This is a genomic window from Pseudomonas sp. Leaf127 (assembly GCF_001423155.1).
GTDB classification, from domain to species: Bacteria; Pseudomonadota; Gammaproteobacteria; order Pseudomonadales; family Pseudomonadaceae; genus Aquipseudomonas; species Aquipseudomonas ovata.
Map to the genome: position 1 here is coordinate 740908 of NZ_LMOA01000021.1, position 178779 is coordinate 919686.

Below are 178779 nucleotides of genomic sequence, written 5' to 3' on the forward strand. Positions count from 1 at the left end.
TATTCGCCCAGCAGGCCATAGGCCAGGAACAGGCCGCAGATGATCGGCAGCGCAATGCCCATGACCCTTCTGGCGGCCTCGAACACCAGCACGATCAGGATCAGCCCGATCAGCAGCCAGTCGCTTACTACGGCACCGAGGACTCCAAACAGATCCTGGCCAAGACCCGCGAGGACTTCATGCAATTCAAGGACGTTTTGCGCAAGAAGTAATACCTGAAGCGGGCTGGCCCGAGCGCCAGCCTGCTTTGCCTGGCTTATATCCCGAGGTTTCCCGATGGCTACCTGCAAGAAAAAAGAGCTGATTATCGGCGGTGTCATGCTCGGCACCGCACTCGGTTATCTGCTGATGACACTCAAACTACCGGGGCACTCCGGCATTGATGCGGCCTTCGTTCCAGGCCTGTTGGCGGGGATGCTCTGCCTGCTGGCCGTGATCCAGTTGTTCAGTGCCTTCGCGACTGCGCAAGCGCCAGCCGATGATGTCCCGCATGTCGACACCGAGGACACGGGCAGCGCGATTGATGTGAAGACCGTGGTCAAGACCCTGGCCTTGATCGTGGGCTACATCGCCCTGATGAACCCGGTCGGCTTTCCGATCATGACCGCTGCCTACCTGTACCTGCAGTTCATGGTCCTGACCCCGGCCGACCAAAAGGTGCCGCACCTCACGTATGTCGTCATTGCCGTGATCACCTCGGCTGTCATTTACCTGTTATTCCGCGAGGCCTTCGATTTGATGCTGCCCGCCGGCCTGACCAACTTTTAGGAGTATCAAGCATGCTCGATTTGTTGCAGCAAGGCTTCGGTGCCGTCTTTTCGATCAACATCATGTTGTTGATGGCCATCGGCGTGGCCGTAGGCATCGTCTTTGGCGCCGTGCCCGGCCTGTCGGCGACCATGGCTGTTGCGCTGTGCCTGCCGCTGACCTTCACCATGGGTCCTCAGGCGGGGCTCTCACTGCTGGTCGCACTGTTTATCGGCGCCACCTCAGGCGGCCTGATTTCGGCGATCTTGCTGAAGATACCCGGCACGCCCTCATCGATTGCCACGGTGTTCGACGGCGGACCACTGATGGAACAGGGGCACGGCGTCAAGGCGCTCGGTATCGGCATTGTGTTCTCGTTCCTGGGCACCCTGTTCAGCATTGCCGCCCTGATGTCCATCGCGCCGCAACTGGCCAAGGTGGCCCTGCGTTTCGGCCCGCATGAATACTTCGCCATTGCCGTGTTTTCCCTGACCCTGATTGCCACGCTGTCGGCCGGCTCCATGGCCAAGGGGCTGTTCGCCGGTGCACTGGGCTTTGCGGTGTCCACCGTAGGGATCGCGCCGGTGGAAGCGATTCGCCGCTTTACGTTCGGCCTGCCCGAACTGAACGGCGGTTTTTCAATGCTGACGGTGATGATCGGCATGTTTGCCGTGGCCGAAATCATCAAGCTGGCCGAGAACGGCCGCTTTGCCAAACAAGGCAAGGCGCAATCGGTCAGCATGAAGAACATCAAGGGCTTCGGTTTTTCGATCAAGGAGTTTCGCGAGCAACTGCCCAACGCGTTTCGCTCGGGCCTGATCGGCCTGGGGATCGGTATCCTGCCGGGCATCGGTGCGGGCACCTCGAACCTGGTGGCCTACATCATCGCCAAGAAACGCGCCAAGGACCCGGAATCGTATGGCAAGGGCAACATTGGTGGGGTTGTCGCCAGTGAGACCGCCAACAACGCCGGTATCGGCGGTGCGATGATGACGTTGATGACGCTGGGCATTCCGGGTGACACCGTCACCGCGATCATGCTGGGCGGCTTCCTGATCCATGGACCGCTGGTCTACACCATCTTCGCAGCACTGATCGTCGCCACGTTCATGATGCTGTTCATGGAGTTCTACGGCCTGCGCCTGTTCATCAAGCTGCTGGATGTGCCCAAGCACATTCTGCTGCCGATCATCCTGGTGCTGTGTGTCGTGGGTGCCTTCGGCTTGTTCAGCCGCCTGTTCGATGTCTGGTCGATCCTGCTGTTTGGTGTGTTGGGGTATGGTTTCGACAAGGCCGGCATGCCGGCGGCGCCGTTCATCATCGGCTTTATTCTCGGGCCGATGGCTGAAACCAACCTGCGCCGCGGCCTGATGCTGTCGGACGGCAACTTCATGGCTTTCCTGTCGAACCCTATCGCCGCCTCGTTCCTCGGCTTGGCGTTGGCGTTTATCGTCTGGCAGGTGTACAGCGCCATGCGCCCGAAAAAGAGTGCGATCGACGAGATACTGCGGACCTGAGGCATGAAGATTCGGGGCCTGTAGAAACGCTTACGCATGATGCATAAAAAACTCGCTGATTCAGCGAGTTTTTTTATGGTGCAGTTTTTTACGGTTCAGAAGCCGCTGATGTCAGCAGTCCATCCCACGTCATGCTGACGGACCGACGTTCAGGCGTGAGCAAGGTACCAGCGCCAGTCCTGCTCTGTGACTTCAGCGTTGAATGTACGGAGCTCGCGCCACTTGATCGCCAGGAACACCTTCAGGAATTCAGCGCCCAGCGCCTCGCGTGCCCATGCTGAACGTTGCAGCGCCTGTAATGCGGTAAGCCAGTCGGTGGGGAGAAAGTCGGTCGCTTGCTCATAGCCATTGCCTTCAGTTGCCGCGCCCGGATCGCTTTGATGAGTGATGCCGTGGTGAATGCCTGCCAGTACGGCGGCAGCGGCGAGATAGGGGTTGGCATCGGCACCGCAAATGCGGTGCTCGATGTGCCGGCTTATCGCGGGGCCACCGGGCACACGCAACGACACCGTACGATTGTTGACGCCCCAACTTTTGGCCAGCGGCGCGTAGCTACCGGTCTGGAACCTGCGGTATGAATTGGCATGGGGGCAGAATATCGCCAGCGAGTCCAACAAGGTGGCCATCATCCCGCCAATGGAGTGACGCAACAGCGGCGTACCCTGGGGGTCATCGCTCGCATACAGGTTGTTACCCTGCGCGTCGGCCAGACTCACATGCAAATGCAGGCCGCTACCGGCCTGATCGCCGAATGGCTTGGCCATGAAACATGCTTGCAGCCCGTGTCTGTTGGCCACGCCTTTGACCAGGCGCTTGTAACGTACGCCTTCATCAATGGCCTGGAGTGCGTCGAAACGATGCTCAAGCGTCAGCTCGAACTGGCCTGGCGCATACTCGGAGATTGCCGTACGCACGGGTAACCCCTGGACGGCGCAGGCCGCGTAGAGGTCATCAAGAAACGGTTGATACTGCTCCAGTTCGTACACGCCATACACCTGCGGGGCAACAGGGCGTACACCATTGGCTTGCAACGCCGGCTGCGGCCGACCGTTGGCGTCGCGCTGCCGGTCCAGCAAGTAGAACTCCAACTCAACCGCCATCACCGGATGCAAGCCATCGGCCTTGAGCCGCTCGATGGCCTGCACCAACACATGGCGCGGGTCGGCCGGTGCGGCGGGCATCCCTTGGGTCGGGTGCATGCTGACCTGCACTTGACCGGTGGGGCTGCTGCGCCAGGGTTGCAGGGTCAGGCTGCCCGGCAAGGGGTACGTCCAGCAATCCGCGTCAGCGACATCCCAGACCAGGCCGGTGTCGTCTACGTCCTCGCCCTGCACGGTCAGGGCAAGGATGGAGCTTGGCAGGGGCCGACCATGCTCGTAGATCGCCAGTAGCTCGTCGCGATGCAACAGCTTGCCTCGTGGAACACCATTGGCATCGATCAGGAATAACTCGATGCTCAGAACTTCAGGGTGAGCGGCCAGAAAATCCTGGGCCTCTTTTTTATCAGCATATTGCATGTCACACCTCTTGGCGCTCATTCAAACGGATTGGCATTCGAGAATCGTGGCGTTCATGAAGGCATGACCCGCGCCCCGGGAATGGCAAGCAACGTGGTGAGCGCGTTATCCAACTCACCGATCAGCCTGTCGATATCGGCCTCACTTGTCTGTGGGCAGCACAGGGTCATGTTGTGAAAAGGCGTGATGAGGATGCCGCGATTGATCAGGTACAGGTGCAGGGCCATTTGCAGGCTGTCATGAAAGGCCGCCTCGGCCTGGGCGCCGGTTCTGGGCGAGGTGGCACAGAATTGAAACTCACAGCGAGCCCCCAACTCGGTAACAGACCAATCCAGTTGGTGGCGTTTGAACAACGCTCGAAATCCCTGCGCCAGCCTTGAGGCCAGGGGCAGCATGTACAGGTAAGCTGATTCGGTCATGACCTCTTCGAGGCTGACGCGCATGCAACGCATGGCCAGCGCATTGGCGGACAGCGTTGTTCCCATACCGCTGTGGCCATGCCCGCTACTCTCTTCACTGACAGTTTTCTGCACATCGCGCATGGCCAGGGCAACCTGCTCGGTCACACCAAACACCGCGCAAGGTATGCCTCCCGCGATGGGCTTGCCCACCACGAAAAAGTCGGGTTTCAAGGCCCATTGGCGGGTGCATCCACCCAGGCCTGTGGAAATAGTGTGGGTCTCATCAATGACCAACAGGCTGCCGTATTTGAGGGTCAACTCTCGGCACTTCTGCATAAACCCCGGATCGGGCAGCACCATGCCTATGTTCGTCATCGCCGGCTCGCACATCAGCGCGCACACATCGCCCTGGGCTAAAGCAGCCTCCAGTGCGTCGACATCGTTGAAGGGGATGGATCGACTGTATTGCGTCAAGTCGTAGGCCTGGCCTACAAGACCTGGCCGGTGCACGGTCTTGCCGGCGCGGTAGCGCACCATGACGTCATCCACAGTACCGTGATAGCAGCCGTCGAACACCAGCAAGACGTTGCGTTTGGTAATCGCGCGCGCCCAGCGCAGCACATAACGATTGGCGTCAGTCGCATTGGCGGTCACCTGCCAGTAAGGCAGCCCGAATCGCTCAGCCAGCAACTCGCCGCAGACCACCGCGTCTTCACCAGGCAGCATCGTGGTCAGGCCGTTATCGGCTTGCTCGGCGATGGCGCGGGCAACAGGATCAGGTGAGTGACCAAACATGGTGCCTGTATCGCCCAGGCAAAAGTCGATGTACTCATGCTCGTCAACATCCGTGAAACGTGCACCCTTGGCACGTTTGACAAACAGCGGCGACGGCATTGACCAGTCGCTCATCCAGTGCATGGGCACACCGTTGAACAGATTCGCCCTGGCACGCCTGGCCAGCGCCATTGATGCCGGGTTACGTTCAATGAAGCGGGCACGCTCGGCTACGGTAAACGCAGCAATCGCCGATTCACAGATTCCACTGTGGGACATGATCAAACTCCTCTATTGATGATTAACTTGATTGAACGTCGCGATGGCTCAAATAAAAGACACGCCACCGCCACACGCAGGCGCTTCTTCGTGCGTGAACAACTAAAAACCGGGCTCTTGCAACGTGCCTATTCGCCGTGCGAACGTAACCTGAGCGTCAGGAATAAACCGATGCCACTTGAATCAGGCGTAAGGCGCCTTGTTTTCGATCAGGCTGTTTCCGCCATCCACCACCAGCACTTCACCGGTGATGTAACTGGCCTCAGGCGACGCCAGAAAGGCCACCGCGGCCGCCACTTCGCGGGGGCTGCCCGCCCGCCCTATCGGGGTAAAACACCCCGCCTCGGCCTCAACCGGCGTGGTTGATCCGGTGGTGATCCAGCCGGGAGCCACGCTGTTTACGGTGATTCCCTGCCTGGCGACTTCCAGTGCAAGTCCCATGTTCATGCCAACCATTGCGGCCTTGGCGGCGCTGTAAGCGGCTTCGCCGGGGTTGCTGCCCCGGATGCCCGTGGTCGAACTGATATTGATAATGCGACCGTAACGTCGCGCGCGCATGCCGGGCAACACGGCGCGGGTCAGCAGAAAAGCGGTCGTCAGGTTTCTGGCCAGTGAAAGGTTCCAGTCATGCAGTGGCATAGCCGCCAGTTCCGAGAATGTTTCAGGGCTGCCTTGCATGGCCATGCCGGCATTGTTTACCAGAATGTCGACACGCCCCCACACTGACGCAGCCCACAGGCTCAATTCACGTACCTGATCTTCATCGGTGAGATCGGCTGGTCGGCCTTCGACTTCAAACCCTTCAAGGCGTAGTTCTTCAACCCGATCCGCGATGCGCATGCTGCTGGCCGTAATGATCAACTTCGCCCCGCAGGCACCCAGCCGGCGCGCAATAGCCATGCCGATCCCGGCTTCACTCCCGGCCCCACTGACCAGTGCCACATGCCCCTGCAATTCAGAAACCGACACGGTGTGCTCCTGCGCATTAACGTTGAAAGAGAGTAGAAAGTAGGCCAACGAACCTGATACATAAAGACGATCATTATCAGAACATCTGACAACCCCTATGGCCTTTACCAGTGAGTCACTTAAAGTTTTTCTCTCGGTCGTCGACAGCGGATCCTTTTCTGCCGCCGCACGAAAGTTGGGCCGGGTGCCTTCGGCCATCAACATGGCGGTGTCGCAGCTTGAAGCAGAGCTGGATCTGTTGCTTTTTGATCGCTCCACCCGCAAGGCCATTCCGACAGCCGCCGCCAAGGCACTGGAGCCCCAGGCACGCCAGGTCGCCAGCCAGTTGAACCTGCTGGACGCCCATGCGCTCCAGCTTCATAAGGGGCTGGAGGAGCGCCTGGTCCTTGCCATGGCGCCGGAGTTGCAAACCGGCATCTGGAATCGTCCGCTGTCCATCATTGCCAGGGAGTTTCCCACGCTGGCCATCGAGATTCGCTCTGCGTCCCATCCAGAGGCGATGCGCATGCTGCATGAAGGGCGCGTGCAACTGGCACTTGGCTTCGAACGACCCGGGCTGGACGAGCGGGAGACGTTTCTTGAAGCGGGGAGCCAGTTGTTGGTCGCCGTTGCCTCTCCGGATCATCCCGCAGCCGCCGGCAAGCAAAGCCCCTTGACCGAGGAGCAACTGGTGAACGTGCGGCAGATTATCGTCGCGACGGGAGGACCTGCAGACTCTGACCCACGTGTTGTGCTGTCGCGGCGGATCTGGCACAGCGACAGTTACCTGGCCACGCTGGACCTGGTGCAGCAAGGCCTGGGCTGGGCTTATCTGCCACAACCGCTGGTACAACCGCTGATCACGTCGGGCGCATTGACAGAAGTGGTGTTTGACTACATGCCGAGTCAGATGCGGTTATGGGTCGACATCATCTGGGTAAAGAACCGGCCCCTGGGGCTGGGCGCACGGCGTTACCTGAGCCTGATGCGCGAAATGGCCGAGGGCGAGCCCCGTCGTGTCTGACGGGCAGACATCCTGAGCCCACCTGTGGATAGAGAATGGGCTCAATCCTTGCTCCGGTGCACGCCAACCCATCATCGCGAACATCAGGCAACTCATGACGGATGTTCGGGTACCGCTCCGAACCGCTCCAGCATCCGGGGCATCAGTGCCTGTGCCGCCGCTTACCAGACCGCAATATGCGAATCCGCCCGTGGTTCGGTGCCCCCGCACAACACCCCGGTGACCGGGTCGCGCAAGATGATCTGCCCGCGCCCATAGTCGGTCAGGTCGCTGTCGGTCTGCACCTTGTGACCGCGCCGTGCCAGCGCATTGACCAGGTCGCGCGAGGCGCCATGTTCGATGCCGACCTTCATGTCGCCCAGCCATTGCCAGCGCGGCGCGTCCAGTGCTGCCTGGGGGTTAAGGCCGAAGTCCACCAGGTTCATCACCATCTGCACATGGCCCTGGGGCTGCATGTAGCCGCCCATCACGCCGAACGGCCCCAAGGCCTGGCCATCCTTGCTGAGAAAGCCGGGGATGATGGTGTGGAAGGTTTTCTTGCCCGGGGCCAGGCAGTTGGCGTGCGTCGCGTCGAGGCTGAATTCCTGCCCGCGATTTTGCAGGGCGATGCCGCTGTCGGGCAGCACCACGCCAGAACCGAAGCCGTGGTAGTTGCTCTGGATGAACGAAACCATATTGCCTTCGGCATCCGCCGTGGCCAGGTACACCGTGCCGCTGGCATGGGGATCGCCAGGCCTGGGCGGCTGGGCCTGCTCGCCAATCTGGCCACGGCGGCGGGTGCTGTAGCCGTCGCTGAGCAGGTCGGCCACGGCCATGCGCATGTGCGCAGGGTCGGTGATGTAATGCAGGCCGTCGCTGTAGGCGAGTTTCATCGCCTCAAGCTGGCGATGCCAGGTGTGCTGGCTGTCGCGGTGATCGAAGCTGAAGCCTTCGAGGATCTTCAGCGCCATCAGGGCGACCAGGCCCTGGCCACTGGGCGGGATTTCCCAGACGTCGACGCCACGGTAGTTGATGTGGATGGGCTCGACCCATTGCGCGCGGTAATCCTTGAGGTCGCAGGCACGCAGGTAGCCGCCGCTGGCGCGGGAATGAGCCTCCAGGCGCTCGGCCAGGGAGCCTCGGTACAGGCTTTCGCAGCGAGTGGCAGCCAGCTCTTCCAGGGTGCGGGCCTGGGCCGGGTTGCGGAAGATTTCCCCGGCGCGTGGCGCACGGCCATCGATCAGAAAGGTGTCGAACCAGGCCTGCAGCACGTCGTCGCGGTGCGGGCTGAACTCGTTCAAGGCGATCTGCCATTGATGGGCAACCACCGGCGACAGCGGGAAACCGTCGCGTGCCAGGCTGATGGCGGGTTGCAGCAATTGGGCAAAAGGTAATTTGCCAAAACGTTGCGACAGCTCCGCCCAGGCCGATGGGCAGCCAGGTACGGTCACCGGTGTCCAGCCATACAGCGGCATCTGCTCATGCCCGGCCGCCTTGACCTTTTCGATACTCAAGGCCGCCGGGGCATGGCCGTTACCGTTCAGGCCATGTAACTGCCCCTTGCACCAGACCAGGGCGAAGGCATCGCCACCCAGGCCACAGCCCGTCGGTTCCACCACTGTCAGGGCGGCGGCCGTGGCGATGGCCGCGTCGATGGCGTTGCCGCCCTTTTGCATGATTTCGATGCCCGCCTGTGCGGCCAGCGGCTGGGATGCAGCGACCATGCCGCGACGCGCGAACACACTTTGGCGTTGCGACGCATAGGGGTATTCGTGAGCAGAGAATTTCAACATGGCAAAGGCCCTTCAAGAAAAGTCATAACACGCGGCTGAGAAAGGCCCGGGTACGCGGATGGCTGGGGCAGCTGAAAATCTGCTCCGGCGGCCCCTGTTCAATCAGTTCACCTTGATCGAGGACCACCACCCGGTCGGCCACTTCACGGGCAAATCCCATTTCATGCGTGACCACGACCATGGTCATGCCCTCCTCTGCCAGTTCCTTCATCACCTGCAAGACCTCACCGACAGTTTCCGGGTCAAGGGCGCTGGTGGGTTCGTCGAACAGCATGGCCTGGGGTTTCATTGCCAGCGCACGGGCGATCGCCACCCGTTGCTGCTGGCCGCCAGAGAGCATCGACGGGTAATGGCCGGCCTTGTCCGCCAGGCCGACCCGCGCCAACAGACCGTGAGCCTGCTCCAGTGCCTGGGCACGCGGCACGCCGAGCACCTGGATCGGTGCTTCGATGATGTTTTCCAGCGCGGTCATGTGGGTGAACAGGTTGAAGCGCTGGAACACCATGCCGATGTCGCGGCGCTGGCGGGCGATGTTGCGCTCAGAATCGCGCACAAGGCTGCCATCGCTGCGCTCGCGATAGCCCATGGCGCGGCCGTTGACACGGATACGCCCGCCCTGGACGTCTTCAAGCAGGTTGATGCAACGGATAAAGGTGGTCTTGCCAGAGCCCGATGCGCCGATCAGTACCACCACCTCGCCGCGGCGTACTTGCAGGGAAATACCCTTGAGGATCTGCAACGTGCCAAACGACTTGTGGATGTCCAGTGCCTCGATGATCAACTCGTCACTTTGGTGCGCCATGGTTAACGTCCCCTCAGCAGTTTCAGGGTGCTACGACCGAACATACGGCTGGCCGCAGGTGGCGTTGCGCAAGGTCTGTCGGACCGGCCAACGCGGCTTTCCAGCCAGCGCTGAAAAAATCCCCACAGGGTGGTCAGCGTCAGGAAGTACAGCGCGACCACCAGGTACAACTCGAACACGCGGAACGTCGCCGACGTGATCATTTGCGTACTGAGCAGCAGTTCCTGTACACCGATCACGCTGACCAGCGTGGTGTTCTTGAGCATCACGTTGAACTCGTTGCCCAGCGGCGGCACGATCACCCGGAACGCCTGGGGCAGGACAATGCGCCGCATCAACTTGGCAAAGCCCATGCCCAGGGAACGTCCGGCTTCGTACTGGCCCTTGTCCACCGCGCCGATACCGGCACGGATAATCTCGGCCATATACGCGCCTTCATTGAGGCCCAGCGCAATGATCGCCGCCTGGATGTTGCCGGGGATGATCAGGCCGAACAGCTCGATATCCTCAAAGCGAAAAATCCCGCCCGCCGCCAGCGCCGTGTACAGAAACACGATCTGCACCAGCAACGGTGTGCCGCGCATCAGCCATACATAAAAGCGTACCGGCAGGTGCAACAGCGGATTGCTCGACAAGCGCAGCAGCGCCGCCGCCAGCCCCAGACTGCAGCCCAACAGCATCGCCAGCACGCTGATCAGGCACGTCAGCCACAGCCCGGTGAGGTACACCCCGCTGGGCTGCAACAGGTACTGCCAGAACACATCCCAATTGAAATTCATCGCCGGTTTGCCTCAGTCGAGTGTGTCGCTGCTGACATGCCATTTATTCAACAACTGCACGTAGCGCCCGTCGCTGCGCATGTCGCTGATGACCTGCTGCACGGCAGTAGTCAATTGCGGATCATCCTTGCGCATGCCCAGCCCGGTGAGGATGCGACTGAAGGCCGGCACGCCCTCCTGGAACAGCTCCGGAGCCATCGTGGCGTAATAGCCGGCGGTTTCAACCGTGGTGCCGTAGGCGTCGACCTGGCTGATGCGCAGCGCCTGGAAGGCATCGGTGTCGGTGTTGTAGACCACCAGCTTCATCGGTGGCTTGCCCGCCTTGGCGAGGCTTTCATTCCGGGCGTCCAGCAGGGTCTTGACGGTGGAGCCGTTGAGCACGGCGACCTTATGCCCGGAGAGATCATCCAGCGTCTTGATGCCCTTTGGATTGCCCTTGGGCACGACCACCGACTGGCTGGAATACATGTAGTTGACGATGTCGATCACTTCGCGCCGCTCGGGCTTGTCGAACAGTTGATCAACGATCATGTCGCACTGCCCGGCAAGCAAGGCCGGCACCAGACCCGAGAACGGAATCACCCGCCATTGCACCTGTTTGTTGTCCAGTTGCCTGGCAATTTCAAGCCCCAGGTCGACGGTGAGTCCCCGGGGTTTCTGGGCTTCGTCGAACGAAACCAGGGGCGGTGAATCCATCCCCGAGCAGTAGACGAGCTTGTCGACTTTCTGCAGACGCTCTGGCACCTGGGGCGCAGCAACGGCCCATTGTGCGCAAAGACCAAGAGAGACAGCGACCAGCAAGACGCTAGGTTTATGCATGACCAGACACTCCACTTCGTTGAATAACGGGGCAGGAATCGACGTCTAAACACGAGCGGGTTCGGACCCGCCTCTCCTATTGTTTCGATTGCAGAAATTGACTCAGCGCCGGCACGGTGCCTTCGATGTGCTCGCGCACCACGGCTTCGGCGCGGGCGGCGTCACCGGTGCGAATCGCGTCGAGGATCACGGCGTGTTCCTGCCGCGCGCTCAAGGGCTTTTCGCTGTGCTGTAACCACAAGCGCATGGGCGCTTCCACCAACGAGTACAGGGCCGAAATCTGCTTCATCAGGCGCGGGCGCCCGCTGAGGCTGCACAGGTATTCATGAAAGGCGCGATGACGGCGGACCCAGGCGGCACTCTCGTCGCGATAGTCATCCATCTCGTCCAGCAGGCGCTCAAGCGCTGCGAGCTGGCGCTCGTCAATGCGGCTGACCGCGACACGCACCGCCAGGCCCTCCAGCGCGCTGCGCATTTCGAACACTTCATGCAGCTCGTCGATATCGAGGCCGCTGACAATGGCGCCACGGTTGGGCCGCAGGGTTACCAGCCCCTGGGCGTCGAGGCGGCGAAAGGCTTCGCGTACCGGCATGCGGCTCATGCCGATCTCGCTGGCAATGTCTTCGGCGATCAGGCGGTCACCCTTGCGGTAGCGAGCGCAGCAGATTGCATCAAGGAGAAAGTTATAGGCTTCCTCCTCGGCCGTGAGGGGCTGACGGTCGATGTAGGCAGGGGCAAATTGCATGGGGCGGCACCTTTGTATTTTTGTATCCAATTATCCACGGATACAAAAGCAGGATGTGTGCCAAGGGGCTTGGTCGTGTGTTAACCAGTTGATTTAATTTGGATCTTTAGGCTGATTGCAGGGAGGACGCGAGAGTCGGGCAAGGTTATGTGCTACCAAATGGCGCAGCGGCTTCCCATTTTCGTGCAGGAAAGTAGCGGATGTGTGTTGAGGAGGCTGATCGAGGTGTGGGGGCTAATCGAAGTATCAAAAAGATTTCACAGTCACTTTTCGCGCTTTTTGCACACACACAAAAAAGCCGATCTAGCTGATCGGCTTAAGTGTCTGATTTTACTCAGGAATATTGGTCGGGACGGAGTGATTCGAACACTCGACCCCTTGCACCCCATGCAAGTGCGCTACCGGGCTGCGCTACGCCCCGACTCCGGTGTTGAAACGCTTCCCATGTTGCGGAAGTGGTGAGGAATATACCCTAAGCGTTTGAATTATGGAAGCATTTCGCCGAACTGATTTTATGCCTTGAGTAGATCCAGCACATCTTCAAGCTCGTTGATCATCTGCCGAATCATCTGCTTGTACTGCTGGGTATCGTCCTTGGGCTCGCCAGTGGTGAGGCGCAGGCGCGCCCCGCCAATGGTAAACCCCTGGTCATACAGCAGGCCGCGGATCTGGCGGATCATCAGCACATCCTGATGCTGATAATAACGACGATTCCCGCGGCGCTTGACGGGGTTGAGCTGGGGAAACTCCTGTTCCCAATAACGCAAAACGTGCGGTTTTACCGCGCAGAGCTCGCTGACCTCACCAATGGTGAAGTAGCGTTTGCCCGGTATGGGCGGCAACTCGTCGTTATGGCTTGGTTCCAGCATAAGCTTCAACTCGGGCTTTGAGTTTCTGCCCTGGACGAAAGGTTACGACACGGCGAGCTGTAATGGGGATTTCCTCCCCTGTCTTGGGATTACGACCCGGTCGCTGACGCTTGTCGCGCAGGTCGAAATTGCCGAAACCGGACAATTTGACCTGCTCGTTGTCTTCCAGCGCGTGTCGGATTTCCTCAAAGAACAGCTCAACCAGTTCCTTGGCTTCTCGTTTGTTCAGGCCTAGCTCATCGTACAGACGTTCGGCCATCTCAGCTTTCGTCAGAGCCCCCATACGTTATTTCCTTAACGTGGTGTTTAACCTTTCCTCAAGTGAGGTGAGGATTGCAAGCGTCGTTGCATTGACCTCATCGTCGTTAAGAGTGCGCGATGGATGCTGCCAGGTCAAGCCGACAGCGAGGCTTTTTCTATGCGGATCAATGCCTTTACCCTGGTACACATCGAACAGCCTGAGATCAGTGAGCCACTCGCCGGCATTTTCCCGGATCACCTCCAGCACGGCGCTGGCGGCCACGTCGCGGTCGGCCAGCAGTGCCAGGTCGCGGCGCACTTCAGGGAAGCGTGACAGCTCGTGGAATTTCGGCAGGCGGCCTTCGGCCACTTCAGCCAGCACCAGCTCGAAGACAAAGACCGGTCGATCCAGGCCCAGGTTCTTTGCCAGTTCCGGATGAATGGCACCCAGGTAGCCGACTTCGCGCCCGTCACGTTCGATCAAGGCCGTCTGGCCCGGATGCAGTGCCGGATGCTGGCCTGGCTTGAAAGTGAAGACATTCAGCGCACCGGCAAAACCCAGCACTGCTTCGACATCGGCCTTGACGTCAAAGAAGTCCACGACCTCGCGGCCCTGCGCCCAGCCTTCCGGCAGACGGCTGCCACACACCACACCTGCCAGCATCGGCTCTTGCTTCAAGCCATCGAGCTGGCCGACGAAACGCAGGCCGCTTTCGAACAGGCGGACACGATCCTGCTGGCGATTGAGGTTGTGTTGCAACGCCTTGACCAGGCCCGGCCACAACGAGGAGCGCATGGCGGCCATGTCGTTGGAGATCGGATTGGCCAGCAGCAGCGGCTGGACGCCCGGGCTGAACAGTTCGAACCACTTGGGATCGATGAAGCTGTAGGTGATCGCTTCCTGATAGCCACGCGCAACCAGCAGGCGACGCAGCTCCGGCAGCTCGCTACGGGCTTCGGCCCTGGCCTGCGGTGCCAGGCGCGCTTGCGGGTAGCGAACCGGCAGGCGGTTGTAACCGTACAGGCGTGCCAGCTCTTCGATCAGGTCGATTTCCAGACTGATATCGAAACGATGACTTGGCACGTTGACGAGCCACTCGCCTTCGGCCTGACGAGTCGGCGTCAGGTCAAGGGCGGCCAGCAGACGCTCGACTTCGCTTGCCTCGATGGCTAGGCCCAGCATCTGCTCGATGCGGTTGGCACGCAAGGTGATCGGCGCGATCGACGGCAGGTGCTGCTCGCTGGCGACCTCGACGACCGGACCGGCTTCGCCGCCGGTGATGTCCAGCAACAGGCCGGTGGCCCGCTCCATGGCTTCGCGGGCCAGTTGTGAGTCGACGCCGCGCTCGTAACGGTGCGAAGCATCGGTGTGCAAGCCGTAGGAACGGGCCTTGCCAGCGACGGAAATGGTGTCGAAGAAAGCACTTTCCAGGAAGATGTCCTGGGTCTTGGCGGTCACACCGCTGTGCTCGCCGCCCATCACGCCGGCGATGGCCAGTGCGCGCTGATGGTCGGCAATCACCAGGGTATCGGCACGCAGAGTGACTTCCTGGCCGTCGAGCAGGACCAGCTTCTCGCCCTCCTCGGCCATGCGCACGCGGATCCCGCCGTTGATTTCGGCCAGGTCGAACGCATGCAAGGGCTGACCCAGCTCCAGCATCACGTAGTTGGTGACGTCGACCGCGGCATCGATGCTGCGCACATCGGAGCGACGCAGGCGCTCGACCATCCACAGCGGCGTTGGCCGCGACAGGTCGACGTTGCGGATGACCCGACCCAGATAACGCGGGCACGCGTTGGGCGCCAGCACTTCGACCGGGCGCACTTCGTCATGGGCCACGGGCACTGCCGGCACCTGTACACGCGTAACAGGGGCGTCATACAGCGCACCGACTTCACGGGCCAGGCCAGCCACCGACAGGCAGTCGCCACGGTTCGGGGTCAGGTCGACTTCAATGCTGGCATCGTCCAGTTGCAGGTAGACGCGAATGTCTTCACCCACGGGCGCATCGTCCGCCAGTTCCAGCAGGCCGTCATTGCCCTCGCCCAGCTCCAGCTCGGCGGCCGAGCACAGCATGCCGTTGGACTCGACGCCGCGCAGTTTGGCCTTCTTGATCTTGAAGTCGCCCGGCAGTTGCGCGCCGATCATGGCAAATGGAATCTTCAGGCCAGGGCGCACATTCGGCGCGCCACACACCACCTGGAAAGTCTCGCCGCCATTGCTGACCTGGCAGACGCGCAGCTTGTCGGCGTCAGGGTGCTGCTCGGTACTCAGGACCTCCCCCACCACGACACCGGAGAAAATGCCGGCGGCCAGCGTCACGCTGTCAACCTCAAGACCGGCCATCGACAGACGAGCGACCAGCTCGTCACGGGATACCTGCGGGCTTACCCAGCCACGCAGCCATTGTTCACTGAATTTCATCCTGCTCTCCTGAAAGATTCGTTACGGGCCCGACTAGCGAAATTGCGCAAGAAACCGCAAGTCGTTGTCGAAGAACAGGCGCAAATCGTTGACGCCGTAACGCAGCATGGCCAGGCGCTCGACGCCCATGCCAAAGGCGAAGCCCTGGAATTGCTCAGGATCGATGCCGGACATGCGCAGCACGTTCGGGTGCACCATGCCGCAGCCCATGACCTCGAGCCAGCCGGTCTGCTTGCAGACCCGGCAACCCTTGCCGCTGCACATCACGCATTCCATATCCACTTCGGCCGACGGCTCGGTGAACGGGAAGTACGAAGGACGGAAACGCACGGCCAGCTCTTTTTCGAAGAACACGCGCAGGAATTCTTCGATGGTGCCTTTCAGGTCGGCAAAGTTGATATCACGGTCAACCAGCAGACCTTCGATCTGGTGGAACATCGGCGAGTGGGTGATATCGGAGTCGCTGCGATACACACGGCCTGGGCAGACGATGCGGATCGGCGGCTGCTGCGATTCCATGGTGCGGACCTGGACCGGCGAGGTGTGGGTGCGCAGCAGCATGTTCGCATTGAAATAGAAGGTGTCATGCATCGACCGGGCCGGGTGATGGCCTGGGATGTTGAGCGCCTCGAAATTGTGGTAGTCATCTTCGACTTCCGGGCCTTCGGCAATGCCGTAGCCGATGTGCGTAAAGAACTGCTCGATCCGTTCCAGAGTGCGGGTGATCGGGTGCAGACCACCGGTGGTCTGGCCGCGGCCCGGCAGGGTCACATCGATGCACTCGGCCGCGAGCCGGGCAGACAGCTCTGCCTCCTCGAACGACGCCTTGCGTGCATTGAGAACCTCTGTGACACGCTCCTTGGCAACGTTGATCAGGGCGCCGACTTTCGGGCGCTCTTCTGCAGGCAGGTTGCCCAGGGTCTTCATCACCTGGGTCAGTTCGCCTTTCTTGCCGAGGTAGTGAACCCGGATTTGCTCCAGGGCATTGATATCTTCGGCGCTTTGCACAGCCTCAAGAGCTTGGGAGACCAGCGCGTCCAGGTTTTCCATGTACAGACTCCAGATACGAAATAGGGGAAGAGCGCAGGCTCTTCCCCTATTTATGACGTTCAATACCGACCCTGGAAACCAGGGCCAGTGACTGTCGGGGACTTAGGCCAAAGTGGCTTTAGCTTTCTCGACAATCGCAGCAAACGCCGCTTTTTCGTTCACAGCCAGATCAGCCAGAACCTTGCGGTCGATCTCGATCGACGCTTTTTTCAGGCCAGCGATAAAACGGCTGTAGGACAGACCGTTGATACGCGCACCAGCGTTGATACGAGCGATCCACAGAGCGCGGAACTGACGTTTTTTCTGACGACGGTCACGGTAGGCGTATTGGCCTGCCTTGATAACCGCTTGCTTGGCAACACGGAACACACGCGAACGTGCACCGTAGTAGCCTTTTGCAAGTTTCAGAATCTTTTTGTGACGCTTACGGGCCATGACGCCACGCTTAACACGAGCCATGAGTTACTTCCTCTTAATTCTTGATCAAAATTAGCGCAGGCGGAGCATGCGCTCGACTTTTGCCACGTCAGACGCGTGCAGCTGGCTGCTTCCGCGCAGTTGACGCTTACGCTTGGTCGACATCTTGGTCAGAATGTGGCTCTTGAAAGCGTGCTTGTGCTTGATGCCGTTGGCGGTTTTCAGAAACCGCTTAGCTGCACCACTTTTCGTCTTCATCTTTGGCATGTTCGGATACTCCGCATTCAGTTGATAAACATAACCGCAAGGCCTGCCGTGCCCTGGTGGTTACTTCTTCTTTTTCGGGGCGATGACCATGATCAGCTGGCGTCCTTCCATCTTAGGATGCTGTTCGACGGCGCCGTATTCCACGAGGTCGGCTTCGACCCGCTTCAACAGCTCCATACCCAGCTCCTGGTGGGCCATCTCACGGCCGCGGAATCGCAAGGATACCTTGGCCCTGTCCCCGTCACTCAGGAAACGTACCAGGTTGCGCAGTTTTACCTGGTAATCCCCTTCCTCCGTCCCTGGACGAAACTTGATTTCTTTAACCTGGATCTGCTTCTGGTTTTTCTTCGCCGCAGCCACCTGCTTCTTCTTTTCGAAGAGCGATTTGCCGTAGTCCATGACTCGGCAAACCGGCGGTACTGCGTCGGCAGAAATCTCTACCAGGTCCAGTTTCGCCTCATCGGCGATACGAAGCGCTTCATCAATAGAGACGATGCCAATCTGCTCGCCATCAGCGCCAATTAACCGAACCTCGCGCGCCGAGATATTCTCATTGATCGGGGCTTTTGGTGCAGTTCGTTTATCTTGTCTCATATCACGCTTAATAGTAATTACTCCGAATCTTGGCGACCACGCCGGGAAACCGCTTGCGTAAGGAATTCAGCGAATTGGGCGACCGGCATCGAACCAAGGTCGGCACCTTCGCGGGTACGCACAGCGACGGTTTGCGTCTCTACTTCCCGATCCCCTATCACAAGGAGGTAAGGAACCTTGAGCAAAGTATGCTCGCGGATTTTAAAGCCGATTTTCTCATTTCTCAAGTCGGACTTGGCACGAAACCCGCTTTCGAGCAGAGTTTTTTCAACCTGCTGGGCAAAATCGGCCTGTTTATCAGTGATATTCATGATCACCGCCTGGGTCGGAGCCAGCCACGCAGGGAACGCGCCCTCGTAGTGCTCGATCAGGATGCCGATGAAGCGTTCGAACGATCCGAGGATCGCACGGTGCAGCATGACCGGGTGCTTGCGGCCGTTGTCTTCGGAGACATATTCGGCGCTCAAGCGGATCGGCAGGTTGAAATCGAGCTGCAGGGTACCACACTGCCAGACGCGGCCCAGACAATCCTTCAGGGAAAATTCGATTTTCGGGCCATAGAAAGCCCCCTCGCCCGGCTGCAACTGGTACGGCAGGCCGGCACTGTCCAGTGCGGCAGCCAGTGCACTTTCGGCGCGATCCCACAGCTCGTCGGAACCCACACGCTTTTCAGGGCGGGTCGACAGCTTGAGCTCGATGTCCTTGAAGCCGAAGTCGGCGTACACATCCAGGGTCAGCTTGATGAAAGCGGCCGACTCGGTCTGCATCTGCTCTTCGGTGCAGAAGATGTGTGCGTCGTCCTGGGTAAAGCCGCGTACACGCATGATGCCGTGCAGCGCGCCCGAGGGCTCGTTACGGTGGCAGGCACCGAATTCGGCCAGGCGCATCGGCAGCTCGCGGTAGCTCTTCAGGCCCTGGTTGAACACCTGCACGTGGCAAGGGCAGTTCATCGGCTTGATGGCGTAGTCGCGGCTTTCGGACTCGGTGGTGAACATGTTGTCGGCGTAGTTGGCCCAGTGCCCGGATTTCTCCCACAGGCTGCGATCGACCACTTGCGGGGTCTTGATCTCCAGGTAGCCATTCTCGCGCTGGATCTTGCGCATGTACTGCTCAAGCACCTGGTACAGGGTCCAGCCCTGCGGATGCCAGAACACCATGCCCGGCGCTTCTTCCTGGGTGTGGAACAGGCCCAGGCGCTTGCCGATCTTGCGGTGATCGCGCTTTTCGGCCTCTTCGATGCGCTGGACATAGGCTGCCAGCTGCTTCTTGTCGGCCCAGGCCGTGCCATAAACGCGCTGCAACTGCTCGTTCTTGGCATCTCCACGCCAGTAGGCGCCGGACAGCTTGGTCAGCTTGAAGGCCTTGAGGAAGCGGGTATTCGGCACATGCGGACCGCGGCACATGTCGACGTATTCTTCGTGGTAATACAGACCCATGGCCTGCTCGTCCGGCATGTCTTCGACCAGGCGCAGCTTGTAGTCTTCCTGGCGCGCGGCAAACACCTCGATCACTTCGGCACGCGGCGTCACTTTCTTGATGACGTCGTAGTCCTTTTCGATCAACTGCTGCATGCGCTGCTCGATCGCCGCCAGGTCATCCGGCGTGAAAGGGCGCTCGTAGGCGATGTCGTAATAAAAGCCTTCGTCGATCACCGGCCCGATTACCATTTTGGCGCTCGGGTACAACTGCTTGACGGCATGACCGACCAGGTGGGCGCAGGAGTGGCGGATGATTTCCAGGCCTTCCTGATCCTTGGGTGTGATGATCTGCAGGCTGGCATCGGTGCTGATCAGGTCGCTGGCGTCGACCAGCTTGCCGTCGACCTTGCCGGCGACGGTGGCCTTGGCCAGGCCCGCGCCAATGGACAGTGCGACATCGGCGACCGACACGGGGTGATCAAAAGAACGTTGGCTGCCGTCGGGAAGAGTAATGGTGGGCATGGCGCCTCCTCTCCTAGTGGTGACCCCTACCAAAGGTCACGTGGGTTGGGATGAGCCAGTACGCGATCCGGTGGTATGCCTGCCTCACAGTGGCAGGAGCCTTGAAGGCCAACCTTGAACCGAACCGGATGACTGGATTGTACGAAACCGGTTGTAACAAGCCCGCCGGCGTGCAAGGTCGCCCTGCAATGGGCAGACACACAATACGCAACAGGACGCGCATCCTAGCACAGCTCCCCGAATAGACACGTATCAGCCTGAAAATAGATCAAATTCATCTATCGGGCTGAACCGTCGAGCCTGAAGATCGTCAGAACAGGTGTCCCGATTTTCTACATACGTTCCAGTAAAGGAGAACACCATGAAGCTTCCAAGCCGTTCTGCACTTCTCTCCTGCCTGATCCTGGCCGCCCCGCTGGGCGCCCAGGCGGCCATGGACTCCACCACCCGCAGCGATTTCACCGAGCAATGCGTCAGCGCGGCCAAACAGCAGAAACTGGACGATAAAAGTGCCAAGGCCCACTGCGAGTGTGGCGCCAAACAGATCGATGCCAACTTCAGCGACAAGGACATTGCGGCCATGAACAACGCTTCTGCCGCCCCGGACCCTGCGCTGGCCAGCAAACTGCAGAAGCTGGTAGCGCAGCATTGCGTGAAATAAAAATCCGGCTAACATCCTGAGCAATATTTGACCGACACCTTCAAGGCCCTTTGATTACGGGGCCTTGGGCTCCTGCGACAGCCCTCTCGGACACCCCTGCGCGTGCCCCGCCACCTGCTTGTGGCGCAAGCGATATCGCACCGCAGCGCCCATCCCCGATAAAGTTTCTACCTAAATGGCGCGTCTTCCGTGCATTTGGACTATGATAGCGGCGTGTGCCCAGTTGGCCTGAGCAGCACGTTATTGAAATTCATGTTTCCGGAGATTCACCATGTCCAATCGCCAAACCGGCACCGTTAAATGGTTCAACGATGAAAAAGGCTTCGGCTTTATCACACCTCAAGGTGGCGGCGACGATCTGTTCGTACACTTCAAGGCGATCAAATCCGACGGCTTCAAGAGCCTGAAGGAAGGTCAGACAGTGACCTTCATCGCTGCGAAAGGCCAGAAAGGCATGCAGGCAGAAGAAGTCACAGTGGTCTGATTCACCGACCCTGCTGGCATAAAAAACCCCGTCATTCGTGACGGGGTTTTTTTATGCCTGGGCATCGGTATCAGCCACAGTTGACGCGGATGACCTTGCCTGTGGTATCGGTGTTGACGTTGACCCGCTCGGAGCGGTATTCAAGGGTTACCATGTCGTTGGGGCTGAGGATGCGGGCATCCATGGCGCCCGACTGGGTACGGACCTGATTAAGAAGCTCGAGCGTGGCTTGCTTGCCGACCGCAGACTGCGCGCCACTGGCATCGCAACGACCATCCCCGATCGAGCCTGACGCCGCCGGGGCTGCAGCCTCGGCAGTACGTGGCGCCTCGGCGGCAGGTGTCGGAGCAGACGTACTGCTGCAGCCTGCCAGTAACGATGTCACGGCGACAAAACCTAGTGTTGCGAATTTCCAGGGCATTACAGCCTCCTTTACCGATAAACAGATCAGACCCTTTGCGACCACGCCAGCACACAATGGTTGCACGTTGCAGTACAGGGAGCGCGAGTCTGCCTTAGCCTATCCGTCCAGGGGCCAGACAAATCGTCACAAAATATTAACCTGTGACCACACACCCGCGGCGTAAGTCGAAGTGCCAAAGTGCTCCAGCAATGGTTTACTGCACGCGCTCGACGAGCGTCGCGCAGCGGGTCGTTTTTCACACAGGATCTTTAGACACATGGCAACCGTATCCATAGAAGCGGATATCAAGGCCCGTTGGCCGCAGGGACAATGCGCACACAGCCCGGGCTCGGCAGAAGAACTCACCATCATCGCCATCGACCTGCTGGTCAAGGAACTGGGCACCGAAAGTGCCCACGCCTTTATCAGCCAGGTGCTGAGCCGTCATACGGCCTCAGCCACAACGGTCTGAGTCTTATTTCAAGCGGGCCAGGCGGCGGGTCAGAAGATCGAAGAACCCCTGGGCATCACCGTTTTCGACCCACAGCACGTTTTCGGGCTGCTTGAGGGTACCGTACCAGTCGGCGACGGTCTGACCGAAGCCGATGCCTTCGCGGCTATCGATGGCCATATGAATGCGCCGCCCGGTAAACAGTTCAGGCTGCAGCAGCCAGGCGATCACGCTGGCATCGTGTACCGGCCCGCCGGGCAGTCCGTAGTGCGCCATGTCGAGCTTGACGTATTCATTGAGAATATCCCCCACCCGCTTGCCCGCCTGATTATCCAGCGCTGCAATCTGCGCCAGGCGTGCCTCGCTGGTCAGGATCTTGTGGGTGACATCCAGAGGCACATAAGTCAGCCTGACGCCGCTATCGAGCACCACCTGGGCAGCATGCGGGTCGGCAAACAGGTTGAATTCGGCCGCCGGGGTAATATTGCCGCCGTTGAAATGCGCACCGCCCATCACCACCACCTCCTTGATGCCACGGGTGATTTCCGGCGCCTGGGTCAACGCCAGGGCCAGGTTGGTCTGCGGCCCGAGCATGGCGATGGTAATGCTGTGCGCCGGGGCCTGGCTCAAGGTGCGGATCAGGTAATCGACCGCATTGCCCTGGGCCAGGCCCTTGGCAGGCTCATACACCGTCACGCCCGGCAAGCCTTCCTGGCCATGCACGTTGTCGGCATAGATCGGCGTGCGCACCAGGGGCCGCGGTGCGCCGGCGTACACCGGCACCTCTTCGCGCCCTGCCCACTCGCGCGCCAGCCGCGCATTGCGCGAGGTTTTGTCCAGGCGCACATTGCCCGCCACGGTCGTGATGGCCAGCACATTGAGCTCTTCAGGCGAGGCCAGTGCCAATAACAATGCAACCACATCATCGGCGCCCGGATCGGTGTCGATGATCAGATCGCGCCTTTCAGCCCCCTGGACCGCTGCAGCTCCCAGCACAGACATCAGCACGACTCCTCTTAACAACCCATTTAACAGCGATATCCCTTTCATCCCACACTCCTTTTCCTTACTAGAACACCACTCCGGCCACCAGCGCCACGTTACTGTAGGGCTGGCACTCGCCGGTTCTTACAATGGCCTTGGCACGGCGGCTCAAGGCTTTCAACGCGTCATGGCTGATCCAGTCCGGCTGGCCCAACTGACCGTCGAGCTGCAAAGTCTCGATCATCTGCAACGCCGGCGGCCTGGCCTCGATCATTTCGCGGGCCAGCACATGGCTTTCGACCTCCATTTCACTGAGCACCACATCCAGCACCCCGACGAAATCCGGCACGCCACGGGTCAGCGCCAGGTCGATCAACTCGACACCCGGCGGCACCGGCATGCCGGCGTCGACGATCATCAGAATGTCGCCATGCCCCAGAGAGGCGATGACCCGGGACAAGGCAATATTGAGCAACGGTGTTTTCTTCATGGCGCCAGCAGCCTGTGCACGTCGTCCAGCGAGGGAATGGAAGGCTGCGCACCGGCACGCGTCACCGACACTGCGGCGGCCGCCTGAGCGAAACGCACGGCTTGCGCCTGCGTCTGGCCCTGCGCCAGTGCCGCCGCCAGTGCGCCAATGAAGGTATCGCCTGCAGCGGTGGTGTCGACCGCCTGCACAGGATGCGCCGGCAGATGCTCACAGGCCTGGACACCGGCCAGCAGTACGCCCTGCCCGCCCAGCGTCACGATCACATTGCGGGCCCCGGCCGCGAGCAGAACCTGGGCGGCAGTGGCGGCCGAGGCCGGCGAGTCCACGTTCAGCCCGGTCAGTACCTGAGCTTCACTCTCGTTGGGGATCAGGTAGTCGATCAGCGGGTACCAGTCATCCGGCAATGGCTGGCTGGCCGGTGCCGGATTGAGAATCACCGTACAACCCAGCTCGCGTGCCCGGCGCAGGCTGTGCAGCACGGTCGGTGCAGGCACTTCAAGCTGGCAGACCACCACCTTGGCGCCGGCCAGAAGCGCATCGAAGCGCTCCACCGAGGCAGGCAGCAATTGCCCATTGCCGCCTTCGACAATGACGATTGCGTTCTGGCTGTGCTGGTCGACCAGAATCGAGGCAATGCCGGTACTGACTCCCGGCACCTGGGTCACGCCCTGACAGTCGACGCCCTCGACCAGCAGCGCCTCGCGCAGTTGCTGGCCATAGGCATCGTCACCAACACAGCCGAGCATGGCCACCGTGGCCCCAAGGCGTGCGACCGCCACCGCCTGATTGGCGCCCTTGCCACCCGGCACGGTGGCAAACGACTCACCGACCAGGGTTTCTCCCGGACGTGGCAGCCGCGGCACGCGCACCACCAGGTCCATGTTCAGACTGCCTATTACCACTACTTGTGCTTGCATGATCGTGGCCAGGGTCCTGTCGATAATAGAGTTTCAAATAGGTTGTCATAACGATCAGGCATCACCTGATACCTTCGAGGTCGACTCGCGCACGACTACACGGGGCTCGACCCTGCGCTTTTCCACTGGCAAGGCCGGATTGGCGATGCGCCGCAGCAGCATGGCCGCTGCCGTTTCGCCCAGTTGCGTGATGGACTGGCCGACCGTGGTCAGTGCCGGATACACGTAGCGGCTGAGCTGGATATCGTCGAAACCAATGACCGACAGCGCCTGCGGCACGCGAACGCCCTGCTCGGCTGCGGCGCGCAATACCCCAATGCCGATCATGTCGTTGCCGGCAAAAATCGCCGTCGGCCGTTCGCCCTGCAACAGGCGTGCAGCGGCCTCGTAGCCGGCAGGGCTGGTGAAGTCGCTGTGTAGCGCCCAGTCGTCACGGGCCGGCAGGCCGGCCTGATGCAGCGCACGTCGATAGCCTTGCAGGCGCAACTCGGTCACCACGGTATGCCGGGGACCGGCAATGCAGGCAATGTGTCGATGGCCCAGATCAATCAGATGGCGGGTGGCCAGCCAGGCGCCCTGCTCGTGGTCGATCTGCACCAGATCCGCCTCCACGCCCTCCAGCTCGCGGTCGACGATCACCAGCGGCGTACGCACCGCCGACAATCCGCCTGCCATGCCCGCATCACCGTCGACCGAAGACACGATCAAGCCATCGACACGCTTCTCCAGCAGCACACGCAGGTAGCTGCGCTGTTTTTCCGGGTTGTCATCGGAATTGCACAGAATCACGCAGAAACCGTTGCGCTCGCAGTGGTCCTCGATGCCACGCGCCAGCTCGGCGAAGTACGGGTTGATGCCGTTGGGGATCAACAGGCCGATGGTCGCGGTCGCCTGGGCTTTCAGCGAGCGGGCCACGGCACTGGGCACATAATCGAGCTGCACGATGGCCGCCTCGACCTTGAGCCGTACCGCATCGCTGACCGGGCGCGTCTTGTTCAGCACATGGGACACGGTGGTATAGGAAATACCGGCCAGCGCCGCAACGTCCTTGATCGTCGCCATATCAGCCCTGCCGTTGTGCGCGATGACTGCGGTAGGTGTCGAGCACCACGGCAATCACGATGACCGCGCCAGTGATGATGCGCTTGGTCGGCTCCGTGGCGCCGATCTGCGCCAGGCCGGCCGCCAGCACCGAAATGATCAGCACGCCAAAAAACGTGCTGATGATCGAGCCCCGTCCGCCCATCAGGCTGGTCCCGCCGATCACCACGGCAGCGATCACTTGCAGCTCGAGGCCGGCACCGGCGTTCGGATCAGCCGCTTCCAGGCGGGAAATCTGGAACAGCGCAGCAACCCCGGCCAGCAAGCCCATCAGGGCGAACACCATGATCTTGTAGGGCTTGGGGTTGATACCGGCCAGGCGCACGGCCTCTTCGTTGGTGCCGATACCGATCAGGTAGCGACCAAACACCGTACGGGTCAGCACCGCCTGAGCAACGAAAATGACCAGCAAGGCGATCAGAAAGGACGGTGCGATACCAAAGGCGATGGGCTCCGACAGCCAGGCGAAGGCATCACCAATGTAGGCGGTGCGCGAGCCGGTCATCTGGTAAGCCAGCCCGCGCGCCATTTCCAGCACGCCCAGCGAGACGATGAACGACGGGATGCGCCAGGCCACGGTGATCGAGCCTGTCACGGCACCGGCCAGAGTGGCACAGGCGATGCCCAGCAAGGCGGCTGGAAATACGCTCCAGCCCCAACCCAGGATCGCGACACTGACCGCTGACGCCGCCAGCGCCAGCACCGAGCCCACCGACAGGTCGATGCCGCCGATGATCAGCACCAGCGTCATGCCCACGGCCAGCACCATCAGGTCGGGAATCTGGTTGGCCAGGGTGCTGAAGGTTTGATAAGACAGAAAGTGATCGCTGAGCGATGAAAACAGCACGATCATCGCCAGCAACGCACCCGCCAGGCCCAGGTAGGTGCCCAGGCCGAAATACTGGCCGCCGCGCCGAATGGGCAGCGACGGTGCCACGGAGTCTTTTGAAGGAGTCATTGCACATGTCCGCTTGCGGCCTGGCCATTTGGCACCGCTTGTTGTTGATAACCGGCAAAAGCCGCTGCCAGCAGTTGGTCCTGCGTCCAGTGCTCACGCTCGAAGGTGTCGATCAGTTTGCCGGCTGATAGCACCGCGATGCGGTCGCAGATCAGCATCAGTTCGCGCAGGTCGCTGGACACCACCACCAGCGCCCGCCCCTGGCGGGTCAGCTCGCCAAGCAGCGCATAAATATCGAATTTGGCCCCCACATCGATGCCACGGGTCGGCTCGTCGAACAGCATCACCGGGCAATCGCGCTCCAGCCAGCGACCGATCACCACCTTTTGCTGGTTGCCGCCCGACAATTGCGAGACAAGCTGCCCGGGACCGGCACAGCGAATGCGCATGGCCTCGACCTGACGCTGCGCCAATGCCTGCTCGCGCTGTGCACTGACCACCCCGCCACGGGCAATGCTGTGCATGTTGCCCAGCGCGACGTTGGCCGCAATCGACTGCGACAGCAGCAACCCTTCGCCCTTGCGGTCCTCGCTGATCAGCGCAATGCCGTGGCGCACCGCATCACTGGGCGAACCCAGCGTCACCGGGCGCAGCGGCTGGCCGAGCTCGACATGACCGCTGTCGGCGCGATCAGCGCCGTAGATCAGGCGCAACAACTCGGTGCGCCCCGAACCGACCAGGCCGGAAATGCCCAGGATTTCACCCTGGCGGACCTCGAACGAGACACTGTCGACCTTGCCCCTGCGACTCAGTCCCTTGACCGACATGGCCACAGGCCCCATTTTCCGGGGCCCCAGGTCCAGGTGCTCACCTATCTCACGGCCGACCATCAAGGTGACCAGTTGCTGGCTGTCATAGCGGCTCATGGGCTCGATACACACCAGCCGGCCATCACGCAGCACGGCAATGCGCTGGGCGATGCGGGCCAGCTCTTCAAGCCGATGAGAGATATAGATGATCGAGACGCCATCGGCCTGCAGCCGGGCGATCTGCTCGAACAGCCTCTCGACCTCGCGCGCGGTAAGCATTGCCGTCGGCTCGTCCAGGATCAATACACGGCAATCGCCAATCAGGTTGCGGGCAATTTCCACCATTTGCTGGTGACCGATCCCCAGCTCCCCGACCGGTGTATCCGGGTCGATGGCCTCAAGGCCGACCCGGGCCATGGCCTGGACCGCCTGCTGGCGCAGGCGCTTGCGGTCGATCCAGCCCAGCCGCCCCGGCAACTGGTCGAGAAACAGGTTCTCGGCCACACTCAGGGTCGGCAGCAGGTTGAGTTCCTGCATGACCATGCGCACCCCGAGCTTTTCCGCTGCAGTACGACTGGCGGGCTGCCAGGGCAGGCCCATGAACTGCATCTGCCCGGTGCTGGGCGTCACCAGTCCGCCAATAATCTTCGACAAGGTGCTCTTGCCCGCGCCGTTTTCACCGGTCAGGGCCAGCACCTCGCCACGCAGCAGGGTCAGGTCGATATCGGCAATCACCGGCTGGGCGTATGTCTTGCCAATGCCGTGCACCGACAGCACAACCTCTGGGGGCGTCGTCATGAAGGAGTCTCGCCTTTACTGTGGCTGGGTAACCAGTTCGACAGGCGTCTGGATCACGCCCTCGACGCTGCCCAGTGCCTCACCCTTGATCGACTTGAGTGCTGCCTCAATGCCGAACACAGCCTGACGGGCAGCAAACTGATCGGCAGTGGCCAGGATGCGACCGTCCTTGAGCATCGGCTTGATGGCATTGATATTGTCGTAACCGACGATCATGACCTTGCCGGTCTTGCCAGCGGCGCGTACGGCCGAGACGGCGCCCAGGGCCATGCTGTCGTTACCGGCCAGCAGCGCCTTGAGGTCGGGGTATTCATTGAGCATGGCCGAGGCGACGGCGTTGCCCTTGTCGATTTCCCAGTTGCCCGACTGCACGGAGACGACCTTGATCTGCGCCGCCTGCATGGCATCCTGGAAGCCTGCGGTACGCTGCTGGGCATTGGTGGTGGTCGGCACGCCTTCGATGATGCCGACCTGATCACCGGCTGCCAGCTTCTTCGCCAGGTAGTCGCCGACCAGTTGCGCGCCTTTGCGGTTATCGGGACCGACGAAAGCCACCTCGATGTTCTTGCTCTTGAGCACACCGGCATCGAGCTGGTTGTCGATATTGATTACCTTGATCCCGGCGTCCATGGCTTTCTTGAGCACCGGCACCAGGGCTTTGGAGTCGGCCGGCGCAATGACCAGGGCATCGACCTTAGAGACGATCATCTGCTCGACGATACGGATCTGGCTGGCGGTGTCGGACTCATCCTTGATGCCATTGGAAATCAGGTCGAACTGATCGGCGTGTTCTTTCTGGTAGGCCTTGGCGCCGTCTTCCATGGTCAGGAAAAATTCGTTGGCCAGGGATTTCATGACCAGCGCGACCTTGGGCTTATCAGCGGCCTGGGCCTGGAAGGATAGCAGCGGGGTCAGTGTGGTGGCCGTGGCGAACAAGGCAACAGCGAGCAAGCGTCCAGCGAAGGGCAGCTTCATGGGTGTCTCCGATTCTTGTGATTATTGTTGGGTCGCGCGCTGGGTCGGTGACTAAAATCGACACGCAAACGTTTGCGAGACCCTCACTATCGAAGCGAATCCCGGTTTTGTCAACTTTTCAGACGTGCGCGCTGAGCACGGCCGCAGGTTTGTTCAGGGCCGTGATCAGCAGGCCGGAGACCAACTGGATATCACTGTTGGCCAACATCACTTGGCGTTGCAGGCTGAGAATGCGCGGCAGACGCACCACATCGGGCTGCACCGACTTGAGCGCCTCACGCAGTTCCTGACGCAACTTGCGCAAGTGCTCATGCAGCTCGGCCAGACGATCAACCAGTGTGTCGACCACCGGCCCCATGCCGGAGCCGTTCTGTTTTGCAGGTTTGCTCGACACGCCCTCCAGCGTCAACGGCGTGCGCGCGCTTGCGTGCTCGTCATCGACCTGCGGCGTCTGGCCGACCGCCCCGCTCGGGTGGGCAAGGGTTACAAAAGATGCTGGCAGCCCAATGGACAGCGACATGATCGTTCCTCTGATGAATTCCAGTCCTGTCAGGGGATCGGCCGCCAGCGTCATTTCTTCACGACCGTTGAGCGCCAGCCTGCGGCCTCAATCCTCGGGCTTGACCGTCGCGACCTCGTCGGCACGCACCCGGATACGCTTGCCGGCTATATCGGTGAACTCGTAAAACCCGTCTGCCGTGCGAGTGCGCGGGGCATCTTCGGTGACGTATTGCGTGCCGTTCTGCAAGGTCACCACCGTAGGCGAAGAACAACCTGTCAGGCTTGCGCCCACCAGAGCCAGCACTGCCAGAATCCGTATCGATGTATTCATGAGCATTCACCCCAAGCTCCGGCACCACGCCGGGATAGCACACAGATTAACCTGTGCCGGGACATTTGCCGACCTGCCGGCGAGAGCGTCCACCGCTGAGCGCAATCGCTGGCCAAGTCATTGATTCACGACAGGGTTGCGAAACTTGCAAAGCTGAAATACTGTACACCCATACAGATAACCAGGAGGCTACACCGTGGCCAAAAAAAGCGCAGCGCCCCCTTCTCCCCCCAGTTCCTACGAGCGCCTGGGTCTTCGCATCCAGAAGATCATCAACGCGCCTGCCGCGCAAAAGGCCAGGTCCGCCCTGATCACCCGGCACCCCGACGAATTGGAAGACGACTGGGCACAATTGCTCGAAGAAATCGCCGAAAACGATAACGTCACCCTCGCCTGGCGCGACGACGGAGGCGTACAGATTTTCTGGACCGTGCCCAAGGAAGACTGAGGCAATGACCGTCGGATTGGGCACCCTGCTGCGTGCCACCCTGCTTATCGGCGTGCCCCTGGGGGGGCTTGCGCTGAATGCGCACGCCCAGGCGCCGCGCACGTTCAGTGAAGCCAAGACCATCGCCTGGAAACTCTACGCACCACAGTCCACCGAGTTTTATTGCGGCTGCAAGTACACCGGCAACCGCATCGACCTGGCCAGCTGTGGTTATGTACCGCGCAAAAACCCAAAGCGGGCGCAGCGCATCGAGTGGGAGCACATCGTTTCGGCCTGGCAGATCGGCCATCAACGCCAGTGCTGGCAGAACGGCGGTCGCAAGAACTGCTCACGTCACGACAAGCCTTTCCAGCTCGCCGAGGCCGACTTGCATAACCTGGTGCCCAGCATTGGCGAAGTGAATGCCGATCGCAGCAATTTCAGCTTTGGCTGGGTGGCCGAGCAGAAAAACCAGTACGGCACCTGCCAGACGCACGTGGATTTCAAGACCCGCAAAGTCATGCCCCGGGCCTCGATTCGCGGCATGGTTGCACGCACCCACTTCTACATGAGCAAGCACTACAACCTGCGCCTGTCACGGCAGGACCAGCAGCTCTATCAGGCTTGGAACAAGACCTACCCGCCACAAGCCTGGGAGCGCCAGCGCAACCAGCGTGTGGCGTGTGTGATGGGACGTGGCAACGAGTTTGTCGGACCGGTCAACCTGAACGCCTGCCGTTGAACGCGACCGCCCGGCCAGAGGCCGGGCGACCTGCTCAGATGGCCGGGTAGTCCCCCGTACCCTCAGGCCAGGGTGTCAGCAACTCAAAGCCGGTCTCGGTCACCGCGACCATGTGCTCCCACTGTGCCGACAGCGACAAGTCGCGGGTCAACACCGTCCAGCCATCATCCAGTGTACGGGTGCCAGGCTTGCCGGCATTGATCATCGGTTCAATGGTGAACACCATGCCCGGCTTGAGCTTGAGCCCCTTGCCTGGTGCGCCGTAGTGCAATACCTGGGGCTCGTCGTGATAAACCTGGCCAATGCCATGCCCGCAATACTCGCGCACCACACTGAAGCCTTCACGGTGCGCCACGGTCTGGATGGCATGACCAATATCGCCCAGCGTCGCACCGGGGCGCACGGCATGGATACCGGCACGGGTCGCCTCATAAGTGGTATCGACCAGTCGCCTGGCCAGCGGACTGACCTCCCCCACCAGGTACATGCGACTGGTGTCGCCGTACCAGCCATCCTTGATGATCGCCACGTCGATGTTGACGATATCGCCGTCCTTGAGCACATCGGTGGCCGAAGGAATGCCATGGCACACCACGGCATTGGGCGAGATGCAGGTGGTCTTGGTAAAGCCGTGATAGCCGACGTTGGCCGGAATCACTTTCAGCTCTTCGACGATATAGCGATTGCAGATATCGTCCAGCGCCTCGGTGCTGACCCCGGCCTTGACGTGGGGCTTGATCATGGCCAGCACTTCGGCTGCAAGCCGACCGGCGATGCGCAGCGCCACCAGGTCCTGCTCGCTCTTGAGGGGTACACCGCGGCTCATGATGCCACCCGCTCGGCTGCCGCCATATCCAGCAACTGGACACCCAGGACCACGCCCTGGCTGTTTTCAGCCTTGAGCAGCAATTGACAGATGTCGCTGTAGGCCAGTGTCGGATTGAGCTCGGCCAGCATGCCGACCCGCATCCAGTGCTCGGCCTGAGCGTTGATTGATCGACTCAAGGCGGCACTGGCGGTGCGCACATTGGCATGCATATGTTCGGAAATTTTAACCAGACCCATGTTTGACCTCTCGCTGAATATACAAAGCATATACGTTTCGTATATTCACGAACAAGCATGGAATGTCTTATTGCTCAAGTACACCCTCGGACAATGCCGAGGCCAGCACACTGATAGCGTGCTTCTGCGTCGGCGCCAACGAACGAAAACGGGTAATCACCTCGCGCTCGGCCCCCGACAGCATGTCCAGTTCCAGAGGCGTGCGCCTGCCTGAGATCAGGTAAAGCACATCCACCCCGTGTTGCGAAAGCGCAACCAGATAAGCAGAACGTGGAATACGAACAGCGCTTTCGTACATCGCCTGGGCATTGGCTTCAACGCCACCCAATGCCGCGAATTTCTGTTGAGTGAGCCCCAGCGCCCGGCGTTCCTGCCTCAAGCGCGTGGCAAAAGAGTTCATGCAAGTGTCCCTCGAACCGGGCAATACTTACACCATAGCCTGCACCCGCGCGGATTTTAAAGGCTCTGAAACAGCCCTCTCGGGCTTACTCCATGGCCAGCATCAGGCGTGGCTCATTGACGATACGGCGGGTACGATCCGGGATTGAAGCAGCAGCCTCGCAGGCACTGAAACGACGCAGGGCAGCTGCGAGCGCCAGGAAATCCTCGCGCTGCATTTCTTCGAAATTAGCTGCCCGCCGCTGGGCAATCGGTGTATTTTTTTGCACAGAATCAAGAGACATGGTCACAACTCCTTTAAACACTGTATGCACATACAGTATTAGGATCGTGACGCCTGCGCAAGCCTGCATGCGACGAACGGCCCGGGCATCTGTCAGCCAGGACGGGTCAGCTCACCCAGTTGCGCCCACTCGGCGTCTGCCATCTCGACACCTTCACGCAATGAGCGGGCGCGCTCCACATAGCGCCGATCACCCGGCATGCGCGCCTGCCCCACGCCGTGCAGTTGCCGCACCAGGGTTTCGCTGCGCTCGGCAAATGCCTGGCCGCTGCCGCGGTCAGGATCGATCACAATCAGCAATTGCCCGGTCCAGGGCGTTTTCGCCCCCGGATGCTGCGACCAGTCGAATTCGAAGGAGAAATTCCCTCCGGTGATGCCCGCTGCCAGCAGCTCGACCATCATCGACAATGCCGACCCCTTGTGACCGCCAAATGGCAGCAAGGCGCCGCCATCAAGGATGGCCTGGGGGTCAGTCGTCGGCAGGCCGGCGGCATCCACCCCCATGCCGTCCGGCAGACAATGCCCTTCGCGGGCTGCAATCTGCACATCGCCATGGGCAATGGCGCTGGTGGCCATGTCGAACACCAAGGGTTCACCGCCGGCACGCGGCGCGGCAAAGGCAATCGGATTGGTGCCAAACAACGGCTTGTGCGCACCGTGCGGCACGACGCACGTCATGCTGTTGACCAGGCTCAGCGCCACCAGCCCCTGCTCGGCAAACGGCTCGACATCCAGCCACAGCGCGGCGAAGTGATGCGAGTTGCGGATGGCCAGGATCGCGATGCCCGCCTCGCGGACCTTTTCGATCAGCAAGGGGCTGGCCGCTTCAAGGGCTGGCTGGGCAAAGCCATTGGCGGCATCGACACGCACGAACGCGGCTCCCACATCTTCGACCACCGGCAGCGCCTGGCCATCGACCCAGCCACTGGCCAGGGTCGAGAGATAGCCTGGAATCCGAAAGGTGCCATGGCTATGGGCACCGTCGCGCTGGGCACTGGCACAGTTGTGCGCCAACACCCGGGCGACCTCGGGGGCGGTGCCATGGGCCAGAAAAATCTGGCGCAGGCGCTCGACAAGGTCTGCAAAGGGCACTCTCAGGGTCGGGGTCGATACGGACATGCGGGGCTCCACTGCGGGAAAAGGTCGGAAACAGACAGTTCTTGACGCCAGAAAACCTGCATTTTCCGGGTATTGGATGAGAGCGTCTGGCATTTACACAAAAATGCAACCTGATGTGATCGCTATTGGTTATCCATTGTTCTCACTCGTCAATAGCCAGAGGTAGAATCCTTCACGGCACCAGCGGAGACCCCATGAGCCCGACCACGTCCAGTCCAGTCAACGACGACACGATTACCGAGACCGCCGCGCAGTGGTTCATGCGCTTGCAGGATGAGGACTGCACGGACGCCGAGCGCAGCACCTTTGCGCAATGGCTGACCGCCGACCCGCGCCATGCCCGCGAATACGAAGCCATGCGCGCCACCTGGCAGGCCTGCGATGGTCTGACACCCGCACTCGGTCCTTCGGCCATACCCGCGACCGCACGGCCATCAGGATCGCGTGGGTACAGACGTGCCTTCGGCCTGGCCGCATTTGCAGGTGCGCTGACACTGGCACTGGGCATCGGCTGGAACATGGGCTGGGTGCCTTCGGAGTACACCACCTATGAAGCGGACAGCGCGAGCCGGCTGGTTACCCTGCCCGATGGCAGCCGGGTAGAGCTGAACACCCGCACGCAGATAAGTTACTTGCGCTACAAGGACCGACGCATCGTCAACTTCGGCAAGGGCGAGGCCTTCTTCGAGGTGGCGCACGATGCGCTCAAGCCTTTCGTGGTACAGGCCGGCAAAGGCAGCATCCAGGCCACCGGCACACGTTTCAATGTCTGGATGTACGAAGATCAGGTCAATGTGATTCTCGTCGAGGGTTCCGTGCTGGTGCTGGGTGACCGGGCCCAACCGGGTCGCAGCCTGAGCCTGATGCCCGGTATGCAGGCGTATTACCGTGGCAACGAGGCTCAGCCGCAAGCCAGCCAGATCAAGGCCGGCGATGCCAGCCTGGCCTGGCGCTACGGCAAGCTGGTATTCAACGACCTGCCCTTGCGCCAGGCCTTGCCGTTGATCAACCGCTACCTGCCCGCCCCGGTCATGCTGGGCGACAATGCCACGGGCGACCTGCGCCTGGGCCTGAGCTACAACATCAGCGAGATGCCTCGCCTGCTGACTTCGCTGCCCCAGGTGCTGCCCGTGCGCGTCACGCTCAACGAGCAGGGCCAACCGGTGCTGCACAAACAATCAAGAGCGACCCAGAAGCGCTGATTTGCTCATACCCTGAAACAACCTTAACTTTTCTTCATGATTGCCTGAAAAGCCTGTGCTTGAGGGCTCCCGGATGTATTGACAGGCATTTTGACGGCCTGCGGCCTAACTTTTTTGCCGTGGAGGATGAGGTTTTTTTGCGCTCGCTCGTCTTATTAGATGTGAACCGCAATAAACCAGGCCCGAAAAGGAGTTTGTGCATGCTCAATCGTCAAGGAATCACCACCCGCACCTTGCTGCGACAGAACGCTATCGCCGCCCAGGCCCAGCTACCAGCGCCCGCCGCCGAACACGACCGTGCCGGTAACGAGCACATCCGCGCCCTGCTGAAGAACTTCGGGCTGCGCACCAGCCTGGTCCGCCTCAAGGTCCTCGACACCCTGCTGATCGCCAGCCAGGAAGGCCAGCCACTGGGTGTGCGTGGCATTCATAGTCATCTGCTGCGCGTGGATGTACCGCTGTCGTTTTTGAGCGTGCGCGAAGTGCTCAAGCGCCTGTGCGATGAAGGGGTCATCATCCTGGGGGCCGACAAGGCCTACACCCTGCACCCCCAGGCCTTGCAGTGGCTCGACAACAATGACAACCAGCCCGCTCAATGAGCGGGCCTGCATTGCGTTCAATGATCAGCGCTTGACCTTGCGACGCATCACGCCGTTGAGGATGACCACCAGCACCGCTACGCCGATCGCGATGTACTGGAAGGTCTGCTCGGTGATGGTGCCGGCTTTCTGCAAATGGGTAAGGCCCAGCATGATTGCCAGTACCGACAAGGCAATCAGAACCGAATAGATCAAGCGTTGTTTATTGCTCATGACATTTTCCTGAATTCAACATGATCAGCCTCTGGCTGCGCGAAAGCGCGACCATGTTACGCCGATCTGCCCTTGATGGCATCGCCCAAAGCCCGGCCCCTTCTTCGCGACGCCTGCCTGCGTCTGTAACGGCGGCAGCATTGCCCTGTCTGCAACAGCTGTGTTTAATGCGCCCCTCATCCAGGCGGATTGCCTGAGATTCACGTTTATCAAGGAGTTGTCCCATGCCCCATGAAGGCAGCCTGCTGCAGGCCGCTGTCGTGTTCCTGCTCGCCGCCGTCCTCACCGTGCCGCTGGCCAAGCGCCTGCAACTGGGTTCGGTCCTGGGCTACCTGTTCGCCGGCGTCATCATCGGCCCCTCGGTGCTGGGGCTTATCGCCAATCCGGAAAGTGTCAGCCACATCTCAGAACTTGGGGTGGTATTGCTGTTGTTTATCATCGGCCTGGAACTGTCGCCCAAGCGCCTTTGGGTGATGCGCAAGGCGGTTTTCGGCGTCGGCCTGCTGCAAGTGCTGCTCTGTGGCCTGGTGATCGGCGGCATTGCCCTGATGGCCTTTGACCAACCCATGAATACGGCCATTGTGTTGGGCCTGGGCCTGGCCTTGTCGTCCACGGCGTTCGGCCTGCAGAGCCTGGCCGAGCGCAAGGAGCTTGGCAGCCCGCATGGCCGCACCGCTTTTGCCATCCTGTTGTTCCAGGACATTGCGGCCATTCCGCTGATCGCCCTGGTGCCGATGCTGGCCGGCGCCAACCATAACCTCAGCACCAGTGAAAGCCTGACCCATGCGCTGGAAATCTTTGGCAGCATCGCCATCGTGGTGATCGGCGGTCGCTACCTGTTGCGCCCCGTGTTCCGGATCGTCGCGCGTACCGGCATCCAGGAAGTGTCCACGGCCACGGCGCTGCTGGTGGTGATCGGCACCGCCTGGCTGATGGAGCTGGTGGGTGTGTCGATGGCACTGGGTGCGTTCCTGGCCGGCCTGCTGTTGGCCGACTCGGAATACCGCCACGAGCTGGAAGCGCAGATCGAGCCCTTCAAGGGTTTGTTGCTGGGGCTGTTTTTCATCAGTGTCGGCATGGGCGCCAACCTCAGCCTGCTGCTGACCGACCCGATCGTGGTGCTGGGCCTGACCTTGCTGCTGATCGGCCTCAAACTGCCGATCCTGTTCGTGATCGGGCGCATGGCGGCAGGCCTGGAACGGCAGAACGCCGTGCAGCTCGGCCTGGTGCTGGCAGCGGGGGGCGAGTTTGCCTTTGTGGTGTTCAAGCTCGGCAATGCCGAAGGCCTGTTCGCCGCCCGGGTCTACGACATTCTGGTGCTGACCATCACCCTGTCGATGGCCCTTACGCCGTTGCTGTTCATGGCCACCGCTCGCTGGCTCAAGCCACGCCCGAAAGCCACCCCGGTGCCCGACGAGTACCGTGACATCCACAGTGACCGCCCGCGCGTGGTGATTGCCGGCATGGGCCGCATGGGCCAGATCGTCGCGCGGATCCTGCGCGCCCAGAATATTCCCTTCATCGCCCTGGACACGGCCGTGGAAACCATCGAGTTCACCCGCAGTTTCGGCAATGTGCCGGTGTTCTATGGCGACCCGCTGCGTCCTGAAATCCTGCGCGCAGCCAAGGTGCACGAGGCCGAGTACTTCGTGATTGCCACCGACGACCCGGAAACCAACATCAAGACCGCCGAACTGGTGCGCAAGCTTTACCCGGACATGAAGATCATCGCCCGGGCGCGCAACCGCCAGCATGTGCATCGTCTGATCGACGTGGGCGCCCACGCCGTGCGCGAGACCTTCTACTCAAGCCTGGAAATGAGCCGCCAGACCTTGCTCGGCCTGGGCCTGAGCCAGGCCCAGGCCGATGCGCGCATCGAGCGGTTCAAGTGCCATGACGAACAGGTGCTGGCCGATCAGCACCTGGTCTATGACGACGAAGCCAAGGTTCTGCAGACCGCCCGCGAGGCACGCAAGGAGCTTGAGCAACTGTTCGAATCCGACCAGCTGGATGAAGAACAGGCGCTCAAGCCGTGAGTTCATGATCGCTGCTGAAGGAGCGCCTAGGCTCTGGCGGCAGGTATAAATCATCGGACCTGCAGGAAGCAGCTTGCCGGTGATATAGCGTTCTCAGAACCCGCCGCCCAGCGACGCATACAGCCCCACCAGCGCCTGGGCCTGGGTCGTGGCGCTTTGCACCCATTGTTCCTGGGTGCTGAGCAAGGCGCGCTGCACCGAGAGGACATTGAGAAAGTCTGCCGCGCCTTCGACGTACTGGCGCCTGGCCGTGTCCAGCGCCACCTGATTGTGTTGCACGGCCTCCTGCAACATGCGTTGCTGCAACTGGCTGGCGTTATACAAGCTCATGCTGTCGTCGATTTCCTGCCAGGCCCGCAAGACCGTCTGCTGGTAGGCCAGCGCGGCTTCCTGCTCCTGCGCCTCGCGCAGTTGCAACTGGCCACGCAAGCGGCCGCCGGAAAAGATCGGCAGGCTGATCTGCGGTCCGAAGGCAAACTCCCGCGCCCCCCAACTGCCAAGATCCGACAGTTGCAGCGCCTGCAAACCGACATTGCCCGACAAGGTGATGCGCGGGTAGAAATCGCCTTCGGCCACCCCCGTGCTGGCGGTGGCCACATGCAGGCGCGCCTCGGCGCGACGAATGTCCGGACGTCGCTCGGCCAGTTGTGAAGGCAGCCCGACTGGAATCCGTGTTGGCACGGCGGCCATCTGCACGGTTTTTTCCAGCTCAACCTGCAGGGCCCGTGGCGTTTGGGCCAGTAACAGGCCCAGCGCGTTGATCAACTGCGCCTGGTGCTGTTCAAGCACCGGCAGGCGCGACGCCACTGCCGACACCTCGGCGGCCGCTTCCGCGACATCAAGGTCGGTGGCCACGCCGTTTTGCAGGCGCACCTGCGACAGCTCAAGGCTGTTGCGCGCCAGGTCCAGACTCTGTCGGGTCACCTTCAAGGTGCCCTGCACGCCACGCAAGGCCAGGTACTGGCGTGCCACCTCGGCCTGCATGGCCAATAAAGCGGCGCGCTGATCGTTTTCAGCCACATCCACTTGCGCGCCGGCGGCTTCGACCTCACGGCGCACCCGCCCCCACAGGTCCAGTTCCCAACTGGCCCCCAAGCCACTGTCCCACTGCTCGAACGGCGCCCGGCCCTGATTGCCCGACGGATCGTTGAGCCCTTTGCCACTGTTACGCTTGCGCTGATACCCCAGGTTGGCGTTGACCTCGGGCAACTGCTCGCCGCTGCTGATCCGGTACATCGCCCGGCTCTGCGCCAGGCGCGCGGCGGCCATGCGCAGATCCAGGTTGGCCGTGCTGGCCCGCTCAATCAACGCGTCCAGCAACGGGTCCTGAAATACCCTCCACCACCGCGCCTCGATAGGCGCCATGACCGGCTGGCTGGGCGCCGGCTCACCCGCTACCGGCAGCCACTGAATACGTGCGTCACTGGCCGGACGCTGAAAATCCTTGCCCACCTGGCAGCCGCCGAGCACCGCAGCGATGGCCAGCCCCAGGGCACAGGTTGTGAACAGGCGGCTCATCGGGCCGTCACCGCAGCGGTGTCCGGCAACGAGGCGGTGTCGATACTGGCTTGCACCGACATGCCGACCCGCAGCCGCCCGGCCAAGGGTTGGTCCGGCTCAAGCACGATCTTCACCGGAATCCGCTGCACCACCTTGGTGAAGTTACCCGTGGCGTTATCGGGTCGCACGGCGGCGAAGGTTACGCCGGTGGCCGGTGCGATGCTGTCCACATGCGCCCTGAGCACCTGGTCGGGATAGGTGTCGACGCGCACCTGTACGGGTTGCCCGACACGGACATGGGTCAGTTGGGTTTCCTGGAAGTTACCCAGGACATAGGCCTGCTGCAGCGGCACCAGTGACAGCAGCTTGCTGCCGGGCACCACATAATTGCCGACCCGCACTGCGCGTTCGCCGACCGTGCCGTCGATGGGCGCCACGATGCGGGTGTACGACAGTTGCAGTCGCGCCTGCTCAAGCGCCGCTTCGGCACGCTGCAAGGCCGCCTGGGCACTGTGTTGTCGGGCCTTGAGAATATCGACCTGCTTGCGCTCGGCAGCCAGGGTCGCGCCGGCACTGGTGTGCTGGGCATTGGCGGTGTCGATGCGGGTGCGCGCCTGCTGGGCGTTCTGCACCGTACCGGCACCGGCGCCGGCCAGGTGCTCATAGCGGGTGCGCTCTTGCTCGGCGAACGTCACCGCCGCCTGGCTGGCCTGCAGGGCGGCCATGGCCTGGGCAATCACCGAGGCCTGGCGCTGCAGCAGCGCATCGGCCTCATCGCGCCGGGCGGCCGCCGCCTGCACCTCGGCCTGGCTGGCAGCCAGGGCAGCCTGCAGGTCTTTGTCATCGATGCGGGCGAGCAACTCACCGGCCTTGACCTGCTGGTTATCCTCCACCAGCACCTGGCTGATAAAACCGGAAACCTTGGGCGCGACCACCGAATAGTCAGCGGCAATGAAAGCATCGTTGGTGCGCTGGTGCTCGCCCTGCCCGGCCAGGGCATACAGCTCCACACCCGTCAGGACAAGCGCGATGCCACACAGCGCCAGGGTCTGTTTCGACGTCATTTTCATGACTGGTTCTCCAAAAGGCTCAGTTCAATGCCCGCGGTGGATACACCCGCGTCGGCATCACAGGAATCAGCAGCATCAGGGCGACCGCCAGCCAGCCCATGCAGTAGTAGAGATCGGCGCTGGTGAGCACCACGACCTGCTCATGCAGGCGATGACTGAGCGCCAGCGGGTCGGCACCGACGCTTACCCACGGCGCATTGCCCAGGCGGTCAACCAGGGTGTTGGAATGAAAGTGCTGGCGGGCCGTGGTCAAGGCTTCGAGCAGCCCGGTGGCCATCACACTGGCCAGGCCACGCACGGTATTGAACCAGGCGGACGCAAAGGGTCCGTCCTGCGGGGCGATGCCGCCGGTGGCCTGGATCAGCAGCGGCAGCACGGCCATGGGCTGGCCGACGACCTGCAACAGTTGCAAAGCGTAGAAGTTGTCGCGAATCCACTCGGAGGTCATCTGTGTGGCCAGCGCGCAATGCAGCCCCAGCATCAACAACCCCAGCGCCAGTACCCAGCGGCAGTCGACCCGGCGCAGGTTGCACAGCGCCGCCAGCAATGGCAGCACCAGCAATTGCGGCAAGGCCACCATCAGCATCAGTGGCGCGGTCTGCAAGGGCCGGTAACCGTGCACCTGGGCCAGGTAGGCCGACGGAATCGATGCCACGGCGGTCAGCACCACCAGCACCCCGCCCAGGGTCAGCAAGGCATGCGACAGGTTAAGGTCGGCCAGCAGTTGCAGCTTGAAAAACGGCACAGGGGCAAACCACTCACTGCACAGAAACGCCACCAGCAACAGCAAGCCTGCGCTCAGCAGAAAGACAATCAACGACGACTCGAACCCGTCCAGCCGATTGCCTTCGAGCACGCCGATGACCAGCATCACGATGGCGGGCAGCCCCAGCAACAGGCCACGCCAATTGAACGACTTGAAGCGCTCCAGACGCGGCGCGTCCTGCACGATGCCATGAGACACGGCGATCATCGCCACCAGGCACGGCGGGATGACCTGCCAGAACGTCCATTGCCAGGTGAAATACTCGGTCCACAACGCGGCCAACGGTGTGCCCAGGCCAGGGCCGAAGGTGGCGGTCAACGCATAGCCGGCCAGGCCATACAGCTTGATCGAGGGCGGCAAAAAGCGCAGCGCTACGGTCATCAGCATCGGCGGCAGGCAGCCGGCGGCCAGGCCTTGCAGGAGGCGCAATACCAACAGGCTGGGGTAGTCAGGCGCCAGTGGGCACAGCAAGGCCAGCACCACGAACGCCGCGATCGCCCCCAGCGTGAAACGCCGCAGCGACAAGGTGACGGCAAACCAGGGCGCAAAGGCCATGGCCGCGACCGAACTGGCCGAATAACAGGCGATCAGCCAACTGGCCTCATCGGCACCGATGAACATTGCCCCACGAATATCCGCCATCGCGGTGCGGGTCACGCCTTCGTTGATGCCGGCGACCAGCACCGCCAGCAGTACGCCGAGCAGCCCGAGCACCCGCTCCAGACCGAAGGGCGCGACGGAAGCCGAGGGTAAGAGCACAGGCACTGGCGTGGCGAGGGTGGTCATGAACAGACGGTCCGGAGCATTGAAAACCCCGGCAGTTTAAAAAGAGTCTGTCAGTACGAAAATTTACATTCAGGCAGCTTATGAGTGCGTCAAACGCACGAATCAATAACTGTTAATTGCTTTCAACGTTATCACTCACAAGGGCTGTCCCAGTAACGCTTGTGCATGCTCAGTCTTTTTTTCCACGCAACGGAAAGGCGCTGCTCATGACGACTGAGCGTGTAGGCAATCAGCTTGAGCGCGTTGCGAATGATCGACAGCGGCCACCACCACCCGCGCCGTGGGCCGATAAACGCCAGTTCCGATTTGACATAGCGCATGCCCTCGCCGGCAATGCCACCAAAGCTTTCGTGGATCCAGCGCTCGCGAGCCTGGAACACGCCGATATCGAAATAGCGACGAAACTCTTCAATCAGGCTGTAATTGTGCGAATGACGGCACACGGCCGAACCCTCATAGGCGATTTTCCAGCCTGCCAGCAGCATTTTCGCCGCCACGTACATGTCTTCGGAAAGGATCACATGACGTGGAAATCCCCCCACGGCCAGCAGCGCCTCACGCCGGTAGGCCGCGAAGGAATTGGACATGAACGGTGTCTTGATGCCCAACGCATCGGCATCGGCCAGGGTCTTGATCTGCGAGGTCGGCGGGTAGTTGAACAACCGTGCATGCTGGGCCAGCAGGTTGGCGTCACGGTGCGGCAGTTGCCGGCCGCACACGGCACCGACCCTGGGGTCGGCGAATGGCAGCAGGATATTGGCGATGGCATCGCCCTGCTCAAGGCAGGCGTCCTGGGTCAGGTAGACATAGACGTCATAGCCCGGATAGCGCTCGACCATCATCTGCCGGGTGCCACCGTGGTTGAAGTCCTTGCTGTCGATCACCGTCACGTCTGCGCAACGCGACCGGGCCAGCGCCAGGGTGCCATCGCTGGAGCTGGAATCGACGATCAGGGTATCGAACGAAGCGCTCTGCCCCACCAGCGAATCCAGCAAGCGCTCCAGGTCCTTGCGCCCGTTATAAGTCGGGATCACACACGCCACGCTCAAAGACGGCATAACAATACTCCAGGGCAAACGACAGGGCCCGATTTGTCAGCGTCCTTGAGGCTAGCTCAGTGTGTGGCAGCGCGCTTAGCCGAGCACCTCGCTCAGCGGGATAAAGGTCACCGCATCGCCCTCGGCCAGCGTGGTGCCTTCGCGCACCTCGATCAGCCCGTCGGCCCAGACTGCGCTGCGCAACACCCCGGAACTCTGGTTGCGGTACGGCAATGCCCGGCCTTGCTCCAGTCGTGCGCGCAGGTATTCGCGGCGCGTGCCGGCACGGGTCCAGGCGAACGCTGCCGGCACCTGGAACTGCAACGGTGTGACCGCCTGGACGCCTTGGCGGCGCAGCAGATACGGGCGGGCCAGCAAGGCGAAGGTCACCAGGGTCGAGGCCGGATTGCCCGGCAGGCCCAGCACCGGTACGCCGCGATAATGCCCGAAGGTCAACGGCTTGCCGGGCTTGATGGCCAGCTTCCACAGGTCCAGCTCGCCGTCCTCGCGCAGGGCATGGCCGAGAAAATCCGCCTCGCCCACCGAGACGCCGCCGGTGGACACGATGAGGTCCACATGCGCAAGCCCCGCCAGCGCTGCACGGGTCTGCTCCAGGTCATCGGCCAGGATGCCGGCGTCGATCACTTCGCACTCCAGGCGCTGCAACCAGCTGCACAGCAGCACCCGGTTGCTGTTGTAGATCTGCCCCGGCGCCAACGGCTGGCCGGGCTCGACCAGTTCATCCCCAGTGGACACCACCGCCACACGCGGGCGGCGCACCACGTCCAGCCGGGCAACACCCAGCGAGGCCGCCAGCCCCAGTTCCACCGGGCCCAGCCGGGTGCCGGCGCTCAACACGCACTCGCCGCAGCGGGTTTCCTGACCCTGGGGGCGGATATTCTGCTCAAGGCTCAGCGCCTGGGTGAAACGCACCCGCCCGTCGGCCAGGACCTCGGCGTTTTCCTGCATCTCGACGCAGTCGGCACCGGCCGGCACCGGGGCGCCGGTAAAGATCCGGGCGCAGGTGCCAGGTGCCAGCGGCTCGGGGGCGTGGCCGGCCAGAATGCGCTGGCTGACCGGCAACGGCTCACCGCTCCAGTCCGCCAGGCGCAAGGCATAGCCGTCCATGGCGCTGTTGGGCCAGGGCGGCAGGTCCAGGGTGGCGACGATGTCCTGCGCCAGCACGCGGCCCTGGGCCTGGGCCAAAGACAGCGTTTCGCGCTCGGTGATCGGGCAGGCCTCGGCGCTTTCCAGCAACCGGGCCAGGGCATGTTCGACGGGCATCATCGGCATCAGCCCCGCGTGCCGCAGGGTTCGGCTTTCTTGAGGTGAGCGACAAAGTTGCAGGGACGAAAGCGTGAATCGAGCTGCTGGGCAAGAATGCCATCCCAGCCGGTGCGCACGGCATTGGTGGAACCTGGCAGGCAGCACACCAGGGTGCCGTTGGCCAGGCCCGCCAGGGCACGGGACTGGATGGTCGAGGTGCCGATGTCAGGCACCGAGATCTGCCGGAACAGCTCGCCAAACCCATCGACCTGTTTGTCGAGCAGGCAGGCCACCGCCTCAGGGGTGCTGTCGCGGCCGGTAAAACCGGTGCCGCCGGTAATCAACACCACTTGCACGTTGTCGTCGGCAATCCAGGTCGCCACCTGGGCGCGAATCCTGTACAGGTCATCCTTGAGCAACACCCGGTCGATCAGGCCATGGCCGGCTTCGCTCAGGCGATCCACGAACGTCTGGCCGGAGGTGTCGGTGTCCAGGGTGCGCGTATCACTGACCGTCAATACGGCGATATTGAGGGGCACAAAGGGGGTGTCGGGCTTGAAGCTCATGATCTGGATCCGGTTGTAGTGAAAACAGCCCGGTGTTATATCACAGCCCTGCTTTTGACTGCCCGCACCGGAACCGCCATGACCCTGAACGCCCTGCCGCCCTGTTCGATCCTGCTGCTGGCCGGTGGCCAGGGACAACGCATGGGCGGACGCGACAAGGGCCTGCTGGACTGGCAGGGCCGCCCCCTGATTGAAACCCTGCACCACACCGTGCGCCCGCTGACCGACGACCTGATCATTTCCTGCAACCGCAACCAGGATCGTTATGCCGCCTACGCCGACCGCCTGGTCGAGGATGCCGAGCACGGTTTCACGGGGCCCTTGACCGGCATCCTGGCGGCATTGACCGTGGTGCGACATGACTATTTGCTGGTGCTGCCGTGCGATGTTCCCAGGGTCGACGCCGCCTTGCTGATGCAGTTACGCACCCTGGCGGCGCAGCACCCGGACCGCCCGGTCATGGTGCGCGAAGGCGAACATTGGCAGCCCCTGTTGTGCATCATTCCCCTCGCCCATGCCCGGGTATTGCAAGCGGCCTGGCAAGACGGTGAACGCAGCCCGCGCCGGGCGCTGTCCCCCTTGCACCCGCTGGCGCTGCAATGCGCGCCGGGCGATCCCCGGCTGAGCAACCTCAATACCCCGCAATTGCTGGCGCAGAACGAACCTGCGCCCTAGCCGATTGCCGTTAGCCCCGCAGGGAACTTGCGGTTAAGCTGCACGTCTTAGTCGTCATTCAATCAGCATCACCAGGAGAAACAGCCATGAACTACAAGACCATCCCCGCCGCTTTCGTACTTGCCCTGGGCCTTGCGACCCTGGCCGGCTGCTCTTCGCCTACCGTGATCACCCTGAACGACGGGCGTGAAATCCAGTCTGTGGACACCCCGCGCTACGACGACGAAGCCGGTTTCTACGAGTTCGAGCAACTGGACGGCAAGAAAACCCGCATCAACAAGGATCAGGTGCGCACCGTCAAGGACCTGTAAGACCCTGCAGCATGCCGTGAATGAACCAGACGGTCGTTCATCCCTGGACAGTGCCTGCTCCTGCAGGTCATTGTCCGGGTCAGCCAACGCCGGCATCACCCGATAGAATGTCCCCTGCCATGCCAGAAGGCTTCCCTTCACTGCCTTCACTCAACGCGCTGCGCGTGTTCGAAGTGGTGGCCCGCCATTTGAATTTCCGTCTCGCCGCCGAGGAACTGGGTGTGACCCAGGCCGCCGTTGCCCAGCAGATCCGCGGGCTGGAGGCCAGCCTCAATCTGCCTTTGTTCGAACGCCTGGCGCGCGGCCTGAGGCTGACGGATGCCGGCCTGGCCTACGATGGCAGCATTCGCAAGGCGCTGGGAATGATCGACGAAGCCACCCGCCTGTTGCGCCCGCAAGCGACCCACCTGACCGTCAGTGTCACCCCCACCCTGGCGTCGAAGTGGCTGATTCCCAGGCTTGGCACCTTTGCCGAGCAGCACCCGGACATCGACTTGCGCGTACTGGCGACAGACAGGTTGTCACATTTTCATACCGATGCCGTGGACCTGGCCATTCGCTACGGCCAGCCGCCGTTCGGCGCAGGCCTGAATGCCCAATTGCTGATGGAACAACGCCTCATCGCCGTGGCCAGCCCGGCGCTGTTCGAAGGCAAAGACCTGCCGGCCAGCTTCGAGCACCTGCAGGGCTTGCAGAGGCTGCACGACGCTCATGATTTCTGGCCAGAGTTCACCGCAGCACTGCTCCCCGACCCGGTGCAACCCACGGCCAGGAACCTGCGTTTCAACCAGACTTCGCTGGCCATCGAGGCCGCCATCAATGGCCAGGGCATCGCCCTGGCCAACCAGGCCTTCGTCCAGCACGACATCGCCGCCAGGCGACTGGTCCAGGTGTTCCCCCAACAGCTGCGCCTCGACAAGGCGTTCTATCTGGTGTGGCCGCGCAGTGCCCGGCAGTCATCCGTACTGCTACTGGTCAAGGACTGGTTCAGGCAGCAGACATCCGATAGTTAAACTACTGCCTCGGCAAAACCTGACTGACTCCCTCGTTACGCCCGCCCTTGTTACTGTAAAGCCTCCACACAGCAGGATTCTCAGCCGGGAGGCACCATGTCAGTAGAAAAAGTAGCCATCATCACCGCCGGCGGCAGCGGCATGGGTGCCGCCGCCGCGCGGCGGCTGGCGGCCGACGGTTTCAAGGTCGGCATTCTGTCCTCGTCGGGCAAGGGTGAAGCCCTGGCCAGGGAGCTGGGCGGCATCGGCGTGACCGGCAGCAACCAGTCGGTGGAAGACCTGCAACGGCTGGTCGACACCGTGATCGCACAATGGGGGCGTGTCGATGTGCTGGTCAACAGCGCAGGCCACGGCCCGCGGGCGCCAATTCTGGACATCAGCGATGAAGACTGGCACACAGGCCTGGACACCTACCTGCTCAACGTCATTCGCCCCACCCGCCTGGTGGCGCCGATCATGCAGCGCCAGCAGGGCGGGGTCATCATCAATATCTCGAGCGCCTGGGCCTTTGAACCCAGCGAGCTGTTTCCGACCTCGGCGGTGTTCCGGGCCGGGCTTGCCGCCTTTACCAAGATTTTTGCCGACACCTTTGCGGCCGATAACGTGCGCATCAACAACGTTCTGCCGGGCTGGATCGACAGCCTGCCGGGCACCGAACAGCGCCGCGACAGCGTGCCTCTCAAGCGCTATGGCACAAGTGAGGAAATCGCTGCGACCATCGCGTTTCTGGCCAGTGAAGGAGCAGGCTATATCACCGGGCAAAACCTCAGGGTCGATGGCGGCGTCACCCGCAGTGTCTGAGCGCACACGATCAACGGAACGTTCAGAACGCCAGGCGCAAGCGGCTTTCGAACTCGCGTAACCGGCCACTGACCGGATCGATGAAACGCAAGCCCCGCGCCAGCAGCTTCAATGGGCGCGGGTAGTCGTCCTGAGCGTCCTTGAGGACCTCGGGGTAGAACGGGTCGTTACAGATCGGCGCGCCCAGCGCCATCATGTGCACACGCAACTGGTGCTTCTTGCCGGTCACCGGGTACAGCGCATACCGCCACAGCGAGGCCTGGCGCTCCAGCACCTCGATGCGGGTCAACGTGTTGGCCGCCCCCTCACCTTCCTGCATGCGAAAGAACGGCTCGCCATCGACCAGCCGACTGGCGTGCTCACGCGGAAATTCCAGGTGCGGCAGGGCCGGCGCAATGGCTTCGTAGTACTTGTCGATCAAACGGGTACGAAACAGCGACTGGTAGACCGAGCGGCTGGCCGGATTGGCCGAGAACAGCAGCAGGCCGGCGGTGTGCCGGTCGATGCGGTGCAGCGGCACCAGGTCAGGATTGCCCAGGCGCTGGATCAGGCGGCGCAGCAAGGTTTGCTCGACGTACTCGCCCGAGGGCGTCACCGGCAAGAAATGCGGTTTATCGGCCACCACCAGGTGTTCATCGACATGCAGGACCGATTCAAGCACCGGAATCGGCGTTTCGTTGGGCACTTCGCGAAAGTAATGAATCCTGAGCCCTTCGCGGTACGCCAGGTCGACGGCAATCGGCCGGCCCTCGCCATCCAGCACGCGGCCACGGGCGATACGTTCCAGCCACAGTTGCCGGTCGATGGCAGGGAAACGGGCGCACAGGCAATCAAGCACCGTGCTCCAGGGACCAGGGGGCAGATACAAGGTACTGGCCTGGTGCTGGGCAGCGCTGAAGGAAGACTCGGTCATGCAAAGGCTCAGGAAATCAAAAGACCGATTATCCGCCAACCCCACGACAGCGCCTAGCGCGATGTGCCGGGCGATCACCGAACACAATCAAAAAGCGGCTCTACAACGCTGCATACAGCCTTATTAACCATCTGGTACATTTATTCGCAACAGATGTCGCCACAACAACAAGAGATTGTCCCCATGACCCAGATTCAATCCCCTTCCGTGCTTGCAGGCCTGATCGGCTCCGGCATCCAGGCCTCGCGCACTCCGGCGTTGCATGAGCACGAAGGCGACGCCCAAGGCCTGCGCTACCTGTACCGCCTGATCGACATCGATGCATTGGGGCTCGACAGCAGTGCCCTGCCCGCCTTGCTGGAGGGCGCCCGCACCAGCGGTTTTACCGGCTTGAACATTACCTTTCCCTGCAAGCAGGCGGTCATCCCGTTGCTGGATGAGCTGTCGCCCGAAGCCCGGGGTATTGGCGCGGTCAACACGGTGGTATTCAAGGACGGCAAGCGTATCGGGCACAACACCGATTGCCTGGGCTTTGCCGAAGGCTTCAAGCGCGGCCTGCAAGACGCCCCGCGCCGGTATGTGGTGCAAATGGGCGCCGGCGGTGCCGGTGCGGCCGTGGCCCATGCCTTGCTGAGTGCTGGCGTCGAGCACTTGGTGATTTTCGAGGTCGAGCCGCAACGCGCCCAGGGCCTGGTGGACAACCTCAACGCCCACTTCGGCGCCGGCCGTGCCCAGGTCGGCCTCGACCTGGCAGGCGTGGTGGCCGAGGCCGACGGGCTGGTCAACACCACGCCGGTGGGCATGACCAAGCTGCCGGGCATGCCCTTGCCGGCCGAACACCTGCACAGCGGGTTGTGGGTGGCCGATATCATTTACTTCCCGCTGGAAACCGAACTGCTGCGCCAGGCGCGCAGCCTGGGCTGCCGCACGCTGGACGGCACCACCATGGCGGTGTTCCAGGCGGTCAAGGCCTTCGAGCTGTTCAGTGGCCGGCCGGCCGATGCCGAGCGGATGATGGCGCACTTTCACGCCATGCCGGATTGACCGTTCATCCCTCGCTGCCAAGGCGGCATACATGAGACCGGTGTAGGAGCGCGCTTGCCGGAATGCCGGACCACCGCGACCGGCTGCGTTAGCAGTCGTAAATTTTCAGCGTCTGTACAATTTTTGCGAGCGCTAACGCACTCGGTCGCGGGCAAGCGCGCTCCTTGAGGTGAATTTGATAGCCAGTAGAATCAGTATGCTTGATGAGAGCGACAGCGGCTGTGAAAAACGCCCTACCGCTGCAGATACCGCAACACCGCATCGCAAATCATCGTCTTGTGGCGCTGCTTGCGCTGCTCCTCTGACAGGTCGATCTTGAAGATCGCCCCCAGCGTGTGCCGGTTCGACACCCGGTGGAAACAGAACGAGGTCATCAGCATGTGCAGGTCCACGGCGTCCACGCCCTGGCGAAACACTCCGCTGGCCTCACCCCGGCGCAGAATGTCATCCAGTGTCTTGATGGTGTTCTGGCTCTTGGCATGAATGGTCTCGGACTGCTTGACGTTCTCGCCGTTGAGCAGGTTCTCGTTGCACACGATGCGCACGAAATCGACATTGCGGTCATGGTGATCGAAGGTGAACTCCACCAGCCGCAGGATGGCCGCATGCGGCTCCAGGTCGGTGAGGTTCATCAGGCTTTCGGTGTTGCGAATGTCACCGTAGAGTTTTTCCAGCACGTCGACGTACAACTGCTCCTTGCTGCCGAAGTAGTAATAGATCATGCGCTTGGATGTCTGGGTACGCTCGGCAATGGCGTCGACCCGTGCGCCTGACAAGCCCCTGGCAACAAACTCGGTAACGGCTGCCTGAAGAATGTCTTCACGGGTCTTTTCAGGGTTGTTCTTGCGGCTCTTGCGCACAGCCTCTTGGGGCACGGGCGCAGCGGAGTCGGTAATTGTATTCATTATTGGCTCACGACCACGGTAGAACGGTCGATTATGAGCCCCCGCCCCTGCTGGATGGAAGCTGCAGAGCACGCCGACTCATCAACGGCCTCCCGACAAATGTAAAAAAGCGTGACGATGCTGCCTCGACAGCACCGCCACCGGTCTCGACAGCCTGCGATCAGAGCCGCGCGCGTGGCGCCGCCCCTGTACGGGCCTTGGCCATCGCCGCCAGACGCACCGGCACGTTGGCCGCACCGTAGCCGGCATAGCCATTCTTGCGCTGCAATATCTCGAAGAAGAAGCGCCCGTCGAAGGCATCGGTGTAGACATGAAACAGCTCGCCACCCTGGCTATCACGGTCGTAGAGCACGTTGTAATAGGCCAGCTCGCTGAGGAACTCGTCGTCGAAGTCCAGCCGTGCAGCCAGGTCATCGTAGTAGTTCAGCGGAATTTCCAGCAATGGCACTCCGGCCTCCTTGGCACGACGCACCTCGGCAAAGATGTCTTCGCAGTCAAAGGCGATGTGGTGCACACCCGAACCGCGATAGGTCGATACCGCATGAGAGATGGCCGTATTGCGGTTCTCGGAGATGTTCAGCGGCAGGCGTACGCTGCTGCAACGGCTGCGCAGAGCACGGCTCTTGACCAGCCCGTAGGGATCGGGCAACACCACTTCGTCATCGGCTTCGAAGTCCAGCAGGCCCTTGTAGAACAGCACCCAGCTGTCGAGGCTCTCGGCCGGCAACGCCATGGCCATGTGATCGATGCGCTGCAGGCCGCCGGTGACCGGCGCCTGCGGATTGACCACAAAATCGCTGTCGTAGATCGACTGCCCGGGAGCTGCACCTTCGATCAGGTAGATCAGGCTGCCATCGGGGGCGCGCACGGCCGGGATCTCGCGCTCGTTCGGCCCGACCAGCCCACGGTAAGGCTGCCCCTTGAATGCCTGCGCACGCTCCAGCGCCTGGGCGGCATTGTCGACCCGCAGGGCCGTGGCGCACAGCGAGGGGCCATGCACCTCGAAAAAGCTGTGGGCAAACGAGTAGGGCTCGGCATTGAGCACGATACGGATATCGCCCTGCCCCAGCAGCCTGACCGCCTTGGAGCGATGCGCGCCCAACCGGGCAAAGCCCAGGCGCTCCAGCCAGCCTTCAAGGCGGGCACTCTGGGTCTCGTCCACGGCAAATTCGAGAAACTCCACGCCATCGAGCTGGCTGGCCGGCGGTGGGTTGAACAGCAGCTCATTGGACACCGGTGCTGCCGGTTGCTGGGGGAGCTGTTCGCTGGCCAGCAACTGGCGGGTCTTTTCTTCCAGATACAGCAGCGAGCGCAGGCCGTCGGCGGCATTGGCGCGGGTAGGCGCGGCGCGGAAACCGTCGTTGAAAACCTCCAGCGACAGCGGGCCGGTGTAGCCACTGCGCAGAATCGGTGCCAGGAAACCCGGCAGGTCGAACTCGCCCTGGCCGGGGAAGCAACGGAAATGCCGACTCCACTCCAGCACATCCATCGCCAGGATCGGCGCATCGGCCATCTGCACGAAAAAGATCTTGTCGCCGGGAATCTGTGCGATTGCACTCGGGTCACCCTTGAGCGACAGGGTATGGAAGCTGTCGAGCAAGACGCCCAGCGCCGGATGGTCGACCTCGCGCACCAGCGCCCAGACCTGCTGCCAGGTGTTGACGTGACGCCCCCAAGCCAGGGCTTCATAGCCGATGCGCAGCTTGCGGGCGCCGGCGCGTTCGGCCAGCAGGTTCAGGTCATCGCGCAGGATGGTGTGGTCACCCAGTGAGTCGGCGGCGGCGTTGCTGCACACCAGCACCAGGTCGGTGCCCAACTCCTGCATCAGGTCGAACTTGCGCTCGGCGCGATCAAGATTGCGCGCCAGGCGGTCGCGGCGGCAGCCTTCAAAATCGCGAAACGGCTGGAACAGGGTGATGGCCAGGCCCAGGTCGGCGCACATCTGCCGGATGTTGCGCGGGCTGCCGTCGTAGTACAGAAGGTCATTCTCGAAAATCTCGACGCCGTCAAAGCCGGCGGCGGCGATGGCTTCGAGCTTTTCCGGCAAGGTACCGCTCAAGCAAACGGTGGCAATGGAACGCTGCATGTTGTTGTTCTCCTGGACGAGCGCGACCGTGCAGGGTCGCCACTGGATTGCACCGCATGCAAGGCGGTCAACGGCCTTGATTATGGATGCAGTGTGAGTATTTCGCTGTCAAAATACACGAGCAACACAATATGTACGAACTGGTTAGTTTTTCGTTCGGTTATCGAACAAAACCGATTTTGCTCGATTGACGATATATTCGCCAACGCCCACCATCTGTTTCGCCGTGCGAAAACGATCCTTATCCTTTGTTCGACACGCACCGCCCAGTTTTGCGCTGCACCCGATGAACCTCCATAACAATTTCAAAAACAGGATTACTACCCATGCGCGCCCTTCCCGAGTTCTCCGTACACCCGCTTGGCATTCCCGAGACTTCGAGTAGACGAACCCGTTCGGCCATTTTAATGGCTGCACCGACGTTCGCCTGATAGCAAATTGCGCGCTCGCCTGCGCCTGATCTGTCAGAATTCGCGTCTCGCCTGCCTGCCACTTGTCCTGGCCGGCACGATGCCACGAACCGCCCTGACAGCTTCCGGCCACTGCGGGTAGTTTCTCAGTCCGGCTGACGCCCCTGGCGCAGTCCTGGTACGGATGATCGAACCATCATGCTCAACACCCAATCCAATCCTCTGGCCAGCGCTGCGCGTGCCGGTATCGGTGAAAAGGTCCGCGGCGCCCTCGCCGTCGGCAAGACCCGCTGGGGAATGCTCGCCCTGGTGTTCTTCGCCACCACCCTGAACTACATCGACCGCGCCGCCCTGGGCGTCATGCAGCCCATCCTTGCCAAGGAAATGAGCTGGACGACGATGGACTATGCCAACATCAACTTCTGGTTCCAGGTTGGCTACGCCATCGGCTTTCTGCTGCAAGGCCGCTTCATCGACAAGGTCGGTGTCAAGCGCGCCTTCTTCCTCGCGGTGCTGCTCTGGAGCCTGGCGACCGGCGCTCACGGCCTGGCCACTTCAGCGGTCGGCTTCATGGTCTGCCGGTTCATCCTGGGCCTGACCGAAGCGGCCAACTACCCGGCCTGTGTGAAGACCACGCGCCTGTGGTTCCCGGCCGGCGAGCGCGCCGTGGCCACCGGCATCTTCAACGCCGGCACCAACGTCGGCGCCATGATCACTCCTGCGCTGTTGCCGATCATCCTCAGTGTCTGGGGCTGGCAGGCCGCCTTTATGGCCATGGGTTTCCTGGGCCTGTTCTGGGTCGTCACCTGGCGCCTGAAGTACTACAACCCTGAAGAGCACCCGACCGTCAGCCAGGCCGAACTGGACTACATCAACAAGGATGTGGAGCCGGAGCCGGTCAAAGTGCCGTTCTCGCACATCCTGAAGATGCGCGGCACCTGGGCCTTCGCCCTGGCCTACTCGATCACCGCCCCGGTGTTCTGGTTCTACCTGTACTGGCTGCCGCCGTTCCTGAACCAGCAATACAACCTGGGCATCAGCGTGACGCAGATGGGGATCCCGCTGATCCTGATCTGGCTCACCGCCGACTTCGGCAGCATCGGTGGCGGCGTGCTGTCGTCGTGGCTGATCGGCCGGGGCGTGAAAGCGACCAAGGCACGCCTGGTGTCGATGCTGATCTTTGCCCTGACCATCTGCAGCGTGGTGTTCGCCGCCAACGCCAGCGGCCTGTGGGTTGCGGTACTGGCCATCTCGCTGGCGGTCGGCGCCCACCAGGCCTGGACGGCCAACATCTGGAGCCTGGTGATGGACTACACGCCCAAGCACCTGATGAGCACCGTGTTCGGCTTTGGCGGCATGTGCGCCGCGATCGGCGGGATGTTCATGACCCAGATCGTCGGCGCCGTACTGACCGCCACCAACAACAACTACAGCATCCTGTTCACCATGATCCCGGCGATGTACTTCATTGCCCTGACCTGGATGTACTTCATGGCCCCGCGCGAAGTGCCGGACATGAATAAATAAGCCTGTAAATGGCAAATGAACAAGGCCCGGTGATGCGAATCACCGGGCCTTTTTTATGGTTTCTGCGTTACACCGCCTCTGTGGGTACGCTCTAAGCAGATGTGCCGACTCTACGGGCCTCATCGCCGGCAAGCCGCCTCCCACGGACTGGAGGCGGTGTCGTGCAAGCCGGCCTGACTGCTCGTGACTGTCGCGTCACACCGCTTCTGTGAGAGGCGGCTTGCCGGCGAAGCGATGTAACAGACGCCGCAACGCCCCCTCACAACCGATCCCGGCAACAACCCGGAATCACTTCTTGCGCCGCTGCTGCCAGGCCGCAGCCAGACCGCTCAGGCAGATGATCGCAATGCCGATCTGGGCATCCAGCGGCGGCATGTGATCGAACACCAGCCAGCCCAGCAGCCCGGCAAACACGATCTGGCAATAGCTGAACGGTGCCAGCATGGCCGGTGCCGCGTAGCGGAACGCCTGGGTCAGCAGCAAGTGCGCACCCATGCCGCAGGCACCGAGGGCCAGCAGGAACGGCCAATGCTTGAATTCCGGCATCTCCCAGAAGAACGGCACGATCGCACTCATGACCAGGGTATTGAACAACCCGGCAAAGAAATTGCTGGTGGTCGGGCTGTCATACGGACTCACCAGCCGGGTCAGCAACTGATACAGGGCAAAACACAGCGCTGACGACAACGGCAGCAGAATCGCCGGCGTGAACAGCTGGCCACCCGGGTGAATGATCACCATCACCCCGATGAACCCCACGATCACCGCACACCACTGGCCGCGGGTCACATGCTCGTGCAACAGCGGCACCGACAACGCCGTCACCAGCAAGGGCGCCAGGAAGTTGACCGCTGTCGCCTCGGCCTGCGGAATGAACAACAGGCTGCTGGTGAACAACAGGCTGGTGCCCAGCAGGGCCAGCGCGCGCAGGACCTGGAACAGCGGGCGCTTGGTGCGCAACACCCGCAGGCCCGACGAGGGCATGAAGATGAAGGCCATCAGCAGTGTATGCACCACATAGCGCGCCCAGACCACCAGGATGACCGGATAGAAGCCTGACAGGTACTTGGACAACGTGTCGTGGCTGGCAAACAGAAAGGTAGCCAGCAGAATGAAACTGATCCCCTTGAGGGGATGATTGACGCCGGACACAGGCGTACTGGTCGTGCTCATGGGTCTTCCTTAGGCTCTGTACGTAAAGTGGCTGCGCTCGGCCATGCTGCGTTAAAAATCGACTCGCAATGCTCATTGACACGTGTCAACTGCGCTTGCTCGCCGGCTCACCGACTTTTCGTACAAAGCCTAGGCTCTTTATGAACAGCAGGGATGAATCGGCAGGCAAGGCATTGGACAGGCAGGGACTGTTATAGCTGACAGTCGGTTTGCCGCCCTGTTCTACAAGCGTCTCAGGCCGTTGTTCCCGCGTCTGCGCTGAAATGTTCTAACCGGTTAATTAACGTGCGATAATCGCACTTTACCGTTTTCCGTCAATTGCAGGCCGCGTCCATGCGCAGCACTATTTCAACCAGCAACACGGCATCCGTCTCACTCGACCTATAACTACAAAAAAGGCATCGCCATGCATTTTTCCCCTTTCCGTACGACCAAGGGCAGCTTCTGCGTTCTGTTCACCGCCACCGCCATCGCCTTGATCCCGACCCTCGGCCACGCCGCAGGCTTTGTCGAAGACGCCAAGGTCGGCTTGAACCTACGCAACTTTTTTATCAACCGCAACTTCGTCGACCCGGCCAATGCCCAGAGTGGCGCACAGGAATGGACGCAGAGCTTCATCCTCGATGCCCGCTCGGGCTTTACGCAAGGCACGGTCGGTTTCGGCGCCGATGTCCTGGGCATGTACTCGCTCAAGCTGGACGGTGGCAAGGGCTCGGGCGGCACACAATTGTTACCCATTCATGGCGACGGGCGTCCTGCCGATGACTTCGGACGCCTGGCCGTGGCCGGCAAGGCACGCTTTTCGAAAACCGAGCTGAAAGTCGGTGAATGGATGCCGGTGCTGCCGATCCTGCGTTCCGACGACGGTCGCTCGCTGCCGCAGACTTTCCAGGGCGCACAGATCACCTCGAAGGAAATCGACGGCGTGACCCTGTATGGCGGTCAGTTCCGCGCCAACAGTCCACGCAACGACGCGAGCATGGAAGACATGTTCATGAACGGCCGGGCCGGCATCACCTCGGACCGCTTCAACTTCGCCGCCGGCGAATACAGCTTTAACGAAAAGCGCACCTCGGTCGGCGTCTGGTATGCGCAGCTCGAAGACATCTACCACCAGCAGTACTACAACGTGCAACACAGCCAGCCCGTGGGCAACTGGGTGCTGGGCGCCAACCTGGGCTATTTCGTCGGCAAGGACGACGGCCAGTCACTGGCCGGCAACCTGGACAACAAAACCGCGTCAGCCATGCTCTCGGCCCGTTATGGCGGCAGCACCTTCTATGTGGGCCTGCAGAAAGTCAGCGGCGACAACCTGTGGATGCGCGTCAACGGCACCAGTGGCGGCACCCTGGCCAATGACAGCTACAACTCCAGCTTCGACAATGCCAAGGAGCGCTCCTGGCAGTTGCGCCATGACTATGATTTCAGTGCCCTGGGCGTGCCAGGCCTGACCCTGATGAACCGCTACATCAGCGGTGACAACGTGCACACCGGCGCCATCACCGACGGCGAAGAATGGGCACGCGAGTCGGAGCTGGCCTATGTCTTCCAGCAAGGCACGTTCAAGAGCCTGAGCCTGAAATGGCGCAACTCGACCATGCGCCGCGACTACAGCACCAACCAGTTCGACGAAAACCGGGTGATCGTCAGCTACCCGATCTCGATCCTGTAACCTGCCCTTGCTGTGCAGGAGACGCTTCAGCAGCGAGCATCTGCCGATCGCCGCTGAAGCGACGCCTACGCAGACCGCCGCTTCAGCGTATCGGAAGGCAGTTCGCCAAAGCTGTTGCGGTAGCTTTCGGAAAAGCGCCCCAGGTGCAGAAAGCCATAGTCCATGGCCAGTTCGGTAATGTTGCGCACCCGGCAGTCCGGGTCCTTGAGGCAGGCATGGATGCGCTGCAGCTTGCGCTGGCGCACATAGAGTTTCGGCGTCACCCCGGCATGGCGCTCGAACAGGCCATACAGGCTGCGCAGGCTGACCCCGGCCTGGCCGGCCAGGGCCTCAATGTCGATATCCTGCTTGAGGTTGCGTTCGATGTAGTCGCTGATGCGCTCGAACACGGCCGATGAGCCGACCAGGCATTCGCGGCTGACGTTGGTCTTCATCAGGGTCAGCATCTTGCTGGCGACAATCTGCGCGTAATGCTCCTGCACCCGCAGCAGTTGCTCTTCGGCCTCGGCCTCCTGGCACACCATCGACAGCAAATTGACGAAGCCATCCAGGCACGGCAACTGATAGCGGTTTTCAGTGAAACGTACGCCATCACGCGGGTGCTGCCAGCGCTGCTCGGCACACACCGACTCGATCAGGCTCACAGGCATTTTCAGGATGAATTTTTCGCAGTCGTCCGAATAGGTCAGGTCCACAGGATCATCGGGGTTGATCAACAGCAGCTCGCCCGGGGCAAAGTAGTGCTCCTGGCCATGCCCGCGCCACAGGCAATGGCCGCGCAACAGGATCTGCATGTGAAAAATGGTTTCCAGCGCCGGCGAGGTCACCCGCACGCCGCCACCATAGCTGATGCGGCACAGGTCCAGATTGGCGAACTGGCGATGGTTCAGGCTGGCTTCGGGACGGCCAACGGCCGGCATGCGGATGTTGTGCATGCCAACGTGCTGATTGACGTAACTCGACACCGCGTGGGGGTCGGCACGGTCGAACACCCGACTGCGCTCACTGAGCAGGCGACTATCCATAAGGCAAGGCACTCTTTAATTATTCTTGTCGGGCTGGGCCTGGCATCACGGGGCAACATGCAAGGCACAGGCTCATCAGGTCACGGCGCTCTGTCGGCCCGCTGCGTGCAGTTCGCGTAGGTCAGGCTTACTGCATGATGGCCAGAGTACGGTCGGCTGGCGACCACCGTCAATCGAGCGCTCACCCTATGTGGGCGGTAATCGGACGGCGCTAGCCCGCCCATCCTCATGCAGGTGTCTGGCAAGCACCTTACAGCGTTACAGCGACTTATCTCTATTCACATCTGGATACGAATGGCTATGCTGGGCGCATGAGCCAGCCCCCGATTCGTCCGCCCTGCCCGCCGGGCGCCTGCGATTGCAGGCGTGAGCAGTTGCAGGCGGCCGGCACCGACCCACGCATCCTGCTGCTGACCCGCGAGCAGGAGCACAAACTGCTCGAGCGCCTGGAAAACGTCGAAACCCTGGAGCAGTTGCAGCATCTGCAACAGCGCATTTTCGATCAGTTGGGGCTACGAGTGCATATTGCGCCAGGCCCGAACGAGGTCAAGACCATGCGCGGCATCAGCATTCGGATGGACCCGGTGCCGGGCCTGTGCCGCAAGACCCGCGCAGCGATCCCGGCGGCCATACGCCGTGGCCTTGAGAGACGTCCGCACATTGCCTGGGACCTGCTCAACACCTTCGACCTGCTGCGCGATGCCTGACTGACGCCGGACCTTGCGCCCGGCGTACAGATCAACGATCTCAGCGGTTCGACAGCAGACGCTTGATGATCAGGCCGACACCGACGGCAATCGCCGCCGACTTGACCGGATTGGCCTTCACATAAACGGTCACCTGCTCGACCTTCGACGGGCCGGCCAGCGGGCATGGCGCTTTGGGCTTGAGCAGGCCTTCGGCACGGTCCAGCAATTGCCCCAGCAGATGACGCGATTGCGGTCCGCGATCGGCGCCGATCGAACGGCCGCGCTTGAGCAGCGCATCGGCCTCGTCCAGAAAGGTGCTCAATTCCGAGCGGGTCTTGACCTTGAGGTCGGTGGCCAGTTTGTCAGTGATATCGCGTGCCATGAGCTGTACCTGATGAGTGGAGATAAAACGTTGACTGCCGGGTGCAGGGCTTCGTTCCGTTGATCAATACAGGCAAACACGGGCAGGCGAGCCTGCCGGTCATGCCAACGGCGAAAACCCCGCCGGCAGATACACCACCGAGTTCATCTCCTTGAGCTGCGGCCCGGAGTTCTCCGGCGGCCAGACGCCGTCCTGTACCGCCCGGGTGCGCACATCCAGGCGTTGTTCCAGGCTTGCATAGGGCCAGATGTGCAGGTAGCGCGGCACGCGGCCACTGGTGGCATAGAACGCGGCATACACCGTCGAGTAGCCATCAGCGGTGCGCGGGCCGACCGCTTTGTGCCAGCCTTCCAGGGTCGGCGCCAGGCCCGAGGTCACCAGGTTGTATTCGCGCAGCTCGTAAAACGGCCCGTGCTTGCCCGGCGCCAGCGGCTCCAGAAAGGGAAACAGCCGGTAGTCGTCGATCTGCTGGTCGAGCACGAATTCGCCAATGCCGAAGGCATCGGGGGCCAGCAGCACCCGCTCGCGCTCGGCCTGGCGGGCGTCATTGCTGGTAAAGCCGCGCAGCACGGCGACGGTGTTTTGCGGGCCGATTTCCGAGAGCCAGCAACCGGCCAGGCTCACGCCCTCGCCCGCTTCGGCCAGGGCCGCTTGCAGGCGCGGCAGGGCCTGGGCCGGGGTGCGCACGCGCAGGGTGAAACGGATCAGTTCGTACAGGTGCATGGTCACTCCAGCGCAGGGGCAGGTTTTGAGGGGGACGCGTGGGCATGGCGCGACATGGTCAACAGGGTCAGGCTGGTCACGGTGCCGAACAGCAGCAGCATCACCGACACCGGCCACACCGCATGCACCGTGGCAAACAGCGCGGTGGCGATCAGCGGGGCAAAGCCGCCGGCAAAGATCGAGGCGATTTCATGCCCCAGGGCCAACCCGGTGTAGCGCACATGGGTCGGGAACAATTCGGCCATCAAGGCCGGCTGGGTGCCGATCATCGCGCCGTGGCTGACCGGCAGGCCGAGCACCAGCGCCAGGTACACCAGCAGCGGGTCATGGGTGTCGAACAGCCAGAAGAACGGAAAGGCCAGCGCCACCAGGCTCAGCGAGCCGAAGGCGTACACCGCCCGGCGCCCGACAATGTCCGACAGCCAGCCCCAGAACAGGATGCTGAACGCCTCCAGCACCATGGCCAGCATCACGCCCATCAGCACGATCTGCGTCGACAGCCCGCTGAACTTGGCATAGGCCATGGAAAACGACAGGAAGATGTAAGCCCCGCCGTTTTCCGCCAGGCGCAGACCCATGGCTTGCAACACCGCCTTGGGGTGCTCACGCAACACCTGCATGACGGGCAGGTGTTGCGTGGCCGATGTTTTTTGTTCGTTGAAGGCACGGCTTTCCGGCAGCCGATGGCGAATGTACAGGCCGACGCCGAAGATCAGCACGCTGGCCAGGAACGGGATACGCCAGCCCCAGCTCATGAAGCTGTCCTGGGGCAGCAGTTGCACCAGGTAAAATGCCCCGGCCGACAGCACAAAGCCGCCGCTGACCCCGAGCTGGCTGAACGAGGCATAGAAGCCGGCCTTGCCCGGCGGGGCGTTCTCGCTGAGCATCAGCACCCCGCCGCCCCACTCGCCGCCGGCAGCCACGCCCTGCACCAGGCGCAGCAGCACCAGCGCCAGCGGCGCCAGGTAACCGGCCTGCTCATAGGTGGGCAGTAACCCCATGAGGAAGGTCGCCAGGCCCATCATCGCCAGGGTGATGACCAGCGCCAACTTGCGCCCGTGCCGGTCGCCTACATGGCCGAAGATGATGCCGCCGACCGGGCGGGCGACAAAGCCCACGGCAAAGCCGGCAAAGGCCCCCAGCGTGCCGAGCACAGGGTCCGTGCCGGCCGGAAAGAACAACGGCCCGAACACCAGCGCGGCTGCGGTGCCGTAGAGAAAGAAGTCGTACCATTCCAGCGCATTGCCGATCACCGAAGCGACCACGATGCGCCGCATGGGCGGGGTGCTGTGTGTTGTCATTCAATAGTGCTCCATTCAAGCACGGGGGTGTAGGAGCGCGCTCTGCCCGCGACCGGCTGCGTTAGCAGTCGTAAAATTTGCGAAACGCCACAGATTTACAGCTGTAAACACGTTAAAAATCTGCGAAACGCCACAGATTTACAGCTGTAAACACGTTAAAAATCTGCGAAGCGCCACAATTTTACGACTGCTGCGCAGCCGGTCGCGGGCAAGCGCGCTCCTACAGGCCATCCGTGGGGGATCTACCAGAGCTTCCAGGTGTAGGTGGTGTAGAGCCGGTTCTCCTGGAAGTCATCGCCGAAGTTCTGCTGCACCAGGTAGTTCTTCCACTCCACGCCCAGGCCCTTGAGCGGACCGTTCTGCACCACGTAGCGCAGGGCCAGGTCGCGTTCGTTCTCGTGGCCGTCGGACAGGCCGGCGCGCTGGATGTCCTTGCCCTTGATGTAGCGGGTACTGAAGGTCAGCCCCGGCACGCCAAGGCCGGCGAAGTCATAGCTGTAGCCCAGGCCCACCGAGCGTTCCTGCGGGCGCATAAACGGCTGGTTGGCCCAGTTGAGCAGGTAGAACTGCGGGATATAGCCATTGGGCGTCGGGAAGATGCTGTCGCCGTACATGCGCTGGTAGGCCACGCTGAAACGGTGGCCGCCCTTGGTCAGGGCCAGGCCCGTGGACAGCGCACGGTTGTCGATTTCGCCGTTGAGCGCCTGGCCGTCCTCGTTGTTGTCGAACCAGCGCACATCGGTGCGCAACCTGTAGCCATTGCCCAGGTCGGCCTGGTGCATCAAGCCGTAGTAGTGCTGCTGGTAGATGTCGTGCATCACGCCATAGAAGTAGCTGGCCTGCAGGTTGGGCAACAGGTTGTAAGTGGCGCCACCAAAATCCAGGCCCTTGCTGTCGAGGTTGTCGGTCGAGCCGTACTTGTAGAATTTCTCGTGGTCCGACGACTCGCGCGTCACTGCCGACCAGAAGCGCCCGCCGGTCAGGGTCAGGTTGGCGATCTCCTTGCTCTCGATCACCGCGCCCTGGTAGATCGTGTCGAGCTGGCGGCTGGGGTCATGCCAGGCGATCGGCAGCTCCGGGCGCATGTCACCGACTTTCAGTTCGGTCTGCGAGTACTTCATCTTCAGCGTGGCACCGGCACGGCTGTAGTCGTCCGGGATGCCGTTGATGCGGTCATACGGTAACGTGCCGTCGTTGCCTTCGGAGTCCAGCACATACGCATACTGGGCATCCAGGTCGAGGCCGAAGGCCAGCGGCGTTTCGGTGTAGCCGGAGGTGAACTGCAGGTCGAAACCTTGCGACCAGTTGCCGACCTTGCTGGTGGCGGCGCCACTCTCGGTGAAGTTGCGGTCCAGCCAGAGGTTTTTCATGTCGACTTTCAGATGACTGTCTTGCCAGACATCGGCGTGGGCCATGCCCATGCCGAGACCCAAGGCACTGGTGATGCCAATGCTGCGTGCAATGAACGAGGACAACATGTGACGGCTCCTGTCAGCCCGTGGGCTGTTTTTTATGTGTTGTGAGCAGATCAACGAAGCGGAACTCGGCAGGCGAATCCGCGGCATGCTTCTAATGGCAAAGGCTCGCGAAAGACGGGGTCAGGCCCCGGCCCGGCATGGCGACATGCCGGGGTGTTTTATTGATGTGTTGTAGGACCGGCTTCAGCCGGGAAGTCGCGAACAGGCCGGCACGGTCAATATCACCAGCGCCCGACAGGCAGCATTCGCGACCGATGGTCGCTACAAGCTGCCCAGGCGGTGGTAGGCGCGGTTGAAGTACACCAGGCCTTCCTCGGCACCGCCTTGGCGCAGGCTCTGTATCTCGCAATAGAAAATGTTGTGCGAGCCCACTTCGTGCACCTGCGCGATGCGGCAATCGAAGTTGACCAGCGCTTCGAGCATCACCGGCGCACCGCTTTCCAGCGTGGTCCAGGCGGTGCTGGCAAAGCGTTGCTCCATGCTCAGCGCCTTGTTGGCAAACGCACCGGACAGTTCCTGGTGCGCACCGGTCAGCACGTTGACGCACAGGGTGCCGTTGGCCTTGAACTGGGCATTGGAGTTGGAGGTGCGGTTCATGCACACCAGCAACGTCGGTGGCGAATCGGTGACACTGCACACCGCAGACGCGGTAAAGCCGCAGCGCCCGGCAGGGCCGTCAGTGGTGATCACCGAGACGGCACCGCCCAGCAGGGCCATGGCATTGCGAAAATCGGTTACGTCGACCATGGTCGTTCTCCTCAGATATCCAGCACGAGTTTTTTTGTTTTGGCCCGCGAACAGCACACCAGGATCTGGTCGTTGCCGGCTTTCTCCTCGTCGGTCAGGTACACATCGCGGTGGTCCGGTTCGCCTTCGAGCACATCGCACAGGCAAGTGCCGCATACGCCCTGCTCGCAGGAAATCTCGATCTTGATGCCGACCCCGGCCAGCGCGTCGAGAATGCTTTGCCCCTCGGCGACCTGCACGGTCTTGCCGCTGCGCGCCGCGACCACTTCGAAGCTTTCGCCACTGGCGTCGACCTCGACCTGGAAGTACTCCTTGTGGATGTGGTCCTCGGCGTAGCCTTGCTGGCGCGCACCGTTGATGACCCACTCCATGAAGCCCGAAGGCCCGCAGGTGTACATGTGCACGCCGCGTTCGCCCTGCCCCAGCACCTTGACCAGGTCCAGGTTCTGCCCGGCGCCTTCATCATCGAAATGGGTGATGACCTTGTCGGCAAACGGCGCCGCTTGCAGCTGTTCCAGAAAAGCGCTGCGGCTGCGCGAGCGGCCGCAGTAATGCAGTTCGAAATCCTCGCCGCGCTGTTGCAGTGCGTAGGCCATGGCGATCATCGGCGTGATGCCGATGCCGCCGCCCAGCAGGATCGAGCGCCGCGCGCCGGCCACCAGCGGAAACAGGTTGCGCGGGGTGCTGATCTGCACCGACCGGCCTTCGAGCAGTGTGTCGTGTACGCCGACCGAACCGCCGCGCGAGGCCGGGTCACGCAGCACGCCCAGGCGATACAGGCTGACATCGGCCGGGTCGCTGCACAGCGAATACTGGCGCACCAGGCCCGGGGCGATGTGGATGTCCACATGCGCGCCGGCTTCGAACAGCGGCAAGGGCGCGCCATCGGCACGGGTCAGGTCCAGCACCACCACGCCATCGCCCTGCACCTGGCGCTTGCTGACGACGACATTCAACAGTTGTTCATTCATGGCTAATTCCTTGGGTTGGGCACCGATCAATCAGCGCATGAACAGGCCGCCGTTCACGTCCCAGGTCGCCCCGGTGGTGAACCAGGCTTCAGGCCTTGCCAGTTGCACGATCAGGTCGCCGAGAAAATCCGCATCGCCCAGGCGCTGCACCGGGATATTGCCGATGAGGCCGGCCAGGCGCTCGGCCGGCACTGCGGCATGCACCGCCGGTGACTCGATCGGGCCTGGGGCGACGGCATTGACCGTGACCCCGCGGGCGGCGAATTCCTTGGCGAAGATCTTGGTCAGGGTCACGATGGCACCCTTGCTGGCGGCATAGTGCGCGCCGGTGGCAGTGCCGCCGTTCTGCCCGGCCAACGAGGCCATGTTGATGATCCGCCCGTAGCCGGTCTCGGCAAGGTGTGCGCCGAGCACCTGGCAGCCGAGAAACACGCTGCGCAGGTTGACGCTGACCACCGCGTCGAACTCCTCGGGGCTGATCTGCATCAGCGGCGTGGTCTTGGTCACCGCCGCGTTGTTGACCACCACATGCAGGGCGCCGAAGCGCGCCAGCACCTGGGCCAGGGCCTGCTCGAAATCATTTTTGCTCGACACGTCCAGGCGCACCGCCAGGACCCGCTCGCCGCTGCTGTCGAGCTGCGCGGCGGCGCTGATCGCGGCCTGTTCGTCGCGGTCGCTGACCACGACGCGATAGCCGGCTTCAAGCAGGCGGGCACAGAAACTCAAGCCAAGGCCCTGCCCGGCCCCTGTCACCAATGCAACCTGGTTCATGGTCGGGCTCCTTAAAGGATGTAGCCGATGCCCGCGAGGGTATCGTCACTGTTGATCAGGCGGACCAGCTTGCGCTGGATCTTGAAGCTGCCTTCATGGCGGACCAGTTCGTAGACCAGGTCAGCGCTGTAGTGCTTGAGGCTGTCCTTGCGGAACTCGCGCACGTTCTGCGCGCAGCGCACGGTGACGTTCTGGCCGTCATCGACCAGCACGCGGAACCGCGAGAGCGTGCGCACCGTGCGTGGCTGCGGGCTGGTCGAGATCGACTCGCCCCCGGTCAGGCGCTGCACACGCAGCTTGCGCATGTGGTGATCGTCGTAGGCGTAGTTGAGGGTGTTTTCAAAGTCCTCTTCGCGCGGGTCGATCGGGATGATGTAGGTGCCCTTGTCGCTCCACAGGTTCAGCCAGGTGTCGAATTCGCCGTGGTCGAGCATGTCGCCTTCGGCCCAGATGAAAGCGGTGACTTCTTGCAGCAGTTGAATGTTCATGGGGTTCTCCGGGCTCAGGCCGACATCATCTTTTTCCATTGCTGGTACGCCGCACGCATGCCGGTCTCGGCACTGACGTCGGACACCCGGCCGTCTTCGCTGGGCTGCTCGCCCGGCAGGCCACGGTTGAGCATGATCCACAGCTCTTCACCGGCACTGGCGCCCTTCTGCACGCGCTCCCAGGCCTCGGAGTCGTCCGGTGTGCCAAAGCCCATCGGGCCCTGGAAGTGCTCGTGCAGGCGCAGGCGGTAGCGGTTGGCCGCTGCCGGGCCGCCGTCCATGGTGATCACCGAGTGATGGATCTCGGTCTCGGTCACCGAGATCGGCTGCAACACCCGGAAGAACGCCATCGAACAGGCGACGTTGGGGAACAGGTTGAGGTTGAAGCCGGTGCCGCCCACGGCGCGTACGATACGGCGCACCTGCTGCTCTTCCAGGCCTTCGTCACGCAGCTCGGCGGCCAGGGCCTCAAAACGCTCGGGGATCGGTTTGTCCAGGTCCGCTTCCAGGTCGATCAGGTCGGGAATCATCACCATCACGCTGTGGCCGTTGCCCAGGTCCTCGACATAGCCGGGCCCCTTGACGAAGTCGAACAACTCCAGGGTCTGCTCGTCGACCGACGACAGAAAGCTCTTGTGCACCAACGGGAAGTGGTAGGCGTCGGTGGTGTTTTCGAGCTGGATCTTCCAGTTACCGGGGAAGCGGAAGCGGTGTTCGCCCGGCACCTTGATGCCGTAGCCGGCGCCCTGCTTCATGAACAGGTCCATCCACTTCTTGGCCGGGCCCAGGAAGTCCACCAGCGGCTCGATGTCGTCCTTGAAGGTGGCGAAGATCATGCCGGCGTAGCTTTCAACCCGCAGGCTGACCAGCGGCAGCTCGGCCTTGTCGATGCAGTCGGCGTAGCTTTCCGGGTGCGGAATGGCACGCAGCGAACCGTCCAGGCCGTAGCTCCAGCCGTGGTACGGGCAGACAAAACTGTTGGCCTTGCCCTTCTTGTGCTCGCACACGGTGGCGCCGCGGTGGCGGCAACGGTTGAGCAGCACATGCACGGCCTTCTTGCGGTCGCGCACCGCGATCACCGGCTGCTTGCCGATGTAGGTGCTCTTGTAGCTGCCGGCGTCGGGGATCTCGCTTTCGTGGGCGACCCACACCCAGGTGCTGTAGAAAATCTTCTGCAGCTCGGCATCGAACAGCGCCGCGTCGGTGTACAGCGCGGTGTGGACGCGGTCGGCCTTGACCAGCTCGGCGGGGTCGACCGCCAGGTTCACAGCGGGAATCAGGTTAGTCACGGTGTCTCCTCGTCGGCTCTGCTGGCCGACCGTTCAAGAATGCGGTGTGGTTCACTGCGCCTGGCGGTCGGGGACCGGCAAGGGCGCGTCGCTGTTCCAGCCGCTCACGGGGCGGCCGAACAGGTTTTCGGTAGTGAAATGCGCCATGCGCCACTGCCCGTCCTCGACCGCAAAGCGCACGTTCAGCTGCGCGGCATTGAGGTGTGAGGCACCACTGACAAAGGTGCTGGTCTGCAACATCACCCAGCGGCCGGTCGCCGTCTCACCGTCCACCTCGATCAGTTCGCTGGTCAGAAAGTGCACGTTCAGCGCAAAGTGCGCCGGTGGCTGCATGTAGCCGGCAAACATTGCGGCGATGGCCGTACGGCCGCGATAACCACCGAAGCTCTTGGCGTAGCGGGCGCCCTTGCCTTCCCACACCGCGTCGGTGGTGAACAGCGCGGCCAGTTCATCCAGCGGAGTGTGTTCGTCAAGGGCGTCGCACAGCACCATGTAGCGGTTCATGCAGGCGCGCACGGCGTGCTCGCTTTCGAAACGGCGCAGGCGCAGCTCATCGGTCGGGCTCAGGCTCATGGCGGCGTACTCAGGTGCGCTGGATGATCAGTTCACGGCCCACGCGGGCCTCAACCTTGGCGTAGCGCCACAATTTGTACGGGCCATCGCCCACGGCGGTGCTGCGAAACAGGTTGCAGGCGGCATGCACAGTCTCGATGTCCGGGACATCGGCCAGCAGGTACGTGGTCCACGGAAAGCCATCGGACGGCCCGACCATGCCCTGGTCGTCGTCCATGTTGCCCAGCACGCTCACGCCGGGCAGATCATGGATGCCGTTCCACATGGCGCTGAACGCCGCCCACACCTGCAATTGTTCTTCGCGCGCGGCGTCGAAGAAGTTCTGGTTGATGCCCATGCAAAACAGCACACGCAGGCTCTTTTTCTCGCTCATGACTCGTTCCTCGAACAGTTACAGGTAGCCCGGCATGGGCTGTTTGCCGAAGAACATCGCTCCGGCGTTCTGGTAGGTGATGTCGCCCATGAAGGCGTGCTGGGTGACCACTTGCGCGTCGTTGACACAGCGTGCCAGGGGACTGGTGTTGTACACGCCGCTCATGCCCGAAAGCATTTGCGCGGTGCGCGCCACTTCGGCCGCCACCCGGGTGGCGTGGGTCGATGACAGGCGCAGCAGGTTGGTGGCCTCGGCCGGCACCGGGTCGCCGGCCAGCACATGGGCCCAGGCCTGATCGATGGCTTCGTAGAAAAACGAACGGGCGGCGCGCAAGGCGGCCTCGGCCTTGGCCACATCCACCTGCGCCAGCGGGCGGTCGGCCAGTGCCGGGGCACCGGTGACCGAGATCCGTCCCGAGGCCATGCCCGCCAGTTCGTCCAGCGCGGCGCGGGCCACGCCCAGGCCGACCACCGACAGCACCTGGGTGGCGAACGACAGCGACGGGTAGCGGAAGAACGGCTCGGTCAGGTTCGGCGCGCCGCCGCGCACGAAGGTCCACTCCTCGGGCACCACCACATCCTCGACCACCAGGTCGTGACTGCCGGTGCCCAGCAGGCCCACGGTGTCCCAGGTCTGTTCGATGCGGGCACGGCTTTGCGGCATCACCGCCAGGCGTGGCAGGTCGAGCTTGTCACCGTTTTTCGGGGCAATGCCGACGCCGATCAGGTCGGCGCCCATCGAGCCGCTCGAATACTTCCAGCGGCCATTGACCTTGAAGCCCCCGCTGACGACCTCGGCCGGCTGCGGCGGGAAGATGCCGCCGGCAAACACCGTGTCGGGACCGTTGGCGTACACCTGTGCCAGGGTGCCCAGTGGCAAGGCGGCCAGGTACACAGGGCTCATGCCGAAGCTGGCCACCCAGCCGGCCGAACCGTCGGCGTGGGCGATGCGCTCGATCATTTCGCAGAACTGTGCCGGCGAGCATTCGCACCCGCCAAAGCGCTTGGGCACCAGGGCGCGGTACACGCCATGGGCCTTGAAGGCGTCGATGATGTCGGTGGAAATATGCCGCTGGCGATCGAACTCGCCCTCACGGGCGCGGTGGCGAATGGTCTCGAGCAAGGCGTCGAACGCAGCGCCCGAGGCCAGGTGAGCGGCGGGGTCTAAAGCCGGCACGGTGAGGGAATTCATGAGAGGCTCCATGATCAGGTCCGATTGCTATAAAGGCGTTGCAGCAGCAAGCCTGCGGCGGCCAGCAAGGCTTCGTCGGCGCCCTTGGCACCGACCAGTTGCAGGCCGACCGGCAAGCCGTGCGGGCTGCCCAGCGGAATACTCAGGGCCGGATGGCCGGAGAGGTTGAACGGCCTGACCAGAGCGGTCATGCCCAGCACCGCACGGGTGTCGGCGGCTTCATCGAGGCGCAGTGGAAAGTCCGGCATGGTCGGCAGCACCAGCACGTCATGCGCGGCCAGCGCGGCGTCCACTTCAGCGGTGAATTGGCGGCGCACCGCTTCGGCTTCGGCCAGCGCCGCCTCCGAGGTGGCACCGGCGGCGGCCAGGCGCCCGGCGATGTCGTCGCCGACCTGTCCGGTTGCCAGCAGATGACCGCAGGCGGCGAAGGTTTCGCGGTTGATCACCACCATTCCGGCCTCATAAGCCGCCTTGAAAGAAGGCAATTCGACCCGGCTCAGCGGTTGGCCACTGGCGGCCAGTGCGGCATCGATGACCTGATGCACCGCTTCGCTGGCCGGCACGTCGATCACACCGAGGCGCACCTGCGCCGGCGGCGTCACCGGCCGGTAGCCGGGGTCGATGGCCTGCATGGCGGTTTCAAGCATCGGCAACGAGGCCGCGAACGGACCGACGCAATCAAGGCTGGTGTGTGCAGGCATCACGCCACGGCGGCTGACGCGGCCAAAGGTCGGCTTGAAGCCGAACACGCCGCAGCAGCAGGCCGGAATGCGGACCGAACCGCCGGTGTCGGTGCCCAGGCTGAAATCGGCCAGGCCCGCCGCGACCGCCGCCGCCGAACCGCTCGATGAGCCGCCCGGAATGTGCTGGGGGAAACGCGGGTTGAGCGCGGTGCCGGTATGGCGATTGATGCCGGTGGTGCCGAAGGCCAGCTCATGCAGGCTGGTCTTGCCGATCAGGCGGCAGCCGGCGGCCAGCAGATGATCGACCACCTCGGCATTGGCGGTGGCGGGCACAGCGCTGTCCAGAGCGCGGCTGGAGGCACGGGTGGCCACGCCCTTCACGTCAAGGGTGTCCTTGACCATGACCCTTGGGCCGTTGCCACCCATAGAGAGTTGTTCCACGACGATCGTCATTTGCGCTACCTCGTTCGAACCGATTGCCCGCTGGCGTCCGGCTTTTTTCAAACATCGCTCAAATTTACTTGAATCGTCAACTGAATTTTCAATGGAATATTCAAAACCTTTTTGGTGCGTGATTTTGGCTTTGGCACCGAAAGAGCGCAGTCCGTTAAAACCGTAAAATGGCCATTAAAAAAATATTTTTTCTTTAAAAACATATAGATATAAGAAACCACCAAAAAATAGATTCAAATAGTCGCAGCGGACGACTATGCTCAGCCCTGTGCAGAAATAGACAAAAAGATTCACCAAATAAAAAATTTTCCGCCAAAAAAGAGCATAAAAATGCCTGAAAAAATCCGCTCAAAAAACCCGCTCAACGCCTTGATTTCAGTGCTTTTCGCCCTGTCTGGCCGCGCCGTTTCGCCGTCTTCACTTCCCTCATCGCCACGCCCTGCCAGACCGCGCCCAGCCTCGGTGCGCGCCAGTCACTGGCACGCAACCTGCTATCGATCCCCTGACTTCCTGGTGCCCTCGACGCCCTGGCCGACTTCCGTTCAATGGAGACTGTGATGAAAAAACTACTGACCGCCGCCTTGCTGTCCGGCGCTGCCGGCCTGGCCCTGGGCTGGACCCCCACAAGTCAGGCCGAGGTGAAGATCGGTGTGATCACTTCCTCCAGCGGGCCGATCGCCCAAGTGGGGATCCCGCAGAAAAACAGCGTGGCGCTGATGCCGACCACAATGGGCGAGCAGACCGTGCGCTACATCTCGCTGGACGACGGCAGCGACCCGACCGCCTCGGTCAAGGCCTTCAAGAAGCTGGTCGATGAAGAAAAGGTCGACGCCATCATCGGCCCGAGCGGTTCGCCCAATGCGATGGGGGTGATCCAGTTTGCTGCCGCCTCCGGCACGCCGATGCTGGCGCCGGTCGGTACAGCAGCGGTGGTGCTGCCGATGACCGAGCAGAAGAAATGGGTGTTCAAGACCACCCAGAACGATGACCTGATTGCCCAGGCGCTGATGCAAGACATGCTCAAGCGCGGCATCAAGACCCTGGGCTTCATTGGTACGGCCGACCCCTACGGTGAGAACTGGGCCAAGGTCATGGGCGCGCTGGCCGAAAAGAACGGTCTCAAGATCGTCGCCAGTGAGCGCTTCCAGCGCCAGGACACCTCGGTGACCGGCCAGGGCCTGAAAGTGCTGATGGCGCGCCCGGACGCGGTGCTGATCGCCGCCCCCGGCAGTTCCGCGGTAATGCCACAGACCACGCTGTTCGACCAGGGCTACAAGGGCCAGATGTACCAGACCCATGGCGCGGCGCTGGAGCAGTTCCTGCAACTGGGTGGCAAGAAGGTCGAAGGCACCATCCTGGCCGCCAGCCTGATGCTGGTGCTGGACGAAATGCCCGATGACCACCCGTCCAAGGCCATCGCCCGCCAGTACATCGACGCCTACAAGACCGCCTACGGGCAGACCCCGGCGACCTTCGGCGCCAACGTCTACGACGCCGGCCTGCTGCTGGAAAAAGCCATCCCGATCGCCAGCCAGAAAGCCGCACCGGGGACGCCGGAGTTTCGCGCCGCGCTGCGCGATGCGCTGGAGCAGACCCGCGAGCTGCCCGGCACCCAGGGCGTGTACAGCATGAGCGCCGAGGACCACAGCGGCTTCGATGACCGCGGCCGCGAACTGATCACCGTCAAGGACGGCCGCTGGACGCTGCTCAAATAAGGGCCAACCCCGGTTGCGCTTCGGCTGTAGGAGCGCGCTTGCCGGAATGCCGGACCACCGCGACCGGCTGCGTCAGCAGTCGTAAATCTTCAGCGTTTCGCAGATTTTAAATGCCATCACAGTCATGAATTTGTGGCGTTTCAGAAATTTTGCGAGCGCTCACGCACTCGGTCGCAGTGGTCGCGGCATTCCGGCAGAGCGCGCCTACCGCCACGTTTCCAGACCTGTGCCCATAAAAACCGTATCTAGCCTTGCGAGAACCTTCCCATGAATGTCCAGATAGCCCTGCTGCTGGGCCAGGACGGCATCACCAACGGTGCCATCTATGCCCTACTCGCGCTGTCGATATTGCTGGTGTTCACCGTCACCCGCGTGCTTCTGATTCCCCAGGGCGAATTCGTCACCTACGGTGCCCTGACCATGGCCGCCATCCAGGCCGGTCACCCGACGCCACTGGCCTGGTTGCTGCTGGCCCTGACCCTGATCGAGGCCGTGCTCGACGTCGTGGCGCGCTACCGTGCCGGGCGCGGGGTGCGCATTGATCGGCGCATGCTGGTCAAGGCCGGCTATTGCGCGCTGCTGGTGCTGGCCGTGTACCAGCTGCCGCTGGCCAGCCTGCCGATGGCCGCCCAGGCCGTGCTGACCCTGTGCCTGGTGGTGCCGCTGGGACCGTTGATGTACCGCCTGTTCTTCCAGCCCATCGCCGGCGCCACGCCGCTGGTGCTACTGATCGTGTCGATTGCCGTGCACGTGGCCATGGTCGGCCTGGGCCTTTTGCTGTTCGGCCCGGAAGGCGCACGCACCAAACCGTTTTCCGAAGCCGGCCTGGCGCTGGGCCCGGTCACCCTCAACAGCCAGACCCTGTGGGTGCTGGCGCTGTCGCTGGTGCTGATCACCACCCTGTTTCTGTTCTTCGGCCGCAGCCTGTATGGCAAGGCCCTGCAGGCCACGGCGGTGAACCGCACCGGCGCACGCCTGATGGGCATTTCGCCGGACCTGGCCGGCAAGGCGACCTTCGGCATGGCGACCTTCATCGGCTGCCTGTCGGGGATTCTGATTGCGCCTATTACCACGCTGTATTTCGACTCCGGCTTTGTCATCAGCCTCAAGGGCTTCGTCGGCGCCATCATCGGCGGCTTGATCAGCTATCCGCTGGCGGCCGTGGGCGCGGTGGCGGTCGGCCTGGTCGAGGCGTTCTCGATGTTCTGGGCCAGTAACTACAAGGAGGTGATCGTGTTCACCCTGATCATTCCCTTTCTGCTGTGGCGCTCGCTGCTCAGCCATCACGTGGAGGAAGAGGCATGAAGCCCCGTCACCTGACCCTGGCCTTTATCGCCGTCATGGGCCTGGCCCCCCTGCTGTTGCCGACCTTCCAGGTCACCCTGCTCAACTACATCGGCCTGTATGCACTGGTGGTGCTGGGCCTGGTGCTGCTGACCGGCGTCGGCGGCATGACCAGCTTCGGCCAGGCCGCCTTTGTGGGTCTGGGTGCCTACACCAGTGCCTACCTGACCACCACCGAACAATTGCCGGCCTGGCTGGCCTGGGCCGGCGGCTCGCCGTGGCTGGCGCTGCTGGTGGGGCTGGTGCTCACGGCGGTGGTGGCCATTGCGCTGGGCGCGATGACCCTCAAACTGTCGGGTCATTACCTGCCGCTGGGCACCATCGCCTGGGGCCTGTCGCTGTATTACCTGTTCGGCAACCTTGAAGGCCTGGGCGGCCAGACCGGTATCAGCGACCTGCCGGCCATCAGCCTGTTCGGACTGGTGCTGGACAAGGGCGAGAAGATTTTCTACCTGATCTGGGCCGTGCTGCTGGTGGCGATCGTGATCACCCAGAACCTGCTCGACTCGCGCCAGGGCCGGGCGATCCGGGCGCTCAAGGGCGGCCAGGTGATGGCCGAGTCGATGGGCGTCAATACCTTTCGCGCCAAGCTGGTGATTTTCCTGGTCTCGGCGTTGTTCGCGGCGGTGTCCGGCTGGCTGTATGCGCACACCCAGCGCTTCGTCAACCCGACGCCGTTCGGCCTGCACATGGGCATCGACTACCTGTTCATGGCCTTGATCGGCGGGGTCGGCAGTGTCTGGGGCGCGTTGCTCGGTGCCGGCGTGCTGACCCTGCTCAAGCAGTGGCTGCAGGACTGGCTGCCACTGGTGATGGGCAGCCAGGGCAACTACGAGACCATCGTCTTCGGCCTGCTGGTGATTTTGATGATGCAGCGCATGCCCGGCGGCTTGTGGCCGCTGCTGGCCAGGCGCTTTGCCCAGTCTCGCCCGCCGCGCCCGGCGCCGCCAGAGGCCGAGGCCCTGGCACGTCGCACGCAACCGGCCAAGGGCGAGCTGATTCTTGAAGCGCGCCAGGTGACCCGCTGCTTTGGCGGCCTGGTGGCCAACAACGCCATGAACCTGAGCCTGCACGCCGGCGAGATCCTGGCCCTGATCGGCCCCAACGGCGCCGGCAAGAGCACCCTGTTCAACCAGCTCTCCGGCGTCGACATCCCGACCTCGGGCGACGTGCTGTTTCTGGGCCAGCGCATCAACGGTATCCCCTCGCGGCACATTGCCCGGCTGGGCATGAGCCGCACCTTCCAGCACGTCAAGCTGCTGCCGAGCATGACCGTGCTGGAAAACGTCGCCATCGGCGCCCACCTGCGCGCCCAGGGCGGCGTGCTGTCGAGCTTTGCCCACCTGGAGCGCAGCGAAGAGGCGCGCCTGCTGGCCGAAGCACGTCGGCAGCTGGAGCGCGTCGGCCTGGGCGAGCACCTGTACGAAGAAGCCGGCGCCCTGGCGCTGGGCCAGCAACGCATCCTGGAAATCGCCCGCGCCCTGTGCGCCGACCCTTGCCTGTTGCTCCTCGACGAGCCGGCGGCCGGTCTGCGCCATAAAGAGAAACAGGAACTGGCCGCCCTGCTGGGCCGCCTGCGCGACGAGGGCATGGCCATTTTGCTGGTCGAGCACGACATGGACTTTGTCATGGGCCTGGTCGACCGCATCACCGTCATGGAATTCGGCCAGAAGATCGCCGAAGGCCTGCCCGAGACCATCCAGTCCGACCCTGCCGTCTTGCAAGCCTATCTGGGCGTGGAGTGAAGCATGAACCTTGTGAACAAGCCCCTGCTCGAGATCAACAACCTGTGCGTGGCCTACGGCAAGGTCGAAGCACTGACCGACGCCAGCCTGACCGTCGGCCAGGGCCAGATCGTCACCGTGATCGGCCCCAACGGCGCCGGCAAGACCACTTTGCTCTCGGCCATCATGGGCCTGCTGGGCTCGCGTGGGCAGGTCAATTTTGACGGGCGCCTGGAAGTGGTGCCTGAAGTGGAAGTGCTGGTGGGCCGCGGGCTTGGCCTGGTGCCGGAAAAGCGCGAGCTGTTTTCCAGCATGAGCGTCGAGGACAACCTCAAGCTCGGCGGCTTCATGCGCTACCGCCAGGGCGACCGCTCGTTCGCTGCCAGCCTGGACGACATCTACAGCCTGTTCCCGCGCCTGCAGGAACGCCGCAAGCAGGCCGCCGCCACGCTGTCCGGTGGCGAGCGGCAGATGCTCGCCGTGGGCCGGGCACTGATGGCCAAGCCCAAGCTGCTGATGCTCGACGAACCCAGCCTGGGCCTGGCGCCGCTGATCACCCGCGAGATCTTTCGCATCATTGATCAATTGCGTGGCCAGGGCGTGTCGATCCTGCTGGTCGAGCAGAACGCCCGCGCCGCCCTGAAAGTCGCCGACTACGCCTACGTGCTGGAAACCGGCCAGGTGGCCATGCACGGCCCCGCGGCGCGGCTGGCCCACGACCCGCGGGTGATCGACGCCTACCTGGGCGCCGCCAGCAAACACCAGACCATGCTTGCCAGCTGAGGACATACTCATGGACGATCTTCCTTCACCGCCGATCAGGCGGGTCTGCATCGTCGGCGCTGGCGCCATCGGCTGCACCCTCGCCGCGCGCCTGGCCAACAGCGGCCAGCCGGTCAGCGTCCTGGCACGCGGCGCCACGCTGGCAGCCATTGCCAGTCACGGCGTGACCCTGACCGACCTGGACGGCGAGCACCATGCGCACGTCAAGGTCGCGGCTGACCCTGCGCAACTGGGCGAGCAAGACCTGGTGTTCATCTGTATCAAGGCGCCGGGCCTGGCCAGTCTGTTGCCGACCCTGGCACCCCTGATCGGCCCGCACACGGTGGTGGTGCCAGTGGTCAACGGCGTGCCCTGGTGGTATTTCCACGGCGACACGGGCCGCTTTGCCAATTCGCACATCGAAGCGGTCGACCCCGGCGGCGTGATCAGCCAGGCGCTGGATGTGAAGCACGTACTGGGCTGCGTGGTGTTCATCACCGCCGAAGTGCTGGCACCAGGCGTAGTCCGCGCCAGCAACCCGCACCTGATGATCCTTGGCGAGCCGGACAACAGCCAGAGCCCGCGCCTGGCGCAGGTCTGTGCGCTGATCAAAGGCGCCGGCATCGAGGCCCGGGCCAGCGAGCGGATCCGCGACTCGCTGTGGACCAAGATCATCGCCAACCTGACCTCCAACCCGTTGTCGGTGCTCACCGGCGCGACCCTGGCGCAGTTGTACGGCCAGCCCGGACTCAACGCGGTGGTGGCCAAGATCCTCAACGAAACGCTGCTGACGGCCGCGGCCTACGGTGCCCGGGTCGGCTTCGATCCGCAGACCTTCATGCAGATGGGCGCCGACATGGGTGAGGTGCGCACCTCGATGCTGCAGGACTACGAACACGGCCGCCCGCTGGAGCTGCAAGCAATCGGCGATGCGGTGATCGAACTGGCCGAGCGCCAGGGCCTGAACATGCCGGTGACCCGCGACATCCTCAACCTGGCGCGCTTTCGCAGCCAGCCGTCCCTTTGAACAGCCTTTGCCAGCAGGAATCGTCATGACCGTGAACCGCGATCAATTCATCCAGCCCGCCCACATCGACGACGCCGAATGGGCCTTGCGCGTCAAGCTCGCCCAGTGCTACCACCTGGTGGACTGGTTCGGCTGGACCGAAGCCATCTTCAACCATATCTCGGCGCGCCTGCCGGGCCCGGCGCACCACTACCTGGTCAATCCGTTCGGCCTGAACTACACCGAAATCACGCCCTGGAACCTGCTCAAGGTCGACCTGCACGGCCACAAGCTGGAGCCTTCGGACTACGACGGCAACCCGGCCGGCTTTGCCTTGCACAGCGCCGTGCACGGTGCCCGCGATGACATCCAGTGCCTGATCCACACCCACACCACGCCGATTTCGGCCGTGGTGCAGAAAAAACGCGGCTTTACCCACGACGACTTCTACGGCGCACAGCTGTATGGCCGGGTCGGCTACCACACCTTCGAAGGCATCACCCTGTTCGATGACGAGAAAACGCGGATGATCCAGAGCCTGGGCGACAAGCACATTCTGGTGTTGCGCAACCACGGCATCGCCGTGGGCGAAAGCAGCATCGACAAGGCGCTGTTTCTGCTCTGGACCGTACAGCGCGCCGCCGAGAACCAGTGCGCGGCCGGTGCGCTGGGCGGCGAAGACCATCCGCTGGAGACCGGCATCGCCGAGCGCTGCGCCGACCTGACGGCGATGCTGATCCGCGAAAGCGGCTTTGCCAGCAAATTCTTCGACGCCATGGTGCGCAAGATGAGTATCGAACGCGGCCTGAACTGGTAAGGAGCGGGTCATGCACGGATTGACCGAACCCCCGATTTCACGCCTGGATGCCGATGGCCGCTTGCTCACCTGCAACCAGGCGTATTGCGACATGACCGGACAAGACCCTGCGGCGCTACAAGGCTCTCTCTTCGAGTCGGGCCTGGCGCCGGCCATGCCACCTGTGGTGCTGACCACGCTCTGGCGCACCTTGCGCCAGGGCAAACCCTGGACCGGGCCGGTGGTGGGTCGCCAGGCCGGCGGCGGACCATACTGGAAACAGCTGTACCTGGTGCCGCTGTTCGACGACAACCGCCTGAGTGCGGTGGGCACGGCCTATTTTCCGCTGACCGCCGCCGAGCAGCAGCGCGCCGTGCAGCTATACCAGCGCCTGGCCGCCGGCCTGGCACCATGGCCCTGGTCACGGCGACTGAGCGCACTGATGCGCGAGCAGGCCCCGGCCCTGGCCGGTATTGGCGCCACATTGGCCGGTCTGGGTGCCGGTATGATCAGTCCGCTGCTCGCCGCTGTCGCAACGGGCGGCCTGCTGGTGTCTGTCGTCTACGCCCAGGCGTATCGTCGCCGTCAACAGCAAGGGCTGCTCGACGCCGGCGGTGACCATTTCAGCGACCCGCAACTGGCGCCGTTGTATGCCCACGACCCGGGCGTACAGGGCGAGCTGGCCATGGCACTGGCCAGCCACCGCTGGCGCTTGAACACCGTCATCACACGGCTTTATATCAGCAGCGAACAGTTGCGCAACCAGGCACAGGTCAGTGCCGGCGTGGTGCAGGCGGCCAGCGAAGCGCTTGAAGACCAGCAGCAACACACCGACCAGGCCGCCACCGCCATCGAGCAGATGAGTGCCACCATCGGCGAGCTGTGCAGCAACCTGCAGGCCAGCGCCAACGCTGCCGGTGATGCCGAGCAACTGGCGCTCGGGGCGCAGCGGGTGTCCGAGCGCAGCCAGGCCTCGATGGATCAGCTCGGTGCCTCGGTGGTGGACATGGGTACGGCGATGGGCGAACTGGCCAATGCCGTGGAGGCCATCGGTAACGTCGCCGACGTGATCCAGAGCATCGCCCAGCAGACCAACCTGCTGGCGCTGAACGCAGCCATCGAGGCGGCGCGTGCCGGTGAGTCCGGCCGGGGCTTTGCGGTGGTCGCCGATGAAGTGCGCGGGCTGGCTTCGCGCACCGCCGCCTCCACCGAAGAAATCCAGGCCACCCTGCTGGGCTTGCGCCAGGGCAGCCAGCACGGACTGGCCATGGCCGCCAGCGGCAAACAGGCTGTCGACCAGGCGCGCAACGACGCCCGGCAGGCGCGCACGGCGCTGCAAGGCATCTGCGACCAGGTGCAGCACATCAGCGCCAACAGCCAGCAAATGGCCGCTGCGCTGGAGCAGCAAGGCCAGGTCGCGGCCGACATCACCCAGCAGATCAACCGCATCGCCCAACGCACCGACGCTGAACGTGAACGCGCCGCCCAGAGCCGCGACATTGCCCAGGCGCTGCATCAACTGGCCGATTCGCAGTCGGGCCTGTCGAAACGTTTCATCAAGGGATGATTGAAGCCGATGGAAACGTTTATCATCGCCCCTCGTGTCCAGCGCCCTTGAGTATCCGATGATCATCCCGAAGAAAAATCGCAGCCGCTATGACCCTTCCAGCGATGAGTTTCGCAAGGAAGAGTTTCCGTTTTACTGGCTGGCACGCGTGCACGGGCGCTACACCCAGGTGATGGAAAAGGCCCTGAAGAAAATCGATATGGATGTCTCGACCTGGCGGGTGCTGTGGATCCTCAAGGAAAATGGCGAGTCGAGCATTTCCGAGATTTCCACCCACGCCATCGCCAAGCTGCCGACCATCACCAAGATTGTCTATCGCATGAAGGACGACGGCCTGGTCGACACTGCCACCAGCCTGGAAGACGGCCGCGTCACCCAAGTGCGCATCACCGATGTCGGCCTGCAGGCGGTGGAACGCATGCAGGGCGCCACCCGCGACCTGTTCAAGCGCAGCTTCAACGGCCTGACCGAGGCGCAGATCCAGCGCCTGAACCGCCTGCTGGAAACGGTGTTTCACAATCTGGACGATTGATCCTGTCACGGGCAGGTCGGGGCGCCGACCGGCCCCTCCCACAGTCGATCATGGCCTTGAAAACGTGCGCCATAGAACCTGCGGTTCGGTCGACCACGGAAAATGTTTCATGGCCCTGACGGTGGTGCATGGTAGGTTCGATTCATACCCACCTTTCAGGATGAACCATGACTCGCACGCTGCTGGCCCTGACCTTTGCCACCCTGCTCGCCCCCATGGCCTCGCACGCGACTTCGTACTCGGTCGGCATCAGCGATGCGCACTATGCCGATGCACTGGCCGGCGCGTGGCGGTCCGTGGATAACCGTGCCCGCGACGGGGCACGCCACCCCAAAGAGACATTACAGTTCTTCGACCTGCGGGCCGACCAGACGGTGATCGAAATCACCCCCGGTGGCGGTTGGTACAGCGAAATCCTTGCCCCGTTGCTCAAGGATCACGGGCATTACATTGCCGCCTTGCAGGCGCCGTCATCGGGCGATTATTACCGCAAGGCCGCCGACAGCCTCAAAAGCAAATTCGACGCCAATCCAGCGCTGTACGGCAAGGCCGGATTCATCGAGTTCGACCCCAAGGCGCCGGTGTTCGGCGCGCCGGGTTCGGCTGATCGGGTGCTGACCTTCCGCAATGTGCACAACTGGGTAGTGGCCGGCGATGCACCGGCCACGTTCAAGGGGTTTTTCACTGTGCTCAAGTCCGGCGGCGTGCTGGGCGTGGTCGATCACCGCGCCCGGGATGGCGCCGATCTGCAGAGCATCGACAAGACCGGCTACTTGCCCACCGACTATGTGATCAAGCTGGCGCTGGAGGCGGGCTTCAAGTTGCAGGGCAGCAGCGAGGTCAACGCCAACCCGCAAGACACCAAGGATTACCCGGCCGGTGTCTGGACCTTGCCACCCGCCTACAAGCTGGGCGACCAGGACCGCGCCAGGTATGCCGCCATTGGTGAGTCGGACCGGTTTACCTTGAAGTTCGTCAAGCCCTGAAGCATTGCATTAGCCAGTACAGGCGAACGCAACCGGAGTGAAACACTGAACATTCCCGACGGCTGACGCGACGGGTCGCGGGACCCGCGCGCCTCTGTCCTGCGCGCCTGCACGAGGCGGCGACCCGTTCATGAACGTCCGCCAAAATCCTGCCCCAATCAATATTACGAAATATGTCGAGCCCTGCATAACGCTGAACTAACGCGCCGACCGTACGATCCATTTGCATGCGCGGGCAGCTTCTGCCCTGGACCGTCAACGATAAGGAGCGCCGCCGTGACCGTAACCGATCATCCCCCCTACCGAAGTGTGCCCGGCCCCCTGCATGGCATTTTGCTGGGCGGCACCGTCGCGCTGTTTCTGGGCGCCTTGCTCAATGACATCGCCTACTACAACACCCAACAGATCCAGTGGAGCAACTTCGCTTCCTGGCTGATCGCCGGCGGGCTGTTGTTCGCCGGACTGACCGGGCTGTTCGCGATTGCCAACCTGCTGCGCGCCGAGCACAAGGGCGGACGGGCACTGGCGTACCTGTTGGTGTTGCTGGCCGCCTGGCTGCTGGGACTGCTCAACGCGTTCGAACACGCCAAGGACGCCTGGGCAATCATGCCGCTGGGCCTGATCCTGTCGGTGATTGTCACGCTGTTGACCGTGGTCGCAGCCTGGACCGGCTTTACCAATCTGCGCAGCGGAGGTGCACGATGAAACACGCCAGCACACTGTCGGTCCTGAGCCTGGCGTTGCTGTTGAGTGCCTGTGGCGGTGAAGCAGACAGCACGCAAGCACGCGGTCCGGACCCGAAACTGCCCGAGCCGCAGCGCAGCCTGCTGCCGAGCATGAAGATCGCCGAACCCACCGCCTGGGGCGACCAGAAACCCACGGTGCCTGAAGGCTTCAGCGTCACCGCCATCGCCACCGACCTGAAGATCCCGCGCCAGACCCTGGTGCTGCCCAACGGCGACATCCTGGTGGCCGAAGGCCGTGGCGGCAACGCGGCCAAGCTCAAGCCCAAGGACGTGATCGCCGGCTACATCAAGGCGCAGGGCAATACCCAGGTCAAAGGCGGCAACCGTCTGGTCCTGTTGCGTGATGCCGACGGCGATGGCGTCTATGAATTGAAAAAGGTATTTGCCGACAACCTCAACGCGCCTTACGGCCTGGCCTTTGCCAACGGCAAGCTGTACGTGGCCAACCAGGATGCGCTGGTGAGCTTCGATTACCAGACCGGTCAGACCCAGGCCAGTGGCGCGCCGGTCAAGGTTGCCGACCTGCCTTCGGCGATCAACCACCACTGGACCAAGGCCCTGACCGTCAGCCCGGATGGCCGTTATTTGTATGTGGGCATCGGCTCCAACAGCAACGTCACCGAACGCGGCATGGAAGTGGAAATCGACCGTGCCATGGTCTGGCAGATCGACGCCCAGACCGGGGCGCACAAGCCGTATGCCACCGGCTTGCGCAACCCCACGGCGCTGGCCATCCAGCCTGGCACCGGACAGCTGTGGGCCGTGGTCAACGAGCGTGATGAACTGGGTCCTGACCTGGTGCCCGACTACCTGACCTCGGTGCGCGAAGGCGGTTTCTATGGCTGGCCCTGGAGTTACTGGGGCCAGAATGTCGACAGCCGCGCGCAACCGCAAAACCCTGACAAAGTGGCCGCGACGATCAAGCCCGACTACAGTCTGGGCTCGCACGTAGCTGCGCTGGGCGTGGCCTTTTCCATCCCGGCCATGGGCGAGCAGTTTGCCAACGGGGTGTTCGTGGGCGAGCACGGCAGTTGGAACCGCGACAACCCAGTGGGCTACAAGGTGATCTTCGTGCCGTTCGACAACGGTCGCCCGGCCGGSGAGCCGCTGGACTTTGCTACAGGCTTTCGCGGCACCGATGGCAAGACCCGTGGCCGGCCGGTGGGCGTGACTGTCGACCCGCGGGGTGCGGTGATCATCGCTGACGACCTGGCCAATACCGTGTGGCGCGTGACGCGTAATCGTTAAGCCACACCTGACCAAGGCCGGGCAATCAATCTGATCTGATTGCCCGGCTGCCTCGCAAGCTTCAGCCTTCGGCCACCACACAGGTGATTTCTACCTGCTCCGGGCCATGCGCCTGGCCGGCGGCCAGGTCACCGATCAGCCCCTTCTTGCTCGCGGCCTTCACCTGCTGCTGCACTTTTTTCAGGCTCTGCTTTTCAATGACCGCCGTGTAGCTGGCGCCCAGCTCCTCATTGGGGTCGATAAACACCTCGACCCGCGTCACGGGCAGGCCGAGCACGTTGAACGCCGTGGCGGGCGTCAGGGTCCAGGCGCCGGGCGAATCAGGCGTCACGTCCTTGAGCCTCTCGGCGGTCAGCGGCTTGCGGCACTCCACGGCGGCTTTTACGGCCGGCTCCAGCGCGGTCCATTGCTGCGCATCGAGGGCCAGTGCCTGGCTCGTGGCAAGCACCGGCACGGCGGCCAGCAGCAGTTTTTTCAGCATGAGCGTGATTCCTTATCGATAAATCGGGAGGACGGTAATGAGGACTGCCTGAACGCGGGACGTTTGCGCTGGCAGAAGGTGTGGCGAGGGGTTTGTAATCGGATATGAACATTGGTTCAGTGAACGCCTCCAGGATGCGAAGGCGCTCACCTCGGGACTGGCCCAGGGTAGGAGCGCGCTCTGCCCGCGACCGAGTGCGTAGCGCTCGCAAAATCTCGGAAACGCTGAAAATTTACAGCGAATGACTGCAAGATCTCGGAAACGCTGAAATTTTACGACTGCTAACGCAGCCGGTCGCGGTGGTCCGGCATTCCGGCAAGCGCGCTCCTACAAACCAAAACGCGATCAGCGGCTACTGCCTGGCGAGGGTTCTTCGTCTTCATCAACCGGCGGCGGGTTGACCGGCAGGTCCGGGTCTTCGGCCTTGTCATTGCGCAGTTCGTCGAAAGCTTTCTCGTCGATCAGTGTGCTGTCCTGCCCGTTGCCCGACGCCGTGGTCACCAGCGGTTCGTTGGCCAGCGGCAGCGGCTCGGTGTCGCCGTTGCGGGTCGGACCCGGCTCGTTGCGCGAGTTGGGGTCGAAGCCGGTTTCGTTGTCGGTGGTGCGCGTTACCGGGCTCTGGGACACATTGCCGGGTGCGTTTTCATTGATTTCCATGAGCATTCTCCAGTCTCAGACGCAGGACATCCGCGCGTAACATAAGAAAGACTCCCGCCGGATAAGTGCCGGGGTCTGGACGAGTGGTGCACGTCAGCGCAAGCGCGTGACTGTCAACACCACGGCGGCAATTCGTTCGGCCTGGCCGTAGCCCGGCGCATCGAGTTCTTCGCCGAAGACATCAGGGTCCATCTCGCGATACACCCAGGCCAGGTCAGGCTGGTCGATCAGCGGCATGGCGTGTTGCAGAAACAGGTCCTTGCCGTCCACGCTCGGGGCGCCGGTGTACAGCAACAATGTGCCGCCCACGCTCAAACGCTTGAGCGCCTGCTCGACGATGCGCACCGACAGCTCCGAGCCCAAGCGCTCACCGCCATCGCGATAAGCCCGGCGCTGGGTGTCCTTCATGTACGGTGGGTTGGCCACGATCAGGTCAAACTCACCGTCGACGCCATCGAGAATGTCGCTGTGCCAGGCCGAGACGTTCTCGACCTCGGCCAGGGCAGCGTTCACGGCGGTAAAGCGCAGCGCCGTGGGGTTGATGTCCACGGCCAGCACCTGTGCATGCGGCCGTGCCCGGGCGATCTGAATAGCGGCGGCGCCTGTGCCGCAACCGATATCGATCGCACGGCGCACCGGGTCGCTGGAGGTGCGCAGGTGCTCGCCGATGGCCTGGGTAAACCGGTAGGTGTCGGGGCCGAAGAACACCGCATCGTGGCCTACGGTGGGAAAGGCCGAATGCACCAGCAGCAGATCGCCCAGGCTCGACCAGCGCACATCACTGATCCACCGGCCGGCGTGGGCGCGTATCACCCCGCTGGCCACCAGGGCTTCGAGTTCCGGACGGGTCAGCAACTCGTTATCGAACGGACGGCTCCAGCCAAAGATGTCGCGCACACTTCTGGCCACGCGGTTTTCGGGCCGCAGGTTATTGCGCTGATGGCTCAGCGGCGTGATGGTAATGAAGCGATAACCATCGGCGTGCAAGCGCCGGCCCAGTTGCAACAGGGCCAGGTCACTGCCGGCATCGAGATCGTCGGCCGGCGAAAAATACGGTGCAGCGGTTGCAGAGTGATCGGTCATCGGGCGCCTCCTGCGGCAAGTAAGTGCGTGAACATGCGCGTGGCATGCAGGCCTTCGGGGGTGGCATGGTGGCTGGGCGACAGACGCTCCAGCAGGGTGGCCAGCGGCACCTGGGCCTGACGCTTTTCAGGGGCCGCCGTTTCAGCGGGCGTGCGCACGGTGCGCTGGCGAAAACGGGCACGGAACGGGCGCGTGTCTTGCGCCTGCAGCCAGTCGCCGGCGATCCAGTCGTGTAGCAACTGCATCTCGTAGCCGCTGAACACACCGAACATCACCGCCCCCGGGCCGTCGATCAGTTGCCAGAAGCGACTGGACTGTGGGTCTTCGTGGCGACGTATCCAGCCCTTGCTCTGCAGCGTGGCCAGAAACGGCGCAATCTGCCCGGGCGTGGCCAGCCACTCGTTGACGGTCTTGCCATCGAGCCGGCAGTAATCGGAATGCATGCTCTGGCCAAAGCTGCGCTTGCGCTCCAGCATACCGATCACTTCGCGCTCGATGTCGAAACCTGCGATCACCGCCTGGGTGCCGACGCCCAGGTCATTGAGGCGGTAGCCATTGCGCAATCGGACCATGAACTCAGCCTTGTCGGCACAACTGGCGAGAAAGCCGTTGACCGCCTCGACGGCCTTTTGCGCATGACCGGTGCTGGCGTTGTCGATGGTCACGTGCAAGGTGAAATAGTAAGGGTCGATGCCCAGTTCGTTCAGCTCGAACGAGGTGATCAACAGGTGCAGCGGCAACTGCTCGTAACCGAAGTTGTAGCCGATCATCTCTGGCAGATACGCATCGCCCGCCTGCCCCAGGGCCAGTTGCAGGGCGCCTTGCAGGTACAGGTCCTGGTCGAGTTCGTGGGTGGGCGCGCAGTCGTGCTCGTTCAGCAGCTTGCGATACAACACCACATGATTAAGGCCCGGATCGCCGTCGCCCAGCTCTTCCAGGTAGGTGCGGATCAAGCCTTGGTAACGCCAGTCATCAGCGTGTTGCAGCGCACTGTACAACCAGGCGCCATCGACCAGTTTGGTCGGTGCCACGCATTGCAGAAAGTACAGGGCGTGCGCCTTGTTGCTGAAGAAGCGACGCGGCTCACCGGCATGTCGCGCCGCCAGGTACTGCGCATACTGCTCCCCTACCTGGCTGGCCCTGGCGTCCATCCAGGCGGCGAAGTCCGCAGGGTCCTCGGGCAGTTCGCACGGCAGGTCGGCGGCAGACGCCAAATGCGTGTTCAAGAACGTGGCCAACTCGTCCGGGGCGGCGTCGGCGCCGCCCTGCAACAGCCTATGATACAGGCTGGCAGGACCGGCTGAACGAACGGATTCGACGGCAGGTTGAGTGGCGAAGCGATTGAATACGGTCATGATCGGCTACTGACTTTGTTGTATTCCTGTCAGAGGTACGACCTGCGCAAATGATTCCGCCCGATTGCATGGACGGTCATGTTCAAGTGCGGGCAACGTCATGCCGGACCGACAATTACGCTGCCCGCTGCGGGCGTCAGACGGTGCCGTTCAAAGGTACTTGAGCCAGGCAATATCCCGGCGCCGCCCCTTGAGCGCGGCAAACCAGCGCACCGCCGGAAACAGCACCACCGCCAGCACCGCCGAGCACAACCAGACCGCGCCGACACTGTCGAAACCGAAATACTTGCCCTGGTTCAGGCCCCATACCGCCACGGCAATCAGGTACAGGAACTTGAGCACATACAGGTGCAGCAGGTAGAAGAACATCGGCGCGGCACCGAAGATCACCAGCGGCTTGAGCCAGGCACGCTCCTGCCAGCGTTCAAGGGCAATGAGCAACAGCAGGCCCAGGCCCAGGGTCAGGCTGATGAACAACAGCGATGGCGGGTACTTGGTGATGTTGAAAAAACTCATCACGGTCTGCACGTCGGTGGCGCCGACGCCCCAGGGTTTTTCGCCATAGCCGTTGAGCAGGCGCAACAGCACAAACCCGCCGAGCAGGCCCAGGCCGCTGAGCCACAGCTTGCTGCGCCGGGCCGTGGCGCTGGCCGTGCTGGCGAACCAGGGACCGGCGGCGTAGCCCAGGGCAATGACGCCGATCCACGGCAGCAACGGGTAGGAGGTGCGCAGGCGCAGGCTGTCCGACACCTCGATCCAGCCGCGATCATGCAGCACCGCCCACGGGATGTGCAGGGCCGACTCGACGCCGAAATGCAGGCCGTCGAGCAGGTTATGCCCGGCCACGATCAACACTCCCAGGGCCGCCAGCACCGGGCGTGGCAGGTAGACCAGCACCGACAGGGCAATCATGCTCAGGCCGATGGCCCAGATCACTTGCAGGTAAATCACCGTCGGCGGGAACTGGAACGTCCAGGCGAAGCTGACCAGGGTGAACTCCAGGAACACCAGGAACAGCCCGCGCTTGAACAGAAAGGCCGACACATCGCGGCGGCCGCTGTGCTTCTCGCCATACAGAAAGGCCGACAGCCCGGTGAGGAACACGAACAACGGTGCGCACAGGTGTGCCAGGGTACGGCTGAAGAACAGCTCCGGAGCGGTGGTGGCGACATCCATCGGGTCGCCGACCTGCCGGTGCAGCAAAAAGGTTTCGCGCACGTGGTCCAGCAGCATGAAAAGGATGATCAGCCCGCGCAGGGCATCGATCGAGCGCAGCCGCAAGGCAGGCTTGGGGGTGACAGCGGTGGTCATGGCGAGGAAACGTCCGTTGCGGTTTTAAGAGTGAGCCCGGTGTGGCCGGGCCTTTTTCAGGTCAACTTCAAATCGGTTTCAGGTCAGGTAATTGGAGGTCTGCGCCACGGCGTCGTGGGGGTGCAGGCTTTCCAGGTGGCGCACGCTGACGCTGGAGGCGGCAAAGCGCCCTTCGAGCGCCTGCTGGATCTTGCGCGCGGCATCTTCGACGTACATGAGGTGCTGCCCGTTGAGACGGGCAAAGGCCTGTTCATCGGCGCGCTTGACGGCGGTCTGCACCGGCGTACCCAGCGCCGCTTCGGTGGTGTCGATCAACGCCATCAGGTCCAGGCGACGTGCCTGCTCCGGGATGCGCACCTGCACGCAGGCCACGCTGCGCTGGCTGTGCGGTGTGGCGAACGAGGCGTTCTCGCGCAGCCAGACCGCAACCTGCGCCGGGTCCACCGTGCCTTGCCCGGCAAAGCGGGCACGAAACGCCTCTTCGATCAGTTGCCGTGACAACGCCGCCGAGCACGGGCAGGTCGAGGAATAAGTGACCTCGACTGCCACGTCCAGTTGCAGGCGTGCGCCTTGCCACAGCGCCTTGACCGTCACCGGGTACGACTTCCAGCCACTCAGGCCGGCGGTCACCAACGCCGGGCGGCGACACAACAGGCTGAAACCCAATTGCAGGCGAGCCTGGGTCGAGCGGCAATCGGCATGGCTGGCGACCATGGCGTCTAACAACGTGGCCAGGGTCTGGGGCGTGAGGGCGTGCTGTGCGGCAAAGGCGTCGAGCAAGCGGTACAGCCGCGACATATGAATGCCCTTGACGCCAGGGTCGGCCAGGTCGACCTGCACATCGGCACGGGCATGGACGCCACGGGTCTGGCCTGGTTCATCAAGCTGCAAGGGCAGTTCAATGCCCTGCATGCCGACCCAGTCCAGGGGCATCAGGGCCGCAGAGGTTTCCGTGAGGGCAACATCGGGAAGCGGGCTGTTCATGGGTGAGTGAGTCTCGGTCGAAGCAGCGTCAGGCGGGAAGACGCGACGGCAGGCGGCGCCTAAAATTTGAAACACTATAACATCATGGATCGCACCCAGGTCACGCTGATTTCTGCCCCGTTGACCGCAACCGTGTTTCCTGCAGATGCAACGCACGCGCAGGCCCCGCATACTGCGTGGCTTCACCCGTCATTTCAGCCCAGAAAAGGATTTCATCGTGGCCGTCACCCAAGCCATCCTGCCCATCTTCCTGTTGATCGTCCTGGGGTACGGCCTGGGCCGGCGCAAGGTCATCACTGGCGAAAACGCCAAGGCGCTGAGCACCTTGGCATTCAAGCTGTTTTTGCCGATGGTGCTGTTCACCGGCATGGTCAAGGCACCGCTGCATGACGGGCTGGACCTGCGCGTGCTGGCGGCCTACTTCGTGCCGGCGCTGGTGATCTTTGTGCTGGTCAACTTGCTGACCCACCACTGGAACCGACGCCCGACGCCCTATGGCCTGACCGCCGCCTTTTCCAATAACGTCCTGATCGGCCTGCCCATGGTTGCCGAGCTGTTCGGGCCACCGGGGCTGGTGCTGTTGTTCACGGTGATCGCGGTGCACAGCCTGCTGCTGTTCAGCTTCCAGAGCCTTTACGAAAGCCTGGCCGGCCAGGCGCCGTTCCGGGTCAGGACGCTGGTGGGCAGCCTGGCCAACCCGATCATCATCGGCCTGTTGTTGGGCGTTGCGGTCAACCTGTCGGGGCTGCCGTTGCCGGTATGGGCCGGGCAGCTCAGCACCTGGCTGGCCCAGGCTGCCCTGCCCTGCGCGCTGATCGTGCTGGGCGCCAACCTGTCCGGCTACCGGCTGACGCCCAGCGCCGAAGCGTTGAGCATCACCTTGGCCAAGCTGATCCTGATGCCGCTGCTGGTGCTGCTGGCCTGCCTGCCGCTGGGCATTGTCGGCATGCCGCGCGCGGTGCTGGTGCTGATGGCGGCCGGCCCCAGCGGGGTCAACGTGCTGGGGTTTGCCACTACGCTGGTGGACAGCCAGAAGACCAGCTCGGCGATTGCCCTGAGCACCTTGCTGTCGGCGGCCACCCTGCCGCTGTGGATGTGGCTGGCGCAGCGGGTGTAGGCGCGCGCTCTGCCGGAATGCGGGACCACCGCGACCGGCTGCGTTAGCAGTCGTAAATTTTCAGCGTCTACACAATTTTTGCGAGCGCTGCGCACTCGGTCGCGGGCAAGCGCGCTCCTAACAGGTATCACTTTTTCCTGAACCGGAAGGCTCGATAAAACGAGTTGGTGTCCTGATAGCCAAGCCGGTAGGCCACCTCCTTGGCTTCCATGGTCCCGTCACGGAACAGCTCACGGCTCAGCTCATCCCTGGCTTCAGCCAACAGCATTCTGAATGTTTTACCCTCGACGCCAATCTTGCGCTGTAGCGTTCGAGGACTGAAGCCCAACTCACGCGCCACGCTCACCATATCAGTCCGTCCATCCGCCATCATCCGCCTGACTGTGGCTTTCACCCTTTCGCCCAGGCTGGCATGCCTTGCAATGTCCTCCACGGCGCTGGCCAGCGAAGGTGTCAACATCCGGAGTAACTCCGGGTTATGGGTCGGGAATGGCAGCGCCAGATCCACAGCGTTCAGCACGAGCCTGTCGCGCTTTGCACCAAAGCGGACAGGGCAGCCAAAAAACTCGACGTGCCGAGTTGATTCAGGCGCCGGGCGCCGTAACTCTACAAACACCGGAACGACAGGTTTGCCAGAGCCTCGGCGTCCCACCTCAAGCAGCAAAGCAAAACTGGCGTCGACGGCAATATAAGGCTCGGGTGGCGTGCCGGCGGGCCATTCGGTGGTCACGAACGTCCTGGCACTGCGCGTCTCGAAGTACAACCGGTCAGGACTGCATAAGCGCTTGAAGCGCGCCAATCTCGTCAGCGCATCGCGAAAGTCCGCTGCATAGGTGGCGGCCAGGAACGCAAGCATGTGCCTGGCGGTGCTCGTCTCAGTCACCATCCTGATGCCAGCCGCGGTGTCACCACTGAGTGTCTCGACGGCGTCCCAGATGGCGAACAGTTGTGCCGGGGTGATCACGACCGTGTCGTCAAGGTGCCAGGTTGGCGGAAGATTGGCATGCCGTAGGACCGCGGCGGGCTCGAGCGCCAACCGGGTGACCGCCTGCCAGAAGGATTGGGGCAGTCTGCAGGCACTGGACGTCACATTGTTTATCGTCATTTGCTCTTTCTATCCTGCCTTTTTTGTAGCAAGCCAAAACGCCGTCGCGCAGCAGCGCCTGTGGATGGATGAGAAAATGCCATTGGCACGAATGGCAAGCATTCTGGCGCAATTTGCCAGGTTCGGCAGCGCCCGGCCCCTCTATTCTCCACCCCCAGTGTTCGATGCCCCAGGAGAGTAATTGTGACTATAACGTTCTACACCCACCCCAATTCACGCGGACGCATGGTGCGCTGGATGCTTGAAGAGATCGGCTGCGCCTATGAAACAGTGATGCTGGACTACGAGCGGGCCAGCGAGGGCGATCCGTGGGGAGGTGCGGCGCTGGCAAGGCCTGACAGCCTGGATGTTGAGCGAAGCAGGTTCTTCAGCCAAGTGAACCCGATTGGAAAGATTCCCGCGATTGTGCACGAAGGACGGGTTATCTCGGAAAGCGCAGCCATCTGCGTCTATCTGGCGGAAACCTTTCCTGAGGCGCTACTCGCCCCGACCCCGCAAGAGCGTGCCGATTATTACCGCTGGATATTTTTCACTGCAGGACCAGTGGAGCAGGCCGTGACCAATTTGCGCGCAGGCTTTACGCCTACACCCCAGCAGGAGTTTTTCCTGGGTTATGGCAGTTACGAGCGGATGGTCGATCAACTGGAGCGGGCGGTATCAGCCAGCCCCTATATCGCGGGTGATCGTTTCACTGCAGCAGATATCTACGTCGGCTCCCATATTGGTTGGGGCCTGGGCCTTGAGACCCTGCCCTGTCGACAAACGTTTGTCGACTACGCCCAGACGTTGATGCAGCGCCCTGCCTACCAGCGTGCCGTGGCCAAGGACAACGAATTACTGGAAGCGGCCAAGCGGGCCCCTGGCCAAATCTGATGCGACCCCAGGATGTGCGTTACTCCAGATCCGGCTTGCGCGCCCACGCCCCGAACATGACGTCGCCGATGTAGATACCCGCAGACTGCTTGCGCTCCTCGTCCAGACGTTGCTGCAGTGTTTCAATGCCGATCTCCTCGGCAGTGGCGACCCCCAGCGCGATGATGCGTGGCAAGCACGCATTGACTATGTAGCCCAGGGCGTAAGGGGCATCAGGGGTTTGTACGATGCATTCGGCTCGGACATCGGCGACGCATAACCCGGCCCTGGTGAGGATAGCGTGCAGATTGAAGCCGATATGCAGGTCGGCACCTTCGCGTGCAATCATTTGCTGGATCCAGCCTTGCGCGGTTCTGTGCAGGGTGAGGGCCTCAAGGCTGGCGGGGACCATCGTCGTATCATGCTCCTGGAAAACCATCACGCCACCTGGGCGCAGATGCCTGGCCAGTGCGTCTACGGCGGCAAGGGTATCGGCCTGGTACATGAGCACCCGGCGTCCCACGATGGCGTCAAAAAGCCCCAGTGACTCGGCAAGGTCGAGCAGCCCGCTTTGAATGAAGACCGGCACAGGGCGCTTATCGACAGCCTCACGCTTGCGTGCCAAGGCCAGCGCATTGGCGTCGAGATCAATCCCGACGACCTTGCCGGTCTCGCCGACCAGGCGTGCGAGCAGAAAAGAGACGTCCCCCGTCCCGCAGCCAACGTCCAGAACACGCATGCCCTCACAGATCCCTGCATCCATGAGAAGTCGAGTCGTGAAATCACGCTTGGCAAGGGTCATGTGGCTGGCTCCGAAATTTAGCCAGAAGTCTGAAGTATCTGCGCGATCAAACGCAATGAGCACCGTCGATTGACACACGCTTCATTTCGACTCATCCGCAGCAATACCCAAGTAATCGAGCAACTGCCGCACGCTGCCCTGCAAGTCGCCGGAGTTGTCCAGCACCCTGACAAACGGCGATTCGCTCAACAGGTCGCTGGCAAAGCGGGCATTGCGCGCCAGGCGCGCTTCGATGTCGGGCAGGCTTTCGCGGCCGCGGGCCAGCAGGCGCTGGCGCAGCACGTTGTGTTCGACGGTCAGCAGGATGGCCAGCAGGTCGGGGTAGCGCTGGCGGGCGGCCGGCAAATGCCCGCGCGAGCCATTGACCAGCACGTCATGTCCGTCGGCCAGCCAGGTGTCGATCTCGATCGGGATGCCATAGTGCAAGCCGTTGGCCTGCCAGCTCAAGGCAAAGGCGCCTTGCGCCTGCAAGGCCTGGAACTGCTCGACACTGACCGCTTCGGCCGCCTCGCCCACCGCTTCCGCCGAGCGCGTGATAACCCGGCGCACCTGGCGGCAGCCGCGAGCGGCCAGGGCCTCACGCGAGGCCTCCAGCAAACTGTCCTTGCCGGAGCCGGAAGGCCCGATGAGATAAATCAACCTGCCCGACATGCACCTGCCCTCTCGCCTGCTCACCGCTGGACGGCCTGCGCGAAGGCGCGGCCTGTTCAAGGCGGCGAATGATAGTCGCTCGGGCGCAGGTTCCATAGCCTGGAAGCAGGCGAGGGACAAAGACACTACGGCGTGCGCTTTTCCAGCGCATTGATCCGGTCCTGCAAACGGGCCAGCGCCTCGTCGATTGCACGCAGGCGCAGCGTCTTTTCATCGACACTCAGTCCGCTGGCGGCCACGTCCGTGCGTTGTTTGAACAGGCGCAACTGCCGGATCGGCAGCAACTGATCGTTGCTGGACGCCGTAAAGCGGGTCTGCTGCAGGCCCTTGAGCACAGCCTTCTGTTGCTCGGTCGTGCCATAGCCCAGAAAGAACGCCCGCACTTTCGCCTTGCTGTCGGGCAGCAGGGATTTGCGCCACACGATCGGGTCGGACGGAATCAGTGGCGACTTCCAGATGATCTTCAACTGTGCCAGTTGCTGTGGATGGGTCAGCGCCAGCCGCTCCCAGTTATCGGAGTTGAACGTGGCCGCATCCAGTTCACCACTGGCGACGCTGAGGGCATTGGCCTGGTGGTTCTGATTGATCGTGCGCTTGAACGCGGTGGCCGGGTCAATGTGCTGGCGGGCAAACACGTAATAGCCTGGCACCAGATAGCCAGAGGTAGAGTTGGGATCGCCATTGCCGAAACGCAGCTGGCGCGACTGGCGCAACAGGTCGTCGACCGTATTGATCGGGCTGTCCTTGCGGGTGATCAGCAGGCCCTGGTAGCCATTGAGCGTGGTCTGGGCAAAGACCTCGGCATCGGAGCGGTCCACCGCCTCCACCGCCGCCATGTTGCCCAGCCAGGCCACATCGACGCGCTGCCCGCGCAGGCCGTCGATCAATTCGGCATAGTCGTTGACGTACACCGGCTGCACCTCGAAACCGGTGGCCTGCGTCATGTCGTCGAAAAAGGGTTGCCAGATACTTTCAAGGTTTTCACGCGACTCGGTAGAGATAATACCGAAATGGAGCGACTGCGCTGCCTGGGCATTGCTCAGCAGGCAGCCGGCCAGGAGGATGACAGACACCAGGTGGCGTCCGATACGGTGAAACATGAAGGCACTCCCGCAGGGGTATTCGGACCGGGTGGATGACCGCGCACAGACGGCTCACCCACTGTACTGCCTGATGATTGCAAGGCAGTGTACCGAGCATGGCAGATTGATAACAATCGGCATGCGGGAGGCTGCGCAGTGGCGCGCTGTCAGATCCGGAACGAGCCCACCAGTTGTTGCAGGCGTTGCGTCTGCTGCTCGAGCGAGTGGCAGGCCTGCAAGGTCAACTTGAGGTTGTCGACGCCGTGCTGGTTGAGCAGGTTGATCTCGCTGATGTCCATGTTGATCGACTCCACCACGGCCGTCTGCTCTTCGGTGGCGGCGGCCACCGACTGGTTCATGTCGTTGATCTCGTCGATACGCCGGGTCACGCTGCCCAGGCGTTCGCCGGCACGGTTGGCAATCTCCACGCTGGTTTCGCTGTGGCGCTGACTCTGGGTCATGGTCGTCACCGCCTCGCGGGCACCGCCTTGCAGTTGTTCGATCATGCCTTGCACCTGCTGCGCCGACTCCTGGGTACGGTGCGCCAGGTTGCGCACCTCGTCGGCCACCACCGCAAAGCCACGCCCGGCCTCGCCGGCCCGCGCCGCCTCGATGGCGGCATTGAGCGCCAGCAGGTTGGTCTGCTGTGAAATGCCGGTGATCACTTCCAGAATCTGGCCGATATTGACAGTCTTGTCGTTCAGCGCCTCGATATGCGCGCAGGCCCCGCTGATCTTGCCCGACAGCTCGTTCATCGCCGTGATCGACTGCTGCACCACATCACGCCCCTCCCCGGCCAACTGGCTGGCATCGCCGGACTTTTGCGAAGTCTGGGCGGCATTGCGGGCGATTTCCTGGGCGGCGGCACCCAACTCGTTGATCGCTGCCGCGACGCTTTCGGTGCGGTGCGCCTGCTGGTCGGAGTTGCTCATCGACGCATTGGAGGCCTGCACCACCTGGCTGGCCACCTGGCCCAATTGGCCGGCGGTGGAAGCCACTTCGCGGATCGAAGCGTGGATACGCTCGACAAACTGGTTGAACGAGCGGGCCAATTCGCCGAATTCATCGCCAGAAGTAGCGTCCAGGCGCTTGGTCAGGTCGCCTTCCCCTTGGGCAATGTCACGCATCGCCCGACCCATCTGGTGCAGGGGCTGCATCAGGGCGCGGATCAGCAGGCCCAGAATCAGGATCACCGCCAGCACCACCACCAGCGTGGCGGTGATGGCCGAACGGCGGAACTCACCCAGCATCGCATAGGCCGTGTCGCGCTCCAGTACCAGCGCCACGTACCAGCGGCTGGAGGTGGGGCCCTCGACCGGGGTGAAGGAAATGATCTCGGCCTTGCCCGCCGATTCGATTTCACTGACGCCCGCCTTGACCGGCGGCGTATCGCCCGGATAAGCCTCGCTGAGCGGCTTGAGCACCCGGTTGGCATCCGGGTGAATCAGGATCTTGCCCTCGGCGCTGACGATGAACGCATGGCCGTGCCCACCGAAATTCAGCGAGTTGAGGGTTTTGCTGAGGCTGTCCAGGGACATGTCGGCCCCGGCCACGCCGATCAGTTGCCCCTGCTGGCTGACCGGGGTGGCGATGGTCACCACCAGCTTGCCGGTGGAGCTGGCGATATAGGGTTCGGTGACCACGCTCTTGCCGGCACTTTGTGCCGCCTTGTACCAGCCGCGCTGGCGCGGGTCATAGTTGGCCGGGCGGTTGCCGGTGGGGATGGAAAACATCAGCCCGTCGCTGCCACCGAAATAGCTCAAGCCAAAGGTGTCGGTATAGGCCGACAGATTGATCGCCCGCTGCAACGACACCGGCGCCGGGCCGTCCACGGCAATCTGTTGCGCCAAAGATTGCAGCAGGCGGGTGCGCCCTTCCAGCCAGGTCTGGATGTTCTGTGTGGTCAGGCTGCCCAGTTGCACCAGCTCTTGCTGCACATTGGCCTGCAAGGTCTGGCGTTGTCGATAATCGTTGACGACGATAAAGACGGTAAAGGCCACGCCGACCGTCAAGGCGGCCGCCAGAAGAATTTTTTTGCTGAAGCCCAGACTGCTCATCGCGGCACCCGTTTGGCTGATCGCCACTACCCGTAAAGGCGCCTTGATAGCACACGCCAGGCCGCTTTTCATGACAAATCGGCCAACGGTCATGTAAAAACGACATCATCGATGCGCCGGACGATTGTTCAGCGTTTTACCGTACAGCCGGGTCAGTTTTAACCCGGGAATGCGCGATGTTTCTCAACCCGGCAGGCAAAACGTGCAGGCGCGCCAATAGTGACTATCGTTGCTCTATCCCGACGTGATGAGGATGCGCCCCGATGGATATCGAAAAGCTGTTTGCCGACCTGCAGAGCCTGCCCAGTATTCCCAAGGTCGCCCAGGACCTGATGCTGCAATTTGATAACCCCTCTTCGGACCTGGAGAGTGTGGCGCGCAATATCGAGAAGGACCCGGTGATTGCCGCCAAGATCCTGCGCCTGGCCAACTCGGCGCGCTTTCGCGGCTCGCGGGACTCCTCGAGCATTGAAGACGCCGCCTTGCGCCTGGGCTTCAATACCCTGCGCACCCTGGTGATGGCCTCGGCCGTGACCGGCGCGTTCAAGGCGGTGCCCAACTTCGACCTCAAGGGCTTCTGGCTCAAGAGTTTCCAGGTGGCCGGCATTGCCAGGCTGCTGGCCAAACAGAGCGGCGCGGATGCCGAGATCGCCTTTACCTGCGGGGTCATGCACAACATCGGTGAACTGCTGATCCAGACCGGCGCCCCGGCCGAGGCCGAGCGCCTGAACAACGCCAAGCGCGCAAGCGGCTCGGGACGGGTGGCCAACGAAACCCTGCACCTGGGCTTCGGTTACCCGGAAGTGGGCGCCGAACTGGCCCGGCGCTGGCACCTGCCGCAGGTGATCCAGCAGGCCATCGCCTATCAGGCCAACCCCATGCAAGCCCCGCAAGACGCGCCGCTGCCGCGTATCGTCGCCCAGGCGATCGTCATTTCCGATGCCCTGGAAGAACACGGCGGAGCAACGGCGCAGGCCCAGGAGAGCGTTGACGGCCCGTTGTTCGAAGGTATCGATCTGGCGCTGCTGTTCAATCAGTTGCCGCCAGTACTGGAAGCCGACAAGGCGTTTGCGCAACTGCTCAGCTGACGCCGCCCTGCATGCCTGACGCCTCCCGCCTGTACCGGACCTTCAATGTGAAGCCCGGTGAAGCGCGGGTCGTCGGCCTGGGGCTGTTGATGTTCATGCTGCTGTTCACCGGCTATTTCATGCTGCGCCCGGTGCGCGAAGTGATGGGTCTGGCTGGCGGCATCGACAACCTGCAATGGCTGTTCACTGCCACCTTTATCGCCACGGTGGTGGCCTTGCCGGTGTTCGGCTGGCTGGCTTCAAGGCTCAGCCGTCCGGCGCTGGTGAGCGGGGTGCTGGGCTTTTTTGTGCTCAACCTGTTGGGCTTCGCAAGCGCCTTGCAGCTCAACCCGGAGAATGTCTGGGTCGGGCGGCTTTTCTATGTCTGGCTGTCGGTGTTCAACCTGCTGAGCATTTCCCTGGCCTGGAGCGTGCTGGCCGATGTCTTCACCAGCGAGCAGGCCCGGCGAGTCTTTGCCCTGATGGCCGGCGGCGCCAGCGCGGGCGGCTTGCTCGGACCGTTGCTGGGCACCTTGCTGGTGGCGCCCCTGGGCCATGCCGGGCTGCTGGTGCTGTCGGCGCTGCTGCTGGGCGCCAGCCTGTGGGCGGCACTGGCCTTGCTGCGCTGGCGTGAGACTGAACCGCTGTCGGGTGGCGATCAGGTGCTGCGACACAAGCCTTTGGGCGGCAACCCCTGGTCGGGCGCCACCGCGGTGCTGCACTCGCCCTTTCTGCTGGGCATCGCGCTGTTTGTGATTCTGCTGGCCTGTGCCAACACCTTTCTGTATTTCGAGCAGGCGCGCATCGTGGCCGAGCACTTTCCCAACCGCACGACCCAGACCCAGGTGTTTGGCCTGCTCGACACCGTGGTGCAAACGCTGGCCATTCTGACCCAGCTGTTCTTCACCGGGCGCATTGCGCAGAAACTGGGGGTCACGGTGCTGCTGGTGGCTGTGCCGCTGGTGGTGGCGGCAGGCTTTGTGGCCCTGGCCCTGTCGCCGGTGTTTGCGGTGTTCGCCGTGGTCATGGTGGTGCGCCGCGCCGGGGAATATGCGCTGGTGCGGCCGGGGCGGGAGATGCTGTACACGGCCATTTCGGCGCAGGAAAAATACAAGGCCAAGAACTTTATCGACACGGTGGTCTATCGCGGCGGCGATGCCCTCAGCGGCTGGCTCAAGCGCGGCCTGGACCTGCTGGGCGATCACCCGGCGCTGGCGATGTTCATCGGCGCCGGGCTGGCGCTGATCTGGGCCGCAACCGGCCTGCGGCTGGGCCGGGCGCATGCGCTTAACTGCGCACAGCCCGGTACAACGCGCGAATCAGGTCAGACTGGGTAATGATGCCCACCAGTTGCTGCTTGTCGTCGATGATCGGGATATGCCGGTGGCCGTTGTCGGAGAACACCGGCACCAGATCGAGCAGCAGGCGGTCGCTGCTGGATACGCGCACGGTACGGGTCATGATCTGGCCCACGGTGCGCACCTCGTCGCTCTTGCGCGGCCGCACCAGCGAGCGCAGGCGCCAGGCGATGCCGTCGTGCACGTCCAGGTCGATCTGGCCCATGAAATCGGCCACGGTGAGAATGCCGAGCAAGTGCTGCTGGCGGTCAGTCACCGGCAGCGCCTTGATGCGCCGCTCGCGCATCAAGGCCCAGGCCTCGCGCAATGAGGTTTCCTGGCGCACGGTCAGCGGTGCCTTGGTCATTACGTCGCTGCAGCGCAACTCGCCCACGGTGCGCTGGAAGTTCAGGGCCTCGACTTGTTCAAGCAGGGACTCCAGGTCATCGCGACTGACATCCAGAATCTGGTTGTAGCGCGTCAGCACCGCGTCCAGGTCGCTGCGGTGCAAGCGCGTTTCGGCCTTGACCGGCATTGGCACATGCGGCCAGCGGCGGCCGGTCAGGTTGTTGTAGATCAGGCCGGCACCGACCAGTAGCAATGAGTCGATCAGCACCGGGCTCAAGGCAAAGTCAAAGCGGTCGCAGCCGACCAGCACCATCAGCAAGGCCGACGCCCCGCCCGGCGGGTGCAGGCAACGCAGGGCCAGCATCAGCGCAATCGACAGCCCCACCGCCAGGCCGGCCGCCAGGGTGGCGTCGGGCACCCACTTGCAACAGGCGATGCCGACCAGGGCCGACAGGGTATTGCCGCCCACCACCGACCACGGCTGGGCCAGCGGACTGGATGGCACGGCAAACACCAGCACCGCACTGGCGCCCAGCGGTGCCACCAGGGCCAGGGCCAACAGGCCGTGTTCGTGGGCGGCATGGCCGTTGAGCCACAGGGCGGCGCAAAAGGCGACCAGCAAGATGCCCAGCGCCGCACCGGTGCTGGCACGGACGCGTTCAAGGCTGTCGATGGCATGGGGCGCGGGCCAGAACGCACGCAAGGTGGCGCTCAGGCGGGCCCGCAAGGAGGGCGCGGGTGACGGGGTATCGGGCATGGGAACGGGCAGTCTGCAAAGTCGAAAAAACAGCCGCCAATCGAACGTGGCGGTCAAGGGTTATCGACCGATGGTAACGCGGTTTTTCGGCAAGGGAAATTCCAATACAAAATGTGAACCCGACAGAGGCGCCAGAACCACGGGCCTCATCGCCCGCAAGCGGCCTCCCACAGGATAGAGGCTGGTCGCCGAGGGAGCGCCTGGCCAAAATCTGTGGGAGGCGGCTTGCCGGCGATAGCGATCAGGCCCATGCCGCCCATTACCTGATTTGCAAACCGCTCAACAGCGCTTTATGAAAGCGCTCTGGCTCTTCCATTTGCGGGGCATGGCCCAGGCCCTTGAACTCCACCAGCTCAGCACCGGGAATCAGTTTGGCAACCTGTTTGCCCAGGTTCTGGTACTGACCAATCCTGGCCTTGACCTCGGGCGGGGCGATGTCGCTGCCGATGGCGGTGGTGTCGCGATCGCCGATCATCAGCACGGTCGGCACCTTGAGGTTGGGAAATTCGTGGTACACCGGCTGGGTGTAGATCATGTCGTAGATCAGCGCCGAGTTCCACGCCACCGCTTCACGACCCGGCCCCTTGAACAGGCCGGCGAGCATGTCGACCCACTTGTCGTACTCCGGCTTCCAGCGCCCGTCGTAATAGGTTTTCTGCTCGTACTGACGAATGCCCTCGGCGCTGGTCTTGAGCTCGCGTGCGTACCACTGGTCCACCGTGCGATACGGCACCCCCTGCGCTTTCCAGTCTTCGAGGCCGATGGGGTTGACCATCACCAGCTTCTCGGTCTGCTGCGGGAACATCAGGGCAAAGCGGGTGGCGAGCATGCCGCCGGTGGAGTGGCCAACCAGCGAGACCTTGTCGACACCCAACTGATCGAGCAAGGCGCGGGTGTTGAGCGCCAGTTGCTGAAAACTGTACTGATAGCGCGCCGGCTTGGTCGAGGTGCAAAAGCCGATCTGGTCCGGTGCGATCACCCGGTAGCCGGCCTGGCTCAGTGAGGTGATAGTCGCTTCCCAGGTCGCACCGCAGAAGTTCTTGCCATGCATCAGCACCGCCGTGCGACCGTTGGCCTGGCCGGTGGGCGCGACGTCCATGTAACCCATCTCCAGCGTCTGGCCCTGGGATTGGAAACCGAACTGCTTTAGTGGATGAGGGTAGCTAAAGCCTTCCAGTCGTTCGCCGTAGCGGGGGGTTTCAGCCAGCGCAACCGTGGGCACGGCCATGGCCATGACCAGGGCGGCCATCTTTGCAACGTGCATCGGACAACTCCTTGGGTCAGTGAGAGCAAGCGTACCGGGCGCCGGCAAAGCCTTGTGCCAGACACTTGCAGGGGACAGTTGCAGAATGATTCGCAGCCGAAAAGGTACTGCACACAGACCCCGGCGCCCACATGAAATGCCCTGTATCGTCAGGAAATACATTGCAAGAAATGAACGTACGGCCGACACATCAAGTGTGTGTCGTGCTGGACGTCAGGCTGGCGGTCTTCTTAGACTGCCCACCGACTGGTAGTACCGGGCCCGGCACCGGGTGTTCTGTCCGGGGTGAAGGAATCCTATGAATCGTAACGAGCTGCGCAAGGCGGACATCAACCTGATGGTGGTGTTCGAGACCCTGATGCAGGAGCGCAATGTGACCCGCGCCGCCGAAAAACTGTTTCTCGGCCAGCCGACCATCAGCGCAGCGCTCAACCGCCTGCGCCACCTGCTCAACGACCCGCTGTTCGTGCGCGTCGGGCACCGCATGGAGCCCACCGCCCGCGCGCATGAAGTCCTCAAGCACCTGACCCCGGCGCTGGATGCGATGTCCATGGCCCTGAGCCTGACCCGTGAATTCGACCCGGCGGTCAGCACCCTGACCTTTCGCATCGGGCTGTCGGACGATGTGGAATTCGGCCTGCTGCCGGCGCTGTTGCGCGCCCTGCGCCAGGAAGCCCCGAACATCGTGCTGGTGGTCAAGCATGCCGATTACTGGAATATCTCTGACCTGCTGATGTCCGGCGAGATCACCGTGGGGGTGTGCCTGACCCGCGACCTGCCGGCCAATGCCAAGCGCAAGCGCCTGCGCAACTGCCAGCCGCGAGTGGTGCGTGCCGATGCCTCGACCACGCCGATGACCCTGGATGAATACTGCGCCCGCCCGCATGTGGTGGTGTCGCATGTCGCCAGTGTCAGCGGCTTTGCCGATGAGTGGCTGGAGGCGATCGGCCGCAAGCGCCAGGTGGTGATCTCGGTGCCGCGCTTCACCACCCTGCCCGCCCTGCTGGCCGGCACCGACCTGATCGCCAACCTGTCGGACTTCGCCGCCACGGCCATGAGCCGCCTGGGATTGTTGAGGGATGAGCCGCTGCCGTTCGAGACGCCCGGGCTGGACCTGTCGATGACCTGGCTGAGCGTGATGGACAACGACCCGGCCGAGCGCTGGCTGCGCGAGCGGATCGAAGCGTTCATGGGGGAGCGGCAGTAGGTCCGGCGCCCGGCAGAGGCCGGGCGCCGGGGCCGGGAGGCCTTAGCCGAAACGACCGGTGATGTAGTCTTCGGTCTGGGTCTTGGACGGCTTGGTGAAGATGGTGTCGGTGTCGCCGTGTTCGATCAGTTCACCCAGGAACATGAACGCGGTGTAGTCCGAGCAACGTGCGGCCTGTTGCATGTTGTGGGTCACGATGATCACGGTGAACTGCTCTTTGAGCTCGGTGATCAGCTGCTCGATACGACCGGTGGAGATCGGGTCGAGGGCCGAGGTCGGCTCGTCGAGCAACAGCACTTGCGGACGCAGGGCGATGGTGCGGGCGATGCACAGGCGCTGCTGCTGGCCGCCGGACAGGCCGGTGGCGCTCTGCTTGAGCTTGTCCTTGACCTCGTCCCACAGGGCCGCACCGCGCAGGGCCTGCTCGACGCGCTCTTCCATTTCGCGGCGCGAGAGTTTCTCGTGGTGGCGGATGGCGTAGGCGATGTTGTCGAAGATCGACATCGGGAACGGCACCGGCTTCTGGAATACCATGCCCACGTGGCTGCGCAGGCGGTTCATCGAATAGCCAGGGTCGAGGATGTTCTCGCCGTTGAGCAGCACTTCGCCCTTGGCTTCCTGCTTGGGGTACATCGAGTAGATGCGGTTGAACACACGCAGCAGGGTCGATTTGCCACAGCCGGACGGGCCGATGATCGAGGTGATCCGTTTTTCGGGAATCATCATGTCGATGGACTTCAACGACTTCTGATTGTTGTAGAAGAACTCCAGGCCACGTACCTGAATCTTGGTTTTTTCGTTCGCAAGAGAAAGAGTGTTCATCAGGACGCCTTATTGCGCAGAAGAATTAAGCGGGACAGCAGGCTCAGGATCAGTACGAACAGGGTCATGACCAGGGCGCCGGCCCAGGCCAGAGCATGCCAGTCATCAAACGGGCTCATGGCGTACTGGAAGACCACCACCGGAACGCTGGCGATCGGCTTGAGCAGGTCGCTGCTCCAGAACTGGTTGCCGAAGGCGGTGAACAGCAAGGGCGCGGTTTCACCGGTGATGCGTGCCAGGGCCAGCAGGATGCCGGTGACCACGCCCGCCTTGGCGGCGCGCAGCACGATCTGCATGGTCAGTTTCCACTGCGGCACACCCAGGGCCAGCGCGGCTTCACGCATGGTGGTCGGTTGCAGCTGCATCATTTCATCGGTGGTGCGCACGACCACCGGAATCACCAGCAACGCCAGGGCGATGGCACCGGCGATGGCCGAGAAGCCGATCTGGTGGCCGCTGAGCGAGTTGAGCGGCAGGATGACCACGGTGTACACGAACAGCCCCAGGACAATCGACGGTGCCGACAGCAGGATGTCGTTGATGAAGCGTACAGCGTTGCCCAGCTTGGAGTAGCGGGCGAACTCGGCCAGCCACACACCGGCCATCAGCCCGATCGGGGTGCCGATCAACAGGCCCATCGTCGACATCAGCAGGCTGCCGTAGAAGGCGTTGGCCAGGCCGCCTTCGGTGCCCGGCGGCGGGGTCATGCCGGTGAACAGTTGCAGGTTGAGCGCGCTGAGACCCTCGATGATGGTGGTCATCAGGATCCACACCAGCCACAGCAGGCCGAACGCCGTGGCGCCGCAGCTGAGGACCATCGCGATCTTGTTCTTGATATCGCGCTTGCGATACAGGCTTTCGTTGGACTTGGCCTTGGCGATGTCTTGACTCATAACCCCTCCTTGCGCGACAGGCGCGACAGCATCAGACGTGCAAGCGCCAGCACGATGAAGGTCACCACGAACAACAGGAAGCCCAGCGCGATGAGGGCCGAACGGTGCAGGTCGGTGTACGACTCGTTGAACTCGTTGGCGATCACCGAGGCGATGGAGCTGCTTGGCATCATCAGCGAGCCGGAGAACTGGATCGCGTTACCCAGTACAAAGGTCACCGCCATGGTCTCGCCCAAGGCACGGCCCAGGCCGAGGAACACACCGCCTACCACCGCCGAACGGGTGTAGGGCAGCACGATGTCCCAGACCACTTCCCAGGTGGTGCTGCCCAGTGCGTAGGCCGACTCCTTGAGGGTGGTGGGTACGGTGCGAAACACTTCCTGCATCACCGAGGTGATGAACGGAATGATCATGATTGCCAGCACGATACCGGCAGTCAGCATGCCGATCCCCAGCGGCGGGCCCTGGAACAGGCCACCGATCAGCGGCAAGGCGCCCAGGTTCTCGGTGATCCAGGGCGAAATGTGCGCGGCCATGAACGGGCCGAACACGAACAGGCCCCACATGCCGTAGATGATCGAAGGAATGCCGGCCAGCAGCTCGATGGCCGAGGCAATGGGCATGCGCAGCCAGGGCGGCGCGACTTCGGTCAGGAAGATGGCGATGCCGAAACTCACGGGGACCGCGATCAGCAAGGCCAGGAAAGAGGTCACCAGCGTGCCGTAGATCGGCACCAGTGCGCCGAACTTGCCGGCGTTGACGTCCCAATCGGTGCTGGTCAGAAATCCGAACCCGAAGGTCTGGAAAGCCAGGGCACCGCCCCACAGGGTCGACAGGGCAATACAGCCCAGCAGTACCAGAACGAGCATGGCCGAGCTTTGCAGCGTGCGCCGGAACCACACATCATGGCGATGATCCCGCTTGGCGCGCTTCTCGCTCTCGGACATGTCGGCGTTGAGCTCAGTGGACAGGTATTGGGTGTTTTCAGTCATGTTGAATCCACTCGCAAGGAAAATCCCCCATCACCCGACCGTTGGCAGGCCTGATGACAGGGGTGAGGTTCAGGCTTGAATCGTTATTACTTGAACTCAGCTTTCCAGTAGTCCTGCACACGCTTGACCAGCGATTCAGGCAGCGCTACGTAGTCCAGGGCAGCGGCCTGGGTCTGGCCGTTCTGCAGCGACCAGTTGAGGAAGTCGAAGGCAGCCTTGCTCTTCTCTTCGTTCTTGGCCTGCTTGTACATGATGATCCAGGTGGTGGCGGTGATCGGCCATGCGTCATCGCCCGGGGCGTTGGTCATCAGCAGGTTGAAGTCCTTGGCGCTGGCCCAGTCGGCGGTGTCGGCGGCGGCGGCAAAGGCTTTGGCGTCAGGCTTGATGAACTTGCCGGCAGCGTTTTTCAGCTGGGTGTACGACAGCTTGTTGCTGGTGGCGTAGGAGTGTTCGACGTAGCCGATCGAGCCTTTGATCTGCTTGACGTAGGCCGAAACACCTTCGTTACCCTTGCCGCCCACGCCCACTGGCCACTGAACGGTCGAACCGAAATTCAGCTTTTCCTTGAACTCGGGGCTGACTTTGCTCAGGTAGTTGCTGAAGTTGTAGGTGGTGCCGGAGCCATCGGAACGGCGTACCACGGTGATCGCGGTGGCTGGCAGGGTGACGCCTGGGTTCAGGGCGACCAGTGCAGGGTCGTTCCAGGTCTTGATTTCACCCATGAAGATCTTGGCCAGAGTTTCGCCGTCGAGTTTCAGCTCGCCGCTTTCGATGCCTTCGATGTTGACGATCGGCACGATACCGCCGATCACGCTTGGGAACTGACCCAGGCCGGCCGCCTTGAGGTCTTCTTCTTTCATCGGGGCGTCGGAGGCGCCGAAGTCAACGGTGGCTGCCTTGATCTGGGCAATACCGCCACCCGAACCGATCGACTGGTAGTTGATGCGGTTGTCAGGCTTGGCCTTGGTGTAGTCCTGCGACCACTTGGAAATTACCGGAAAAACGAAACTTGAACCTGCGCCCGTTACGTCGACTGCGTGGGCCATGCCGCTGAGGCACAGCGAAGCAAGCAGAACAGACAAGCGTGTTTTAGTCAGCAGTGTCACGGGAATACCTCGATCCAGGAGAAATTGTGGGTGGTCACTAAGGAGGCCCGAGGCGGATTTAAAACCTGAAATGTTGCTGTTTAATGACAAACGTTCGGTGCGCGCCCTTTTCAGGCAGCTTTTGTAGGAAAAAACTTACAGGAAAGCGCTCCCCTTCAGCCGTGAAAGCCAATGTTTATGGGGGTCCAGGAGCCTCGGCGGAACTTAATGGCAAACAGCCAATATCAAGCAATGACGGATTGCCATCACTGTAGTGAAACTGTCAAAAACCGGGTTTTCAGCATGATTGAGCCGTCTTGCTGATGACCGGGAAGATCATCGGGATCATCGAATCACCCGCCATTTACGGGGTGGTATTGGATGGGGCAACGGCAGTCTGCTACCGTTCGTCGGCTTGCGTGGCACCTATGGACGCAGGCCAAAGACCAATACGTGTAGGCCCCCTCATGTCATGGAGTTTGAATTATGCGCACCAACCGACTGACCATTCTGGCGCTCACCGGCTTGCTGACGGCGCTCTCCGGCACCGCCATGGCGGGCTCCACCGGTCCGACCAACCCGGTCAACAGCAACGCCACCAAGATGCCCGGCACCGACGGCACCCAGACGCCTGGCCATACCACCGACCGTAACTCGTCCAACACCAAGGGCACCAAGACCGGCCCGCAGGAAAGCGGCACGGACACCACGCACAAGGATCACGGCACCACGACGCACGATGGCCATGGCACCACGCCAGGTAGCACCACCACAACGCCATCGGGCAAGCCGGTCACCAACTGATCAAGCATTAAAGCCTGGAGGGTGTGCCGGTCGACCATCAGCGGCGACTGTCACACGCCTGTGGTGGCTATATTGTGTTTTGCTGACCTTATCGTCGGATCGCCGCCTGGAGCCGAGCCCCTTCCCACAGATTGATGTCGCTCACGGTTTCGGGCACGGCATCAGACCGTGGGAGAGGCTGACTTCGCTCTCATCAAAAAAATAACTTGATGATTTTACTGGATATAAAACTCACCGCCAGTGGGAGCGCGCTTGCCCGCGACCGAGTGCGAAGCGCTCGCAAAATTGATGAAACGCCACAAATTTACGACTGCTAACGCAGCCGGTCGCGGTGGTCCGGCATTCCGGCAAGCGCGCTCCTACTGATCGGGGGCTGGCGGCGTGCCAATGCCTAACCGATCAGCATTGCCCCTCCCCGACTGCTCCCACTGCACATAACACACCTCGACCGGCATCTCGTGCCGGGCGCAGAAGTCCAGCCAGCGCAGCTGGTTATCCTGCAACCGATCCCCCGGCCCCTTGACCTCGATCATCCGGTAACGACCCTGCTCAGGGTAGAACTGGATCAGGTCCGGCATGCCGGTACGATTGGCCTTGATGTTCTGCAGCAAGCGCACGAACCAGTGGCGCAGGTGGGTCGGCGGCAGGCATTGCAGCGCCACGTCCAGCAGGGTCGGGCTGAGTACATTCCAGAACACGAACGGCGATTGCAGCCCGTACTTGCTGCGGTAGTGCTCACGGATCAGGGCTTTCCAGTCATCCGACTCCAGGCTGGCCAGGCACTGATCGAACAAGCCCGCACGGCGCGTGTAGAAGTCCGGGCTGTGCAGGTCGGCAGGGCCGCTGTGAAACGGATGAAAGAACGCCCCCGGCAACGGTGCAAAGATCGCCGGCCAACACAGCAATCCGAACAGCGAGTTGATCAACGTGTTTTCGACATAGTGCACCTGAGCGCCCTCCTCGGCCAGGTGCAGGCTCACCCGCTGCTCGACGCTCAGGCCGGCCTGCAGTGGCACGGTCAGGTCGATACGCTTGACCGCACGCGCTGCGGCACGCCGCTCGGCGGTCAAGCCCAGTTTGCGTTGCAGGCGGGGCAGCACCCGTTGCAGGTGCTGGACCTCGGCATCGCTTTCGGGATTTTCACGCGCTTGCTCCAGCAGGGCCATGGCCTGGGCATAGTCGGCGCTGCGTTCCAGTACCCGGATGCGCCGCGAGCGGGCACCCGGATAACCGCAGTCGCTGTAGACCCGCAGCGCCAGCGGCCAGTCCTGCAAGCGTTCGGCCTGCTGGCCGATCAGAAACAACACCTTGCCACGGCGCATGCGCAGCCATTCGTTGGCCGTGTCGATGGCCAGCGCCTGATCGGCCAGCGGCGCCAGTTCGGCCTGCAGCTCCAGCGCCTGGCGGCAGGCATGAAGTTGCTGGCAGACCTCGATGTCGGCACGCGCCGTGATACCGCGCGAATCGGCTGAAAAGTCGACGGTTTCGAAGCGGTAGATGCCAAGGTCGGCCAGCACGAATTGCGACCACTCCTGATGCAGGTTGCCGAAGTACAGCAACCGCAGGCGGTCGCACAGGTCCATGATGCTCAGGCTCAGCACGGCATCGTCCAACTGCGGGTGCCAGTGCGCCAGCGGCTGGGCTTGCGGATACAGCGCCAGCAGACGCTCGAACCACTGCGCCTTGCGCTCGCTGCCCTTGCCGGCATGGGCCTTGAAGCACTGGGCCAGTTCGTCCTTGCGCAGCAGGCTGAACAAGGCCGCCAGGTCCAGCGGTGCCTGGTCATCGACCCATCCCAGCGCCAGCAACGGTTGCACGGCCTGACGGGGATCGCCCAGCTCCGCATAGCTGAGCTTGCTGACCCGAAACAGCGTGCCCTTGCGCATGACCATGCGCACCAGTAAGCCCTGGGCGTTGGTCGGCAGGCTGGAAAAGGTGCTGATGAAGTGCCGCTCCTGCTCATCGAGCAGGTCATCGTAGCGCTGGGCAATCCAGGCCAGCACCTGCTGGAAGTTGACCAGGTAATAAAGCGGATTATCAAGAGCGGAGCTGTTCACGGGCAGATTCGGGCAGGCAAAAGACCGCTCAAGGATACTGGCTATGTGTACAGATGCCACTATGTGCACCCTCTGTCCCGATCAGCGGCAGGCAGTCCTCAGGCCCACCCTTTAGAATCATGGCATCCCTTGGAGGAACGACATCATGCACACACCGTTGATCTACCTGGCCGGCTTCGATGTGTTCCGCCGCGATGCCATCGACCACGGCCACTACCTCAAGAACCTGTGCGCCGCCCACGGCATGCAGGGCCTGTATCCATTCGACAATGAGGTCACCGAAAATCAGTCGCCACTGGAAACAGCGCAACAGATTTACCGGCACAACGTAGCGATGATTCAGCGCTGCGATGCCGTGCTGGCCAACCTCAACGCCTTTCGCGGCCTGGAACCCGACTCGGGCACGGCCTTCGAAATGGGCATGGCCGTAGCGCTGGACAAGCCGGTGTGGGCCTACCTCAAGAGCGCCGGCACTCTGCGCGAGCAGGTGCCCCACGACGCACTGGGGCTCGATGAGCTGGGCTTGCTGGTGGAGGATTTCAGCCTGCCGCGCAACCTCATGCTGGCTTGCAGCTGGGCCGGGGTCAGCTCCAGCGTGGAGCTGGGGGCCGAAGCCCTGGCGCGTCATCTGGCCAGGGCTTCGGTCAGTTGATCGAGGACGAACCGATGTCGCCGGTGAAGCTCGGGTCGAGCTTGTCGGCATCGCCGAAGTCGTCCAGGCCCAGCAGGTCCGGGTCCAGGTAGACCTCGGCGTCGTTGTCTTCATCAGCGTCGGCATCGTTGAGCGGCGACTGGTCGCCCCCCAGGTGCAGCGTGCCGGTATTCGGGAAGGGCCTGAAGGCAAGGCCGGGCAGCGCGAATGAAAAACGGTCCATCGGGTCATGCTCCTGTGCGAAAGGTTTCAAGCGCTTGTTATATCAAGAAAATCAGGGGCTGGCGTATAGAGGATGTGCCGTATCGGGCCAACTGAAGAAATCACCGCCATGGTCACGCAACAAACCGAGCATCTCCCGCGCCGCCGGCGACTGGTAGGCCCCCTTGCGCACGGTCACACCAATGGTGCGCTTCATGGTCGCGGCCGCCACCGGCACTTCGCGCAGGTGCTGCATGTTGCGGCCGAATTCCAGGCTCTCGCGGGCAATGTAGCTCAGCAGGTTGCTCTGCGCGATCAGCCCCGGCAACAGCGAAATGGAGTTGGCTTCGATCTGCACCACTGGCAGCGGCAGGTCATGCGCGGCAAAGGTCGTATCCAGCCATTGGCGCGATGACACACCGATCGGCGGCAGCACCCAGCGGTAATCGCACAGGTCACGCATTTGCAGGCTGGAACTGAAAATCGGGTGCTGCTGACTGGCGATCACCACCAGTTCGTCGTCGAAGATGGCAAAGGTTTCCAGTTGCTCGTTCTCGGGAATCAGCGTGCAGATGATCATGTCGAGCTGACCGGCATTGAGCGCCTCGCGCTGCAGGTCGTCCTGGCCGATGACCAGCTTGAAGGTCAGGTCCGGCGCCCGTTGCAGCAAGGCCGAGGTGAGCTTGGGCAACAGGTGCTCGGCCATGGTCGCCGCACAGCCCACGCGGATATTGCCTACCAGTCCGCTGGCAAAGTCGCGCACCTCGCGCTGGGTCTGGGCGATGCTCTGCTGCAACTCCTTGCCACGCACCTGCAGCAACTCGCCCACCGGGGTCAGCTTGATGCGCCGGCCGTCACGCTGGAACAGGCGGGTGCCGAAGGACTCCTCCAGCCGCTGGATGCTCTTGGTCAATGCCGGCTGGCTGCGATTGAGTTTTTGCGCAGCGCGGCCCAGATGACCGAGTTCGGCAATGGTTTCGAAATAGATCAGGTCGCGCAGGTCCATGAATTCATCAACCAAAGTTATCGATTCATGATTATTAGAAAATAGACTTGATAAGTTCAAGCTCCGATACTGCTCACACCCGAATTGCACGGGTTGTTGATCCCTTTCGAGGAGCCTCTCCTTGCCGCGCACCGCCCGTTTTGCCCTGCCCTCCCTGTCACCGGCCAGCCAATGGCTGGCATTGATCATCACCGCCGGCCTCGTCGGCCAGTTGTTTGTCCTGCTCGCCATCCCCGCCGCCCTGTTCCTGGGCCCCATGCTGGTGGCCATCGGCTTTGGCGTGTCGGGTGCCAGCATTCGCATGCCCCGCCCGGTGTTCCAGCTGGGCCAGGGCGCCGTGGGCGTGCTGATCGCCCACGCCATGAGCCTGAGTGTATTGATGCAGGCGTTGCAGTCCTGGCACATCATGCTGATGGCCACCGCCCTCACCGTGGTCTTGAGCGCCGTGGTCAGCCTGGTGCTGGTGCGCTACGCCGGCATTCCCAGCCATACCGCCGCCTGGGGCACCTCGCCCGGCGCGGCCTCGGCCATGGTCGCCATGTCCGAGGACTACGGCGCCGACTCGCGGGTAGTGGCCACCATGCAATACGTGCGGGTGGTCTGCGTGGTCATGCTCGGCGCGCTGGTCAGCCACTGGCTGGCCGCGCCAGTCGACAGCGCCGCCCTGGCCAGCCCCGCCTCGACCGCCGCGCACGGCCTGGACCTGACCGACCTGCTGCTGAGCCTGGCAGTGATCCTGACCGCCCTGTGGCCTGGCTCGCGCCTGCCGGCCGGTGCCCTGCTGGTGCCTTTGCTGGCCGGCACCGCCCTGCAATTGAGCGGGCTGATGAGCATCAGCCTGCCCGACGGCGTGATGATGCTTGGTTATGGCGCCATCGGCTGCTACATCGGCCTGCGCTTCGACCGCGCCACCATCACCTATGTGTGGCGGCGCCTGCCGATGATGATCTTCGCTTCGCTGCTGCTGATCGTGCTCTGTGCCCTGTCGGCCTGGGTGATCGCCTGGCTGATGGACAAGGACTACTTGTCGGTGTACCTGGCCACCAGCCCCGGCGGGCTGGATGCGATGGCGATCATTGCCATCGACACCCACGCCGACGTCGGCTTTGTGCTGGCCATGCAGACGTTGCGGTTGTTCGGCGTGATCCTGACCGGGAGCTTCCTGGCCCGCCAGGTTATCCGGCTCAGCAATCGGAAACTGGCCTCATCGTGACTGCTCGGCATCGAACACCTGACCGCGAGGCACGATAAACCCGGGCGTCAGCAAGGCACCGGGTGCCACCACCGCATTGGCCCCAAGACGCACGCCATCACCGATCAACGCACCGAACTTGTCATGGCCAATGCCGTGCAAAGCGCCCTCGATGTACACCCGGATCTGCTTGTCGGCGCGTTCGTTGCGGTAATTGCACACGATGCTGCCAGCTTCGAGATTGACCCCAGAGCCCAGAATCGAATCGCCGACAAAGTTGAAATGCGCCAGTTTGCTGCCGGCAAACATGAACGAGGTCTTCAGCTCTGCCCCCGGCCCGATCACGCAATGGCCCTGCAACCAGCAACCACCACGCAGGTAGGCACCGGAGGCAATAAAGCAGTCGGGACCGACGATCAAGGGCCCCTTGAGTACCGCTCCGGGCTCGACCGTGGCCGAGCGATGCACGGCCACCTGATCGCTGATCCGGTATTCGTCCATCGGCAGACCGGCGATCAACTGCGTCACGATCTGCGCCGCCTGGGTCATCAGCGACCAGGGTGACGCCTCATGCCAGTCGGCCAGCGCAGAATCCGACCAGCCCGTTACATACTCCATGACTCTTACCTGCACACATTCACCTCATTGTCATTTCGGGAAGCTGCCCTGATGGTTACCAAGACACAGGCAAGGCTAGGCGCCAGCGGTATCCGCGACAACCCGATGACCTGAAAGGCGTGACACAGGCACGCAATGCTGGACGGATTGCGAGCGTGCATGGGGATGGCTCCTTCTTGATATCGAAGCTGCCACGATCCTTCTCACGGGATTGGATGGCAGCTGTGTGCAGGGTAGGAAACCGGTCAAGAAGGCTACCGGCCAGGCCGAAGCCTGCCCACACACAGCCGCCATAAAGAGGGCGGCCATGAAAAAAGCGCCTGCAATCGCTATGGAGACGCCTATGCGCCTTCCTGAATACGGGTTCCTACGCCCGACTGTGGGATTGATCACGGATTGGCGCGAACGATGCCGGGCATCCCGGCCACGCGCAACCGCAGCGGTCCGACAGTGACTGTACGAAAAAGCGATTCGGTAACCGGGGGCCGCCTCCTGCATCTGTAGGATAGCCATCCTCCACGCGCCGGCCGATACTCGACTCACTGGCCCTGCCCCGCCGCTTCCGGCGTCCGGTCCAACCGCTTGCGTGACAATAAAAATAACAGGTCACACCTGAGGCACCGCCCATGAGCCTGACGGACTGCAACGACCTGCTGAGCGCATTCAGCAGCACCCTCCTGGACATCCAGCGCCTGGCCCACGACCAGAGCGTCGAGCATTTCCATGACGCCATGCTCGGCCGCCTGCAGGGTCTGATCGGCTTCGAGAAAGCCTGGTGGGGCCGCTCGGCGCTGATCGACGGCCTGCCCGAAGAACACCGTCATCACCTGTTCAACCTGCCGGCCGATTACCTGCAGGACTGGAAGTCGATGCGCGAGGACGACATCACCGTGACCCGCGCCTTCCTGAACCCGGGGCGCGCCGTCATCATCGACATGCACAGCACCGCAGGCCTGCGCTGGCTGGGCGACCGCCACGGCATCCGGGAACTGCTGTGTGTCATTGCCATCGACCCGCTGACCTGCCTGACCGAACACCTGGCGCTGTACCGCCGCCACGACCAGCCACGCTTCAATGAGCACGACTGCCTGTTGCTGGACCACTGCATGCCGCACCTGGCGGCGGCCATCTCGGCCAACCAGATCCGTACCCTGATTGCCCGGCGCGAAAGCCTCGACGCCTCGCCCAACCTGGCGCTGGCCGTGTGCGACCGCAAGGGCACCCTGCAATGCGCCGAGCGTGGTTTCATCAAGCGCTGGCTGGCCTGTTTTCCGGGCTGGAGCGGGCCGAACCTGGACATCGCGATCACCGAAGGTGAACAGGCCCTCGAGCATGTGCACCTGAGCATTTCCCGCGCCGGCGACCTGTTCGTGCTGGCCGCCCGGCTGCCCACGCCGTTGCAGTGCCTAAGCCCGCGCGAGCATGACGTGGCGCAAGGTTTCGGCGAAGGCAAGACCTACAAGGAAGTGGCCCGGCAACTGGGCCTGGCGCCCAACACGGTGCGCCATCATATCCGCTCGATCTACGCCAAGCTCGGCATCAAGGACAAGGCACGCATCGCCCAGTTGCTGCGCGCCGGCCCTGACTGATCACACCCCGCCAGACCTCTCCTGACGTTGCTTGACAGCCGCACTGGCGGCCAGGGCGTTGTTGCGCCCGAAATCTGCCCCCACCCACCTCGATAGAAGTGAACACACACGATGAGCACAACACGATTGCTTGGTTGCACCCAGGCCCTGGCCTTTGCCGGCGGCCTGCTCAGTACCGCGGCGGCCCAGGCGGCCGACCTCAATGCCCGGGATTTTGTCAGCGCGCCAGTGGGCACCACGCTGGGCGTGTTCTATGTGCCGATGACCCGGGCCAACGACTATCACGGCGCCGCCAACCGCGCCGGCAACGCCGAGTTGAACGTCAATGCCTTCGCCTGGCGCCAGCTGGTCTTTACCGATATCTGCGGCACGCTGTGCACGCCGCAATTCATTGTGCCGTTTGCCAACATCGATGCGCGCCTGCCCGGCACCACGCAACACCGCAGCGAAACCGGCTTTGGCGATCCGCAGGTGGGCGGCACGCTGTACCTGATCAACAACCCGGACACCCGTACTTACAGCGGGCTGCTGAGCCTGCTCACCCTGCCGGTCGGCGAATACCACAGTCAGAACCCGGATGTGTCGCCGGGCGCCAACCGCTGGGCCGGGACCTTTGTTTACAACTTCACCCAGGGCATCGGCGAAAAATGGCTGCTGGAGGCCAGCCTGGAGGCACAGCTCTACGGCAGTAACGACGATTACTACGGCGCCACCCTCAAGCAAGAGCCGCTCTATCGTCTGCAGGCCTTTGCGTCCTATGACTTCACCCCCGCGACCTACGGCGCGCTGCGGCTGATCCACGCTGACGGTGGCGAGCTGAAACTCGACGACCAGCGCCTGGACGACACCCACCAGCGCTACACCCAGGTCGGGTTCGAGGTCGGTCACTGGTTCGACAAGCGCAACCAGGGGCTGCTGGCCCTGACGCGCAACGTCGACACCGACAACGGCTATCACGGCAGTCAGGCGTTGTTGCGCCTGGTCCATGTGTTTTGAGCGCCCACAAGGAGCCTGTCATGCCTGTTTCGCAACCTGAAATCAATTATCCGAGCCCCGCCCTGGCCAACGCGCGGGCACTGATGATCGCGGTGGTCGTGCTGGCCGCCATCGCCCCGTCGCTGCTGATGACCGCCCCGGCGGTGGCGGCGCAACTGGCCACGCAATGGGCGCTTGCGCCGGCGCAGATCGGCAACCTGTTCATGGCCGAACTGGGCGCCATGAGCCTGGCCACGCTGCCGGCGTTCTGGTGGCTCAGGCGCGTCGACCTGCGCCAGGCCGGGGTGCTGGCCGGCGTGTTGTTCGTGGCCGGCAACCTGCTCAGTGCATTCGTGAGTGACTACAACGCCCTGATGTTGCTGCGCATCGTCGCCGGGCTGGGCGGGGGGTCGCTGATGATTCTGTGCATGAGCTGCGCCGCCTCGTTGAGCAATGCCAGCCGGGTCTATGGCCTGTGGGTTCTGGGGCAACTGGCGCTGGGTGCGGTCGGCTTGCAGGTCTTGCCGGTGCTGTTTGCCCGCTATGGCCTGATGGCCTGCTACCTGAGCCTGGCCGTGCTGATGGCGCTGGCGTTGCCCCTGGTGCGCGCCTTTCCGGCCCGCCTGAACGCTAAGCAGGGAACAGTCAGCGCAACCCTGCCAACAGGGCGGGCCGCCCTGGGACTGCTGGCCATCCTGTGTTTCTACCTGAGCCTGAGCGGGGTCTGGACCTTTATCGGCGGCATCGCCAGCCAGGCATCGATCACCGCCCAGGACAGCGGCCAGGTGCTGGCGATCGCAACGCTAATGGGCATCGTCGGCGCCGCCTGCACCACGCTGATCGGTGATCGCTGGCCGCGCACGCCGCTGTTGATCGGTGGCTACGCGCTGATGATCGGCGCCGTGCTGTTGCTGCAGGACACGCCCACGGCCCTGCGCTTTGCCGTGGCCGCCCTGCTGTTCAAGTTCACCTGGACCCTGGTGCTGCCGTTGATTCTGGCCGGCATCGCCGACCTGGACCCCAGCGGGCGGCTGATGAACGCCAGCAACCTGGTGATCGGCGCGGGCCTGGCCATTGGTCCCGGCGTGGCCGGTCAGTTGATCCAGGCCAGCGGTGATTACCGCACCACCCTGCTCAGCGCTGCCGCCCTGACCCTGCTCTCGCTGCTGCTGGCCCTGGCTTGCCGGCGCACGCCTGCCGCTATTGCCTGAACTGTCCCTCTTTCCTGAAAGGATACGACCATGAACAAGACTGCTTTTTTCTTCGACGAGCTCAGCCTCTGGCACAGCGCCGGCCCCCATGCCTTGATCCTGCCGGTAGGCGGCTGGGTGCAACCGCCGGCGGCGGCCGGCCATGCCGAGTCGCCCGAGACCAAGCGCCGCCTCAAGAGCCTGATGGATGTCAGCGGCCTGACCCGCCAGCTCGACGTGCGCAGCGCCAGCCCGGCCACCGAGACGGACCTGTTGCGCGTGCACCCGGCCGCTTACCTGCAACGCTTTGCCGAGATGAGCGCCGCCGGTGGCGGTCGCCTGGGCGAGGATGCGCCCATCGGCCCGGGCAGCTATGACATTGCCCGGCTGTCAGCAGGCCTGGCCATCGACGCCGTGGAGGCGGTGCTGCTGGGCGAGGTGCGCAATGCCTACTCGCTGTCGCGGCCACCGGGGCACCATTGCTCGGCCGACCAGGCGATGGGGTTCTGCTTTTTCAATAACATCGCCGTGGCCATCGAAACGGCCAAGGCCCGTCACGGCCTAGGCAAGGTGGCAGTGATCGACTGGGACGTGCATCACGGCAACGGCACCCAGTCGATCTACGCCACGCGGGCCGACGTGCTGACCATTTCCCTGCACCAGGAAGGCTGCTACCCGGCCGGCTACAGTGGCCGCGAGGATCGCGGTGAGGGCCCGGCGGTCGGCACCAACCTGAATATCCCGCTGCTGCCCGGTGGCGGTGACGACGCCTACCAGTACGCCATGGATACCCTGGTGCTGCCGGCGCTGGAGAGCTTCGAGCCGGAGCTGATCATCGTTGCCTGCGGCTACGACGCCAACGCGGTCGACCCGCTGGCGCGCATGCTGCTGCACAGCGAAGCCTTTCGCACGATGACCACCAAAGTGCGCGAGGCAGCCGAGCGGTTGTGCGCTGGCCGCCTGGTGCTGGTGCATGAAGGCGGCTATGCCGAAGCCTACGTGCCGTTCTGCGGACTGGCGACGCTGGAGGCGCTGTCCGGCCTGCGCACCGAGGTGCAGGACCCGCTACTGGGCTTCATTGGCCTGCAACAGCCCGCCGCGCCCATGCAGGCCTTGCAGCGCCAGTTGCTGGACGCGCAGCGCCAGGCTTGCGCATGAAGGTGGCGTGCCAGGTCAATCGTGTAAGGTAATTGCATCCACGCGGAACTCAGCCAAGGCTTTCGCGGTCGAGAACTCTCACGGCTCTGGATCGCGGTTCTTCACGCACCTGGAGGGTTGTTTACGCCACGCCTGCCATCGACAGCCAAAGGTTGTCGATGGGTCACCGGGCACAATGAACACAAGGGAATCACTGATGAATGCAACACAATGGAGCGCCATGGCGCTGGCCGTTTCGGCTGGCTTGAGCCCGCTGGCACAGGCCGAGACGATCGAGGACCAGGCCCAGGCCAAGGGCTTTGTCGACGGCAGCAGCCTGTCGATCCTGGCGCGCAACCAGTACTTCAATCGTGATCGCCAGGATGGCGCTACAGACAACCGCGACTGGACCCAGGGTTTCATCGGCACGTTCAGTTCAGGCTTTACCGAAGGCACCGTCGGCGTCGGCGTGGATGCCTTCGGTCACTTCGGCCTCAAGCTCGATGCCCAGGAAGGCGACAGCGGTACAGGCAACCTGCAGCGCGACAGCGATGGCCATGCCCAGGACAGCTTTGGCAGCGCCGGTGCCGCCATAAAACTGCGTGCCTCCAAAACGCAGTTGCGCTACGGCAATATGCAGCCACTGGCGCCGGTGTTTGCCGTGGGCGGTACCCGCCTGTTGCCGCAGACCGCCACCGGTTTCGACCTCAAGAGCAGCGAAATCGAAGGCCTGGACCTCGAAGCCGGGCGCTTCACCAGCACCAACAGCAACGTGACCACCAACCAGGATCACGAGATCTACGCGCTGTATGCCAATGTCACCGCCCGGCGCGCCACCTACGCCGGCGGCGTCTACCAGATCAGCCCGAACTGGACCGCCAGCCTGTACGGCTCGCAGTTCGAGGATGTCTGGAACCAGTACTACGCCAACACCAACTATGTGATGGCGCTGTCGGACGGCCAGTCGCTGACGTTCGACGCTAACCTGTACCGCACCCTGGACGAAGGCCAGGCCAAGGCCGGCTCGATCAACAACACCACCTACTCGCTGTCGGCCACCTATGCCTTTCTGGTCGCGCACTCGATCAGCCTGTCGTTGCAGAAAGTCGACGGCGACACCCCGTTCGACTACCTCGCCGTGGGCAACAACGGCAACGGCGAAGGCGGCGACTCGGTGTTCCTGGCCAACTCGGTGCAATGGTCGGACTTCAACGGCCCGAACGAGAAGTCCTTCGGCGTGCGCTACACCCTCGACATGGCCACCTATGGCGTGCCGGGCCTGAGCTTCATGGCCCGTCACCTGCGCGGCTACGACGTCGACGGCAGCAAGGTCTCGGCCGACAGCGCCTACGCGGGCCTGTACGGCAGCGATGGCAAGCACAACGAAACCGATATCGAAGCCAAGTACGTGGTCCAGACCGGGCCGGCCAAGGACCTGTCGTTTCGCATCCGCCAGGCCTTCCACCGCGCCAACACCGACCAGGGTGAAGGCGACCTGTCCGAGTTCCGCCTGATCGTCGACTACCCCATCAGCGTGCTCTGAGGACGCGCATGGCGCGCTCACCAGACACTGTGGGAGCGACCAACGGTCGCTCCTGCGAGGTAATGCTGGTCAGTCAAGCATTTGCGGTGGGCTCCTGCAGACAGGGTGCTGGCGGCGCAAAGACGTGATCTCCTGCGCGGATTACCTGCGGGCGGCCTTACTGTATACCCATACAGATAAAACTTGATCTGCCCTCGCCCCTGACGCATCCTGTCGGCCTCGACCGCCTTGAAGATCGATCCCGGCCATGCGCCTGTATCTCTGTGAAAAACCCTCTCAAGCCAAAGACATCGCCGCCGTGCTCGGTGCCAGCCGCCGGGGCGATGGCTGCTGGGTCGGGCCGGCCGTCACCGTGACCTGGTGCATCGGCCACTTGCTCGAAACTGCCCCCCCGGACGCCTACGACGCGCGCTACAAACGCTGGGTGCTGCAAGACCTGCCCATCGTGCCGGGCACCTGGAAGATGCAGGTCAAACCCAAGACCGCCAGCCAGTACAAGGCCGTCAAGCGCCTGCTGGGCGAAGCCGGCGAACTGGTGATCGCCACCGACGCCGACCGCGAGGGCGAGATGATCGCCCGCGAGCTGGTCGAGCACTGCCGTTATCGCGGGCCCATCCAGCGCCTGTGGCTGTCGGCGCTGGACGACGCCTCGATCCGCAAGGCCCTGGCGGCCCTCAAGCCCGGCGCCGAGACTTTCAGCCTGTACCATTCGGCGCTGGGTCGCTCGCGCGCCGACTGGCTGATCGGCATGAACATGAGCCGGCTGTTTACCCTGCTCGGCCGCCAGTCCGGTTATCAGGGCGTACTGCCTGTGGGTCGGGTGCAGACCCCGACCCTGCGCCTGGTGGTGGACCGCGACCGCAGCATCGCTGACTTCGTGCCGGTGCCGTACTGGGCCATCGAGGTCGGCCTGCGCCACGACGGTCAGAGCTTCACCGCCCACTGGCGTGCGCCGGCCGATGCCTGCGACGATCAGGACCGCTGCCTGAACCAGCCCCTGGCGCAGCAGGCTGCCCAGGCCATGCAGCAGGCCGGTCGCGCCACCGCCACGGCGGTGCGCACCGAGCGGATCAAGGAAGCGGCGCCGCTGCCCTTCGATCTCGGCACGTTGCAGGAAATCTGCTCGAAAAAACTCGGCCTGGGCGCGCAGGAAACCCTCGACACCGCCCAGGCGCTGTACGAAACCCACAAGCTGATCACCTACCCGCGCAGCGACTGCGGCTACCTGCCCAACAGCCAGCATGGCGAGGCTCAGGGCATCATCAAGGCGCTGATCCAGGCGGATCCGGGCCTGCAAGCCTTGCAGGTGCATCTGGACCCGCAACGTCGCTCGCGGGCCTGGAACGACGCTAAAGTGACCGCGCACCACGGCATCATTCCCACCGCCGCCGCGCATAACCTGGCGCGCCTGAGCGGCAAGCTCCGGGCGGTGTACACCCTGATTCGCGCCCGCTACCTGGCGCAGTTCCTGCCCCACCATGAATACGACCGGACCCAGGCCGATTTCGACTGCGCCGGCCACGCCCTGCGCGCGGTGGGCAAGCGCATCGTCGAGCCGGGCTGGAAACGCGCCCTGCCCGAAGCCCTGACGCCGCCCAAGGGCAAGGAAGCCGCTCCGCCCCAGGACCTGCCGGCGCTGCACAAGGGCTGTGTCTGCCCGGTCACCGGGGTGCAGCTCAAGGACCTGTGGACCCAGCCGCCCAAGCCCTACACCGAGGGTGACCTGATCAAGGCCATGAAAAACGTCGCCCGCCTGGTGCAAGACCCGTTGCTCAAGCAGAAGCTCAAGGACACCACCGGTATCGGCACCGAGGCCACCCGCGCCGGCATCGTCCAGGGCCTGCTTGATCGCGGCTACCTGGCCAAGAACGGCAAGGCGCTGGCGGCCACCGCAGCGGCCTTCAGCCTGATCGACGCGGTGCCACGGGCCATCGCCGACCCCGGCACCACGGCGATCTGGGAACAGGCGCTGGACATGGTGCAGAGCGGCGAGATGAGCCTGGAAGAATTCGTCGCCAAGCAGGCGGCCTGGATGAGCAAGCAGGTCGAGCGCTGCCAGGGCCTGCGCCTGAACCTGCAAGGCATGCCGGCGCCGGCCGGCGGCACGCCGTGGAAAAAGTCGCGCAAGGGCACCGGCAAGCGCAAGCCGGCTTCGTCTTCATCAAGAACCGCCAAAGTCGATGGCAGTGCGCCCGCCAGCAAGGCCACGCGCAAACCGGCGCCAGCATCGACAGGCGCCGGCAAGGCACGACGGGCACCGCGCAAACCCTCGGCTTGAAGCGTGGCGGCTCAGGGGCGAAAGCCATCCGGGTCTATACCCAGGCGCTTCATTTTGGTGTACAGCCCGCCGCGTGACACCCCCAGGCGCTGGGCACTGAGGCGCATGTTGCCGCCGGTGTCGCGCAAGGCCTGGATGATGGTGTTTCTCTGCTGGCCCTGCAGGTCCTGCGCTGCGCCGGGTAACGCTGCACTGGCGGTCATGGCCCGGCGGGGCCCCTGCAGCAGTTCCAGCGGCAGGTCGCCCGGCTGGATCTGCTCGTGGGTGGCCAGGTTGGTGGCCCGCTCGATCGTGTTTTCCAGCTCACGCACATTCCCAGGCCAGGCATGGCTCAGGAGCAGATCCAGCGCCGCCGGCGCGATGTCGCGCACGTCCTTGCGCAGCGACTGGGTGACCCGGGCCAGGAAATGCCGGGCCAGCAGCGCGATGTCATCGCGACGCAGGCGCAGCGGCGGTACGGTGACATTCAGCACATTGAGGCGGTAATAGAGATCTTCACGAAACGCGCCCTCGGCCACCGCCTGGCTCAGGTTACGGTGGGTGGCGGCAATGATGCGCACATCGACGCGCCGGGATTTCTTGGCACCGACCCGGTTCACTTCCCCCTCTTGCAACACCCGTAACAGGCTGACCTGGGCGTCGAAGGCCATGTCGCCGATTTCATCGAGAAAGATGGTGCCGCCGTCGGCCAGTTCGAATTTGCCCGCCGAACCGCCACGGGCAGCACCGGTGAACGCGCCCTCGACATGACCGAACAGTTCGCTCTGCACCAGCTCGCGCGGAATGGCGCCGCAATTGACCGCCACGAACGGTCCCTGGCTGCGGGCGCTGGCGCTGTGGATAGCCTGGGCGAACAGTTCTTTGCCGGTGCCGCTTTCGCCCAGGATCAGGGTGGTCGAATCGCTGCGGCTGGCGATGCGTGCCAGGCGCACGGCGTCTTGCATGGCTTGCGAGCGACCCTGGATGCTGTCGAAGGTGTAGCGGGCACGGCTGCCGATCAGGCGCTGGGTGATTTCACGAATGCGCCGGTTCTCACGCAGCGACACGATCTGCCCGCCTTCGGCCAGCGGGCACACCGACACCAGGCAGGCCAGCGTGCTGCCATCGGCCAACTGGAAGGTGCAGTCCAGGTCGCGCACCCCGTCGGCCTCGCCCAGCAAGCGCTCGGCACTCGGTTCGCTGCGCCCCAATTGCCGCCACGATGCGCCCACCTGCGCCGCCTCAACCTTGAACAGGTGCCGCGCATAACGGTTGAGCGCCTTGATCCGTCCCTGGCCGTCGAGCACCACCAGCCCTTCGTTGAGCACTTCAAGCACGGCGCGCTGTTCGCTGAGCAGCGCTTGCAGCGACAACTGCCGCGACACGGCTTCGGCGGCGGCCTGCACCGTGCCCAGGGTGTGAAAGTGAAACCAGCCGGGCTCGGCGGTCAGGGTCAGCACCGCCCGGGTCTGCCCCTGGCTGTCACGGATGGGTGCGGCGGCGCAGTGCATGCGGCGCTCGCGCAGGCCGGTGGCAAAGTTCTCCTCGGCCAGCACATAGACCAGGCGGTCCTGAGCCAATGCCAGCCCGGTACAGTTGGTGCCTTGAACTGACTCCAGCAGGCGGCTGCCCACCGGGGTAATGTCCAGGCCGCAAAAATGCAGGGTTGTGCCTTGGGCATCGGTCAGGTTGATGTGCCCACGCGGGTTGTAGGCCAGCAGGCCCTGCATGACCTGTGCCGCCGTGGCGATCAGTTCCTGATGCGCGTGCAGCGTGGCGGCCAGAGGGTCGGCACTGACAAAGCGATAATCGCTGTCCTGCGGGTCGATGCCGGCCGCACGACTGCGTTGCCAGGACGCCCAGATCATCGGGCGAACCGCTGCCGGACGTTCATCCACGCCGGCCTGGCAGTCTTCCCAGGCCTGCTGCAGCCCGGGAACGGGCCCGTCGCTCAAGGCGCTGGCACCCAGTGAGGTCATGTAGTCCAGGTCCTGAACATCGAGTGTCTTGAGCGGAAATTCGGTCATGCCAGCCTGCTTATAAATGTCTATTTTTATGACATGTCAGTGTAGACATGTCATAAAAATAGACATAGATGCGCGGTTTAAATATTTAAAAATGGCTAAATATCAATAGGTTAAAAACTGGCACAGGGTTTGCTCCTGCTTCCAGGCGGCCCGACGTTCAAGACCCCGCCCCTCACAATAAAAAAGGAGCTACACCATGAGCACGCAAAAGACCCTTCGCCTTGGCCTGATCGGCGCCGGTCGCATGGGCAGTTTTCATGCCCTGACCGCCGCCCGGCATATTCCCGGCGCCATCCTGGCCGCCATCGCCGACCCTACCCCGGGTCAGGCAGCCCGACTGGCCGCAGAACTGGGCGTCGACAAGGTCTACACCGACCCGCAGCAATTGCTGCTGGATCCGGATATCGACGGCGTGCTGATTGCCTCGCCGGCCCGGACCCATGCCGAGCTGGTGATCAGCGCCGCCCGCGCCGGCAAGGGCATCTTTTGCGAGAAGCCCATGGCCATCAGCCTGGAGGAAGCCGACCAGGCCATCGAGGCGGCACAACAGGCCGGCGTGGTGCTGCAGGTCGGCTTCAACCGCCGTTTCGCCTCAAGCTTTCGCCAGGCGCATCAGGACGTTGTGGCCGGACGCATCGGCACGCCGCAACTGCTGCGTTCGCTGACCCGGGACCCGGCGCTGAACAACCCGGCGGCCTCGCCGCAATGGGTGATCTTCCTGGAAACCCTGATCCACGACTTCGACACCCTCAATTACCTCAACCCCGGTGCCAGGGCCGTCGAGGTCAGTGTCATGGCTGACGCACTGATCGCCCCGGCGTTCAAGGATAAGGGCCTGCTGGACACCGCGCTGGTAAGCATTCGCTATGACAACGGCGCACTGGCCAGTGCCGAGGCCAGCTTCCAGGCCGTGTACGGCTACGATGTGCGCGGCGAAGTGTTCGGCAGCGCCGGCATGCTGACCATGGGCGATATCCACACCTCTGATCTGCGCCGCTACACCGCCGAGGGCACCGGCGCCGACACGCTGCGCCTGGACACCGAGCTGCTCAAGGACGCCTACATCGCCGAACTCAATCATTTTGCCGACTGCCTGCGCACCGGCCACACGCCGCACGCCACAGGCGAGGACGCCCGCGCCGCCCTGGTGATCGCCCGCGCCTGTATCGACTCGTTCCAGCAAGGCCGGCCGGTGCATCTGCAAGGAGAACAGCCATGAGCCATTGCCCGTTCAAACTGGCGGCCAGTGCCGAAATGCTGTTTCTCGACCTGCCGTTCGTGGAGCGCGTGCAGCGCATCCAGGCGCTGGGGCTGAGCGTGGAAATCTGGAACTGGACCACCAAGGACATTCCGGCCCTGGCCGCCACCGGTGCCGACTTCACGTCCATGACCGGCTACATCACCGGCAACCTGACCGAGCCGGACGGCATTGCCAGCCTGCTCGACAGCGCGCAGGAGTCGCTGCACGTCGCCGACCAGCTGGGCTGCCCGAGCCTGAACCTGCATGGCACCGGGCTTGACGGCAAGGGGCTGCCGGTAAGGCCGGTCGAGCAAATAACCGGACGCATGTGGCTGACCGCCTGCAAGACGCTGGAAAAAATCGCCCGGCTGGGCGAGCGCGCCGGCAAGGTGTTCTTGCTGGAGAACCTCAATACCGCTGTCGATCACCCCGGCACACCGTTCGCCCGTGCCGAAGACACCCTGGCGCTGATCGAGGCGGTCGGCAGCCCGCACCTGTTGTTGAATCTGGACCTGTATCACGCGCAGATCGGCGAAGGTAACCTGATCGAGCTGATCCAGCGCGCCGGCAGCGCCATCGGCGAGATTCAGGTGGCCGATGTTCCGGGCCGCAAGGAGCCCGGCACCGGCGAGATTCACTACCCGGCCATTGCCCGTGCGCTGCATGCCCAGGGTTATCGCGGCGTGGTCGGGCTGGAAGGCTGGGCCTCGGGCGACTCGCAGCAGGCGATCGAGCGTTTCCGGCGCGCCTTTACCCTTGAGTGAGCAAGACCTGCGCAGCACTCGCTGCCCAGGCTGTACGTTTGATGCCCATAACAACAACAGGAAATCATCATGCGCCTTATCCGACTGCTCGGCTTTACCAGTGCAACGCTTCTCGGCTGCCTGACCCTCGCCACCACGGCACTGGCTGACTACCGTATCGGTGTCAGCATTGCGCGGGTCGACGATAACTTCATGACCTACGTGCGCAATGGCCTCAACGATGCGGCCAAAAAGGCCGGCGTGACCCTGCAGGTCGAGGATGCCCAGGGCGACGTGGTGCGCCAGCTCAATCAGGTCCAGGGTTTCCTGAGCCAGAAGGTCGACGCCATCATCGTGTTGCCGGCCGACACCGCCGCCATTGCCAAGGTCACCCAGGCCGCCGTTGAGGCCGGCACACCGCTGGTGTATGTCAACCGTCGACCGGACCAGGCCGTGTTACCCAAGGGCGTGGTGGCCGTGGCTTCGCGCGATGAAGAAGCCGGGCAATTGCAGATGCGCTACCTGGCCGAAAAGATGGGCGGCAAGGGCAACCTGGCGATCATCATGGGTGACCTGGCGCAGAATGCAACGCGAGGCCGTACCGAAGGCGTCAAGCAGGTGCTCAAGGATTATCCGGGCATCAGGATCGTCGAGCAGCAAAGCGCCGAATGGCAGCGCAGCCGCAGCATGGACCTGACCAGCAACTGGATCCTGGCCGGCTCGCAGATCGATGCCATCGTCGCCAACAATGACGAGATGGCCATCGGCGCCGCCATGGCGCTGCAGCAGTCGGGCAAGGCCAAGGGCAGCGTGCCGGTGATCGGCATCGACGGGTTGCCCGATGGCCTGGCCGCGATCAAGCGTGGGCAACTGGCAGGTTCGGTGTTCCAGGACCCGGCGGCCCAGGCCAGCAGCGCCATGCAAGCGGCGCTGCAGATGATCAAGGGTGAGGCGGTGCAAAGCGATGTCTGGGTGCCCTACCAGCTCATTACGCCTGAGCAGGTGGCCACTTTCGAGCAGCACTTCAAGTAATGCCGGGCAGCGGCCAGGGTGCATTCATGGCACACTGGCCGCCCCTCTCTGCTTTCGACGCCCTCTGCCATGCCCCTGACCAAACGCGAACAGGCGCACCTTGAACGCCGCCTGATCCAGACCCTGACCGAAGCCTGTGAAACCGCCAAGGCTGAAATCCCGGGCTTCGAGTGGCTGACCCACACGATCAATCATGCCAACCCGGGCGCCAGCGTGCGGGTGACCTGGGTGTTCGACAACGAGGCCAGCCGGTTGGCGGCACTGGCCGCAGGACAACAGCTGCGAATGGTCGAATTCACCGCCATGGCGCTGCTTGAGGCGGGTATCCGCGCCACCGCCATTGAGCGCCAGGTCGTGACCGACAGCGAAGAAGCCCGCCGGCGCCATGGCCGCTAGCCCGCACCGGGCTATGCAAGAACGCAACGACGCCCTCTCAGCTGTAGGAGCGCGCTCTGCCCGCGACCGAGTGCGCAGCGCTCGCAAAATCTCCAAAACACTGAAAATCTGCAGCGAATGACCGAAAAATTTGTGAAACGCTGAAGTTTTACGACTGCTAACGCACTCGGTTGCGGTGGTCCGGCATTCCGGCTGAGCGCGCTCCTACAAATAACGTTTGAACCACTCAATCGTGCGGCTCCAGGCCAGGTTGGCAGCAGCGTCGTCGTAGCGTGGGGTAGAGTCGTTGTGGAAGCCGTGGTTGGCGCCCTTGTAGATATACGCCTGATACGGGGTGCCAGCGGCCTTGAGCGCCTGCTCGTAGGCCGGCCAGCCTTCGTTGATGCGGGTGTCGAGTTCGCCCAGGTGAATCTGCACCGGAGCCTTGATGCGCGGGACATCCTCGGCCTTGGGCTGGCGGCCGTAGAACGACACTGCGGCGCCCAGTTCCGGATAGGCCACGGCGGCCGCATTGGCCACCCCGCCGCCGTAGCAGAAGCCGGTGATGCCGACCTTGCCGGTGCTGGCGTCATGCGCCATCAGCCATTCGAGACCGGCGAAGAAATCGTTGAGCAGTTTTTCCGGGTTGACCTGCTGCTGCAGCTCGCGCCCCTTGTCGTCGTTGCCCGGATAGCCCCCCACCGAACTCAGGCCATCGGGCGCCAGGGCGATGAAGCCGGCCTTGGCCACGCGCCGGGCGACGTCTTCGATGTACGGGTTCAGGCCACGGTTTTCATGCACCACCACCACGCCCGGCAGCTTGCCGCTGGCCTTGGCCGGACGTACCCAATAAGCGCGTACCTGACCGTGGCCATTGGGCGAGGGATAGGTGACGTATTCGGCGACGATATCAGGGTCGGTGAACGCCACCTGCTCGGCCAGCGCGTAATCGGGACTCAGGGCTGCCAGCACCGCCGTGGCGGTCAGCCCGCCCAGGGTGAACTTCGCCGCCCGGTCGATGAACTCACGGCGGTTGATCTGGCCATGGGCGTAGAAATCGTAGAGTTCCAGCAGTTCAGGCGCGAAGTCTTTGGCGGTGAGTCGTTGCATCGGGCGCATCCTGTCGGGGCAGTGGCTGAAGTCAATGCATTGAAGCACACCCCCCAGCAACGGCCTACCCTCACAAGGCGCGGCTTCCTGCCCGCCAGAGCAGGCCCGCAGGCGGTGCTGCGGGCACATGGAGGGAATTATACCGTCGGCGCGTCGACGAACACTTCGTCCAGCAGGTTGTACATGGCCTTGAAGGCACGTTCCGAGACCCTGGGGTCGTACATCATCCGGCCTGGCACGTCGGCTTCGGGGTCAGTGAACGAATGCACCGCCTCGCCATAGACGTTCAGTTGCCAGTCGACACCGGCTTCGTCCATTTCGCGCTTGAAGTCCCTTAACTGGTCAGCCGGCACCATCGGGTCGGAACCGCCGTGCAGCACCAGCACCGCGCCCTGGATATTGTGCGCATCCTGAGGGGTATTGGTGTCCAGCGTGCCGTGGAAGGTAATCGTGGCTTCGACATCGGCACCGCTGCGCGCCAGCTCCAGCGCGGCACAGCCGCCAAAGCAGAAACCGAACGTGGCGATACGGGTGGCGTCCAGCGATACATCCTTTTGCGCCAGCAGTTGCTTCAAGGCCGCCTGCATGCGCTTGCGCAGCACCGCCCGATCGTCCTTGACCCGGGTCATGGCCTGCCCGGCCTTCTCGGCATTGGCGGGCCGCACGCCCTGGCCGTACAGGTCGGCCAGCAGCACCACATAGCCCTGCGCGGCCACCTGTCGGGCGATGTCTTCGGCGCCCTGGCTGATGCCCATCCAGTTCGGCGCCATCACCAGGCCCGGTCGTGGCTGACTGGCACTGGCGCTGTACACCAGGCGACTTTCGAACGCCTGGCCGTTGATCTCATAGACTACGGAACGAACTGTCACGTCATTGCTCATCATTGACTCCTTGAACGCTGGAAAATGACCCGGCACAGAAAAACAAAAAAACCCGCCGGGGCGGGTTTTCTTGAGGCCACTCGTCAGACCGAGAGTTCAACCAACAGCTTGTTCAGGCGGCGCACATAGGCGGCCGGATCCTTCAGGCTGTCACCGGCAGCCAGCGCCGCCTGATCAAACAGGATGTGCGACAGCTCGCCGAAGCGCTCTTCGTTCTGCTCGGCATCAAGCTTGCCGATCAGAGGATGCGCCGGGTTGAATTCGAAGATCGGCTTGGAGTCCGGAACCTTCTGCCCGCTGGCTTCGAGAATCTGGCGCATTTGCAGCCCCAGGTCCTGTTCGCCTATGGCCAGAATAGCCGGAGAATCGGTCAGGCGATGGGAAACACGCACTTCGCTGACCGATTCGCCCAGCACAGTCTTGATCCGCTCGACCAGGCCTTCTTTTTCCTTGGCGACTTCTTCCTGGGCTTTCTTGTCTTCTTCGGAGTCCAGGTTGCCCAGGTCCAGGTCGCCACGCGCCACGTCGACAAAACTCTTGCCGTCGAATTCGTTGAGGTAGCTCATCAGCCACTCATCGATGCGGTCGGTGAGCAGCAGCACTTCGATGCCTTTCTTGCGGAAGACTTCCAGGTGCGGGCTGTTCTTGACCTGCGCATACGACTCGCCGCTCAGGTAATAGATCTTGTCCTGACCTTCCTTGGCACGGGCCAGGTAGTCGGTCAGCGCTACGCTTTGCTCGCCGCTTTCGTCGCTGGTGGAGGCGAAGCGCAGCAGGCCGGCGATTTTTTCCTTGTTGGCGAAATCTTCGGCCGGGCCTTCTTTGAGCACCTGGCCAAAGTTCTTCCAGAAGCCCTTGTATTGCTCAGGTTCGTTCTTGGCCAGCTTCTCCAGCATGTCCAGCACGCGCTTGGTCAGGGCCGATTTCATCGAATCGATGATCGGGTCTTTCTGCAGGATTTCACGCGAGACGTTCAACGACAGGTCATTGGAGTCGACCACGCCCTTGATGAAGCGCAGGTACAACGGCAGGAACGACTCGGCCTGGTCCATGACGAACACACGCTGCACGTACAGCTTCAGGCCACGCGGGGCTTCGCGCTGGTACAGGTCGAACGGGGCACGGGCCGGTACGAACAGCAGCGAGTTGTATTCCAGCTTGCCTTCGACCTTGTTGTGGCTCCAGGTCAGCGGGTTCTCGAAATCGTGGCCGACGTGCTTGTAGAACTCCTGGTATTCCTCGTCCTTGATCTCGGTACGCGGACGGGTCCACAGGGCGCTGGCGCGGTTGACGGTTTCCCATTCTTCGGCCGGCGCCTCTTCACCCTCGGCGGCCGCCGGCTGCTGCTTGGGCAGCTCGATTGGCAGGGCGATGTGGTCGGAGTATTTCTTGATGATGTTGCGCAGGCGGTAGCCGTCGGCGAATTCGCTTTCATCGGCCTTGAGGTGCAGGACGATGCGGGTGCCGCGCTCGGGCTTGTCGATGTTGGCGACTTCAAAGTCGCCCTCGCCCCTGGAGGACCAATGCACGCCCTCGCTGGCAGGTGTGCCGGCACGACGGCTGTACACGTCAACCTGGTCGGCCACGATAAAGGCCGAGTAGAAGCCCACACCGAACTGACCGATCAGGTGCGAATCCTTCTTCTGGTCGCCGGTCAGGTTTTTCATGAAATCGGCGGTGCCGGATTTGGCGATGGTACCCAGGTGGGTGATCACATCGTCGCGGTTCATGCCAATGCCGTTGTCTTCGAGGGTGACGGTTCTGGCGTCGGCATCGAAGCTCACACGGATTTTCAGCTCGGCACCGCCTTCGAGCAGTTGCGGGTTGGCAAGGGCTTCGAAGCGCAGCTTGTCAACGGCGTCGGAGGCGTTGGAGATCAGTTCGCGAAGGAAGATTTCCTTGTTGGAATACAGCGAATGGATCATGAGGTGCAGCAGTTGCTTTACCTCGGTCTGGAAGCCCAGGGTTTGCTTTTGAGATTCCACACTCATGTTCGTCAAGCTCCAATTCAGGGGGTACGAGATGCCACGTTCAGCGAGGCGTGGCAGCGGGTTGTCATGAAGGTGGGGCCGGCGGGGAGGATTTCAAGGGGCAACAAGAATGATCGTTGCAAGTGCTGTGTGCTGGGCGTGTCTTCACAGGTCGTATAACCACTCGACGCCACGATGCCATCACAGAAGATGGCACTTACTGCATAAGTTCCCGGCGAGCCGATTTTAATATTCTGATAATCCGCTGGAACTTACGTTATGACCCCAGGCTCTTAGGCACGTTAGGTATTCAATAAGGAGAAACACCTCATGCGTAAATCCATTACTCTTGCCTTGATGTTGGCCGCCAGCCTGGGCCTCGCTGCCTGCGACAAAAAATCTGAAAATATTCAGCAAGATGCCAACAAAAAAGCCGAACAATCTCAAGAGTCGATGCAGAAAGCTCAAGAGAAAGTGAACGACGCGGCCAAAGAAAGCCAGGAAGCTGCGCAGAAGAACGCCGAAGCCGCACAACAGCGCGCTAAAGAAGGCACCCCGGCGACTGCGCCTGCCACCACGACTGAAACAGCACCCAAGCAATAATAAGCTTGCGTGAACCTGTTTAAACTAATAAGGCCCGCTTTGAGCGGGCCTTATTAGTTATTGCTGCAGTGTCAACACAACGAAACAGTCAGCATTATCGAGCGTTGCATTAACGAAACATGCTTCACGCCAGGGCCTCCTGGCGCCTGCCCAACAGGCGGTCGACCACCGCCGCTGCGACCAGCGCGATGAATGAAGGCAACAGCCACGCCAGGCCCTGCGCACTGAACGGCAGATCCCTCAATGGCGAAGGCAGGTACAGCTCCAGGCCTGCAGCCTTGAGGCCGTCGATGATGCCGGCCAACAGCGCCACGATCATCACCGGGGCCACGACACGGCTCGGGTTGAGCCACAGGCTCCTGCTGAAACTCAACGCCACCAGCACGATGCACGGCGGGTAGATACCGGTCAGCACCGGCACCGAGAACTCGATCAGACGCGTCAGTCCCAGGTTCGAGACCACCAGCGAGAACAGCGACAGACCGACCACCAGCGTGCGGTACGACAGCGGCAACAGGCGGCTGAAGTACTCGGCACAGGCGCAGGTCAGGCCCACGGCCGTCACCAGGCAGGCCAGGGCAATCAACACGGCCAGGAAACCACTGCCCAGCGTTCCGAACGTATGTTGCACATAGGCATGCAGTACCGCCGCACCGTTAGCGGCCTGGGCCGCGATGGCATGGCTGCCCGAGCCCAGGCGGAACAGGCTGATGTACACCAGCGCCAGGCCAACGCCGGCGATCAGTCCGGCGATGATCGCGTAACGGGTGATCAGTCGCGGCGAGTCGACGCCACGCGAGCGGATGGCATTGACAATCACGATGCCGAAGACCAGTGCCCCCAGGGTGTCCATGGTCAGGTAGCCTTCGGTAAAGCCCTTGGCAAACGGCGCAGCCACATAGGCGGGCTGGGCGACGCCCATGTCGCCGGCCGGCAGCATGAAAGCTGCAATGCCGAGCATGGCCAGAGCAATGATCTTCAGCGGACCGAGTACCCGGCCCACCGTGTCGAGCAAACGGCCCGGGTACAGCGACACCACCAGCACGATCAGGAAATACACCAGGCTGTAGAGAAACAGGGCCAGCGGGCTGTCACCGGTAAAGGGGGCCAGGCCGACTTCGAAGGACACGGTCGCGGTACGCGGCGTGGCGAAGAACGGGCCGACGGCCAGGTAGCAGACAGTGGCCAGCAGCACGCCGGCGACCCGGCCGATCGGACTGCTCAGGCTGTCCATGGCGCCACCGACCTTGGCCAGGGCGATGACGGTCAGCACCGGCAAGCCTACCGCCGTGACCAGAAAGCCCAGCGCTGCCATCCATACATGAGGACCCGCCTGCAGCCCCACGAAGGGCGGAAAAATGATATTGCCGGCGCCAACGAACAACGCAAACGTCATGAAGCCCAGTGCCAGGATGTCCTGGCCTTTCAACACTTTCATCGAGGAACCACACTGCCGAATCAGGAAATGAGAAGGTAGATCCCGTGGGTTTGGGAAGAGTTGCAGCCTTGATAAGGCTGGCGTGCAGGGCTGCGATTCCTTGTGGGAAGCGGCCTGCACCAAGAAGGCTGCAAGGCTAACGAAATCGCGCACAAAACGCACTAGCACAGGGCCCTGATGCGACGATATGCACCTTCCTGTCGCGATTTCTACATGTTTTGAGCAAGTTACGCGCAAAGCATGCGCATTCCACGCCCGGTGTAGGAGCGCGCTTGCCCGCGACCGGCTGCGTTAGCAGTCGTAGATTTTCAGCGTTTCGCAGATTTTTGCGAGCGCTGCGCACTCGGTCGCGGTGGTCCGGCATTCCGGCAAGCGCGCTCCTACGAGGGTGAATTCAATATCCAGTGAATCAGCCCGTTATTTGTATTTGATGAGAAGGAGCGTGGGTTGCTGCACGGATATCTTTGCAGAAACGTCAAACCCTGAAAGCACAAAGGCCACCCGAAGGTGGCCTTTGTTGGAGCATCAATCGGTCAGCCGAAGCTTACTTCTTGACTTCCCAACCGGTCAGCTCGGCCAGGGCCTTGCCGATGTCCGCCAGGGAGCGAACGGTCTTCACGCCAGCGTCTTGCAGCGCGGCGAATTTCTCGTCCGCAGTGCCTTTGCCGCCGGAGATGATTGCACCGGCGTGGCCCATGCGCTTGCCCGGAGGGGCAGTCACACCAGCGATGTAGGACACCACTGGCTTGGTCACATTGGCCTTGATGTAGGCAGCGGCTTCTTCTTCGGCCGAACCGCCGATCTCACCGATCATGACGATCGCTTCGGTCTTCGGGTCTTCCTGGAACAGCTTCAGGATGTCGATGAAGTTCGAGCCCGGGATCGGGTCACCGCCGATGCCGACGCAGGTGGACTGACCGAAACCGGCGTCAGTGGTCTGCTTGACAGCTTCGTAGGTCAGGGTGCCGGAACGCGACACGATACCGACCTTGCCTGGCAAGTGGATGTGACCTGGCATGATGCCGATCTTGCACTCGCCCGGGGTGATGACGCCTGGGCAGTTAGGACCGATCAGGACCACGCCCAGCTCGTCACACTTGACCTTGGCTTCCAGCATGTCGATGGTTGGAATGCCTTCGGTGATGCACACGATCAGCTTGATGCCGGCGAAAGCGGCTTCCAGGATCGAGTCCTTGCAGAAAGGAGCCGGTACGTAGATGACCGAGGCGTCAGCGCCGGTGGTGTCTACGGCTTCTTTCACCGTGTTGAACACGGGCAGGTTCAGGTGGGTAGTACCGCCCTTGCCCGGGGTCACGCCGCCAACCATCTTGGTGCCGTAGGCGATGGCTTGTTCGGAGTGGAAGGTACCTTGCGAGCCGGTGAAGCCCTGGCAGATAACCTTGGTGTCTTTATTGATCAGAACGCTCATTACTTGCCCTCCGCAGCTTTGACAACTTGTTGAGCAGCATCGGTGAGGCTGGTAGCTGCGATGATGTTCAAGCCGCTTTCTGCCAGTACTTTAGCGCCCAGCTCAGCGTTGTTGCCTTCAAGGCGAACAACAACCGGGATTTTGACGCCGACTTCTTTCACGGCGCCAATGATGCCTTCGGCAATCATGTCGCAACGAACGATGCCGCCGAAGATGTTGACCAGTACGGCCGCGACATTGGTGTCGGACAGGATGATCTTGAACGCTTCGGTTACGCGTTCCTTGGTTGCACCACCGCCTACGTCGAGGAAGTTGGCTGGCTTGCCGCCATGCAGGTTGACGATGTCCATGGTACCCATGGCCAGACCGGCACCGTTGACCATGCAGCCGATGTTACCTTCCAGCGCAACGTAGTTCAGTTCGAACTTGGCAGCGTGAGCTTCGCGAGGATCGTCCTGCGAAGGATCGTGGAATTCCTTCAGCTTTGGCTGACGGTACATGGCGTTGGCGTCGATGTTGATCTTGGCGTCCAGGCAGTGCAGGTCGCCGTCGGCCTTGATGACCAGCGGGTTGACTTCCAGCAGGGCCAGGTCGTGGTCCTGGAACAGCTTGGCCAGACCGGTGAAGATCTTGGCGAACTGAGTCACCTGCTTGCCTTCCAGACCCAGCTGGAAAGCCAGATCGCGACCCTGGAATGGCTGTGCGCCAACCAGTGGATCGATGGTGGCCTTGAGAATCTTCTCAGGAGTGTCGTGAGCGATCTTCTCGATGTCCACGCCACCTTCGGTGGAAGCCATGAACACGATACGACGGCTGGAACGATCGACTACAGCGCCCAGGTACAGCTCTTTGGCGATGTCGGTGCACGATTCAACCAGGATCTTGGTCACTGGCTGACCGTTGGCGTCGGTCTGGTAGGTCACCAGACGCTTGCCCAGCCACTGTTGGGCGAACGCTGCTGCGTCTTCCTTGCTGCGAACCAGCTTGACGCCGCCGGCTTTACCGCGGCCACCAGCGTGAACCTGAGCCTTGACGACCCACTCGGTGCCGCCAATCTTGTCGCAAGCTTCTGCGGCTGCTTCCGGGGTGTCAACTGCGTAGCCTTTGGATACTGGCAGGCCGTATTCAGCGAACAGCTGCTTACCCTGATACTCGTGAAGATTCATGCTTATTACCGTCTTTGTTGGGCATTGCGCATTCGGTGCTGCACACGGCGTGTGCCGCACCACCTGTGACCGCTACTCCGGGTGGACTGCGTGAAGGTTCGAAAACCTTCACACCGCCGCCTGAGAGGTCGAGTCCGGCGCCACTTCCGCGGCGAACCTCATGGTTCGCGACGGGCATGGCACCGTGGTTTCTTGTTGTCTCAGCGTTTCTTGCGGTTCTGGATGTGGATGGCGCCGCCATTCACTGCCAGGGCCGCTTCGTGCAGCGCTTCGGACAGAGTCGGGTGAGAGAAGACCATCATGCCCAGGTCTTCGGCACTGCTGCCGAATTCCATGGCGATCGCACCCTGCTGAACCAGTTCGGCAGCGCTCGGGCCAATCACGTGGACGCCCAGGACACGGTCGGTCTTGGCGTCGGCGATGATCTTGACGAAACCGCCGGTGTCGTTGGCTGCCAGGGCACGGCCGCTGGCGGCAAACGGGAAGGTGCCGACGTTGACTTCAACGCCTTCGCCCTTCAGGGTCTGCTCGGTCTTGCCGACCCATGCGATTTCCGGGTGGGTGTAGATCACGGACGGAACCAGGTTGTAGTTCATCTGGGCCTTGTGGCCCTTGATGCGCTCAACCACCATGATGCCTTCTTCCGAAGCCTTGTGCGCCAGCATCAGGCCACGGACCACGTCACCGATGGCGTAGACGCCCGGTACGCTGGTCGCGCAGTAGTCGTCGACGTAGATGTAGCCACGCTCGTCCAGGGTCACACCGCTGTCGGTGGCCAGCAGGTCGGTGGTCACCGGGCGACGGCCCACGGCCACGATCAGACGATCAAAGGTGATCTTCTGCTCGCCGTTGGCGTCGGTGTAGGTGACTTCGACTTCGTCGCCGTTGACCTGGGAACCGGTCACGCGGGCGCCGAGCTTGACGTCCAGACCCTGGTTGGTGAAGGTCTTCAGCGCTTCCTTGGCCACGGCTTCGTCAGCGGCTGGCAGGAACTTCTCCAGTGCTTCCAGGACAGTGACCTGAGCGCCCAGGCGAGCCCAGACCGAACCCAGCTCCAGACCGATGACGCCGGCGCCGATCACGCCCAGGCGTTTTGGCACTTGCTGGAATTCCAGGGCGCCGGTGGAGTCGACGATGACGTTCTGGTCGACCGGAGCCGGCGGAATGTCGATCGGACGCGAACCGGAAGCCAGGATCACGTGTTCGGCTTCAATGATTTCAACGGTGCCATCGACCTTGGTCAGCTCGACTTTCTTGCCGGCCAGCAGTTTGCCGTGGCCTTGCAGGGAGGTCACGCCGTTGGCCTTGAACAGGCTGGCAACGCCGCCGGTCAGGCCCTTGACGATGGTGGCCTTGCGGCCAACCATGGTCGGCACGTCGATGGCGACTTCGCCGGTGCTGATACCGTGGACGTTGAAGCTTTTCTTGGCTTCGTAGTATTTCCAGGAGCTGTCCAGCAGCGCCTTGGAAGGAATGCAGCCTACGTTCAGGCAAGTGCCGCCCAGCGCCAGCTTGCCTTCCTTGTCCTGATACTTCTCGATGCAGGCAGTCTTGAGACCGAGCTGTGCAGCCTTGATGGCCGCTACGTAGCCGCCAGGGCCTGCGCCGATCACTACGACGTCGAATTTCTGAGACATATCAAAGAGTTCCTCTTTTAGCTGCGAGCTTCAAGCTGCAAGCTGCAAGCCGGTCTGCGGTGTTCTGCAGTACCGGCCTGCAAGCTGTTGATTAGATGCAACCCATCAGCCCCAGGCTGCACACCGCTGCGCTTCTTACTTGAAGCTTGCGGCGTGCAACCTGCGGCTGCTTCCTCAGATGTCCAGCAACAGACGAGCCGGATCTTCCAGCAGGTTCTTGATGGTAACGAGGAAGGTCACGGCTTCTTTACCGTCGATCAGGCGGTGATCGTAGGACAGGGCCAGGTACATCATCGGGCGAATCACGACCTGGCCATTGATGGCCATCGGGCGCTGCAGAATGTTGTGCATGCCCAGGATCGCGGCCTGTGGCGGGTTGACGATCGGGGTCGACATCATCGAGCCGAAGGTACCGCCGTTGGTGATGGTGAAGGTGCCACCGGTCATTTCGTCGATCGACAGCTTGCCGTCACGGGCCTTCTTGCCGAAGGTGGCGATGCCGCCTTCGATTTCAGCCAGGCTCATGTGTTCGGCGTTGCGCAGGACCGGTACCACCAGGCCGCGATCGCTGGAAACGGCAACGCCGACGTCCGCATAACCGTGGTAGACGATGTCGTTACCGTCGATCGAGGCGTTGACGGCCGGGAAACGCTTGAGCGCTTCGGTCGCGGCCTTGACGAAGAAGGACATGAAGCCCAGGCGCACGCCGTTGTGCGACTTCTCGAACAGGTCCTTGTACTTGGAGCGCAGCGCCATGACTTCGGTCATGTCGACTTCGTTGAACGTGGTCAGCATCGCCATGTTCGACTGGGCTTCGACCAGACGCTTGGCAACGGTGGCCCGTACACGGGTCATCGGTACGCGCTTCTCGGTGCGGTCGCCAGCAGCCACGACGGGTGCGGCAGCAGCAGGCTTGGCAGCCGGTGCAGCAGCCGGAGCGGATTTCTTCGCTTCGACAGCAGCAACGATGTCTTCCTTGGTGATGCGACCATCCTTGCCAGTGCCTTTCACAGCGGCCAGGTTGATGCCGTTTTCTTCGGCCAGCTTGCGGGCAGCCGGAGCCGCGATTGCATCTTCGTCAGCGGCAGCAGGCGCAGCAGCGGCTGGAGCTGCGGCTTGTGCAGGTACAGCAGCAGCCGGAGCGGCAGCAGTGGCGCCGGCGTCCAGGGTGGCAATCACTTCGTTGGAGAGGACGATGTCGCCCTCGCCTTTCACGATCGACGCCAGCACGCCGTCTGCTTCGGCCAGGACTTCAAGAACGACCTTGTCAGTCTCGATGTCGACCAGCAGTTCGTCGCGCTTCACCGCTTCGCCCGGTTGCTTGTGCCACTTGGAAATGGTGCCGTCGGCAACGGATTCCGGGAAAGAGGGGGCTTTGATCTCGATAGCCATTATCTGTAATTCCTTAATTCGGTTTCTAATGCACGAAGGCGTTAAACAGTGAAGGCATCCTGCAGCAGTTTTTCCTGCTGCTCGGCGTGTATCGAAGCGTAACCACAGGCCGGTGCGGCAGAAGCATCACGACCGGCATACTCGAGCACGAGGTTGCGGTTGTGGTTGCCGATGCTGCGGCGCAGGTGGTGCTGACTGCTGTACCACGCGCCCTGGTTCATGGGTTCTTCCTGGCACCAGACCACATGCTTGAGGTTGGTGTAAGGCGCGATGGCCTCCATCAGGTCGTCCTCAGGGAACGGATACAACTGTTCGATACGCACGATGGCGATGTCTTCACGACCTTCGGCACGGCGCTTCTCGAGCAGGTCGTAATAGACCTTGCCGCTGCACAGGACCAGACGCTCGACCTTGGCAGCATCCTGGGTGTCGATTTCCGGGATCACGGTCTGGAACGAGCCATGGGCCAGATCTTCCAGGGTCGAGATGGCCAGCTTGTGACGCAGCAGCGACTTGGGCGACAGGACGACCAGCGGCTTGCGCAGCGGGCGGATGACCTGGCGACGCAGCAGGTGGTAGATCTGTGCCGGCGTGGTCGGTACGCAGACCTGGATGTTGTGCTCGGCGCACAATTGCAGGTAACGCTCCAGACGCGCGGAAGAGTGCTCCGGCCCCTGCCCTTCATAACCATGAGGCAGCAGCATGGTCAGGCCGCACAGACGACCCCACTTGTGCTCGCCGCTGGTGATGAACTGGTCGATCACCACCTGGGCACCGTTGGCGAAGTCGCCGAACTGGGCTTCCCAGATGACCAGCGCGTTGGGCTGGGTGGTCGAGTAGCCGTATTCGAATGCCAGTACGGCTTCTTCCGACAGGAAGGAATCGTACAGGTCGAAGTTCGGCTGGCCCGGCACCAGGTTCTTCAGCGGCACATAGGCGCTGGCGTCTTTCTGGTTGTGCAGCACGGCATGACGGTGCGAGAACGTGCCGCGACCGACATCCTGACCGGTGATACGGATCGGATGACCTTCGAACAGCAACGTGGCGTAGGCCATGGTCTCGGCGTAGCCCCAGTTGATCGGCAAGCCACCGGCCTGCATCTTCTGGCGATCTTCGTAGATCTTCTGCACCTGGCGCTGGACCACCAGACCTTCAGGCAGCTCCAGCAACTTGGCGGAGAGTTCCTGCAGGGTCTTGAGGTCGAAGCTGGTGTCGTGACGCGCGGTCCAGGCATGGCCCAGGTAAGGACGCCAGTCGACGAACAGCTCGCGGTTCGGCTCCTTGACCAGGCTCTTGACCACGTGCTGACCGTTGTCCAGCGCGTTGCGGTAGTCGTCGATCTTGGCCTGGACACCAGCCTCGTCGAATACACCCGACTTGATCAGTTGCTCGGCATACAGCTCACGGGTGGTGCGCTGCTTGGTGATCTGCTGGTACATCAGCGGCTGGGTGCCGCTTGGCTCGTCGGCCTCGTTGTGGCCGCGACGACGGTAGCAGACCAGGTCGATGACGATGTCACGCTTGAACTGCATGCGGTAGTCGATCGCCAGCTGGGTGACGAACACCACCGCTTCCGGATCGTCGCCGTTCACGTGCAGGATCGGCGCCTGGATCATCTTCGCCACGTCGGTCGCGTACTCGGTGGAGCGTGCGTCCAGCGGGTTGCTGATGGTGAAGCCGACCTGGTTGTTGATCACGATGTGCACGGTGCCGCCGGTCTTGAAACCGCGGGTCTGCGACATCTGGAAGGTTTCCAGGACCACGCCTTGGCCGGCAAAGGCAGCATCGCCGTGCAGGGAGATCGGCAGAACCTTTTCGCCGCTCGAATCGTTGCGGCGATCCTGGCGGGCACGAACGGAACCTTCGACCACCGGAGAAACGATCTCCAGGTGCGAGGGGTTGAAGGCCATGGCCAGGTGGACTTCGCCGCCTGCGGTCATGACGTTGGAAGAGAAGCCCTGGTGGTACTTGACGTCACCGGAGCCCAGCTCGACCACTTTCTTGCCTTCGAACTCGTCGAACAGCTCGCGCGGGTTCTTGCCGAAGGTGTTGACCAGTACGTTCAGACGGCCACGGTGGGCCATGCCGATCACGACTTCCTTGACGCCATAGGAACCGGAACGCTGGATCAGCTCGTCGAGCATCGGAATCAGGCTTTCGCCGCCTTCCAGGCCGAAACGCTTGGTGCCCGGGTACTTGGTGCCCAGGTACTTTTCCAGGCCTTCGGCCGCGGTGACGCGCTCAAGCAGGTGGGCCTTGTTCTCGGCGGAAAACGCCGGGCGGCCGCGTACGCTTTCGAGGCGCTGCATGAACCAGTTGCGCTGTTCGGAATCCACGATGTGGGCGAATTCGGCGCCGATGGTGCGACAATATGTCTGCTCCAACGTCTCGTGGATTTCACGTAGGCTCGCTTCCTCCTTGCCGATGAACAGGTCGCCGGCACGGAAGACGGTGTCCAGGTCTGCGTTGGTCAGGCCGTAGTGGTTGATCGACAGATCAGCCGGTACGGGACGCTGCCACAGCCCCAGCGGGTCGAGCTGGGCCGCCTGATGGCCGCGTACGCGGTACGCCTGGATAAGCCGCAACACTTCAACCTGCTTCTTCTCGTGCTCGCTGCTCACGCTGCCGGCGGATACCGGTTGAGCACGGCGCTGGTTTTTGGCCAGCAACACGAAATGATCGCGAATTGTCGAGTGCGATACATCGGTGGCAGCGCTGCCGGCAGTCGGCAACGTCTGAAAGTAGGTGCGCCATTCATCTGGCACAGCGTTAGGGTCGTGCAGGTAGAGCTCATAGAGCTCTTCCACATAGGCAGCGTTACCACCGGAAAGGTGGGCACTGTTCCACATGCGCTGCATCACGCTTTCTTGCATGCTTGGTCACCCTCGGTAAGGGGACACCACCGGCGAAGACCCAAAGCATGCCTGAGACGGTCGTGTGCAGCGACCAAAACAAGTCACCAAGGATCACGCAGATAGTCCGGGTACCAGCCCGGATGCCCCTGCTGGTCTCATTTCTTCAAAGTTAGAGCGGCAGCCTTGCGAGCCACGACTCTGGTTAGACCGTGGCGCGGGGTTTGCCCGCGCCACGGCAGCTTGCGGTACAGCGGTGTAGCGGTTACAGCGATGTATCAGACACCGTTGCTGAGCAGCATGTTGCGTACGTGACCGATTGCCTTGGTAGGGTTAAGGCCCTTCGGACAGACGTTGACGCAGTTCATGATGCCGCGGCAGCGGAACACACTGAACGGATCGTCCAGCGAAGCGAGACGTTGAGCGGTGTGCGTGTCGCGGCTGTCAGCCAGGAAGCGGTAGGCTTGCAGCAAGGCTGCAGGGCCCAGGAACTTGTCAGGGTTCCACCAGAAGGACGGGCACGAGGTCGAGCAGCAAGCGCACAGGATGCACTCGTACAGACCGTCGAGCTTCTCGCGCTCTTCCGGGCTTTGCAGGCGTTCGATGGCCGGAGCCGGCGTGTCGTTCTGCAGGAATGGCTTCACCTTCTCATACTGCTTGTAGAAGATGCTCATATCGACGACCAGGTCACGAATGACCGGCAAACCAGGCAACGGACGCAGGACCAGCTTGTTGCCCTTGACCACGGCCGACAGCGGCGTGATGCAGGCCAGGCCGTTCTTGCCGTTGATGTTCATGCCATCGGAACCGCACACGCCTTCGCGGCACGAGCGACGGTACGAAAAACCTTCGTCCTGTTCCTTGATCAGGGCCAGCACATCCAGAACCATCAGGTCCTTGCCACCGGTGTCGACGTTGAAGACCTGAGTCTTGGGCGCCGAGTCGGTGTCAGGGTTATAGCGATAAACTTCGACTTTCAGCATAGCGGCCATCCTCAGTAAGTCCGGATTTTCGGTTCGAACGCCGGTACAGTCTTCGGCGCGAAGTTGACTGAACGCTTGGTTACCCGCTTGTCACCCGGGAAGTACAGGGTGTGGCACAGCCAGTTTTCGTCGTCGCGGTCTTCGTAGTCTTCACGGGCGTGAGCGCCGCGGGACTCTTTGCGGGCTTCGGCCGCGATGGCTGTGGCTTCAGCGACTTCCAGCAGGTTCTGCAGCTCCAGCGCTTCGATGCGCGCGGTGTTGAAGGCCTGGGACTTGTCGTTGATCTTGACGTTGGCGATGCGCGCACGCAGGCCTGCCAGTTGCTCGATACCCTTCTGCATGTATTCGCCGGTACGGAATACACCGAAGTAGTTCTGCATGCAGCTTTGCAGCTCGCGACGCAGGGTCGCCACGTCTTCACCGTCGGTGCGCGAGTTGAGCGCATTCAGGCGACCCAGCGCACGCTCGATGTCGGCCTCGGTGGCTTCGTCGTACTGCACGCCATCGGACAGCGCCTTCTCGAGGTGCAGGCCGGCGGCACGACCGAACACGACCAGGTCGAGCAGCGAGTTGCCGCCCAGACGGTTGGCACCGTGAACCGATACGCACGCCACTTCACCGACCGCGAACAGGCCTGGAAGGATCACGTCCTTGCCGTCGGCGTCCTGGGTCATGGCCTGGCCATGAATGTTGGTGGCCACGCCACCCATCATGTAATGGCAGGTCGGGACGACAGGAACAGGTGCCAGGACCGGGTCGACGTGAGCGAAGGTCTTGGACAGCTCGCAGATGCCTGGCAGGCGGCTGTGCAGCACTTCCTCGCCCAGGTGGTCGAGTTTGAGCATCACGTGGTCGCCATCAGGGCCACAGCCGTTGCCGGCGATGATTTCCTTGACCATGGAACGGGCCACGACGTCACGACCGGCCAGGTCCTTGGCGTTGGGCGCGTAACGCTCCATGAAGCGCTCGCCATGCTTGTTGATGAGGTAACCACCCTCACCACGGCAGCCTTCGGTGACCAGTACACCGGCGCCGGCGATGCCGGTCGGGTGGAACTGCCACATCTCGATATCCTGCACCGGCACGCCGGCACGCAGGGCCATGCCCACGCCGTCGCCGGTGTTGATCAGGGCGTTGGTGGTGGAGGAGTAGATACGGCCTGCACCACCGGTGGCCAGTACGGTCGCCTTGGCGCGAATGTACGAGGTCTCGCCGGTTTCGATGCAGATGGCGATGATGCCGACGAAGTCACCATTGGCATTCTTCACCAGGTCGACGGCATAGTATTCGTTGAGGAATACGGTGCCGGCCTTCAGGTTGCCCTGATACAGGGTGTGCAGCAGCGCGTGACCGGTACGGTCGGAAGCGGCGCAGGTACGGGCAGCCTGGCCACCCTTGCCGAAGTCCTTGGACTGGCCACCGAACGGACGCTGGTAGATACGGCCGGTTTCGGTGCGCGAGAACGGCAGGCCCATGTGGTCGAGCTCGAATACGGCGGCAGGACCTTCCTGGCACATGTATTCGATCGCGTCCTGGTCACCGATGTAGTCCGACCCCTTTACGGTGTCGTACATGTGCCAGCGCCAGTCGTCGTTCGGGTCTGCCGAAGCGATGGCGCAGGTGATGCCGCCCTGGGCCGACACGGTGTGCGAGCGGGTCGGGAATACCTTGGTGACCACGGCGGTCTTGTGACCGCCCTGGGCCAGTTGCAAGGCAGCGCGCATACCCGCGCCGCCGCCACCGACGATGATGGCGTCGAAAGAAAGTGTGTTAGTGCTAGCCATTGATCAGATACCCCAAAGAATCTGCACGCCCCAGACGAAGTAGGCGAACATCGCAACGCCGCATACGGTCTGGAAGAGGAAACGTACTGCAGTTGCCGATTTTCCCAGCGCCATTGGCGTCAGGTAGTCGGTGGCGATGGTCCACATGCCGACCCAGGCGTGAGCGCCCAGGGCAACGAGGGCCAGCAGACTGAAGATACGCATCCAGGTGGTCGAGAACAGCTCGTGCCACTGGGCATAGCCGAGACCTGGGTGGGCGACGAGGTAGCCGATCAGGAAGATGAAGTAAGCCGCGAGCACGACCGCAGACACCCGCTGCGCCATCCAGTCGTACAGACCCGAGCGGGAAAGGTTAGTGACGTTGGTTACCATATCCAGACTCCCGCCAGCACGATCAGTACCACAGAAACGACGATTACGATTTTGGACCCCAGCTTGCCGCCTTCCAGCGTCTCGCCGACACCCGCGTCCATGATCAGGTGGCGCACGCCGGCCACCAGGTGATACAGCAGGGCAGACAGCAGGCCCCAGATAACAAGCTTCGCCAGCGGGCTGGTCAGACACGCTTTTACTTCACCGAAGCCTTCCTCGGATGCCAGCGACTTGTCCAATGCATAGAGCATGATGGCAATGCCGACAAACAGGATGACACCGGAAATACGGTGAAGAATGGACGTGTAAGCAGTGACTGGGAGCTTGATTGTCCTTAGGTCTAGATTTACAGGTCGTTGGCTTTTCACGGCTTTTTTTTCACACTGAAGAGCCCCTAACAGGCAAGGGCAAGTTGTTGGGAAGTGCACTGGTCAGGTACCCACCACCCACGAAGTGACGACCACCTGGAGCGGGCTCTAAAGCCCATGGCAGTCGGACGCCGAGTATAGACAGTTAGGCTATTAATGACAACGCGCAGACGGCCCGCCAACGGCGGATTGCGCGGCTGACATAAAAGGCGTAGAGGAGTAGGAATAATACGAAAATTCCGGTGGCCCGAAGCGCTTTGGAACACGACTTTAGGCAAATTGACTTTAGGATTTATCTCACTATAGTGATGCGGGCCCTGCGTGGGGGGCCTGTCTGATGATTTGAAGCATAAATAGGAGGCCATATGGCTGACAAAAAAGCGCAGTTGATCATCGAGGGCAACGCCCCCGTCGAGCTGCCCATTCTGACCGGCACTGTCGGTCCCGATGTGATCGATGTGCGCGGACTCACTGCCACCGGCCGCTTCACCTTCGACCCCGGCTTCATGTCGACCGCCTCTTGCGAGTCGCAGATCACCTACATTGACGGTGACCAGGGTATTCTGCTGCACCGTGGCTACCCGATCGAACAACTGGCCAGCCAGTCGGACTATCTGGAAACCTGCTACCTGTTGCTCAACGGCGAATTGCCGACCTCCGAGCAGAAAGCCCAGTTCGTTGCCGTGGTCAAGAACCACACCATGGTGCACGAGCAGCTCAAGACCTTCTTCAACGGCTTCCGTCGCGACGCCCACCCGATGGCCGTCATGTGCGGCGTTGTCGGCGCCCTGTCGGCGTTCTACCACGACTCGCTGGACATCAACAATCCGCAGCACCGTGAGATTTCCGCGATCCGCCTGGTCGCCAAGATGCCGACCCTGGCCGCGATGGTCTACAAGTACTCCATGGGCCAGCCCATGATGTACCCGCGCAACGACCTGAGCTACGCCGAAAACTTCCTGCACATGATGTTCAACACCCCGTGCGAGATCAAACCGATCAGTCCGACACTGGCCAAGGCCATGGACAAGATCTTCATCCTTCATGCCGACCACGAGCAGAACGCCTCGACGTCCACCGTGCGCATGGCCGGCTCTTCGGGCGCCAACCCGTTTGCCTGCATCGCAGCCGGTATCGCGGCACTCTGGGGCCCGGCTCACGGCGGCGCCAACGAAGCCGTGCTGACCATGCTCGACGAAATTGGCGATGTGTCGAACATCGACACCTACATCGCCAAGGCCAAGGACAAGAACGACCCGTTCAAGCTCATGGGCTTCGGTCACCGCGTCTACAAGAACCGCGACCCGCGCGCCACCGTGATGAAGCAGACCTGCGACGAAGTGCTGGCCGAACTGGGCATTCACAACGATCCTCAGCTCGAACTGGCCATGCGCCTGGAAGAGATCGCCCTCACCGATCCTTACTTCATCGAGCGCTCGCTGTACCCGAACGTCGACTTCTACTCGGGGATCATCCTCAAGGCGATCGGCATTCCAACCAGCATGTTCACCGTGATCTTCGCCCTGGCGCGGACCGTCGGCTGGATCTCGCACTGGAAAGAAATGCTCTCCAGCCCATACAAGATTGGCCGTCCACGCCAGCTGTACACCGGCGAAACCCAGCGCGACCTCAAGCCGCTGCAGGATCGCAAATAAGCTGCAGACGCTGCATACAACAAAGGGCTGCCCGTGGGCAGCCCTTTGTTTTGGCGTCGAAAAAAGAAATCAGGGCCTGGCCGCCCTCTCCTTCAATGCCTTGAGCGTATTGAACGGCGCATCGACCACAAACTTGTTGGACAGCCATGAAGGAACACTGCCCCCCGGATCAGTGTGCACCTGATAGGTCACTTCAGTGCGCCCGGCGCCCTTGGGCGTCATCTGCCAGAACCCTTCGACCCTGGCCACACGCTGATACCCCTTCTCTTCCGGCAGATAGGAAGGCTGCCCCTGCAAGGTTCGCTTGATCGAGCCATCAGCCTGCTGTTGCGTCGTCACCAGCAGCACCGAATCGCGCGGCGTGACTGGCCACGGCGTCTTGAATCGACTGTAGGTCCAGGCCTTGTCACCTTCGTGCTTGAGCAGCTTCTGTGATTCGCACTCGTAGATCCAGGCACAGGCACCTGACACATCCTCCTGCAGCGCACGCACCCGATCGATACCTGCCTCCACCGTGGTCACACCACGATAAGCCTTGTACTTGGAACCGGGCACCTCGCTGAGCCAGACCTTGACCCCTCCCTCATCCTTGGCCAATTGCCAGTCCTCGGCCTGCGCGCCACTTCCGAGCAGTACAGTTACACCACATGCAACAGCCAGCCGATACAGCAACGTCATGGGTCATTCCTCATCATAGAACCTACCGTCACGCTGCCGTGACCTGTTCCCACCAGCCGATCAGGCGAATGGCATCGGCCCGATCAACCCCACAGACATCCTCGGCCGCCTTGAACTGACCGCACACTTCAGGCCGCTCAGGCTTGCCGAACAGGCCGCAGAAAAACTCGACCGTCAGGTGCAGGCAATGAACGCCCGCCGGCTTGCCCTCGGGCATGCCAGGGATAGGAGAAGTGATGGAGGGCGCAATGCAGCAGGCACCACAACCGGAACGGCAGTCCATGACGCGATTTACCTTGAAAGTCAGAAAGAGAGAATAACGGTATTGCCCTTACCCACAAGCACTTGAAAATGCCATAGCAGGCGGCAAACCGGGCGTTACTGCTTGAACTTGAAGTCCAGCGCCGCGCCTTCGACGTCACGCCGGCTTTCGTTGCGCATCTGTAACTGCATTTCATTGCTCAGCAAGCGGCCATTGAGTTCGAAGCCATTGGGATCCTGGCTATCGGCCTTGTCGCCAAACATGGGCGGCAACAGCGGCTTGCGCCGCGCAGTGATGACCTTGGGCGGCGGTTCGAGCCCTTGCACCAGCTCAGGCGGCAGGCTCAGGTCCAGGCGGGTCTTGCCCAACCCGGTCTCCTTGGCCACGGCAGCAGTCTTTTTGGCTGACTGGCGCTTTTGCACTTGCTCATCGCGCTTGGCGGTGGTCTTGGCCACGGACCTGGCCGCTGCAGGTTTGGCTTGCTCGCCTGCCACAGGGGCCTTGGCGACCTTGACGGCCTTGTCCGAGTGAATCTCGGCAGGCTTGGGTGCCACGCCGGAGTCCCCCTTGCCGATCACCACAGGCACCACCGGTATATTGGGTGTCAGCTGATGCACGGGCGCTGCAGGCGCGTCCACCACTGAGCCGGTCACTGCCTCAGCCACCGGTTTGTCGAGCGTCGATGACACTACCGGCGCCGCGGGCATGGCGGGCGCCGGCTCGACGACAGGCGCCGAGGCAGCAGAGGCCGAGGCAGCGGGAGCAGAGGCCGGCGCAGCATTCTGTGCGGCTTGGGTCTTTGGCTTGGGCACCACAGGCTCTTGCGGCTTGTCACAGGCGCCCAACAACACAAAAACCAGCAATCCGAGGCAACGAAAAGCATTCATAGGCAGACAATTGGATAGGCAGAAAGCCACATGCTGTCCTTTTGCAGCGCACATGACAAGCATCGGCCCGATCACCGGAGCAAAAACCTGTTTCGCTCAGTAACCGTTTGCGGTCTCCTGGCACAATTGTCGGGCCAGCATCCCCAGTGTCATCAGCGCCCGCTCTGCCTCGCGGTTCCAGGGCATGCCACAGTTGATGCGAATGCAGTGATTGAACTGTTCTGTATTACTGAAAATCAATCCCGGCGCGATGCTGATGCCCTGCTCAAGTGCCCTGACGTGCAATTCCTGGGTATTGACCCGCCCCGGCAGGCTGACCCACAGGATAAAGCCCCCCACGGGGCGACTCATTTGCGTGCCCTCGGGAAAGTACTGCTGCACCGCCAACTGATAGGCACTGAGGTTCTTGCGGTACTCCACGCGGATATAACGCAGGTGGCGGTCGTAGCCGCCATTTTCCAGGTAGGCCGCCACCCCCATTTGCGTCACGCTGCACGCCGAATGCGTACTGAACGTCTGCAAGCGCTGGATCTCGCCATGAAACTTGCCGCCCGGAATCATCCAGCCGATACGCACGCCCGGCGACAGCGTCTTGGAGAAGCTGGAGCAGTAGATGACCCGATCCTGACGATCATAGGCCTTGAGCGCCTTGGTGCGGCCGATTTCAAACATCAGCTCGCCATAGATATCGTCTTCGATGACCTGGATATCGAAGTCCGCGACCAGCCGCAGCAGGTTCTTCTGCCGCTCTTCGGGCATGGTGGCGCCCAGCGGATTGCTGGTGCGCGCGGTCAGCACCAGCGCCTTGATCGACCATTGATTGGCCGCCAGTTGCAGCGCCTCCAGGCTGATGCCGGTCACCGGATCGCTGGGGATCTCGATGACCTTCAGGCCCAGCAGGTCAGCCAGTTGCAGCAAGCCATAATAGGCTGGCGATTCGGCCGCAATCAGGTCGCCAGGCCGGGTCACCACGCGCAAAGCCATCTGCAGCGCATCGACGCAGCCGTGGGTAATGATCACTTCGGACGGATCGACCACCACGCCAGCATCACGCATACGAATGGCCACCTGACGACGCAGCGGCTCGAACCCCGGGCTGAACATATAGCTGAACGCCCGGGGGCTGTGAAACCGTGTGACCTTGGCCAATTGCTGGTGCAGGGCGCGCACCGGCAAATAATCCACATGCGGCACGGCGGCACCCAGGGCAAATACCCCTTCACGGCGCGACTCGACCAGCACCTGCTGGATGATGCTGCTGCGAGTGACCAGGCTGGGCCTTTCAACCCGCGCAATATCGGGCGTGGAGGCCGTCAGCGCCGGGGTCTGGTGCACGTAATAGCCTGATTGCGGACGCGCACGAATCAACCCCTGGTCTTCGAGGTTGGCATAGGCTTGCAGGACCGTGGCGTGGCTGACGTTGAGCTGCGAGCTCATCTTGCGCACCGAAGGGACGCGCTCGCCAGGCTGATAGACGCCACGACGAATATCTTCGGCCAGTTGTTTGGCGATACGTTGGTAAAGCAACAAATTGGTCATCAAGCAGCCTCACAACGACCGATAATTTTTTATTGTTGGGGGAAAAACAACCAGAACAGTTTGAAAGTGTACTGGGACAGTTCTTCCGGATGCCGAACATTGTGCACGCTGACAGAAAATATTGGCAGGCATAACCGCCAAAAAAGCCAGCTTATGAGCCAAAAAAAGCCCGACACCTTTGCAGGATGGCGGGCTTTTTAAACAAATGGTTCAACGAGGCTCGCTGAGCACCCCTTTATCGTCGGAAAAAACGATCTCCACTCGTCGGTTTTGTGCTCGCCCACGCTCGCTTGCATTCACATCCACAGGGAATTGCTCACCATAACCTTCGACCTGAACCCGCTTTTCGTTGACTCCCAGGTCAATCAGCATATCGGCCACCGACTGGGCACGCTCCCTGGACAGTTTCAGATTGCCCTGCCGGTCGCCGGTGTTGTCGGTGTAGCCTTCGATACGGATCACGCGCCGCGGATTGAGCTGCAAGAACTGCACGACCTTGAGCACGGTGCGATTGGCCGACGTCTTGAGTTCCGTATCACCTTCATCGAACAGCATATCGCCCAGGGTCATGACCAGGCCGCGATCACTTTGAGTGGTGGCCAGGCTGAAAATCTGGTCTTCCAGCCACTTGCCCTGGCGCTGCACGCTGGCCAGCTTGACCTCACGCAACGCCAACTGCAGGCGCTGACGCTCCAGATCCATTTTCGCCAGACGCTCTTGCGAGAGCATCAGATTGCTGTGCTCACGTGCGATTTCGCTGTAGCGGCGGCTCAGGTAAGCGTAGTGCCTTACATCCTCGCCACTGCCGACATAGCTGGACAGCCGCTCGGCGCGCGCCAGCGATTCACCGGCACGAATGACATCCTTGGGCGCACTGCGCAGCACGTCGGTGTCTTCCTTGACCTTCTGGAAGTCGGCGCTGGCCGCTTGCAGCGCCTGATCGCTGCCAGGCTGGCTGGCGCAACCACTCAGGCCCAACAGCAAGCAGGCACCCAGCACAGGGGACAAACGCTTCATTGGGCCTCCTTCAATTGCTTGCGCAGACGCTCGAGACGGGTTTCAAGTTGCGCACGCTGCTCTTCACTCTTGAGGGTCAGCACGCGGGCCTCCGCCAGCCGGGCATCGAGTTCGGCCTGCTCGGCCTGCATACGCGCCTGCTTATAAGACTGCGCCAGCATGTCGGCACGCGCCTGAGCGAACTTGGTGGTCGCCTGCTCCATCGCGGGCTGCTCTTGGGCATCAGCCCCAACGGCCCTGGCCTGGTGCAAGGCCTGCTCGGTCAGTTTCATTTGTTCGGACGGCGCCGGATCACTGGCACAGCCGACCAGACCGACAGTTGCCATACAGGCACACAGAAAACGGATTTTCACAAAAACATTCCTACTGTTTTGAGACAGGTGCCAGCAACTGGCTTTTCCACACATCCAGATTGCGCTTGACCGCTTCATCGGCCAGGCCGGAAGCGGCCGATTCTGTCATCTTTTTCACCAACTGTCCGTGCAACCACGGATCAAGGCAGGCCGAATTGAATGACAGCGCCAAGTGAAAACCCGGCTTGTCGACCACCACAGGCAATGCCTGCAGCGTGGCAGCCAACCCCAGCGTCTGCACCAGCACCATTGCGGCATAGCGCCCGGCCAGTACATAGTCCACTTCGCCCAACACCAGTTTTTGCAGCGCTGCGGTCAACCCGGACGTGTGCTGCAGTTGCAACTCACCAGCCGCAACGCTTTCGAATTCCGGGGTCAGGCGGGTGCGCTGGGAAACGGCGCCGGCAAGACTGTGCAAGTCTTCAATCGCCTGTATATCCGCTTGCGTGCCTGTGCGCACCCAGACCACGATCTCGTTGTAGGTCGCGGCAGGATGGATATAGTCGAAACGCTCAAGCCAGGCGGTATTCAATGACGCATCGGCCAGCATATCCATACGCCCGCTGCGCACCTCTTCCTGGGCCTGGGCGCGCTTGCCGCCGTAGAGAAACTCCACATCAATGCCCAATTCGCGCAGTGCCTGACCGAGCAGATCGGCATTGGCGCCCATCAAGTGCCTGGGGTCTTGCGGATCACGCCACATATACGGCGGCGAATCCGGGCTGCCGGTGACAATCAGCCGCTCGCACTTACCCGCAGCCCAACCCGCTGCAGACAACATCATGACGCCCAGCAACACCGTGGCCCGCAATGATCGTGAGACTCGCATGCAACCACCCCTTGATAACAGAAACGCAAAAGCCCGCCGGGCCCGGCCATGCTTGCACATGGACCGGACACAGCGGGCTTTTTCAGCGCATGAAAACCTGGGTCAGACCAGCTTTTCCAGCTCCGGGATGGCTTCGAACAGGTCCGCGACCAGGCCGTAGTCGGCCACCTGGAAGATCGGTGCCTCTTCGTCCTTGTTGATCGCCACGATCACCTTGGAGTCCTTCATGCCGGCCAGGTGCTGAATGGCACCGGAGATCCCCACCGCGATGTACAACTGCGGCGCGACGATCTTGCCAGTCTGGCCGACCTGCATGTCGTTGGGCACAAAGCCTGCGTCGACGGCGGCACGCGAAGCGCCCACGGCGGCACCGAGCTTGTCGGCCAGGGCGTACAGGTGCTTGAAGTTCTCGCCGTTCTGCATGCCGCGACCACCGGAGACCACCACCTTGGCAGCGGTCAGTTCAGGGCGGTCCGAGGTTGCCAACGCTTCGCTGACAAAGCTCGACTTGCCGGCGTCGTGTACGGCGCCAACGGCTTCGACGACAGCCGAGCCACCTTCAGCGGCCACCGGGTCGAAACCGGTGGCGCGCACGGTGATGACCTTGACCGCCGCCGTGGACTGGACGGTAGCGATTGCATTACCGGCGTAGATCGGACGCTGGAAGGTGTCGGGCGATTCGACCGAGACGATTTCGGAGATCTGGTCGACATCCAGGTGTGCCGCCACACGCGGCAGGATGTTCTTGCCGTTGGAGGTGGCCGCAGCCAGGACGTGGCTGTAGTTGGCCGCCAGTTCGACCACCAGCGGCGCGACGTTTTCCGGCAGCAGATGCGCGTAGGCGGCATTGTCGGCCACCAGCACCTTGGCGACGCCTGCGATCTTTGCAGCGGCCTCGGCTACGGCAGCAACGCCCTCGCCTGCAACCAGCACATGGATGTCGCCACCGATTTTCCGGGCAGCCGCCACCGTGTTAAGCGTGGCAGGCGCCAGGGCGCCCTTGTCGTGTTCAGCGATAATCAGGAGGGTCATTAGATTACCTTCGCTTCGTTCTTCAGTTTCTCGACCAGTTCGGCCACCGATTTGACCTTGATGCCTGCACTGCGTGCAGCCGGGGCTTCAACCTTGACCGTCTTGTTGGTCGAGGCAGTGGAAACGCCCAGCGCTTCAGGGGTCAGGGTCTCGATCGGCTTCTTCTTGGCCTTCATGATGTTGGGCAAGGAGGCGTAGCGTGGCTCGTTCAGGCGCAGGTCAGTGGTGACGATCGCCGGCAGGCTCAGCGAAACGGTCTGCAGGCCGCCGTCGATCTCGCGGGTCACGGCAACCTTGTCGCCCTCGATCTCGACCTTGGACGCGAAGGTGCCCTGGGCGTAGCCGCTCAGCGCCGCCAGCATCTGGCCGGTCTGGTTGTTATCACTGTCGATGGCCTGCTTGCCAAGGATCACCAGTTGCGGCTGCTCCTTGTCGACCACAGCCTTGAGCAGCTTGGCGATGGCCAGCGAGGTGAGTTCTTCGGCGGACTCGACCAGCACGCCACGGTCGGCGCCCAGCGCCAGCGCCGTGCGCAGTTGTTCCTGAGCAGTGGCAGGCCCCACGCTGACCACGACGATTTCGCTGGCCACGCCTTTTTCTTTCAGACGCACGGCCTCTTCCACGGCGATTTCGCAGAAAGGGTTCATGGACATCTTGACGTTGGCCAGGTCGACGCCGGAGTTGTCCGCCTTGACGCGAACCTTGACGTTGTAGTCGACCACTCTTTTGACAGCTACAAGAACCTTCATGGATTCCTCGTTACTCTCCGGTGAATAGAAGTCGCCCGGACAGGGCCAGGCGATTGAAATGCGTCCTCAACAAGCAATCCTGGGAAGCGCAGGCACGGCGCCTGCCGTCCAGCCCCCGATTTGAGGCCGATTAAAGCCGGCCAATGGTCTTCGGGGTGTGTAAAATGCGCGCCACGACAGGCATCTGTTCATGGCCTGCACCGTACTTGCCCCATGCCTTTTACAGGTCTGGCCGGACCGCAGTCGGGCCTTGGGCAAGTACGAAACCGCCCGTATCTTGACCGCAACCTTCCGGACGGTCAATAAGACATATCCGCCAGTCACGGGTCCCGCCACTAGGATTTATAAGGCCTGCGGCCATTTCAAACAAACGTTTGTATTGGACCTGCACAGTGGTGTAGATATAATGCCTTCCTTTAAAAGAAGCCGTGAATTCAATGCCGGGCGCATTGTTTATCGCCAGCGTTTATAAAAACACCGTGAGCCTTTGTAGGAGATAGCCTGTGGAACGCGAATACATGGAATTCGACGTCGTGATCGTCGGAGCCGGCCCGTCCGGGCTTTCTGCCGCGTGCCGCCTGAAGCAGAAGGCTGCCGAGGCCGGTCAGGAAATCAGCGTCTGCGTTGTGGAAAAGGGCTCCGAAGTGGGTGCACACATCCTGTCCGGCGCGGTCTTCGAGCCGCGCGCCCTGGATGAGCTGTTCCCTGACTGGAAAGCCCTGGGCGCGCCGCTGAACACCCCCGTCACCCGCGACGACATCTACGTGCTGCGCAGCGAGCAGAACTCGATCAAGGTCCCGGACTTCTTTGTGCCCAAGGCCATGCACAATGAAGGCAACTACATCATCTCCCTGGGCAACCTGTGCCGCTGGCTGGCCCAGCAGGCCGAAAACCTCGGGGTCGAGATCTATCCGGGCTTTGCCGCTCAGGAAGCGCTGATCGATGAAAGCGGCGTGGTGCGCGGCATTGTCACCGGCGATCTTGGCGTGGACCGTGAAGGCAACCCCAAGGACGGCCTGTACACCCCCGGCATGGAATTGCGCGGCAAGTACACGCTGTTCGCCGAAGGCTGCCGTGGTCACATCGGCAAGCAACTGATCAAGCGCTTTGCGCTGGACAAGGACGCCGACGTTCAGCACTACGGTATCGGCCTCAAGGAGCTGTGGGAAATCGATCCGGCCAGGCATCAGCCAGGCCTGGTGGTGCATACCGCCGGCTGGCCGCTGGATAACGACAATGCCGGCGGCTCGTTCCTTTATCACCTTGAAAACAACCAGGTGGTGGTGGGCCTGATCGTCGACCTGTCGTACAGCAACCCTTACTTGTCGCCCTTCGACGAATTCCAGCGCTACAAGCATCACCCGGTGGCGAAGCAGTACCTCGAAGGCGGCAAGCGCATCAGCTACGGCGCCCGCGCCCTGGCCAAGGGCGGCTACAACTCGCTGCCCAAGATGGTCTTTGCCGGTGGCGCCCTGATCGGCTGCGATCTGGGCACCATGAACGCGGCGAAGATCAAAGGCAGCCACACCGCCATGAAGTGCGGCATGCTCGCCGCCGACGCCGTGGCCGAGGCGCTGCTGGCCGGCAACCAGGGCGGCGATGAACTGACCCGCTACACCGAGTCGTTCAAGGCCAGCTGGCTGTATGAAGAGCTGTATGCGGCCCGCAACTTCGGCCCGGCCCTGCACAAGTTCGGCGCCATTCTCGGAGCCGGCTTTGCCTTTGCCGAGCAGAATATCTTCAAGAACAAGCTGCCCTTCACCCTGCACGACACCAAGCCTGACTACGCCTGCCTGAAGCTGGCCAGCGAGTCGAAGAAAATCGACTACCCCAAGCCCGACGGCAAGCTGAGCTTCGATAAACTCAGCTCGGTCTTCCTCTCCAGCACCAACCACGAAGAGGAACAACCCTGCCACCTGAAGCTGATCGACCCAAGCATTCCGATCGCCAGAAACCTGCCGATGTACGATGAGCCGGCCCAGCGCTATTGCCCGGCCGGCGTGTACGAAGTGGTGACCCAGGAAGACGGCGAGAAGCGTTTCCAGATCAACGCGCAGAACTGCGTGCACTGCAAGACGTGCGACATCAAGGACCCGTCGCAGAACATTGTCTGGGTGACACCGGAAGGCGCAGGCGGGCCGAACTACCCCAATATGTAAAACCTTTTCTCGGCTCAAGCCACGCCTGCGCACCGCTCGCAGGCATGGCTTGAGCCGCGAAAGCCTCTCATGCCGACAGCGACAGCCAGCCGCCCTCCTGCCCCGGGCTGCGCTCGAAATAGCGTTTGTACTCGCGACCGAACTGCGAGGCACTCTGGTAACCGACCTTCAGCGCGACCTGGGCCACCCCCAGGCCGTCGCTGACCAGCATCTGCTGAGCCTTGAGCAGGCGCAGGCGCTTGAGGTACTGCACCGGCGACAACAAGGTGCTGCGCTTGAAATGCTCATGAAAGGTCGACACGCTCATGTTCGCGCAGCGGGCCAGGGTCTCGACATTCAGCGGCTCGGCGTAATGCTCATGCAGATAATTGACCGCCACCGCCACCCGCGCAAATTGCCCTTGCTGCTCGACCAGCGCCCGCAACACCCCGGCCTGTGGCCCGCGCAGCGCGCTGTACAGCACATCGCGCACCCGCGCCTGGCCCATCACCTGACACTCCAGCGGATCATGCAGGCAGCGCAGCAACCGCTCGACGCTTTCGCGCATGCCGACATCGAACTGCACCGAGGTCATGGATTCCGGCGTCTGCTGCCGGCTTTCGTGCCCGGCCACCGGCCCCATGGCCTGCACCAGCTCCGCCAGTACAGTGCGATCCATGGCCACCGATACGCCGTACAACGGCATGTCGGGCGTGGCAAAGGTTTCGCACTTGAACGGCACCGACAAGGCCTGGATCAGGTAATGCCCGGCACCGTACTCGAAGGCTCGGCTTCCCAGGAACGCCACCTTGCTGCCCTGAGCGACGATCATCAGGCTCGGCTCATAGATCTGCGGGCTGCTGCCAAGGTGGCTGAAGGCACTGATCAGCTTCACCTCTGGCAAGCGGGTCGAGACCCAGCCCGGCTGTACGGCCAGTGACTGGATCAAGGAAACAAGCGTGGTATTGGCTGGAAGATAGCGGGTCAATTGCATCGGGACAGACCGGTAGAGAATCAGACAGCCCCATCATCGCAGATCTGCCGCTCCAGAGGCCGCCAGCAATGATACGCCGGAGGATCAGGCATGAATCACGGAGAAATGGCCATGGCCGCGACAGCCGCTCATCGTGACAATGGATCGCCTCTACACGTTGTCATCCATTGCGAGGCCCTTCATGTACACCGCCATCGGTTATGCCGCCCAATCCCCTACCGCCCCCCTGGCGCCCATGACTTTCGAACGCCGCAGCCTGCGCGCCGATGATGTCGCCATCGAGATCCTCTATTGCGGCGTTTGCCACTCGGATATCCACCAGGCGCGCAACGAATGGGGCATTGCCGTCTATCCCCTGATGCCCGGCCACGAGATCGTCGGCAAGGTCACCGCCACTGGCTCCCACGCCAGCCGCTACCAGGTCGGCGACCTGGTGGGCGTCGGTTGCATGGTCGACTCGTGCCGCACCTGCAAGGCGTGCCAGGCGGACCTTGAGCAGTATTGCCTGGAAGGCCCGACCATGACCTACGCCACGCCCGACCGCGTGGACGGCAGCAACACCATGGGCGGCTACTCCAGCAGCATCGTGGTCAGCGAGCACTTTGTCGTGCGCATTCCGCAGAACCTCGATCCGGCAGCGGCCGCGCCGATCCTGTGTGCGGGCATCACCACCTATTCGCCGCTCAAGCACCATGGCGTCAAGGCCGGTCACAAGGTGGGCGTGCTGGGCATGGGTGGCCTGGGCCACATGGGCATCAAGCTGGCCAAGGCGATGGGCGCCGAAGTGACGCTGTTTACCCGCTCGGCCGCCAAGGCCGCCGAAGCACGTCGCCAGGGTGCCGATCATGTGATCGTGTCCACCGACGCCGAACAGATGCAAGCCGCCGCCGGGCGCTTCGATTTCCTGCTCGACACCATTCCGGTGCAGCACGACCTCAACCCTTACCTGGAAACCCTGGCGTTCGACGGCGTGCACATCCTGGTGGGCCTGATCGAGCCGATCGACCCGCCCGTGCACGCCGCCAATCTGGTCCTCAAGCGCCGGGTACTGGCAGGTTCCTTGATCGGTGGCGTCGCCGAGACCCAGGAAGTGCTGGATTTCTGCGCCGAACACGGCATCAGCTGCGACATCGAAATGCTCGACATCCGCAACATCAACCAGGCCTACGAGCGCATGCTGGCCGGTGACGTGAAATACCGCTTCGTCATCGACATGGCCACCCTCAAGGACTGATCAGACCGCCCCCAGTTCGGCCGACAGCTGTGCGGCGATCTGCTTGATCAGCGGCACCAGTTCGGCCATTTTCTCCAGTGGCATGTACGGCACGGTACTGGCCACACTGATGCCGGCCACGATCTGTCTGCCGGCATCGCGCACTGGCGCGGCCACACAGCGGATCGACGGTTCGTTGTCTTCAAGGTCGAAGGCATAACCGCCTTGCACATACTCTTCGCGGCGCTGGCGCAGTTGCTCCCAGGTTTGCGGCTCATGAGCCGGCAATGCCTGTTGTCGGCCCGCCACCGGCTGGCTGATCTCGAACAGGCGCTGCCACTCGTGTTCTGCGCTGTCGAGCAACAAGGCCTTGCCGATGCCGGTGCGCACCAGCGGCATCCGATGACCAACCCGCGAGCGCATTTCCGGGCCATTGCGGCCTGGATTCTTGTGCAGGTACAGCACCTCGTCACCGTCGCGAATCGCCAGGTGCACAGTATCGCCGGTCAACGTCGATAACTGGTCCAGATAGGGCCTGGCCAGAATCGCCAAAGGAACTTCTTCACGCGCCTGAAAGCCCAGCTCGATCAGCTTGGGCCCCAGCAGATAACCGACTTGCGGAACCACGCGCAGGTAGCGCTCCTGCACCAGGCAACTGGCCAGCCGATGGGTGGTGCTGCGCGTGGTGCCGATGACCCTGGCAATCTCTTTCAAGTCCCGTGCCCCGGCCGCCACCGCCTGCACGACCGCCAGACCACGCATCAGGGTCTGGGTGCCGGCCAGCGCCGGCTCTTTGCTGTCGGCGTCGGCCACGGGAATATCCTTTTGCATAGCGAGTCGGGTCCGGTCTGGAGAAAAGCAGGCGGCATTATGGGCATGCGCCTGCCTCACGGCCAGCCTTTACAACTCGATACGCTCTACCTTGCCCACCAGCAGGATGTACGACAGTGCACCGATCAGCGCCAGGCAGGCCACGTAAGTAATGGCCGGCGCGAACGAGTCGCCGGTGGCCAGGAAACCGATCACGATCGGCGTGGTGATGGCCGCCAGGTTGCCGATGAAATTGAACGTACCGCCGGTCAAGCCCAGCAGGCGCGCCGGAGCGATGGTCGAAACCAGCGACCAGGTGATCGATGCCAGGCCGTTGCCGAAAAAAGCCACGGCCATGCAGGCGATTACCAGCGGTGTCGAGTCGACGAAGTTGGCGCCGATGATGGCTGTGGAAATCAACAGCCCGGTGATGATTGGCAGCTTGCGCGCCAGCCCCACGCTATAGCCACGACGGATCAGCCAGTCGGAGAAGAATCCCGAGCACAGCACACCGACGAAGGCGGCGAGGAATGGCAAGGACGCCAACAGCCCGGACTTGATGAAGTCCATGCCGCGGTACTTGACCAGGTAGGTCGGGAACCAGGTCAGGAAGAACCACAGGGTCGAGTTCAGGCAGAATTGTCCCAGGTAAATACCCCACAGCTTGCGCTGGCTGAGCACGATCCCCAGGTCGGCCCACTTGAATCCGGCTTTCTGTCTGGCGGTATCGGCCTGGATATCCACCAGTCCGCCGCCTTCGCGGATCAGCTCGATTTCAGCGGTGTTGGCGCCTTTGAAGTCTCGCGGCTCACGGTACACCAGGTACCAGATGACGCCCCACAGGATACCGACCGCACCGGTGGCGACAAATACCATGTGCCAGCCGTAATGGGCCTGCAACCAGGCCAGTACCGGCGTCAGGAACGCCAGGCCGACAAACTGCCCCGAGGTATAGAAACCGATGGCTGTGGCCCGCTCACGCTCAGGGAACCAGGAGGTCACCACCCGACTGTTGATCGGATAAGCCGGTGCTTCCAGCGCGCCGACTGCCATGCGCAGCACGAACAGGGCAATGAAACTGGCTGCAAAGCCCAGCATCACGGTGGCCAACGACCAGGAGATGAGCGCCACGGTGTAGAGAATCCGCGGCGGCACCCGGTCGACCAGCCAGCCACCAGGCAACTGCATGGCCGCATAGGTCCAGCCGAAGGCCGAGAAAATCAGCCCGACCTCGACCGGCGTCAGGCCCAGCTCGCTGGTCAGCGCCGGCGCGGCAATCGACAGGTTGCTGCGGTCCAGGTAGTTGATGACCACGGTAATGAACAACAGCACCATGATGAAAAAGCGCTTGCGGGTGGGCGCGGCCTGGGACGCCGCCGCGCCGATGGTCAGGGTTTGCATGAGGTTGCCTCTTATTGGAGTTGTATGAGGACGCACTTAGAGGGGACGACAGCGACTCACCATTCGGCAAAGCTGCCGTCGGCGTGGCGCCAGATAGGGTTGCGCCAGCGATGGCCAATCGCGGCCCGCTCGCGCACGTATTCCTCGTTGATCTCGATGCCCAGCCCCGGGCCGTTGGGGATTTTCACCATGCCGTTGTCGTAGTCGAAGACTTCGGGGTGCTTGACGTAGTCGAGCAGGTCGTTGCTCTCGTTGTAGTGAATGCCCAGGCTCTGTTCCTGGATAAACGCGTTGTAGCAGGCCGCGTCCAGTTGCAGGCAGGCGGCCAGGGCAATCGGTCCCAGCGGGCAATGCAACGCCAGCGCCACGTCGTAGGCCTCGGCCATGTTGGCGATCTTGCGCGTCTCTGTGATACCACCGGCATGCGAGGCATCCGGCTGGATGATGTCGACATAACCTTCGCTGAGCACCCGCTTGAAGTCCCAGCGCGAGAACAGCCGCTCGCCCAATGCAATCGGGGTGCTGGTCAACGGCGCCAGTTCCTTGAGCGCTTCGTAGTGCTCGCTGAGCACCGGCTCTTCGATGAACATCAGCTTGAAGGGGTCGAGTTCCTTCATCAGCACCTTGGCCATGGGCTTGTGCACCCGGCCATGAAAGTCCACGCCGATACCGACGTTCGGTCCGACTGCATCGCGCACCGCTGCCACGCTGGCCAAGGCGCGGTCGACCTTGTCGAAGGTGTCGAGAAACTGCAGTTCCTCGGTGCCGTTCATCTTCACGGCGGTAAAACCACGCTCAACCGCCTCTTTGGCGGCGCGCGCGGTGTCAGCCGGCCGGTCGCCGCCGATCCATGAATACACGCGGATCTTGTCACGCACCTGGCCACCGAGCAGGTCGCTGACCGATACGCCGAGCGCCTTGCCCTTGATGTCCCACAATGCCTGGTCGATACCGGCCAGCGCACTCATGTGGATCGAACCACCACGGTAGAAGCCACCACGGTACAGCACAGTCCAGATGTCTTCGATATTGCGCGGGTCCTTGCCGATCAGGTAATCGGACAGCTCATCGACCGCAGCGGCCACTGTATGGGCACGGCCTTCGACTACCGGTTCTCCCCAGCCGGTCACGCCCTGATCGGTCTCGACCTTGAGGAAGCACCAGCGCGGCGGCACGATGAAAGTGGTCAGTTTGGTGATTTTCATAAGCAGGGTCTCTCTTGTTGGAGGGGGCGCCGATCAGTGGCTGCGGTTGGCCGTGCAGTGCTGCCAGGCCGTGACATAGGCCTGGGCACGGACGGCCACGTCGGCAGCGCTCATGCCTGGCTTGAACAGCCCGGAGCCCAGCCCGAAGCCCTGGGCGCCGGCATCAAGCCAAGGCTGCATGTTGTCGGGTGAGATGCCGCCTACCGGCAGCAATACGGTGCCGGCAGGCAGGACTGCCAGCCAGGCCTTGATCACCGCCGGGGCCATCTGCTCGGCCGGAAACAGCTTGAGTACGTCAGCCCCCTCGCCCAGTGCGGCAAAGGCCTCGGTGGGGGTGGCCACTCCCGGCGACAGGAACAGCCCTTCGGCCTTGGCGGCGCGCAACACTTCACGGCCACTGTGCGGCATGACGATCAATTGGCCGCCCGCCTCTTTGACCCGGCGCACCTGTTCGGGCTGCAGCACGGTCCCGGCGCCGACCACGCAATCGGCCGGCAGGTGCAGGCGCAGCAGACCGATGCTGTCGTAAGGTGACGGCGAGTTGAGTGGCACTTCGATGACCCGCAGGCCGGCCTCGTACAGCACATCACCGATGGCTGGCGCTTCTTCGGGGCGCAGGCCGCGCAGGATGGCAATCAGGCCGTTGCTTTTGAGTGCTTGCTGAAACATGTCAGACCTCACGGTTCAAGGATACGGAAGTGGCCGCCAACAGGCCGGCCTGCTGCGCCACCTGCCAGAGGCCGCGCTCGGTGGCCTGCTCGGCCAGTGTTACCGTCGGGAAATCACACAGCGCCAGCGCACGCTGGTAGCGCTGACATAACGCATCGCTGCCGATCAGCACGACGGCGGGCAGGACCGCGGCCTGGCGCTGCAAGAGGTGGCTCAGGGCAGCCAGCTCATGGCCGATCAGCAACCCGGAGAGGTAGTCAGGCTGGGCACTGGCCGACAATTGCCCGGTTAGGCCCAGGGTGCGGCAACTGAAGATGGTTGACAGCGGACCGGCAGCCCCTTCGCCGGACCGGGCCACGGCCACGCCGCGCTCGAAAGCCTCGACATCCAGCGAACCGGCCGATTGCATGGTGCGGCCCAGCAAGGTGTGCGCACACAGCGCCGCATAGACCTCGCCGGTCATGAAGGTATCGAAGTGAACAATGCGCCCCTGGACCATTTGCACCCACTTGCTGTGACTGCCAGGCAGGCCGATCAGCAGCGGTTGTGCGTCATGGGGTCGTTCGAGCTGTCCGGCTAGCACGCCGAGCACTTGGGTTTCTTCGCCACGCATGACGTTGGGCAGGGCCGAATGCTGGATCACGCCGGGAATGATATGGACATCGATGCCGCGCAGGCTGCGCACCTTCACCAGTGCGGCGCTGAGGCCATCGACACTGGCCGGCGTGGCCTGATACGGCGCTTCGTGCCAGCCCTGAGCGCTGCCGACCATGCCACAGGCAATGACGGGCAGGTACGGCTGAGCATCGAGCCAGTCGCCACAGGCCTGCTCGAACGCCAGCTCAAATCCGTCGCTGCAGAGCTTCCCGGCCACAGGGGCTGGCAGGGTCGGTAATTGCATGATGCCCGTGCTCAGGGAGCGTTGTTCCAGGACCCGGCCCTGTTCACCGAGTCGATAAGCCCGGAGGGAGGTGGTTCCCCAGTCGAGTGCGATCAGTTGCGCCTGCATTGCTTCACCTTTTGTTTTTCTAAGTGACTGCGAGGCGGACTATAAACCTGACCCGGGCAAAATCTCAATATATAAATATCAATCCCATATAAAGGGATTTAATTGAACATCAGGACACCAGACGTCGAGCAATTGCCAGCAAGCGCTGCCCCGGCCATACTGCTTGCCCATCCAGCCCAGCCTGCCCGTCGGTTCAACCGAGGGTGGTAACGTGCCTGAAGTCGCTCCCCTTCGCTCCACCCTCCCTTTCGTTGACCTGCATGCGGTTTCCTCCTGGCTGGCACTCCGTTTTCGGCCGCTCATCTCCCTCAAGTTCAAGGACATGTGCCATGAGACGTTTTCTGGTGCTCGACAGCTTTCGCGGGCTGTGTGCGTTGGCCGTGGTGATTTACCACTCTCACATCCTGCAAGGGTTCAGCGAGTGGCTGTTTTTCAAGAACGCCCATGTACTGGTGGCGTTCCTCTTTGTGCTCAGCGGTTTTGTGATCAGCCATGCCTATGCCGGCAGGCTCCAGTCGCGCCAGCAACTGGGACGGTTCGTGACCTCACGAACCTGGCGGATCTACCCGCTGCACCTGGCCATGCTGCTGGCCGCCATCGGTCTTGAGTGCGCCAAGGTGCTGGCTGAGCACCTGGGCGTGCCGTTCGGCAGTGGCAGCTTCAGTGGTCCACGGGCGCCGGAACAGATCCTGCCCAATCTGCTGCTGATCCAATCGTGGTGGCCGGGCTTCGATGCCATGTCGTTCAACTACCCCGCCTGGAGCATCAGCGTCGGGTTCTATCTGTACCTGCTCTTCGGCTTTATCCGCCTGGCGCTACCGGGCAAGGCCAGGTACGCCTTTGGCTTGCTGGCACTGGGCATCCTTGCTGGCCTTTACCCTGAGTTGGGGCTATCCAGCAGAAGGCTGACGCAGGGCATTGGCTGCTTTTTTGCCGGCTGCCTGACCTACGCGCTGTACCAGAAATGGCCGGCTCTGCGCCTTGGCATCTGGCAGGCCAGTCTTCTGGAATCAAGCGCATTGGGCGCAACAGGGCTGGCGATCACTTATGCCAGCAGCGAGCAGCAATGGGGCGTGGCGCTGTTGTTCTGTCTGGTCGTGGGCCTGTTTGCCTTCGAGGCCGGCGTGGTGTCCAGAGCCTTGCGCGCAGCTCCGTTTATCTGGCTGGGCACGCTGCCCTGTTCGATCTACCTGACCCATGCGCTGGTGCTCATGCTGTTGTCGATCAGCGCCAGCCTGGCAGAGAAGTTCACCGGCCGGGCACTGACCGTGCAGCACGAAGGCAGCGATGGCATGCACCGTTATTTCAGCTCGGGCAGCGCCATGGGCGACAACTCATTTCTGTTGCTGCAGGTGGCGCTGGTGCTGGGGGTGTCAATGCTGACCTGGCGCTTCATCGAGCAACCCGGCATTGCGCTGGGCAAGCGCTTGAACGCGCCCCGTGCGGCGGCCAGTGGCAAGCCGGCCACCTGAACGCCGGGTACAAAAAAACCGCCGGCGAAGGCGGTTTCCTTGTTGATGCATACAGCCGCTCGAAACTCAGCGCTCCAGCAGGATGCGCAACATGCGGCGCAGCGGCTCGGCCGCGCCCCACAGCAGCTGGTCGCCTACGGTAAAGGCCCCCAGGTATTGCGAGCCCATGTTCAGCTTGCGCAGACGGCCGACCGGCACGCTCATGGTGCCGGTCACCGCCGTCGGGCTCAGTTCCTTGATGCTGGCTTCGCGGTGGTTCGGCACCAGCTTGACCCAAGGGTTGTGCTGGCTGATCAAGCCTTCGATGTCCGCAATCGGCACATCCTTGTTCAGCTTGATGGTCAGCGCCTGGCTGTGGCAGCGCATGGCACCGATGCGCACGCAGATGCCGTCGACCGGGATCGGGCTCTTGAAGCGCCCCAGGATCTTGTTGGTCTCGGCCTGGGCCTTCCACTCTTCACGGCTCTGGCCGTTCGGCAGCTCCTTGTCGATCCAGGGAATCAGGCTGCCGGCCAGCGGCGCGCCGAAGTTCTCGGTCGGGAACGCATCGCCGCGCATGGCGTCGGCCACCTTGCGGTCGATGTCGAGGATGGCGCTGGCCGGGTTGGCCAGGTCATCGGCCACCGAGGCATTGACCGCGCCCATCTGGCGGATCAGCTCGCGCATGTTCTGCGCGCCGGCACCCGAGGCCGCCTGGTAGGTCATGGCCGTCATCCACTCGACCAGACCGGCTTCGAACAGCCCGCCCAGGCCCATCAGCATCAGGCTGACGGTGCAGTTGCCACCGATGTAGTTCTTGGTGCCGGCGTCCAGCTGCTGGTCGATGACCTTGCGGTTGACCGGGTCCAGCACGATCACGGCATCGTCCTGCATGCGCAGGCTGGAAGCGGCGTCGATCCAGTAACCCTGCCAGCCGGCTTCACGCAGCTTGGGGAACACCTCGTTGGTGTAGTCGCCGCCCTGGCAGGTCAGAATCACGTCGAGGGTTTTCAGCTCTTCGATGCTGTACGCATCTTTCAGAGGCGCCACGTCCTTGCCCACCGATGGCGCGGTGCCACCGACATTGGAGGTGGTGAAAAACACCGGCTCAATGAGGTCGAAGTCCTGTTCTTCACGCATCCGCTGCATGAGCACGGAACCGACCATGCCACGCCAACCGATCAGACCTACACGTTTCATCGCAACACCTTAACTAAAAGTGGGACCGCCGCCGCGCCTCTGGCGAATGGCGGCGGGCCAGAGAGATTACAGATTTCGCAGCGCGGCGACTACCGCATCGCCCATTTCGACGGTGCCGACCTTCTGCTTGCCATCCGACCAGATATCGCCAGTGCGCAGGCCCTGATCCAGGACCACGCTGACCGCCTGTTCGATGGCATCGGCGGCGGCCGCCTGGTTGAAGGTGTAGCGCAGCATCATCGACACCGACAGGATGGTCGCCAGCGGGTTGGCAATGCCCTGCCCTGCAATATCCGGCGCCGAACCGTGGCACGGCTCGTACATGCCCTTGTTGTGAGTGTCCAGCGAGGCCGATGGCAGCATGCCGATGGAACCGGTGAGCATCGAGGCCTGGTCGGACAGGATGTCGCCGAACAGGTTGTCGGTGACGATCACGTCGAACTGCTTGGGCGCACGCACCAGTTGCATGGCCGCGTTGTCGACGTACATGTGGCTCAGTTCGACGTCCGGATAGTCCTTGGCCACTTGCTCGACCACTTCACGCCATAGCTGGCTGGAGGCCAGGACGTTGGCCTTGTCGACCGAGCACAGCTTCTTGCCACGCACGCGGGCCATGTCGAAGCCGACGCGGGCGATGCGGCGGATTTCGCTTTCGCTGTACGGCAGGGTGTCGTAGGCCTGGCGCTCACCGTTGTCCAGCACGCGGGTGCCGCGAGGTGCGCCGAAGTAGATGCCGCCGGTCAGCTCGCGCACGATCAGGATGTCCAGGCCGGCAACGATTTCCGGCTTCAGGCTGGAGGCCTCGGCCAGTTGCGGGTAGAGGATCGCCGGACGCAGGTTGCCGAACAGGCCCAGTTGCGCACGAATCTTCAGCAGGCCGCGCTCTGGGCGGATGTCACGCTCGATGGTGTCCCATTTCGGGCCGCCCACCGCACCCAGCAATACGGCATCGGCCGTGCGGGCGCGCTCCAGGGTTTCATCGGCCAGCGGCACGCCATGCTTGTCGATGGCCGCGCCACCGATCACGTCATGGCTGAGCTCGAAGCCCAGGCTGTATTTGTCGTTGGCCAGCTCCAGCACCTTGACCGCTTCGGCCATGATTTCCGGACCAATGCCGTCGCCTGGGAGAATCAGAATCTGCTTGCTCATAACATCCTCGGGGTTAGGGTCGCCGCGCCGGTGCCCGTTCAGGGGGCGCCGGCCACGGTCAAAAACTTATCGCTCGGCCCACAGCACCAGGACATCGGTGCTGAACGAGCCGTCCTGCTCAATCTCGAAATACTCGCGCACTTCGCGCCCCATGGCCTGTTGCAGCTCACGGATCGCCACGCGCAGCGCTTCGGGGGTGCGCATGCGCGTCACCCACGAGGCAAATTCCAGGTGCAGCCGCTGGCGCGTGTGGCTGCGGGTAAACAGACCGGCCTCGCTGACCTGTTGCAGCCATTCGGCGGCTGAATAGTCGCGTACATGGCTGGTGTCACGCAGCACTTCCACGGTTTGCAGGTAGGTGTCCAGCAGCGGGCTGCCCGGCGACATCACATCGATGAACGCCGCCACCCCGCCCGGCTTGAGCACCCGCCGCACTTCACGCAGGGCCAGGCCCAGGTCGCTCCAGTGATGCGCCGAATAACGGCTGAAGACAAAATCGAACTCGGCCTCGGCAAACGGCAAGCGCTCGGCCGGGCCACAGACGGTACGAATATTGTCCAGGCCGCGTTCGCTGGCGGCGGCCTGGACCACATCAAGCATCTGTTGCGACAGGTCATAGGCCACCACTTCGCCCACAGCGGCTGCCACATTAAAGCTGACGTGCCCGGCCCCGCAACCCAGGTCCAGCACGCGCGCCTGGCGCTGGCCCTGGACTTCGGCCTGCAGGAGTGCGAATTCGCGGCCCTGCGCATGCACGGCGCTGCTCAGGTAGGCGCTGGCCTGTTCGCCGAACTGGCGCTGGACGACATCAGTGTGAGGGGCCTGGGTCATGTTGGTATACCTTGTGTGGGGAGTTTACGCAGCCATGGCCGCGCCTGCGTTATCCGCAGGAGCAGCCGGGCGTCGATCCACCTGTGCCTTGCCAGGGCCTGGCACGCATCAGTCGCGAAACAGCCATGGCTGACTTGCGCGATGCTTGCTTTCGAAGGTCGCGATGGCGTCGGCATCGACCAGCGTCAGGCCGATGTCGTCCAGGCCGTTGAGCAGGCAATGCTTGCGGAACTCGTCCACCTCGAAGCTCAGCACCTTGCCGTCAGGACGGGTCACGGTCTGGGCCTGCAGGTCGATGTTCAACTGGTAGCCAGGCTCGGCCTCGACCTGCTTGAACAACTGATCGACCTCGTCTTCGGACAGGATGATCGGCAGCATGCCGTTCTTGAAGCTGTTGTTGTAGAAGATGTCGGCATAGCTGGGCGCGATGATGGCGCGGAAACCGTACTCTTCCAGCGCCCACGGTGCGTGCTCGCGGCTGGAGCCGCAGCCGAAGTTTTCCCGGGCGATCAGGATGCTTGCGCCCTGGTAGCGCGCATTGTTAAGCACGAAATCATGATTCAACGGACGCTTGGAGTTGTCCTGGTACGGCTGGCCCACGTCCAGGTAGCGCCATTCATCGAACAGGTTCGGGCCGAAGCCGGTGCGCTTGATCGATTTCAGAAACTGCTTGGGAATGATCTGGTCGGTGTCGACGTTGGCACGATCCAGAGGTGCCACAAGGCCGTTGAGCTGGGTAAAGGCTTTCATGCTGGGCTCCTCAGTGCTGAATCAGTTCGCGAACATCGATGAAACGGCCGGTCACGGCAGCGGCGGCGGCCATCGCCGGGCTGACCAGGTGGGTGCGTCCACCGGCGCCCTGACGGCCTTCGAAGTTCCGGTTGGAGGTGGAAGCGCAATGCTCGCCGGAACCCAGGCGATCAGGGTTCATGGCCAGGCACATCGAGCAGCCTGGCTCACGCCACTCGAAACCGGCCTCGATGAATACCTTGTCCAGTCCTTCCTGCTCGGCCAGTGCCTTGATCAGACCGGAACCCGGCACCACGATGGCCTGCTTGATGGTCGAGGCCACTTTGCGGCCCTTGGCAATCTCGGCGGCGGCGCGCAGGTCTTCGATCCGCGAGTTGGTGCACGAGCCGATGAAGACCCGGTCCAGCTTGATGTCGGTGATCGGCTGGTTGGCCTGCAGGCCCATGTATTTGAGGGCGCGCTCGATGGAGCCGCGCTTGACCAGGTCCTGCTCCTGGGCAGGGTCCGGCACGTTCTGGTCGACGGCCAGGACCATTTCCGGGGAGGTGCCCCAGCTGACCTGTGGCTTGATCTGTGCAGCATCGAGTTCAACCACGGTGTCGAACACGGCATCGGGGTCCGAGACCAGGTCTTTCCAGGCGTCGACGGCCTTGTCCCAGTCGGCGCCCTTGGGCGCGAACGGACGGCCCTTGACGTAGGCAATGGTCTTTTCATCAGTGGCCACCATGCCGACACGGGCACCGGCCTCGATGGACATGTTGCAGATGGTCATGCGGCCTTCGACCGACAGGTCGCGAATCGCACTGCCGGCAAATTCCATGGCATGACCGTTGCCGCCGGCGGTACCGATCTTGCCGATCACGGCCAGCACGATGTCCTTGGCGGTGACGCCGAACGGCAATGTGCCCTCGACGCGCACCAGCATGTTCTTCATCTTCTTGGCCACCAGGCACTGGGTGGCCAGTACGTGCTCGACCTCGGAGGTGCCGATGCCGTGGGCCAGTGCACCAAAGGCGCCGTGGGTCGAAGTGTGCGAGTCGCCGCAGACTACGCTCATGCCTGGCAAGGTCGCGCCTTGCTCGGGGCCGACGACGTGGACGATGCCCTGGCGCGGGTCGTTCATCTTGAATTCGGTGATGCCGTACTCGTCGCAGTTGTCGTCCAGGGTCTGGACCTGCAGGCGCGAAACTTCATCGGCAATGGCATTGATACCGCCCTTGCGCTCGGCCGTGGTCGGCACGTTGTGGTCGGGGGTGGCGACGATGGAGTCTACCCGCCATGGCTTGCGACCTGCCAGGCGCAGGCCTTCGAAGGCTTGCGGCGACGTCACTTCGTGGATGATATGGCGGTCGATGTAGATCAGCGACGAGCCATCGTCGCGCTGCTTGACCACATGGGAATCCCACAACTTGTCGTAAAGCGTTTTGCCAGCCATCAGCCATCTTCCTCATCAGCGTCTTTCTATGCCTTGGGTGATCAAGAATGCTCGATGACCCCTTGGCTTGTGCGGACAATGCTATGGAATATGTTTAAATAACTCAAATTCATAATTTTTATGCTTTGGATAACCAACTGGAATCCGTTGCCATGGACCTCGCCAATCTCAACGCTTTTATCGCCATTGCTGAAATCGGCAGTTTTTCCGGGGCCGGCGAGCGCCTGCACCTGACTCAGCCGGCGATCAGTAAACGCATTGCCGGGCTCGAACAACAACTGAACGTGCGCCTGTTCGATCGCCTGGGCCGCGAAGTCAGCCTGACCGAGGCCGGCCGGGCGCTGTTGCCACGCGCCTATCAGATTCTCAATGTGCTTGATGACACCCGGCGCGCCCTGACCAACCTGACCGGCGAGATCAGCGGCCGCCTGACCCTGGCCACCAGTCACCATATCGGCCTGCACCGCTTGCCGCCGGTGCTGCGCACGTTTACCCGGCGCTACCCACAGGTGGCGCTGGACATCCAGTTTCTGGATTCGGAGATTGCCTACGAGGAGATCCTGCACGGCCGTGCCGAGCTGGCGGTGATTACCCTGGCCCCTGCCCCGCACGCCCTGGTGCGCGCCGTGCCGGTCTGGGATGACCCGCTGGATTTTGTCGCCGCTCCCGAGCACCCGCTGGCCAATAGCGGGTCGGTGAGCCTTGAAGACATCGTGCGTTACCCGGCGGTGTTTCCAGGGGGCAACACCTTTACTCATCATATTGTCAGTGGTTTGTGCGAGGCACGCGGGCTGAAACCGGATATCGCCATGAGCACCAACTACATGGAGACCATCAAGATGATGGTCTCCATTGGCCTGGCCTGGAGCGTGCTGCCGCGCACCATGCTCGACGAGCAGGTGGCGCGCATCCCGTTGCCGGGCATTCAGCTCAGTCGCCAGTTGGGCTACATCCTGCACACCGAGCGTACGCTGTCGAATGCAGCGAAGGCGTTCATGGCCTTGCTGGATGCCGAGACCCCTCCGGCTGGCGCGAACGCTGCAACGCCTTGACAGGCTTACTTCAAAAAGAAGCCCCAAGCCGTCTCTCCTGCATTGAGGATCGGCAGGGTCGAGGCCTCCAGAAGAATACTGGTGTCGACCAATCCGATGGTCTCACCGCTGTCGGGGACATACGCCATCCGCAGCAGCAGTGGCAAACCATATTTAACCTGTAATTTGACATCACGGGCCCACACTCTGCGCTCGCGCACGGCGCCATCGGTGTCATCCGGAAAACTCAGTTTGAGGACCCCGCCATTCATGCGGGCCATGGTCTGCCATTCCTGCACACTCGGAATCCGCAGGGCGCCTTCAGGGTAGCGGGCGGCCATATCATGCAGCACGCCATAGGTGTTGAAGCCCCCCGAAAGCATATTCAAGGCATAGACACCCGAGACAAGGACCCTGTAGGTCACCGTGGCGCCGTCCATGTCGGTCACCGTGATGGTTGTCATACCATTGCCTCGCGCCGATACCTTGCCAGAACTGGCATCGACCTGCGCCACCTCAGGATTGCTCGAGGTGTAGCGGTACGGCGGTTTGCCACCGGTCGCCGTGCGGTATTTCCAGCTTTTATCCGGCGGATTGGCCCGGTAGGCGTCGTCAACCAGCGCAAAGAAGCCGCCAAGGTTGAGATCCCGGGCATCGATACTCAGGGCCGCCCCGGGCGCAGTGCCGGCCTGCCTGACGTCCACTTCGCAGGGGCTAAAGGACACTGCCTCGCTTTCATCAATGTCGGCATCCCATGCCACCTTGAAAATGACCTTGAGCCGGCTGCCACTTTTGAGCGTGGCCAGTTCGCTCTTGGCAATTGCAATGCTCAACCGGCCTTGCATGGCAGCATCGGGTATCAACTCGGCAATGCGAGGCGTCAGCACAAACGGCTGGTTGGCCGTGGTCGTGCCTTCCAGCCGCAGCCAGTACCGCTGTCCGGGCGCGATCAGCGGCCATTTTTCGACAATGACCGTCACCGGATCCGTTGCACTGGCCAGATCCAGCACGCCCTGAGGCGCCTGCAGGATCCGAGGGGTGGGCAATTCCGATTTGTAGAAACCAAGCTCATGGATCAGCGTTTCAGGCGAGTACAGGACCGCGGCCTGCCCTGTACGTGTCACTTCATAAGACACCAATACCTCCCAATTCACCGAGTAGGCAACGGCACTGGCCGGTACGGCCACCTTCAGCGGACCCACGACACTGACCCTGACCGGCTCCAGCACAGGCGTTCCAGGGCCGGGACCGCCATTCCAGGACACCCTGACCAGGTCACCGACCTTCATGTCCGGATAGGCCGGAACATGAATCGTTGCGCCCTGAAGTGCATCCATAGGGTCGAGGACATCGTCCTCGTCGGCCTGCAGGACGCTGGGTGCCAGCAATTGATCGCCGGTCAAAGGCCCGACCCTGATCACGGTAAAGGGCGACTCAAGGTGTTCTTCCTCACCGCCGACCCAGCGCTTGATCACATAAAAGAGTGATGCCCGCTTGCCCGTGGCGGCCTGGACCTGAATCGGGTCGACCGTAAAACTCAGGTCGGCATCCACGTTCTCCTGCGTCACGGTCTGGACGCCCACCACGTACTTTTCCGACGCCCCTTCGATGCTCCAGTAGACACTCACCTCATCGCCCACCTGCGTGGAGGCAAAAGGCACTACCAGCGTTGCCGAATCGCCTGTCGAGGTGGTGTCCAGCCAGCCATTCTGTGCCTGTAACACTTGGATGACACCCATGCCAACCCGACTCGGCAAACGCGTCCTGTTCTTGTGCATTGCCAATGAAAAACATCAACTCCGGGGAACGCAGCACCACGGAGCGCCCATTGATCAACCGGGTCAGGGTGTAATAGACCTTGACCAGCCGCCGGGCATTGACCTGCAGGACACTGTTATTGATTTCAAACTTAAGGTCGGCATTGACGTTGCGCGCCGAGACCGGAAAACGATCCCTGAAACTGCCCAGTTCGCCCGCACCCACCCAATACAGCGTGACCATATCGCCAACCAGGGTCGCCCCCGAAGGAATATGCACATATAACTTCGAGGCCAGCGCTTCCAGCTCCAGACGCCCCGCTTCAATCTCGTTGATCACAGGTGGCAGGGCCGCCAGGCTGGGGCCGATTCGATACGCGGTCGAGGGTGATACATAGCTTCTTTCAGGCGTACCACGATAGACGATGTAATGAACGGTGATGACATCGCCAGTCAGGTTGGCCAGGTCGGCCCCAGGCAGTGAATCTCGAGGGGATGCCCCAGCATGCTGGCGCTCACCGCAACTTCCTGCACTGCAAGGCCATTGCGGTAGACCTCGACGAAATCCCCCAGCTGCATGTCCGGGTAATCGATTTTCACGCTGGCGTAACGCTGACCTTCAGTTCCTGACAACCTGGCGGTGTCCAGCGAATCACCCTCTGCCTCGGCAATGACGGGTTTATGCAAGTCCAGCCCGTCCAGATAGAGCTGCACCACACCCGAATGCTGGATCTTGCCTGGCGCGTCAGAGTTTGCGCCCCGTGTAATCTGGTAGCTGACAGAGGCCGTGCTGCCCACAAGGGCCTTGACCTTGTCGCTGGGCACGCGAAATTCAAATGCCTGGGCCGGGACCTGGTTAAGTACCTTGATCGCCTGCGACCAACTGACATTCGCGCCATCGAGGCCTTGCCCCTGCCACGAAATATCGATTTCATCGCCGTCGGCAAAGTTGGCATGTTCAATCGTCGTGCCATCGGTGCCGTCGAACAGCGTCGTGGCACTGACCAACAGGACCAGGTCTCGATCCCCCAACGTGCCCAGGCTGACGACAGGTTCTTCGACCCCATCGTTATTGATATCCACCGATTCCATCAACTCGACCAAGGGGTCGGCGATAAGTTGCTCCGACGCTTTGTATTCAGTTGTCATGATCCATTCCTTTGGGGTTGACTGATAAACAGGCTGCTGTCGAATTCCATTCATGGGCAGCCGAAAAAGAACAGCATGTCCATCAAGGCAAGACAAACAGTCCCTGATCAAAGGCACTGGCATAAATGACAGGTGCGCACTCGAAAGATGACCCAGGGGGTTCAAAGATGAGCGCAATTGCTTTAAAAGCGCATTATTTAGTCGCCCGCTGGCCATCACTGCCTTGACCGCAAGCCGCTTGATCACATCGGATGCGCCCAGCGCCCGTTTACACCCGCGCCAATAACCGGGTATATGATGCCGGTCAGCCGGATCCGGGCGCTTGACAGGCATACAGCCCGATCGCCAGCTAGGCTACATCCTGCACACCGAGCGCACCTTCTCGACTGCCATACAGGCTGTCATGGCGCGGCTCGATGCAGAGACACGACCCTCGCGACCCGAGGGCTGCTGGACGCAGAACGATCGTTTTACCGGCTTTTTCATTCAGGCTCGTGATCCCATGCCCAACCCCGTGGACAGTAATTCTCTGCAGTTGTCCGATCAACGCCGTGAGGCCGATGGCGTGCAACAACTGGAACAGGCGCTGCAGCACACCCGCGAGCAGCTGCAATGGGTCCTGGAGGCAGCCAGCATGGGCACCTGGGACTGGCACCTGCCCAGCGACATGCTGGAGGCTTCGCCCCGCGCCGTGCAATTGCATGGCCTGCAGGCCCAGGCCTGGCAGCAGCCCAGCGCGGCTTTTTTCCAGCGTTTGGCCGCTGAAGAGCGCAAACGCCTGCTGGATCTGTACCACGCCTGGCTCGACGGTCAGGAAGATCATCTCCAGGCCACCTATTGCCTTGACCTGCCCGATGGCAGCACGCGCTTGCTGGAAACCCGCGTGCACCTGTATCGCGACGCACAAGGCGCGCCACTGCGCCTGTTCGGCACCCTGCTCGACATCACCAGCCAGCAGGCCCAGGCCAGCCTGGACGCCACCCGCGAGAAATTCACCAAGGCGTTCTACTCAAGCCCCGACTCGATCACCATCACCGAACGTCACAGCGGGCGCTATCTGGAAGTCAACGACGGCTTCTGCCGTCTGACCGGCTATGCCATGGACGAGGTGGTGGGCCGTACCGCCCATGACATCAACATCTGGGGCAGCGTCGAGCAGCGCCTGCAAATGGTCGAGTACCTGCAACAGCATGGCCGTATCCACCACCGGGAAATGCTCGGGTGCAACAAGCTCGGGGATGCGCTGGTGCTTGATGTCTGCGTCGAGCCGCTGGTCCTGCACGATGTCGACTGCCTGCTGATGACTGCCCGGGACATCACCCAGCTCAAGAGCGCCCAGGCCCAGATCCAGCACCTGGCCTATCACGACTCGCTCACCAACCTGCCCAATCGCGCCTTGCTGACCGATCGCCTCAACCAGCAGATCGCCCTGCTCAGCCATCACAACCTGCGTGGCGCGCTGATGTTTCTCGACCTGGACCATTTCAAGCACATCAACGATTCGCTCGGCCATCCCGTGGGCGACAGTGTGTTGAAGATCGTCACCGCCCGCCTGGAGGCCAGTGTGCGTCAGGAAGACACGGTGGCACGCCTGGGCGGCGATGAGTTCGTGGTGCTGATCAGCGGCCTGGAGGGCACGCGCAAACAGGTGACCGAGCAGGTCCGCCAGCAGGCCGATACGCTGCGCGAGCTGTTGGCCGAGCCGATGTTCCTCGATGGCCACCGCCTGCAGGTCACCCCCAGCATCGGCATTGCCCTGATTCCCGACCACGGCACCAATACCGCCGACCTGCTCAAGCGCGCCGACATTGCGCTGTATCGTGCCAAGGACTCGGGGCGCAACACCTCACAGCTGTTCCACCACAGCATGCAAAAGGCGGCCAGCGACCGTCTGCGCCTGGAAAACGACCTGCGCATGGCGCTGGTGCGCAATGAATTCTATTTGTGCTACCAGGCCCAGGTGGATGCGCGCGACCAACGCATCATCGGGGCCGAAGCCCTGCTGCGCTGGCATCATCCCGAGCATGGCCTGCTGGCGCCCTCGCAATTTGTGCCGGTGCTTGAAGAAAGCGGCATGATCCTGGAGGTGGGCAGCCGGGTGCTGGAGCAGGCCTGTCAGGCCTGCAGCCTGCTGCTGCGTCAGGGGCTGATCGAAAGAAACGACTTCAGGATGGGCGTCAATATCAGCCCGCGCCAGTTTCACCAGAACGACTTCGTCGAGCGCATCGAGCACACCCTGCAAACCTTCCAGTTGCCCGGCAACATGCTCAAGCTGGAAATCACGGAAAGCATGGTCATCCAGAGCATGGACGACACCATCACCAAGATGCTGCGCCTGAAAAAACTGGGCATCAGCTTTGCCATGGACGATTTCGGCACCGGGTATTCGTCGCTGACGTCACTCAAGCGCCTGCCGATCGACACCCTGAAAATCGACCAGTCGTTCGTACGTGATGCCACCACCGACCCCAACGATGCCGAGATCATCCGCGCCATCACGGCCATGGCGCAGAGCCTGAACCTGCATGTCATCGCCGAAGGTGTCGAAACCCCCGAGCAACTGGCGTTTCTGCAACAGTCGGGCTGCCATGTCTATCAGGGCTATCTGTTCAGCGAGCCACTGGAAGACCCGGCCTTCGAAGCCTTGCTGCGCTTGCAGGGGCACTTGCAGGAGAACGTCTCAAGGCGTTGACTGCAGCTCGCAACCGAGCAACCTGCCGACCCGTGCGCAATCGGTCTCACGGCGCAACAGGTCGAACATCACGGTGGCCTCGGGGTAGCTTTTGGTCAGCAGCGCCAGCCATTGTTTGAGCCGGCCCGGTGCCTGCAAAGGCGTCAGCTTGACCAGGCAGGCGGCCCAGAACAGGCGCAGCATGGGCTGCAGCTCGGCCCAGGTGAGTGGCTCGACGACCTCACCGCGTGCCACGGCGGCGATCTGCCGGGCAAGGTCGGGCCTTGCCACCAGGCCACGGCCCAGCATGATGTCCTTGGCACCGCACACCGCTTTGCAGCGCTGCCAGTCTTCGACACTCCAGATCTCGCCATTGGCGACCACCGGGACCTTGACCACTTCCTGAATGCGCGCAATCCATTCCCAGTGCGCGGGCGGCTTGTAGCCATCAAGTTTGGTGCGCGCATGCACCACGATCCGCGCCGCACCACCATCGACCAGCGCACGGGCGCAATCGAGGGCCTGGTCGGTATTTTCATACCCCAGGCGCATCTTGGCGGTGACTGGAATGGGGGCCGGCACGGCACGGCGCACCTGGCTGACGATGGTGTGCAGCAACTCAGGCTCGCGCAGCAGGATCGCACCGCCCCGGGAGCGGTTGACGGTCTTGGCCGGGCAACCGAAGTTGAGGTCCAGCACTGGGGCACCCAGTTCGCAGGCAAAGGCGGCGTTTTCCGCCAGGCAGCCTGGATCGGACCCGAGCAATTGCACATGCATCGGCACGCCAGCGGCGGTTCTGGCGCCGTTGGGCAGTTCGGAGGCCAGCTTGTAGAAATAGCTGGCGGGCATCAGCCGGTCGGTCACCCGGATAAACTCGGTCACGCACCAGTCGATGCCCCCGACACGCGTCAGGACATCGCGCAGGATATCGTCGACCAGGCCCTCCATGGGCGCCAAGGCAATTTGCATGGGTCACACTCGAAAAAAAGTCCGGCAGTTTACGGCGCGCCGCCGGGAATGGGAACGCCGGCCAGGCAGATCGCCGCACCGTACCCGGCGATAAACTCATCGGGCATGCGCTTGGGGCGGCCACTGGACAGCTCGATACAGACAAAGGTGGTTTGCGCACGCAGCAGGGTCAGGCCATCGGCGGCACGACGCAGCTGGAAGCGGCGGGTCATTTTCAGCCGCGAGTCCCAGTCGACAATCCAGGTCGCCAATTGCAGTTCGTCGTTTTCGTAGGCGCTGGCCAGGTAATCGATTTCATGCCGGATCACCGCCATGGCGCGATCCAGGCGCCGATACTCGCTCAAGTCCAGGCCCAACTGCTGCGAATGGCGCCAGGCGCTGCGCTCCAGCCACGCGACGTAGACGGCGTTGTTGGCGTGACCCAGCCCGTCGATATCGTCGGCAGTGACCTTCAGGTCGATGATGAACGGCGTTGCGAGGTCCCAGGCCATGGGTGCTCCTGCGGTGGCGGATTCGATAGACGCGCCAGTGTAGCAAGCTCAAGCACAAGCCATGGAGGGCGGGCGGCGGGAAAGCGAAACCCTGAAAAAACAAAAGGGCCATTCAATAAACGAATGACCCTTGGGCCCGCATACGCGGAAAATTGTGGCGTCCCCTAGGGGACTCGAACCCCTGTTACCGCCGTGAAAGGGCGGTGTCCTAGGCCACTAGACGAAGGGGACGCAAAACCTTCAGTCGGACTCGCCTGTTGGCGAATCTGGCAAATTGGTGGAGCTAAGCGGGATCGAACCGCTGACCTCCTGCATGCCATGCAGGCGCTCTCCCAGCTGAGCTATAGCCCCGAATTTAACGCCCTGCGGCGCAGATCAGCCTTNCAAATTGGTGGAGCTAAGCGGGATCGAACCGCTGACCTCCTGCATGCCATGCAGGCGCTCTCCCAGCTGAGCTATAGCCCCGAATTTAACGCCCTGCGGCGCAGATCAGCCTTRCGGCATCACTGGGTGAAACTGGCGTCCCCTAGGGGACTCGAACCCCTGTTACCGCCGTGAAAGGGCGGTGTCCTAGGCCACTAGACGAAGGGGACAAACCTTCTTGATGACCGGTTACCCGGTCGAT

At 62.4% G+C, this 178779-nt stretch carries 171 protein-coding genes, 5 tRNA genes and 2 pseudogenes (1 of these 178 only partly in view); 55 read left to right on the top strand and 123 right to left on the bottom strand.

What is annotated here, in order from left to right; all coding sequences use genetic code 11:
- Positions 1-173, bottom strand: a pseudogene (locus tag ASF84_RS16635) (TRAP transporter permease) (its annotated part extends 1597 nt beyond the left edge of the window); the annotation flags it as partial.
- 103 nt (positions 174-276) lie between these two features.
- On the opposite strand from ASF84_RS16635, the gene ASF84_RS16640 reads away from it, so the two are divergent.
- Both ASF84_RS16640 and ASF84_RS16645 read left to right on the top strand, forming a co-directional pair.
- The gene (locus tag ASF84_RS16640; protein ID WP_056839909.1) at positions 277-768 is read left to right on the top strand and encodes a tripartite tricarboxylate transporter TctB family protein; all 492 of its coding nucleotides are present in this window, start codon (positions 277-279) and stop codon (positions 766-768) included.
- An 11-nt stretch (positions 769-779) separates the two neighbouring features.
- Positions 780-2264 (top strand): tripartite tricarboxylate transporter permease, encoded by a 1485-nt coding sequence (locus tag ASF84_RS16645; protein ID WP_056839910.1) that lies wholly within the window; start codon positions 780-782, stop codon positions 2262-2264.
- Positions 2265-2413: 149 nt separating this feature from the next.
- Here the strand turns inward: ASF84_RS16645 and ASF84_RS16650 are convergent, their stop codons facing one another.
- The 3 genes from ASF84_RS16650 to ASF84_RS16660 form a co-directional block, all read right to left on the bottom strand.
- Complete coding sequence (locus tag ASF84_RS16650; protein ID WP_056839911.1) at positions 2414-3781, bottom strand: glutamine synthetase family protein; 1368 nt, start codon at positions 3779-3781, stop codon at positions 2414-2416.
- Positions 3782-3834: 53 nt separating this feature from the next.
- A complete protein-coding gene (locus tag ASF84_RS16655) occupies positions 3835-5235 on the bottom strand; it encodes an aspartate aminotransferase family protein (RefSeq protein WP_056839912.1) in 1401 nt (466 codons plus the stop codon).
- Between the two features lie 183 nt (positions 5236-5418).
- A complete protein-coding gene (locus ASF84_RS16660) occupies positions 5419-6177 on the bottom strand; it encodes an SDR family NAD(P)-dependent oxidoreductase (RefSeq protein WP_442963069.1) in 759 nt (252 codons plus the stop codon).
- A gap of 124 nt (positions 6178-6301) precedes the next feature.
- Here ASF84_RS16660 and ASF84_RS16665 point away from each other — a divergent pair, with 124 nt between their 5' ends.
- On the top strand, positions 6302-7207 hold the full coding sequence (locus ASF84_RS16665; protein WP_056839914.1) for a LysR family transcriptional regulator: 906 nt from the start codon (positions 6302-6304) through the stop codon (positions 7205-7207).
- A gap of 161 nt (positions 7208-7368) precedes the next feature.
- Here ASF84_RS16665 and ASF84_RS16670 read toward each other — a convergent pair whose 3' ends face one another.
- The 14 genes from ASF84_RS16670 to thrS all read right to left on the bottom strand — a co-directional run bounded on the left by ASF84_RS16670 (position 7369) and on the right by thrS (position 19926).
- Positions 7369-8979: a gamma-glutamyltransferase family protein gene (locus ASF84_RS16670; RefSeq protein ID WP_056839915.1), complete on the bottom strand. Its 1611-nt coding sequence runs from the start codon at positions 8977-8979 to the stop codon at positions 7369-7371.
- A 22-nt stretch (positions 8980-9001) separates the two neighbouring features.
- Positions 9002-9781, bottom strand: a complete 780-nt coding sequence (locus ASF84_RS16675) for an amino acid ABC transporter ATP-binding protein (RefSeq protein WP_056839916.1) — start codon at positions 9779-9781, stop codon at positions 9002-9004.
- A gap of 2 nt (positions 9782-9783) precedes the next feature.
- Complete coding sequence (locus ASF84_RS16680; RefSeq protein WP_056839917.1) at positions 9784-10560, bottom strand: amino acid ABC transporter permease; 777 nt, start codon at positions 10558-10560, stop codon at positions 9784-9786.
- Positions 10561-10572: 12 nt separating this feature from the next.
- Positions 10573-11379, bottom strand: coding sequence for an ABC transporter substrate-binding protein (locus ASF84_RS16685; RefSeq protein ID WP_056839918.1), 807 nt, complete (start codon positions 11377-11379; stop codon positions 10573-10575).
- Positions 11380-11455: 76 nt separating this feature from the next.
- Positions 11456-12124: a GntR family transcriptional regulator gene (locus tag ASF84_RS16690; protein WP_056839919.1), complete on the bottom strand. Its 669-nt coding sequence runs from the start codon at positions 12122-12124 to the stop codon at positions 11456-11458.
- Between the two features lie 344 nt (positions 12125-12468).
- Positions 12469-12545 (bottom strand) — tRNA-Pro (locus tag ASF84_RS16695).
- Between the two features lie 91 nt (positions 12546-12636).
- Positions 12637-12993: a MerR family transcriptional regulator gene (locus ASF84_RS16700; protein ID WP_056839920.1), complete on the bottom strand. Its 357-nt coding sequence runs from the start codon at positions 12991-12993 to the stop codon at positions 12637-12639.
- Entirely contained in the window at positions 12974-13276 is a 303-nt protein-coding gene (gene ihfA / locus ASF84_RS16705; RefSeq protein WP_045490388.1) for an integration host factor subunit alpha, read from the bottom strand. Before ihfA ends, ASF84_RS16700 begins: the two co-directional genes overlap by 20 nt.
- Positions 13277-13279: 3 nt before the next feature.
- Entirely contained in the window at positions 13280-15658 is a 2379-nt protein-coding gene (gene pheT / locus ASF84_RS16710) for a phenylalanine--tRNA ligase subunit beta (protein ID WP_056839921.1), read from the bottom strand.
- 33 nt (positions 15659-15691) lie between these two features.
- Positions 15692-16708, bottom strand: a complete 1017-nt coding sequence (gene pheS, locus ASF84_RS16715; RefSeq protein ID WP_056839922.1) for a phenylalanine--tRNA ligase subunit alpha — start codon at positions 16706-16708, stop codon at positions 15692-15694.
- A gap of 102 nt (positions 16709-16810) precedes the next feature.
- Entirely contained in the window at positions 16811-17167 is a 357-nt protein-coding gene (rplT, locus tag ASF84_RS16720; protein ID WP_056839923.1) for a 50S ribosomal protein L20, read from the bottom strand.
- A gap of 30 nt (positions 17168-17197) precedes the next feature.
- A complete protein-coding gene (gene rpmI, locus ASF84_RS16725) occupies positions 17198-17392 on the bottom strand; it encodes a 50S ribosomal protein L35 (protein WP_056839924.1) in 195 nt (64 codons plus the stop codon).
- Positions 17393-17452: 60 nt separating this feature from the next.
- The gene (gene infC, locus ASF84_RS16730) at positions 17453-18004 is read right to left on the bottom strand and encodes a translation initiation factor IF-3 (protein ID WP_177339474.1); all 552 of its coding nucleotides are present in this window, start codon (positions 18002-18004) and stop codon (positions 17453-17455) included.
- Positions 18004-19926, bottom strand: a complete 1923-nt coding sequence (gene thrS, locus ASF84_RS16735; protein ID WP_056839926.1) for a threonine--tRNA ligase — start codon at positions 19924-19926, stop codon at positions 18004-18006. Before thrS ends, infC begins: the two co-directional genes overlap by 1 nt.
- Before the next feature lie 361 nt (positions 19927-20287).
- On the opposite strand from thrS, the gene ASF84_RS16740 reads away from it, so the two are divergent.
- Together ASF84_RS16740 and ASF84_RS16745 are read left to right on the top strand one after the other, a co-directional pair.
- Positions 20288-20587 carry a hypothetical protein gene (locus tag ASF84_RS16740; RefSeq protein WP_056839927.1) on the top strand — a complete coding sequence of 100 codons (300 nt, stop codon included), beginning with the start codon at positions 20288-20290 and terminating at the stop codon, positions 20585-20587.
- 271 nt (positions 20588-20858) lie between these two features.
- Positions 20859-21071, top strand: coding sequence for a cold-shock protein (locus tag ASF84_RS16745; RefSeq protein ID WP_056839928.1), 213 nt, complete (start codon positions 20859-20861; stop codon positions 21069-21071).
- 70 nt (positions 21072-21141) lie between these two features.
- On the opposite strand, the gene ASF84_RS16750 is transcribed toward ASF84_RS16745, so the two are convergent.
- Entirely contained in the window at positions 21142-21492 is a 351-nt protein-coding gene (locus ASF84_RS16750; protein WP_056839929.1) for an I78 family peptidase inhibitor, read from the bottom strand.
- A gap of 259 nt (positions 21493-21751) precedes the next feature.
- Here ASF84_RS16750 and ASF84_RS16755 point away from each other — a divergent pair, with 259 nt between their 5' ends.
- On the top strand, positions 21752-21946 hold the full coding sequence (locus ASF84_RS16755) for a hypothetical protein (RefSeq protein WP_056839930.1): 195 nt from the start codon (positions 21752-21754) through the stop codon (positions 21944-21946).
- A 3-nt stretch (positions 21947-21949) separates the two neighbouring features.
- Here ASF84_RS16755 and ASF84_RS16760 read toward each other — a convergent pair whose 3' ends face one another.
- From ASF84_RS16760 to ASF84_RS16800, 9 genes are all read right to left on the bottom strand, one after another.
- Complete coding sequence (locus ASF84_RS16760; RefSeq protein WP_056839931.1) at positions 21950-22975, bottom strand: nucleoside hydrolase; 1026 nt, start codon at positions 22973-22975, stop codon at positions 21950-21952.
- A 19-nt stretch (positions 22976-22994) separates the two neighbouring features.
- Positions 22995-23399 carry a D-ribose pyranase gene (gene rbsD, locus ASF84_RS16765; protein WP_056839932.1) on the bottom strand — a complete coding sequence of 135 codons (405 nt, stop codon included), beginning with the start codon at positions 23397-23399 and terminating at the stop codon, positions 22995-22997.
- Positions 23396-24316, bottom strand: coding sequence for a ribokinase (rbsK, locus tag ASF84_RS16770; protein ID WP_056839933.1), 921 nt, complete (start codon positions 24314-24316; stop codon positions 23396-23398). The genes rbsD and rbsK overlap by 4 nt, the downstream gene beginning before the upstream one ends.
- A gap of 54 nt (positions 24317-24370) precedes the next feature.
- Positions 24371-25378, bottom strand: a complete 1008-nt coding sequence (locus ASF84_RS16775; protein WP_056839934.1) for a LacI family DNA-binding transcriptional regulator — start codon at positions 25376-25378, stop codon at positions 24371-24373.
- Between the two features lies 1 nt (position 25379).
- Positions 25380-26375, bottom strand: coding sequence for an ABC transporter permease (locus tag ASF84_RS16780; protein ID WP_056839935.1), 996 nt, complete (start codon positions 26373-26375; stop codon positions 25380-25382).
- Complete coding sequence (locus tag ASF84_RS16785; protein WP_056839936.1) at positions 26372-27922, bottom strand: sugar ABC transporter ATP-binding protein; 1551 nt, start codon at positions 27920-27922, stop codon at positions 26372-26374. Before ASF84_RS16785 ends, ASF84_RS16780 begins: the two co-directional genes overlap by 4 nt.
- A 15-nt stretch (positions 27923-27937) precedes the next feature.
- Positions 27938-28897, bottom strand: a complete 960-nt coding sequence (locus ASF84_RS16790; protein WP_056839937.1) for a sugar ABC transporter substrate-binding protein — start codon at positions 28895-28897, stop codon at positions 27938-27940.
- Positions 28898-29015: 118 nt separating this feature from the next.
- Positions 29016-29417 (bottom strand): hypothetical protein, encoded by a 402-nt coding sequence (locus tag ASF84_RS16795; protein ID WP_156684260.1) that lies wholly within the window; start codon positions 29415-29417, stop codon positions 29016-29018.
- 87 nt (positions 29418-29504) lie between these two features.
- A complete protein-coding gene (locus ASF84_RS16800) occupies positions 29505-29729 on the bottom strand; it encodes a YgdI/YgdR family lipoprotein (RefSeq protein WP_056840184.1) in 225 nt (74 codons plus the stop codon).
- A 196-nt stretch (positions 29730-29925) separates the two neighbouring features.
- Between ASF84_RS16800 and ASF84_RS16805 the strand changes: the two genes are divergently transcribed.
- Together ASF84_RS16805 and ASF84_RS16810 are read left to right on the top strand one after the other, a co-directional pair.
- Positions 29926-30177 (top strand): DUF1654 domain-containing protein, encoded by a 252-nt coding sequence (locus ASF84_RS16805; RefSeq protein ID WP_056839939.1) that lies wholly within the window; start codon positions 29926-29928, stop codon positions 30175-30177.
- Positions 30178-30181: 4 nt separating this feature from the next.
- On the top strand, positions 30182-30898 hold the full coding sequence (locus ASF84_RS16810; protein ID WP_056839940.1) for an endonuclease: 717 nt from the start codon (positions 30182-30184) through the stop codon (positions 30896-30898).
- Between the two features lie 34 nt (positions 30899-30932).
- On the opposite strand, the gene map is transcribed toward ASF84_RS16810, so the two are convergent.
- The 5 genes from map to ASF84_RS16835 all read right to left on the bottom strand — a co-directional run bounded on the left by map (position 30933) and on the right by ASF84_RS16835 (position 33764).
- Positions 30933-31724 (bottom strand): type I methionyl aminopeptidase, encoded by a 792-nt coding sequence (gene map / locus ASF84_RS16815; protein ID WP_082481648.1) that lies wholly within the window; start codon positions 31722-31724, stop codon positions 30933-30935.
- On the bottom strand, positions 31721-31963 hold the full coding sequence (locus ASF84_RS16820) for a ParD-like family protein (RefSeq protein WP_056839942.1): 243 nt from the start codon (positions 31961-31963) through the stop codon (positions 31721-31723). The genes map and ASF84_RS16820 overlap by 4 nt, the downstream gene beginning before the upstream one ends.
- A 67-nt stretch (positions 31964-32030) precedes the next feature.
- Positions 32031-32363, bottom strand: coding sequence for a helix-turn-helix domain-containing protein (locus ASF84_RS16825; protein WP_056839943.1), 333 nt, complete (start codon positions 32361-32363; stop codon positions 32031-32033).
- 85 nt (positions 32364-32448) lie between these two features.
- Positions 32449-32646: a hypothetical protein gene (locus ASF84_RS16830; protein ID WP_056839944.1), complete on the bottom strand. Its 198-nt coding sequence runs from the start codon at positions 32644-32646 to the stop codon at positions 32449-32451.
- Positions 32647-32738: 92 nt separating this feature from the next.
- Positions 32739-33764 carry an Ldh family oxidoreductase gene (locus ASF84_RS16835; RefSeq protein ID WP_056839945.1) on the bottom strand — a complete coding sequence of 342 codons (1026 nt, stop codon included), beginning with the start codon at positions 33762-33764 and terminating at the stop codon, positions 32739-32741.
- A 194-nt stretch (positions 33765-33958) separates the two neighbouring features.
- Between ASF84_RS16835 and ASF84_RS16840 the strand changes: the two genes are divergently transcribed.
- Entirely contained in the window at positions 33959-34966 is a 1008-nt protein-coding gene (locus ASF84_RS16840; protein WP_056839946.1) for a FecR family protein, read from the top strand.
- 200 nt (positions 34967-35166) lie between these two features.
- Positions 35167-35565: a hypothetical protein gene (locus tag ASF84_RS16845; protein WP_056839947.1), complete on the top strand. Its 399-nt coding sequence runs from the start codon at positions 35167-35169 to the stop codon at positions 35563-35565.
- A 24-nt stretch (positions 35566-35589) separates the two neighbouring features.
- On the opposite strand, the gene ASF84_RS16850 is transcribed toward ASF84_RS16845, so the two are convergent.
- Positions 35590-35778, bottom strand: coding sequence for a hypothetical protein (locus ASF84_RS16850; protein WP_056839948.1), 189 nt, complete (start codon positions 35776-35778; stop codon positions 35590-35592).
- A 224-nt stretch (positions 35779-36002) separates the two neighbouring features.
- On the opposite strand from ASF84_RS16850, the gene ASF84_RS16855 reads away from it, so the two are divergent.
- On the top strand, positions 36003-37814 hold the full coding sequence (locus ASF84_RS16855) for a monovalent cation:proton antiporter-2 (CPA2) family protein (protein ID WP_056839949.1): 1812 nt from the start codon (positions 36003-36005) through the stop codon (positions 37812-37814).
- 93 nt (positions 37815-37907) lie between these two features.
- Here ASF84_RS16855 and ASF84_RS16860 read toward each other — a convergent pair whose 3' ends face one another.
- The 6 genes from ASF84_RS16860 to moaB all read right to left on the bottom strand — a co-directional run bounded on the left by ASF84_RS16860 (position 37908) and on the right by moaB (position 44805).
- Complete coding sequence (locus ASF84_RS16860; protein WP_056839950.1) at positions 37908-39332, bottom strand: efflux transporter outer membrane subunit; 1425 nt, start codon at positions 39330-39332, stop codon at positions 37908-37910.
- Positions 39329-40378, bottom strand: coding sequence for an HlyD family secretion protein (locus ASF84_RS16865; RefSeq protein ID WP_442963070.1), 1050 nt, complete (start codon positions 40376-40378; stop codon positions 39329-39331). Before ASF84_RS16865 ends, ASF84_RS16860 begins: the two co-directional genes overlap by 4 nt.
- Positions 40379-40403: 25 nt before the next feature.
- Complete coding sequence (locus tag ASF84_RS16870; protein ID WP_056839952.1) at positions 40404-41936, bottom strand: MFS transporter; 1533 nt, start codon at positions 41934-41936, stop codon at positions 40404-40406.
- Positions 41937-42067: 131 nt separating this feature from the next.
- Complete coding sequence (locus tag ASF84_RS16875; protein ID WP_056839953.1) at positions 42068-42994, bottom strand: glycosyltransferase; 927 nt, start codon at positions 42992-42994, stop codon at positions 42068-42070.
- A 75-nt stretch (positions 42995-43069) separates the two neighbouring features.
- Positions 43070-44266: a molybdopterin molybdotransferase MoeA gene (locus ASF84_RS16880; protein ID WP_056839954.1), complete on the bottom strand. Its 1197-nt coding sequence runs from the start codon at positions 44264-44266 to the stop codon at positions 43070-43072.
- Positions 44266-44805: a molybdenum cofactor biosynthesis protein B gene (gene moaB, locus ASF84_RS16885; protein ID WP_056839955.1), complete on the bottom strand. Its 540-nt coding sequence runs from the start codon at positions 44803-44805 to the stop codon at positions 44266-44268. The genes ASF84_RS16880 and moaB overlap by 1 nt, the downstream gene beginning before the upstream one ends.
- A 78-nt stretch (positions 44806-44883) precedes the next feature.
- On the opposite strand from moaB, the gene mobA reads away from it, so the two are divergent.
- The 4 genes from mobA to ASF84_RS16905 all read left to right on the top strand — a co-directional run bounded on the left by mobA (position 44884) and on the right by ASF84_RS16905 (position 47605).
- The gene (gene mobA, locus ASF84_RS16890; protein ID WP_056839956.1) at positions 44884-45480 is read left to right on the top strand and encodes a molybdenum cofactor guanylyltransferase MobA; all 597 of its coding nucleotides are present in this window, start codon (positions 44884-44886) and stop codon (positions 45478-45480) included.
- 86 nt (positions 45481-45566) lie between these two features.
- The gene (locus tag ASF84_RS16895; RefSeq protein WP_056839957.1) at positions 45567-45791 is read left to right on the top strand and encodes a YgdI/YgdR family lipoprotein; all 225 of its coding nucleotides are present in this window, start codon (positions 45567-45569) and stop codon (positions 45789-45791) included.
- 119 nt (positions 45792-45910) lie between these two features.
- A complete protein-coding gene (locus tag ASF84_RS16900; RefSeq protein ID WP_056839958.1) occupies positions 45911-46804 on the top strand; it encodes a LysR substrate-binding domain-containing protein in 894 nt (297 codons plus the stop codon).
- A gap of 96 nt (positions 46805-46900) precedes the next feature.
- Positions 46901-47605 carry an SDR family oxidoreductase gene (locus ASF84_RS16905; RefSeq protein ID WP_056839959.1) on the top strand — a complete coding sequence of 235 codons (705 nt, stop codon included), beginning with the start codon at positions 46901-46903 and terminating at the stop codon, positions 47603-47605.
- 22 nt (positions 47606-47627) lie between these two features.
- On the opposite strand, the gene ASF84_RS16910 is transcribed toward ASF84_RS16905, so the two are convergent.
- Positions 47628-48518, bottom strand: a complete 891-nt coding sequence (locus ASF84_RS16910; protein ID WP_056839960.1) for a pseudouridine synthase — start codon at positions 48516-48518, stop codon at positions 47628-47630.
- Positions 48519-48710: 192 nt separating this feature from the next.
- Between ASF84_RS16910 and ASF84_RS16915 the strand changes: the two genes are divergently transcribed.
- A complete protein-coding gene (locus tag ASF84_RS16915; protein WP_162241266.1) occupies positions 48711-49562 on the top strand; it encodes a shikimate dehydrogenase in 852 nt (283 codons plus the stop codon).
- A gap of 233 nt (positions 49563-49795) precedes the next feature.
- Here ASF84_RS16915 and ASF84_RS16920 read toward each other — a convergent pair whose 3' ends face one another.
- Both ASF84_RS16920 and quiC read right to left on the bottom strand, forming a co-directional pair.
- Complete coding sequence (locus ASF84_RS16920) at positions 49796-50467, bottom strand: TetR/AcrR family transcriptional regulator (RefSeq protein WP_056839962.1); 672 nt, start codon at positions 50465-50467, stop codon at positions 49796-49798.
- A 160-nt stretch (positions 50468-50627) separates the two neighbouring features.
- Positions 50628-52553 carry a 3-dehydroshikimate dehydratase QuiC gene (gene quiC / locus ASF84_RS16925; protein ID WP_056839963.1) on the bottom strand — a complete coding sequence of 642 codons (1926 nt, stop codon included), beginning with the start codon at positions 52551-52553 and terminating at the stop codon, positions 50628-50630.
- 608 nt (positions 52554-53161) lie between these two features.
- On the opposite strand from quiC, the gene ASF84_RS16930 reads away from it, so the two are divergent.
- Positions 53162-54490 carry an MFS transporter gene (locus ASF84_RS16930; protein ID WP_056839964.1) on the top strand — a complete coding sequence of 443 codons (1329 nt, stop codon included), beginning with the start codon at positions 53162-53164 and terminating at the stop codon, positions 54488-54490.
- Between the two features lie 288 nt (positions 54491-54778).
- Here the strand turns inward: ASF84_RS16930 and ASF84_RS16935 are convergent, their stop codons facing one another.
- On the bottom strand, positions 54779-55663 hold the full coding sequence (locus ASF84_RS16935) for a DMT family transporter (protein WP_056839965.1): 885 nt from the start codon (positions 55661-55663) through the stop codon (positions 54779-54781).
- Between the two features lie 406 nt (positions 55664-56069).
- Here ASF84_RS16935 and ASF84_RS16940 point away from each other — a divergent pair, with 406 nt between their 5' ends.
- Positions 56070-57335, top strand: a complete 1266-nt coding sequence (locus ASF84_RS16940; protein WP_056839966.1) for an OprD family porin — start codon at positions 56070-56072, stop codon at positions 57333-57335.
- Between the two features lie 65 nt (positions 57336-57400).
- Here ASF84_RS16940 and ASF84_RS16945 read toward each other — a convergent pair whose 3' ends face one another.
- The gene (locus tag ASF84_RS16945) at positions 57401-58360 is read right to left on the bottom strand and encodes an AraC family transcriptional regulator (protein ID WP_056839967.1); all 960 of its coding nucleotides are present in this window, start codon (positions 58358-58360) and stop codon (positions 57401-57403) included.
- Between the two features lie 311 nt (positions 58361-58671).
- Between ASF84_RS16945 and ASF84_RS16950 the strand changes: the two genes are divergently transcribed.
- Positions 58672-59067, top strand: a complete 396-nt coding sequence (locus tag ASF84_RS16950) for a hypothetical protein (RefSeq protein ID WP_056839968.1) — start codon at positions 58672-58674, stop codon at positions 59065-59067.
- Between the two features lie 40 nt (positions 59068-59107).
- Here ASF84_RS16950 and ASF84_RS16955 read toward each other — a convergent pair whose 3' ends face one another.
- The 13 genes from ASF84_RS16955 to ASF84_RS17015 all read right to left on the bottom strand — a co-directional run bounded on the left by ASF84_RS16955 (position 59108) and on the right by ASF84_RS17015 (position 70472).
- Entirely contained in the window at positions 59108-59431 is a 324-nt protein-coding gene (locus ASF84_RS16955; RefSeq protein ID WP_056839969.1) for a hypothetical protein, read from the bottom strand.
- Positions 59432-59530: 99 nt separating this feature from the next.
- On the bottom strand, positions 59531-60154 hold the full coding sequence (locus ASF84_RS16960) for an NIPSNAP family protein (protein ID WP_056839970.1): 624 nt from the start codon (positions 60152-60154) through the stop codon (positions 59531-59533).
- Between the two features lie 2 nt (positions 60155-60156).
- Positions 60157-61455: an MFS transporter gene (locus ASF84_RS16965; protein WP_056839971.1), complete on the bottom strand. Its 1299-nt coding sequence runs from the start codon at positions 61453-61455 to the stop codon at positions 60157-60159.
- A 242-nt stretch (positions 61456-61697) separates the two neighbouring features.
- Entirely contained in the window at positions 61698-62933 is a 1236-nt protein-coding gene (locus ASF84_RS16970) for an OprD family outer membrane porin (RefSeq protein WP_056839972.1), read from the bottom strand.
- 261 nt (positions 62934-63194) lie between these two features.
- Entirely contained in the window at positions 63195-63680 is a 486-nt protein-coding gene (locus tag ASF84_RS16975) for a flavin reductase (protein ID WP_056839973.1), read from the bottom strand.
- Positions 63681-63691: 11 nt separating this feature from the next.
- On the bottom strand, positions 63692-64651 hold the full coding sequence (locus tag ASF84_RS16980; protein WP_056839974.1) for a PDR/VanB family oxidoreductase: 960 nt from the start codon (positions 64649-64651) through the stop codon (positions 63692-63694).
- 30 nt (positions 64652-64681) lie between these two features.
- Positions 64682-65422 (bottom strand): SDR family NAD(P)-dependent oxidoreductase, encoded by a 741-nt coding sequence (locus tag ASF84_RS16985; protein WP_056839975.1) that lies wholly within the window; start codon positions 65420-65422, stop codon positions 64682-64684.
- A gap of 11 nt (positions 65423-65433) precedes the next feature.
- Entirely contained in the window at positions 65434-65910 is a 477-nt protein-coding gene (locus ASF84_RS16990; RefSeq protein WP_056839976.1) for an aromatic-ring-hydroxylating dioxygenase subunit beta, read from the bottom strand.
- A 14-nt stretch (positions 65911-65924) separates the two neighbouring features.
- Positions 65925-67199 (bottom strand): aromatic ring-hydroxylating oxygenase subunit alpha, encoded by a 1275-nt coding sequence (locus tag ASF84_RS16995; protein ID WP_056839977.1) that lies wholly within the window; start codon positions 67197-67199, stop codon positions 65925-65927.
- A gap of 51 nt (positions 67200-67250) precedes the next feature.
- The gene (locus ASF84_RS17000) at positions 67251-67772 is read right to left on the bottom strand and encodes a nuclear transport factor 2 family protein (protein ID WP_056839978.1); all 522 of its coding nucleotides are present in this window, start codon (positions 67770-67772) and stop codon (positions 67251-67253) included.
- Positions 67773-67782: 10 nt separating this feature from the next.
- Entirely contained in the window at positions 67783-68145 is a 363-nt protein-coding gene (locus tag ASF84_RS17005; RefSeq protein ID WP_056839979.1) for a hypothetical protein, read from the bottom strand.
- An 18-nt stretch (positions 68146-68163) separates the two neighbouring features.
- Positions 68164-69336 (bottom strand): indole-3-acetate monooxygenase, encoded by a 1173-nt coding sequence (iacA, locus tag ASF84_RS17010; protein WP_056839980.1) that lies wholly within the window; start codon positions 69334-69336, stop codon positions 68164-68166.
- 14 nt (positions 69337-69350) lie between these two features.
- A complete protein-coding gene (locus tag ASF84_RS17015; protein WP_056839981.1) occupies positions 69351-70472 on the bottom strand; it encodes an amidase in 1122 nt (373 codons plus the stop codon).
- A gap of 557 nt (positions 70473-71029) precedes the next feature.
- On the opposite strand from ASF84_RS17015, the gene ASF84_RS17020 reads away from it, so the two are divergent.
- The 11 genes from ASF84_RS17020 to ASF84_RS17070 all read left to right on the top strand — a co-directional run bounded on the left by ASF84_RS17020 (position 71030) and on the right by ASF84_RS17070 (position 82898).
- Positions 71030-72187: an ABC transporter substrate-binding protein gene (locus ASF84_RS17020; RefSeq protein ID WP_197977070.1), complete on the top strand. Its 1158-nt coding sequence runs from the start codon at positions 71030-71032 to the stop codon at positions 72185-72187.
- A gap of 267 nt (positions 72188-72454) precedes the next feature.
- Complete coding sequence (locus ASF84_RS17025) at positions 72455-73492, top strand: branched-chain amino acid ABC transporter permease (RefSeq protein WP_056839982.1); 1038 nt, start codon at positions 72455-72457, stop codon at positions 73490-73492.
- A complete protein-coding gene (locus ASF84_RS17030; protein WP_056839983.1) occupies positions 73489-75276 on the top strand; it encodes a branched-chain amino acid ABC transporter ATP-binding protein/permease in 1788 nt (595 codons plus the stop codon). Before ASF84_RS17025 ends, ASF84_RS17030 begins: the two co-directional genes overlap by 4 nt.
- Before the next feature lie 3 nt (positions 75277-75279).
- Positions 75280-76038, top strand: a complete 759-nt coding sequence (locus tag ASF84_RS17035; protein WP_056839984.1) for an ABC transporter ATP-binding protein — start codon at positions 75280-75282, stop codon at positions 76036-76038.
- A gap of 10 nt (positions 76039-76048) precedes the next feature.
- On the top strand, positions 76049-77044 hold the full coding sequence (locus ASF84_RS17040; protein ID WP_056839985.1) for a ketopantoate reductase family protein: 996 nt from the start codon (positions 76049-76051) through the stop codon (positions 77042-77044).
- 25 nt (positions 77045-77069) lie between these two features.
- On the top strand, positions 77070-77840 hold the full coding sequence (locus ASF84_RS17045) for a class II aldolase/adducin family protein (protein ID WP_056839986.1): 771 nt from the start codon (positions 77070-77072) through the stop codon (positions 77838-77840).
- A gap of 10 nt (positions 77841-77850) precedes the next feature.
- On the top strand, positions 77851-79386 hold the full coding sequence (locus ASF84_RS17050; protein WP_056839987.1) for a methyl-accepting chemotaxis protein: 1536 nt from the start codon (positions 77851-77853) through the stop codon (positions 79384-79386).
- Positions 79387-79444: 58 nt separating this feature from the next.
- Positions 79445-79918 (top strand): MarR family winged helix-turn-helix transcriptional regulator, encoded by a 474-nt coding sequence (locus ASF84_RS17055; protein ID WP_056839988.1) that lies wholly within the window; start codon positions 79445-79447, stop codon positions 79916-79918.
- A 167-nt stretch (positions 79919-80085) separates the two neighbouring features.
- Positions 80086-80904 carry a class I SAM-dependent methyltransferase gene (locus tag ASF84_RS17060; RefSeq protein WP_056839989.1) on the top strand — a complete coding sequence of 273 codons (819 nt, stop codon included), beginning with the start codon at positions 80086-80088 and terminating at the stop codon, positions 80902-80904.
- 276 nt (positions 80905-81180) lie between these two features.
- Complete coding sequence (locus tag ASF84_RS17065; protein WP_056839990.1) at positions 81181-81609, top strand: DUF2231 domain-containing protein; 429 nt, start codon at positions 81181-81183, stop codon at positions 81607-81609.
- Positions 81606-82898 (top strand): PQQ-dependent sugar dehydrogenase, encoded by a 1293-nt coding sequence (locus tag ASF84_RS17070; RefSeq protein ID WP_056839991.1) that lies wholly within the window; start codon positions 81606-81608, stop codon positions 82896-82898. The genes ASF84_RS17065 and ASF84_RS17070 overlap by 4 nt, the downstream gene beginning before the upstream one ends.
- Before the next feature lie 61 nt (positions 82899-82959).
- Here ASF84_RS17070 and ASF84_RS17075 read toward each other — a convergent pair whose 3' ends face one another.
- The 6 genes from ASF84_RS17075 to folE2 all read right to left on the bottom strand — a co-directional run bounded on the left by ASF84_RS17075 (position 82960) and on the right by folE2 (position 88769).
- Positions 82960-83379 carry a hypothetical protein gene (locus ASF84_RS17075; RefSeq protein ID WP_236709438.1) on the bottom strand — a complete coding sequence of 140 codons (420 nt, stop codon included), beginning with the start codon at positions 83377-83379 and terminating at the stop codon, positions 82960-82962.
- A gap of 345 nt (positions 83380-83724) precedes the next feature.
- The gene (locus ASF84_RS17080; RefSeq protein WP_056839992.1) at positions 83725-84036 is read right to left on the bottom strand and encodes a hypothetical protein; all 312 of its coding nucleotides are present in this window, start codon (positions 84034-84036) and stop codon (positions 83725-83727) included.
- Between the two features lie 93 nt (positions 84037-84129).
- The gene (locus ASF84_RS17085; RefSeq protein ID WP_056839993.1) at positions 84130-85119 is read right to left on the bottom strand and encodes a methyltransferase; all 990 of its coding nucleotides are present in this window, start codon (positions 85117-85119) and stop codon (positions 84130-84132) included.
- Entirely contained in the window at positions 85116-86474 is a 1359-nt protein-coding gene (locus ASF84_RS17090; protein ID WP_056839994.1) for an iron-containing redox enzyme family protein, read from the bottom strand. Before ASF84_RS17090 ends, ASF84_RS17085 begins: the two co-directional genes overlap by 4 nt.
- Positions 86475-86624: 150 nt before the next feature.
- Positions 86625-87785 carry a DUF1624 domain-containing protein gene (locus ASF84_RS17095; protein WP_056839995.1) on the bottom strand — a complete coding sequence of 387 codons (1161 nt, stop codon included), beginning with the start codon at positions 87783-87785 and terminating at the stop codon, positions 86625-86627.
- Between the two features lie 78 nt (positions 87786-87863).
- Positions 87864-88769, bottom strand: coding sequence for a GTP cyclohydrolase FolE2 (folE2, locus tag ASF84_RS17100; RefSeq protein WP_056839996.1), 906 nt, complete (start codon positions 88767-88769; stop codon positions 87864-87866).
- Between the two features lie 217 nt (positions 88770-88986).
- Between folE2 and ASF84_RS17105 the strand changes: the two genes are divergently transcribed.
- On the top strand, positions 88987-89886 hold the full coding sequence (locus tag ASF84_RS17105; protein WP_056840187.1) for an AEC family transporter: 900 nt from the start codon (positions 88987-88989) through the stop codon (positions 89884-89886).
- Positions 89887-90013: 127 nt separating this feature from the next.
- Here the strand turns inward: ASF84_RS17105 and ASF84_RS17110 are convergent, their stop codons facing one another.
- A complete protein-coding gene (locus ASF84_RS17110; RefSeq protein WP_056839997.1) occupies positions 90014-90991 on the bottom strand; it encodes an AraC family transcriptional regulator in 978 nt (325 codons plus the stop codon).
- A gap of 183 nt (positions 90992-91174) precedes the next feature.
- Between ASF84_RS17110 and ASF84_RS17115 the strand changes: the two genes are divergently transcribed.
- Positions 91175-91864 (top strand): glutathione S-transferase family protein, encoded by a 690-nt coding sequence (locus ASF84_RS17115; protein ID WP_201783682.1) that lies wholly within the window; start codon positions 91175-91177, stop codon positions 91862-91864.
- Between the two features lie 19 nt (positions 91865-91883).
- Here ASF84_RS17115 and ASF84_RS17120 read toward each other — a convergent pair whose 3' ends face one another.
- From ASF84_RS17120 to ASF84_RS30240, 5 genes and pseudogenes are all read right to left on the bottom strand, one after another.
- Positions 91884-92645, bottom strand: coding sequence for a methyltransferase domain-containing protein (locus ASF84_RS17120; RefSeq protein WP_056840189.1), 762 nt, complete (start codon positions 92643-92645; stop codon positions 91884-91886).
- An 81-nt stretch (positions 92646-92726) separates the two neighbouring features.
- Positions 92727-93296, bottom strand: coding sequence for a phosphonate metabolism protein/1,5-bisphosphokinase (PRPP-forming) PhnN (gene phnN / locus ASF84_RS17125; RefSeq protein ID WP_056839998.1), 570 nt, complete (start codon positions 93294-93296; stop codon positions 92727-92729).
- A 125-nt stretch (positions 93297-93421) separates the two neighbouring features.
- Positions 93422-94396, bottom strand: a complete 975-nt coding sequence (gene phnD, locus ASF84_RS17130) for a phosphonate ABC transporter substrate-binding protein (protein WP_056839999.1) — start codon at positions 94394-94396, stop codon at positions 93422-93424.
- A 149-nt stretch (positions 94397-94545) separates the two neighbouring features.
- Positions 94546-95310: a methyl-accepting chemotaxis protein gene (locus ASF84_RS30235; RefSeq protein WP_442963072.1), complete on the bottom strand. Its 765-nt coding sequence runs from the start codon at positions 95308-95310 to the stop codon at positions 94546-94548.
- Between the two features lie 90 nt (positions 95311-95400).
- Positions 95401-96528: pseudogene (locus ASF84_RS30240) on the bottom strand (HAMP domain-containing protein); the annotation flags it as partial.
- A 170-nt stretch (positions 96529-96698) separates the two neighbouring features.
- Between ASF84_RS30240 and ASF84_RS17140 the strand changes: the two are divergent.
- Positions 96699-97523: an HDOD domain-containing protein gene (locus ASF84_RS17140; protein WP_056840000.1), complete on the top strand. Its 825-nt coding sequence runs from the start codon at positions 96699-96701 to the stop codon at positions 97521-97523.
- 11 nt (positions 97524-97534) lie between these two features.
- Positions 97535-98839: an NTP/NDP exchange transporter gene (locus ASF84_RS17145; RefSeq protein WP_056840001.1), complete on the top strand. Its 1305-nt coding sequence runs from the start codon at positions 97535-97537 to the stop codon at positions 98837-98839.
- Here ASF84_RS17145 and ASF84_RS17150 read toward each other — a convergent pair.
- Together ASF84_RS17150 and ASF84_RS17155 are read right to left on the bottom strand one after the other, a co-directional pair.
- The gene (locus ASF84_RS17150) at positions 98790-99944 is read right to left on the bottom strand and encodes an HPP family protein (RefSeq protein ID WP_056840002.1); all 1155 of its coding nucleotides are present in this window, start codon (positions 99942-99944) and stop codon (positions 98790-98792) included. The two genes, ASF84_RS17145 and ASF84_RS17150, sit on opposite strands and share 50 nt — an antisense overlap.
- Positions 99945-100203: 259 nt before the next feature.
- On the bottom strand, positions 100204-101208 hold the full coding sequence (locus ASF84_RS17155; protein WP_056840003.1) for an alpha/beta hydrolase: 1005 nt from the start codon (positions 101206-101208) through the stop codon (positions 100204-100206).
- A gap of 298 nt (positions 101209-101506) precedes the next feature.
- Here ASF84_RS17155 and ASF84_RS17160 point away from each other — a divergent pair, with 298 nt between their 5' ends.
- Positions 101507-102415, top strand: coding sequence for a LysR substrate-binding domain-containing protein (locus ASF84_RS17160; protein ID WP_056840004.1), 909 nt, complete (start codon positions 101507-101509; stop codon positions 102413-102415).
- Positions 102416-102457: 42 nt separating this feature from the next.
- On the opposite strand, the gene pstB is transcribed toward ASF84_RS17160, so the two are convergent.
- From pstB to pstS, 4 genes are all read right to left on the bottom strand, one after another.
- Positions 102458-103237, bottom strand: a complete 780-nt coding sequence (gene pstB / locus ASF84_RS17165; protein ID WP_056840005.1) for a phosphate ABC transporter ATP-binding protein PstB — start codon at positions 103235-103237, stop codon at positions 102458-102460.
- Positions 103237-104130 (bottom strand): phosphate ABC transporter permease PstA, encoded by an 894-nt coding sequence (pstA, locus tag ASF84_RS17170; RefSeq protein WP_056840006.1) that lies wholly within the window; start codon positions 104128-104130, stop codon positions 103237-103239. The genes pstB and pstA overlap by 1 nt, the downstream gene beginning before the upstream one ends.
- Positions 104127-105122 (bottom strand): phosphate ABC transporter permease subunit PstC, encoded by a 996-nt coding sequence (gene pstC / locus ASF84_RS17175; RefSeq protein ID WP_056840007.1) that lies wholly within the window; start codon positions 105120-105122, stop codon positions 104127-104129. Before pstC ends, pstA begins: the two co-directional genes overlap by 4 nt.
- Before the next feature lie 86 nt (positions 105123-105208).
- Positions 105209-106228 carry a phosphate ABC transporter substrate-binding protein PstS gene (gene pstS / locus ASF84_RS17180; protein ID WP_056840008.1) on the bottom strand — a complete coding sequence of 340 codons (1020 nt, stop codon included), beginning with the start codon at positions 106226-106228 and terminating at the stop codon, positions 105209-105211.
- 465 nt (positions 106229-106693) lie between these two features.
- Here pstS and ASF84_RS17185 point away from each other — a divergent pair, with 465 nt between their 5' ends.
- Positions 106694-107011: a hypothetical protein gene (locus tag ASF84_RS17185; RefSeq protein WP_056840009.1), complete on the top strand. Its 318-nt coding sequence runs from the start codon at positions 106694-106696 to the stop codon at positions 107009-107011.
- A 359-nt stretch (positions 107012-107370) separates the two neighbouring features.
- Here the strand turns inward: ASF84_RS17185 and ASF84_RS17190 are convergent, their stop codons facing one another.
- The gene (locus ASF84_RS17190) at positions 107371-109068 is read right to left on the bottom strand and encodes a VRR-NUC domain-containing protein (protein ID WP_056840010.1); all 1698 of its coding nucleotides are present in this window, start codon (positions 109066-109068) and stop codon (positions 107371-107373) included.
- 145 nt (positions 109069-109213) lie between these two features.
- Between ASF84_RS17190 and ASF84_RS17195 the strand changes: the two genes are divergently transcribed.
- Complete coding sequence (locus ASF84_RS17195) at positions 109214-109720, top strand: nucleoside 2-deoxyribosyltransferase (protein WP_056840011.1); 507 nt, start codon at positions 109214-109216, stop codon at positions 109718-109720.
- On the opposite strand, the gene ASF84_RS17200 is transcribed toward ASF84_RS17195, so the two are convergent.
- Both ASF84_RS17200 and ASF84_RS17205 read right to left on the bottom strand, forming a co-directional pair.
- Entirely contained in the window at positions 109713-109943 is a 231-nt protein-coding gene (locus ASF84_RS17200; RefSeq protein ID WP_056840012.1) for a hypothetical protein, read from the bottom strand. The two genes, ASF84_RS17195 and ASF84_RS17200, sit on opposite strands and share 8 nt — an antisense overlap.
- A gap of 51 nt (positions 109944-109994) precedes the next feature.
- Positions 109995-110927 (bottom strand): LysR family transcriptional regulator, encoded by a 933-nt coding sequence (locus ASF84_RS17205; RefSeq protein WP_056840191.1) that lies wholly within the window; start codon positions 110925-110927, stop codon positions 109995-109997.
- A gap of 121 nt (positions 110928-111048) precedes the next feature.
- On the opposite strand from ASF84_RS17205, the gene ASF84_RS17210 reads away from it, so the two are divergent.
- A complete protein-coding gene (locus tag ASF84_RS17210) occupies positions 111049-112140 on the top strand; it encodes an AbrB family transcriptional regulator (protein ID WP_056840013.1) in 1092 nt (363 codons plus the stop codon).
- On the opposite strand, the gene ASF84_RS17215 is transcribed toward ASF84_RS17210, so the two are convergent.
- Positions 112132-112737: an LpxA family transferase gene (locus ASF84_RS17215; RefSeq protein WP_056840014.1), complete on the bottom strand. Its 606-nt coding sequence runs from the start codon at positions 112735-112737 to the stop codon at positions 112132-112134. The two genes, ASF84_RS17210 and ASF84_RS17215, sit on opposite strands and share 9 nt — an antisense overlap.
- Positions 112738-113363: 626 nt before the next feature.
- Here ASF84_RS17215 and ASF84_RS17220 point away from each other — a divergent pair.
- The 6 genes from ASF84_RS17220 to ASF84_RS17245 all read left to right on the top strand — a co-directional run bounded on the left by ASF84_RS17220 (position 113364) and on the right by ASF84_RS17245 (position 121449).
- On the top strand, positions 113364-114326 hold the full coding sequence (locus ASF84_RS17220; protein WP_056840015.1) for a helix-turn-helix transcriptional regulator: 963 nt from the start codon (positions 113364-113366) through the stop codon (positions 114324-114326).
- 111 nt (positions 114327-114437) lie between these two features.
- Positions 114438-115322 (top strand): transporter, encoded by an 885-nt coding sequence (locus ASF84_RS17225; protein WP_056840016.1) that lies wholly within the window; start codon positions 114438-114440, stop codon positions 115320-115322.
- A gap of 20 nt (positions 115323-115342) precedes the next feature.
- Positions 115343-116512, top strand: a complete 1170-nt coding sequence (locus ASF84_RS17230) for an MFS transporter (RefSeq protein ID WP_056840017.1) — start codon at positions 115343-115345, stop codon at positions 116510-116512.
- A gap of 30 nt (positions 116513-116542) precedes the next feature.
- Positions 116543-117649 (top strand): class II histone deacetylase, encoded by a 1107-nt coding sequence (locus ASF84_RS17235; RefSeq protein WP_056840018.1) that lies wholly within the window; start codon positions 116543-116545, stop codon positions 117647-117649.
- 196 nt (positions 117650-117845) lie between these two features.
- Positions 117846-119171 carry an OprD family porin gene (locus ASF84_RS17240; protein ID WP_056840019.1) on the top strand — a complete coding sequence of 442 codons (1326 nt, stop codon included), beginning with the start codon at positions 117846-117848 and terminating at the stop codon, positions 119169-119171.
- A gap of 247 nt (positions 119172-119418) precedes the next feature.
- Positions 119419-121449, top strand: a complete 2031-nt coding sequence (locus ASF84_RS17245; protein WP_082481652.1) for a DNA topoisomerase III — start codon at positions 119419-119421, stop codon at positions 121447-121449.
- A gap of 11 nt (positions 121450-121460) precedes the next feature.
- Here ASF84_RS17245 and ASF84_RS17250 read toward each other — a convergent pair whose 3' ends face one another.
- Entirely contained in the window at positions 121461-123455 is a 1995-nt protein-coding gene (locus ASF84_RS17250; RefSeq protein ID WP_056840020.1) for a sigma-54 interaction domain-containing protein, read from the bottom strand.
- A gap of 196 nt (positions 123456-123651) precedes the next feature.
- Here ASF84_RS17250 and ASF84_RS17255 point away from each other — a divergent pair, with 196 nt between their 5' ends.
- The 4 genes from ASF84_RS17255 to ASF84_RS17270 all read left to right on the top strand — a co-directional run bounded on the left by ASF84_RS17255 (position 123652) and on the right by ASF84_RS17270 (position 126866).
- Entirely contained in the window at positions 123652-124674 is a 1023-nt protein-coding gene (locus ASF84_RS17255; protein ID WP_056840021.1) for a Gfo/Idh/MocA family oxidoreductase, read from the top strand.
- The gene (locus ASF84_RS17260) at positions 124671-125459 is read left to right on the top strand and encodes a TIM barrel protein (protein WP_056840022.1); all 789 of its coding nucleotides are present in this window, start codon (positions 124671-124673) and stop codon (positions 125457-125459) included. The genes ASF84_RS17255 and ASF84_RS17260 overlap by 4 nt, the downstream gene beginning before the upstream one ends.
- A 69-nt stretch (positions 125460-125528) precedes the next feature.
- The gene (locus tag ASF84_RS17265) at positions 125529-126470 is read left to right on the top strand and encodes a sugar ABC transporter substrate-binding protein (protein WP_056840023.1); all 942 of its coding nucleotides are present in this window, start codon (positions 125529-125531) and stop codon (positions 126468-126470) included.
- A 69-nt stretch (positions 126471-126539) separates the two neighbouring features.
- Entirely contained in the window at positions 126540-126866 is a 327-nt protein-coding gene (locus ASF84_RS17270) for a hypothetical protein (protein WP_056840024.1), read from the top strand.
- Between the two features lie 204 nt (positions 126867-127070).
- Here the strand turns inward: ASF84_RS17270 and yghX are convergent, their stop codons facing one another.
- The 3 genes from yghX to htpG all read right to left on the bottom strand — a co-directional run bounded on the left by yghX (position 127071) and on the right by htpG (position 130827).
- Positions 127071-127955: a YghX family hydrolase gene (gene yghX, locus ASF84_RS17275; RefSeq protein ID WP_056840025.1), complete on the bottom strand. Its 885-nt coding sequence runs from the start codon at positions 127953-127955 to the stop codon at positions 127071-127073.
- Positions 127956-128092: 137 nt separating this feature from the next.
- The gene (locus ASF84_RS17280; RefSeq protein WP_056840026.1) at positions 128093-128836 is read right to left on the bottom strand and encodes a dienelactone hydrolase family protein; all 744 of its coding nucleotides are present in this window, start codon (positions 128834-128836) and stop codon (positions 128093-128095) included.
- A gap of 83 nt (positions 128837-128919) precedes the next feature.
- On the bottom strand, positions 128920-130827 hold the full coding sequence (gene htpG / locus ASF84_RS17285) for a molecular chaperone HtpG (protein ID WP_056840027.1): 1908 nt from the start codon (positions 130825-130827) through the stop codon (positions 128920-128922).
- A 309-nt stretch (positions 130828-131136) separates the two neighbouring features.
- Here htpG and ASF84_RS17290 point away from each other — a divergent pair, with 309 nt between their 5' ends.
- The gene (locus ASF84_RS17290) at positions 131137-131409 is read left to right on the top strand and encodes a hypothetical protein (protein ID WP_056840028.1); all 273 of its coding nucleotides are present in this window, start codon (positions 131137-131139) and stop codon (positions 131407-131409) included.
- A gap of 124 nt (positions 131410-131533) precedes the next feature.
- Here the strand turns inward: ASF84_RS17290 and brnQ are convergent, their stop codons facing one another.
- The 10 genes from brnQ to sdhC all read right to left on the bottom strand — a co-directional run bounded on the left by brnQ (position 131534) and on the right by sdhC (position 144830).
- Positions 131534-132847 carry a branched-chain amino acid transport system II carrier protein gene (gene brnQ / locus ASF84_RS17295; protein ID WP_056840029.1) on the bottom strand — a complete coding sequence of 438 codons (1314 nt, stop codon included), beginning with the start codon at positions 132845-132847 and terminating at the stop codon, positions 131534-131536.
- A gap of 544 nt (positions 132848-133391) precedes the next feature.
- Positions 133392-134276, bottom strand: a complete 885-nt coding sequence (sucD, locus tag ASF84_RS17300) for a succinate--CoA ligase subunit alpha (RefSeq protein ID WP_056840030.1) — start codon at positions 134274-134276, stop codon at positions 133392-133394.
- On the bottom strand, positions 134276-135442 hold the full coding sequence (gene sucC / locus ASF84_RS17305) for an ADP-forming succinate--CoA ligase subunit beta (RefSeq protein ID WP_056840031.1): 1167 nt from the start codon (positions 135440-135442) through the stop codon (positions 134276-134278). Before sucC ends, sucD begins: the two co-directional genes overlap by 1 nt.
- A 200-nt stretch (positions 135443-135642) precedes the next feature.
- Positions 135643-137079, bottom strand: coding sequence for a dihydrolipoyl dehydrogenase (lpdA, locus tag ASF84_RS17310; RefSeq protein ID WP_056840032.1), 1437 nt, complete (start codon positions 137077-137079; stop codon positions 135643-135645).
- 174 nt (positions 137080-137253) lie between these two features.
- Positions 137254-138471, bottom strand: a complete 1218-nt coding sequence (gene odhB, locus ASF84_RS17315) for a 2-oxoglutarate dehydrogenase complex dihydrolipoyllysine-residue succinyltransferase (protein ID WP_056840033.1) — start codon at positions 138469-138471, stop codon at positions 137254-137256.
- Between the two features lie 41 nt (positions 138472-138512).
- Positions 138513-141344 (bottom strand): 2-oxoglutarate dehydrogenase E1 component, encoded by a 2832-nt coding sequence (locus ASF84_RS17320; protein WP_056840034.1) that lies wholly within the window; start codon positions 141342-141344, stop codon positions 138513-138515.
- Between the two features lie 257 nt (positions 141345-141601).
- Complete coding sequence (locus tag ASF84_RS17325; protein ID WP_056840035.1) at positions 141602-142306, bottom strand: succinate dehydrogenase iron-sulfur subunit; 705 nt, start codon at positions 142304-142306, stop codon at positions 141602-141604.
- A gap of 11 nt (positions 142307-142317) precedes the next feature.
- The gene (gene sdhA / locus ASF84_RS17330; protein ID WP_056840036.1) at positions 142318-144090 is read right to left on the bottom strand and encodes a succinate dehydrogenase flavoprotein subunit; all 1773 of its coding nucleotides are present in this window, start codon (positions 144088-144090) and stop codon (positions 142318-142320) included.
- A 3-nt stretch (positions 144091-144093) separates the two neighbouring features.
- Complete coding sequence (gene sdhD, locus ASF84_RS17335) at positions 144094-144462, bottom strand: succinate dehydrogenase, hydrophobic membrane anchor protein (RefSeq protein WP_056840037.1); 369 nt, start codon at positions 144460-144462, stop codon at positions 144094-144096.
- Positions 144456-144830 (bottom strand): succinate dehydrogenase, cytochrome b556 subunit, encoded by a 375-nt coding sequence (sdhC, locus tag ASF84_RS17340; RefSeq protein ID WP_056840038.1) that lies wholly within the window; start codon positions 144828-144830, stop codon positions 144456-144458. The genes sdhD and sdhC overlap by 7 nt, the downstream gene beginning before the upstream one ends.
- Positions 144831-145195: 365 nt before the next feature.
- Here sdhC and gltA point away from each other — a divergent pair, with 365 nt between their 5' ends.
- Positions 145196-146485, top strand: coding sequence for a citrate synthase (gltA, locus tag ASF84_RS17345; protein ID WP_056840039.1), 1290 nt, complete (start codon positions 145196-145198; stop codon positions 146483-146485).
- 69 nt (positions 146486-146554) lie between these two features.
- On the opposite strand, the gene ASF84_RS17350 is transcribed toward gltA, so the two are convergent.
- The 9 genes from ASF84_RS17350 to ASF84_RS17390 form a co-directional block, all read right to left on the bottom strand.
- Positions 146555-147163: an START domain-containing protein gene (locus ASF84_RS17350; protein WP_056840040.1), complete on the bottom strand. Its 609-nt coding sequence runs from the start codon at positions 147161-147163 to the stop codon at positions 146555-146557.
- Between the two features lie 28 nt (positions 147164-147191).
- Positions 147192-147446, bottom strand: coding sequence for a YkgJ family cysteine cluster protein (locus tag ASF84_RS17355; protein ID WP_056840041.1), 255 nt, complete (start codon positions 147444-147446; stop codon positions 147192-147194).
- A gap of 95 nt (positions 147447-147541) precedes the next feature.
- The gene (locus ASF84_RS17360) at positions 147542-148312 is read right to left on the bottom strand and encodes a hypothetical protein (RefSeq protein ID WP_056840042.1); all 771 of its coding nucleotides are present in this window, start codon (positions 148310-148312) and stop codon (positions 147542-147544) included.
- 96 nt (positions 148313-148408) lie between these two features.
- On the bottom strand, positions 148409-149851 hold the full coding sequence (locus tag ASF84_RS17365) for an aminotransferase-like domain-containing protein (RefSeq protein WP_056840043.1): 1443 nt from the start codon (positions 149849-149851) through the stop codon (positions 148409-148411).
- Between the two features lie 210 nt (positions 149852-150061).
- The gene (locus ASF84_RS17370) at positions 150062-150868 is read right to left on the bottom strand and encodes an OmpA family protein (protein WP_056840044.1); all 807 of its coding nucleotides are present in this window, start codon (positions 150866-150868) and stop codon (positions 150062-150064) included.
- A complete protein-coding gene (locus ASF84_RS17375; RefSeq protein WP_056840045.1) occupies positions 150865-151221 on the bottom strand; it encodes a DUF4398 domain-containing protein in 357 nt (118 codons plus the stop codon). Before ASF84_RS17375 ends, ASF84_RS17370 begins: the two co-directional genes overlap by 4 nt.
- Before the next feature lie 10 nt (positions 151222-151231).
- A complete protein-coding gene (locus ASF84_RS17380; protein ID WP_056840046.1) occupies positions 151232-152050 on the bottom strand; it encodes a transporter substrate-binding domain-containing protein in 819 nt (272 codons plus the stop codon).
- 102 nt (positions 152051-152152) lie between these two features.
- The gene (locus tag ASF84_RS17385; RefSeq protein ID WP_056840047.1) at positions 152153-153082 is read right to left on the bottom strand and encodes an electron transfer flavoprotein subunit alpha/FixB family protein; all 930 of its coding nucleotides are present in this window, start codon (positions 153080-153082) and stop codon (positions 152153-152155) included.
- Entirely contained in the window at positions 153082-153831 is a 750-nt protein-coding gene (locus tag ASF84_RS17390; RefSeq protein ID WP_056840048.1) for an electron transfer flavoprotein subunit beta/FixA family protein, read from the bottom strand. The genes ASF84_RS17385 and ASF84_RS17390 overlap by 1 nt, the downstream gene beginning before the upstream one ends.
- A 503-nt stretch (positions 153832-154334) precedes the next feature.
- On the opposite strand from ASF84_RS17390, the gene ASF84_RS17395 reads away from it, so the two are divergent.
- Positions 154335-155990, top strand: coding sequence for an electron transfer flavoprotein-ubiquinone oxidoreductase (locus ASF84_RS17395; protein WP_056840049.1), 1656 nt, complete (start codon positions 154335-154337; stop codon positions 155988-155990).
- 67 nt (positions 155991-156057) lie between these two features.
- Here the strand turns inward: ASF84_RS17395 and ASF84_RS17400 are convergent, their stop codons facing one another.
- Entirely contained in the window at positions 156058-156963 is a 906-nt protein-coding gene (locus ASF84_RS17400; RefSeq protein ID WP_056840050.1) for an AraC family transcriptional regulator, read from the bottom strand.
- Between the two features lie 181 nt (positions 156964-157144).
- Between ASF84_RS17400 and ASF84_RS17405 the strand changes: the two genes are divergently transcribed.
- Complete coding sequence (locus tag ASF84_RS17405; protein ID WP_056840051.1) at positions 157145-158197, top strand: NAD(P)-dependent alcohol dehydrogenase; 1053 nt, start codon at positions 157145-157147, stop codon at positions 158195-158197.
- Here the strand turns inward: ASF84_RS17405 and ASF84_RS17410 are convergent, their stop codons facing one another.
- From ASF84_RS17410 to ASF84_RS17430, 5 genes are all read right to left on the bottom strand, one after another.
- Entirely contained in the window at positions 158198-159007 is an 810-nt protein-coding gene (locus ASF84_RS17410; RefSeq protein ID WP_056840052.1) for an IclR family transcriptional regulator, read from the bottom strand.
- 69 nt (positions 159008-159076) lie between these two features.
- A complete protein-coding gene (locus ASF84_RS17415; RefSeq protein ID WP_056840053.1) occupies positions 159077-160387 on the bottom strand; it encodes an MFS transporter in 1311 nt (436 codons plus the stop codon).
- A 56-nt stretch (positions 160388-160443) separates the two neighbouring features.
- Positions 160444-161592, bottom strand: a complete 1149-nt coding sequence (gene dgoD, locus ASF84_RS17420; protein WP_056840054.1) for a galactonate dehydratase — start codon at positions 161590-161592, stop codon at positions 160444-160446.
- A 33-nt stretch (positions 161593-161625) separates the two neighbouring features.
- A complete protein-coding gene (locus ASF84_RS17425) occupies positions 161626-162261 on the bottom strand; it encodes a 2-dehydro-3-deoxy-6-phosphogalactonate aldolase (protein ID WP_056840055.1) in 636 nt (211 codons plus the stop codon).
- Between the two features lies 1 nt (position 162262).
- A complete protein-coding gene (locus tag ASF84_RS17430; RefSeq protein WP_056840056.1) occupies positions 162263-163270 on the bottom strand; it encodes a 2-dehydro-3-deoxygalactonokinase in 1008 nt (335 codons plus the stop codon).
- Between the two features lie 329 nt (positions 163271-163599).
- On the opposite strand from ASF84_RS17430, the gene ASF84_RS17435 reads away from it, so the two are divergent.
- Positions 163600-164742, top strand: coding sequence for an acyltransferase family protein (locus ASF84_RS17435; RefSeq protein WP_056840057.1), 1143 nt, complete (start codon positions 163600-163602; stop codon positions 164740-164742).
- Between the two features lie 66 nt (positions 164743-164808).
- Here the strand turns inward: ASF84_RS17435 and asd are convergent, their stop codons facing one another.
- From asd to leuC, 5 genes are all read right to left on the bottom strand, one after another.
- Entirely contained in the window at positions 164809-165921 is a 1113-nt protein-coding gene (gene asd, locus ASF84_RS17440; RefSeq protein WP_056840058.1) for an aspartate-semialdehyde dehydrogenase, read from the bottom strand.
- 66 nt (positions 165922-165987) lie between these two features.
- Complete coding sequence (leuB, locus tag ASF84_RS17445) at positions 165988-167070, bottom strand: 3-isopropylmalate dehydrogenase (RefSeq protein WP_056840059.1); 1083 nt, start codon at positions 167068-167070, stop codon at positions 165988-165990.
- 66 nt (positions 167071-167136) lie between these two features.
- Positions 167137-167901 carry a class I SAM-dependent methyltransferase gene (locus ASF84_RS17450; protein WP_056840060.1) on the bottom strand — a complete coding sequence of 255 codons (765 nt, stop codon included), beginning with the start codon at positions 167899-167901 and terminating at the stop codon, positions 167137-167139.
- A gap of 108 nt (positions 167902-168009) precedes the next feature.
- The gene (gene leuD, locus ASF84_RS17455) at positions 168010-168651 is read right to left on the bottom strand and encodes a 3-isopropylmalate dehydratase small subunit (RefSeq protein ID WP_056840061.1); all 642 of its coding nucleotides are present in this window, start codon (positions 168649-168651) and stop codon (positions 168010-168012) included.
- Between the two features lie 10 nt (positions 168652-168661).
- Positions 168662-170086, bottom strand: coding sequence for a 3-isopropylmalate dehydratase large subunit (leuC, locus tag ASF84_RS17460; RefSeq protein WP_056840062.1), 1425 nt, complete (start codon positions 170084-170086; stop codon positions 168662-168664).
- 152 nt (positions 170087-170238) lie between these two features.
- Here leuC and ASF84_RS17465 point away from each other — a divergent pair, with 152 nt between their 5' ends.
- The gene (locus ASF84_RS17465; protein ID WP_056840063.1) at positions 170239-171138 is read left to right on the top strand and encodes a LysR family transcriptional regulator; all 900 of its coding nucleotides are present in this window, start codon (positions 170239-170241) and stop codon (positions 171136-171138) included.
- A 5-nt stretch (positions 171139-171143) separates the two neighbouring features.
- On the opposite strand, the gene ASF84_RS17470 is transcribed toward ASF84_RS17465, so the two are convergent.
- From ASF84_RS17470 to ASF84_RS17480, 3 genes are all read right to left on the bottom strand, one after another.
- Positions 171144-172745 (bottom strand): Ig-like domain-containing protein, encoded by a 1602-nt coding sequence (locus ASF84_RS17470; protein WP_162241263.1) that lies wholly within the window; start codon positions 172743-172745, stop codon positions 171144-171146.
- 1 nt (position 172746) lies between these two features.
- Positions 172747-173214: a hypothetical protein gene (locus tag ASF84_RS29390; protein WP_056840065.1), complete on the bottom strand. Its 468-nt coding sequence runs from the start codon at positions 173212-173214 to the stop codon at positions 172747-172749.
- A 113-nt stretch (positions 173215-173327) separates the two neighbouring features.
- Positions 173328-174356: a hypothetical protein gene (locus tag ASF84_RS17480; RefSeq protein ID WP_156684265.1), complete on the bottom strand. Its 1029-nt coding sequence runs from the start codon at positions 174354-174356 to the stop codon at positions 173328-173330.
- Between the two features lie 169 nt (positions 174357-174525).
- Here ASF84_RS17480 and ASF84_RS17485 point away from each other — a divergent pair, with 169 nt between their 5' ends.
- Complete coding sequence (locus tag ASF84_RS17485; protein WP_056840067.1) at positions 174526-176715, top strand: putative bifunctional diguanylate cyclase/phosphodiesterase; 2190 nt, start codon at positions 174526-174528, stop codon at positions 176713-176715.
- On the opposite strand, the gene ASF84_RS17490 is transcribed toward ASF84_RS17485, so the two are convergent.
- The 6 genes from ASF84_RS17490 to ASF84_RS17515 form a co-directional block, all read right to left on the bottom strand.
- A complete protein-coding gene (locus ASF84_RS17490) occupies positions 176704-177663 on the bottom strand; it encodes a tRNA dihydrouridine synthase (RefSeq protein WP_056840068.1) in 960 nt (319 codons plus the stop codon). The genes ASF84_RS17485 and ASF84_RS17490 overlap by 12 nt on opposite strands.
- A gap of 29 nt (positions 177664-177692) precedes the next feature.
- A complete protein-coding gene (locus tag ASF84_RS17495; RefSeq protein ID WP_056840069.1) occupies positions 177693-178154 on the bottom strand; it encodes an acyl-CoA thioesterase in 462 nt (153 codons plus the stop codon).
- A gap of 155 nt (positions 178155-178309) precedes the next feature.
- Positions 178310-178385 (bottom strand) — tRNA-Glu (locus tag ASF84_RS17500).
- Between the two features lie 44 nt (positions 178386-178429).
- Positions 178430-178505 (bottom strand) — tRNA-Ala (locus tag ASF84_RS17505).
- 38 nt (positions 178506-178543) lie between these two features.
- Positions 178544-178619: transfer RNA gene (locus ASF84_RS17510), tRNA-Ala, on the bottom strand.
- Between the two features lie 52 nt (positions 178620-178671).
- A tRNA-Glu gene (locus tag ASF84_RS17515) sits at positions 178672-178747 on the bottom strand.
- Between the last annotated feature and the right edge of the window lie 32 nt (positions 178748-178779).

Coding starts and splice junctions, on each gene's coding strand:
- ASF84_RS16955 (WP_056839969.1), bottom strand. CDS start 59,431: ATGGCACGCGATATCACTGACAAACTGGCCACCGACCTCAAGGTCAAG.
- ASF84_RS17280 (WP_056840026.1), bottom strand. CDS start 128,836: ATGAGCAATGACGTGACAGTTCGTTCCGTAGTCTATGAGATCAACGGC.
- ASF84_RS16795 (WP_156684260.1), bottom strand. CDS start 29,417: ATGTCGCTGTCCATTGGGCTGCCAGCATCTTTTGTAACCCTTGCCCAC.
- ASF84_RS17195 (WP_056840011.1), top strand. CDS start 109,214: ATGCACACACCGTTGATCTACCTGGCCGGCTTCGATGTGTTCCGCCGC.
- ASF84_RS16760 (WP_056839931.1), bottom strand. CDS start 22,975: ATGAAAGGGATATCGCTGTTAAATGGGTTGTTAAGAGGAGTCGTGCTG.
- ASF84_RS17325 (WP_056840035.1), bottom strand. CDS start 142,306: ATGCTGAAAGTCGAAGTTTATCGCTATAACCCTGACACCGACTCGGCG.
- sucC (WP_056840031.1), bottom strand. CDS start 135,442: ATGAATCTTCACGAGTATCAGGGTAAGCAGCTGTTCGCTGAATACGGC.
- ASF84_RS17290 (WP_056840028.1), top strand. CDS start 131,137: ATGCGTAAATCCATTACTCTTGCCTTGATGTTGGCCGCCAGCCTGGGC.
- ASF84_RS16970 (WP_056839972.1), bottom strand. CDS start 62,933: ATGTTGTCCTCGTTCATTGCACGCAGCATTGGCATCACCAGTGCCTTG.
- ASF84_RS17040 (WP_056839985.1), top strand. CDS start 76,049: ATGGACGATCTTCCTTCACCGCCGATCAGGCGGGTCTGCATCGTCGGC.
- folE2 (WP_056839996.1), bottom strand. CDS start 88,769: ATGAACAGCCCGCTTCCCGATGTTGCCCTCACGGAAACCTCTGCGGCC.
- ASF84_RS16900 (WP_056839958.1), top strand. CDS start 45,911: ATGCCAGAAGGCTTCCCTTCACTGCCTTCACTCAACGCGCTGCGCGTG.
- brnQ (WP_056840029.1), bottom strand. CDS start 132,847: ATGAAAGTGTTGAAAGGCCAGGACATCCTGGCACTGGGCTTCATGACG.
- quiC (WP_056839963.1), bottom strand. CDS start 52,553: ATGCAGCGTTCCATTGCCACCGTTTGCTTGAGCGGTACCTTGCCGGAA.
- thrS (WP_056839926.1), bottom strand. CDS start 19,926: ATGCCCACCATTACTCTTCCCGACGGCAGCCAACGTTCTTTTGATCAC.
- ASF84_RS17220 (WP_056840015.1), top strand. CDS start 113,364: ATGAGCCTGACGGACTGCAACGACCTGCTGAGCGCATTCAGCAGCACC.
- ASF84_RS17045 (WP_056839986.1), top strand. CDS start 77,070: ATGACCGTGAACCGCGATCAATTCATCCAGCCCGCCCACATCGACGAC.
- pstC (WP_056840007.1), bottom strand. CDS start 105,122: ATGACTGAAAACACCCAATACCTGTCCACTGAGCTCAACGCCGACATG.
- rpmI (WP_056839924.1), bottom strand. CDS start 17,392: ATGCCAAAGATGAAGACGAAAAGTGGTGCAGCTAAGCGGTTTCTGAAA.
- ASF84_RS16680 (WP_056839917.1), bottom strand. CDS start 10,560: ATGAATTTCAATTGGGATGTGTTCTGGCAGTACCTGTTGCAGCCCAGC.
- rbsD (WP_056839932.1), bottom strand. CDS start 23,399: ATGAAGAAAACACCGTTGCTCAATATTGCCTTGTCCCGGGTCATCGCC.
- ASF84_RS16985 (WP_056839975.1), bottom strand. CDS start 65,422: ATGAACCAGGTTGCATTGGTGACAGGGGCCGGGCAGGGCCTTGGCTTG.
- ASF84_RS16700 (WP_056839920.1), bottom strand. CDS start 12,993: ATGCTGGAACCAAGCCATAACGACGAGTTGCCGCCCATACCGGGCAAA.
- ASF84_RS16945 (WP_056839967.1), bottom strand. CDS start 58,360: ATGGATAGTCGCCTGCTCAGTGAGCGCAGTCGGGTGTTCGACCGTGCC.
- ASF84_RS17230 (WP_056840017.1), top strand. CDS start 115,343: ATGCCTGTTTCGCAACCTGAAATCAATTATCCGAGCCCCGCCCTGGCC.
- ASF84_RS17005 (WP_056839979.1), bottom strand. CDS start 68,145: ATGAGCGAGAAAAAGAGCCTGCGTGTGCTGTTTTGCATGGGCATCAAC.
- ASF84_RS17030 (WP_056839983.1), top strand. CDS start 73,489: ATGAAGCCCCGTCACCTGACCCTGGCCTTTATCGCCGTCATGGGCCTG.
- ASF84_RS16690 (WP_056839919.1), bottom strand. CDS start 12,124: ATGCAATTTGCCCCTGCCTACATCGACCGTCAGCCCCTCACGGCCGAG.
- ASF84_RS16645 (WP_056839910.1), top strand. CDS start 780: ATGCTCGATTTGTTGCAGCAAGGCTTCGGTGCCGTCTTTTCGATCAAC.
- ASF84_RS17035 (WP_056839984.1), top strand. CDS start 75,280: ATGAACCTTGTGAACAAGCCCCTGCTCGAGATCAACAACCTGTGCGTG.
- ASF84_RS16790 (WP_056839937.1), bottom strand. CDS start 28,897: ATGAAGCTGCCCTTCGCTGGACGCTTGCTCGCTGTTGCCTTGTTCGCC.
- ASF84_RS17485 (WP_056840067.1), top strand. CDS start 174,526: ATGCCCAACCCCGTGGACAGTAATTCTCTGCAGTTGTCCGATCAACGC.
- ASF84_RS17025 (WP_056839982.1), top strand. CDS start 72,455: ATGAATGTCCAGATAGCCCTGCTGCTGGGCCAGGACGGCATCACCAAC.
- ASF84_RS16685 (WP_056839918.1), bottom strand. CDS start 11,379: ATGCATAAACCTAGCGTCTTGCTGGTCGCTGTCTCTCTTGGTCTTTGC.
- ASF84_RS17350 (WP_056840040.1), bottom strand. CDS start 147,163: ATGACGTTGCTGTATCGGCTGGCTGTTGCATGTGGTGTAACTGTACTG.
- ASF84_RS16860 (WP_056839950.1), bottom strand. CDS start 39,332: ATGAGCCGCCTGTTCACAACCTGTGCCCTGGGGCTGGCCATCGCTGCG.
- ASF84_RS16750 (WP_056839929.1), bottom strand. CDS start 21,492: ATGCCCTGGAAATTCGCAACACTAGGTTTTGTCGCCGTGACATCGTTA.
- ASF84_RS16975 (WP_056839973.1), bottom strand. CDS start 63,680: ATGGTCGACGTAACCGATTTTCGCAATGCCATGGCCCTGCTGGGCGGT.
- ASF84_RS16950 (WP_056839968.1), top strand. CDS start 58,672: ATGAGCCAGCCCCCGATTCGTCCGCCCTGCCCGCCGGGCGCCTGCGAT.
- ASF84_RS17400 (WP_056840050.1), bottom strand. CDS start 156,963: ATGCAATTGACCCGCTATCTTCCAGCCAATACCACGCTTGTTTCCTTG.
- ASF84_RS16875 (WP_056839953.1), bottom strand. CDS start 42,994: ATGCCGTCTTTGAGCGTGGCGTGTGTGATCCCGACTTATAACGGGCGC.
- rplT (WP_056839923.1), bottom strand. CDS start 17,167: ATGGCTCGTGTTAAGCGTGGCGTCATGGCCCGTAAGCGTCACAAAAAG.
- ASF84_RS30235 (WP_442963072.1), bottom strand. CDS start 95,310: ATGAGCAACTCCGACCAGCAGGCGCACCGCACCGAAAGCGTCGCGGCA.
- ASF84_RS17365 (WP_056840043.1), bottom strand. CDS start 149,851: ATGACCAATTTGTTGCTTTACCAACGTATCGCCAAACAACTGGCCGAA.
- ASF84_RS16935 (WP_056839965.1), bottom strand. CDS start 55,663: ATGAGCACGACCAGTACGCCTGTGTCCGGCGTCAATCATCCCCTCAAG.
- ASF84_RS16665 (WP_056839914.1), top strand. CDS start 6,302: ATGGCCTTTACCAGTGAGTCACTTAAAGTTTTTCTCTCGGTCGTCGAC.
- leuD (WP_056840061.1), bottom strand. CDS start 168,651: ATGAAAGCCTTTACCCAGCTCAACGGCCTTGTGGCACCTCTGGATCGT.
- ASF84_RS17145 (WP_056840001.1), top strand. CDS start 97,535: ATGCCTGACGCCTCCCGCCTGTACCGGACCTTCAATGTGAAGCCCGGT.
- ASF84_RS16830 (WP_056839944.1), bottom strand. CDS start 32,646: ATGTCTCTTGATTCTGTGCAAAAAAATACACCGATTGCCCAGCGGCGG.
- ASF84_RS16785 (WP_056839936.1), bottom strand. CDS start 27,922: ATGACGACGCCCCCAGAGGTTGTGCTGTCGGTGCACGGCATTGGCAAG.
- ASF84_RS17150 (WP_056840002.1), bottom strand. CDS start 99,944: ATGCCCGATACCCCGTCACCCGCGCCCTCCTTGCGGGCCCGCCTGAGC.
- ASF84_RS16825 (WP_056839943.1), bottom strand. CDS start 32,363: ATGAACTCTTTTGCCACGCGCTTGAGGCAGGAACGCCGGGCGCTGGGG.
- ASF84_RS17075 (WP_236709438.1), bottom strand. CDS start 83,379: ATGCTGAAAAAACTGCTGCTGGCCGCCGTGCCGGTGCTTGCCACGAGC.
- ASF84_RS16960 (WP_056839970.1), bottom strand. CDS start 60,154: ATGCACCTGTACGAACTGATCCGTTTCACCCTGCGCGTGCGCACCCCG.
- pheS (WP_056839922.1), bottom strand. CDS start 16,708: ATGGAAAACCTGGACGCGCTGGTCTCCCAAGCTCTTGAGGCTGTGCAA.
- ASF84_RS17255 (WP_056840021.1), top strand. CDS start 123,652: ATGAGCACGCAAAAGACCCTTCGCCTTGGCCTGATCGGCGCCGGTCGC.
- leuC (WP_056840062.1), bottom strand. CDS start 170,086: ATGGCTGGCAAAACGCTTTACGACAAGTTGTGGGATTCCCATGTGGTC.
- dgoD (WP_056840054.1), bottom strand. CDS start 161,592: ATGAAAATCACCAAACTGACCACTTTCATCGTGCCGCCGCGCTGGTGC.
- ASF84_RS17450 (WP_056840060.1), bottom strand. CDS start 167,901: ATGACCCAGGCCCCTCACACTGATGTCGTCCAGCGCCAGTTCGGCGAA.
- ASF84_RS17390 (WP_056840048.1), bottom strand. CDS start 153,831: ATGAAGGTTCTTGTAGCTGTCAAAAGAGTGGTCGACTACAACGTCAAG.
- ASF84_RS16910 (WP_056839960.1), bottom strand. CDS start 48,518: ATGACCGAGTCTTCCTTCAGCGCTGCCCAGCACCAGGCCAGTACCTTG.
- ASF84_RS16880 (WP_056839954.1), bottom strand. CDS start 44,266: ATGCCGATGATGCCCGTCGAACATGCCCTGGCCCGGTTGCTGGAAAGC.
- asd (WP_056840058.1), bottom strand. CDS start 165,921: ATGAAACGTGTAGGTCTGATCGGTTGGCGTGGCATGGTCGGTTCCGTG.
- ASF84_RS17200 (WP_056840012.1), bottom strand. CDS start 109,943: ATGGACCGTTTTTCATTCGCGCTGCCCGGCCTTGCCTTCAGGCCCTTC.
- ASF84_RS17425 (WP_056840055.1), bottom strand. CDS start 162,261: ATGTTTCAGCAAGCACTCAAAAGCAACGGCCTGATTGCCATCCTGCGC.
- ASF84_RS17370 (WP_056840044.1), bottom strand. CDS start 150,868: ATGAAGCGTTTGTCCCCTGTGCTGGGTGCCTGCTTGCTGTTGGGCCTG.
- ASF84_RS17055 (WP_056839988.1), top strand. CDS start 79,445: ATGATCATCCCGAAGAAAAATCGCAGCCGCTATGACCCTTCCAGCGAT.
- ASF84_RS17430 (WP_056840056.1), bottom strand. CDS start 163,270: ATGCAGGCGCAACTGATCGCACTCGACTGGGGAACCACCTCCCTCCGG.
- ASF84_RS17205 (WP_056840191.1), bottom strand. CDS start 110,927: ATGGACCTGCGCGACCTGATCTATTTCGAAACCATTGCCGAACTCGGT.
- ASF84_RS17410 (WP_056840052.1), bottom strand. CDS start 159,007: ATGCAAAAGGATATTCCCGTGGCCGACGCCGACAGCAAAGAGCCGGCG.
- ASF84_RS17120 (WP_056840189.1), bottom strand. CDS start 92,645: ATGACCCTTGCCAAGCGTGATTTCACGACTCGACTTCTCATGGATGCA.
- rbsK (WP_056839933.1), bottom strand. CDS start 24,316: ATGCAAGCACAAGTAGTGGTAATAGGCAGTCTGAACATGGACCTGGTG.
- ASF84_RS16810 (WP_056839940.1), top strand. CDS start 30,182: ATGACCGTCGGATTGGGCACCCTGCTGCGTGCCACCCTGCTTATCGGC.
- ASF84_RS17155 (WP_056840003.1), bottom strand. CDS start 101,208: ATGCACGTTGCAAAGATGGCCGCCCTGGTCATGGCCATGGCCGTGCCC.
- lpdA (WP_056840032.1), bottom strand. CDS start 137,079: ATGTCTCAGAAATTCGACGTCGTAGTGATCGGCGCAGGCCCTGGCGGC.
- ASF84_RS16640 (WP_056839909.1), top strand. CDS start 277: ATGGCTACCTGCAAGAAAAAAGAGCTGATTATCGGCGGTGTCATGCTC.
- ihfA (WP_045490388.1), bottom strand. CDS start 13,276: ATGGGGGCTCTGACGAAAGCTGAGATGGCCGAACGTCTGTACGATGAG.
- ASF84_RS16990 (WP_056839976.1), bottom strand. CDS start 65,910: ATGAACATTCAACTGCTGCAAGAAGTCACCGCTTTCATCTGGGCCGAA.
- ASF84_RS17265 (WP_056840023.1), top strand. CDS start 125,529: ATGCGCCTTATCCGACTGCTCGGCTTTACCAGTGCAACGCTTCTCGGC.
- ASF84_RS17435 (WP_056840057.1), top strand. CDS start 163,600: ATGAGACGTTTTCTGGTGCTCGACAGCTTTCGCGGGCTGTGTGCGTTG.
- ASF84_RS17140 (WP_056840000.1), top strand. CDS start 96,699: ATGGATATCGAAAAGCTGTTTGCCGACCTGCAGAGCCTGCCCAGTATT.
- ASF84_RS16980 (WP_056839974.1), bottom strand. CDS start 64,651: ATGAATGAACAACTGTTGAATGTCGTCGTCAGCAAGCGCCAGGTGCAG.
- ASF84_RS16835 (WP_056839945.1), bottom strand. CDS start 33,764: ATGTCCGTATCGACCCCGACCCTGAGAGTGCCCTTTGCAGACCTTGTC.
- ASF84_RS17095 (WP_056839995.1), bottom strand. CDS start 87,785: ATGACCACCGCTGTCACCCCCAAGCCTGCCTTGCGGCTGCGCTCGATC.
- ASF84_RS17235 (WP_056840018.1), top strand. CDS start 116,543: ATGAACAAGACTGCTTTTTTCTTCGACGAGCTCAGCCTCTGGCACAGC.
- ASF84_RS17380 (WP_056840046.1), bottom strand. CDS start 152,050: ATGCGAGTCTCACGATCATTGCGGGCCACGGTGTTGCTGGGCGTCATG.
- ASF84_RS17215 (WP_056840014.1), bottom strand. CDS start 112,737: ATGGAGTATGTAACGGGCTGGTCGGATTCTGCGCTGGCCGACTGGCAT.
- ASF84_RS16865 (WP_442963070.1), bottom strand. CDS start 40,378: ATGACGTCGAAACAGACCCTGGCGCTGTGTGGCATCGCGCTTGTCCTG.
- ASF84_RS17250 (WP_056840020.1), bottom strand. CDS start 123,455: ATGACCGAATTTCCGCTCAAGACACTCGATGTTCAGGACCTGGACTAC.
- sucD (WP_056840030.1), bottom strand. CDS start 134,276: ATGAGCGTTCTGATCAATAAAGACACCAAGGTTATCTGCCAGGGCTTC.
- ASF84_RS17060 (WP_056839989.1), top strand. CDS start 80,086: ATGACTCGCACGCTGCTGGCCCTGACCTTTGCCACCCTGCTCGCCCCC.
- ASF84_RS17465 (WP_056840063.1), top strand. CDS start 170,239: ATGGACCTCGCCAATCTCAACGCTTTTATCGCCATTGCTGAAATCGGC.
- pstA (WP_056840006.1), bottom strand. CDS start 104,130: ATGAGTCAAGACATCGCCAAGGCCAAGTCCAACGAAAGCCTGTATCGC.
- ASF84_RS17240 (WP_056840019.1), top strand. CDS start 117,846: ATGAATGCAACACAATGGAGCGCCATGGCGCTGGCCGTTTCGGCTGGC.
- ASF84_RS17225 (WP_056840016.1), top strand. CDS start 114,438: ATGAGCACAACACGATTGCTTGGTTGCACCCAGGCCCTGGCCTTTGCC.
- phnD (WP_056839999.1), bottom strand. CDS start 94,396: ATGTTTCACCGTATCGGACGCCACCTGGTGTCTGTCATCCTCCTGGCC.
- ASF84_RS17480 (WP_156684265.1), bottom strand. CDS start 174,356: ATGCCTGTCAAGCGCCCGGATCCGGCTGACCGGCATCATATACCCGGT.
- ASF84_RS16650 (WP_056839911.1), bottom strand. CDS start 3,781: ATGCAATATGCTGATAAAAAAGAGGCCCAGGATTTTCTGGCCGCTCAC.
- ASF84_RS17160 (WP_056840004.1), top strand. CDS start 101,507: ATGAATCGTAACGAGCTGCGCAAGGCGGACATCAACCTGATGGTGGTG.
- ASF84_RS17355 (WP_056840041.1), bottom strand. CDS start 147,446: ATGGACTGCCGTTCCGGTTGTGGTGCCTGCTGCATTGCGCCCTCCATC.
- ASF84_RS17185 (WP_056840009.1), top strand. CDS start 106,694: ATGCGCACCAACCGACTGACCATTCTGGCGCTCACCGGCTTGCTGACG.
- odhB (WP_056840033.1), bottom strand. CDS start 138,471: ATGGCTATCGAGATCAAAGCCCCCTCTTTCCCGGAATCCGTTGCCGAC.
- ASF84_RS17020 (WP_197977070.1), top strand. CDS start 71,030: ATGAAAAAACTACTGACCGCCGCCTTGCTGTCCGGCGCTGCCGGCCTG.
- ASF84_RS16940 (WP_056839966.1), top strand. CDS start 56,070: ATGCATTTTTCCCCTTTCCGTACGACCAAGGGCAGCTTCTGCGTTCTG.
- ASF84_RS16895 (WP_056839957.1), top strand. CDS start 45,567: ATGAACTACAAGACCATCCCCGCCGCTTTCGTACTTGCCCTGGGCCTT.
- gltA (WP_056840039.1), top strand. CDS start 145,196: ATGGCTGACAAAAAAGCGCAGTTGATCATCGAGGGCAACGCCCCCGTC.
- ASF84_RS16670 (WP_056839915.1), bottom strand. CDS start 8,979: ATGTTGAAATTCTCTGCTCACGAATACCCCTATGCGTCGCAACGCCAA.
- ASF84_RS16965 (WP_056839971.1), bottom strand. CDS start 61,455: ATGACAACACACAGCACCCCGCCCATGCGGCGCATCGTGGTCGCTTCG.
- ASF84_RS17050 (WP_056839987.1), top strand. CDS start 77,851: ATGCACGGATTGACCGAACCCCCGATTTCACGCCTGGATGCCGATGGC.
- ASF84_RS17015 (WP_056839981.1), bottom strand. CDS start 70,472: ATGACGATCGTCGTGGAACAACTCTCTATGGGTGGCAACGGCCCAAGG.
- ASF84_RS16850 (WP_056839948.1), bottom strand. CDS start 35,778: ATGAGCAATAAACAACGCTTGATCTATTCGGTTCTGATTGCCTTGTCG.
- ASF84_RS17260 (WP_056840022.1), top strand. CDS start 124,671: ATGAGCCATTGCCCGTTCAAACTGGCGGCCAGTGCCGAAATGCTGTTT.
- ASF84_RS17320 (WP_056840034.1), bottom strand. CDS start 141,344: ATGCAAGAAAGCGTGATGCAGCGCATGTGGAACAGTGCCCACCTTTCC.
- yghX (WP_056840025.1), bottom strand. CDS start 127,955: ATGCAACGACTCACCGCCAAAGACTTCGCGCCTGAACTGCTGGAACTC.
- moaB (WP_056839955.1), bottom strand. CDS start 44,805: ATGAGCTTCAAGCCCGACACCCCCTTTGTGCCCCTCAATATCGCCGTA.
- ASF84_RS17270 (WP_056840024.1), top strand. CDS start 126,540: ATGCCCCTGACCAAACGCGAACAGGCGCACCTTGAACGCCGCCTGATC.
- ASF84_RS16740 (WP_056839927.1), top strand. CDS start 20,288: ATGAAGCTTCCAAGCCGTTCTGCACTTCTCTCCTGCCTGATCCTGGCC.
- ASF84_RS16845 (WP_056839947.1), top strand. CDS start 35,167: ATGCTCAATCGTCAAGGAATCACCACCCGCACCTTGCTGCGACAGAAC.
- ASF84_RS16855 (WP_056839949.1), top strand. CDS start 36,003: ATGCCCCATGAAGGCAGCCTGCTGCAGGCCGCTGTCGTGTTCCTGCTC.
- ASF84_RS16780 (WP_056839935.1), bottom strand. CDS start 26,375: ATGACTCCTTCAAAAGACTCCGTGGCACCGTCGCTGCCCATTCGGCGC.
- ASF84_RS16870 (WP_056839952.1), bottom strand. CDS start 41,936: ATGACCACCCTCGCCACGCCAGTGCCTGTGCTCTTACCCTCGGCTTCC.
- ASF84_RS16655 (WP_056839912.1), bottom strand. CDS start 5,235: ATGTCCCACAGTGGAATCTGTGAATCGGCGATTGCTGCGTTTACCGTA.
- ASF84_RS16745 (WP_056839928.1), top strand. CDS start 20,859: ATGTCCAATCGCCAAACCGGCACCGTTAAATGGTTCAACGATGAAAAA.
- htpG (WP_056840027.1), bottom strand. CDS start 130,827: ATGAGTGTGGAATCTCAAAAGCAAACCCTGGGCTTCCAGACCGAGGTA.
- ASF84_RS17360 (WP_056840042.1), bottom strand. CDS start 148,312: ATGAATGCTTTTCGTTGCCTCGGATTGCTGGTTTTTGTGTTGTTGGGC.
- phnN (WP_056839998.1), bottom strand. CDS start 93,296: ATGTCGGGCAGGTTGATTTATCTCATCGGGCCTTCCGGCTCCGGCAAG.
- ASF84_RS16820 (WP_056839942.1), bottom strand. CDS start 31,963: ATGGGTCTGGTTAAAATTTCCGAACATATGCATGCCAATGTGCGCACC.
- ASF84_RS17415 (WP_056840053.1), bottom strand. CDS start 160,387: ATGCAAACCCTGACCATCGGCGCGGCGGCGTCCCAGGCCGCGCCCACC.
- leuB (WP_056840059.1), bottom strand. CDS start 167,070: ATGAGCAAGCAGATTCTGATTCTCCCAGGCGACGGCATTGGTCCGGAA.
- pstB (WP_056840005.1), bottom strand. CDS start 103,237: ATGAACACTCTTTCTCTTGCGAACGAAAAAACCAAGATTCAGGTACGT.
- ASF84_RS17490 (WP_056840068.1), bottom strand. CDS start 177,663: ATGCAAATTGCCTTGGCGCCCATGGAGGGCCTGGTCGACGATATCCTG.
- mobA (WP_056839956.1), top strand. CDS start 44,884: ATGACCCTGAACGCCCTGCCGCCCTGTTCGATCCTGCTGCTGGCCGGT.
- ASF84_RS17085 (WP_056839993.1), bottom strand. CDS start 85,119: ATGACCGATCACTCTGCAACCGCTGCACCGTATTTTTCGCCGGCCGAC.
- ASF84_RS17000 (WP_056839978.1), bottom strand. CDS start 67,772: ATGAGCCTGAGCCCGACCGATGAGCTGCGCCTGCGCCGTTTCGAAAGC.
- pheT (WP_056839921.1), bottom strand. CDS start 15,658: ATGAAATTCAGTGAACAATGGCTGCGTGGCTGGGTAAGCCCGCAGGTA.
- ASF84_RS16930 (WP_056839964.1), top strand. CDS start 53,162: ATGCTCAACACCCAATCCAATCCTCTGGCCAGCGCTGCGCGTGCCGGT.
- ASF84_RS17110 (WP_056839997.1), bottom strand. CDS start 90,991: ATGACGATAAACAATGTGACGTCCAGTGCCTGCAGACTGCCCCAATCC.
- ASF84_RS16775 (WP_056839934.1), bottom strand. CDS start 25,378: ATGGCGACGATCAAGGACGTTGCGGCGCTGGCCGGTATTTCCTATACC.
- ASF84_RS16905 (WP_056839959.1), top strand. CDS start 46,901: ATGTCAGTAGAAAAAGTAGCCATCATCACCGCCGGCGGCAGCGGCATG.
- ASF84_RS16800 (WP_056840184.1), bottom strand. CDS start 29,729: ATGAATACATCGATACGGATTCTGGCAGTGCTGGCTCTGGTGGGCGCA.
- ASF84_RS16920 (WP_056839962.1), bottom strand. CDS start 50,467: ATGAATACAATTACCGACTCCGCTGCGCCCGTGCCCCAAGAGGCTGTG.
- ASF84_RS16675 (WP_056839916.1), bottom strand. CDS start 9,781: ATGGCGCACCAAAGTGACGAGTTGATCATCGAGGCACTGGACATCCAC.
- ASF84_RS17080 (WP_056839992.1), bottom strand. CDS start 84,036: ATGGAAATCAATGAAAACGCACCCGGCAATGTGTCCCAGAGCCCGGTA.
- map (WP_082481648.1), bottom strand. CDS start 31,724: ATGAGCCGCGGTGTACCCCTCAAGAGCGAGCAGGACCTGGTGGCGCTG.
- iacA (WP_056839980.1), bottom strand. CDS start 69,336: ATGAATTCCCTCACCGTGCCGGCTTTAGACCCCGCCGCTCACCTGGCC.
- ASF84_RS17495 (WP_056840069.1), bottom strand. CDS start 178,154: ATGGCCTGGGACCTCGCAACGCCGTTCATCATCGACCTGAAGGTCACT.
- ASF84_RS17405 (WP_056840051.1), top strand. CDS start 157,145: ATGTACACCGCCATCGGTTATGCCGCCCAATCCCCTACCGCCCCCCTG.
- sdhA (WP_056840036.1), bottom strand. CDS start 144,090: ATGGCTAGCACTAACACACTTTCTTTCGACGCCATCATCGTCGGTGGC.
- ASF84_RS16755 (WP_056839930.1), top strand. CDS start 21,752: ATGGCAACCGTATCCATAGAAGCGGATATCAAGGCCCGTTGGCCGCAG.
- ASF84_RS17245 (WP_082481652.1), top strand. CDS start 119,419: ATGCGCCTGTATCTCTGTGAAAAACCCTCTCAAGCCAAAGACATCGCC.
- ASF84_RS17385 (WP_056840047.1), bottom strand. CDS start 153,082: ATGACCCTCCTGATTATCGCTGAACACGACAAGGGCGCCCTGGCGCCT.
- sdhD (WP_056840037.1), bottom strand. CDS start 144,462: ATGGTAACCAACGTCACTAACCTTTCCCGCTCGGGTCTGTACGACTGG.
- ASF84_RS17090 (WP_056839994.1), bottom strand. CDS start 86,474: ATGACCGTATTCAATCGCTTCGCCACTCAACCTGCCGTCGAATCCGTT.
- ASF84_RS16840 (WP_056839946.1), top strand. CDS start 33,959: ATGAGCCCGACCACGTCCAGTCCAGTCAACGACGACACGATTACCGAG.